Genomic DNA, 227481 nt, shown 5'->3' with positions numbered 1-227481 from the left:
TGGCGATCGCGACCCAGGCGACCTTCGGGTACACCCAGAACACCGTGGTGCGGGCGCTGACTCCGGACGCGCCGCCGATCGACGCCATCGTCGAAGAGTTGTTTCCCATCGAGGCTGTTTCGGATCTGCACGCATTCTTCGGGGCCGCCGATGATGCCGATCTGGGCGACCGGATGGGCAGGATGGCGGCCAGTGTGGCGCGTTTCGGCGCGGACCGCGATATCGACACGGTGCCGACCAGTCGCTACGTGCTGTGGACCCCGACCCTTACGCTGCATCCGTGACTCTGTTGATCGCCGATGAGAATCGGGTACGCACCCTGACGTTCAATCGCCCGGAGGCGCTCAATGCCTTCAGTGAGGCGCTCTACGACGCGACGACGGAGGCGCTGCTGGCGGCGGCCGAGGACCCGGACGTCTCGGTGGTGCTGCTGACCGGTGCCGGGCGCGCCTTCAGCGCGGGCAACGACCTGGTGGAGATGCAGAAGCTGGTCACCGACCCGGACTACCAGCCTGGCAAGCACGGGTTCCGCGGCATGCTCGAAGCACTGGCCGCCTTTCCCAAGCCGCTCATCTGTGCGGTCAATGGCGTCGGTCTGGGCATCGGCACCACCATCCTCGGCTACGCCGACCTGGCCTTCATGTCGAGCACCGCCCGATTGAAGTGCCCGTTCACCAGCCTGGGCGTGCCGCCGGAGGCTGCGTCCTCATATCTGTTGCCGAGGTTGATCGGCAGGCAGAACGCGGCCTGGCTGCTGCTGTCCTCGGAGTGGGTGGACGCCGCCGAGGCGCTGCGTATGGGGTTGGTGTGGAAGGTCTGTGCGCCCGAAGACTTGCTGGCCGAGGCACGTCGGCATGCCGAGGTGTTGTCCTCGCGGCCGCTCAACAGCCTGCTTGCGGTGAAGCAGACGATGATGGAACCGATCCGCCCGGGTATCGCCGCGGCCAGCGAGCGGGAGAATGCGCTGTTCGCCGAGCTGCTGGGCCAGGCTGCCAATGTGGATGCGCTGGCCTCGTTCGTGGACGGTCGCGGGTAGGGCCTCAGCGCACTGCGTGCACCGGGCAGTCGACGGCGGTGCGGGAGGCCGCGAGGATGGCCCGCACCGTGCGACGGCACCGTCCGCAGTCCGAGCCTGCGCCGCAGGCGTCTGCCACCTGCCGGGACGTGGTTGCGCCGCCGGCCACCGCGTCATGGACGGCCTGGGTGGTGGCTCCGGTGCACAGACACACGAACATCGGCTCAGGCCGCCGTATCCGTCGACCGAATTGAACCGGGGTGCGCGACGCCATTGTTTTCGTGGCCGAATTTCGGTGAGTATCCGTCTGGAAAGCGGGCATTCATGTTCGCCGTCGAATGGCGATCATCCATTGTGGATGCCGGTAGGAGATACGCGTTGCACGGACGGAATTCGCCGGCCGGAACGAACGACCGGGAAGTGTGTTCCGCCACCGTTCCTCCCATTGCATCCGCGTTGATCCGGGGTGCCGGCGTCGACCGCCAGCGGGTTAGGTCAGTGTAACCTAACTAAGGGTAGCCAGTCCATAACAAGGCCCCTGACTAGGGTTAGCCTCACCTACGGCGCGCCGCAGCCGCCCCAAAATTGTTCTCGAACCGCCGCCGCCGCTCTCGCCGGGCCCCGTCTGCTGGACTAGATTCAGATGCGCACGGCTTTAGCGAACTTGACCAGCCCTCAAGGTGCCTAGGAGCGATATGCAAGGCGATCCGGACGTTCTCAAACTGCTCAATGAACAGTTGACCAGTGAACTCACGGCGATCAACCAGTATTTCCTGCATTCGAAGATGCAGGACAATTGGGGATTCACCGAATTGGCCCGCCACACCCGGGAAGAATCGTTCGAGGAAATGCGTCACGCGGAAACGATCACCGATCGGATTCTGCTCCTCGACGGCCTGCCGAACTACCAGCGGCTGTTCTCCCTGCGTGTCGGCCAGACCCTGCGCGAGCAGTTCGAATCCGACCTCGCGGTCGAATACGAGGTGGTGGCCAGGCTGCGGCCCGGCATCATCATGTGCCGTGAGAAGCAGGACGCCACCTCGGCCGGCATCCTGGAGGCGATCCTCGCCGACGAGGAAAGCCACATCGACTACCTGGAAACTCAGCTGCAGTTGATGGACACCCTCGGCGAAGAGCTTTACTCCGCGCAGTGTGTGTCGCGCCCGCCCGGCGGGGGTAGCGGCTAAGCGCGAGGCCGCTGGCCCGGCCCCGCGTATATTAGGTAGCAAAGCTAATATTCTGCTGGGTCGGGGAGGACCGGGGAATCGTGACGGCCGCTGACACCGGCGCGGCGACAGCACCGATCAGTCTGCAGCGACGAAACATCATCTTCGTCGCTGTGCTGCTCGGGATGCTGCTCGCTGCGCTCGACCAGACCATCGTCGCCACCGCACTGCCCACGGTGGTGTCAGATCTCGGTGGAGCTGGCCACCAGTCGTGGGTGGTCACCAGCTATCTGCTCGCATCGACCATTGCCACCGCGGTCGTCGGCAAGCTCGGCGACCTGTTCAGCCGCAAGTCGGTGTTCCAGGTCGCGATCGTGTTCTTCCTCGCCGGGTCGGTGCTGTGCGGGCTCGCCGGTTCGATGTCGATGCTGGTCGGTGCCCGGGCCCTGCAGGGCATCGGCGGCGGTGCGCTCATGGTCACAGCGACCGCCGTGATCGGTGAGGTGATCCCGTTGCGCGACCGTGGCCGCTATCAAGGGGCGCTGGGCGCGGTCTTCGGTGTGACCACCGTGATCGGACCGCTGCTCGGCGGGTTCTTCACCGATCACCTGTCGTGGCGATGGGCGTTCTGGATCAATGTCCCCGTTGCGGTGGTGGTGTTTCTGGTCGCCACCATCGCCATCCCGGCGCTGGCCAGGAAATCCCGGCCCGTAATCGACTACGCCGGGATCGCGCTGGTCGGAGTCGGTGCATCCGGGCTGACACTGGCCACCAGCTGGGGCGGAGCTCAGTACGCCTGGGGATCCCCGATGATCATCGGGCTGTTCGTCGGGTCCGTCATCGCCTTGGCCGCATTTGTCTGGGTGGAGCTGCGCGTGGCGGAGCCGATTCTGCCGATCAGGCTGTTCGCCGGGCAGGTGTTCTCGGTCTGCTGCGTGCTGGCGTTCATCGTCGGTTTCGCGATGCTGGGCGCGATGACGTTCCTGCCGACGTTCATGCAGTTCGTGGACGGGGTATCGGCGACGGTGTCGGGCCTGCGCACACTGCCGATGGTGGCCGGCATGCTGATCACCTCGATCGGCAGCGGTTCGATCGTGGGTCGCACCGGGCGCTACAAGATCTTTCCGGTCGCGGGTACCGCCATCATGTTCGTCGGCTTCCTGTTGTTGTCCACGATGGACGCGCACACCTCGCTGCTGAGGCAATCGCTGTATCTGTTCGTCCTCGGCTCCGGTATCGGACTGTGCATGCAGGTGCTGGTCCTGGTGGTGCAGAACACCGCCAACTTCTCCGATCTGGGGGTGGCCACCTCGGGTGTCACTTTTTTCCGGACCATCGGAAGTTCCTTCGGTGCAGCGATTTTCGGCTCACTGTTCGCCAACTTCTTATCCGGCCGCATTGCGGGCGCGCTGGCCACCAGTGGTGCGCCACCGATCGCCGCCGAGTCGCCACAGGCCTTGCGGGAACTGTCTCCCGAGATGGCCGCACCCATCATCGACGCCTATGCAGACTCGCTGGGGCTGGTGTTCTTGTGCGCCGCCCCGGTCGCCCTGGTCGGCTTCGCGGTCTCGTTGTTCCTCAAGGAGATTCCGCTGCGCGAAATGGAAACGGTATCGGCAACTGATCTCGGCGAGGGCTTCGGCATGCCGGCACCCGAGACGTCCGACGAGATTCTCGAGATGGCGGTGGCCCGGATCTTCCGGGACTCACCCGATATCCGGCTACGCCGGCTGGCCGACCATCCGGGCTGTGAGCTCGATGTCGCCCGGCTGTGGGCCGTCATCCAGATCTACCGACACAACCAGGTCTACGGCTCGGCCACACTCAGTCAGATTGCCGAACTGCGACGGCTGCCGCCGGAGGTGCTGGAGCCGGCCTTCGAGCGATTGGTGGAGAGCGGATACGCCCTGCGCACCGGCGACCAGCTCTGGCTGACGCAGGCCGGGGCGCGACAGGTGGAGGTGGCGGTGGACGCCCTGGTGAGCAAGCTGGTCGACAGGCTGGCCGGTGGGGCGAGCGCAGCGACGGGGGATGCACAGGTGCCGGGCTACCTCGGGCGGCCGGACCGAATGCAGGTCGAGGCCGCGCTGGAGCGCATCGCGCACCGGATGGTGCTGCAGCCGCAGTGGGTCGAAGACCGGGCCGAGCTGGCCGCCGCGCGCGGAGGAAAAAACTAGAACACGTTCCAATTCAGGGTGTGCGCGCGTATTCTTCGAGCATGAGCCGTATCGGAGATTTCGCTGATGACGACGCCGCCGCATGGATCACCAAGTCACCCGACATCGGTGTTGCGATGGCCGGATACACCCACGCCGTCTACAACAAGAACCGGCTGCCCATGCGGGTCCGGGAACTGGCCCGGATGGTGATCGCACTGGACAACGAGTGCGTCGTCTGCCAGAACACGCGTGACTCTGTCGGGCCGGCGGCTGGAGTTGATGAAGACCTCTACGAGCACGCCGCGGTGTGGCGGACCTGGCCGGGCTTCAGCGGGCAGGAGCGCGTCGCCGCCGAATTCGCCGAGCGTTTCGCCGCCGACCACACCGGCCTGCGCGATGACGAAGAGTTCTGGGAGCGCTGCCGCGCGGAGTTCAGCGACGAACTGCTGACCGACCTCGCCCTCTCGTGCGCCATGTGGCTGGGCATGGGCCGCATGCTGCGGACCCTCGACATCGGCCAGTCCTGCAAGATCACGCTCTAGCCCCAGCGCCGCGTAGCACAATGGCCGATGTGAGTATCCCGGCAGCCGAACCCCATGGCGCCTCGGCCATCGCAACATTGGAGGCTGCCGGCGTCCGGACCGTGATCGGCACCGTGGTCAATCCGGCCGGCCTGACGCTGGCCAAGGCGGTGCCGTTGCACAGGATGTCGAATTTCGCCGAACCTGGTCTGGGCGCCAGCCCGGTCTGGCATGTGTTCGCCATCGACCAGGCCGGCATCGTGTTCGGCGAACACACCGGCGTCATCGGAGACCAGCGTGTCCGGATCGATCTCGCGGGGCTGCGCATCGTGGGCGACGGAATCGCCTGGGCGCCGGGGTTTTTCTTCGCTCAGGACGGCAGCCCGGATCCATACTGCGGCCGCGGCGCCCTGCAGCGGGTGCAGCGCCGGCTGGCCGACGCCGGTATCGACAGCATGGTCGGCCATGAACTCGAGTTCGTGCTCGTCGGACCGGACGGCGCGGCGCTGCCGTCGGCACTGTGGGCGCAGTACGGCCTGGCAGGCCTGCTCGAGTTCGAGGGCTTCGTCCGTGACGTGATCGATGCCGCCGACCGATCCGGGCTGGCCATCGAACAGATCCATCCGGAGTACGGTGTCAACCAGTTCGAGATCTCCTTGGCTCCAGCGGATCCGGTGACAGCGGCCGACCAGCTGATCCTGGCCCGGATGGTGGTCTGCCGAACGGCGCGCCGACATGGTCTGCGGGTCAGCCTGTCGCCGGTACCTTTCGCCGGCAGCGTGGGATCCGGCGCGCATCAACACATCTCGATCTCCCGCAAAGGCCTACCGCTATTCTCCGGCGGTCCCGGCGTGCACGGTATGACTCCGGAGGGAGAGTCGGCGATTGCCGGTCTGCTGGCCGGTCTGGCGGACGCCCAAGGGGTGCTGTGTGGTTCGATCCTCTCCGGCCTGCGCACTCAACCTGGCCACTGGTCGGGTGCGCATGTCTGTTGGGGAACCGAGAACAGGGAGGCTGCGGTGCGCTTTCTGCTCGGCGGGCCGAGCAATCCCTACGGTGCGCACGTGGAGGTCAAAGTGGTCGACCCCGCCGCGAATCCCTATCTGGCAACCGCGGCGATCCTCGGATTGGCGCTGGACGGAATCACCCGCGGGCTACCGATTCCGGACGAGATCCGTGTCGACCCGGCCACGCTGAGCGAGGCCCAGCGCACCGATGCCGGGGTCACCACCCTGCCGGCGCAGCAGGCTGACGTGCTCGACGCGCTGGAGGGCTCGACACTGATCCGCGACATCCTGGGCGATGCCGTGGTCGACGCCACGGTGGCCGTCCGCCGCTATGAGCAGCAGACCTACGCCGACCGCACAGACCCTGAGCTCGCCGATCAGTTTCGGCTGGCCTGGAGTCTGTAATGGAAGATCCGCTGGCCGAACACATCGGCGCGGTCCCGTTGGTCGATCACCACGTGCACGGCTATTGGACGCACACCGGGCCTCGGGGCGCGTTCGAGAACGGCCTCAACGAGGCCAACACCGAGCCGTTGGCCGCCTTCGACTCCGGTTTCGACACCCAACTCGGCTTTGCGGTGCGTGCGCACTGTGCACCGCTGTTGGGCCTGCCTGCCCATGCCGATGCCGACAGCTATTGGACGGCTCGCAGCATGGTTCCGGATGCCGAGCTCGCACAACGCTTTCTGGGTGCCGCCGGGGTCACCGACTGGCTGGTGGACACCGGATTCGGGGAGGGCATCAGTGATCTTCCTGCGATGGCGGGCGCCGGCAGTGGCCGGGTCCATGAAGTGGTCCGACTGGAATCGCTGGCCGAAGACGCTGCCGCGCAACCGGGGGACTATGCGGCCGCGTTCGAGGCGATGCTCGCCGATCGGGGCGCCCGGGCGGTGGCCACCAAATCGATCCTGGCCTATCGGGGCGGCCTGCGCGGAGACCTGTCCGAACCGTCGCAGCGCGACGTCAGGGAGGCGGCGCAGCGATGGCGCGCGGCGGGCGTCCGACGCCTCACGGACCGGGTGCTGCTTCGTTTCGGTCTGCACCAAGCGCTCCGGTTGAACAAGCCGCTGCAATTCCACATCGGCTTCGGGGACAGGGATTGCGATCTGGATGCCGCAAATCCGTTGCACCTGTCGAGCTTTCTGCGTGAGGCCGGTGACACGCCGATCATGCTGCTGCACTGCTATCCGTTCGAACGGGAAGCCGGCTATCTGGCCCAGGCGTTCAACCACGTCTATCTCGACGGCGGCCTGGCGATCAACCACCTCGGCGCAAGGTCGAGCGCATTCATCGCCCGGTTACTGGAGATGGCCCCGTTCCGCAAGATTCTGTACTCCTCGGACGGATTCGGCCCGCCGGAGCTGCATTATCTGGGAGCAATGCTGTGGCGCAGGGGAATTCACTCGGTCCTCGATGCCTTCGTGCGCAGCGGAGAGTGGGGTCTGGCCGATGCCATCCGAGTGGTCGATTTGACGGCACACCAGAACGCCCGACGCGTCTACCGATTGGAGTAGCTCGATGACACTGGCGGCGGGAATCGCGGCAGCCCTGACATTTGTCTGGCTGGGCATGGTGCTTGCGATCTCGTTCATCGAGGCGCCGCTGAAATTCCGGGCGCCCGGTGTGACCTTACAGATCGGGCTCGGGATCGGCCGACTGGTTTTCCGCGCGCTCAACGGCGCCGAAGTGGTTCTGGCCGTGTCCATCATGATTGCGCTGCTGCTGACGGGCGCATCGGGGCTGGAACTGATCGCGGTCACCATCGCGGTGATCGCGCTGGCCGCCCAACTGATGGGCGTACGGCCGCAGTTGGCCAAACGCTCCGATGCCGTGCTGGCCGCCGGACCGGAGGCCCCGCAGCTCCCTCGGTCCCGGGCGCACTATGTCTATGTCGCCCTCGAGTTGGTCAAGGTGGGGTCGCTGGTCGTCGCCGGGACCGTGCTGCTCGCCGGCTGAATCCGAACGCGACCATGATCGCCGGCACCACCAAAAGCACTGCCAGCCACGGCCATCCACCATGGTCGTGCACCCAGCCGGCCAGCGCGCCCTGCACGCGGCCGGCCGCGCCGACCACCGGGTCCGCGGGGTTGCCGGAGGCATGGAACAGCCGGATCTCGTAGACGCCGTAGTACGCCACGTACGCGCCAACCAGGATGAGCAGCGCTCCGCTGATCCTGTTGACGTACGGCAGGATTCGTCGGACCCGGTCGAGTAGCGCGGAGCTGGCGAGCGCGGTGGACACCGCCAGCGCCCCCACGATCACCGCGAAGCCGCCCGCGTACGCCAGGTACACCAGCACGCTGTCGCGCCATGACGCGGTGCGGGCCGCACTGGCGGTCACCGCCAGGAACGGTCCTACCGTGCAGGACAGCGAGGCCAGCGCGAACCCCACCCCGTACCCGAGCATGGATCCGATGCGCGCGGTCGGCGCCCACCGCGAACCGGGTCGCACGGGCACGGCCGCCGATTTCCCGGCCAGCAACCACCCGCCGAGAACCACCAGGGCAACGCCGATCAGCACGGTGGCGAACGGCACATACTGCTGCACCGTCGAGGCCACGGACACCGTCAGCGCCCCGAACCCGGCGAACACCACCAGCACCCCGGCCGTCATGGCCGCGGTGGCGAGCACGGCTCGCCCCACCGCTCGTCCGGGGCCCACATCGGTCCGGATGACAAGGCCGAGATAGCCGGGGAGCATGGCGAATCCGCACGGATTGACCGCCGCGATCAACCCGGCCGCGAACGCCAGACCGAGCAGATCGTCGTCCATCTAGGCGGTGAGCGCGCTGACCCGGGCCGACAGATCCTGTTCCGACATGGCCGAGGTCGGATTGTTCACGAAGCTCGAGGTGCCGTCCGCTTCGACGAACAGATAGGCCGGCTGCCAGGGCACGTTGAACGTCGCCCACAGGGATCCGTCGGCGTCGTTGAGGTTGGTGAAGCCAAGCTTGTAGCGCGACGCGAATTGCTGCATGGCCGCGACGTCGGAGCGCGCCGCGATCCCGACGAAGGTCACCTCAGGGTTCGCCGCCGTCACCTTGCTGACGGTGGGTGCCTCCTGATTGCAGAACGGGCACCACGGCGTCCAGAACCACAGCACCGCGGGCTTGCCCTGCAAGCTCGCGCCGTCGAACGCAGCGCCCGACAAGGTGGTGCCGGTGAATTGGAGGCGGTCATCGGCCATCGCGGTCGGTGCGCCCGCAATGCCGAGCATCAGGCCCGAGGCCAGCAGACAGACGGCGAGCGCACGCAGGCGCCGGGAGAACGGGAATGTCACGGGGACCTCCGGTGGGATCAACGGGTCCACGGCGGAATGCTGCGGGCCTCAGCGGGTATCACGTACCCGAGGTCAGTTCGGTTCGAACGTCGCCGGACGGATGGGCCGGGCATGTCGCGCCCGCGAGGGTGTCGACCGCCCGGGCGCGGATCCTGGCGCCCCGGTGCGGAATCAGGATGACGCCCTTGACCCGTGGCCGCTCGGCGCGAGCGGTACTGGTGTGCAGATCGACGTGGCGCAGCACCTCACCCAACACCACCGCCATCTCCACCAGGGCGAAGTTCGCGCCGAGGCACCGGCGATTGCCGCCGCCGAAGGGCAGCCATGTCGTCGGGCCCAGGCCGGCGCCGAGCATGCGGTCCGGGTCGAACCGGTCGGGATCCGGGTACTGCCCGGCGTCGCGGTGGACCAGTCCGATTCCCGGTGCCACCATCACACCGGCGGGCAGCCGGTACCCGGCGACGTCCGTCGGCTCGGTCAGGATGCGACCGATATCGAACACCACCGGCCGGATCCGCAGCACCTCCTTGCACACGGCGTCGAGGTATTCGTCGGCGCCGGTGCGTGCCGCGTGCACGGCCTTCGCCAGCACCGCCGGGTGCCGGGTCAATCGTTCCAGCGCCCACGACAGTGAGGTCGCGGTGGTGTCGTGACCGGCGACGAGCAGGGTCATCAGTTGATCGCGGAGTTGGGTGTCGGTCATGTCGCCGGTGCGGATCATCATCGCCAGCGCGTCGGTCCGGGCGTTCAGATCGGGATCGGCCCGGCGTTCGGCGATCTCGGCGTAGAGCAGGCGGTCGGCCTCGCGTAAGCGGTCCCGGAACGGGCGCCACGGCGCGAGGCGCTGAAGACCGGGTGTGTTGATCGCCAGGTACTCCCACACGCCGATGCTGAGCAGTTTCGGCATGATGGCGCGCAACTGGGCCAGCCGGTGTTCGTCAGTGGCCCCGATGACGGTCCGCAGGATCACCTCGAGCGTGATCTCGGACATCTTCGGGGCCACCGCGAACGGACGGCCGACCGGCCAGCCCGCGATGTTGTCCGCCGCGATCCGGGCGATCAGCCCGGTCTGGCGGGCCACCGCCTCCCGGCGAAAGGGCGCCAGCATCAGCCGCCTGCGATCGCGGTGCTCTTCATCATCGACGACCAGCACCGAGCTGGATCCCAACAGCCCCGCCAGCATCGAATTGGCTTCGCCCGCATGGTAGACCGCGGGATCGCCGCCGAAGACGGTCTTGATGTCATCGGGTCGGGCCAGATAGATCAGGGTGCCCATGGAGGCGACCCGCAGCGTGAACACATCCCCGTAGCGGCGATGGCAGGCCGAGACGAACCGGGGCCAGAACTTCGTCATCAGCCCGGCCTGGACGCCCGGCGGCAGCGGTGGCCCGGGCGGTAACGCGGTCTCGGTCACCTGTAGGAGTCTATGGCGCGGACCGCGGTCCTCAGAGCAGATCGGTCGCGTCGTAGACCCAGGACATGTCGGCGGTGGCGAAATCGTCCAGCCAGTTCGGCGGCGCGAAATTGGCCAGCGCACTCATGTCCCAGTAGTCCTTCCAGATGGTGATCCTGTCGTCGACGACCTTGTGCACCGTGACGAAGCGCAACTGTGCGACCTCACCGGTCGGCCACGTCCAGGTTTCGGAGTGCTCGTACATGACGTTGGGTCCGTCGGCGACCAGCAACCCGTCGTGGTTCTCGTAGCCGGCAAGGACTTCCAGCCCGATCTTGAGGCGTTTGACGATGTCCTCGGGTCCGCGGGCCGCGGCGGCCGGGCCCACCGGCATATCGGCGTAGATGCAGTCCGGCGCGAGGTACGTCTGCACCTGATCCCAATCGCGCGCCGACAGTGCCCGCCACATGCCCAGGACGGTGAGTTCAGCTGACACGGGCCAATTCGTTCTTGTCGGTGGGCAGTGCGGGGGAGCGGTGCGCTGCCCGTAGGAACCGCCCGGTGCGCTGCGTGCCGAGTAGCTCGGTCGGCCGGCCATCGAGGAACACCGCGCGACCACCCACCAGGACGGCATTGACGGTGTCATCGTTGCGGTTGACCATTCGGGACAGCCCGCCGTAGCAGTCGACGGTGTGTTCGGCGTAGGCCTCCAGGGAGGCGTCGAGGCGGGTGGGATCGACGATGACGACATCGGCGCGGTCTCCGATGCGCAGGTGCCCGGCGTCGAGCCGGTACCAGTCGGCCAGCTCGCCGGTGAGCCGATGGACGGCCCGTTCGATCGTCATGAACGGCGTACCGGCATTCTCGGCGTCGCGCACGTGCTTGAGCAGCCGCAGGCCCATGTTGTAGAACGCCATGTTCCGCAGGTGCGCCCCGGCATCGGAGAAGCCGAGCTGGATCCCGGGTTCGCGGGCCAGCTTCTTCAGCACGTCGGGCCGGTGATTGGAGATGGTGGTACGCCAGCGCAGCGCGCGTCCGTGCTCGCACACCAGGTCCAGGAAGGCGTCCACCGGGTGCACGCCGCGGTCCAGACCGACCTGGCCGAAGGAGTGGCCGATGACGGAGCTGTCCGGGCAGTCCACGATCTCGGCATCGTGGAAGTCGCGCTGCCACACCCGGACGCCGAAGCGGTTCTCGTAGTCTTTGCGGAACTGCCTGCGGTACAGCTCATCGCGCAGCAGATCGTTGCGTTCCACTTCGTCGCGCAGGTGCAGGGCGGCGGCGCCGGCGCCGAATTCCTCGAATACCACCAGGTCGATACCGTCGGCGTAGACCTCGAACGGGACCGGCAGGTGTTGCCAGCGGAAGTTGCCGCCCAGGCCGTTGATGACTCGCGCGAGCGGGCCGAGCAGCTTGATGGCATGCGGATTGGCCTTGATATCCGCCGCGGACAGCAGGCTGGTCTTGAGGGGATTGCGGAACACACCCAGCGACTGGGCCAGCTGCGACGCCAGGTTGAGTGGATTCTGGATATCCGGTCCGGACTGCAACACCCGGCCGGCGCGGCGCAGCAAGGACTTCAGCCGTCGTAACTCGCGTGGCCCGGCGTAGGTCGACGGCAGCGTCCGTGATCGGCAGATGTCTCCGTCGATTTTGTCGAAAAGCAGTTGTTGTGAGGACAGTCCGACGAAGCCGGCGTCGAGCGCCTCGGTGAGCATGGCTTCCATCCGAGCCTGCTCGCCCCGGGTGGGGCGGTGCCGTCTGCGGGTGGCGCGGTCCAATCCCATCACCGCGGTGCGCATATCGGAGTGGCCGATGAAGGCGGCGAGGTTGGGGCCCAGCGGCAGCGACTCCAGTGCCTCGACATATTGCTCGGCCCCGCTCCACGTCTTGTTCTTCTCGACGGTGTCGATGACGAACTCGCGGGGGATGGCCTCCACCCGGCCGAAGAGATCGCCCGCATCGGCGGCACCGACGTGCACCGTCGACAGCGAGCACGAGCCGAGCATCACGGTGGTGACGCCGTGGCGCAGTGATTCGGGCAGTGACGGCAGGCCGAGCACCTCGATGTCGTAGTGGGTGTGGATGTCGAGCATGCCGGGCAGCACCCATTTCCCGGAGGCGTCGAGGATCTGGGGACACCCGGTTTCGTCCAGGGGTTCAGCGCTGATCGTGGCGACCTGGCCGTCCCGGATGCCGATGTTGCGGACCGCCGACGGCGCGCCCGTCCCGTCGAACCAGCGGCCCCCGCGGATGATTGTGTCGTAGGTCACCCAGACATCAGAGCAGTGCGGTCGAGCGGGTGTCAACGAAAATCGTGAACAGATTCCAAAAGGTGTCTACTGGGGTCGGCGCATAATCGGACCCGTGACTCCCTTGCAGCGCTATATCGCCGAAGAGATCGCGACCGACCATGTGGATGGGCTGCTGTCCCGGCGCGAAGCGATGCGTCGACTCGCGTTGCTGGGTGTGGGCGCGTCCGCGGCGACCGCGCTGATCGCGGCCTGCGGATCGAAGCCCGCCCAACCGGCACCGTCATCGACCGAGACGGCCACCCCGGCGGCGGCGCCACCCGGGATGGACACCGCGTTGGAGACCACCGCGATCAGCTGGGCCGGCCCGAAGGGTGAACTGCAGGGCGCGTGGGCGCAGGCGGCCGAACCCAAGGGCGCCATTCTGGTGATCCACGAGAACAAGGGCCTCAACGACTGGGTTCGCTCGGTGGCCGGCCGGCTCGCCGGCGTCGGCTACTCGAGCCTCGCGATCGACCTGCTCTCCGAGAACGGGGGCACCGCTACCTTCGCCGACCCCGCCGAGGCGACCGCCGCACTGGGCAACCGCGTGCCCGAGGACATGGTCGCCGACCTGAAATCCGGGCTCGGCGAGGTCGCGGCACGCACGCCGGGGGCCGAGGTCGCAGCCGTCGGCTTCTGTATGGGCGGCGGACTGGTGTGGCGGCTGTTGGCTGCGGGAACTCCCGAATTGGCCGCGGCCTTCCCCTTCTACGGGCCAACCCCCGACGACCCCGACTTCGCCGGATCGAAAGGCGTCGCCGTGCTCGGTTTCTACGGTGAACTCGACCAGCGGGTCAATGCCACCGAGCCGGTCGCCCGGGCCGCCCTGGAGCGGGCCGGGCTGGTCCATGAACTGGTGACCGAGCCCGGGGCCAATCACGCGTTCTTCAACGACACCGGTGACCGATATGACGCCGGCGCCGCCGCCGACGCCTGGCGACGGACACTGGATTGGCTGTCCGTGCACGTCGGCTGACCGGGCTCAGTCCGTGCCCCAGCCGTCCGGGCAGTAGCCGTCGATATCGGTGAACCCGTACTCCCTGGCCAGCTCCACCGAGGTGACCGACCGCTGATTCCAGCGCGTGCGCATCTCATCGGCCGCCATCGCGGCGACTCCTCGTCCGACGAACCGCGGCGTCTCGGACTCGGCGAATCCCGGCGGCGCGCTCGGGTACCCGTCGTCACGGCCGGCGTGTAGGGCGGTGCGCCAGTTGTCCTCGGTCACCCCGTAGTTGTCCAGCATCATTTCCGAGCGGAGCCAGCCTGGGCTGACCGCGACGGCGGTGGCGCCGACCTGTCGCAGTTCGTGGCCGTGGCTGAAGGCGAGCCGGTTGACGGCCATCTTGGCGAGATCGTAGAAAACCGACAGCCGAAACGTCTCGGCATTGTATTCCGTTGTGCCATCGGTGATTTCGACCAGCAGGCCCCCGGGTCGGGTGACCAGCAGCGGGAGCAGGCAATGTGAAGTGATCAGGTGCGTGCGAACGCCGAGATCGATGATGCGCAGCCCGTCGTCGAGGTCGTGTTCCCACATCGGCCGCCCCCATGTCGCCGGCGGCCCCTTCAGCACTTCCGCGCCCCAGATGTCGTTCACCAGAATGTCGATGGTTCCGTGGTCGGTGCGGATACGGTCTGCCAGCGCACGAACCTGATCGGGCACCAGATGGTCCACCTGGACCGCCACTCCGACGCCGCCAAGCGTATTCACCAGTGCCGCAGTCTCTTCGATGGTTTCCGGGCGGTCATAGTCCGAACCGCCGCGTCCTGTCACGCTGCTGCGGCCGGTGCAGATGACGGTCGCCCCCGCCTCGCCCAATGCTGCAGCAATACCCCGGCCGGCGCCTCGGGTGGCGCCGGCCACGACGGCAACCCGGCCGCGCAATGCCCCGGGGCCCGGTAATCCGGCCATGGACGCAAAGTATGCGCGTGGACACCGAACCTCGTGGGCGAACCCGCATAGCGCACATTCACCCTGCGTTAACGCACCGGTAGGCCCGGCGTGTTCGTGCGCACATGGGTGGCGGCTGTGATGGGCACATGCGAGTCGTGCAGGTCGCGAACTTCTACGGTCCGCGGTCCGGGGGGCTGCGGACCGCCATCGACCGGCTCGGCGCGGAATATGCCGCGGCCGGTCACCAGGTCACCCTGGTGGTACCCGGTGACCGGGCCGCGCGGCACACCTTGGAAACGGGCGTCACCCGGCTGTCGCTGCCCGCGAAGCTGATTCCGCTCACCGGTGGGTACCGCGCGGTACTGCCCGGCCCGGTCACCGCGTTGCTGGCCGAGCTGGAGCCCGACGCCCTGGAGGTGTCCGACCGGCTCACGCTGCGCTCGCTCGGCCCGTGGGGCAGGCGGCGGGGCGTGGCCACGGTGATGATCTCCCACGAACGGCTGGACCGCCTGGTCGGGCAGATCCTGCCGGCCGGCGCGGCGCGCGCGGTCGCCGACATCGCCAATCGCCGCACCGCACACAACTACGACGCGGTGGTCTGCACGACGGCATTTGCCCGCGAGGAGTTCGACCGGATCGGTGCGGACAATGTCGTCACCGTGCCCCTCGGCGTCGACCTCCATCAGTTCCATCCGCGGCACCGCAGCGCGCAGTTGCGCAGCCGCTGGGCGCAACCCGACCAGACTCTGCTGGTGCACTGCGGCAGGCTGTCGGTGGAGAAGCACGCCCACCGCAGTATCGACACCGTTGGCGCGCTGCGTGACTCGGGCATCGATGCGCGTCTGGTGGTGGTCGGTGAAGGGCCGTTGCGGGCCCGGCTGGAACGTCAGGCGGCAGGGCTACCCGTGGATTTCACCGGTTTCATCGGGTGCCGCGATACGGTAGCCGCCATCCTGGCCTCCGCCGATGTCGCGCTGGCGCCGGGCCCGCACGAGACCTTCGGCCTGGCGGCGTTGGAGGCACTGGCCTGTGGCACGCCCGCGGTGGTGTCGCGCACCTCGGCGCTCGCCGAGATCCTCACCGCCGACAGCGGTGCTACCGCGGACAACGATCCGGCGGCCATCGCGCGGGCGGTCACCTCCGTGGTCGCCCGGCCCGAAACGCAACGCCGGATCGACGCGCGCCGCCGTGCCGAACAGTTCACCTGGCCGCGCGCCGCTGCCGGCATGCTCGACGTGCTCGCCCGGCGCTGACACCGAAATTGCGCAGCCGGGTATGGACGGCGCACCGGTGCCCTACGATTCCGGGCATGGTGGTCTCCGCGGTGCCGTGGTCCGGATTGGCGATACCCGCTCTGATGGTGGCTGCGCTGAGCGGCGCGGGTCAGGCCGCCGCGGCACCTGCAGACCCGGGCTGTGCCACAACGCTGACGGCACCGCAGGTGATCGACGTGTCCGGCACCGCCATGGTGTCGGCCTCGGCGTCGCCGGGGGCCTGCAACCGTGCCGCGCCGCAGCTGCAGGTCGCCTGCCTACAACTTGTGGGCAGCACGGTCGCACCGGTATGTGTGCAGGCCGAAGGGCCGGGAACCGCGCGGGTGAACTTCGCCCCGTACACCCCGGGGGCCAGCTATGTGGCCACCGGCCGCAGCTGCGCCAATGCCGGTAGCCCGCCGGTCACGTTCTGCCGATCTGCCGGACCGCTCACCGCAACGCTGTAGGGCCTGGGTTCAGCCTGCGCGCGTCCACCGCACCGGCAGGCGCTTGATGCCGTGGATGAAGGGCGACAGCAGCCGATCCGGCTCGGCATCGGCCGCCAGATCCGGTATCTGCCTGTGCAACTCCTCGAACGCGACCGTGATCTCCCGACGGGCCAGGTTGGCGCCCAGGCAGAAATGTGCCCCGCCGCCCCCGAACCCGACATGCGGGTTGGGGCTGCGCCGGATGTCGAAACGCCAGGGGTCGAGGAAACGGGTTTCGTCGCGGTTGGCCGATCCGTACCACAGGGTGACCTTGTCGCCGGCGGCCATCGCCACACCGCTCAGTTCGGTATCGCGGGTGAGGGTGCGCCGCATGTAGGCCACCGGGGAGGCCCAGCGGATGATCTCCTCGACGGCGGTCGGCGCGAGCGCGTCGTAGTCCGACCACCAGAGGTCGCGTTCTTCGGGAAAGCGGCTCAACGCGGCGACACCATGGCTGATCGCGTTGCGGGTGGTTTCGTTGCCTGCCACCACGAGCAGGATGAAGAAGGAGGCCACTTCCGCCGACGTCAACTGTTCACCGTCCACTTCGGCGGCCACCAGTGCGGTGGTCAGGTCATCGCCCGGTCGAGCCCGACGGTCCTCGGCCAGATCCTTGGCGTACGCGCCGATATCCATGGCGACGTGCGCGAACTCGTCGAAATCGGTGGTGAGGTCCGGGTCTCCGAAACCGAGGATCACATTCGTCCAGTGGAAGATCTTGTCGTGATCGTGCTCGTCGATGCCCATCATGTCGCAGATGACCTGCAGCGGTAGTGGGCCGGCCAGCGTCGTCACCAGGTCGGCCCGGCCGTCGGGATGGTCGGCGACCATCCGTGACACCAGGTGGCGGGCGCGTTCGAGTACCGATTCCTCGATCCGGGCGAGCACCTTGGGAGTAAAGGCGCTGCGCACGATATTGCGCAGCCTGCTGTGCCGCGGGTCGTCCATCGCGATCATCGATCCGAAGTACTCGGCGAGCTCGGGCGTCTGGTCGCCGATGGTGATGTTCGGGCTGGAGCTGAACACGTCGGGGTGCCGGCTCGCGAAGTGCACGTCGTCGTAGCGCGCCAAGGCCCAGTGTCCGGCGCCGGCGTCGACACCTTCCGCGGTGATCGGCGCGTGAAAGGAGACCGGCGCTTCGCGGCGCAGGGTGGCGAAGGCGGCGTCGCGGAAGTCGTCGTCCCGCGACCAGAAGCGCCAGGAGCCGAGATCGACCTCGGCCAGATCGACCTGCGGGGGCTGCGATCCGTTGACACGTGTCGCGATCGGCATGGCCGTAGCTTAGGTTCGCCGCGCGCGGGTCACCGGGTTTTGAACCGGCCGCTCAGTCGGGCAGGTCGTGACGCACCACGCGGACCCGCCCGTGTGGCAGGCATGCCGCGTACCCGTGGAGCTTGCCGTACAACTCCCACGAGGTGTGCGCATCGTCGCTGGGGACGTCGATGTGCTGCCCGCCGGAGAACTGCAGGTGCAGGCTGCCGTCCTCATCCCAGTCGGCATGCGTGCACGTGGTGCCGGCGAAGTCGAAGAGCGGCTTCTGCTCGTTGCGTACGGCGGTCGGATCGATGGCCACCACCTCGGACGCTCCCGAGGGGGCGCCGGCGATATCGGGCAACGTCAGCTCCAGCGGTGCGGAGATGACGAGCTCGTTGTATTCGTCCAGGTTGAGCACCAGACCGTCGCGGAACATGATCCGCTGTAGGGTGCGCCCCTGGATCCATTGTTCGGTCATTTCTCCACTTTGGGCCGTTGCTGGGCCCAGCACAAGAGATGATGGGCAGTTCGCTCCGGCTCGGGTTCTGCCCTGTTGTCCAGGCTAGAGTTCGCAGGTGAAAGCCGCTGGTTGAACGCCTGCCGGAGCGGGCCACATGCCAGACACTGTTCGCTGATGTAAACGGTTGCTGCTCCCGGGCGTAAACTCCACGCAACGGGGGAGGGTTCACGCAACGAGCCGGTCCATGTACGTGTCACTAGTGAAAGGGCTGACTTGCCCGCATCAGACAACCGAGTTCCCGAAACCGGTCTCAAACCGCATTTCGAGGACGTGCAGGCGCATTACGACCTGTCGGACGACTTTTTCCGGCTGTTTCTGGATCCCACCCAGACCTACAGCTGTGCCTATTTCGAACGCGACGACATGACCCTGGAAGAGGCTCAGTACGCGAAGATCGACCTCTCGCTGGGCAAACTGGGGCTGGAGCCGGGGATGAAGCTCCTCGACGTCGGCTGCGGGTGGGGCGCCACCCTCAAGCGCGCCATCGAACGTTACGACGTCGATGTGGTCGGGCTGACGTTGAGTCGCAACCAGCAGGCCCATGTCCAGGAGCTTTTCGACGGCCTGGACACCGATCGGTCCCGCGAGGTACTGCTCGAGGGCTGGGAACAGTTCAGCGGGTCTGTCGACCGGATCGTGTCGATCGGCGCGTTCGAGCATTTCGGCGCCAACCGGTACGACGACTTCTTCAAGATGGCCTACACCGCGCTACCGGCCGGTGGCTCGATGCTGCTGCACACGATCGTCAAACCCAGTGACGCCGAGTTCGGGGACCGCGGGCTGCCGCTGACCATGACGAAGCTCAAGTTTTTCAAATTCATCATGGACGAGATCTTCCCGGGCGGAATGCTGCCGTTCGTCTCGGTCGTGGAGGAGCATGCCGCGAAGGCCGGATTCCAGGTGCAACGGGTGCAGTCGCTGCGGTTGCACTACGCGCGGACGCTCTCGATCTGGGCAGACGCCCTGGAAGCTCGCCGTGACGAGGCGATCGCCATCCAGTCCGAAGAGGTCTACGACAGGTACATGCGGTACCTGACCGGCTGCTCCGAGCTGTTCCGGGACGGATACACCGACGTCTGTCAGTTCACCCTGCACAAGGCCTGATCGGTCACCTCGCGGCTTCGAGGGCTTGGCGCAACGCATCGGGTAGTTCGCGTTTCGCCCAGCCGTCGGTGGACACCACCACGTACACATTGCGCCCGCGCACCGCGACCTGTTCGACGCCGCGTGGGTCGCCGGGTGCGGTGCGTAGCACCGTGAAGCTCACGGCGAAGCTGGTCGTGCCGATGTGGTCGCACACCGCGTCGACCCGGACATCGTCGCGCCAGCGGACCGACGTCAGGTAGTCGATCTCGCTGTGGACGACCTGGAAGTCGACTCCGGTGGTCGTCAATTGCGCGTAGTCGAGGCCATGGCCATCCAGCAGCGCGGTGCACGCCTCGTCGAACCACGTCAGGTAGTGGCCGTTGAACACCACGCCCTGCTGATCGATCTCCGCGTACCGGGGCACGATCTTCAGTGAACTCACGCCAGCCACCATGCACGACGACCGCGGGTCACCGCTAGCATCGAGCGGTGACCTCTGCGGCGACGGAATCCCGATGAGCGCGCCCACCCTCGTCACCGTCGGCGAGATCAGGGCGGCGGCGGATCGGTTGCGCGGCAGCATCATGCGTACACCCCTCATCCCGGCGCCGTGGGCGGATCCCGACCGGCCGCTGTCCATCAAACCGGAGAGCCTGCAGGTCATCGGCGCGTTCAAGGTGCGCGGTGCGCTCAATGCGATCGGCCGCATCGATGACGGGATCCGGCAGCGCGGCGTCGTCGCCTATTCGAGCGGAAATCACGCGCAGGCAGTTGCTTACGCCGCCGCGCGATTCGGCATCGACGCGCACATCGTGATGCCCGAGGAGACACCCCGGGTCAAGGTGGCGCGCACCAGAAGCCACGGCGCCCGGGTGGTGTTGTGCGGTGCGGGTCAACGTGAGGTGGTGGCCGCGCAACTCGTCGAGGAAACCGGCGCCACGTTGGTGCCGCCGTTCGACCATCCCGATGTCATTGCCGGCCAGGGCACGATCGGTCTGGAGATCGCCGAGGACCTGCCCGATGTCAGGACCGTGCTGGTTCCGGTCAGCGGCGGCGGGTTGGCCTCCGGTATCGGCACCGCCATCCGGGCGTTGTGCCCGGATGCGCAGATCTTCGGGGTCGAACCCGAACTGGCGGCCGACACGGCCGCGGGCCTGCGTCGGGGAAGTCGGGTCAGCATGCCGATCGAGGACCGCAACCGCACCATCGCCGACGGTCTGCGGTCCGAACCGTCGGATCTGACCTTCGCGCACCTGCAGCAGGTGCTCACCGATGTCCTGACCGTGACCGAAGACGAAATACGTTCCGCGGTAGCAGAACTGGCTGTGCAGGCGCGATTGGTCAGCGAGCCCAGCGGGGCGGTGGCACTGGCCGCCTACCGGCGTCACCGGACACCGGCGGGCAAGACCGTGATGATCCTGTCCGGCGGCAACATCGAACCGGCGCTGCTGGCCCAGATCCTGGCGGAGTCACCAACGGTCGGGGTTGACCAGGGGGACTGACACCCCGCAGCCGGCGTGGGCGCAGTGTGACCAGGCGTCCTGTTCGGCAGCGGCCTTGAGTCGGCGGCGCTGTCCGGCCCATCCGCACGAGCAGGTCGCCGTGGAATGGCCGAAGCCACGGTTGAACACGTAGACCGTTCCATGTCCGGTGGTCTCCGCGAACAGATCTTCGAGCAGCATGGATTTCATCGGTATATCTCCTTCGTCGACCTGACCTCGGTGTCATGTAGACGCACTGGCGCAGTTTGATTCTGCGCCGCAGCACCTCGAAATGGCGGGACCTGCGGGTCACGAGTCGGCGCAGATCCAGTCAAGCCGAAGTAACTGGTGATCCGTCTCTACCCGGGGTCTGGAGTTGCTAAACCCGGTGCCCATCCACGTAATTGACGCCACGGCAGGTTGCTGCGTCAGTGCACACCCTCCATCGACCGGCTGATGCGTCCGGTCAATGCCAACACCACCAGACCGGCGCCGATCGCCGTCAGGCCGAGGATGCCGAAGTAGGCGAACTCGTGTGCCGGGTCGTAATAGCCGGCCAACACCCCGGACATCGACGTTCCGAGGCCGACGGAGAAGAAGTACAGCGCCATCATCTGCGCCCGGAATGCCTCCGGCGCAAGTTGAGTCGTCACGGCCAGGCCGATCGGGGAGATCATCAGCTCGGAGACCGCGAACGCGGCCATGACCGCGACGATGAACAGCGCGGGCACCGCCCGCCCCGTGGTGCCCGCGAACGGCAGGAACAGCAGAAATGCCGCACCCATGCCGATGACGCCGTAGGCGAACTTGCGCGGCGTGGTGGGTGCCCGCTGCCCCAACCGGGTCCACATCACGGCGAACAGCGGTGACAGCGCGATGATCCAGACGGGCTCGATCGACCCGATCCAGCTCGACGGGGCCGTCCATCCGAAGATCGACCAGTTCATCCGTTCGTCCGAGTAGACCGCCAGCACGGTGAAGATCTGCTGGAACAGCGACCAGAACACGGCGTTGGCGATGAACAGCGGTATGAAGGCGCGGACCCGGGTGCGTTCGACCGCAGCGACTTTCGGGCTTGTCAGCAACACGATGAAGTAGCCGATGGAGGCGACGACGATGATTCCGGTGGTCACCTGGGACAGGTTCTCCAGTGTCACCAGCCCGGTGGTGAAGACCAGGACGGCGATGGTGACCACGCCGACCGCGACCCCGACGGCCGGGAGCACACCGCTGCGCGGCAGCGGGTTCGGCACATCGCGACCATGGCTACCCAGGTTGCGCCGGAACACCACGTACTGGGCCAGGCCGAAGGCCATACCGATTGCGGCGGCACCGAATCCGTAGTGGAACCCGACGTGTGTCTGGAGCAGGCCGGTGATCAGGGGCCCGGCGAAGGCGCCCAGGTTGATACCGAGGTAGAACAGCGTGAATCCGCCGTCGGCGCGCGCGTCGCCCTTGTCATACAGGGTGCCCAGCAGCGACGAGGCGTTGGCCTTGAGCGCACCGGAACCGAGTGCAACGAGGACCAGACCTACTGCGACGCCGGTGATTCCGGGCAGTACCGCCAGTGCGATGTGTCCGAGCATAACGACGATGCCGCCGTAGAACACCGTGCGTTCCATGCCGAGAACCCGGTCGGCCAGCCAGCCGCCCAGCACCGTCGACAGGTACACCAGCCCGCCGTACGCGCCGACGATGCCGGTCGCCGTGGTCTTGGACAGCTCGAGGCCGCCATCGGTGGCCGAGTAGTACAGGTAGTACCCGAGGATGGTGAGCATCCCGTAGAAGGAGAACCGTTCCCATAGTTCGACACCGAACAGATTCGTCAATCCGATCGGGTGACCGAACACGGTCCGTGCTGCCTGCTGATCCGTCTGGCCGCCCCCGGCCGGTTCCGCCCCAGTCATAGCGCCACCTTTTCACGTTGTCTCCCCGGCCCGATGCATTGTCGGCAAGTCCTGGCGGGTCGCTCCGGCCCCGACCGCGAGGGCAAATCACCCTATACGGCTTCACGAAGTCATTTCGGGTCCACAGCAAACCCAATGGCGAAGATTCGCGTGCACGGGTGGGTTCCTGGCTGCAACGCAGGTAGTCTCAGCCGGATAACGGGACGGTGGCTGCATCGTCACGACGCGGTCGCTGCGCGTGGCCGAAGAGGGTCCGAAGGGGTACGTGTGGACGCGGTGCTCGGCTTGTCGATGACACCAAGGTCGCTGTCAGTGGTGGTCGTGGGCGGCGGCAACGAGCCTGCCGCCGGCCGGAACGACGCGTTCGAGCTCGCCGTCGACGGCTCCGATGGGCGGTCGGCGACCGAACGTGCCACCGCTGCGGTGGAGGCGATCGCGGCCTCGCGCGGCGAGCGGCTGAAATCCATCGGCATCACCTGGAGTGACGATGCGGACGCCGAGGCGTCGCTGTTGATGGAATCGCTGACCGAATCGGGTTTCGACAATGTCGTGCCGATCCGCCTGCCGGAAGCGACCGAGGCCCTGGCCCGCGGGATGGCCGATGTCATCGGCTACCGCACCTCCGCGGTCTGCGTCATCGAACCGGACACCGCGATCGCCCTGATCGTGCACACCGGCGACGGTGCGGTGCAGACCGCGATCAACCACACCATCGACTCCGACGAGAGTCTCGTCGGCTGGCTGAGCACCGTGTTCGCCCGCGCCGACTGGCAGCCCGAAGCCCTGGTGGTGGTCGGGTCGGCCGGCGGGTTCGACGCCGTGCTGCCCCAGCTGGAGGAAGCGCTGTCGGTGCCGGTCTTCGCGCCGGCAGAGGCGCCCTTGGCGTTGGCGCGAGGTGCGGCACTCGCCTCGACCCACAACGCCGGGCTGCCACTGGACTCGAGCCCGTTGTTCTCGTCCGGTGCCACCGGCCGCCACGCCGCCGCCGAAGCGTCCCGGCTGTCGCCGTCACGACTGCTCGCCGGGCTGCTGGCGGCCGGAGTGGTGACCTTTGTGGCGTCGGCGTCCGTGGCGGTCGCCGTTGCCCTTTCCCCGCGCCCGGCCGCACCGCAGACGGCGCTCACCGCTGAGCGCGTCGTCGATGAGGCGCCGGTGGTCCGGCCCGCGCCCAGTGTCGCGGTCCCGCCGCCTGCCCAGGCTGCCGTTGTCCCCGAGCCGGTGGAAGCGGTCGCGCCGGTGGTCGAACCCGTCGTCGAGTCGGTGCCGCCGCCCGAGGTCAACCCCGTGGTGGACAACATCCCCGCCGAAGGGCCTTATGTCCTGGAAGCTCCGGCGCCGTTGCCACCGCCGCCCGTCGTGGCGCCACCGACCGTGGCCGGACCGCCGCCGGTGGTGGGGCCGGTCTATGACCAGCCGAAGAAACCGTTGCTGCAGCGCATCCGGGACAAATTGCGGATCGGTGGCGACGATCAGCCGCCGCCGATCATCATGAATCCGCCGATGGGCTGAGCGCCGACCCTCATCGCTGGCTAACATTTCCCGCACTCGGCACGATCTACGATGTAGTTCAGTACGCCAGGTCCGGATGTCCGGAAAAAGGGAGGTCGGGAACTTGCGCAGAAATTTTCGTCAGGTGCTGCTCATGGCGGGTGTCACGGTTGCCGCACTGATGACGTCGACCGGCACGGGTGTGGCGGCGGTGCCCACGCTGCCGGCGGCCGTATCGGTGTCGCCCGCGCCCGGCGACGTCGTCGGGGTGGCCTATCCGGTGACCGTGGCGTTCGCCGACCCGGTCCGGAATCGCGTCCAGGCCGAACGCGGTATCACGTTCTCGGTCGACGCCGTCCCGGCCGGCACCTACGAATGGCTGGACGATTCGACGGTGCGTTTCACCCCGACCGACTTCTGGCCCGCCCACTCGACCATCGCGGTCCAGGCGCTCGGTTTCAAGTCGTCGTTCGAGACCGGCGCTCAGGTGGTCGGTGTGGCCGATATCAGCGCGCACACCTACACGGTGAGCATCGACGGAGTGGTCGCCAGGGAAATGCCGGCATCGATGGGCAAGCCGGGGTTCGCCACCCCGATCGGCCGGTTCACCGCGCTGGGCAAGGAGAGCGTGGTGGTGATGGATTCCCGCACGATCGGCATCCCACTGGATGACCCGGAGGGCTACAAGCTCACGGTCTACGACGCGGTGCGGGTCACCTGGGGCGGCGTGTACGTGCACGGTGCGCCGTGGTCGGTCGGTTCTCAGGGGTACGCGAACGTCAGCCACGGCTGCATCAACCTCAGCCCCGACAACGCCGACTGGTACTACAACAACGTCAGCATCGGTGACCCGATCATCGTGCAGGCCTAGCCTCGGGCGTGCAGGTTGCGCGCCGTCGGTGAGGTTTCGACCGATCCCGGATCCGGATAGGTGCCCAGCACCCGGTCGGCGGTGCCGCTGCTGGTGACGGTGAACCAGTAGTGCTCGTTCTTGAAGTGGTGCTGGCGGTGGTTTCGCCAGATTGACCGGTAGACAGTCGATTTCGGCCGGTAATCGGTGTGGATCAGGTAGTGACACCATTCGTAGCCGATACCGAGCAGTGCGAGGAAGGTCAGAAACGTCAGGCCGCGCCCGAGGCTGGGGAACGCGATCAAGGCAACCGCCACGGCCAGCGGCAGCACCCACAGCAGCGACTGCCAGGGGATGAACACCAGCGGCAGATCGCGCGGTTCGACGTGGTGGTCGCGATGCTTGCGTGACAGCAGCGGATCCACCGTGACACCGGCGATCCGGCGTGGCCGCCAGTGCAGGATGACCACGTGGATCAACCATTCGGCGAACGGGAACACGGCGAGCATCACCAGTGGCACCACGGCGTCGGTGAGCTGCCAGTCGCCCGCGGACACCCGGGCCGCCGCGGCGGCGATCAGCGTCCCGGTGAGCATCCAAGGGGTGGGGTGGCGCAGGAACTCCCGTCCCACATCGGCCAGCGTGACGCCGCGACGCGTGCTCATGCAAGGTCCTCCAGTTCGGTGAGCGCGCCCAGCAGCGCGGTGGTGGCGGGCTCCAACAGGGCGCGGGCGGCGGCCGCGGCCGCGTCGGCGTCGCCGGCACGCACGGCGTCGGCGATCGCTCGATAGGCGGCGGGGTTGCCGACCTCGGCGGCCATCATGACGGCCAGCGCGGGCAGGGCGGGTTCGTAGGTCGCGCGCAGCGTGTTGTACATCAACCGGAACGCGATCGAGTCCGCGCCGTCGACCAGGTGATCCCAGAACATCAGCGCATGACGTTGTCGCTGCACCGGGTCGTCGTCCGCGCTCAGGGCGTCGATCGCGGCGTCGAGCAGGGCGGCCAGGTCCGGACCGCGCCGCGCGGCAGCGAGTTCGGCCACCTTGGGGCCGTTGTGCAGTCGGGTTTCCAGGATGGAGCGCACGACGGCGATGTCGAGTTCGCCGGCCCGGAACAGCAGCCGGGGGAGCAGGTCCAGCCCCGCGTGCCTGCGAAAATCACGCACCGTGGTGGTGTCGCCCTGGCGGATCTCCACCAAGCCGGTCGACGTGAGTCGCTTGAGCGCCTCGCGCACCGCGGGCCGGGATACTCCGAGGACCTCGGCCAGGCGACGTTCGCTGGGCAGCGCGTCGCCGGGCTTCATCTCTCCGCTGAGTACCTCGGCAACGATCTGTTCGAAGACGTCCTCGGGTACCGAGCGACGGTTGACCGGTTGCAGTGCCATGCACCCGAGAATGACACCCACACCGGTAAGAGGTCAAGTGGTCATACCAGTGCCATCGAGATTGGCCATGCCGCGTAGCGCTTCGGCGGTCGCGTCATCGGCGGGCAGGAAGGCCTCGATGCTGAGTTCGGCGGCGGTCAGATCCAACGCGGTGCCGAAGGTCGTGACGGTGGACAGGAAGGTGAGGATCTGCCCGCCCGGTGCGTCCAATTCCAAGGGTACGACGACCCCGCCCAGATCGGTGCTTGCATCGAGCCCGCCCGGATACGCTTCGATCTCGGCGAGCAGCTCGGCCGACCGCGCCGAACCGCTGACCGCGGACTCGCGCCGCAACCTCCCGATGACGTGGTGGCGCCACTGCGCGAGATTGCGAATCCGTGGGGCCAGCCCGTCGGGGTGCAACGAGATCCGCAGCGCGTTGGGCTGTGCCAGCAGGTGGGTGGCCACCCCGTCCAGCAGAATTGCCGCACCGGCGTTGACCTGCAGTACATTCCAGCCGCGGTCGATGGCAAGGCACGGAAAGGGGTTGTACGCGTTGAGAACTCGCTCCACGCCGGTCCGCACCGCGGACATCCCGGGGTCGTCGAGGGTGCGTTCGGAGTACGCCGGTGCCAGCCCCGCGGCGATCAGCAGCTGGTTCTGCTCGCGGGCCGGTACCTCAGCGCCGTGGCCAGCCGCAGCACCATCGCGCGGCTGGGTGTCGAGCGGCCGGTCTCGATGAAACTGACATGCCGGGCCGACACATCGGCCTCCAGTGCGAGGTCGAGCTGGCTCAGCCGTCGGCGCTGCCGCCACGACCGCATCAACGCACCGAACGGGGGAGTCTGCAGGTGAACACCGGTCACCCCGCCAGTCTCGACCACAACCGGTCGCGGCACCATTACCTCACCGGTAATTGCAGCGCTGACCTCTGCGGACGACGGTGGTGACATGAACGAGACCCGCAATCCCGACGTCCCCCGGTGGCTGCGCCTGGTGCTTCGATGCGACCGCGCCGGATCATCCTGGTACATCGGTACCGGTTTCTTCTTCGCGCCCGCCCTCGCGGTGCTCTCACCGTGGCCGGCGCTGACCACGGTGCTGTGGGTGGTGATCGCGCTGGCCGGCCTGTGGCTGGGACTGCTCGGCGTCGCGATGGCGACCGGTCTGGCCATCGTGCTGCGGCGCAACGGGGAGATCGACGAGGACTATTGGAGGTCCATCCTGGACTATCGGGATGCGCCCGGAGTCAGTGCGCGACAGGCTGCCTGGTCGCACCGGCATAGTCGACCTGCCAGTGCTTGATTCCGTTGAGCCAGCCCGAGCGCAGCCGCTCGGGCTTCTCCAGCGGGGTCAGATCGGGCATGGCATCGGCGATCGCGTTGAACATCAGGTCAATGGTCATCCGGGCCAGGTTCGCGCCGATGCAGTAGTGCGCGCCGGTGCCCCCGAAGCCGACATGCGGGTTGGGATCGCGAAGGATGTTGAACGCGAACGGATCCTCGAAGACCTCTTCGTCGAAGTTGGCCGAGCGGTAGAACATCACCACCCGCTGCCCCTTCTTGATGGGAACCCCGCCCAGTTCGGTGTCCTGCAGGGCGGTGCGCTGGAACGACGTCACCGGGGTCGCCCACCGGACGATCTCGTCGGCGGCGGTGCCCGGGCGCTCCCGCTTGAACAGCTCCCACTGATCGGGGAAGTCGGTGAACGCCATCATCCCCTGGGTGATCGAATTACGGGTGGTCTCATTGCCGGCCACCGCCAGCAGGATGACGAAGAACCCGAACTCGTCGTCGGATAGCTTGTGTCCCTCCACATCTGCCTGCACCAGTTTGGTGACCAGATCATCGGTGGGGTTGGCCGACTTCTCGGCCGCCATCTGCATGCCGTAGGTGATGAGTTCGACCGACGCGCTGATCGCGTCATTGTTCGCGAACTCGGGATCCTGGTCACCGACCATCTGATTGGACCAGTGGAAGAGTTTCATCCGGTCCTCCTGCGGCACACCCATCAGGCCGGCGATGGCCTGCAGGGGGAGCTCGCAGGACACCTGCTCGACGAAGTCGCCGCGGCCCTCCGCGAGCGCGGCCGCGGCGATCTCACGCGCCCGGTCGGCCAAATCGGCGCGCAGCTGCTCGACGGCCCGCGGCGTGAACGCCCGCGAGACGATCTTGCGCAGGTGGGTGTGATGCGGTGCATCCATGTTCAGCAGCACGAACTTGCCGGAGTCGATCTGGGCCTGGACGGTGCCGTCCTTGTAACGGGGCAGGGCTGTCTTCTCCAGACTGGAGAACACGTCGCTGCGCCGCGACACCTCCTTGACGTCCTTGTGCTTGGTCACCACCCAGAAGCCGCCGTCGTTGAATCCGCCGGCGCCATCGGGTTGCTCGTTCCACCAGATGGGGGCGACTTTGCGCATCTGTGCCAGCTCGTCGACCGGTAGTCGTTCGGCGTAGATGTCCGGATCGGTGAAGTCGAATCCGGCGGGCAGGTCGGGTGTCGGCATCGCGCAAGCCTCCGCGGTAGGAACTGGTGTCGCTATCGCATTGCTACACCAGAGACACACCCTGCGTCCTGAAGTCGGACAAGGTGACCGAGGCTGACAGCACGGCGGCGGAACTCAAAGGAAAGTCACAGCAGTCGCAGCTGTAACGAAACCGACGCCGAGACGGAAGATCATAGGGCAGGGTCCACGAGAGAGGAGCGTCGCCGATGATCGGTGTCGGAGCCAAGGTACTCAGCGCGGCGATCGGCGGCGGATTCGCCACGTTGATGTTCGCATCCCCGGCCGCCGCCGCGCCTGCCCCCACCCCACCCCCCGCTCCTGTCGCGGACGGCGCCGTCGTGCAGGCGGCTACCGTGCAGGCGGCCCCCACTCAGGCCGCCCCGGAGGGAGTACCGCACCTACCGAGCCCGGAGGCGCTGCCCCCGGGATCGACGATGGATCCCAGCGTGATGGCCGGCGGTGAGTCGCCGAACGTGAGCTACCTGCGGGATCTGTGGCACGCGGTGCAGAACCAGGAGCTCAGCGGTAAGGAAGCCCTGCTGCTCGGCATCTCGCAGCGCAACCTGAACACCCCGATCCCGGCCCAGGCGCCCGGACCGAACGTGCCGATCACGCCCGCCGGTCCCGCGCCGGTACCCACCATGCCGCCGGCTCCCGCCGCTCCGGTCCCGGCCCCGCCCGCCCCCGTCGCCCCCTAAACGCCGACAGGGTCGATACGCGCAGGCACGTGTTTGTGCCACGGGGTGCCGGCGTAGGCATCGCGCCAATCAGAGGCGGTCAGAGCATTGGGCGCGACCCCTGGTGCCGTGACGGTGCCATCGGTCCCGGCAAAGTCCAGCCCGTAACCGTTGGGCAACGAGGCATGCCCGGGCAGCATGGCTTCGCTGATCTCGACACACGCCTCCGCGGCCCCGGATGCGGTCGTGATGCGGGCCCGCCCGCCGTCGACCAGGCCCAGTGCACGGGCATCCTCGACGCTGACCCGCAGGGCGCCGTCGGTGTCGCGTTTGCGCCAGACCGGGTCGCGGATGATGTCGTTGGCCGTGAACGCGCGGCGCTCACCGGCCGACAGCACGATCGGATATTCGCTGCTGGTGAGCAGTGGCCGGTCGGCGGCCAGCGCGTTCAGTTCGGTGACCAGTTCCGGGATCTTCGAGCGCGATGCGGCGGTCCGGATGGCTGATCAGAGCCCAGTCGTCGGCGTATTCGTGTTCGGTGAAGGTCAGCCCGGACCGGGCCTCCAGGATCGCGGTGAACAGGGCGTTGCCATCGGGGTGTCCGGCGCGCTGCATCGCCTCCGGATAGGTCAGCGCCACCTTCTGGGCCAGCCCCCACAGACCCGCTGCGCCGGCCAAACCGTCGGGCAGGCTGGGGCCCAACGTCTCGTACAGCACGTAGGGCGCCACCTTGCCCAGCATCGGATTCGCGCCGACGGCGGCAAAGAAGGCCTGGGTGTACGCGTCCAGTCCGTCTGCGGCGGCTCGGCGTAGCGGCTGCAGTTCGGCATCGTCGACAACGCCCAGTTCACGTACCAGCCGTGCCCAGATCTCCGGCTCGGGCAGGGTGCCCGGCAGAGGCTCCAGCAGGCGATGGCGCAAATGGAAGGTGTTGTGCGGGAATTCGAGGTTGAAGAAGGTCGCCTCGGCCTTCTCGAACTGGCTGGCGGCGGGCAGTACGTAGTGCGCCAGCCGGGCGGTCTCGGTCATCGCGACGTCGACCACCACCAGCAGTTCCAGCGCGCGCAGCGCCTCGCCGACCGCAGTGGAGTCGGCGATCGAATGCGCCGGGTTGCTGCTCTCCACGATCATGGCGCGGAACCGGTCGGGATGGTCGCCGAGGATCTCCTGGGGCACCACATTGGACGGCACCAGTCCGGCGATGATCGGGGCCCCGGTGACCGGTGTGCGGCCCACCCCGCCGGCACCGAACAGTGGCGCGAAGCTCGAATGCAGATGCTGGCCACCGCGTTTGGCGAAGTTCCCGGTGAAGATCCACAGCAACTTGTTCAGGTAGGAACACAGCGTGCTGTTCGGCGCCTGCTGGATGCCGAGATCCTCGAACACCGAAACGCTGGCGGCTGACGCGATCCGGCGCGCCGCGTCACGCAACAACGCGGCATCCACGCCGCACCGCTGCGCATAGTCGTCGACGTCCACCCCGGCCAGCGCCCGCCGCACCGGTTCGACGCCGGTGACATGCTCGGCCAGAAACGCCTCGTCGCACAGGTTCTCCTGCACCAGCACTGCCGCCAGCGCACTCAGGCACCAGGCGTCGGTTCCGGGCCGCACCCGTAGATGGAAGTCGGCGAGCTTGGCGGTGTCGGTGATCACCGGGTCGATGACGATCATGGAGCGCGCCGGGTCCTTCGCGATCTCGTTGAGCACGGTGCGGGCCCGCGGAAAGCTCTGTGACATCCACGGGTTCTTCCCGACGAACACCGCGACCTCGGCATGCTCGAACTCGCCGCGGGTGTGCCCGCCGTAGAGCTGGCTGTCCACCCAGAACTCGCCGGTCTTCTCCTGCGCCAACGCATTCGAGCGGTACCGGGCGCCCAGCGCTTTGAGGAAGGCGCCGCTGTAGGCGCCGCCGAGGTGGTTGCCCTGGCCGCCGCCCCCGTAGTAGAAGATCTTGTCCCCGCCGTATTCGTCGCGGATGCGGGCGAAGCCTTCGGCGATCTCGGTGATCGCGGTGTCCCAGTCGATCTCCTCATGGTCGCCCGCGGGGGTGCGACGCATCGGCGAGGTCAGCCGGGCCCGGTTGTTCTGATAGTGGTCCAGCCGCAACGCCTTGTTGCAGGTGTAGCCCTGTGAGGCCGGATGCTGCTTGTCGCCGCGGATCTTGGACAGCGTGCGGCCCTCGAGCTGGACCACGATGCCGCAGTTGCATTCGCAGAGGATGCAGGCCGTGGGTTGCCAGTCCGAGGCGGCCGATGAGGTGTCAGGCATTTCCGGATTTCCCTTCGCCGGTGGCGGCGGTCACGAGGGCGCGCAACTGCCGGTGGACCATGTCGAGTGCGCCGGTGTCACCGGTCGTGCGGGCGACCAGGACGGCGCCCTCGATCGCGGTGGTGGTCAGCATCGCGAGTTCGGCAGCCCGGTCCGCGGTGGCGCCGTCGCTGCGCAGCAGTTGCTCGATCAGCCCGGTCCAGCGGACGAATGCCGCTGCCGCCCGTTCGACGACCGGCGGATTGTCGGCCTCTACGGCGACCGCGGCCACCGGGCAGCCGGCCCGGAAACCGGTCTCGGTGAGCTGGCTGCGGAACCCGTCGACGACGGTGTCGAGCGCGTCGAGTGCGCTGGTCGCGGCGGCTATCCGGCGCGCGATGTGATTATTGGCGAAATCGACCGCCTCGCAGAGCAGTTGGGTGCGCCCGCCGGGGAAGTGGTGGTAGGCCGAACCGCGCGGTGCGCCGCTGTGCTCGAGGACGTCTGAGATCGCCGTGGCATGTGCGCCGCGTTCGCGGATGAGCAGCGCCGCGGAGGCGACCATGCGGTCACGGGGCGAGGCCATGGGATATCCCTTCGCAGCGGATTATGTAGAGCATCATACATAACTCCGCTGACCGGGCCAGAGGCGAAAAAATGGCTGCCCCCGCGATCGCGGGAGCAGCCATTTCGGGTGGTTTGGCGGGCTAGACCGAGGCCGCTTCGTTGAGCTCGTTGAGGGTGTTGGTCGCCTCCAGGTATTCCTGCACCCAGCGCTCGATGACCGCGGAGGTCTTCTCGACCTTGGCGAACTGACCGACCACCTGGCCGACCGGGTTGAATGCCACGTCGACCGACTCGTTGGGGAACTTGTGCGTCGCGGCCACGGCCATGCCGGAGACCATGTACTGCAACGGCATCCCGAGGGGCTTCGGGTTCTCCGGCTTCTCCCAGGCCTCGGTCCAGTCGTTGCGCAGCATCCGGGCCGGCTTCCCGGTGAAGGACCGACTGCGCACGGTGTCCTTGCTGGTGGCCTTCGCATAGGCGGCGTGCTGCTGCGCGGTGTGCTCGGATTCCTCGACCATCACCCACTGCGAGCCGGTCCAGGCCCCCTGAGTGCCCAGGGCCAGGGCCGCCGCGATCTGCTGCCCGCTGCCGATACCGCCGGCGGCCAGCACCGGCACCGGCGCGACCTCCTTGACGACCTGCGGCCACAGCACGATCGAGCCGATCTCGCCGCTGTGTCCGCCGGCCTCGCCGCCCTGGGCGATGATGATGTCGACCCCCGCGTCGGCGTGCTTGCGGGCCTGCGACGGCGAGCCGCACAGCGCCGCGACCTTGCGGCCCTCGGCGTGGATGTGCTTGATCATCTCGGCGGGCGGGGTACCCAGCGCATTGGCGATCAACGTCATCTTGGGGTGCTTGAGCGCGATCTCGACCTGCGGGGTGGCGGTGGCCTCGGTCCAGCCGAGCAGCTGCAGCGCGTCATCGTCGCTGTGGTCGACCGGGACGCCGTGATCGGCCAGGATCTTCTTGGCGAAGTCGATGTGTTCCTGCGGGACCAAGTCGTTGAGCGTCTTCTTGAGCACCTCGGGATCCATATCGGTGGCGTCCATGCCCTCGTACTTGTTCGGGATCACGATGTCCACGCCGTAGGAGTGGTCGCCGATGTTCTCGTCGATCCAGTTGAGTTCGATCTCAAGCTGCTCCGGGCTGAATCCGACCGCACCCAGCACGCCGAACCCGCCGGCCTTGCTGACCGCGACCACCACGTCGCGGCAGTGGGTGAAGGCGAAGATGGGGAATTCGATACCCAATTGGTCGCAGAGGGGAGTGTGCACGCAGGCTCCTATGTTGGGCGATCGCGAATCGCAGACTGAAACGTGTTCTAGTTTAGTATCCCGGCCCTCGATTTCCGCAATGCTCACGGGCTCATTTGTCGCCATCGGCGTCGACACCGTGCGAGAATGCGATTACCGTTTTTCGGAAGTTCCATTAACAGCCGCCGTATCCACGATCCCGGGAGGGCCACGATATGAAGGACTGGCTGGCCAACTCTCTGGTGCTGGTGTCCGACTACCGCGTGCCCGACCCGACTGCGGTCTGGCCGCTGTTGCAGCGCCGCACCGAAGCGCTGGCGGGCATGGGTGTCCACCACGTACTGGTCTACACCTCGACGACGGATCCCGAGCGTGTTCTGGTGATCCTCGGCATCCACGCCCACGAACCGGTGCTGGATCTGCTGCGGTCCCGGGTGTTCTTCGACTGGTTCGACGCCGTCGGGGTCCAGGACCTGCCCGCGGTGTTCGCCGGTGAGCTGTTCGAACGGATCGACTTCGACCACGATGAGCATCCCGCCCCGCCGGTGATGGTGTCGATGGTGACCTCGGTCGCGGATATCGCCGCACTGAACACGCGGGTGCGGGGCGCGGCCAAGGCCTTCCATGCCTCCGGAGTGCAGCGCTTCTGGAGCTTCCGTGCGCTCGACGATCCGCACGAGGTGCTGATCCTGCAGCAGATCGACGACGAACTCAGTGCCCGGCGCTGGTTGCACGATTCCGACGATGCGGCCGAATGGCTCACCGAAGCCGGTGTGGGCGCCTACCCGCCGGTGTTCATCGGCCAGTTTCAGCAGATGATGCGCATCGAGGGCTGATGTTCGTCTGCCTCTGCAACGGCATCACCAGTCACGAGGTGGCTGATGCGGTGGACCGGGGAGCCGCCACCACCAAGCAGGTGGCACTCGCCTGTGGGGCCGGCGCCGACTGCGGCCGCTGCCGGCGCACGGTCCGCGCGATCATCGAATCCCGGGGCGCTGGGCGCGCGTCCACCACCGCCGGTCCTCCTCGGAACTGACCCGCAGCACCGGCCAGCCGTTCCTGGCCGCGGCGGCCGCAAGACCCGGCCGGGGATTGACCGCGCTGGGATGTCCGACCGCGTCCAGCACCGGCAGATCCTCGGTGCCGTCGGCGTAGCAGAAGCTCTCGGCCAGATCGATCCCGCGCTGCGCGCTGAATTCCATGACCGCTCTTGCCTTCTGACGTCCCCACACGATGGGTCTGACGATGTGACCGGTCAGCTTGTCCTCGGCGTCCACCTCGAAGTGGTTGCACAGCACATGCTCGATGCCGAGATGACGGGCGACCGGCCCGGCGTGCATGGTCAGGGCCGACGAACTCATCGCCACGGTGTGCCCGCGCTCTTGGTGTGCGGCGACCACGCGGGTCATCACCGGGAAGAGTCGACCGGCGATGCGGGTGGTGAACAACTCGTCCCCGAGGGCCTCGAGGTCGGCCAGCGGTTCGCCTGCGAGGTATCCCGCCGCGCGCTGAAGCAGCCGGGCGAACTGCATCCGGCCCAGTTTGTAGCGGAGGCTGGCCTCGAAGATCCCGGACAGTTCCCCGAATCCGGACTGCCCGTTGCGGATGCGGTGTCCGGCGTGCACCGTCGCGGTGAACCCACGCACCAGCGTCCCGTCGAGATCGAAGAACGCACCGATGTGTGGGCCCTGCGGACTCGCGAGTATGGCTGGCAGCGGGTCAGTCACTCTTCCATTGTGCGGCGTTCGGGCAGAACGGCTACGCGTCGGCCAGGAAGCGCAGGTCGGTGCACTCTGCCAGCAGTCCGGCAAGACCGTAGACACCGGCGTGATCCAGCTCCTCGGGCAAGTCGGTGAGTGCTCGATCGGCGACCGCCACCAGTTCGGAAATCCGCTGTCGGGTGCGGCGGACGGCGCCGCTGCGCAGCGCGATCTGCTGCACCTCGGCGATATCATCCTGGTCTGCTGCCTCGTTCCCGACGATCCGGTTCAGGATCCGGGCATCCGCCTCAGCGGACATGGTGATCGTGGCCCCTAACAGTTCGGTCGGCTTGCCCGTACGGATGTCGTCACCGGGCCGCTTTCCGGTGGACTCGGCGGAGCTGAACAGGTCGGCGAGATCGTCTCGCAGCTGGAAAGCCTGTCCGACCGCGCCCGAGTAGCTGCTCAGTGCCTTGGCGACCAGAGTCGGGGCGTGCCCGGCCAATATCGAACCCAACTCGACGGGGCGCACCACGGTGTACGAGCCGGTCTTGTACCGCAGGATCTTCTCCGCGGCTCCCGGCGAGTGATCGCGTTCGGCTTGCGCACGAAGCTCGAGCAGCTGCCCCGAGAGCACCTCCACGCGCATGGTTCGGAAACACTGCGTGATGGCTCGCCGCTGGTTCGGGAGCAGCGCGGCGGTCGCGTCGTCGAACTCGTCGTGCGCGGCCGCCCAAAGCAGATCGCCGACCAGTAGTGCGGTGGCGTCACCGAACTCCTGCGCGGCCCCCCACCAGCGCTGCGTGCGGTGATGGTCGGCGAGGGCGGCCCGCGCGGACGGCCTGCCACGACGCAGCTCAGAGCGATCGATGATGTCGTCGTGAACAAGGATGGCGGCGTGCAGCAGCTCCAGCGCCGCCGCAAGCTGCACCACCGGGCCGGTCGCCGATAGGTCTTTGGCGCCCAGCCGCCACGCGCAGAAGGCGAACCGCGGACGGAGACGCTTGCCGCCGGCAGTCACCGACGACAGGCCAATCTGAGCGAAGGCGCTCAATGCGGTGTCGATCTGTTGTAACGGCTCGGCCACCGTCGCGGTGACGCACGTGTGGAGACGCTGCTCGACAGCGACCAGGAAGTCGGTGATCTCAGGTTTGTCGGGCACGACACCTCATCTGCATGTATGTAGCTCTGTTCCGGGCTGTCGACGCCGCGAGTGTATGGGCTGACCGCCGGTCGTGGCGGATCCAGGGCGCCGACGTTGTACGGCCCTACAGTGCCGCGGCGGTGAACTGTGGCCGAGACCCGGCCTTGCGCTTTCGGCGTGCCGCACCGTCGGGCTCGTGCCCATACTTTGGTGTCCGAGAGATTGCGAAAGGGTGACACGTGATACCGAGCGGTCAAACAGATTCTGCACCAGTGGAATTGAAGCGGGAGTTCTCGCTATGGTCGGCCTTTGCCTTTGCTTTCGCCTTCATTTCGCCGATTGTGGCAATGTACGGCATCTACGGGCTGTCGCTGGCGACTGCCGGCCCGGGCTTCTGGTGGACCTTTGTCATCGTCGGCGCCGGGCAGTTCGTCATCGCGTTGGCCTTCGCCGAACTGGTGTCCCGCTGGCCCTTTGAGGGTTCGATCTATCAGTGGACCAAACGGCTGGCCGGTGAAATCGCCGGCTGGTTCGCAGGCTGGGTCTACATGTGGGCGTTGGTGATCATCATGGCCACCGTCGCCTACGGCGGTGCAGGCTTCCTGGCCGAGTTGATCGGCATTCAGGGCCCGACAGCGGTGCAGCAGAGCATCATTGCGTTGCTGATCCTGCTTGCCGGCACCGGAGCGAACATCCTTGGCCGCACCTTCCTGAAAGCCCTCATGGTGGGTAGCATCATCGCCGAGATCGTGGCCTCGCTCGGGTTGGGCACCTACCTTCTGGTCTTCCATCGCCACCACGGGCTGGATGTGCTGATGCAGGGCCTCGATGGGGGCGGCTGGTCCTGGGCCTATATCTCCGGGCCGTTCCTGGCCGCACTGGCGTTCACCAGCTGGTCGATTCTCGGCTTCGAGAGTGCGGGTGCCATCGCCGAGGAGGTCAAGGAACCGTCGCGCAACGTCCCCAGAGCGATGCTGTTCTCGGTGTCCTTCATTGCCGTGGTCGTCGCTTACGCATCGCTGGCGGTCACGCTGGCTGTCCCCGACTTCGACAAGATCAGCTCCGGTGAGGTTGCCGACCCGGTCACCTACGTGCTGGGTTCCGCGCTTGGTGAGTCGGCCGTCAAACCGATCCTGCTGGCCTTCGTGATCGGCTTCCTGGCAAGCTTTTTGGCGCTACAGGCATCAGCCTCTCGCGTGATCTGGGCCTTCGCCCGCGACAAAGTGCTGCCGGGATCACGAGTGCTGGCCAAGTTGTCGAAGACAGAGGCCCAGCCGGTGAGCGCCATCCTGGTCACCACGTTGATCGGAGCCGTGGTCTACCTGATCTCGGCCACCGATGTGTATTCGGTGCTGGTGACCTTCACGGCCGGCGGCTACTACCTGGCGTTCCTGTTTCCACTGGCGACCGGCCTGGTGGCGCGGCTACGGGGCAACTGGGTCCCTGGGCCGTGGAGCCTGGGTCGGTGGAGCACACCGGTGACCCTCGTGGCGACATTGTGGGCGGGATTCGCCTTCGTCAACATCATCTGGCCGCGCACCGTATCCGAGGCGTGGTACATCAACTGGGCATTCTTCGTTGCGATGGGCGCCATCCTGGCACTCGGTGCCGTGATCGTGAAGCTCCTCAAGGTCGGACATTCCGAGCCTGACAAGGTGATCGAGACGGTCGCGGAGCCGGTATGAGTGTGCGGGAACCGGTCGCTGTCGTCACCGGGGCGGGCAGTGGTATCGGCGCGGCGATCGCGCGGGTGCTCCGGTCCCGTGGCTGGATCGTCACCTCCATCTCCCGGGAGCCGGCCCCGGACACCGATATGTGGCAGATCGCCGATGTCGCCGATGAGCAGGCCGTCAACGACGCAATCGCCCGAGTCCGGGACACCTTCGGGAGCATCGAGGCGGCGGTGATCTGTGCCGGGCACTACGAGGAGACTCCCGCGCTGGAGATCTCGCCAACCGCGTGGATGCGGATGCTGCGGGTCCACGTCGGCGGCCTGGCTCATGTGTGCCGGGCGGTGTTGCCCGAGATGCGGCAGCGGGGGAGCGGCCGCATCGTCGGTATCGCCTCCGAACGCGCGATCGGTGGCGGCAGCAATGACGCCCACTACGCTGCAGCAAAGGCCGCCGCGCTGAGCCTGCTGCGCAGTATCGCCGTCGAAGTGGCCGCCGACGGTGTGCTCGTCAACGCCGTCGCCCCGGGCCCGTGTGACACCCCGCTGCTGCCTGCCGACTCCTGGGAGCGGGCTGAGGAGTTCCTCGACACGCTGCCGGCGCGGCGCATCGCCCAACCCGGGGAAGTCGCCGAACTTGTGGCCGCGCTGCTGGAAGAAGACCTGTTCCTGTGCGGCGAAGTGTTGTCGGTCAACAGCGGAACGGTGATCTGATGAAGACGAACGCGTCCCGGGTACTCGTCACCGGGGTAGACACAACACTCGGTGCCGCCGTCCGTGATCACTTCGTCGCGATGGGCGCCGATACTGTCGGAACGTGCACCGGCCCAGTCGATTTCACTGTACTCGGCGAGCATCTTACTTTACAGGTGCAGCCCGGCGATGCGGCGCAGGTCCGAGATGCGGTGACGCGTGCGGCCGGCGACATGGGCGGTATCGATGCACTGGTCGTCGCGCACGGCCTGCCCGTTGTCTCGGGACTGATCGATCAGTCGATGGACCAGTTCTGGGAGCATGTGGATTCCGTACTGACCGGGAGCTTCCTGTTCGCACAAGCAGTGGCAACGTCGATGCGCGACAGGCGCACCGGCGGTCGAATGGTGCTGACCACGTCGCGCTGGCATGTCGGCGGCGTTGACCTGTCCGCCGTCGCCGCCGCGGCCGGCGGCGTCGTCGCCCTGACCAAATCACTGACCAGGGACTTCGGCCATTTCGGAATCGGCGTCAACGCGGTGGCCGTCGGCGGGGTGGATTCGGAGTGGTCGGCCTGCGATGCGACCGCGGCGCTGCCGCCGGCCGGGCGAGTCGGTTCGGTCGGCCAGGTGGCCCGCGTCATCGGTCTGCTGTGCCGGCCCGATCTCGGTGCAGCTGTCGGTCAGATCGTGAACGTCGACGGCGGAGTATCACGAAATCGTGTTTAGGAGAGGTGGACAATGATCAACGACGACATTTCCGACGACATCTCGAATGGGATCGTGGGCCCGGCCGACCCACAAGTGCAGCCGCGCTACGCGGGCTGGACGACCTTCGCCCGGCTGCCGCGATTGGAGGACGTGAGCCACGCCGACGTCATCGTCGTGGGAGTACCGTTCGACAGTGCGGTGACATACCGACCTGGTGCCCGCTTCGGCCCCAACGCAATTCGCCAAGGGTCGCGGCTCATTCGCGGCTACAATCCCGAGCTGGACATCAGCCCGTTCGAGGTCTGCCAGTTCGCCGACGCGGGCGATATCGCCTGCAACCCCTTTGATATCGGTGCGGCTGTCAATCAGATCGCCGAGCAGCTGAGCGGGCTGCTGGCAGGCGGAGCGCGGGCGGTGATTCTCGGTGGTGACCATTCGGTGGCCCTCCCGTCACTGCGGGCTGCGCACTCGGCGCACGGCCCGATGGCCCTGGTGCACTTCGATGCCCACCTTGACACCTGGGATACCTACTACGGGGCCGATATCACCCACGGTTCACCGTTCCGGCGGGCCTATGAGGAGGGCTTGCTCCTGGACACCAACGTGCACGTCGGTGTGCGCGGGTCCATCTACAGCCGAAAGGATCTCGTCGACGATGCCGGGTTCGGCTTCTCCGTCATCACCTGCCGGGACATCGACCGCCTCGGGGCCGAGGGCGTCCTCGAGCGCATCCGCGACCGGGTCGGTGCTGCCCCCGTGTACGTCTCGGTCGACATCGACGTCCTCGACCCCGCGCACGCGCCGGGTACAGGCACCCCGGAAGCCGGCGGTATGTCCAGCCGTGAACTGCTCGAAGTGGTGCGGGGTCTGGATACTGTGAACCTGGTCGGCGTCGATGTGGTGGAGGTGTCTCCGGCCTATGACCATGCCGAGATCACCTCGATCGCCGCCGCCAACGTCACCTGGGAGTTCCTGTCCGTCTACGCCAGAAAGGTACAACGATGACCGCACTGATCCCTGCAGGCCCGGTGCAGTGGCCAGATGGAAAAACCTGTGCGGTGGCGTTCACTTTCGATGTGGACGCTGAATCACCCTTGTTGACAACGGATCCGGCATTCGCCGACCGGATGGGGGCGATGTCGCACCAGGCATACGGGCCATTGGTGGGAATTCCTCGATTGCTGCGCATCCTGGAAGAAATCCAGATCCCCGCGACCTTTTTCGTCCCGGGATACACCGCGCACCGGCACCCTGAGCCGATCCGTTCGATCGTGCAGGCCGGTCATGAGATCGCCCACCACGGGTATCTGCACGAATCGTTGGTCGGCGTCGACGAGGATACCGAGCGCGATTACCTCGTACGCGGTATCGCGGCGTTGGAGGAAGTGGCCGGTGTGACACCGGTCGGATATCGGGCGCCCATGTGGGAAATGAACTGGCACACCCCGAAGTTGTTGGCCGAGTTCAACTTCTTGTACGACTCCACGCTGATGGACTCCGATCATCCTTATGAGCTCGCCGTCACCGACGACCGGTCGCTGGTCGAACTGCCTGTCAGTTGGGCGCTCGATGACTGGCAGCAATACTGTTTCGTGCCGGACTTCTCCGGTACCGGACTGATCGAGACTCCCGCCAAGACCGTCGAGCTCTACCGCAGCGAACTGGATGCGATGCGCGATGTCGGTGGCGCCTGGATCCTCACGAACCATCCTTTCCTCAGCGGACGTCCGGGCCGCGCTGCGGCCCTGCGTGAGTTCATGGCCGACGTGCGCAAGATGGACGACGTGTGGATCGCCAGCATGGCCCAGATAGCCCAGCACGTGCGGTCACAGCAGCTGACACCACGCACCATCACCCGGCCCGAATTCACGCCCACCGTAAGGAGCATTCACTGATGAAGCAGGATGCACTCACTCCGGAGAAGCTCCGCGAGGCCTACCAGCACGTGTGGTTCGTGGTGGCCCGCTCCCAGGACATCGACACCCCGCAGCCAGCACGACTACTCGATCAGAATCTGGTGGTGTTCCGCGACGCCTCCGGAGCGGCGCGGGTCGCCGACCGGCGTTGTATCCACCGCGGCGGCAACCTTGCCGCAGGTGTCGTCGACGGTGACAACATCGCCTGCCCGTATCACGGTTGGCAATTCGACGGCCAGAGCGGCCAATGCCGGCATATTCCGTCGCTGGCCGAGGGTGGCCGAATCCCACCTAAAGCGGCGATCAAGGCCTATCCGGTCATCGAACGGTTCGAGCATGTGTGGACCTGTCTGGGGGATCCGGTGTTCGACCTGCCGGACCCGCCCGAGATCGCGGACCTCGATCTCGAATGGCGCGCCGCAGAGCCCATCCATGCCGATTGCGGTTTCATGGCAGCGACGGAGAACTTCCGCGATATGGCGCATTTCCCGTTCGTGCACGCCCAGTCGATGGGTGACGTGAATCCCGTTGTCGGCGATCTCGACGTCAAGCGTGACGGACGTGAGGTGTGGGCATCGTATTTCTATCAGCAGGTCCCGAACTCAGATTTTTCCGATGTCGGAGACGCCTGGATGCACTACCACTCTTACGCGCCGGGTATTGCCACCATTCTCTACGACTTCGGCGAGGAGACCGGGAAGCGCTACCTGGTCGACTTCCCGTCGCCGGTCAGCTACGACAAGTGCATCATCTTCTGGGGCGTGGCGACCGATCGAGACTTCCGTGGTGGCAGTGTCGATGAGATCCTGGAGATCGAAACCAAGGTGTTCGACGAAGACACGCCGATACTGGGAGGTCTTGAACCAAAAGAAGTTCCGTTGGCTGGGCAGGCTTTCGAGGTATCGGCACCTGCGGATGTTTATACGTTGAATTACCGGCGTGCCACCCAGTTCGCAGTGCAGGCCATCCAGGAGTCGCGCGAGTTGACCGGCGCCCAGGCTGCCGGCAGCGGCCGCCTGGGCGGGTGAGCAGATGAAGCTTCGGGTCACCCAACTTCGGCTGGAAGCTGAGGGTGTCATCTCGGTGTTGTTGCAGAGTCCGGCGGGGGAACGGTTGCCAGCCTGGACGCCGGGCGCCCATATCGCTCTCACCCTCGCGTCCGGCCTGGTGCGGCAGTATTCGCTGTGCGGTGCGCACGACGACCCGTACAGCTACACCATCGCTGTGCTGCTCGTCGCGGACGGTCGGGGCGGGTCCCGCGAGGTACATCAGCAGTTGCGCGTCGGTGAGGTACTCGAGGTCGGTGAACCGCGGAACAACTTCGCACTCGCCCCTGCGCCGGCCTACCTCTTCCTGGCTGGCGGCATCGGCATCACACCCATTCTGGCGATGATGGAATCGCTTCAGAAGCAAGCGGATCCGCCGCCGATGCGACTGGTCTACGGCGGTCGCACCCGCGCCTCGATGGCCTACCTGGATCGGCTGGATACGCTGCCGGATATCGCGGTGCTACCCGAGGATGAATCCGGACGTCCGGATATCGCCGTGCTTTTCGCGGCCGCGGGCGCGGGCACCCATGTCTACTGCTGCGGACCACCGGCCATGCTCGCGGCGGTCCAACGGATCAGCGAAGAGCATCCGGACCTGGCGCTCCACATCGAACGGTTCTCCGCGGCGGATACCGACGCCACCGGACCGGACGGCGGGCTCGACGACGACGGGGCGTTCGAGGTTGAACTCGCCCGCAGTGGCGTCACCGTCACGGTCGGTGCCGGCGTGAGTGTTCTCGACGCTGTTCTGGCGGCGGTGCCCGATACGCCCTACTCATGCGCCGCGGGCTTCTGCGGGACATGCGAAACAAAGGTGCTGGCGGGTGACATCGACCACCGTGATGATTTGCTGACTGAAAGTGAACAGCAGGAGAACAGCACGATGATGATTTGCGTATCGCGGTCCCGCGGTGGTAGCAGGCTGTGCCTCGACCTGTAAACGGTCCGTCCTCACCGTAAACTCGCCGGATATGAATGCTCACGCTGTGAGGCCTCGGTGACCCCGGGGCACCAGATTGCGGAGCAGAGTGTCGACGGTGCCTGTTCGGCGCCGCACGACGGCACCGTGCGGCTGCGGGATCTACTCGCAGAATCGAGCCTGCGAGTCGAGGCACTCACCTCGATCCGCGACGAAGACCGGCTGATTCGCTATGTGTACCCCACCGAGTTGGCCGACCCCACGCCTTACCTGTCCGGCGGGGAGTTGATCCTCAGCGTTGGAGTGCCGGTCGTCGGCCGGCCTGACGAGGAGATCCGCCGCTACGTGGCCACCCTTGCCGCGCAAAGCGTCAGCGCGCTGGTGGTCGGCCTCGGTGACCTGTTCGACGAACCACCCGCCGTGCTGCACAGCGCCTGCCAGGACATGGATCTGCCGCTGCTGGCCCTACACGCCGCGGTGCCGTTCCGGCGGATCGTCGACTGGGCAGAATCGATGCGCGTGGCCGACCGTGAGATCGGTGCCCGCGAACGTGATCTGGGTTCGATCCTGCGCTGGTTCGTCGCAGGCACGCTGGGTGTCAGCCCAGTGCAGAGTGCGCTGGCCGAGCATGGATTGGCTGCCGCCCCGGTGGTGGTGTGCGCCTTCACTCCGGAGCTCCATGTCGATGTCCATCAGTTGGTGGACCGGCACGGCGGCACGATGGCCGTGCTTGATGAGCGCATCGTGGCGCTGTGCCCGCACACCGAGTCGCTGACCGCCGAACTTTCGGAGTCTGCGTTGGTCTGTGGCATGGCGATGGCGCCCGACGCCCAGTCGATGGCATACGCGATCCCGGAGGCGCTGGAGGCGCTGCAGGAAGCCTCCCGCTGGCAGCGCACGGTGCACATCGACGAGATCGCCACCCTGGACGGCCTACTGGCCGCCGTTCCGAAGGTCCGCCTCGTTCCCTTCGTGCAGAGACTGCTTGTCCCACTGGTTGACCACGACAAGGTCAACAGCGCCCACCTGGTGGCTTCCCTGGAGGCGTTCCTGGCGCCGGACCTCGACCTCGCCACCGCAGCGAACAAGCTGTATGTACATGTGAACACGCTGCGGAACCGGTTGGCAAAGATCGCCGAGCTGACCGGGGCCAACCCGTTGGAGGAGACCGACCGGATCAACTTCCGGATCGCGTTGTGGGCCGCGATGAAGATGGGCATGCGCGATACCGCCGGCCAAGACGCTGGCGCCGCACTCCGGTCCAGGACCCGCTAAACCGCACCGACGCAACGCATTAGATGTGTCGCGTCGATCGCACCGCGTTCCGTCCTGTACGAAGCCACACCCGATTCCGTTCGGACTGTGGGGATCTCCAACTGCTCTGCCCATACCTGAACACGACGGTAATGTGGCGCCTGTGTGAAATGAACGGCTGTTCCATACCGTGAGGAAACCTATTGGTTATCTACGTGTTTCGATGTAAAGCTGGCTGTGACGCTACGGCACAGCGATATTCGATGAATGATCGCCCGGACTTCGTCGAATGCCCCACCTGTGCCGGTCCAGCCCGTCGAATGATCTCGTCCCCCAACCTCGCGCGCTCCGGTGCCGGGATGGCTCTGCAAGAAGCGACCAGGGCTAGCGCGGATCGACCGGCGGTGGTCAGCGCACCGGCGCCGGCAGGGCGGCGCCAAAAGGTCACCACCAACCCTCTACACCAGAAACTGCCAAGGAGCTAGGAGTTTCCATGCCCGACATCGTATTTCCGCTCGATTCCACCAAGAAATTCACCGATCAGGAGAAGCTCGGTCACAATCGGTGGCACCCCGACATCCCGGCTGCAGTGACGGTCAAGAAGGGGGATTCGTTCCGGGTGCACTGTCGGGAGTGGTTCGACGGCGCCATCATCAACGATGACTCGGCGGAGGATATTCTCAACGCCCCGTTGACCACTGTGCACGTGCTCTCCGGCCCGATTGCCGTCGAGGGAGCCAAGCCGGGCGACCTGCTGATCGTCGACATCCTCGATGTCGGTCCCATCCCGCAGGAGGATTCCGGTCCGCTCGCAGGCCAGGGCTGGGGTTACACCGGCATTTTCCCGACCCAGAACGGCGGCGGCTTCCTCACCGAGCAGTTCCCCGACGCTTACAAGGCGATCTGGGACTTCTCCGGCCAGAAGACCACCTCGCGCCATATCCCGCACGTGGAGTTCACCGGCATTGTGCATCCCGGCCTGATGGGCACCGCGCCATCGGCGAACCTGCTGGGAACCTGGAACGCCCGCGAGGCGGCGTTGATCGCGACCGACCCCGACCGTGTGCCACCGCTGGCTCTGCCGCCCGAACCGCAGGACGCGATCCTCGGCGGGCTGACGGGCGACGCTTTCACCAAGGCTGCTGCGGAGGCCGCTCGCACCGCGCCACCCCGTGAGAACGGCGGCAACCAGGACATCAAGAACTTCACCAAGGGCAGCCGTGTCTTCTATCCGGTGTTCGTCGACGGCGCCAACCTGTCCGTTGGCGATCTCCACTTCTCCCAGGGCGACGGCGAGATCACCTTCTGCGGTGCCATCGAGATGGGTGGGTTCATCGATCTACGGGTCGACGTGATCCCCGGTGGGATGGAGGCCTACGGGGTGAGCGAGAACGCGATCTTCATGCCCGGAAACACCGACCCGCAGTACTCGGAGTGGCTGGCGTTCTCCGGCACGTCGGTAACCCTGGACGGCGAGCAGCGTTACCTGGATTCCCACCTGTCATACCAGCGGGCCTGTCTGCATGCGATCGACTACCTCACCAAATTCGGCTACAGCCCGGAGCAGGCTTACCTGCTGCTCGGCGCCGCGCCGATCGAGGGCCGGCTCTCCGGCGTCGTCGATATCCCCAATGCGTGTGCCACGGTCTACCTTCCGACGGCGATCTTTGATTTCCCGATCGCCCCTTCGGCTGCCGGGCCGGTGCGGATCGATCCGGGCATGGGTGCCCCTCGCGCATCGTTCAGCTGACCGATCGCCGACCTCGGTAGCGGGGCCCTCCGTGGGCCCCCTACCCGGTGCGGACCAGACCTTTGCCGGTCCCCAGCGGCAGATCGAGCGTGGTGCGGATGCCGGGCGCGGCGGCCACCACATCGGGGATGGCATTCACGATCCGGCCGGCGGCGGCCAGGATCGCGGCGTAGTTGTGGTCGCCTCGGCTGCTGGTCGGGCAGATGTCCACCACATAGGACGGTTCACCGGTGATCTCGACCCGGTAGGACCCGCCCGGTTGCGCGGGCTGAGCCCAGTCCGGGCGCAGGTCCTCGCGCACCCGGGTGATGTGTTCGACGACGATCACCGGTTTCCCGCCGACCATGCCGTTGATCTCGAATCGCATCGCGGCCACGGTGCCCTTGGCGATGACGCCGGTGGCGACCGGGATGTCCTCCGGGGCGGGTTCCAGGTCGTAATTCTCGGTGATCTCGTCGACCTCGACACCCAGCCCGGCGGCCAGCATCCGGATCGCCGTCCCCCACGCCGCGCCCAGGATCCCTGGCAGGAACAGCATGCCGGGCTGGTCGATAGGGTTGCCGAAGCCCATCACGATCGACATCACCTCGGCGCCGTCGTAGGTGGCGTAGTCGGCGATCTCCATGGTCTTGATCTGATCGATGCGCTGACAGGTGCTGGCGATCGCGAACGGGACCAGGTCGGTGGCGAAGCCGGGATCGACACCGGTGATGAACACACTCGAATTACCTTGTTGTGCTGCATCTTCCACGCGAGCGATGGCCTTTTTCGGCATCGCGCCCCACGGGAACTGCAGACCGCCCGGAGCGGAGCCCACCACGTTGACGCCTGCCGAGAGCGCTGCCATCACATCGCGGGTCGCCTCGACGGGGCGGGTATCGCCCATCGCGCAGTACACCAGGCAGTCCGGCTTCGCGGCCAGCGCGTCCTCGATGCCCAGCGCCGCGGTCACACCGGTGACGGTGTCCAGTCCGGCAAGTTCACCGGCGTCGCGGCCGACCTTGGCCTCGGTCGACGTGCCCACCGCGACGAGCTCGAAGCGGGGGTCCTCGATGAGCTGAATCAGGGACAGCCGGCCGCAGTTTCCGGTACCGACGAGTGCCACGCGAATGGCCATACAGGACTCCTTGAGGATGTGTGGTCTGGTCGCAGTATGCGGGGGCCGGGCACAAATTGGAACAGGTTCTAGTTTATTTCGGCGTTGCGGTAGCCTGACGCCTCATGGGACGCGTGGACGGAAAAGTTGTACTCATCAGCGGCGGCGCACAGGGAATGGGCGCCGCACACGCCAAGATGCTCATCGACGAAGGCGCCAAGGTGGTGGTCGGCGACATCCTCGACGAGAAGGGTGAGGCGCTGGCCGCCGAACTCGGCGACGCCGTCCGGTACGTCCACCTCGACGTCACCGATGCCGATCAGTGGACCGCAGCGGTCAACACCGCGGTCGAGACCTACGGCAGCCTCACCACGCTGGTCAACAACGCGGGCATCGTCGCGCTGGGCAAGATCGGCCAGTTCGATATGGCCAAGTGGCAGAAAGTCATCGACGTCAACCTGACCGGGACCTTCCTGGGCATGCAGGCCGTCGTCGAACAGATGAAGGCCGCCGGCGGCGGCTCGATCATCAACGTGTCCTCGATCGAGGGTCTGCGCGGCGCACCCATGGTGCACCCGTACGTGGCGTCCAAATGGGCGGTGCGCGGGCTGGCCAAGTCCGCCGCGATCGAACTCGGCAAGTTCAACATCCGGATCAACTCGCTGCACCCGGGCTTCATCCGCACCCCGATGACCAAGCACTTCCCCGACGACATGGTCACCTCGCCGCTGGGCCGGCCGGGCCGCTCCGAAGAGGTCTCGACCTTCGTGGTGTTCCTGGCCAGCGACGAGTCCTCGTTCTCGACCGGCGCGGAGTTCGTGGTCGACGGTGGTCTGATCACCGACGTCCCGCACAAGGACCTGTTCTAGGGGCGGTCGTCTGGTTCCTGCGTGACGACCGGTCGCCGGACAGGGCGACCCGGCAGGGCAGGATAGGGGTCAACCCATCACAGGAGGACACCGTGCCCGATTCGACGACGAGGCCAGACGCAACCGAACGGCAGGCCCTTGCCGAGATCACCGCGGAACGCGGGTGGACCCGGCGCGTCGCCGACCGGGTCGACATCTACCTGCGGGGAGCCGCGCGCATCCGGGTGATCTGGCAGGGCGACGAGGCCATCAGCGGGGGATCGCGCTACCACGACGACGGCATGGAGCAGTACACCCGTGACCTGGCGACGGTGAAGGGCTGGCTGACGCACTGACGGCGTCGCTGCTTAGGCTCAGACCATGACTGTGCGCGCGGCGATCGTGGTGACCGGAACCGAGGTGCTGACCGGGCGCATCCAGGATCTCAACGGGCCCTGGCTCGCCGACCGGCTGCTGGAGCTGGGTGTGGAGCTGGCCTATGTCACCCAGTGCGGTGACCGCGCCGACGATATCGAGGCGCAGTTGCGCTTCCTGGCCGATCAGGGTGTCGACCTCATCATCACCAGCGGCGGCCTCGGCCCGACGGCCGATGATCTGACGGTGGCCACCGTCGCGCGCTTCGCCGGCCGCGAACTGCTGCTCGACGGCCCCCTCGAAGTCCGCATCGCCGAGATCCTGCGCACCCTGATGGCCGGGCGGCCGGGCGTCGACTTCGAGGCGGTGATGGCTGCCAACCGCAAGCAGGCGATGGTGCCCGCCGGCGCGGAGATCCTGGATCCGGTGGGCACCGCGCCGGGGGTTGTCCTGAACGCAGGCGCGGACGGGCCGACCGTGGTGGTGCTGCCCGGCCCGCCGCGTGAACTGCAGCCGATGTGGTCACGCGCGGTCGAAACCCTCACCGTGCAGCAGGCGATCTCCGGCCGCACCGAATACCGCCAGGAGACGGTACGGATGTTCGGCCTCGCCGAGTCCGGGCTGGCGGAAACGCTGCGGGAGGCCGAATCCGGTATCGGTGGTTTCGCCGATCTCGAGATCACCACCTGTCTTCGCCGCGGCGAGCTGGAGATCGTCACCCGCTACGAACCGCCTGCCGCCGGCGCCTACGCCGCGCTGATCGACCTGCTGCGGGACCGCCATGCACGGGAACTGTTCTCCACCGACGGTGCGCTCATCGACGATCAGGTGGCCGCGCTGCTGGCCGGGCGCCGCTTCGCCACCGCGGAGTCGTGCACGGCGGGCCTGCTGGCCGCCCGCATCGCGGACCGGGCCGGGTCCTCGGCCTATCTGGTCGGTGGGGTGGTGTCCTACTCCAACGAGGCCAAGGTCGAACTCCTCGGCGTGGACGCGGCACTGATCGACGAGCACGGCGCGGTGTCCGAGCCGGTGGCGCGCGCGATGGCCGAGGGTGCGCTGGCCCGCTTCGATGCCGACACCGCGGTCGGAATCACCGGAATCGCCGGGCCGGGCGGTGGGTCGGCGGAAAAGCCGGTCGGCACGGTGTGTTTCGGGGTGGCACTGAGTGGCAGGCCGACGCTGGTGCATACGTTGCGACTGCCCGGTGACCGCAGCGACGTGCGTGAGCGCTCGACGACGGTCGCCATGCACATGCTGCGCAACGAACTGTTGTCGCTGCCCCCGGATTAGCCCGCGAACTCGGAGATGATCTGGGAGGCAAGGATTTCCAGGGTCTGATCGGAGGCGCGGTCGTGTGTGAACAAAACGACCTGGCCGAATCCCAGGTCCCGCCATTGGCGCAGTCGCTCGACGATCATGGGTGCGGTGCCGATCAGCCCGCCCTCCGCCAGTCCGAACCCTGGTCCACCGAAGCGTTTCTCGGCGAATTCGCGGACCTTCGGCAGGGACTGCTCGTCGGGTGCCAGGGCCATCACCGCCTCCACCGACATCACGATGGTGGACGGATCGCGTCCGATCCCGGAGCAGATGGAGCGCAGCACGGCCAGTTTGTGCTCCAGCTCGCCGAGTGCGTAGGTGGGCACGTTCCACACGTCGGCGTAGCGCGCCACCAGCGGCAGCGTGTATTTCTCGCCGACGCCCCCGACCACGATGGGCGGGCGCGGCTGCTGGAACGCGCCGGGACGGATGGGCATATCGCGGACGGTGTAGTGCTCACCGCTGAAGTCGACGGTGCCGGTGCCGAACGCCTGGGTCAGGATCTCCAGCGATTCGGCCAGTCGCGCCGAACGGGTCGCGAACGAGCCCCAGTCCAGGCCGGTGCGCCGGTGCTCGTCCTCGATGGAGCCGCTGCCGATCCCCAGTTGCAGGCGGCCCGCCGATATCTGATCGAGCGTGGTGGCCATCTTCGCCAGCACCACTGGATGGCGGAACTGGTTGCACAGCACCATATGTCCGACCCGCAGCCGCTCGGTCCGGGCCAGCAGTGCGGTGGCCAGTGTCCAGGCCTCCAGGGAGTCGATCTCGGGCATCCCCGGGCCGTACAGATGGTCGTAGAGCCACAGCGACCCGATGCCGAGTTCCTCGCAGCGCTGCGCGCGATGCAGCACGTCGGCGTAGGGGAAACCCATCTGCGGGACGTAGACGCCGATATCGAGCTCACCCATCGGCGGCTATCAGTTCAGTACGGGTGCAAGCCGGCGCCACTGCTGCATCGGCAGCGCCGTCGGGTCGGCCTCGAGCACCTGGACGCACACATGGTCGGCGCCGGCAGCCTTGTGCTCGTTGACCCGCGCCAGGATCGCTTCCTCGTTGCCCCACACCACGATTGCATCGACCAGCCGGTCGCTGACCGAAGCCACCTCGTCTTCGGTGAACCCGGAGCGCAGCAGGTTGTTCGCATAGTTCGGCATGGCCAGGTAGCCACGCACCCACTCGCGTCCGATCTCGCGGGCGGCGTCGGCGTCGTCGCTGAGCACGGCGGTCTGCTCGGGCAGCAGCAGCGGTCCGTCACCGAGGCGCTCCCTGGCGGTGGCGGTGTGCTCGGGGGTGACCAGGTAGGGGTGTGCACCGCGTGAGCGGTCGGCGGCAAGGCGAAGCATCTTCGGCCCGAGCGCGGCGAGCACCCGGTCCTCGGCCGCGACCGGCTGCTCGGCGTTGTCCAGTCCGTCCAGGAAGGCCGCGGTGGCGGCCAGCGGCTTGCGGTAGGTGCCCGGAGCCTTGGAATCGATCAGTGGCGCGTGACTGACTCCGATGCCCAGCAGGAACCGACGGCCGTGCGCCGCCGACAGCCGTGCGTGTGCGGCCGCCACTTCGGCGGGCTCGTGCATCCAGAGGTTGAGGATGCCGGTGGCGATGGTGACCGTCTTCGTGGCGGTCAGCAGGTTCTCGACCGAGTCGAGCACCGGTCCGCCGACGTCGGGAATCCACAGCGCGGTGTAGCCGAGCTCTTCCAGTTCGGCGGCTGCCTCGGCGGCGTGGCCGGCATCGCCGTACCGCAGATGTGAGCTCCAGATTCCGGTTCCCGAAAGTTCCACGTGCCGAACTCCTTTCAGCGGGAGCCGCGGCCGTCGCGATCCCAGATGTCAAGCATCGTACGGAGGATCTCTTCGGCGCAGCCGAGGCCCCCGAGGTGGCTCTCGCCGGGCAGCACGGTCATCTCGGCGTCCGGCAGTCGTGACACCACGTGCGCACCGTGCGCGAACGGGACGATGTGGTCCTTGTCGCCGTGCCACCAGTGCACCGGGACCTTGACCTCATCGAGGCGGAATCCCCAGTCGCGGACGAAGTCGACGATGTCGTAGAACGGTGCCGCAAGTTGTTTGCGGCCGCCGTTGAGTAGGTCATCGAGGAACATCGCCTTGAACTCGGGTCGTGCCAGCAGCCGTCGGTCACCCTCCGGGGAGATCCGCGCGTACATCTCCAACGCCGGTGAGCCGACCGGCGCGATGAATTTGATCAGCGTGGCAGCGGCCAATCTGATGGGGGCACCCGCCAGCTCGAGCACCGGAGCGACCGTCGAGCCGAGGTTCATCAGACCGCTGGCGATCCCATCCGGCCCGACATAGGGGGCCACGCCGCCGAGCACACCGGCGGCGACCACCCGGTCGGGCATCGCAGCCGCGGCGGCCAGCGTGTACGGCCCGCCGCCGGAGAGGCCGATCACGGCGAAGTTGTCGATGCCGAGCGTGTCCGCGATGACGCGCAGGTCCTCGGCGAAGGCCAGCACGTTGGGATACTGGTGCGCCGTGGAGGACCCGATGCCCGGCCGGTCCACTCCGATCAGCCGGACCTTCTCCAATCCGGCGTAGGCACGTGCCTCGGCGGGTATCTGGCGGCGCGCGCCGGGCGTGCCGTGCAACCAGAAGACCGCCCGGCCTCGGGGATCGCCGAACTCGGCGAAACCGAGTTGGCGGTCAGCGCTGACGGCGACATTGCCCTCGAGCTTGGGGCGCGCGATGGGAGGAACCATCAGCCGAGTGTGTCATGGATTACAGACCTGCAATATCGTGCCCTTCGCCACGCGCCGCAGGTCGTCATGGAATGGTCTGGTGCACGCTGGCTTCGTTGTCAGCAATGCGATCGAGGAGGACACCATGGACGATCCGATCGACCGAGGCGCCGTCGCACTGGCGTTCTCCACCCATCGTTTCGAGGAGTCCCTGCCGCATCTGGCCAGAGACGTCCAGTGGACGATCGTGGGCTACATGGTGCTCGAAGGTGCCGACGCCGTGATCCGCACCTGCCGCGAAACGCGCGAGAGCCTGGCCGACACCGAGACCAGCATGCAGCGCTGTGTGGTCGCGGCCCAAGGAGATGTGGTGGCGGTGGACACCGTGGCCCGCTACAGCGGGCCCAACGGCGTGACGGCGGTGGCCGGGTGCGACATCATCGAGTTCACCGGAACCCGGATCAGCGCCATCACCTCGTATGCGGTGCAGGTGGACCCGGATTGTTCGGGTGCGCCGCCGCGGTAGGTCGCTGATCCGGGGTCGGGTGCGATCAGTGCCGCGCCGCGATTCCGTTGCGCTCGGCCAACGAGCGCAACTGTTTCAGCGCGAATTGCCGACTCCGCCCGGCCGGCGGCAGCACGATACCGGCCCACAGACCCTCCGCCCCCGGAGTCACACAGGCCTCTTTGGCGCATTGCCAGCGGCGCGGACATGAGCGGCACAACGCCTTTGCCCCCTCGTCCGCCGTCGTCGTCCATCGGTCGGGATTCTGTGTGCACGGTGCCGTCCACACTCCGTCTTCGATCGATATCGGATACACGTCCCCCCACCATCCCTTCCGTCTCGAGTCATCGAGTTGCTGGACCATACGTTTGTATCGTACTTACGATACAGACGTATCGACCAGCCGTGGTGGAGTGAGATTGACTACGGTGGCAATTGTGAACTCTGAGGCCGGCGGGACGGGCGTTGAGGTGCCGCGCAGCGTCGAGAAAATCCGTACCGCGGCGTTGCAGAGTTTCGCGGTGCATGGCACCGCCGCGACGACGTTGCGCGGGGTCGCCGCGGCGGCCGGGGTGTCACTCGGGCTCGTGCAACATCATTTCTCCACCAAGGCCGGATTGATCGAGGCCGTCGACCAATACGTGGTCGACGTGGTGATCGCCCCGATGGCACAGCCCATCCCCGAGCTCGCCGCCGATTCGGTCTCGGAGGTCGGCAACCGGGTGAACAAGATCTTCGCCGAGCACCCCGACGTGGCGGCCTATGTGGGCCGTGCCCTGGTTGACGGGAGTCAGTTGGGCACCACGATCTTCGACAGCCTCTACCGGATCGGCATGGTGCGCTGGCAGGAGCGCGCCGAGCGCGGGGAGACCCGCCCGGATATCGACCTGCCCTGGGCGGTCATCAACGCGCTGATCCTTCCGCTCGGCGCAGTCAGCATGCGCGGGCATATCGAGAGGCACCTGCCGGGGTCGTTCACCGCCCCGGAGCAACTGGAGCGTTGGCGGGACGCTGTGAACGAATTGTTGCGCGAGGGCCTGTTTCGTAGGCCGTAGTGAGTATCAATCCTTCTCGCCGGCAACCCTTTTGCGGTAGGCCGATGGCGTCTCGCCGCAGAACTGGGCGAAGCTGCGGGTGAACGAGCTCAGGTTGTCGAAACCCACCGCCGACGAGGTCGCCTGTACCGACTGGCCGGGTGCGGCCAGCAATGCCATCGCGCGCAGCATCCGGGCGTGCAGCAGATAGGTCCGCCAGGACAGCCCGAGGCTGTCGGAGAACAACCTGCGCAGCGTCCGTTCCGAGACCGCCACCGCGCGACTGACATCCTCAGCGGTCACCGATGCGAGATGCTCCTTGGTGTAGGCCAGCGCCGTCGCGACGATCGGATGATCCGACGTCGGCAGGCTCAACGGCGCCTCGTGGTCGAGTGCCTCGGTGACCAGGTGGGCCATGGTGCGGAAGAAGCCGTCGGACATCTCGTCGCTGTGGTCCCGGTCGATCGGCCAGCGCAGGGCGTAGATCATCATCTCCCGGATCAGCGGCGACACCGCGATGATCCGGGCCCGGTCGCCGGTGTCGGGGATCATCTGCGCGTCGAACATCACCGCGACGGTCTTGACGTCCGGGTTCATCACCGCCTGGTGTTCCAACCCGGCCGGGATCCAGGCGGCCTGCTGGGGTGGCAGCAGATAGTGCCCCGCATCGGTCTCCACCTCGACGACACCCTGCAGGGCGTATTCGATCTGATGAACCTCGTGCGAGTGCCAGCCGGTGATCAACCCGTCGCCCTCGTAGAGGTAGCTGCCCGCCGGCGCGTGCCCGCCACGGCGCAATTCGATGACCGGTCGGCCGGGTCCATCCAGTTTGGCCGAAAAGGTCAAACCTCTGTCCGATAGCGCAGAGACGGTCACGGAATCCGAGGGTACTAGTTAGGTATGCAGACCGACGACCTGATTCTTGTGAGCATCGACGACCACGTCGTCGAGCCCCCCGACATGTTCCTGAACCACGTACCCGCCAAGTACAAATCAGAGGCCCCGATCGTCGTGACCGACGACAAGGGCGTCGACCAGTGGATGTATCAGGGCCGACCGCAAGGCGTCAGCGGCCTCAACGCCGTGGTGTCCTGGCCCGCCGAGGAGTGGGGCCGTGACCCGGCCGGGTTCGCCGAGATGCGCCCCGGCGTCTACGACGTCCACGAACGGGTCCGGGACATGAGCCGCAACGGCATCCTTGCCTCGATGTGCTTTCCGACCTTCACCGGATTCTCCGCACGCCATCTCAACATGCACCGCGAGGACGTCACGCTGGTGATGGTGTCGGCCTACAACGACTGGCACATCGACGAGTGGGCCGGCTCCTACCCGGACCGATTCATCCCGATCGCCGTGCTGCCGACCTGGAACCCGGAGGCGATGATCAAGGAGATCAAGCGGGTCGCCGCCAAGGGGTGTCGCGCGGTCACGATGCCGGAACTGCCGCACCTGGAAGGACTTCCGAGCTACCACGACGAGGAGTACTGGGGTCCGGTCTTCCAGGCGCTCTCCGACGAGCAGGTCGTGATGTGCCTGCACATCGGCACCGGCTTCGGAGCGATCAGCATGGCGCCCAACGCCCCCATCGACAACCTGATCATCCTGGCCACCCAGGTATCGGCGATGTGTGCCCAGGACCTGCTGTGGGGACCGGCTATGCGCAACTACCCTGACCTCAAGTTCGCGTTCTCCGAGGGCGGTATCGGCTGGATCCCGTTCTATCTGGACCGCAGCGACCGGCACTACACGAATCAGAAATGGCTGCGCCGCGACTTCGGTGACAAAATGCCCAGCGACGTCTTCCGTGAGCACTCGCTGGCCTGCTACGTCACCGACAAGACTTCACTGAAGTTGCGGCATGAGATCGGCATCGACATCATCGCGTGGGAATGCGACTATCCGCACTCGGACTGCTTCTGGCCCGATGCTCCCGAGCAGGTACTCGCCGAGTTGAACGCCGCGGGCGCCGACGACGCCGACATCAACAAGATCACCTGGGAGAATTCCTGCAGGTTCTTCGGCTGGGATCCGTTCAAGCTCACTCCCAAGGAGAAGGCGACCGTTGGCGCGTTGCGGGCCACCGCCACCGATGTCGACACCTCGATCCGGCCGCGCGCGGAGTGGGCACGGCTCTACGACGAAAAGCGGTTCGCTCAGGTCTGATCGACGTGGCCGGATCCGATCCCGGTACCCGCGGCGCTTGATCTAGGCTTGGCGGCATGACCGATCTGGATCGTGCCGCCGCCCGCCGTGAAATTGCCGAAGCCTTGCTGAAGGCGCTCGACCGCCGGCACGAGGTGCTCGACATCATCGTCGACGCCACCGACCGGGACGCGGCCGTGACGGCCATCGCCGAACTGCTCGGCACCACCCACCTGGGCAGTGAGGCCGTTTTCGGGCTGTCGTTCCAGCAGCTGACCAAGGATGCCCGCCGGGGCATCGCGGCCGAACTGGAGGACCTCAACAGCCAGCTCACGTTCACCCTCAACGAGCGCCCGGCATCGTCGGCGGAAACGCTGGTGCTGCGCGCCTTCTCGGGGGATACCGACCGCGACATCTTCGCCGCCCGGGTGGACGAGTTGCACACCGCAGGTGACGGCACGGGTGGCCCCGCAGGCAGCCTCGATGACGAGATCACCTCTGCGCTGGGCCGTTTGGACGCCGAAGAAGCGGCCTGGTTCGTGGCCCTGGAGGGCGAAGAGAAGGTAGGTCTGGTCCTCGGTGAGCTCGTCGACCATGAGGTCGAGGTGCGTATCTGGATTCGTCCCGATATGCGCAAGAAGGGCTACGGCACGGCGGCGCTGCGAAAGTCACGCTCCGAGATGGCGATCTACTTCCCGGCGGTGCCGGTCGTGGTGCGCGCGCCCGGAGTCGTCGCTCGCTGACGGATCACGCTCGCCGCTAGTACTTTCGGCCGCTGATCACCAGTCGGCGCGGCCGGCGCCCTGCGCCGTGGGTGCCGCCGCGACGGGTTCACCTTCGGTCGCGGTGGCCGACCACGCGGTGCCTTCGCACACCAGGTCGGTCGGCAGCGAGATCTCACTTGGCAGCGTCACCGGCAAGCCGGGCACGGTCGGCAGGGCCAGCGGGGGCGGCGGCGTCGCGGCCAGCACTGCCGGGGCCGAGGCCAGCATGGGGAGAACATTGCCCGCCGCCTCGGCGACGCCTGCAGCGGCGGGTGCCCCGATCGCCACGGGTGGCGCGACCGCGGCCTCTACCGGCGCGGCGGCGGCAATGGGTGCCGCGGCGTCCACCAGGGCGACATCCGCCGCCGGTGGTGGGGGTGGCGGCGCGTCGACCGGCGCGGCCGCCAGGTTCTCCGCCGGTGCAACAACGGCCTCGACCGGCGCGGGCGGTGCTGCCTCTACGGGTGCCGGCGGCGGTGCTGCCTCGGCTGGCGGTGCTGGGGGAGCCGCGGCGAGCGGCGGTGGCGGGGGAGTCGCGGCGAGCGGCGGGGCGGCCTCCACCGGATTGACCGCGGCGGCCTCGATCAGCGGTGCGGCCACCGGAGCGGCCGGTGCGGCCATCGGGATGCCCGCCGGGACGGGCACCGGGACCGGCGGAACGCCGACGGGCAGCGGCGGGGACACGACCGGTACGGCAGGGGCCGCGATCGGCGCCGGTACGGGGAGCGCGGCGGGCACCGGAGCGGCGACCGGGGCCACGGGCGGTCCGGCCATTGCGCGCTCGAGCACCGACATCGCCGCGGGCGCCGCAGGGGTGGCTTCGATCGCGGCGGGAACCGCCGGGGGTGCCGGGGCCGCCGGGGCCGCGATCTCCGCCGGCGGAGCCGGGACGGCAGCGGCCTCGATCAGCGGTGCCGCGATCTCCATGGGCGCCGGAGGTGGAGGTGGTGCGAAGGCTTCGTTCAGCGCCGCGGCGCCACCCTCCAAGGACTGCGGGATGATCTCCGGAGCGGCGGCGAGGTCGGAGACCATGTCCAGGCACGGCACTCCAGGGCTGGGCTCAGCAAAGACCGTGGGGCTCAACCCGAGCACGCCGCAGTACAGACCTGCCGTCGCAAACGATGTCAGCACGATCCGATTTGTGGTGCGTGGCATTGATTTCCCGGTCTCCCTGCGACTGACGACGAGGGGAACCTATCGCGATCTCGACATTGCGCAAACCGCTGATTTTGGCCGACACCGATCCGATATGAAGCGGTGGCCGTCCTGTGACTGCCACGGGGCAGGCTGTCGCTTCGCCGCTGAAAAGTGCAGCGCGCGAGCCCATTTCTGCAACCCCGCGGCGGGTCAGAGTCCGGCGGCCTGTTCCAGCGCTGCCAGCGAATCCTCCAGATGGGTCAGCAACCGCTGCAGATGCGGCACGCTGCGGCGGCACCCGACCAGTCCGAAGTCCAGGTTGTCGGCGTTGTTGGTGAGGGTGATGTTCAGTGCCTGCCCGTCCAGGGCGATGGACATCGGGTAATTGCCGTCCAGCCTGGCGCCGTTCCAGTACATCGGTTCCCGCGCTCCGGGCACATTGGAGATGACGATGTTGAACGGCGGCGGTGCCGAGGACACGAATCCGGGCACCAGGCTGAGCCCGAGCCCGGCGACCAGGAAGCCGGACAGCGCCAGCGCCTGGGTGCGCGGTAGCTCGCTGAAAACCTGCTTGTTGTCCCGCATCGACGCGCTGATGGCTTCCAGGCGTTTCATCGGGTCCACGACGTCGGTGGCCAGATTGCACAGGATCGTGCCGACCATGTTGCCGCCGGCGTCCTGCTCGTGTTCGCCGCGCAGGCTGACCGGAACCATTGCCACCAAGGGTTTTTCGGGCAGCGCGTGCTGCTCGTCGAGGTAGGCGCGCAGCGCTCCCGCGCACATCGCAAGCACCACATCGTTGACGGTCGATCCCGGGGCGGCCTCCTTCACAGCGCGAAGCCGGGCCAGCTTCCAAGACTGAGCCGCGCACCTTCGGGCACCGCCGATGGGCACGTTGAACATGGTCTTCGGCGCCCGGAACGGCAGCGTCAACTGTTGTTCGAACAGGGCCGCGCGGGCCAGCGAGATGGTCGAGGGGGCGATGCCGGCCACCGCTCCTGCGGCACCGGTGAGCGCACCCACCAAGGAGGAGCCCGGACTGGCGGACTTCGCTGCGCGCTTCTTGGCCTGCAGCGTCCAGGGCACCCGGACTTCGCGGTCGGCCGGATCGGCGGCCAGCGTGCGGATCATGAGACGCTGCGCGGACACCCCGTCGATGAGGGCATGGTGGATCTTGGTGTAGATGGCGAAGCGGCCGTCGCTGAGGCCCTCGACGAAATAGGCCTCCCACAGTGGCCGGTGCCTGTCAAGCAGCGTGCCGTGGATCCGCGAGGTCAGCTCCAGCAGCTCGCGGACCCGCCCGGGGCGCGGCAACCCGGAGCGGCGCAGGTGGTAGTCGACATCCACCTCGCTGTCCAAAGTCCAAGCGACATTGGATATTCCACCAAGAAGGCTGGCCGGATGTTTGCGGAACGTCGGCTGAAAATCATCACACGTGGCGATCGTCCGGTACAGGTCACCGACGAAGTCCGGTCCGGCGTCGGCCGGGGGTTCGAACAGTTGCAGCCCGCCGACATGCATCGGGTGTTCCCGTGACTCTCCGACGAGAAACATCGCATCGGTCGGTGAGATCAGCTTCATGCCGCCACGCTACCGATACCGTCGGCGGGTGGTAGGGGATTGCTCAGGCGGGTCGGGTGGCGACGGGGGCCGCAGGGGCCGGAGCCGGCAGGACAGGCGGAATAGCGGCGGGTGCGGGCGCAACCGGTGCCGCCGGCGGCGGGGCAGGCGGGGTGACACCGAGCACGCGCAGTAGGTCCGGCTTCATCGCCTGCAGCTGTGAACCCCAGTAGCCCCAGCTGTGGGTGCCGTCCTTGGGGAAGTTGAACACCCCGTTGCGGCCGCCGGCTGCCAGATAGCGTTGCTGAAAGGTCTTATTGGTGTTCAGCGTGATGTTCTCCAGGAACTGGGAACTGAACATGCCACCGAAATCGCCCGCGTTGTCGAGTTCGGACGGTGTGCCGTCGCCGCAGTACACCCAGACCGCGGTGCGGTTGGCGGCCAGCATGGCGACATTGACCATCGGATCATTGCGGCGCCAGGCCGGATCGCTGGTCTGTCCCCACATATCGGTGGCGTTGTAGCCGCCGGCATCCCGCATCGCCAGCCCGATCAGTGTCGGCCACAGGCCCAGTGACGGGTTGACGAAACCGGACAGCGAAGCGGCGAAGATGAACTGCGCGGGGTGCCAGATGGCCAGCGTCAGCGCTGAGCCGCCCGACATCGACAGTCCGACAACGGCATTGCCCACTGGGCTGACTCCACGGTTGGCGGCCAGCCAGGCCGGCAGCTCCCGGGTCAGGAAGGTTTCCCACTTGTAGGTGATGGGGCCGGCGCTGCCCACCGCGGGCTGGTACCAGTCGGAGTAGAAGCTGGACTGACCACCGACGGGCATCACCATCGACAGCCCGGAATCGTGGTACCACTCGAAGGCGGCGGTATTGATGTCCCACCCGCTGAAATCGTCCTGCGCGCGCAGGCCGTCGAGCAGATAGACGGCATGCGGCCCGCCGCCCTGGAACTCGACGCGGATGTTGCGTCCCATCGCCGCGGAAGGAATGTCCAGTTGCTCGATGGGTAGACCGGGGCGGGAGAACGCGGCGGCGGGTGGCGCGCTGGCCAGCGACCCGAGCAGCATCGTCGCGAGAGCGGCGGACACGCCCCGGCGCAGCCACCGACGCATCGTTGTCGAAGGCGTCATACCCGGCAAGTTAACAAAACCACGAGGGCCGCCGGTGGTCCGACGCGGGCTGTGATCGCGTTGTGATGTAACGGTTTTGACTCAGGCCGGCACGACGATGACGAGATCGTTGCCGGTGCGCTCGACCCGCATACCCGCCTTTCGTGCGACGGCGGCGACCTTGGCCGCGTCGTCGGGTTCGGACCTGCTGCTGACCAGCGCGCGGGCCAGTTTGCCCTTGTGTGCCTTGTTGAAATGGCTGACGACCGTGCGGTGTCCGTCGGCGTGTTCGGCCAGCACGTTGACCCGGACCGCGCCGTCGAGCCGGCCGAGTGCGGCATAGGATCCCGATCGAAGATCGACCACCAACTCGTCGGCGGCGATCTCGTCCAACGCCGGCTCGAGCACGGGTTTCCAGCGGGCCGCCAGCGTCGGCCGGCCGGGCAGTTTGGCGGACGCGGACAATCGGTACGCCGGTACCGGATCGTCCGCCCGGAGCAGCCCGAACAGCGCCGATCCGACGGCGAGCCGGGCCCGTGCGCGGGACGCGCTCGCCCCGCGCAGCGATCCGACGTCGAGGGCGTCATAGAGCACGCCGGTGTAGCGGTCGATCGCCGGCAGCGTCGGTGTGGTCATCAGAGTGGCATTGCGCTCGATCTCGGCATCTTGTTTCGCGGTCAGACCGAGGGCGCGGCGGCAGGCGGGTACGTCGGCGGCCAGTGCGGCGATCTCGCCGGTGAGTTCGGTACGCACGCCGGTCAGTGCGGGGAAGCTGAGTCGGTCGAGTCGCAGCGGTGGGCCATCGCCCCCGGATCGCTTGGTTTCCGAGGGCGGCAGCAGCACGATCACGCTGAGAGGTTAGCCGAGCCCGGAAAGCCGGCCACCCGCACAGTCGGAGCAAGCGCTTGGTTGAACGCACGAAAGAAAATGTCGACGGGTTAGCTGAATTGCGCGCATTTGCGCGCGGGCGCGAAAACCTTGGGTAAGCGTCGAGGTAAGGCATTGACAATGGTGCATTCGGTATTCGACTATCGGCGTGTTCGATCAGGTGAGGATCGGCGCGGGGGTCGATCGAGGTTTGTTGCAACTGCGGTGCAGAAGGATCGCAGAAGGATTGCAGAACGATGCAAAGGATCCGGTTGTGGAGTCGATGGGCAGAATGTCTGCGATCATGGGCACCGGACGACGCGCGGTTGCTCTGCGCGGTGTATTAGCTGCCGCCGTTATTCACTCGGCCAAGCGGGTTGACTCCGCACATTCCGTGTCCACGATTCGATCGCACGACGACCGCTTGCCGCGGTCGCCGCAGATGACAGGGGAGCGCCCGTGACAGCTCAGGATATTGTCGGCGCCGAGCCCGGCGGCACCGACGACCATGGAATCGCGGTGGATGTGCGGGTACGTGTGCATGCCGGGACCGATGACGAGGAACTCGGTCTCGTCGTCGACGATTTCGGGGACAGTGCAGGTTATTCCGTGGACATCGGTGACAACCACATCGCCGATCCTGCTCGCCGTTGGGCGGTTCTGCTCGACACAGGCTCGTTGACCTTCGTCAACAGCGACGCGCTGACCCCCGAGTAAACCGGTCAGGCCTTGTTGGGCAGCCGGTCGAGCAGTTCGTCGAGGAAGCCGCCGGCTTCACGGCCTGCCCGTGCGGCGTCCTGCGCGGCGATCGCCTCGATCAGCCCACGGTGTCGGGCGAACTCGGCGACGGGCTGTACCTCCTGGGTGGTGATCACACTCGCCGACACCACCTCGGTAAGACCGCGGTAGAGCTCGGTGAGCACGGGGTTGTGCGAGCTCTTGACCACCGCGAAGTGCAGTTCGGCATCCGCTCGGGCGAATTCGTCGCCGCCTTCTTCGCGCAACGCTTCGCTGCGATCCAGGAGCTTCCAGAGTTCATCGAGGTCCTCGGATGTCCGAGCTGTCGCGGCCAGCCGGGCCCCTTCGACCTCCAGGCAGCGACGGACCTGAAGGACGTCGCGAAACTCGGTGCCGCACAACCTGTGAAGTGCACCGGAGACCTCGCTGGTGGCCCGGACATAGGTACCGTCACCCTGGCGGACTTCGAGGATGCCGCTGTGCGCGAGTGCTCGGACGGCTTCGCGCACCGTGTTGCGGCCGACACCCAGCGTCTCGGCAAGGGCGGGTTCGGTCGGGATCCTGGTGTCGACGGGCCACTCGCCGGCGCTGACCGACGAGCGCAGCTGCTCGATGACCTGGTCGACCAGCCCGGTGCGGCGCGTGGTGGCCAAAGGCACAGTAAACCCCTTTCATCCAATCATGGGATGTATGGCAGGGTAGTTCAGGTGAATGGAAGTCGCCACACGAGCGCGCTCGACGACCTTGAGCCCGACCTCGACGGATCGGTGGATCTGCGACCCTCCGAGGTGGCGGCCGGTGGTGCCCTCCTGGTCGTGGCGGTCGTCCTCACCGCACTGAATCTGCGGCCCGCGATCACCAGCGTGGGCCCGCTGCTCGGGGACATGCGTGACGATCTGGGCACCTCGGCGCTGTGGGCCGGGCTGCTGACGACCCTGCCGGGTCTGTGCTTCGCCGCGGCGGGCCTCACGGCGCCGTGGCTGGCTCGTCGCTTCGGCATCGGTTCGGCGATCGCGGCTGCGCTGCTGGTCCTGACCACCGGGCTGCTGCTGCGGGTGATCGACGGTCCGCATGTCGTCATCGGCGGCACCCTGGTCGCGACTGCGGGTATCGCGTTGATCAATGTGCTGATTCCGGTGGTGATCAAGGGCTCCTTCCCCGCCCGGATCGGCTTGATGACGGGTATCTACACCGCAGCGCTGCAGGGCGGCGGGGCGGCAGGTTCGGCCGTCACTCCGGCGCTCGACGAGATGCTCGGCGGCTGGAGATTCGCGCTGGGTGCCTGGGCCGTCCTGGCGGCCGCGGCGCTGATCGTGTGGTTGATCGCGATGCAGCGCCGCCGGGCCGCGGCCAGGCCCGCTCCACGGATGGCGATGGTGGTCCCGCACGGCCGCTCGCTGCTGCGCAGTCGGCTGGCCTGGATCATCACCGGATTCTTCGGCTGCCAGTCACTGCTGGCCTACGTGGTGATGGGCTGGCTGCCGCAGGTGTTCATCGACAACGGCATGAGCAAGGGCGATGCCGGTCTGCTCCTCGGCCTCAACGCCGTGATCGCGGTGCCGATCAGCATCGTGGTCGCCCCGATGGCCTCGCGGCGACCGAGTCAGAGCGGCTGGATTGTCGGGCTGGGGATGCTCGGCATCACCGGTGTGGCGGGCCTGGCGATCGCGCCTGCCGCCGCGCCCCTGCTGTGGACGGTGTTGTTGGGGCTGGGAATGAGTGTGTTCTCGCTGGCGCTCGCGGTCATTGCGTTGCGGGCTCGGACCGCCGAGGACACCGCGCGGCTGTCCGGCATGGTTCAGGGTCTGGGATATCTGCTGGCCGGCGTCGGACCGTTCGTGTTCGGTCTGCTGCATGAACTCAGCGGCGGCTGGACGGTGCCCTGGGTGATGTTGGCGGTGGTCTACGTCATCCAGATCATCCTGGGGGCCCTCGCGGGCCGGCCCAGGTACGTCTAGAAGTCGCTACAGCGGGAACGTCGCCGGAGGAGTCGGGGGCGGAGGATTCAGCGGAGCCGGCGGCGGAGGCACATCCAGCGGTACCGGCGCCATCGCGCCGACGGGCGGCGGTGGCAGTTCGCCAGGGGCAGGGGGAGCGAAGCCTGGCGGCGGAGGCGGCATCATGCCCTCCGGCGCGGGCTGTGCGGGCGGATCCATCGGCAGGTACATGTGCTTGGTGAACTGCGGCTGGAAGGCGCCGCCGCCGCCTATCTTCACGCCGCCACCCTCACCGGAGGAGACCGGTGTGCCGTCGGGCAGGGTGACGGCCGTGTGGCCGCTGTTCCAGCCGATGACGAGTGCCCCGGGCGCAGTGCCGTACCGGAAGCCGCGGGCCAGCAGAGCGCTTTCCTGGTTTCCGGTGTTGAACCGGTCACCGAACACCGGTCGATTGGTCGCGGCGTTGCTGACCCATGATGCCAGGCCCGAGCAATCGGTCCCTGCGGGGGAGTCCCCGCCCGAAATGTATGGCGTCCCTGACACCTGGCTCACAAGCGCCAGAAGTGAAGCTACAGCAAACATGCGGACGGACGTTAACAGAGCTCTTTGTAGGCGGGCAAAATTCTGTGACCCCCTTCACATCTCGTCAAAACCCCAGCGCAACTCACAGAAGCGCACATGAACGGCTTTGTCCGAGGACGTAATTCAGGGGTAGCTCTGCATCGATCTTGAGTTCTCGCAAAGTTCTTGTGGGCCCGGCGACCCCGGTCGTGCGGCGTGAAATCTGTTGAGCTGCTTCACCATCCAAAACTGCTGGGAAGCAACGTATTCCGGGCTGCCGGCACCGGTGCGCAAAATGGCTGCCCCGAACATCGGGAGCAGCCATTTCGGTGTCGTGTGCAGGTATCTACCAGACCCAGACCGACATGTCGTCGGGTGGGTAGTTCATGCAGACCGCGGTGGATGCGGCGACGACGCCCTTGTTGTTGAAGAAGATCTTGGCCCAGTTGGGCCAGTTCCAGGCCAGCTGTTCGTAGAAGGCGTTGGTGGCGGTGTCTTCGGAGTACTGGCGCCGGCCGGCGTAGTCCATGGCGAAGAACCAGTGGATGCGGTCCTGGACGGCGCGGTGCACCTCGGGGGATTTGTTGTTGTAGTCGATCATGTAGCGCTCGTAGTACACCGGGTTGGTGTCGCGGGTGGCTGCCAGGATCTGCTCGGCGGTGCACGGGGTGTGCAGGATCTTGCGCGGGATCGGGTAGTCCTCGGTGGCGTCGGCCGCCGCGGTGGGGGCGAGGGTGAGAGCGGCGGCCGCGGCAAGGGTGGCCAGGCTCAGCTTCTTGAGTGGCTTTTTCTTGAGTGGCATCGGTCTTCCCTACTGTTGGGTGAGCAGGACGCGCTTGTCCGGGCAGTAGTAATTCATTGCCGCGCCGAGGAATTGGTAGGCCTGTTCGGTGCTGGAGCCGCGCAGCAGTTGGTCGGAGACGAACTTCGCCGAGTCCTGTGCGGTGACGTCGACGCCGCGGTCGAGGCGTTTGCAGGCGATCTTGCCGATCCAGGCGTTGAAGTCCTTCTGCCCGTAGATCCCGTAGGTGTGCAACTCCTTGGCGAAGTCACTGTCCGGATCGGCCTGCGCGGGCGCCGCCAGTCCTATCGCAGCGGCAATCAACGCGCCGGATACTGCGGCCAGCCTGCTCGATGTCATGACCAATCCCGCTCTGGTTCAGGCGCACCGGCGGCGACCGGCTGCTGGGGCCACGGTTGCGGAACCGGGCGCTGGCGCACCCGCTGCGGCCACCAGAACCACTTGCCCAGCAGCGCCGCGATGGCCGGTGTCATGAACGCCCGGATCACCAGCGTGTCGAACAGCAGACCCAGACCGATCGTGGTGCCCACCTGTCCGATCACCGTCAGCTCGCTGACCGCCATGGACATCATCGTGAACGCGAACACCAGACCCGCCGAAGTCACCACCGAACCGGTGCCGCCCATGGCGCGGATGATGCCGGTGTTCACGCCCGCGTGGATCTCTTCCTTCAAGCGCGCGACCAGCAGCAGGTTGTAGTCTGCGCCGACGGCCAACAGCACGATCACCGCCATCGCCAGCACCATCCAGTGCAAGGGGATCCCGATGACGTGCTGCCAGATCAACACGGACAGCCCGAATGCCGACCCCAGCGAGACCGTCACCGTGCCGACGATCACCGCGGCCGCCACGACGCTGCGGGTGATGATCAACATGATGATGAAAATCAGTCCGATGGACGCGATTCCGGCGATGATCAGGTCCCACTTGGATCCTTCGGCCATGTCTTTGAACACCGAGGCGGTGCCGGCGAGGTAGACCTTGGAGCCCTCCAGCGGGGTGCCCTTGATGGCCTCCTTCGCTGCCTGCTTGATCGCCTCGATGTGGGCGATTCCCTCCGGGCTCATCGGGTCGTTCTCGTGGCTGATGATGAAACGCACCGCGTGTCCGTTGGGGGACAGGAAGTTCTTCATGCCGCGCTTGAAGTCTTCGTTCTCGAACGTCTCCGGCGGCAGGTAGAAGGAGTCGTCGTTCTGCGCGGCGTCGAACGCCTCACCCATGGCCGACGAGTTGTCCTGCATCGCCGACATCTGATCCTGGATGCCCTTCTGGGTCTGATACATGGTCAGCATGTAGGTCTTCATGTTCTTCATCGTCGCGATCATCGACGGCATCAGCGCGACCATCTGCGGCATCAGCGCGTTGAGCCGTTCCATGTCCGGAATGAGGTCTTCGATGCCGTCGGTCATCACGTCGATGCCGTCGAGGGTGTCGAAGATCGAGCGAAGCGCCCAGCAGCCGGGAATGTTGAAGCAGTGCGGTTCCCAGTAGAAGTAGTTGCGGATCGGGCGGAAGAAATCGTCGAAATTGGAGATGTTGTCCCGCAATTCGGCGATGTCGAGCGTCATCGTCTTCATCTTGCCGACCATGGAATTCGTCACCGCGGCCATCTGCACGGTGATCGAACTCATCTTCTCCATGTTCTCGATGGTCGACTGCATGTCGTCGGCCTGCTTGAGCATGTCGGCCATCATGTCCTGCTGGTACTTCTCGTTCATTTTCTGCGTGGTGCCCTGCATGCTGATCTGGAACGGGATCGAGGTGTGTTCGATCGGGGTTCCCTGCGGGCGGGTGATGGCCTGCACGCGGCCGACCCCGGGCACCCGGAAGACGGACTTCGCGATCTTGTCGATCACCAGGAAGTCCGCCGAGTTACGCAGGTCGTGATCGCTTTCGATCAGCAGCAGTTCCGGATTCATCCGGGCCTGCGAGAAATGCCGGTCGGCCGCGGCGTAGCCGACCTGCGCGGGAAGGTCGGCGGGCAGGTACTGGCGGTCGTTGTAATTGGTCTGATAGCCGGGCAGCGCCAGCAGGCCGACCATCGACAGGGCGATCGTTCCCACCAGCACCGGTCCGGGCCAGCGCACGATGACTGCGCCGATCTTGCGCCAGCCGCGGGTGCGCATGGCGCGCTTGGGCTCCAGGATCTTGCGGAACCGGGTGGCGACCGAGATGACGGCGGGTCCCAGCGTCAGGGCCGCCAGCACCGCCACCACCATGCCGATGGACAACGGGATGCCCAGCGACATGAAATACGGAAGCTTCGTGAAGTGCAGGCAGAACGTCGCACCCGCGATGGTCAGACCCGAGCCGAGCACGACGTGCGCGGTGCCGTGGAACATGGTGTAGTACGCGGATTCCCGGTCCTCACCGGCCGCACGCGCTTCCTGATATCTGCCGATCAGGAAGATGGCGTAGTCGGTGGATGCGGCGATCGCCAGGGTCACCAGCAGGTTCACCGCGAACATGGAGAGTCCGATGATCTCGTGGTAGCCCAGGAACGCCACCACACCGCGGGTGATGCCGAGTTCGACGACGACCATCGCCAACACCAACACCGTGGTGACCACCGACCGGTAGATGATCAGCAGCATGGCGATGATGACCGTGAAGGTCAGCAGCTCGATGACCTGCACACTGCGGTCGCTGGCGATGTGCTGATCGGCGGCCAGTGCCGACGGGCCCGTGACATACGCCTTCAAGCCGGGTGGCGGGGTGAGGCTCTCGACAATCTCTTGGGCCGCCTCGACCGACTCGTTGGCCAGCGCCTCACCCTGGTTGCCGGCGAGATACACCTGGACGTAGGCGGCTTTGCCGTCGGCACTCTGCGCGCCCGAGGCCGTCAGCGGATCACCCCAGAAATCCTGGATGTGCTCGACGTGCTTGGTGTCGGCTTCGAGCTTGTCGATCATCTCGTCGTAGAACGCGTGCGCCGCCTCGCCGAGCGGCTCGTCGCCTTCGAGCACGATCATCGCCGAGCTGTCGGAGGTGAATTCCTCGAAGACCGAGCCGACGCGTTTCATCGCGATCATCGACGGCGCGCTGTCCGGGCTCATCGACACCGCCCGCATCTGCCCGACCGTCTCCAGCTGTGGGACGACGGTGTTGAGGACGATCAGCAGCGCAATCCAGGCCAGGATGATCGGGACGGCCAGCGTGCGGATGGTGCGGGGGATGACGCCCCGACGCTGCGGCGGCGCTGCGGGGAAGGCCTCGGGGTCCGGGGACGTACTCATGCCGATTTCACCAGGCAGTAGGTGTGGGCGCCGACGCCGTCGACGGTGCGCTCATCCTTCACCTCGTCATCGACGGTGATCCGGCACGACAGCGTGCTGCCATCGCCCTGCCCGGAAATGGTCGGGAACACCGACGGCGCGGTGGTGCTCAGCGTGATCTCCCACGGCAGCGTCACATTGTCGGCGCGCACCGGGCGAGCATCGAGATCCATGTAGTTCACATTGGCCGTCGCCCCGGGCTCACCCCACACCTCGTACTTGACGACCTTCGGGTCGAACGGCTCGGTGTCATCGGAGGCGCTGTTCTCGGTCGAGATGTAGCCGGGCCCGGTCCCGAAAAAGGTGCGCACCCGCATCACGGTGAACGTCGCCACCAGGACCACCGCCACGATGACCAGAGGGATCCACGCGCGTTTCAGAATCGTCGTCATCGTGAATCGAGTTCCCCGCTGCCTTCTCACCTCGTCGCGACCTCGGGAGTCGTTCAAGCCCGGTGCAGGCCGGCGACTTTGAAAACTCTCACCTTCGCCACAGGTTAGCTTAGGTAAGCGAGAGCTTAGCTCATATAACAGAGTTGCGTCGCATCGATATTGTGCAGTCGCACAGCGCGCCGGCCGGTGCTCGTTCTCGTGCCCTCTAGCAGCGGCGATGTCACATCGCACCACGCTCGCAGGTGCCGGTGTGCGGACTCGACGAAGCTTTCAGCAACCTCTCAGCCAGCCTTCAGGTCGGCCTCCGCGAGGCTGCGGGGTCGCCCCTGTGACGGCACCCACGGAATTCCGGATTGCGCCGCATCGGGCCTACCCTTGTCGGTCATGGGGTTCACAAAGCCGATGATCACCGCTGCCGGGTTGGCGTTCGCCGGATTGATCGCCGCGGGTCCGGCGGTTGCCGAGCCCGCCGAGCCGGCGCCACCGGCTCCGCCCGTGAGCTCGGAACCGGCACCCGACGGGCCGCCGGCCGCGCCGCTGAACGTCATCGACAAGGACGGCACCTACCAGGTCGGAACCGATATCGTGCCCGGCGTCTATGCCTCGGCCGGTCCGTTCCCCGAGGGCACCTGCTCCTGGCGGCGGATGGCACCGGTCGTCACCGAGGGCGAGCCCGGCGAGACGCTGGACCGGGCCTTCACCAAACAGCCCCAGATCGTCGAGATCAAAGCCGACGACGGTTCGTTCAAAACCACCGGGTGTCAGACCTGGACGCTGACCAACCAGCCGCCGCCCGCGCCCGGGATGTCTCCGGTGATGGCCGCGCTGCAGTGGAAGCTCTACATGGACACGCTGAACCGCAACGCCGCGCAGTTCGAGGCAAACCCGCCGCAACCTGCACCCGCGCCGCCCGTCGCGCCCGGATCGTAAAGCTTCAGCAACGGCCCAATTTCGGCCTCACCCAGCCGAACCGGTAGCGCTGATATTCTTCGATCACTGCCGGCTGCCTGGACGTTGGGGAGCGGTCCGCCCGGCCAGCGCGCGTAAGCGTAAGTGAAAAGCCGGAACTCGGGGAAAGAGTGTTGTGCGTAGCGGAGAAATCAAGGCCCTCACCGGTCTTCGTTTCTTCGCCGCAATCTGGGTGGTGTTGTTCCACTTCCGCCCGCTGCTTGCGCAGGCGGTGCCGGATGTCAGTTCCGCGTTGGCGCCCGTGCTCGACAGCGGCGCACAGGGCGTCGATCTTTTCTTCATCCTGAGCGGTTTCGTACTGGCCTGGAACTATCTGGACCGGATGGGCCCGTCCTGGTCGACACGTGACACCCTGCATTTCCTGTGGATGCGGCTGGCCAGGGTGTGGCCGGTCTATCTGGTGACGCTGCATCTGGCCGCGCTGTGGATCATCTTCACCCTCAACGTCGGGCACGTCCCGGCAGAAAACGCCGACACCCTGACCGCGACCAGCTACGTACGTCAGCTCTTCCTGGTGCAACTGTGGTTCCAGCCGTACTTCGACGGCTCCAGCTGGGACGGCCCGGCCTGGTCGATCAGCGCCGAGTGGCTGGCGTACCTGACCTTCGGCTTCCTGGCGCTGGTCATCTTCCGGCTGGCGCGGGCCACCCGCGCGCGCAGCCTGCTTCTGCTGTCGTTCGCGACGACCTTGCCGCCGGTGATGTTCCTGCTGGCCAGCGGCCAGTTCTATACGCCGTGGAGCTGGCTACCGCGCATCCTGCTGCAGTTCACCGCCGGAGCGATCGCATGCGCGGCGGTGCGCCGACTCGATCCCAGCCATCGCACGCGGATGCTGGCCGGCGTGTGTTCGATTCTCCTACTCGGGACGATCGTCGGCACGCTGTACTGGCTGGACGGGCATCCCATTCCCGGGGTGATGGACAGTGGCGGCGTGGTGGATCTGCTGTTCGTCCCGCTGGTCGTGATGCTGTCCATCGGGTCGGGCACGCTGACCGCGCTGCTGTCGACCCGCATTCTGGTCTATGGCGGGCAGATCTCGTTCAGCCTGTACATGGTTCATGAACTGGTGCACACCGCGTGGAACTGGGCGGCAGAGCAGTTCGAGCTGGTGTTGGCAGGGCCGGCCGGGCCGTGGTTGTTGACGGCGATCTTCGCAGTGACGCTGGCCTGTTCGGCGCTGCTGTATCACGTGGTGGAGGAGCCGGCCCGGCACTGGATGCGCCGCATGGTGGACATCCGGGGAACGGTGCCCAGAATGCAGGCGACCGACACCGACCGCACCGAGTCGAAATTGTCGGCCTGACGCGAATACTTCTGTGCGGCAGTTTATCTGCGTGGTCCAGTAGGCTTACGCGGGTACTTCAAGCAGGAGGATGTCGTGCGTCGTGTGGCCGGTCTGGTGGTCTCGCTTGCGCTGTTGGTCACCGCGGTCTCGCCCGCTGCACCGTCGGTGCAGCTCGCCGGGAGGGAAACAGCGCTCAGCCGGATCGCCGTCATCAGCGACTCCTACACCACCGGCACCGATCTCGGCGGCCTCGGCGTCAATGGCTGGCCGGCGTTGGCCTGGCGGATCCTGGCCGATCAGGGCAGGACGGTCACGGCCGATATCGCTGCCGAGGGGCGTGCCGGTTACGGGGTGCGTGGCGATCACAACAGCACGTTCGGAGACTTGACCGCTCGGGCGGTCCGGCCCGATGACGCCCTGGTGGTGTTCTTCGGGTCCCGTAACGATCAGCCGGTCGAGGCGGTAGATGTGGCCGGATTGGCCAGAAGTGCTTTCGATCTCGCGCGGCACCGGGCGCCGACGGCGCGCTTGCTGGTGATCGGGCCGCCGTGGCCCACCCCAGACGTTCCCGTGCGGATCACTCAGATCCGGGACGCCCTGTCCATCGTCGCCATGGCGTCGGGGGCACGATTCGTGGATCCGCTCGCCGAAGGCTGGTTTGTGGGCAGACCCGACCTGATCGCCGTCGACGGGGTGCACCCCACCGATGTCGGGCACCGCTATCTGGCCGAGCGGATCGCCGGGCTCATTGCGGCGGAGCTGCCTCCGGTCCGCTAGGCGTGCGCGCGGCGGCGTGCCTTGTCCTTCAACGGTTCCGGCAAGGCGTCGGCGACGAGCAGTGACGGCAGCAGACCCGGATCCTTCATCATCGCGCGGAACACCAGCGCGATTGTCACATCATGGCCGGGACGCTCGAGGATCTCGATCGAATCTCCGGCACGCACCACTCCGGGCGCGATGATGCGCAGATAGGCGCCGGGCACACCGCGATCGGTGAACCTCTTGATCCAGCCGTCGATCTCCAGCCACGACGAGAACGTCCGGCACGGTGTGCGGGGCCGAGTCACCTCCAGGACCAGTCCGCCGTCTCCGACGCGCCAACGTTCACCGATGACCGCATTGGTGACGTCGATACCCGCCGTGGTCAGGTTCTCCCCGAAGACGCCGTTGCCGATCTGCCGGTCGAGTTCGCTCTCCCAGGCATCGAGATCCTCCCTGGCGTAGGCGTACACGGCTTGATCGTCGCCGCCGTGGTGCTTCTGCTCGCTCACCAGATCGCCTACCAGCCCGCTGCCCAGACCGCCACGCATGGGACCGGGTGGACGCACCTCGACGGCGGCATCGGTGGGGCGCTTGTCGATGCCGGTCGGCTTCTTGCGGGTGTCGGGGTTGGTCCGCGGATGGGCGATGTTCACTGTCAGCACGCTCGACATGCGGTCAGCCTAGTGGCCCCCGGTCGGTACGGCCGGGCGCATAACCTGACACTCATGTTCGTCACTCCGCACTACGGCGACGGCGCCCTCGCCGATCTGGTCCCCTCGGTGCTCGGTGTCCTGGGGGTGGCCGGGGAAACCGACCGCGTCGGACTGGGGCTCGACGGCGTGCGGCGGGTGGCGATCCTGCTCATCGACGGGATGGGCGCTGAACTGGTCGAGGCCCGCCGCGAGGTCGCGCCGTTTCTGGCGGCCCGGCCCGCGCAGTCGCTGACGGCGGGGTTTCCCAGCACCACGGCGGCCAGTCTGGCCTCGCTGGGCACCGGTCTGCCCGCCGGGGAGCACGGCCTGGTCGGTTACCTGCTGGCGGTGCCCGATCATGATCGGTTGATGAACCCGCTCAAGTGGCGGCTGATGGGCGAGGGACCGAAGGTCGATCTGCTCAAAGAGATTGTTCCCGAGCAGTTTCAGCCGGTGGCGACGGCCTTCGAGCGGGCAGCTGCCGACGGCGTGGTGGTGACGCAGGTGGCGCCGATGTATCAGGCGGGTTCGGGTCTGACCCGGGCGGCATTGCGCGGCGGCGAGTTCCGGCCCACCTTTTCGTCCGGAGATCTGGTCGACGGGGTGGTCGGTGCGCTCGGTGCGGGGGATCGCAGCCTCGTCTACGCCTACCACGGGGACCTGGATCTGACGGGTCACGTGCGCGGGCCTGGCTCGGAATCGTGGGCGCTGGAACTGCAGCAGATCGACCTGACCGTCCGCCTCATCGCCGAACGGTTGCCGCCCGGTTCCGCCCTGATCGTCACCGCGGACCACGGCATGGTGCACGTCGATGATCCGGTCGACTTCGATCAGCGCGCCGAACTGCGCGCCGGTGTGCGGGGGCTGGGCGGGGAACCGCGTGCGCGGCATGTGTACACCGAACCCGGGGCCGCCCCGGATGTGGCGGCGGCCTGGCGGGCTGGGCTCGGTGCTGACTTCACCGTCCTCACCAGGGCCGAGGTGATCGGCGCAGGCTGGTTCGGCCCGACCGTGCACGCGCGCGTCGAACCCCGCATCGGAGATGTGGTGGTGGTGGCCAACGGTGATCGGGCCATCATCCGATCGGGTGCCGAACCGCTGCAGTCGCAGCTGGTCGGTCATCACGGATCGCTGACACCGGCCGAAATGCTGGTGCCGCTGTACACGATTCGATGATGCCCCCGCCGCAGGTTCGACCATTTCGCCGTCGCTGCGCTCGTCCCGGCAAGAACTCGGCTAGCGTGCAGGTCTTGTGCAGACGCTGATCGATCTGGACACCGCACCGGTGTTCGCCATCCCCATGCGCGACGGCGCCACCATGCACGAGGGCGTCCTCGTGGAGGGACCGCAGGGCTGGGGGGAGTTCAGCCCACCGCCCGGGTGCCCAGACCATCTGCTCGTGCGCTGGCTCACCGCCGCCACCGAACCCGGCACCGTCGGCTGGCCGGATGCCCGGCGCGGACGGGTGCCGGTCGCCGTGACCGTCCCCGTGACGGACCCGGCGCGGGCCCACGACCTGGTCGCGGCCTCGGGCTGCCGGACGGCTGCGGTCGAGGTGGCCGACCCGGCCTGCACGCTCGGAGACGATGTCGCGCGAATTGCCGCGGTGCGCGACGCGCTCGGCCCGGACGGTGCCATCCGCTGTGACGCCAAGGGCAGGTGGTCGGTCGAGGCTGCGGTGACCGCGGTCCCGGCGCTCGATCGCGCCGCGGGCGGACTCGAGTTCGTCGAGCAGCCGTGCCGGAGCATCGCGGAACTCTCCGCGGTGCGACGACGGGTCGATGTCCGGATCGCCATCGTCGATTCGTTGGAGCGGGCGCTGGGCGATCCGGGGCTGGCCGAGGCCGCTGATATCGCCGTGCTGCACTGCGGTTCGCTCGGCGGGGCCCGACGGGCGCTGCGCATCGCCGAATCGTGCGGGCTGCCGTGCTCCGTCACCTCGGGGGTGGAGACCAGCATCGGGGTGGCGGTCGGTGTCGCGCTGGCCGGCGCACTGCCCGAGCTGCCGTTCGCCGGCACCCTGGGCTCGGGCTCGTTGCTGGACGGGGACCTGGTGGCAGACTCGCGCAGGCTGGTTCCGGTCGATGGATTTCTGCCGGTCGCGCCCATGTCGCCGGCGCCGCTGTCGGAGCTGTTGGACCGATATTCGGTCACCGATCCGGCCCGAATCCGGTGGTGGCGTTCACGGCTGGAAAGCGCGATTGCACAATGAGGAGATGATTTCGGTGTCCGAACCGGCGGTCCTGCTCGGGCAGGCCCTTGCGCCGTCCAACCGCGTCGACCCCTACCCGGCGTACCGCGCGCTGCGCGAACACGGTCCGCTGCAGATCCCCGAGATCAGCCTGACGGTGTTGACCTCGTACGCCGACTGCGACGCCGTGATCCGACATCCGGCGGCGTCGAGTGACCGGATGAAGTCGGCCATCGCGCAACGCCAGATCGCCGCCGGTGAGGAACCGCGACCGTTCGGGCTGGCCGGACTGGTCGACAAGCGCCGCACCCCGGCCTTCCTTTTCCTCGATCCGCCCGACCACACCCGGCTGCGCAAACTGGTGGCCAAGGCATTTGCGCCGCGGGTCATCAACGAGCTGCGCAACGAGATCGTCGCCACCGTCGACGGCCTACTCGACGCCGCGGAGGAGCGCGGCGAGTTCGATGCCGTCAGCGGCCTGGCCTACCCGGTCGCGGTGGCGGTGATCTGCCGCCTGCTCGGTGTGCCGGTTGAGGATGAACCCAAGTTTGGGCACGCCTCCACCCTGCTCGCGCAGACCGTGGACCCGTTCCTCACCGCGACCGGCGATGTGCCGGAAGGGTTCACCGACCGCATCGAGGCCGGGAAATGGCTGCGGAAGTACTTCCGTGAGCTGATCAGCCGCCGCCGGAGCAGTCCCGGCGACGACCTGATATCGGCGATGATCGCGGTCGAGGAGTCCGGTGATCAGCTCAGCGAGGACGAGATCATCTCGACCTGCAATCTGCTGCTGATCGCCGGGCACGAGTCGACGGTGAGCCTGATGGCGACGTCGGTGCTGGCGATGCTGCGCGATCGCACGCAGTGGGCGGCACTGGGGGCCGATCCGTCGAGAGCGCTGCGCGTCATCGAGGAGACGCTGCGTTTCGATCCGCCTGCTCAGCTGTTGGGCCGTGTCGCGGCCGAGGAGATGCGGCTGGGGGACACCGTGATTCCCCAGGGCGACACCATCATCGTGCTGTTGGCCGCCGCGCACCGTGACCCGGCGGCGAACGCGAACCCCGATGTCTTCGATCCCGACCGGGCCGCTATCAGGCATCTGGGGTTCGGGCACGGCGCCCACTTCTGTCTCGGTGCGCCGCTGGTACGGCTGGAGGCATCAATCGCCTTGTCCGCCGTGACAAAGCGTTTCCCGAAGGCCGAACTCGGTGGTGACCCGCAGTACAAACCGAATGTGACGCTGCGCGGCATGCTGTCGTTGCCGGTCAGCGTGTCGGGCTGAGCGGCATCGCCTCTGCGCGGTCAGAAGGGCGGCGGATCGCTGTTGTTGTCGGCGCGCTTGAGCGCGCGTTCGAGTTGGTTGCGTGCGCGTTCGGTGTTGATGCGCTGCGCGCGGTCTTGGGCGCGGGTGCGTTGTCGGAGCGGCATCGCTTTTCGACGGGGCCCGGTGGTGTCGCGGTCGGTGTCGTCGATGAGGGTGATCGCGCGTTTTCGCGGGATGGGTGTGTCAATGTTCCAGTGTGGGAACAGGATTGCCGCGCCGGGGGCCTTCTGGTAGCTGTGTCCGGTGGGTGCTGTCCACTGGATGCTGCCGTCGGGTTTCGCGGTGGGTGTCCAGCCGCTGAAGGTTTTGACCAAATGATGCAGACGGCATAGCGGCGCCAAGTTGCCGGGGTGGGTGGCTCCGGCCGGCCACGGGGTCAGGTGGTCGAGGTCGCAGCGGTGCGCGGCCCGGTTGCAGCCGGGGAAGCTGCAGGTCATGGCACGCATCCGGACGAACGCGGTCAGGGCGGCCGACGGCCGGTACTGCCGTTCGGCGGGTAGATCGGCGATCTCCGATAGCGGTTTCACGGTGGCGCCGCCGGCGACCAGCTCGGCCAGCATGGCGGCGGGGATGATGGCGCCATCGAGCATCACCCCGGGGCTGGGATTGCACACCGCAGGTTGGGCGCCGGCCGCGGGCGCGGGGCGGGCGTTGGCCGCAGGGGCGGCGGGTCCCGCGGGTTCGGTGCTGGCCGCCGGCGCGGCGGGTTCGGATGGTCCCGCGGGTTCGGACTCCGCGGCCGGTGTCTGCGGCTCGCGCTCGGGTGCAGCGGGTTCGGTCTCCGCAGTCTCAGGCGGTTGCGGCTCGGAGTCCGGGGTGCCCGCGGTGCCCGGCGTGGTCTGCGGCGGGGTGTCTTCACTGGCGGCGGGCGCCTGGTCGGTGAGCGCATAGATGGTGACTGCGCCCGCGCGCGGATCCTTCCCGCTGCCCTCACAGCCGGTGTCCCCGCACTCACAGGCCAGCCGCTCCAGGGCGGGCCCGACCACACCGAGTGCAGCCAGGGCCGCGGCACGCAGCTCCCCGCGGCGGCGCGGATCATTCGAGCAGACGGTGTCGGCCAGGGCGTCGAGGCGCTGTTCCAGGATCTTCTTGTCGGTGACCCGCAGCCGTCCCCAGAACGAGGCCACCCCGTTCGGGTCGTCCTTGTCGTCGAACTCGACATAGAGGTCTTTGGCGGCCCGCCGGGAGCGCACGACGGCTTCGGGGTCGAATTTCTCCACCCAGAGGTCCACCGCGCCGATCAGTTGTTTCTCCGAATGCGCCCCATACTCGCCTGCTTCGCCGGAGATGGCGGTGTCGATCAACACCAGCGCGTCCTCGTCGACGACCAGATGGGTGCGCCAGGTGATCGCATCGATCACCGTCGCCGAGATCGCACCGGTGGCGAACAGGGCCGCGGTGCGGGGTAGCCGGTCGCGCAACGCTTGGGCGATGCGCATCTGCTTGGACGCGGCATAAGGGTTGAGGTTGCAGGCCGCCGCGACCGCGGCCTGGGCCCACGCCCAGCCATCAATGACCTGATGAGCAGCCGTGTCGTCCTCGTCATCGCACTGGCGGGCCACCACTTCGCCGATCAACGCCAACCGCTGCGCAGCGGCCCTGGCCTCGGTCTGGGTCATCGTCGTGACCGCGCAGATGAGCGCCTCATCGCTCAACGCGGCGAGTGCGACCCGATCCAGAGCTTCGAACATATGTGCGATACTACCGACCGGGTCGGACATTGACAGCAGCATTCGCGCGGCCGTGGATGAACGGGATTCGGGCTATTGCTGGACTGCTTTGGCAACGGCCACGCAGGTGGTCAGCCACTTCGCGTCCGGTACCTCGTTCTCGGTGAGTTCCCACATCGCGTTGTGCATCATCCGCACGATCACCCACGCCCGCGCGCGGTCGACGTCCAACCCGGCGGCCTCGGACAGGGTGTAGAAGCGGCGCCGCACGCCTTCGCGGACATAACCGGCAAGCTCGTCCCAGCGGTCCCACAACATCGGCGCGACCTCGTAGTGGGGATCGCCGCTCATCGGCTTCGGATCGATCACCAGCCACGGTTCGCGGTCGCCGGCCAGCACGTTCTCGTAGTGCAGGTCGCCGTGGATGAGCGTGCCGGTGCTGGCCGGGTCGGACACGAAATCGGCGCCCAGTGACAGCGCCTGCTCCACGAGCCGGTGCGGCAGCGCGGCGCTGCGCGGCAGCTGCGCCAGGTCGGTGTTCCATTTCTCGATGAACCCGACCAGCGGACGCAGCTGCGGCAGGGCGGGGACGTGGATTCGCTCGTACAGTCCGGCGACGATCTCACACGCCTCCAGGTCCCAGACGTCGTTGAGGTTGCGGGCATGCAGCCGCTCCAGCAGCATTGCGCGGCGGTGAGGGTTGGCGCGCAGCAGGCGCACGGTTCCCTGGCCGTCCCAGCGGCGCAGCGCCAGGTGTTCGTGTTCGGATTCGTCGTCGGGGAAAGCGATTTTGAGCATGGTGGATTCACCGTCTCCGGCACGGACCGGCAGCACGATCGAGCAGAATCCGTATTGGGGTGCACCGTTCGCGGTGAGATCCCACTCCTGAAGCTGGCTGCTGACCGACCTGGGCAGGTCGTCGACCCAACGCTGCCATTCGTGTCCGCGGGCGGCCATCGCGAGGACCGCGTCGGGCAGGACGATCACGATTCGATGGTGCCATGCATCGTCACATACCCCTGTGGCACCCGAGCGCTCCAGTCTTTGACAGACTGGTGGCCATGGCACAGATCACCATCAAGGGAAACCCCATCAACACGGCCGGCGAGCTGCCCGCAGTCGGCACGTCCGCTCCGGCATTCACCCTGGTCGGTACCGACCTCGGTGCGGTCACCAGTGACCAGTTCAGCGGCAAGGCCGTACTGCTCAACATCTTCCCGTCGGTGGACACCCCGGTGTGCGCGACGAGTGTCCGGACGTTCAACGAGCGCGCCGCATCGACCGGCGCGGCGGTGCTGAACGTGTCGAAGGATCTGCCGTTCGCGCAGAGCCGTTTCTGCGGTGCCGAGGGCATCGAGAACGTGGTGACGGCCTCGGCGTTCCGGGACAGCTTCGGCGAGGACTACGGGATCGTCCTCGTCGACGGGCCGTTCGCCGGCCTGCTGGGCCGCGCCGTCGTGGTGATCGGTGCCGACGGCAACGTCGCCTACGCGGAGCTGGTTCCCGAGATCGCGCAGGAACCCAACTACGATGCCGCGCTCGCCGCACTGAAGTAATCCGGCTTGCCGCAACGGCACCGGTCAGCACGGCCTTCGGGTCGCGCGGACCGGTGCCGTTCTGCATTCTGCGAACCGTCGCGATGGTGTCGGCACGGTCGCGGATCGATTACGGCCCGGGTACGGGAGTCTCTTTCCGGTCACGGATCTGCATCTCATTTGCGCTGTCCCGCAGTCGAATTGGGAAACAGTTGAATCGGTCGGTAGAAATAGCGGTGACGCCCGTCAATTATGGGTCGTCGCGGTATCCGCCCTGATCGAAAGAGTTGACGACCCGATGAGACGCTTCTGTGCCCTGCTGCTCGGCCTGGCTGTGTTGACAGTGACTCCTGGTGTCGCATCGGCCGATCCATTCAATACCCGCCCAGCTCGCAACCAGCAGGCGGTCGATTACGTGATCGCGCGGGCGCTGGCCCAACGTGGCGTGCCGTTCGCCTACGGCGGTGGTGACGCGAACGGTCCCACCCGTGGCGTCGTCCGCGAGACCCCGGCCGCAGCGGAACCGGCTGCCGCCGCCATCCCCGGCGGGGTACCCGGCCTGAACTTCCCCGGGCTGGCGCCACCGGCCCCGGTCGCGTCGCCGCTCGTTCCGAGCCTTCCGGCGACCCCTGATCCGGCTGCCAACGTGGTGGGGTTCGACGCCTCGGGCATCATCGTCTACGCCTTCGCCGGTGTCGGGGTGAAGCTGCCGCGCTCGTCCGGCGAGATGTACAAGGTCGGCCAGAAGGTGTTGCCGGACCAAGCGCTGCCCGGCGATCTGATCTTCTTCGGCCCGGAGGGCACGCAGAGCGTGGCGCTGTTCGTGGGCAACGGGCAGATGCTGGAAGCCACCGATTCGGGAGTCGCGGTCTCGGCCGTGCGCACCGGCTCGATGACTCCCTATCTGGTGCGCATCATCGCTTGAGTCGGGCCGCAGCCCTTACCCGACGGGTAGCGAGTCGTCGCGCTGCAGGACGAAGAAATACGGGCGCTTGCCGCCCCGGTAGTCCATCGCGCCGATCACGGTGTCTTCGGAGACCTTGCGGAAGACGTCGTTGATCGGGAGATTGTCGTAGATCATTGTCGCGCTGTCGATTCCGCGGTATCGGGTGGTGCGCAGCCGAGCCTTGGGCGCCTTGGTGCGCAGTGCGGGCCGCAAGGCCGAGATGGGCTGAACCAGGGACAGGTTGCGCACCAGCGGCACCTTCGTGGCGATGCCCAGGCCGCCGAACGCGAGCACTGGGTTCAACGCCCACAGGGCCGTGCCACCATCTTTAGGGAACAGCAGGGGATGCACGGTCTCGGCATCGACGAACTGTTTTCCCCACCAACCACTGGCTGCAAGCAGTCCGTCCATCGGGTGCTTGGTCGGCAGTTCGGCGCCGTGCCAGGTGCCGATCATGAAATCGGGTTCGACACCGGGGGCGGCGTCGAACATGGCGAGCGCCTCCGCTGTCGTCGTCGGCACGGTGGTCAGAATGTCCTCGGCAAGCATGACCGCACCTTACTTGACACATGTCAAGTTCTCAACGCCGATTCGCCTGCCTTCTCGTCATGCAGCAGCACGAAACGAGCCGCTTCGGTACGCGACGCGACGCCGAGTTTTCGGTAGGCGCGGTAGAGGTGGTTGGCCACCGTTTTTGCACTCAGGCCGAGTCGCTTGGCGATCTGTTGGTTCGTCAGTCCGTTGGCGACCTCGGTCAGTACCCGGGATTCCGCTTCGGTGAGCGCGCTGAGCTCGGGGGTACGCCGGTCGACCTTCGCTGCCCATGCGGCAGCGCCAAGTCTGCTGAATCCGTTGCGCGCCTCGGCACGTGCGTGCTCGCGGTCCGTCGCGTCATCGGCCAACCGCGCGATGTCATGGAAGGTGCGCGCCCGGTCGAAGGCGTCGTGCGCGGGATCATAGATCGCCGTTGCCTGGTGGAGAAGGCGAAGTGATCCTGCCGGATCGGTACCGCGGCGCAGTAGTGCCTCGGCGCGGCAGGCGGTGGCCTTGGTCCATCGGCTGGACCCGACGGCTGCCGCAACCGTCTGGAGGTGCTCCACCACCGGTCGCGCGTCGTCGCTGCGCCCCAGTGCGAGGTAGGCCTCGACCAGGTCGACGTGCCAGCGGGCCAGCTGCGGGGCGAGGAGTCCGCCGACCTGTTCGAATGCCCAACACTCGGAAAGCGCGGCGACCGCGTCGTCGGGCCGACGTGCGGTCAACGCGGCCAGTCCCGCATTGGCCAACAGAAAGTAACGCGCGCCGAAGGTGGACAGTTCATCGGAGATCGCGAAGCCGAGTTCCAGGTCTGCGGCGGACGTGTGGTCATCACCGCGGATAGCGTGCACCCGCGCACGTAGCGAGAGCCAGAACGGCGCGAACGCCCGTTGGCCGGTTGCCAGGCTGAGCGCAGTCGCCTCATCCAGACACATCAGGGCGTCATCGAAGCGCGATGCGCGAACATAGGTTTCGCCGAGCGCGCCGAACACCATGGCCAGCGCAGACCGCGCTCCCTCGCCCCGCAACTGAGCGCTGAGTTCGGTCAGCGCCGCCGCCGAGGCCTCGTATCGTTCGGCGATCGACAACGCCCGCCCGTAATGCAGGCCGATCATCGGGTCGGAGGTGACGGCGGCGACGAGGTCCAATTCCTCCGGTATGCCATCGACGAGTTCGTCCGATCGATTCTCGTGCCGGGCGCTGAGGGCATGGGCGAGGATCACCCGCGCCACATGGGAATCGGTCGAGAGTGGATCGCTGAGAGCGACCGCCGCCGTGGCGGTCTCGATGATCTCGCTGACCATCCCGAGCATTCCCAGCGGTATGGCCATCCGGGCGTGCACCATGCCGGCCTCGGCCGGTGAGGCCACGATGGCGCATTCCTTGAGACGGTGCAACGCCATCGCCGGCGCGCCGCCCACCGCTTCCAGCGTGGCAAGCAACACCGTCGCCGCGACGTGTAGTTCGTGGGATGCGGGATCTGCCAACACCGTTTCTAGCCGGTACCGCGCAGAGTCGGTCTGTCCGGCCGTAGCCAATTGCCGGGCAGCCAGCACCCTCAGCTCGGCGCGGCGGGAGTCATCGCCGGTCAGATCGATGGCACGGTCCAGGAGACGTGCGGCCGGCTCCGTGCCGCCTCTGGACCGAAGTGTGCGCGCTGCGCCGACGAGCTCGTCAACCAAGGCTTCGTCCGGTCCCAGGGTGCCGTGCGCGCGGTGCACGAGCCGGACGGTGTCCGAAAGTGCCGCGCAGTCGGCGAATTCCAAGTGCAGCCGGCGCTGGTGTTGGTGGGGCATGGCGGCAACGGTCGCGCTGCGCAGCAACGGGTGCTGCAGGGTCAGCCTTCCGGAGCGCAAGGCGGCCAGGCCGCTGTCCTCAAGGGTGTGCAGCGCCGCCTCGGCGATGCCGGGGCGCATCGACCGCAGCACCGACCAGGATCCGTCGGCCGACAGCGAGGCCAACTCCAACAGGGTCCGCCCCGCGGTGCCGGGGCGGGGCAACTGTCGGCTGAACACGGCGCGGAGATCCCCGACGAGTGGAATGTGCTCCGGTAGCAGGTGCGCACCGGACAGTTGCTCCGGTGTCAACGCGTCGGGGAGATGGCGCAGTACCAGTGGATTACCGGCCGCCACATCCAGGAGCTGCTCGATGACCGCCGGGGCGATGGGCACCGTGCTCGCCGCTTCGAGCACCGCGGTGGCGGCCACCCGATCCAGCCCGGTGAGCTCTTCGACGTCGAACCCCTCGGCGAAACTCTCGGCCGACGGAACCCGGCGACCGGTCACCACCACGAAGACGGCGGCATCCGTGGATCTTCGCATGGCCAGGTTCAGGGCTGTTCGGCTGGCGGCATCGGCGTCGTGGATATCGTCAATCAACAGCGTTGTTCCGGCGGCCCTCGACAGTCCGGCGCTGAGGATGTCGGCGACCTGCAAGGCGTCCACCTCGCCGGCCACCGACCCCACCGGTGTCGTGATCGGCAGCACCGCGGCGATCTCGGCGGCGGTGGACATCGGTGCTGCGATATCGCCGCCGCGGCAGCTCACCACATGGGCTGTCGGCCCGATGCGGTGCGCGAGTTGAGCGAGCGCACTTGACTTTCCGATGCCGGGATCGCCGAGCAGCACGAGGGTACGGCCGGCTCCCGTGCAGGACTGCAGCCACGCCTGTTCCAGGCGATCGCCGAGTGTGCCTGCCGATGTCGAACCCACCATGTAGGAGGCAGGCTATCGCAGGTGACGCCGTACGGCGCCGATCGGCAGGACTCAGTTCACCCCGACGAGCTCCCAACGATCGTCTTCGTCGACGCCGCCGGGAGTGACCTTGACCGGACGGGTGTCCCCACGTCGGTCAGCCGCGGTGCATTCGAACGATTCACCGACCTCGACGACCTTGAGCCCCTCGCCGCAGGTCACCGTGACGGCGAATCCTCTGTCGGCAGAGATCTCCTTGGTCAGGCCCACTGCGGTCTGCGACAGATCGAAGATGACGTCGAGGGTGCTGAACTCGACGTTGTCCTCGTCGTCGCTGACGACCACCTGCACTCGCACCGTCGAGCCGTCGACATCGGCGTTGCAGAGGAACGTGTCGCCCGCCTTCGGCGCCTTCTCGGGTTTCTCGCAGGCGACATCGGACACCTCGCGGTCGATCTTCTGGTAGCTCGCATTCAATTCGTCGGTGATGGCGCTCTCCAGCTTCGCGTAATCCGGGCCGCCCGCGGACATCGAGAACGAGCAACTGGCCAGGGCCGCGGGCAGCATCAACAGCATCAGGCGCGATCGATTGGACACCTCACGAGGCTAATCTCCCGTCGTCGGCGGGGGATATGGGTAAAAGTTCTCACCCGGTGATGGCGGCACCGACATAGTCGGCCAGGTGCTGCCCGGTCAGCGTCGAACGGTCGGCCACCAGGTCCCGCGGGGTTCCCTCGAAGACGACCCGCCCGCCGTCGTGTCCGGCGCCCGGGCCCAGGTCGATGATCCAGTCGGCGTGGGCCATCACGGCCTGATGGTGCTCGATCACCACCACCGACTTTCCGGCGTCCACCAGCCTGTCCAGCAGCGCCAGAAGCTGCCCGACATCGGCGAGGTGCAGGCCGGTGGTCGGCTCGTCGAGTATGAAGACCGCACCGTTGTCGGCGCCCTTGTCACTGAGGCGGGCGGCCAGCTTGAGGCGTTGCCGCTCGCCGCCGGACAGGGTGGTCAAGGGCTGGCCGAGGGTCAGGTAGCCCAGCCCGACATCGGACATGTGACCCAGGATCTTCTGTGCTGCGGCCACTTTGGACTCACCGCCGCCGAAATATCCGACGGCTTCGGTCACCGGCATGGCGAGCACCTCGGCGATGTCCTTGCCCGCCAGCGTGTATTCCAGCACCGAAGCCTGGAATCGGCGACCCTCGCACTCTTCGCAGGTGGATTCCACCGTGGCCATCACGCCCAGCTCGGTATAGATGACGCCGGCACCGTTGCAGGTGGGGCAGGCGCCCTCGGAGTTGGAACTGAAAAGGGCGGGCTTGACACCGTTGGCCTTGGCGAACGCTTTGCGGATCGGCTCCAGCAGGCCGGTGTAGGTGGCCGGGTTGCTCCGCCGCGAACCGCGGATCGCGGCCTGATCGATGGTGACGATGCCGTCGAGACCGGCCACCGATCCGTCGATCAGCGAACTCTTACCAGAACCGGCCACCCCGGTGATGACGACCAGGACGCCCAGCGGGATGTCGACGTCGACGTCACGCAGGTTGTGGGTGGCGGCCCCGCGGATCTGCAACGCCCCATTCGGCTCTCGTGCCGACTCCTTCACCGCCGCGCGGTCGTCGAGATGGCGGCCGGTGACCGTGCCGCTCTTTCGCAACGCCGCGAGGCTGCCCTCGAACACCACTTCGCCACCGGCACTGCCGGCACCGGGGCCCAGGTCGACGATATGGTCGGCGACTGCGATCGTTTCCGGCTTGTGCTCGACGACCAGCACGGTGTTGCCCTTGTCCCGCAACTGCAACAGCAGGTTGTTCATCCGTGCGATGTCGTGTGGATGCAGCCCGATGGTCGGCTCGTCGAAGACGTAGGTGACATCGGTCAGTGCCGATCCCAGGTGCCGGATCATCTTCACGCGCTGGGCTTCTCCGCCGGACAGGGTGCCCGCCGGGCGCTCCAGCGACAGGTAACCCAGGCCGATCTCGACGAAGGAATCCAGGGCGTGCCCGAGTGCGGTGAGCAACGGCGTCAACGGCTTTGCCGCCGACTTCTCGGTGAGCGTGCCGACCCACCGGGCGAGATCGGTGATCTGCATGGCGCACACGTCGGCGATGTTGACGCCCTCGATCGTCGATGACCTGGCGGCCTCGGAGAGTCGGGTGCCGCCGCAGTCCGGGCAGGTGGTGAAGGTGACGGCGCGTTCGACGAAGGCCCGGATATGTGGCTGCATCGCGTCCACGTCCTTGGACAGGTACGACTTCTGGATCTGCGGGATCAGTCCCAGATAGGTCAGGTTCACCCCGTCGATCTTGAGCTTGGTGGCCTCCTTGTGCAGCAGAGCCTCGAGTTCCTTGTCGGTGAATGTGTTGATCGGCTTGTCCGGGTCGAAGAAGCCGCAGCCGTTGAAGATTCGGCCGTACCAGCCCTCCATGCTGAAACCCGGGATGGTGAGCGCGCCCCCGTTGAGCGACTTGCTGTCGTCATAGAGGGCGGTCAGATCGATGTCGTTGACGGCGCCCCGCCCCTCGCAGCGCGGGCACATGCCGCCGAGGACGGTGAAATCGCGGCGCTCCTTGACGGTCTTGCCGCCCCTCTCGAACGTCACCGCGCCGGCACCGCTGATCGAGGCGACGTTGAACGAAAAGGCCTGCGGGGAACCGATGTGCGGTGTACCCAACCGGCTGAACAGGATTCGCAACATTCGCCCCGGTGTCTGTGGCGGTACCGACGGTCGAGCGTGGATCGGCGCCCATGCGCTGCTGGTCGACGATGATGGCGGTGGTCAGGCCCTCCAACACGTCGACGTCGGGGCGGGCCATGCTGGGCATGAAACCCTGCACGAATGAGCTGTATGTCTCGTTGATCAGTCGCTGGGATTCGGCGGCGATGGTGTCGAACACCAGCGAGCTCTTGCCGGAGCCGGACACGCCGGTGAACACCGTCAGACGTCGCTTCGGCAGTTCGATATCGACGTTTTTGAGGTTGTTCTCCCGCGCTCCGGTCACCCGGATCAGGTCGTGGCTGTCGGCGGCATGCGGCATGGAGGACGATGTTGCCATGCACTGGATCGTGGACGCCATGAACGTCGTGGGTGCGCGACCGGATGGCTGGTGGAAGGACCGTCGAGGTGCGCTCACCACCTTGATCGGGCAGATCGAGTGCTGGGCGGCGGCGGGCGCCCACGAGGTGACGGTGGTGCTGGAGCGGCCGATGTCACCTCCGCTGCAGTCGGCGGCGATCAGCGTGGCGCATGCGCCGCGGGCGGCAGCGAATTCCGCCGATGACGAGATCGTCCGGCTGGTCGGTGCGGCCGACGCGCCGCGGGACATCACGGTGGTGACCTCCGATGGCGCGCTGGCCGCCCGCGTTCAGGCCGCCGGCGCCGCGACGTTCCCAGCCGGCCGCTTCAGGGAGCTGCTGGACTGATCGGCAACACACCGTCGATAACGCTGGCCAGCAACCCTTTCCGATCGAACTTCCCGCTGGACAGGGTCGGGATCTGATCAGCGGTGGCGATCACCCACCGGGTGGGCACCTTGTAGGCCGACAACTGCTCGCGCGCGAGTTGCCGGACGCCGTCCAGATCCAGAGCCGTCACTGCCGGGACCACCACGGCGCATACCTCCTCACCCCGCTGCGGATGCTGGAGCCCGAGGACCACACACTGCGCGATATCGGGCAGCGCCGAGATCACCGCCTCGACTTCCAGCGGTGACACATTCGCGCCGCCGGCCTTGATCAGGTCGGTGCTGCGGCCCACGTAGAACAGCCGCGGGTCACCGGTTCGCCGGTAGACACGGTCTCCGGTGTGGTACCAGCCATCGGCGTCGAAGACCTCGGCGCGTTCGCGTTTGTTGTAGCCGGCCATCACCCCGACGCCGCGGATCCACAGTTCCCCGATGGTGCCGTCGGGGACGGGCCTGCCGTCGGCATCGACAATGGCGAGATCGGTGTGCACGAATCCGCCCGCGGTCTCGGACATGGTGCGGTGCACCGGAAATCCGTCGGGCACATCGGTCATCGCGATGTCGAGCGGTCCGTCCCGCAGCATCGGTGCGCTGGACAGGTCGCGGTCGGCGAACCCGGGGTGGTCGCGTAACCGCTGGGTGAACGCCGGCCAGCCGATGATGCCGGTGGCACGTTCGGACTCCATCAGGTCCAGGGCGGTCCCCGGGTCGAGTCGCGCCATGACCAGCAACGCGATCGTGTCGTGTAGGGCGCCCATGGCGGCGAGCAGGCCGCCGATCCAGAAGAACGGCATGGCGCAAAGGATTCGGGGCCGGTGCTGGGTCCCGGTGACCGCACGGATCGCGACCGGCCAAGCCGATGTCTGTCGCACCAGGGTGCCGTGAGTGTGCAGGACACCCTTGGGGTCGGCGGTCGAACCGGAGGTGTGCACCATGATCGCCAGGTCGGCCGGGGACACCTCGCCCTCCACCGCGGTGAGCACCTGCGGTGAGACCTGTTGTGTCAGATCGTCCCACCGGGTCGCCCAGTGGTACCCGCTGCCCTCGGTGAGCACGATCCGGCGCAGATACGGTGCGGCGGTGAGCGAGAGGGCGTCACGGTCTTGCCCCCGGAGCTCGGGCAGCGCTGACTCGAAGCGGCCGCCGACATCGGTGCCGAGTACTTCGGCCGGCGCGATCAGCGTGCCGATATCGGCCAGCCGCAGCACCTTGGCGATTTCGGCGGGCGCGTAGAGGGTGCTCAACGGCACCACCAGTGCGCCGATCCGAGACAGCGCCAGCCACCAGCTGATCCAGTCGAGCCCGTTCGGGAAGAACAGTCCGACCCGGCTGCCCTTGCCGACGCCCGCGGCCAACAGCCGGCGGGCGATATCGGCAGAGCTCGCATCGGCCTGTGCGTAGGTCAACCGTCCGTCCGGCGTGATGACATAGGGGTCCTGCCCGGACGCGCGAACCCGGTCGGCCAACAACGCGGGAACAGTCAGCGGCGTTACAACAGTGTGCGGAGTCGTCACCCCTTGATCATCGCCGATGGGTCGCACGCCTCACCGGTCGCCGTACGCGTCGTGCCATCTCCACCATTGGTAGGGCGGGGTCTGGGGGTAACCCGCTGGGGAGTCCTCCCACGATTCCTGACGACCTAGTGCCGTGATGTCCAGATAGCTCCAGGTGGTGCCGAACGCCTCATCGCCGCGGTTGTTGACGAAGTAGGTCCGGAAGATCTGATCGCCCTCGCGGATGAAGGCATTCGTGCCGTGCCACTGGTCGACGCCGAAGTCGGCGTCGAAGGCGACATCCGGTTCGACCACGATGGTGTACCAGGGGATCGTCCAGCCCATCCTGTCCTTGATCCGGGTGATGTCCTGCTGCGAGCCGCGCGACGCGTAGACCAGTGTGGTGCCGCGGGCGTTGAGATGACTGAGGTCGCCCACCTGGTCGGCCATCAATGAGCAACCGGTGCAACCGTGTTCCGGCCAGCCCGCCACTCCGGGGTCCATGAACGCGCGGTAGACGATCAGCTGCCGCCGGCCGTCGAACAGATCGGGCAGGGCAACCCTGCCGTTCGGCCCGTCGAAGGCGTAGTCGTTCCGGACCGGGGTCCACGGCATCCGGCGGCGCTGCGCCGCAAGTGCATCCCGGGCCCGGGTGAGTTCCTTCTCCTTCACCAGCATCTCGGCGTGAGCGGCCGCCCACTCGGCCGCGTTCACTATCGGTGGTGTCTGCATCGTGTGTCCCTACTCCTCGGATGTGCTCATTCATTCAACTGATTTGTTGAATATCAATCGAGCAGACCACAGGTGACCCGATATAGTCAACAGAATGGTTGAAGATCAGCTGCTGGACCGGGCGTATGCCGCACTGGCGGATCCGACGCGTCGCCGATTGCTGGAAGCCTTGCGGGAAGGGGATGCCCGGATCACCGATCTGGCTGCGCCGATGCCGATGACCTTCGCGGGAGTCTCCCGCCATATCGGAGTCCTGGAGACAGCGGGTCTGGTGACCCGCGAAGTGCGTGGCCGTGAACACTGGCTCTCGCTGCGCGATGAGGGGTTGACCCCGGCCGCACAGTGGATGGGGGAGCAGACCGACTTCTGGTCGACTCGCGCCGATGCGCTTGCCGAGCGGTTGCGTCGCAAGAAGGCCGGACGATGACCGAGACGCGCACTGTGCACGTGCAGCGGATCATGCCGGCCGGCCCCGAGGAGGTCTTCGACGAGTGGCTGGACCCGGAATCGTTGCGGGAGTGGATGTGTCCGCGCCCCACCCGATGTGTCACGGTGACCGTCGAACCACGGGTGGGCGGGCTGTTCCGGTTCGACGTCGACGACCGGGGTGCCAGTGTGCTCATCACGGGGCAGTTCGTCCGCATCGAGCGGCCACGGTTGTTGCGCTTCACCTGGACCAACTCGTACTGGGTGGACCCGACGGCCGCCAGCATGGTCACGGTGACCTTCGAACCGGTGCAGGACGGTCAGACCCTGATGTCCATCGAGCACGCCATGCTGCCGCCGGAGGAGTACGAGAACTTCCACGACGGGTGGCTCAAGACCGCCGATCAGCTGGCGGATCTCTTGAACGCCTGACGGTGGATGCTCGCGGCGCGAAAAATCGACCGGCGCCAAATTAGGTCGTCGGACGTGCAGTTGGTAGGCTGGCCCAATACGTCGCACTCGTGAATCGACGTGTCTGTGTTCGGCCGAATCGCGGCCGGGGTCAGTATCACCCCTTTACGGCCTGTGTCGGCATCGCACACCCCCAGAACTCCACTGATTTGAGCGACGATCGGTCGCACAACCAGGCTTGGTCGACATGACGTTCGGCCAGTAAAAAAGAAGAAAGAAGTAAGAACATGGCAGAAGGAACCGTTAAGTGGTTCAACAGCGAAAAGGGCTTCGGCTTCATCGCTCCTGACGGCGGTGCACCGGACGTTTTCGTGCACTACTCCGAGATCCAGGCCGGCGGATTCCGCAACCTGGAGGAGAACCAGCGGGTGAAGTTCGACATCACCCAGGGCGCCAAGGGCCCCCAGGCGGTCGGCGTCACCGGCCTGTAAAGACCTCCTCGAGCCCCCGGACCGATATCACGCTCAGCGTGAGTCGGGCCGGGGGTTTCGTGTCTCTCAACCCTTCGCGATGACTTTCCGCACGCAACCCGGTCTGATCAGTGTCGGTTGACGGTCTGAGGAGGAACGCGTGGCTCAACTGCTGAGAGTGCACAATTTCGCGGTATCGCAAGACGGTTTCGGCGCCGGCCGCGACCAGAGCTTCGAGCGCCCCTTCGGGCACGCGGACCCGGCTGACTTGATGTCCTGGGCCGGTGCCACCGCGAGCTGGCCCAATCGCAAGGATCCCGGTGGCAGCCGGGGTATCGACGACTACTTCACCAGAGACTTCGCCCGCAACATCGGGGCTGAGATCATGGGCCGCAACAAGTTCAGTCCCCATCGCGGCGCCTGGGCTGACCACGACTGGCAAGGCTGGTGGGGCGACGAGCCGCCGTTCCACACCCCGGTCTTCGTGCTGACACATCACCAGCGACCGTCGTTCATCCTGTCGGACACCACGTTTCACTTCATCGACGCCGATCCTGTCACCGCACTGGAGCGGGCCAAAGAGGCCGCCCACGGCAGAGACGTCCGGCTCGGTGGCGGAGCGCAGACGGTCCGGCAGTTCCTGGACGCCGATCTCGTCGACACGTTGCACGTGGCGGTGGCCCCGGTAGAGCTCGGTGGGGGCTCGCGGCTGTGGGAGAGTTCCGATGAACTGCTCGACAGATTCCATCGTGATGTAGTGCCCAGCCCCAGCGGCGTGAGCCACCATCTGTTTTGGCGACGCTGAGCGCCCGGCTTCAATTCCTTTCATGGGACAAGATTCGGAAAACGATGTGACGCTGGTGATCTGGACCGATCTGGCTTTGTTGCCGGACGGGCAAACGACCGCCAACACCGTGGTGTCACCGATTCGCGACGAGATCTACGCGGGCCTCACGCTGGCGTCCTGACGATCAGTATCGTGTCCGGTGATGGTTTTCGATCGGTCTGAAGAAACGGCCCGCGCGCGTCGCAGTCTGCGGGGCGCGCTTCGTGGTCGCCGGGATCCGGCGCCGATCGCCGGACAACGCAGACGCAGCGCCAACCACGTCGGTGACGTGTACACCCGCAAGGTTCTCGACCTGACCATCCGGCTGGCCGAGGTGATGTTGTCATCGGGGTCGGGCACCGCCGATATCGTCGCGACCGCTCAGGATGTGGCTCAGGCATACCAGCTCTCCGACTGCGTCGTCGACATCACCTTCTCCACTATCATCGTTTCGGCGTTGCCGACCGCGGATAGCCCGCCGCTGACCATCGTGCGGTCGGTGCGCGCCCGCGCCACCGACTACACCCGGTTGGCCGAATTGGACACGCTGGTCCGCCGGATCACGTCCGGCGGCGTCACCGTCGATCAGGCCCATGAGGCGATGGACGTCCTCAGTGAGCGTCCACATCCGTATCCGCGCTGGCTGGCCACCGCCGGCTGGGCGGGCTTCGCGCTCGGTATCGCCATGCTGCTCGGCGGCAACTGGCTGGTCTGCATACTGGCGGCGGTCACCTCGGCGGTGATCGACCGGGTCGGGCGGTACCTCAACCGGATCGGCACACCGTTCTTCTTCCAACATGCGGTGGGGGCCGCGATCGCCACCCTGGTGGCGGTGGCCGCCTACCGGTTCGCCGATCAGGGCCCGACGGCGCTGGTGGCCACCGGCATCGTGGTCCTGTTGTCGGGAATGACGCTCGTCGGTTCGGTTCAGGATGCGTTGACCGGCCACATGCTGACGGCCGTGGGGCGCCTGGGCGACGTCATCTTCCTGACCGCGGGGATTGTGGTGGGCATCGTGGCGGCACTGCAGATCGCCACCCTGGCCGGTGTCACCATCGCCCTGCATGTCGATGCCACCGAATCATTCGTGGTGCCGAGCCAACCGCTGCAGATCTTCATCGCCGTGTTCGGTGCCGCTCTGGCCGGAGTGTGTCTGACGCTGGCCAGCTACGCGCCGCTGCGTTCGGTGGTGACCGCCGGGTTCGCGGCCGGTGCGGCCCAATTGGCGCTCATCGGCCTCGGTCATGCCCAGATCGGGCATATTTTCGCCACCGGGATCGCGTCCGTCGGAGTCGGCCTGCTGGCCACGCTGATCTCGATCCGGCGTCAGGCCCCGGCACTGGTGACCGCGACCGCCGGCATCACGCCCATGCTGCCGGGACTGGCGGTGTTCCGGTCGGTGTTCTACTTCGCGGTCGACGAACGATTCCTCGACGGCATCGCCCAGTTGCTGTCGGCCGTGGCGATCGCGCTGGCGATCGGCAGTGGCGTGGTGATGGGGGAGTTGCTGGGCTCACCGCTGCGCTATCGGGCCGGACGAGTCGGCGACTTTCTCCGCATCGAGGGCCCGCCGGGCCTGCGGCGCGCCGTGGGCCGCGTGGTGCGTCTGCAGCCGGCCACCGGTGTACCCGCGTCCCGGGCACAGAGTGTCGCCCTGGAGCCGGAGACGTCGGCCGAGGCTTCCGACAGCGAGGAGCCGCCGCAGGAGGCGGCCGACACCGACCACGGCCGTCCCACGAACTAGCCGCCTACAGCGCGTCCAGCGTCTGGGCGGCCAGCCCGAAGGCCAGCGTCATCCCGAGGCCGGTCGTCACGGTCACCGAGCTGACGGTGGGTTCATGGCTCGCACGCAGCACATCGGTGCGGCCGCTGGAGGCGTAGACGCCCTGCCAGCGCTGCAGCACCTGCAGATGGTCGACCCCGAGGATGCGGCTGACCCCGCCGAGCAGACGCGCGGACACCTGCTCGTCGAGGAAGGGTGGCGCGGTGCGGCCGTAGTGGTGTGAATCGCCGACCAGCAGTGTGCCGTCGGGTCGGCGGGTGAACATCATGTTCGCACCCAGCTCCAGCAGTTCGGGGTTGCCGCGTTCCAGCTCGGCCCGCACCGCCGCTGCGGCAGGCAGGTTCGCCATGCCCTCATACCGCAGCATCGAGGTGCCGGTCAGTACCGCCGAATCCAAGGCGTAGCCGGACGGTGCCCCCACCAGTGCCATCTGCAGCCGGCACCGCAGCACCTCGTTGGCCTCGGCGGTTGCCGGATACAGCCGGTCCAGGTCGTGGCCGACGCACACCAACACGTGCCGTCCGCGCACCACGCCTCGGCTGGTGTGCACCGCGGCATCGGTGCACCGCACGGCATTGGTACGCCAGTGGAATCGCACCCCGGGCTGGGCGGCGAGCCATGCGGCGATGGTGGCAACCGTGGTGCGCGGATCGACCCGCAGATCCGCCGGGAACCAGGCGGCGCCGACGATCGCGGGATCGGGAGTCCGGCCGGGTCCGGTCAGCCTGGCGTTCACCTCATCTGCAGTCAACAACCGGACCGCTTCGGCGCCGCGCGCGTCGCGGAACTCCTCGATCAGAGCGGCTTCGGCGGGACTGCGCGCGAGCACCACGGCGCCCGCCTCCGGCGCCCAGAACCCGCTCTGTGCCGCGGTGCGCAGCCATCCGCGCCGGGACGCCTGGGCGGTCTCCAAGAGGGCGGGGCCCTGCGCGGTGATGCAGGCGTGGCCGAAATTACGGACCGAGGCGCCGACGGCCTCGGAGTCGCGTTCCACGATCTGCACGGTGAGTCCGCGGTGCACGGCCTCGGCAGCGTGCGCGAGGCCGATGATCCCCGCTCCGACGATGACCAGATCGGGGATTGCAGAATTCATGCGGCCATCTTCGGGTGCCCGCGAATCCCGTGGTGCGCGGGGTGGATTCGTTCACCAGGGGTTTGACTGCGCGTCACCTTCGGCGCCGTCGGCATGTTCGGCGTGGGCTATCGGCGACGCCGACGGCGACGAGGCGCTAGCCTTTTGACCCATGACCGATCGACAGCGTGCCGCGACGCGCTCCACCGTCAAGCTCGCGCTGGCGACGACCCTGCTCACCGGGGGCGCGTTGTTCACCGCCGGGCTGGCCGCTGCCGAGCCGGCGCCGCTGGTGCCACCGGGGGACCCGGCCGCGCCGATCCCGGGTCAGCCGGTGGCCGTGAACCCCGACGAATTGGTGGCCGCGCCGCCGGCACCGCCGCCGGTCGGCGCGCCGCCGGTACCGCAGATGACGAACCCGGCCTACGGGCAGGGCTCCGCCGGTGGCGGACTGGGCTATATCAAGGATCTGTGGAATGCGGCCAGGTCGAATGACCCGATGGCCGCGTTCTCCGAGGCTGGGACGGCCGGGATGCCGACCGGTGCACCGCCAGGGGCGGGTCCGGCGCCCAAGTTGCCGCCGGGCTACATGTCATTGACCGATCCGTCGTCGTCGACGCCGTCGTTGCAGGGCACACCGCAGGTCGGTGGGCCGCCGCTGCCGCCGGGGTTCGTCTCGCTGTCGGATCCCAATCCGCCGGCCGAGGCGCTGCCCATCGGTGCACCCGGCGCCGCTCCGGCCGGGGTTCCCGCCCCGGGCGCCCCGGCACCGCCGCCGGTTCCGGCCCCCGCCCCGATGCCCCCGACCATCATTCAGCAGGGTCCGCTGGGCTGATCAGCCCTTTCCGGCCCGCCATTTGTCGAGGACGCGGCGGTCGCGTTTGGTCGGCCGCCCCGCGCCGCGATCGCGCACGGCCACCGGCACCACGGTCGTCGGCGGGGCCACGGGCGTGCGATCCAGGTAGCAGGTCACCGCGTCGGCGGCACCGACCCGCTTCTGGATGACCCGCACCACCTCGACGATCCGGGTGCGATCACCGACCAGGGCTTTGACCGTGTCGCCGGGGACCACGGTCGCCGACGGTTTCGCGACCCGATCGTTGATCCGCACGTGTCCGCCCCGGCAGGCCGTCGCCGCGTCGGGGCGGGTCTTGGTCAGCCGGACCGCCCACAACCAGCGATCCACCCGAGTCGACTCCATGGCTCCATCATCGCGTACGGCGGTCGTTGATCTTGGTCAGGTCGGGGCGCTGTTGCTGCTAGACCTTGCTTGCCGCGTAGGAGGCCGCCTCGTTGGCGATTCCGTTGATCCCGTACATGGCGTGCGCCATCGACGGCATGCCGCCGGGGGTTCCGTCGCAGATGGTGTCACCGGGTGCGCACAGTTCAACGGTCTTCGGCGCATACAACGGACCGACGGTGCTCAACGGGGCGCCGAACTGGTTGAGGAACGCATCGGACGGGTTGCCCAGCAGCACCACCGCGGCCACATTCTCGGACAGGTCGTCCGGCAGCGGATTCGGGATCGAGGACAGGTACTCGTCAGGCACCCCGTCGGGGACGGCGTCGGCCGTGACATAGCCGGCGACCACCGCACCCTGGGAGAATCCGCCGAGTACCACGCGGGTGTCCGGGCACGCCGCAGCGGTCGCCTCGATACGTGAGCCGGCATCTCGGACACCGTCGACCACGTTCTGCCCGAACGCAATTCGGTCCCCGAAGTTGTCGCTGGCGGGATAGTTCACCGGATACACCGACACCGATTTGCCGGGAGTCTGGGCCCGGAACGCATCGACGAAGGCCTGGCCGGTGCCCCCGACGCCGGGCGCCTCGGCGGTGCCGCGGGCGAAGACCACCTCGACGTCGGGGCAGGGCTCAGCGGAGGCGGCCGGGGCGGTGGTTGCGGTCACCAAGCCCGACGCGATCAGGGCACCGGCCCCCAGAAACCGCACGGATTGACGAAGACTCATCAGTGAACTCCTTCGGGATACGGCGCGCGCCTTTGCTGCAGACCGGCCTGCTGGTCTGTACCCGTGATGTTTGCCACTGAAACAGCAGCGGTGAGTTCTGCGGCCCGGTCGGGTCGATATCGGGGCACGGTTTCCTACGAGAGGAGCACACAGCATGGTCATCGTGGCAGGACATATCACCGTCGACCCGGCGCAGCGGGAGACCTATCTGGCCGGATGCGTCAGCGTCGTGGCAGCGGCGCGTCGGGCGGCGGGCTGCCTGGACTTCGCCATCGCTGCCGATCTGGTGGAATCCGGCCGGATCAACATCTTCGAACGTTGGGAATCCCAAGCGGCGGTCGAACAGTTCCGGGGTAGCGGCCCATCCGACGAGCAAGGCACGGCATTGCGGTCGGCGGCGATGGCCGAGTACGACGTTGCCGACGTGCGGAGTCTGAGCTGACCGCCAGGATCAGGCGCCGAGACGGGCGCGGCGGTGACGGCGCGGGCCACGAAGTCCGCCGCCTGCTCGGCCATGCCGTTGGATTTGTAGGAACTGTGTGCACTGCGATCCAGGCCGCCCGGGAAGCAGACCGGGTCTCCCGATGCGCACAGCTGCACCGTCTTCGCCGCGTACTGCGAGCCCACCGTGACGGGCGGCGCGTCGTGGTCGACGAGGTTCAGGAACCAGTTGTCGGGGGTGCCGAACAGCGCCACCGCCGCCACGTGCGGTGACACCGAGGCGGGCATCGGACCGATGCCGTCGGGAAGTGTGAGCCCGGCCGGCACCGTGTCGAAGGTGGTGTACCCCGCGACAGCCGCGCCCTGCGAGTAGCCGCCCAGGACGATCTTGGTGTCCGGGCACGTCGCGGCGATGTTCTCGATCCTGTTGCTGGCATCGGCGATCCCCGCGGTGGCGGCCTGGAAGTCCAGGGACGCCGGGTAGTTCACCCCGTAGATGTCGACGCTGTCGGACCCCAGCCGGCTGGTGAGCGCATCGACGAACGCTTGACCGGTCGCACCGACACCCGGGGCTTCGAACGTGCCGCGGGCGAAGACCACTTCCACATCCGGGCAGGGCGCCGCCGGATCGGCGAACGCCTTGGCGGTCGCCAGCGGTCCCATGGTTGCGGCCAGGAACAACACGGCGGCGGCGGCGTATTCGACGCGGTGCGACCGCGGGGTGTGTGACATCGTGGTGGCCATTTCGATCCTTCGTCTGCGGGGGGCGATCTTGAATGTGGTGATCAGCATCCCGCGATCGCCGCACCCGCACATTGACGCAGACGCCACTACTGGTCTTCCGGCTAGCACTACCACCGGCTCAGCCGACATCCCGGACAAAGGTCATCATTTCGGCCAGTGGGGCACGCATGGTGCGGACGTAGTCGACGGCGGGATCCTCATAGCCGATCGACATCCCGCAGAAGAGCATGAGTTCGGCAGGTGGAGTGAGCGCGTCTTCGACCGATGTGCCCGCCGACTCTGCACTGCCTCATATACGTTCACGCCCCGCCTGCCTCTCTGATCTGCTGGTGAGATCAAGCCTGGGCAGTGGCCGCGCATGGGCGAACCCTTGACATCGCGTGGCCGGTGCGTGGTCCTACACCCGCGCGGCGGCGAAGCCGGCGGCCTCGGTGACCATCCCGTTGGCGGTGTAGAGGTTGTGCGCCACCGGATCCAGTCCGCCCGAGCAGATCGGGTCGTTGACGGCGCACAGGTCGAGAGTCTTGGCCGCGAATGCCGAGCCGACGGGCACGTAGGGCTGGCCGATCAGGAAGAGGAACCGGTCATTGGGTTTGCCGAACAACACCACGGCGTCGACCTGGCCGGCGACATCGGGGGCCAGCGGCGTGGTGGTGCCGAACGCGAACGAGTTCGGCGGAATCGCCGGTGCATCTGCGGTGACGAGCTGGGCGACGGCGGCGCCCTGGGAGAATCCGCCGAGTACCACCTTGGTGTCGGGGCAGTCCGCCGCGAGTTGGCGGATGCGGTTGGCGGCATCGTTGACGCCGATGACCGAGGTGGGCCAGTCGTGGTTCGCCGGATAACTGACCGGGTAGAGGCCGACGGTCTTGTCGCCGACCTGGCTGCGTAGCGCCTCGGTAAAGGCGTTGCCGACGCTGCCTGCGCCCGGGCGCTCGGTGGTGCCCCTGGCGAAGACGACCTCCACGTCGGTGCAGGGTTCAGCGGAGGCGGGTGGCGACCCACCGAGCAGCGTGCCTGCGCCGGTCAGTGCGGCGGTAGCCAGCAGCGCGGCCACTGCTCGGGACTGAACTCGCATCGTTGTCGTGCCCTCCTCGGTGTACGGACGGATCTGCTCGGTGTCGGCAAAATGTCCTTCGCCGACGATGGTAGTGACCGCGTGACACAGCCCACGTCGATCATGAATAGACTCACGTTGTCGGGTCACGCGCACGCGCGGTGCTCGTCAGTTACGAATCTGTTCTCGGTTGTAAGGTTTTTGTAGTGCGTGCCATGCCGTCTCCGGCGGCGCGAGGCAGCTGTTACTTCAGCCCATGTCCGGAAAGGCAACTCGTTGAACGCGGTCCTGGCGCGCACGGCCATTTTTCAGGATGTCGATCCCGACGCGATGGCGGCGCTCGAAGCCGAGCTGGAGTGGATCACGTTCCGACGCAATCACACGGTATTCACCGAGGGAGAGCCCGGCGACCGGTTGTATGTCCTCGTGCAGGGCAAAGTCAAGATCGGCAAGCGTTCGGTGGACGGACGCGAGAGCCTGATCGCGGTGATGGGGCCGGGGGAGACGTTCGGCGAGCTCGCGCTGTTCGACCCGGGGCCGCGAACGGCGACGGTGACCACGCTGACCGAGGTGCGGGTGGCGGCGGTGGCGAGGCAGGCGCTGAGTGGCTGGATCTCCGAGCGCCCCGAGATCTCCGAGCAACTCCTGCGGGTGCTGGCGCGTCGGTTGCGACGCACCAATGACGATCTCTGCGACATGATCTTCACCGATGTGCCCGGGCGGGTGGCCAAGCAGTTGCTCGACCTCGCCAAGCGTTTCGGTAAGACCGAAGGCGATGTGCTGCGGGTGGACCATGAACTGACGCAGCTCGAGCTCGCGCAGTTGGTGGGCTCGTCTCGCGAGACGATCAACAAGGCGCTCTCGGAGTTTGCGAACCGCGGCTGGATTCGTCAGCAGGGCAAGACGGTCTTCGTGCTCGAACCGGCGAAACTGGCCCGCCGGGCCAGGTAGCTAGCGGCCCGGCGGCGCCGACTGTTCGGGTGCGGGCCGACCCCACAACGATCCGATCGCGTTGGCGCGCAGGGCATCCCAGCGCGGGCCGTGCGCCGGCCACGAGTGTTCGGCGCGCCTGACAACACCGGCCGACTGCGTTTTCTCCCCCTCGTTCATGTGGTGTCACTCAACGCCGCGCGGGCACGTCTTCGCAACCGATTTGTTCCACGGGGGTTCCGCGTGGCGGCTGCACGCGTCCACGCCCTCCCGGACTCCTCGGGGAGGGCTGGACGCGGGCTGAGCGTCTAGTTCGAGGCTTCCAGGATCTTGATGGCGAAGATGAGCGTGTCACCCTTCTGGATGCCCGCAGCGGGCTGGCCCTCCGCGTAGCCGTCTGCAGAGGTCATCGCGACCGCCACGGTGGATCCGACCTTCTGGCCGGCGATGGCCTTCTGGAATCCCGGGATGACACCGTCGAGCGGGAAGTCGACGGGAGATCCGGTCTGGTAGCTGCTGTCGAACACCGACCCGTCGCGTCCGTTGACACCCATGTAGCAGACCGACACCGTCGCGGTTTCCGGAACCACCGGCCCGTCGCCGGCCTTCAGGGTCTGGACCTGTGTCTCGGTGACGCTGAACGGCCCTTGCACGTCCACGACCGGCGAGGCGGTGTCAGTGGATCCGGTGACCGCGACGCTGCCCGTGGCGCCAGAAAGCGTCCACTCCGGTGCGCCGGGGGTTGCCGGTGCGGCCGACGGGCACGGGCTCGCAATGGGTGCGTTGTCACCAGCGGTGGCCGGGATGTCGAACACATCGTTGGTGGTGGGGGCGCTGGTCGAGGCTGCACTTTGGGTGTCGGAGCCGCATGCGGACACAGTCATGGCGATGGCCGCAGCACCGGCGAGAAGCGCGATGGAGGAGGAGACGCGAGAGCAATTCACCTTCGCCACGCTACCGCCGCAGCGCTTTCGTTTGGCGAGAAGGCCCGGTCGGCGCACCCGTCATCGACGGCGCGGTGGCGTCGACCGGTGGCCGGTGCGTGCTGAGTTGTTGTGCTGCCGCTGTTTTCGTCGAGTGTTCGCCCGCGCGGGCGCCAAATTGGATTGCGTGCACGCCGCGTTGCCGCCAACATGGAGAACCAGGGGACTGCCCGGCGGGGGCCGGGCGCATCAGGAGGGGGAACGACATGGGGTTTCGCAAAGGTGACATCGTCACTGCTCGTCGACGGATCGAGGGGATCGACGTTCCGGTCGTGCCGGCCGGCGCCACCGGGACGGTGACGACGACAACGTTGTTCGGAGGCCCCAAGCGGGTGCACTTCGAGGTCTCCGACGGCTGGGGGGAGAAGAGCTTCCAGGTGCGGGTGCGCCGGGGAGATGTCGCACCGGGCGACGCAAGCTAGCTTTGGGCGCGGCGGGCTCAGAGCGGGCTGCGCCGGGACGCCGACGCCATACCCAGCCAGGTGTGTCGATTGCCCGCCCAGCACCAGCCCACCTTGGGTGCACCGCGATTCGCGACACCGTCGCGTCCGGTTCCGCCGCTGATCCAGATCGCCGGTGTCCTGGCATCGAGGCCTCGTCGGGCACGTTTGCGCGACGCTATCGTCATGAAACAGTGATTTGCTTCAAGGCGTTCGGGTTCTTGCAACAGCCAGCTGATCCCTTCGGCGATGGTCAACGGGGTGCGTTCCCGTTCGGCGATCACCGGTAGCGACTCCTGGGGGCTCCAGTTGCGCATGTCGTCACCGCGGTCGACGTCATGGACCAGGTACAGCGGCATATCCGGGATCGCGACGCCGGCGATCGGTTCGAAGTCCTCGAGATCGGTCAGATCGGTCACCACGAAGCCGGCCTTGTCGTCATGACGTAGGAGCGGAGCGAGTGCCCGCGCCGGCGCGAGCCGGGGGTGCACGGCAATGACGGCGCCGGGCTCGTCGGGCAGCGCAGCCGCGTATCCGCGTAACTCGTCGGCATTGATCGCGGCGGCCTCCGCAATACCCGCGTCGAGCAACGCGGTGAGCTGGTCGGTCAGGGTCATCGACACTCCAGGGGGATGGGGCGCGCTCCGGGCAGCGCACACCGTACAGTGTACGGAACAACGTACGAGGGGTGTGTGATGCCGCGATCCAAGCCACACGTGAGCGACCCCGTGCGGCTCTCGCAGTTGCTCTGGTCCCAGGATCGGCCGGCCGGCCGATCAGGTCTGTCTCTCGGGATGATCGTGGGTGCCGGAATCGCGGTCGCCCGGCGCGAGGGAGTCGACGCGATCACCATGCGGCGGGTGGCCGCCGAACTCGAGGTCGCTCCGATGAATCTGTACTCACACATACCCGGCAAGGCCGAACTGCTGGAGTTGATGCTCGACGCGTGGGCGGCAGCGGTCTATGAGGCGGACGATCTGCCCGCCGCCCGCCCTGACCGGCGGGCCGCCGCGCTGTTCGTAGCCGAGCGAAACTTCGACGTGGCCGTCGCCCAGCCCTGGACGTTGGAGATTCCCGCCGACCGACTGGTGCCCGGCCCGGGAATGACCGCGAAGTACGAGGCTGAACTGGCTGTTTTCGACGGTGTCGGGCTCACCGATGTCCAGATGGACCACGCGCTGACCGGGTTGCTCGGGCTCGCGTCGGCCATGGCGCGCAACCAGGTCGGGCTCGAACGGGCCCGTGCGGACAGTGACCGCGACGACAATCAGTGGTGGCAGCAGGTGGGGCCGGCGTTGGCCACCGCCATGCGTGGGCGCGAATTCCCGTTGGCCGCGCGGGTGGGAACAGCCGCGTCAGCGGCGGCGGACGCGTCCGCAGATCCCAAGGCGGCACTCGACTACACCGCAGGACTGTTGCTGGATGGACTGGCGGCGACCGGCGCCGATCTGTGACCGATGTCATCGGCGCATCCGACACTCGGTGTGGTCCGATCGGCGGTTGTGGGTATGGGTGGCTGAAGGGATTTCCGTACAACAGGAAGCGCTGAGGAGAAATGGCGAAAGTCGATGTGTCGGTGTCGTCGGATCTGGCGCCGAATCAGGCCTGGAAGTTGGCCTCCGACCTGCAGCGGTTCGACGAGTGGCTGACCATCTTCGCCGGTTGGCGTAGCCCGCCGCCCGCGGCGATCGAGGAGGGCACCCAAGTGTCGTCGTTGATCAAGGTCAAGGGCTTTCGGAACACGATCCATTGGCAAGTCACCGAATACGACGAACCGCGACAGATCCGGCTGCAGGGCCGTGGCCGCGGAGGAGTACAGATCTCGCTGACCATGACCGTGGTCGACGACCGATCGGGCTCCACCTTTCACCTGGTGGCCGGACTTTCCGGGGGGTTGCTCGGCGGACCCGTCGGATCACTGGTCGCCAAGATGATCACCTCCGACGTTCGGAACTCGGTGCAGAATCTCAGCTCATTGCGCTGACCAAAGGCGTTTCCTCCGAACAGCTTGAGGGCCTCGGCGATCATCCGGTGGCCCTGCTGCTCGAACGGTTCGCCACCGACCTGGTGAGCCCACACTGCGGTTCCGATGGCCTCATGCACGGCCGAACATTCGCCCCTGTGCGGACCTGCGCTCCCGGCAACCAACGCTCCAGCAGGGCGGCCTGTCGATCGCTGAGTCGCCCACCATGCCATGACCGCACCGCCGTCACGCTACAGCGGATGCTCGCGCGACAGTGGGGTCAGGCGAAGCGCCTGGCCGAAAAGCGACTGGTCCTATGAATGATGTTGTTCCACAGCATAATTGACGGGCCAGTGAACGGGTCGCGATTTGAGGCGTTTGGCCCGGTCGGGCGGGGGTAAACCGGAACTACCGCAACCTACAGCCCAGCGGGTCGCCGGTGTTTTTGCACGCAATACCTGTGTCACATTGAACCTGTCGGGAGGCACCGTGTTCACTCACAACAAAGATCTTCAATTCGAAGTGCGGGTCAGCGAGCCCGATCCACGATTTGCGTCGTTGCTGATGGAGCAGTTCGGCGGCGCCAATGGTGAACTCACCGCTGCGCTGCAGTATTTCACCCAGGCCTTCGTACTCCGGGAGAAGAACCCCAAGATGTACGACCTGTTCATGGATATCGCCACCGAGGAACTCAGCCACCTCGAAATCGTGGGTACCACCATCACGATGCTGCTCGACGGGCTCAACGACGATCTCAAGATCGCCCATCAACGGTGCGACTGGATGCCCGCAGTGGCCAGTAAGACCGGCAAGGAGCAGGCCATTCACCAAGTCGCCGTAAACCCGATGTTCCTGGTGCTCAGTGGTGGAGGCCCCGACGTCAAGGACTCGGCGGGCAACAACTGGACGGGTGCGTTCATCGATGCCAATGGCGACCCCACCGTTGATCTGCGCAACAATCTGGCCGCGGAGTCGCGGGCGAAGGTCGTCTACGAGTACCTCAAGCAGTTCACCGACGATCCCGGGGTCCAGGACACGTTGACCTTCTTGATGACCCGCGAAGTCGCCCACTACCAACAGTTCACCGCAGCGCTCAACGAACTGCCGGTCAATTTCCCGCCGGGTCAGTTGCCGGGGGACCCGCGTTTTCAGAACGTCGCCTTCAACATGAGCAACGGTGACGGATCGGTGCGCGGTCCGTGGAATGAGGGACAGGGGCCGTGGCCCGACGGTGTCGAATGGGACTACGTCGAAAAGCCCGAAGAGCAGTGGCTGGGAACATCGCTGCGCAATAACACCGGTGCGGAGAAGAATCCCGACGGTCAGCCCGGGGTCGACGCCGATAAACCGTTCACGCACGAGCACCACACCGCCACAACGTGACCAGGATCTATCCGCAGAGGAGTGAGAGATGGATGCATTGACCTTTCTCCGTCAGGATCACAAGAGCGTGCTCGGCATGCTCGAGGTGCTCGACGGCGCACCCGAGGGAAACGGCGCGGCGGCCAGTGGTCTTCGCACCATGGTCACCAATCTGGTGATCGCGGAATCCCAGCACGAGGCGATCGAAGAGCAGTACTTCTGGCCCGCCGTCCGCGACGCGCTCGAAGAGGGTGATGAGCTTGCCGACAAGGCGGTCGAGCAGGAGCAGGCCGGCAAGCAGCTGTTGCAACAGCTGGAGGACAGCGAGCCGGGGGAGCCCGAATACCAAGAGGCACTGAAACAGTTCGTCAAGCTGGGCCGCGACCACATCGCTTTCGAACAGGACATCGTGTGGCCCCGGTTCCAGGCCGCCGTGGCAGAAGAGGAACTGGTCAAGCTGGGTGAGAAGCTGGAACGGGCGAAGAAGGTCGCGCCGACCCGGCCGCACCCGGACACACCACCAAATTCGACGGTGCTGAAGACGATGGGAATGGCAACGGCAACCATGGATCACATCCGTGATGCCGCAACGGGTCGTGCCGCGGACAATCCGCCGGATCCGCAAATTCACTGAGGAAAGAACAGCGGGGCGGCGAGCCGTGTGCAATGGCTCGCCGTCCGGCTTTCTGCGTTCGTTCTTTGCATTGACACGCTGGCACTACATGATGCGGCGCAACGAATCTGGAGAAAAACTTGATAGTGTCCAGAAGACGGGCCACACTCGAGAAGATGGCTGATGTCCCAGGCTCCACTTCGTTACTGCGGGCGGCCGGACTCCGTGTGACCCGGCCCCGGCTGGTCGTGATGGACGCCGTCGAGATGAATGCACACGCCGATACCGACACGATCTTCACCGCCGCACGACGGCAACTCCCGGACATCTCCCGCCAGACCGTGTACGACATCCTGAACGCTCTCACAGCGGTCGGCCTGGCTCGTCGCATCCAGCCCGCCGGAGCCACCGCTCGCTATGAATCCCGCGTCGGCGACAACCACCACCATGTGGTGTGCCGGTCCTGCGGCGTCATCGCCGATGTCGACTGCGCCGTTGGCGAGGCGCCGTGCCTGACCGCTTCCGACGACCTGGGTTTCGATATCGACGAGGCCGAGGTCATCTACTGGGGTCTGTGCCCCGACTGTGTGAGAGCGCGGACCACCTGACTGATCCGACTCCTGATCCGACCATTGTGCAGCCCGCATGAAACCGACGAAAGGCGAGAAGATGACCGACACCTCCGATGCCCGGCCCCCACACTCCGACACCAAGACAGACAGCGGGAGCGAATCCGAGAACCCGGCCATCGACTCACCGCACCCCAAGTCGCATGCCCCGCTGACCAACAAGGACTGGTGGCCGGAGCAGGTCGATGTGTCAGTGCTGCACCGCCAGCCGGCCAAGGGAAACCCGCTGGGTGAAGGCTTCACGTACAGCGAAGAGTTCAAGAAACTCGACGTCGAGGCGCTCAAGGCCGACATGCTTGCGCTGATGACCTCGTCGCAGGACTGGTGGCCTGCGGACTACGGCAGCTACGCCGGTCTGTTCATCCGGATGAGCTGGCACGCCGCCGGTACCTACCGGATCCACGACGGGCGAGGCGGCGGCGGCCAGGGCGCGCAGCGCTTCGCCCCGCTGAACAGCTGGCCCGACAACGCGAACCTCGACAAGGCGCGGCGGCTGCTGTGGCCGATCAAACGCAAGTACGGCAACAAGCTGTCGTGGGCGGACCTGATCGTCTACGCAGGCAACGTCGCCCTCGAGTCGGCGGGCTTCGAAACGTTCGGTTTCGCTTTCGGTCGCGAAGACATCTGGGAACCTGAGGAGATCCTGTACGGCCAGGAGGACACCTGGTTGGGCACCGACAAGCGCTACGGCGGCACCAACGACAGTGACAAGCGCGAGCTGGCTGAGCCGTTCGGCGCCACCACCATGGGGCTGATTTACGTCAATCCTGAAGGGCCCGAGGGGAAGCCGGATCCGCTGGCCGCTGCCCACGATATCCGTGAGACCTTCGGTCGGATGGCGATGAACGACGAGGAGACGGCAGCGCTCATCGTCGGTGGTCACACGCTCGGCAAGACGCACGGCGCCAGCGCCGACGATGTGGGTCCCGAGCCCGAAGGAGCGCCGATCGAGCAACAGGGTCTGGGCTGGAAGTGCCCGTTCGGCACCGGCAACGCCGGGGACACCATCACCAGCGGCCTGGAGGTGGTGTGGACCGGTACGCCGACGCAGTGGAGCAACGGATATCTGGAGATCCTCTACGGCAACGAATGGGAGCTGACCAAGAGCCCGGGCGGGGCATGGCAGTTCGAAGCCAAGGAGGCAGCGGCCACCATCCCGGATCCGTTCGGCGGACCACCCCGGAAACCGACCATGCTGGTGACCGACGTGTCGATGCGGGTCGACCCGATTTACGGGCGGATCACCCGCCGCTGGCTCGATCACCCGGAAGAGATGAACGCGGCGTTCGCCAAGGCCTGGTACAAGCTGCTGCATCGCGATATGGGACCGGTGAGCCGCTACCTCGGCCCGTGGGTGGCCGAGCCACAGCTCTGGCAGGATCCGGTACCGGCGGTCGACCACCCGCTCATCGACGATGCCGATATCGCGGCGCTGAAGAGCAAGGTCCTCGAATCCGGGCTGTCGGTCCCGCAATTGGTGAAAACGGCGTGGGCATCGGCATCCAGCTTCCGTGGCACCGACAAGCGCGGTGGAGCCAACGGCGCCCGGATCCGTCTGGAACCGCAGCGTAGCTGGGAAGCCAACGAGCCTTCGGAACTGGACAAGGTGCTACCGGCGCTGGAGAAGATCCAGCAGGACTTCAACGGTTCCGCCGCCGGAGGTAAGAAGGTCTCGCTGGCCGATCTGATCGTGCTTGCCGGGTCGGCTGCGATCGAGAAGGCCGCCAAGGACGGCGGTTTCGACGTCACAGTGCACTTTGTACCCGGGCGCACCGATGCCAGCCAGCAGGACACCGACGTGGAGTCGTTCGCGGTGCTGGAAACGCGAGCGGACGGTTTCCGCAACTATGTGCGACCAGGCGAGAAGGCAGCGCTGGAGCAGCTTCTGGTCGACAAGGCGTACTTCCTGGACCTCACGGCACCCGAGTTGACGGTGCTGGTGGGCGGACTGCGTGCCATCGGCGCCAACCACGGTGGCACCAAGCACGGCGTGTTCACCGACCGGCCCGGTGCGCTGACGAATGATTTCTTCGTCAATCTGCTTGATATGGGCACGGATTGGAAGGGGTCGGAGTCAGCCGAGAACGTCTACACCGGGTACGACCGCGGCACCGGCGAGGTGAAGTGGACGGCCACGGCCAATGATCTGGTCTTCGGCTCGAATTCGGTGCTGCGCGCGCTGGCCGAGGTCTATGCGCAGGATGACAACAAGGGCAAGTTCGTCGAGGACTTTGTCGCCGCGTGGGTCAAGGTCATGCACAACGACCGTTTTGATCTGAACTGAGCTACCGCATATCGAAAGGGGCGGGATCCGAGGATCCCGCCCCTTTCGATATGACTATTTAGGGCGTGCCGACGCACACCGACCCGACGCACGCGCCGGCACCGTCGGGACCGGCGCCCGCACCCGCTCCTGGAACACCGGCAGATGCGCCGCCGGGACCGGCTTCCGCGCCCGCTCCGGGAACGCCCGCGGTGGCTCCGCCGGGGCCTGCCCCTGCGCTGGCGCCGGGTGCAGTGGCCGTCGCGCCGCCGGGCCCGGCGTCGGCACCCGGAGCCGGGGCCGGGGCCGGCGCGGAGGACGACGGCGCAAGCGTGGTGGTGGCCGCACCGGTAGAGGGAGTGGTCGTCATCGTCGACTCTGTTGTCGAGGTCTCTGTCGAGGTTCCGCTGTCGGAACTGCAGGCGGTGAGCCCGCCCGCCAGCACTGCGCCCGCCACTGCGGCAGCGAGGGGGAGACGGCGGACAATCTGAACGACGGTCATATGTGACTCGATTCTGCTAGTGCGGCTGCCGAACAGTGCGAACACTGCTCTGCGGGAACGACCCCGATGTGTTACCCGCTTTCAATGCGGGTTAAGCACGGATCCCCGCCGTAGAGTTTCGGGGCGGGGGAGGAACGCGATGTCGACGCAGTCAGCGGTGGTGTGCGGGGCAAGCATGAGCGGCCTGTTGGCTGCTCTGGTGATGGCAGAAGCGTGCGACGCGGTGACGGTGATCGAGCGCGACACGCTTCCCGATGGGGTCTCACAACGGCCTGGGGTGCAACAAGGCCTGCACCTCCACATGTTTCTCAGCTCTGGTCTCAGAGCGCTCGAGGATCTCCTGCCGGGCGTCAGCGAGGAACTGCGGTCACAGGGCGCGCCGGTTCTCGATTCCCGCGACCTGTCGCAGGCTTATCTCGACATCAACGGGCGCGTTTTGTGCAGGCACGGGACCGTGTCTGATCCCGAAGCCATAAGGGTCGTCCTGGCAAGCAGACCGCTGCTGGAATCCGTTGTCCGTGAGCGGGTTCGCTCGCTGTCGAACGTGACGTTCCTGGACGGTCATGACGTGATCGAACCGACGCTGAATGGGCACACGGTGACAGGGGTAAAGGTCGGTAGCCGCTGCACAACGCGTGCGTTCGAGGTGCCGGCCGATGTCGTCGTCGACGCATCGGGCCGATCGGCCCGGACACCGGCATTCCTGGAAGCTCACGGGTACGGTCGGCCGGTCGAACAGACCTACCGCGTGCAACTCAGCTACGCCAGCCAGCTTTTTCGCGTCCCCGACGGAGTGCTCCACGAAAAGGCCGCCGTCATCAGCCCGACCCTGCAACGTCCCACCGGCGCCGGAATGCTCGCGAACGAGAATGGCACCGTGATCTTCACGCTGATCGGTATCGGAGGACAGCGACTCCCCGCCGATCTGCCTTCCGTCCTCGAGGGCGCGGCCCGGCTCCTGCCACGGCATATCAGCTCGGTGCTCAGGGCGGCGGAGCCAATCGGCGAACTTCACCACCGTCGGTACCCGGCCAGCGTGTGGCGGCGCTACGACAAGCTGACATCCTTTCCCATCGGACTTCTGGTCATGGGTGACGCGGTGTGCAGTTTCAACCCGGTCTACGGGCAGGGCATGACCTCTGCGGCGCAGCAAGCCCGCGCACTGCGAAAGGCCCTCGCCGACAACGGTGCTCCCGATCTGAGCAGAGCCTACTTTCGCAAGGCCGCCCGCCAGATTGCCCCGATATGGCACGCAAACCGGCTCAACGACTTTGCCGTCACACCGACAACCGGATGGACGATGTGGCCGCAGCGGGCGTTCAACGCCTACACGTCGGCCTACATGGCCGCGGCCTCCGACGACGCGGGGCTCACCGAGGCGTTTCTCCGGGTCCTGCAGGGCATGGACTCAGGGTTCACGCTCGCCTCTCCTGTGCGCGCGGCGCGTGTCATTGCGCACTCGGTCCGGCGGCGATGAGTTCCAGCCGTTCCGCTGGTCCAACTACCATGGGAAAGAAGCCTTCGCGCAGCGGTCACCTACCGATCAACGGTCTGGATCTGTACTACGAGGTACACGGCGACTTCGCTGCCCCCGGGGTTCCGTTGCTGCTCATCCCTGGCGCGTTCATGGCCACCGACTCGATGCCGGACTGGGTGGACGCCTTTGCGAAAACCCGCGCCGTCATCGTGTTCGACCAGCAGGGGCACGGCCGTACCCCGGACACCGCCCGAGCCATGTCCTATGAGCAGTTCGGGGACGATGCCGCCGAATTGTTGCGGGTGCTCGGGGTGACGCGAGCGGATGTGATGGGCTACTCCCAGGGCGGCGGCGCTGCCTTGCAACTCGCCATCCGGAATCCCGGCCTCGTGAGCAAGTTGGTGGCCATGTCCGCAACGTTTCACCGCGACGGCTGGCATCCGTCGGTGGCCGAAGCCATCGCGGCTATGAGTGCCGCCGACTTCGCCGGCACGCCTGTGCACACCGCGTTCATCGCCCACACGCCCGAGCAGGCTGCCTTCGATGCCTACCTGGAAAAGATGAAGGCACTGAACATCGGTGATCAGCAGATCAGCGAGGAGCAGATGCGCGCCATCGCTGCCAAGACGATGGTGATCGTCGGTGACGCGGATTCGGTGATCCTGGAGCACGCGCTGGCCTTGTTCAGGCTGCGCGGGGGAGCGGACGACGAGGCGGCCAAAACAGGCCTATTGCAGAGTGTTCCGCAGGCGCGCCTGGTGGTACTGCCCGCCACATCGCACATCGGCGTCGCCGGACAAGCTGACGTGGTGGTGCCGATGGTGACCGCGTTCCTCGACGACGTGCCCCCGGTGACACCCGATCTCTTCTGATCGGGATCATTGCGGCCGGTTGTCCAGGATCACCTTGCCGACGGTGCGCTTGGATTCCAGCAGCTGGTGCGCGCGAGCGGCCTCGGGTAGCGGGATGACGGTGTCCACGACGACACCGACTGCCCCAGATGCGAACAATGGAAGGACGTCGCGGGTCACGCCGCTGATGATGTCGGCTTTCTGGTGCAGCGGGCGCGCGCGCAGCATGGTCGCGGACACGGTGGCGCGTTTGGACATCAGGTAGCCGATGTCCAACTGCGTGGGGCCGGTGGTGCCGCCGATGATCACCAGATGGCCGTCGGGTGCCAGGCATTCCAGGTTGCGTGCCAGGTAGTCCGCCCCCACCACGTCGAGGATGCTGTCGACGCCGCGCCCACCGGTGGCTTCCAGGGTGGCGGCGACGAAATCGTGTTCGCGATAGTTGATCGCGGTCTGAGCACCGAGACGCAGGCCGGCCTGCACCTTGGCGTCACTGCCGGCGGTGGTGATGACATAGGCGCCGATCGCCACGGCCCACTGGATCGCGAAGGTGCCGATACCGCCACCCGCGCCGTGGATCAGCACGGTCTGCCCTTTGGCGAGTCCGGCAATCATGGCGAGGTTGGAGTAGACGGTGGCGGCCACCTCGGGGATCGCGGCCGCTTCGATCATGTTGACACCCTGGGGGATCGGCATCACCTGGGCGGCGGGCACGGCGACTTCGTCGGCGTAGCCGCCGCCGTCGAGCAGTGCGCACACCTCATCTCCGGGTGACCACGCCGCGACATCTGCTCCGACGGCGGTGATCGTTCCGGAGCACTCCAGCCCCAGCGGGCGTGGCGCCCAGGACGGCACCGGATAGTGCCCACGGCGCTGTAGCAGGTCAGCGTTGTTGACCCCTGCCGCCGCAACTTTGATCACCACCTCGTGGGGCCGGGGCTGCAACCTCTCGACATCCCGCCACTGCAGCACGTCCGGCTCACCTGGGTGATCGAACAGCATCGCGCCGCTCATCGCGCGGCTGCCCATGCCGCGATGTTCTGTGCGTAGAGCGGTGTCTCGACGCGGCAGTGCCGACCGGACGCCTCCTGCCGGGCCTCGGCGGCCTCGCTGAAGGTCTGGCCGTTCTCGGCGATGAACTTCAGGAACGCCTCGGTGGGATGGGAGGTCACGGTATTGGTGTAGCGGCACAGGTCACCGTCGAGCTGTTCCATGCGAAGCTCCCAGATGACCTGTGTGGTCGTCCACCCGGCGGGGGTGAGAATGTCCGACAACGACACCATCTTGCAGTAGTGGGTTTCGGCGACCTCGAATCGGTACTGCTGGATGACCAGCCCGGTGCCGATCATCTCGATGTTGATCGACATGGGTGTGCCGTCGTCGTCGACCGTGTATCCCGCGGCCTTGTGATCGCCGGGCGCGCAGCGCTGATACTCATGTGTGGGAAGAGTTTTCAACCATTGGGCGATATCGACACGATCGAACGGCGCTTCCACGTCGGCGGTGATCGCTGCGTGCGAGAGCACCAGGTCTTCGCGGACGGCGTTGCTCATATTCTGCTCCTGTCTTCGATGGAGAGGCTCACACCACACAGCATGTCCGGGTGACCGCGGTGTGGACAATGACGCTGGCGTGACCTCATCGGGTAGTGCTAGCTGCCACCGGCATCGATCTGCTCGCGCAGGATGTCGGCGTGACCGGCATGCCTGGCGAACTCCTCGATCATGGCCAGTAGTGTCCACCGCATACTGAGTTCTCCCTCGACGGGATTGACCTTGGTGTCATCGAGGTCGAACCGCGCCGCAATCGTGCGGGACAGCCGGCTGGACCGCTCGAATTCGGCGATCACACCGGCTAACTACCATCGACCTATGAGCGAGCCGCAGACGACAGCTGATGGTCACCATGTGGTCATCGACGGGAGGCGCTGGCGCGCGACGGATCCGTCGATACCTGAGGAACGCCGAACCGAGCTGGTGCGGATATTGATGGCGTGGCGCCGGGAGGTGCGCAGGACGAAGGGGACGCCGGAGGAGCAGGCGGCCCGCGCCGGCGTGCAGGCCGCGAAGGTAGCTCTGGGAGAGCGGGGCCAGCCGCCGTGGTGGGAGCAGACCGACGAGCAGCGCCGAACGCGTTGGCAGGAGCCGCTTTCCGAGCCGAATTGATGTCGCGGCGCACCAGATGGGGCGCGGACGGTTCGGGTCAGCGGCGGTAGTCCCGCAGTGCGGCAGCATCGAGTCTCTGGTAGGCCGCCCACATATCGCGCCCCAAGGCTCGGATGCCTTCGGCGCTGTAATGCCGATCGGCCAGACTGTTGAACGAATCCCTATTGCCGGGTACAAAGGCCGTCCGCGGCACGCGATTCGGGGTGTCCTGGTGCACGGCGTCGATCACCGTGTAATCCTTGCCGCTGAGCTCCATCTCCTCGGGCACCATGCCGCCGAGGATGATCGGGGTCTCGGCCCCGTACCGGACACGAAGATCGTCGAACAGCGCATCGAGCTTGCGCTGGTAGTCCGGCCCAGACGTCAAGGGCACATCGGATTCCCCCTGGTGCCAGAGCACGACAGCAACGGTGCTGCCCGGATGTTGTGCCAGGGCAGCGTCGATCGAACGGACCGCCTCACGGTAGAGATTGCGCCGAGTCTTGGTGTCCTCGATGTCCCAGGTGTAGCCGTTCTTCGGATGAAACGAGGTGTCGCCGCGGGCGCAGGGCACCAGCAGAACCGCGCGGTTGGTCGCCTCGGTCAACGCCTTGCCGAACGTGACGCCGAAACCAACACGCCGCGAGGGTGTCTCGTGCACCAGCGGATCCGCGCCGAGGACGACGGTATTCTTCGACGGACCGCTGTTGGCCCACTGGTGCACATTCGGGTGCGGTTTATCGGCCCCTTCCCGGTCCAAGGGCAGGCCCATCCCGAAGGCGTTGGACTGCCCGAGGATCGGCACCACCAGGTACGGCTCGCTCGGCGGTGCCACTGGGATGCCTTTCGGTGCGATCCGGCGCTTGATGAAGCACTTCAGTTCGAAGGCCGCCCGCTTCCACAGCGGGGCGTCGCCATCGGGGTTGCGGGGCGTGCGCATGGCCAGGACAGTACAACCGCCCCGACCGGCACACATCCGAACCCCGGGGGGTGTGCGCGGCACGGTTTGTTGACACCCGTCAACAGCCAGGTAGTCTCTTTTGACTACAAGCGTTGTCTAAATCGGCTCAAAGGGGAGCATCGATGACCGTGGGTGTCCCGACCAGGCATCCTGCCGGACCTCGTCCGGTCCCGGGGATGATCAAGCTCCTGGCCACGGGTCTGGGCATACGCAAGCCAGACCCGGGGCAATGGCATCGACTCGGGGAGCGGCTCACCGTGGGTGACGAGCCCATGGATCGGCTACTGGACTGGATGGTGGACACCGGCCTGCCGCAGACCCGTCCGCTGTTCGACCGGGCGCTGGCCGAAGGCATCGCAAATGTGCCGGAAGCGCCGCAGCCGCTGCTGGACTTTTTCTCCTCGGTGGAGGCTCTGCCGGACTGGGTCGATCCCGGGCTGATCCGGCGCGGGCAGCGCGCGATGCGGCGCGGTGGTGCCGATGGCATGTACATCGCGCGCGATGTGTCCCTGCTGGGCGGCTATCAGTTCTCCGGTTTCAACAAGACCCTGCTGCGCACCGGGGCCTTGGAGAAGGGCTCCAACAAGCGCTTCGCCGAGACGATGCAGTGGGCGATGGACGTCATCGCCGAGGACGGTCTCGCGCCGCTCGGGGTCGGTTATCGGTCCACGATCCGGGTCCGGCTGATCCACGCCTTCGTGCGCAGGCATGTCGGCGCGATGCCGGACTGGCGCCCCGACGAGTGGGGCGTGCCGGTCAATCAGACCGATATGGCGGCCACCTTGATCGGTGCGCTCATTGCTCCGCCGGCGGCCAGCCTCGGAATGGGAATACTGACCGCGCCTGAGGATCTGGATGCTGTGGCTCACCTGACGCGCTATGTCGGGTGGCTCATCGGCGTCGACGACGAGTGGCTACCGCACAGTTTCCGCGACGGCATCCGGGTGCTGTACCACACCTTGACCGCGCTCTCGGCGCCCGACGAGTCCACCCGGCAACTGGCCGCACCGATGGCCGACGATCCGCTGGCCTGGCATTTCGACAGCCTTCCCGCGCTGCGGCGGCAGCTGGCGCGGGCACAGCACCTCTCGGTGACGAGCGCCTTTCTCGGACCCCGCGCGATGCGGATGCTGGGACTGCCTGCCTTCGTGCCGCCGTGGTATCCGCTGCTCAAGTTGCCGGTCAACGTGGTGCGCAGTGCGGTCGACCTGACGCTGCCCGGCGGCATGGACCGTGCCGCGCGTCGCGGGGACCGTCAACAGCATGCTCTGCTGCGCACGATGATGGGCGAAAGTGATGTCGCCATTGGTGATTCGGCGACCAGTGTCAGCCAGGTGGCCTAGGGAACCTTCGTCGTGCGAAATCTGCGGCGCGGTGTTCCATCGGGTTCGGGCACGAGGCTTTCGATCGGATGGCCATGTCAAGGCCGCAGTGAAGTAGTTGGGATCGGTAGCCGGTCGGACGGAATGAACTGATCGGACAGCAATGCCAACGTGGCCGTGCTCGACGAAAGGAAACGGCTTTGACGTTCTTGCGATTCACAGCCACGATCGGGGTAGCCGCCGGCGTCGCCGTGGCGGGGTCGGCCATGGGCGGCGGCGCCACCTCTGCCGCCCAGGGGCCCAGCTATCAGGGCGGAAACTGTCCATCCGGCATGACATGCACGCACTGGTGCCCGGGTGATCCGGCCGTCCCGGGCAGCCAGGTGTTGTCCTGGGATTGGAACGTCTGCCACGACTGGTACTGGAATTCCGACGGCATCGTCGACGTGACCACAAACATCATCTACCCGTGGTCGGGCGCGCCACGTCCGGCGACGCCTCCGCCTGTTGTCCCGCCCGCACCCCCGCCGCAGCCCTTGCCGCCGGGGACGCCGTTCTGCAGTCCACGAGGCTCGCTGATCATCATTCCGCCGATCTGCGACGAGATCGGCGTCGACATGCCGCCGGGTTCGGTTCGCAGAGGCTGAACGCCGCCAATGTGCCTACGCAAGCCGCCCTGTGGGTGGAGATCCGGCCACGCGACGGCTTGCCGCCCGGCGACCCAACGTTTCCCACGACACGACTTTGGGCAGATTGAGGGGATGAGTAACGACAGCAAGGTCACGGTCGAACGAACCATCACCGCCCCCGTCGATGCGGTGTTCGACATCCTCTCCAACCCCGAACGGCATCCGGTACTCGATGGGTCCGGGTTTGTCCGCAGCGTCGACCAGGCCGACCGGATCCAGAAGGTCGGCGAGGTGTTCACGATGAACATGCAGGGTGACCACATGGGCGGGGAATACAAGACCGACAACCACGTCACCGGGTATGCCAAGGACAAGCTCCTGGCCTGGAAGACGGCGCCCGCGGGCACCGAGCCTCCCGGCTGGGAATGGCTATGGGAGTTGGAAGCGCAGGGCCCGGGGGAGACGCTGGTCCGTCATACCTATGACTGGTCCAAGGTCACCGACAAGAAGCTGCTGGAGAAGGTGAAGTTCCCGCTCGTCACCGAGGACCAACTGGACGACACGCTGTCCAGGCTCGCCGCCGAGGCGACGTCCTGAGGCGGTGAGCCGGGCCAATCAGCCGCGCCCGGCCTTTTTTTGCAGCTCCTCGAGGAGGTCGGAGGCTTGCGCTTTCGTCACGTCCTCGGGGACCTCCGCGCCCGCCTCTTGGGCAAGCGAGTGCAAATAGCTGCGTTGCGGGCCGCGCTTTCAATCGCGGGTGAAGATCTCGCGGATGGTCCCCGCAAAGCGCTCGCCGACACGTTGGTGAACCTGTGGGCCAGGATGCACGTTGTCGGCGAGGGGGAGCTCAGCGAAGTCGTCCGGCCCATACAACGTCAATCCGTCGAGGTAGCGAAGGTGCGGGTCGACCGCGGACCGTTGTTCGACGATGGCCGCGAGTTCGCGACGGATGACGCGCAGCGTGAGCTTGCCCGCCCTGGTCTCTGCCGGATCTCCCGTGGCGACAAATGTCATTGTGCCGCTGCTGAAATCGGGTGCCAGCGGTCCGGGAGTGTCTTCGTGGATCGGGCAGTAGAGCGCGGAGACGACGACGATCGGAGTTGTCGGGTGACCGTCGCGGAGGGTGTCGAGAAAGCCGTGTACAGCGGGCCCGAACGCGCGCAGGCGCATCAGATCGGCGTTGACGACGTTGATGCCGATCTTGATGCTGATCAGATCGGCCGGAATGTCGCGCATCGTGCGTGCGGTGAAAGGATCCAGCAGGGCCGCGCCACCCATACCGAGGTTGATCAGTTCCACGCCGGCGCCTGCTGCGGCCAGTGCCGGCCAGGTCCCGGTGGGATGAACTGCGTTGGAACCGTGACTGATGGAGCTGCCGTGGTGTAGCCAGGAGGGCCGGGTGATCGGGAGGCTCTCCAGCGGCTGGTCACTGCGAAGTGCGATCAGTTCGGTGACTTCGTTGTGCGGCAGCCAGATCTCGACGGTCTTGTGGCGATCGGGAAGATCGGCGAAGCGAATCGTGCCGGGCGCGCCGGGCAGGAGTTCCTCGGTGCCGCTCGCGGCGTCCTTCATCAGTACATTGCCGCCGGTCAGGCTTGCCTGCGCGGCGAGTCGGCCGTCGATCAGCAAGTCGTAGACACCATCGGGTCGCATCGGCATCCCCCGATAGGCCGCGCGGGTACGCAGCGCATCCAGTTCGATCACCGTGGACTCGGTCCGGAAAACCAATCGGCAACCGGCGGGATGGGATTCGGCCATCGCAAGCTGGGGATCAGCACATTGCGCTCGTGCCCAGCCAGGCAACCGATGCGGAAGCAGGCCGTTCGCCGTCGGCTCCAGTTCGCGTGCGCCGCGCACGATGTCCATCGAGATCGGGGTGGTAGCCGGCATGACGGTAGCGGCTCCTTTCAGTAGTTGGGCACTGGCATCAGGTGCTGATCGCACGCAGACTGTAGGTCCGGACCGGACCTGCCGTGGTTGCTCGGCACTGAGAGAAGACCGGCCCGGACATCTCTTCGTTCAAGAGGACCTCGACCGCGCCGTTGTCGGCCGCCAACACCACCCGGACAGTTCCGTCGGCACCGTCGACGGTGACGGGATGCAGTGCGTCGATCCGGTCGTCGCCATAGGCTTCGCGCGCGAAGTGTTGTGCAGCCTGCACGGCGTGGGGGACAGAGGTTCGGCCGCGCAGGTATCGGTCGTCGAGTCTGCCGTCGAAGTACAGCCGGAGAAATTCGGCGGCGTCGGTGCTGTCGGCGCGGCCGTAGCACAGGCCTTCCGGCAGGATCAGCATTGTCGCGGCAAACCGATCACCACCCAGATGCGAACACTCCCAGACTATCTCGGGATATGACGCGGAGATGGCGGCTGCCGCCGCCCGGCCCCGCACAGCGCAGCATTGGTCGTGCTTGCCGTGCGCGCAGACAGCCACGAGCGGATCTTCCGATCGGATACCGTCGCCGCCGGCGAGATCGAGGTCCAGATACTCATGTGCCTCGCCGACCTCACCGTGAAAGAGAACATGCTGTCCCACCGTGGAATTCGCGACGAACCACCGCCATCTCGGGCTCGGCGACCGGCGGCCGTGTCGCCGGACCGCGGCGATGCGCATCCCCGCCGACTCGGCGCGGCGCACGATCGACCGTCCCAGAGTCGGATCGATACAACTCGGCGACTGCAGGAACGCCGACGGGCCCCAGCCGCCTTCGAGTTCGAGCAACAGCCAGGACGATCCGGCCGACGCCGTGCCGTACATCGGCTCGTCACGGGCCAGGGACTGAACGCTGCACGGTGGGCGTTTCTCCGGCGTCACCAGCTCAGCCTAGGGGTGGGCCAGGTCGGTGAGGGAGGGCACCAGCGCGCCTTCGCGGAGCAGCCGTCGAATCAGCACCGCGCCATCGGCGCTGTCCAGACCGGGTAACGTCCTCGCGTCAGCGGTCCTGCCAGTGACGAGTTCCCGCAACGCATCGGAGCACACCACGGGAAACCGGATGGTCTTGTCCGGCAGGCTCAGGGCCACCCGGTCGTCGTGTTCGTGCGTGATGGTGGCGGTCAGGCCGCGGCGCCAGCGCACGTGCACGGTCTCGGCCTGCTCCGCGGCACGCATCATCGCCAGCGGACGGACAGCCTCGGCTCTGGTTCGCGATCCGTGCCGGGCGATCAACCGCTCGGCGGCAGCGGTGCTCAGCACTTCTGCGTTGTCGCGGAGATGGTCGGCGATCTGTGCGATGACTTTCGCTGTGGTCGCCGCGACATCGTCTTTGTCGACCGGATTGATGCCCAAGGGCAATGGGGCCCGCAGCTCTTCGACCGCGCCGAGTTGCTCGATTACGGCACGCGCGATATCCACTGCCGTCGTCGCCGCCACACCGATCGTCAGGTGGATGGAGGTCGTGTCCAGCGTCTGCGCGGCGTGCACCCACCCACGCGGTAGGTAGAGCGAGTCGCCCTCCGACAACTCGACGTCGATGACCGGTTCGCCGGACACGCGCGCGGCGATCTGGTCACGGTAGTCGGTCCACGGCTGCGACGGCAGCGGATGAACGTGCACCGGTTCATGCACGATCCAGCGTTTGGTGCCAGATACCTGCAGCACGAACACGTCGTGCACATCGTAGTGAAAGTCGAAGCCTCGATTGCCTGGTGGCGTGATGTAAGCGTTGGCCTGAACCGGATGACCGATGTCGTCGACGGCTTGCCGGACGAAGTCGATCAGTGGCGGCCAAAGCCGGTGCAGCCCTTGCAGAACGACGGTGGCGCCCGATCCGAGCTGACTGAGCACCTTCGCCGAGTCGACCTGGTCGCCGATCTCCGCGCCGAAGCCGGCAGGCCCGAGGTAGGAGTCCCTGGACAGGACGTGCCCTTCCTTGGCCAGCCGGATGAACGGGGCGCGCACCCCGCGCTCGGCGATGAGCTCGTCGACCATGTCGGGCGACAACACATCGCAGAAGTCGCGGGGTAGCGCACCCGAGCGGCTCAGCAGCGGCTTTTGCCCCCAGTACTCGGTGGCGAAGACATCAGTGTCGATGCCTATGCAACGGCTGAGCACCACGGACTCTCAGGCGGTGCCGTCGGCGCCACCGTCGTGACCTTCGGGGTTGCTTCCGCCGTCGGCGGGGCCTTCGCCGTCGGCGGTGCCGTCGACGCCACCGTCGTGACCTTCGGGGTTGCTTCCGCCGTCGGCCGTGCCTTCGCCGCCGTCCGCGGGAGTGGTGCTGATGTCATTGTCGTCGAGCGCCATGTGAGTCTCTTTCCGATGTGATCCCCATGGGGAATGCGTTCGCTTCCGCGTCGCGTCAGCGTGCGCAGGCTGTGCGCGTCGACGGTGTGCCCCGCCTGGGGTCACCCGAAACCCCAGGGTTGGCTTGCCTCAGAGCTGGTCGAGCTCCATTCGATCCGCAGGCGGCTTATGCCGCGGGGCGCTCCGGCGGGCCGTCAACCATCGAAAGTCGGTGCCACCGAAAATCCCGGTGGCGCTGAAAGTCGGAGCACGTCACGCAGCCGGCTTCCCAGCCGGTCGAGCCGGTCACCGTCCATGCGGGTGCTCGGTCCGGTGATGCTCACCGCCACGGGGCGACCTGTGGATCGTCGCAAAGCGACACCCACACAGCAGATTCCCGCCTCATTCTCCTCGCGCTCCATGGCGAACCCGTTTCGCCGCGCCTCGCTGACTGCTCGGCTGAACTTGTCGACCACCGCGGGTTCCGCGTCGGCGGTGTACGCCGACAACTGCGCATCCGAGGCGCCCTCGCTGGCGACCATGGCCCGGCCGAGCGCGGTGGTGAGCACACTGACCTGACGGCCCACGCGGGACCACACGCGCAGGGTCCGGTCGGGCTCCACCTTGTCCAGGTACAGAACGTCACGGCCTTCGAGAATGCCCAGGTGCACCAGTTCTTGGACCTCCTGACAGATCGCCAGCAGCGCCGGGCGGAAGAGCGCGGGCAGATTCTCCTCACGCTGGAATCGCTCCACCAAAAGCGCTGGGCGCGAACCCAACCGGTAGCGTTGGTTGGCACTCTGTTCGGCGAAGCCTCGGTGTTGCAGCGCTTGCAGCGTGCGATGCGCAGAGGCCTTGTTGAGCCCGCTTGCCTCGACCACGTCGCGTAGAGCCATGCCCTCGGGTCCGGCGTCGGCGAGCAGCTCGATCAACGCGAGGGCCTTGTCCACACTGCCGACCGGGGAGGGCGAGTCGCCATCCGTCATCACGTGCCCCTTTCCGTTCCACAGCCCTACCGAGAGCTTGGCACACCCGAAATGGTGACCCTTGACACAGCTGAGAGCCGCGTGTCACTGTGGTTCGCATAACGATACATTCGGTTCATAATACGGAACATGTTTCGACGGTCGACAACTGGAAGAGAACGATGCTCAGACTCTCTCGGCAAACCACGCCGGCGCGCGCACTGCTCGGTGCCTCGGCCGGTGACGCCACGGGAATGGTCCACCTCGGTCTTGGCAACTTTCACCGCGCCCACCTTGCCGCCTACAACGCGCAGGCCCTCGCTGTCGAGCCCGGTGACTGGGGCATTCACGGATTCGCCAACCGCTCTCGCGACGTGGTCGGGGCGATGCACGCCCAGGACGGTCGCTACGCCATCCTCGAGCTCTCCGAGAGGGGCCGCCGTGCCGCCATCGTCGACGTCCACCGCGGCCTTGGCGTGCTCGCCGACGAACCCGAAGCGTTCGTCTCGGCTGTCGCAGCCCCGACACACCGCATCTTGACCCTGACCGTCAGTGAGGTCGGCTACTGTCGCTCCCCGCGCAACGGCAGCCTCGACGTCGACCGCGACGACGTCCGCGCCGATCTCGCGGACCCCGCCCACCCACGCAGCACGATCGGACTCGTCGCCCGCGGCTTGGCCGTCCGTGCCGCGGCCGGCGACCCGATGACCGTACTGTCCTGTGACAACCTGCAATCCAACGGGCACGTCACCCGCGCGATCATCACGGAGTACCTGCACGCGAGCTCCGCGCCGGACGACGTGCTGAGCTTCGTCCGCGACCACGTCACGTTCCCCAACTCGATGGTCGATCGAATCGTGCCCTCGACCACGAGTGGGACCATGGCCGACGTCAGCGAATTGCTCGGCGTCGACGACCAATGCCCGGTGCCCGCCGAGGAATTCACCATGTGGGTCCTCGAAGACGACTTTGCCGCGGGGCGGCCCGCCTGGGATCGTGCCGGAGCGATCATGAGCGACGAGGTCGAAGCATATGAATTGGTCAAGCTGCGGCTGCTCAACGGCTCGCACTCCCTGATCGCGTACCTCGGAATCCTCGACGGGCACGGCACCATCGCCGATGCGTGGGCGCAGCCGTTCATTCGCGATGCCGTACGGGCGTGCGTCACGCACGAGTACCTGCCGACCATCGCACTGCCGAGGGACTTCGACGTCGACGCCTACCTCGACTCGCTGTCGCACCGGTGGGCCAACTCCGCACTGGGACACCGGACATCACAGGTCGGCACCGACGGCTCGGTCAAACTGCTGCAGCGCGTCCCGGAACCTGCATTGATTGCCTTGCGCAACGGGAAGATTCCCCACCTGCTGGCGCTGACCGTGGCCGGCTGGATGGTATCGGTCGCGCCGCCTGCCGGCATCGACGCCGGCCCCTACGCCGGCGAGATCCGTGAACCCGCTCGCGACAGGCTGGCCGAGGTGACACGCGGGGCGGCTGGCCCCCGCGAGCACGCGATGGCAGTGCTGCGTGGCGGATTCCTGCCCGACGACCTCGTCGCCCACGAAGCGTTCACCGACCGGGTCGCCGACCTGGTCGCCGTCATCGCCCGCAGCGGCATTCGCGCCGCGGCGCAGGACGCCGTCGACGCGGTCGACAACAGGAGAGTGTCATGAAAGCGCTGGCAATCCACGGCAAAGAGGACATCCGGTGGGAGGAGCGCTCCGCGCCGGAGCCGGCCGACGGTGAGGTCCGGCTGCGCGTCGGCTACGTCGGGATCTGCGGGTCGGATCTGCACTACTACTTCCACGGGGCCAACGGCGAGAACGTCGTCCGCGAGCCGTTCACACCAGGACACGAGTTGTCCGCAGTCGTCGACTACGACCCGTCCGGCCGGTATCCGGCGGGCGCACCGGTGACAGTGCATCCGGCGCGTTTCGGAGCCCCGGTGGACGGCCTGCAGGAGCGTCCCCACCTCTGTCCCGGTGGCGACTACCTCGGTAGCGCGGCCACGTTTCCGCACCGTCAGGGCGGGGCCGCCCAACTGCTGATCGTCGAGGACCACATGATCCGCGCATTGCCCGCTGGACTGCCGCTGAAGCGGGCCGCACTGGCCGAGCCGCTTGCGGTAGCGCTGCACGCGGTGAATCTGGCCCCCGATCTGGCAGGCCGTCGGGTTCTGGTGATCGGCGCCGGCCCCATCGGCCTGCTGGTCGTTGCGGCCGCCGCAGAAGCCGGGGCCACCGACATCGGTGTCAGCGACCTACGTCCCGAGCCGCTGGAGCGCGCAGTCGCGCTGGGTGCCACCGCAACGACACTGGTCGGCCGCGACGTCATCGACGACGAGTCCTACGACCTCGTCTTCGAGTGTTCCGGCGTCGGTGTCTCGGTCACCCAGGCGGTGCGGGCTGCGCGGCGAGCAGGCACCGTCGTGCAGGTCGGCATGCTGCCGAACGCCGAGATCGGCATCAACCTGTCGCCGATGCTGGCCAAGGAGGTGAGCCTCGTCGGCGCGTTCCGGTTCTCCACCGAGATCGACGACGCGATCGCGCTGCTCGCCGCCACCGACCGCTTCGACGCGGTGATATCTCACGTGATCCCGGCGGCCGACGCCGAGAACGCCTTCGCCGTGGCCCGCGACGCCTCCGCGTCGGCCAAAGTGCTGCTCCAACTCTGAAATCCCGTCCACCACAACCGCTGAATCTCACCCCAGAGGAACGACGATGACCACAGCCCAAACCCCAGAACCGCGCGCCGACGAGCACCCGCCGGCCGCCCAACGCAGCACGGCCGACCTGGTACGGGCGGCCGTCTCCGGGTGGTTGGGCACCGCACTGGAATTCATGGACTTCCAGCTCTACTCGCTGGCCGCCGCATTGGTGTTCAGCCAGCTGTTCTTCTCCGGCGAGAGTGCCGGGATGGCCGTAGTCCTGTCGATGGCCACCTACGGTGTCGGGTACATCGCCCGGCCCCTTGGCGCCCTCTTCTTCGGCCGGCTCGGTGACCGCATCGGCCGGCGCAAGGTGCTTTTCTACACGATTCTGTTGATGGGCGCAGCCACCACGTTGATCGGTGTCCTGCCGACCTACCAGCAGGTGGGTGTGCTGGCACCGATTCTGTTGGTGACACTGCGACTGCTGCAGGGCTTCGGCGCCGGCGCCGAAATCAGTGGTGCAGGCGTGATGCTCGCCGAGTACGCACCCGTCAGGCGGCGCGGCTTCGTCGCCTCCCTGGTGGGCCTCGGCACCAACTGCGGCACGCTGTTCGCCTCGGCGATCTGGGCGATCCTGCTGGGTGTGATGGTCGAGAGCGACGTCATCGCGTGGGGCTGGCGGATTCCGTTCATCGCCAGCGCCGTGGTCATGGTGTTCGCGGTGTGGGTGCGGTTGAACCTCAAGGAGAGCCCCGTCTTCGAAGAGCGCGACGACGTCATCGACGGGCGGGCCATGTCCCGCGAGGAGATCCTGGCCCAGACCGGGCAGGTCGAGACCCGCACCGTGGAAGCGTTGCAGCACAAGCCGATCAAGGCCATTGCCGTGGCGTTCTTCCTGCGATTCGGCCAGGCGGGCAACTCCGGGCTGATCCAGACCTACCTCATCTCGTTCATGACCCTGACACTCGCGCTGCAGAAGAGCCTCAGCGCCAACATCGTCATCGTGTCCTCGCTGGTCGGATTCCTCACCATCCCGCTGATCGGTTGGCTCGGAGACAAGTTCGGCCGCCGCCGGATGTACATCATCGTCATGTCGTCGGCACTGGTCGTCGTCATTCCCGCCATGATGGCGATCGAGTCGAAGAACCTGCAGTGGGTCTTCGTCGGCTACGTCGTGCTCCACAACGTCGCGGTGCTCAGCCCGGCTTCGCTGGAGAACGTCTCGATCCCCGAGATCTTCGGGTCCCGGAATCGCTACACGCTCACCGCCGTGGTCCGGGAGATCGCCGCGGTCATCGCTACCGGTATCGGACCCGTCCTCGTCGCCGCCTGGGTGGCCGCCACGACGGGCAGCCCCATCCCGATCATGGTGATGCTGGTGCTGTACTCGCTCTCGGCGCTGATCGTCGCCGTGTGGGCCAAAGACTGGACCGGGCGCGACCTCACCGATCCGCTTCCCGCCATGTGACGGACCGGCACCGAAAAGCCACTCGCGCAACGAAAGAGAATCATGACCATCGAGACCATCGACGTCAACGTCTGCAGTCCCGGCCGCAACTTCGTCACCCTCAAGATCGTCACCGGTGACGGTGTGGTCGGGTGGGGGGACGCCACACTCAACGGGCGCGAGCTGGCCGTCGCGGCCTACCTGTCCGAGCACCTGGCCTCCATGCTGATCGGTCGCGACGAAGATCGCATCGAGGACACCTGGCAGTACCTCTACCGAGGGGCCTACTGGCGGCGCGGGCCGGTGACCATGGCCGCGATCGCCGCGGTCGACATGGCGCTGTGGGACATCAAGGCCAAGAAGACCGGGATGCCGCTCTACCAGCTGCTCGGCGGCGCCAGTCGCGATCAAGTACGGGTGTACTGCCATGCGTCGGGCAGCGACTATCCGGCGCTCAAGGATGCGATCAGCGGCTATCTGGACGCCGGATACACCGCGGTGCGCGTGCAGACCGGCGTACCAGGCCTCGGCCAGATATACGGGGTGTCCACCGCCAAGGCGGGCGGCAGATACGACTACGAGCCGGCCCACCGTGCCGCGGACGGAAGCGCGGCGACCGCGCCGATCGAGGAGGTCTGGGACACCCGCGCGTACCTGTCCCACATGCCCTCGGTGTTCGGCCGGATTCGGGAGGACTTCGGCACGGGCGTTCGGATACTGCACGACGGGCACCATCGAATGACGCCCATCGAAGCAGCCAGGTTCGCGAAAGACGTTGAGCCCTATGACCTGTTCTGGTTGGAGGACTGCACACCAGCCGAGGACCAAGCGGCGTTGCGCCTGGTTCGTCAGCATTCCACCACACCGCTGGCCATCGGCGAGGTGTTCAACTCGGTCTACGACTACCAAACGCTCATCACCGAGCGGCTGATCGACTATGTGCGGTCGGCGGTCACCCACACCGGCGGTATCACCGCTATGAAGAAGCTGCTGGACTTCGCGGGCGTCTACGGCATCAAGTCCGGTATACACGGGCCGACGGATGTGTCTCCGGTCGGGATGGCGGCAGCGCTGCACCTCGACATGGCGATCCACAACTTCGGCATCCAGGAATATATGCCGCACAACGACCTCACTCTCGACGTCTTCAACACGTCGTACACCTTCGATCGCGGCTTCCTGCATCCGGGCGACGCGCCTGGCCTGGGCGTCGAACTCGACGAACAGGCGGCCTCGGCGTTCGAGTACACCGCCGCCTACCTGCCGGTGAACCGGCTGCAGGACGGAACCGTTCATGACTGGTGACACGATGGTGCCAAGGCTGGACATCCCGGCTCGCACCGCTGACGCGAAGCTCATCGTGGTGGTACGGGCTCCGGACGCGGCCGACTACGACGAGCTGCTCGAGGTGCTGATCGAGGCCGGAATCCGCAGTGTCGAGCTGACATTGACCACACCGGGAACTCTCGATCGACTGCCGGAGCTGCTCGCACGATACGGGGACGTCGCAGACATCGGTGTCGGCACCGTGGTAGACCGCGACCAATTGGACGCCGCAGTCCGAGCCGGAGCGCACTACCTCGTCACCCCCATCGCGGACCCGGATCTCGTCACCGCGGCGACCCGGGCCGGGGTCCCCATCGTGCCCGGCGGCCTGACCCCGACCGAACTGTTCGGCGCATGGAGTGCCGGGGCCGCTGCCGTGAAGATCTTCCCGGCCAACGTGGTTGGCCCCGGCTACCTGAAGGATCTGCGCGGGCCGTTCCCCGGCATCGCCGCGGTTCCCTCCGGTGGGGTGGATCTGACTGGCGCTGCGACGTGGCTGAACGCCGGTGCGGCAGCGGTCAGTGTCGGCGGGCCACTGCTCGGCGACGCGCTGCGCGGCGGCGACATGAAGGCGCTTCGCGATCGCACGGTGCAGTTCGTGGCCGTCTGCGGGCAACCGTCGTGAGCGCCAGAGTAGCCACGATCGGCGAGACCATGGCGTTGATGAGAACGCGAGACATCGGGTCGCTGCGGCACGTATCGGAAATGGTCCTCGGCATCGGCGGCGCGGAGAGCAACGTTGCAATCGGTCTGCGCCGTTTGGGTATCGAGGTCGCGTGGTTGGGCCGAATAGGCGACGATCCGCTGGGGGAGCGCGTCACCCGCGAGATCCGAGCCGAAGGGGTCGACGTCCGCGGGGTGGTCGATGCCGACGCACCGACCGGTCTGATGCTCAAGGAGCGGCCGTCGGCGAGCTCGTCGGCGGTCTTCTACTACCGGTCCGGGGCGGCCGGGTCGCGACTGTGTCCCGATGACGTCCCGCCCGGCTGGATAGAGGGCGCCGACCTCCTCCACGTCACCGGGATCACTGCGCTGTTGTCCGATGGCGCGCATGACTGCGTGCTCGCTGCCATCGCACGCGCGCATGCTGCCGGAGTGCGGGTGAGCTTCGACGTGAACTACCGCTCGACGTTGGCGCCGCCTGACATTGCAGGCCCGCTGCTGCGCAAGCTCGCCGAGAACGCCGACATCGTCTTCGGCGGCACCGACGAGCTGCGGTTGCTGTTCCCCGATGGCGATGCCGCCGAAGCGGCTGCGCGGTTGATGGTCGGTGGCCGTAGTGAGGTGGTGGTCAAGTACGGCGCGTCGGGAGCAGCCACGTACTCGCCCACCGGCGTCGTCGAAAGTCCCGGTTTCACCGTCGATGTCGTGGACACCGTCGGCGCAGGCGACGCCTTCGTGGCGGGGTACCTCAGCGGGTTGCTGGACGGCCTCGACGTTGCGGGCCGGTTGCACCGCGCGAACGCCTGCGGTGCCATGCTGTGCATGACGCCGGGGGACTGGGAGTCCAGTCCCACCCTGAGTGACGTACAACGGTTCTGCCGACCGGGGACAGACCCGGTCCTGCGCTAGTCAAGCGGCCTCACCCGTTGTCCCGCCAGGTGAGCACCTCTTTCAGAGAGGTGAGGTCGTAACCGTTGTCGGCGGTGAGTTCGGTCTGGAACAACGTCACTCCTGCCTCGCGGAAGGCATCGGCGCTGTCGGCGTCCGCCCAGAGCGTCGAGCGCTCGATATCTGCGCCGTTGCGGCCGAACGTTTCTGCCAGCTCATCGACGCGGTCGCTGGACTTGCGGAAGGCGTCGAGGTCGGCGAACGCGTGCCAGATATCGGCGTGCCGGGCAACGGCGGGCAGTGACCGCTTGGGTCCCGTGCCGCCGATGAGGATCGGTAGCTTGCGCATGGGCGGCGGAATCAGCGCAGCGAGCCGATTCTCGATGCGGATCAGGCTCTCGTCGAACAGATCGAAGCGGGAGCCAAAGGTGCCGAATTCGTAACCGTAGGTGGTGTAGTCCTTTTCGTACCACCCCGCGCCCAGGCCGAGGATGAGCCGGCCGCCGCTGATGTGGTCGACGGTGCGCGCCATGTCGGCGAGCAGGTCGGCGTTTCGGTAGCCGACGCCGGTGACCAGCAGCCCGATCTCGGCGTGCGAGGTGATCTCACCCCACGATGCGAGCGCGGTCCACCCCTCGAAGTTGGCGACGTCGGGTTGCTCGTCGAACATGACGGGCTTGCCGTCGACGAGGCCCTTCATCGCCGGGCGGTGGAAGTGGTCGTAGCCGAAGATCACGTCGACGCCGAGGTCGTCGGCGCCCAGGACAGCGTCGCGCCAGGTGCGGTAATCGGGCGTGCCGCCGGGCTGGATCTGCACGGCGACGCGGACGGGACGGGTCATGGATGCTCCTGAGTCGGGGAAGGGGCGACTCTTGAGCCAAGTTCACCGGGCGCAGGGTTTATTCCAGGATCGCCCGGGCTGCGCGCTCGGCGATCAGCATGACCGGGGCGTTGGTGTTCCCGGACGTGATGGTGGGTATCGCCGAAGCATCGACCACGCGCAGCCCGGCGACGCGGTACACGCGACAGTCGGTGTCGAGCACCGTGGCGGACGATCGCGGCAGACCGCGGGTGTCGAAGGCTCCCATCGCGCAGGTGCCCACCGGATGAAAGATGGTGGTACCGAGCTCGCGAGCCGCCTGTTGCAGGTCTTCGTCGCTGATCAGCTGCGCGCCGGGAAGCAGCTCTTCCGGGTGGTAGCGGGCCAGTGACGGCGCCGCCATGATCTGCCGGGTCATCCTCAAGCCCCGCACGGCGGCTGCGCGATCGGCGTCGGTGGACAGGTAGTTACAGGAGATCTTCGGATAGCTCAGCGGATCGGCACCGGCGATGCGCACATGGCCCCGTGAGCTGGGGCGCAGATTGCAGACCGAGGGAGTGATCGCGCCGAAACGGTGCAGAGGTTCGCCGAACTTGGCCAACGACAATGGCTGCACATGCCACTCCAGATCGGGACTGGCCAGCGCGGGGTCGCTTTTCGCGAAAGCCCCCAGCGTGGAGGGCGGCATGGTCATCGGCCCGGATCGCATCAACAGGTACTGAAGTCCCATGCCTGCCCGGGTGATCCAATTGCGGTACAGCGTGTTGACGGTCCGGGCGCCCCGCACCCGGTAGACCGTGCGCAGCTGCAGGTGGTCCTGCAGGTTTTCACCCACCCCGGGCAGATCCACGGCCACCGGCACCTGATGCTGGGTGAGCAGCCCGGCCGGTCCCAGACCCGAGGCCTGCATGAGCTGCGGTGAACCGATTGCTCCGGCGCTCAAGATCACTTCCCGCCGCGCCCGGACGTCGACGCTGCGGCCGTCTTTGAGCAGCCGCACACCGGTGGCGCGGTGCGCAGCCGTGGTCCAGGCACCGCGACGCTGGCCGTCGTGGACCTGGTCGTCGATCAACAGCTGCAACGCCTGGGTCTGCGTGTAGACGGTGAGATTGGGTCGGTGGACGACGGGATGCAGGAAGGCATCGGCCATCGACCAGCGACGGCCCCGACGTTGGTTGACGTGAAAGTACGCGCTGCCGGCGTTGTCACCCCGGTTGAACTCGGCGATCGGGGCAATACCCACCTGGGCCGCGGCGGCCTGCCAGGCATCCAAGATCTTCCAACGCACCCGCGGCCGCTCGACGGCGATCTCGCCACCGGCGCCATGCCACTCGTCGGGGCCGCCGAAGTAGTCTTCCAACTCCTTATAGATCGACAGCGTCTCGCCGGCACCGTCCCGACCACCCCACAACCAGCGATCGTCACCGGTGGCCTGCGCCCACAGCGCGTAATCGCTTGCCTGTCCACGCATGTGGATCATGGCGTTGATCGACGAGCTGCCGCCGATCACCCGGCCGCGCGCGTAATGAATGCTGCGGCCGGCCAGACCCGGGTCGGCCTCGGTGGTGAAGCACCAGTCGGTGCGGGGGTTGGCGATGGTGTAGAGGTAACCCACCGGGATCTTGATCCAGAACCAGTTGTCTGTGCCGCCTGCCTCGACCAGGAGCACCCGGTGATCAGGATTGGCGCTGAGCCGGTTGGCGAGCAGGCAGCCCGCACTGCCTGCTCCCACGATGACGAAATCGAACTCGGTGGCGGGGCTCATTCCGGAATCGTTCCTCCATGGACATCGACTGCAAACCCCCAGTGTGCGCGACACCCGCACGAGACGCGCACGCTCACGTTCGCGTGTTGCCGGCCGGAGTCCGCCGACAACCGTGCCTGCATGCTGGGACGTGATGGCGTCGATCGATCACGGCGCGATGCGTAGCCGCTCCTGCGGGGTGAGGCCGCCCCACACCCCGAAGCGCTCGGGCACCGTCAAGGCGTGGTGCAGGCACTGCCGCACGACCGGGCAACGTTGACAGATCAGCTTGGCTGCCCGCGCATTGGCGGCGCGACGCCGTGGATTCTCCTGGTCGACCTCGCTTGGGAAGAACACCTCGGCGCTGCACCCACTGCATTCGGCGCGAAACTGCCAAGCCCATTGCTGCCACATCGGCTTGAGCGCATGCGATTTCATAATTCAGCGGGCATCGACCGAGCGCAGGAGCTGCTTGTTGACGAACTCCTCGATGCCCAGTGCACCCAATTCCCTACCGACACCCGATCGTTTGACGCCGCCGAATGGCAGTTCGGCGGCATCCAATCCCACCCCGTTCACGTACACCATGCCCGTCTGCAGAGCGTCCGCGGTGCGGGTGGCCTGATCCGGATCGTCGGTGAACACGTAGGACCCCAGCCCGAAGGGAGTGTCGTTGGCGATGCGCACCGCGTCGTCCTCGTTGGCCGCGCGGTACACGACCGCGACGGGACCGAACAGTTCTTCGGCGTAGACGGGGTTGTCCGGTGTCACGTCGGCCAGCACGCCGCATCCGTAATAGGCTCCGTCGCGGGTGCTTTCGAGCAGGACGGTCGCCCCGGCCTCGGCAGCACGGCGCACCTGGGCTTCCAGCCGGGTCGCCGCCGCCACCGAGGACAGCGGACCCAGCACGGTCGACTCATCCATCGGGTTGCCCGGAGACACGGCGGCGAGCTTCTCCGTAAAGCGCGCCACGAACTCGTCGTAGTGGCGGTCGAGGATGACGAAGCGCTTCGCACCGTTGCACGACTGCCCTCCGTTGTCCAACCGCGCTTCGACGGCGGCGTTCACCGCCGCGTCGAGGTTGGCCAGGTCGAGGACGAGGAAGGGGTCCGACCCGCCGAGCTCGAGCACCACCTTCTTGATGTTCGCCCCGGCCAGCTGGCCCACCATGGCGCCGGCTCGCTCGGAGCCAGTGAAGCTGACACCGGCGACTCGGCTGTCGCCGATGGCGGTGGCAATCGTCGCTTCGTCGAACAGCACGGTGGTGTAAACCCCGGTGGGAGCGCCGGCTGCGGCGAACGCCTCGGTGATCGCCCGGGCCGAATCTGGGCACTGCGGTGCAGGTTTGAGCAGCACCGTGTTGCCCACGGCCAAGCTCGGTGCCGCGAAGCGGGCCACCTGGTAGTAAGGGAAATTCCACGGCATGATCCCCAGGACGACCCCGATCGGTCGTTTGCGGATCACCGCACTGCCCTGACCGTCGCTCAGCGCGATCGGCGCGTCGGCGAGGAATTGGGCCGCGTGATCGGCGTAGTAGTCGTAGATGTCAGCGCTGAACTCGACCTCCGCCCGTGCTTGGGCCAATGGCTTGCCCATTTCGCGCACCGCAAGCGTCGCCATGTCCTCGAGATGCTCGCGGTGGTAACGCGCCACACCTCGCAGCACCTCCACCCGGTCCTCTACTACGCGCGCCGACCACGACCGTTGCGCGTCGCACGCACCCTGTAAGGCCGCCTCCGCCTGGCCCTCGTCGAAGAAGTCCTGCGGCGGATGCGTCTCTCCTGTAGCAGGATTGACGACCTGGAACGGTGCACTGGTCACGAACTGTCCTTTCCTCGAAATTGATGGTGGTTAGAGGGTCGCGTCGAGCTCGGCGAGGAGTACGTCGGCGTGCGCTGCGGTGAACGGCAGCGGCGGACGGATCTTCAGAACGTTCTGCCCGACACCGGACGCGCTGATGAGCACGCGTCGTTGGCGCAACTCGTTGACGATCCGGGCCGCCGCCTCGGCGTCTGGGGTCTTGCGTTCGTCGTCGTCGACGATCTCGACGGCGACGAACAATCCGGTCCCGCGAACGTCACCCAACGTGTGGTGACGCTGCGCCAGCGCCCGCAATCCGGCTATCAGGTAGGCACCGGAATCGCGGGCGTTGTCGATCAGCCGGTCCTCATCGATGACGTCCAGGACGGCGGTTGCGGCGGCGATGCTGACGGGATTGCCGCCAAAGGTGTTGAAATAGCGCATGTCCCGACCGAACTTGGCCATCACCTGTTCGCGTCCCACCACCGCGGCGATCGGGATGCCGTTGCCCATCGGCTTGCCGAGCACGACGAGATCGGGTTGGAGCCCGTGCCGCTCGAATCCCCACCACCCGGTACCCAACCGTCCGAACCCGGACTGCACCTCGTCGGCGATCCAGAGGCCCCCGGCGGCGTGCACCAACTCCGCGGCCGGACGCAGGAAGGTGGCGGGGTCACACTGCACACCGTCACTGGACAACACCGAGTCGACGATCATGCCGGCCAGTCCCACCCCGCGTTGGTTCAGGGTGGCGATGGCCGCCCGCACGCGTTCCACGAAGGCCTCGCCCGCCTCGCCTGGTTCTTCGCGATAGAAATCGGGCGCGTCGACGAGGACCACGTGCGGTGGTATCGGGTTGTGTGGGCCCAGGCTCGGCGAGATCTCCGCGGCCGCTGCGGTGACGCCGTGGTAGGCGTGTGAGGTGCAGATGATCCCCTGTGCGCCAGTCTCATATCGTGCGGTACGCAGGGCAAGGTCGACTGCTTCGCTGCCCGTGCAGGTGTAGGTGACCTTGGACAAGTCGGGCGGGAAGAGTGCCAGCAGGCGCTCCGAATACCGCACCACCGACTCGGTGAGGTAGCGAGTGTGGGTGTTGAGCACGCCCAGTTGATCGTTGACGAGCCGTTGCACGTGGGGATGGCTGTGGCCGATCACCGGGACGTTGTTGTACGCGTCGAGGTAGCGTTGCCCCGCGGTGTCGTAGAGCCATACTCCGGCGCCGCGTTCCAGCGCGACCGGCTGGCGGTAGAACAGCCGGTATGTCGGTGCGAGTACGGCCTCTCGGCGTTCGTTGAGCGCCCGGCTGTCGGGATCCAATTCAGCTGCGGCCGTGCTGTCGTACGCGTTGGCCATGTGCATGGGCTGAGAGTTCACGTCGACTCCGGATTTTGCAGGACAGTCATGGTGTGCTTCTTTGCATTCGAGGGACTAACGGTTCAGGGTCGCGCGCAACCGGGTCTCGGCCTGGTCGAGATGGATCGGCCGCAACGCGGCCAGGGCCCGCCAGGTGTGCTCGGAACGGGCTTTCCCGTATTCGCCAGTCGGCCCGCCGCGGCGCGCAGTCCAGATCGTCGCATTGCAGACCAGGCGAATCATCGCCAAGGGAAAGAGCAGTGAAATTTCGGTGTCATTGAGTCGAACCACCTGGTCGAACCCGGCAGCGACATCGACGAGGGCGCTGATTGGGTCAGCTTTTCGGAGCATCGCGTAGGCGCCGGCGATCGCTGGTTCGCATACCCGAGCGGTATACAGTGAGTCGGCGAAGTCGATGACGCCGGTGATGCGCCCTCGAGCCGGATCCCCGAACACATTGAAATCGTTGAGGTCTTGGTGCACAACGCCTTTGGGAAGATCGGCGATGTGACGGGCGACCACCGTGTCGAACATCTCAACCGCAGCCAGCGCCGCCTCGCGCTGCGCGGGATCGTCGATCAGGGGCAGATTGGCGCCAATCGTCAGCGGTGCGGCCAGCAGGTCCCACCCGTGGGTCTTTGCCACCTGCTGGTCCTCCTGCATGCCGGCCAGACCGGCCACAATGTTCCCCGCCGTGCGCCCCCAGCCGATCAGCAGTTCGGTGGGGTGCTCGGGCGCTTCAGACAATAGTGAGCCGTCGATCCAGGAGTACACGCTCAAACACAGATCATCGTCGAGGAGGGCCACGTCGGCGCCGTTGCTTGCACGCAGCACTGCCGGAACGGGAACCAGTCCGACGAGGCGATCCAACAGCTGGTGTTGCCAACGCACGCCGTCAGCTTCGTCGGCGCGATAGACCTTGACGACCGCACGTACGCCGCCATCGGTGGTGAGGGCGAAGGTTTGGTCGAACTCGCCACCGAGCCGGCGCATTTCAGAGCTGACCAACCCGTACTGGTGGTCGAGGGCAGCGGCGATGTCGCGTGTTGCCAATCCCATACGCCGATCGGATGTCCACTCTGTCAACCCAGAACCCCTATTGCATCATTGTTCACCAATGTCTCAAGCTAGCGGAGTGGCGGTGCTTTGGCAATGGCCGACGGGCCAGCCCGGCCAACGGCGGTGTCGTTCGCTGAATGTCGACGCCATGGAAGTGAGCTCCGGACATCGCGTCCGACGCCAATCAGCTGGCGACGATGTGGACCAGGATGTCCCGGTTGACGTGTAGGTGCTCGGCTATCAGTCGGGTAGAAAGGTGCTCGTTGCGATCTGCGAGCGCGTCGTAGATCGCGCGGTGCTCGCCAAATGCCTGCGCGGCGTCGGTCTTGTACTCGCCCGAACTCGCCTCGAGAATGGCGAGGGCATACAGCATCTCGGATTCGATGGCGTTGAAGAAGCGGTCGATTCGAGGGCTGTCGAGCAATCCGATGATGGCAGCGTGGAAGTCGAGGTCGGATTGAACGATGACGCGGAAGTCGGTGCCACGTGAGGCCCGCTCAAGCTGGTCGATAGCCGTCGTGAGTTGGTCGAAGCGTTGTGGACTGCTGGGCTGATCCGATGTGCACCAGCGTTTGGCCGCGTCGACTTCCAGTACTTCTCGCGAGCGGTACATATCGGTGATGTCCTTGGCGTTGAAATCGACCACCGTCGAACCCTTGTGCCGCTGGTGACGCACGAGGCCCTGCGATTCGAGCACCCGCAGGGCGTCCCGCACAGTGCGGCGCGACACCTGATAGTGCTCGGAGATCACTTCTTCGCGCAGTGCCGCACCGCGGGCGATCTCGCCGGACAGAATCTCCTCGCGAACGAGATCGGCGACCTGCTCGCCCGTCGTACTGCGAGACGGCAGGAGGGCGCGCACGTCGACGTGCTCACCGGGCGTGGAGACCATGGCCACTACCCCTCTCGATCCGTCGGCATTCGACCCATTGTCTACCACGCCGACGATGCCAACCACGTCGGTGATCCGCCTCTTGGGCTAGCGCTTTTCGGGAGGGGCGCGTATCGTCCCCCGGACTGTGTCATTGTAGAATTGGTCACCAATTGGAGGCATTTGTGAGCGACGGCATCTTGCGTGGGGTGGTCCACGCATGACGGAATCCTCTTTGGCAGCGACATCCGACGAGCGGGTGACAGCCGGTGGAAGCGCTAAGCCGCACCTCCGCCGAGTGCTCGGTGTCGGTGGACTCGTTCTCTTCGGCCTGGCGTACATGGACCCGTTGGCCGTGTTCGACACCTATGGCGTGGTCAGCCAGACGACCCACGGGCATGTGCCGACCGCGTACATCGTGACCTTCACGGCGATGCTGTTCACCGCCGGAAGCTACGCCGTACTCGTGCGCGCCTATCCGAGCGCGGGCAGCGCCTACACCTTCGCCCGCCGGGCATTTGGCGGCCAAGTCGGGTTTCTCACGGGCTGGTCCCTGATGTTGGACTACCTACTTTTGCCGCTGATCAACTACTTGCTGATCGGCATCTACCTCAACGCGTTGTTCCCCGCAGTGCCCGCGGCGGTGTTCTGTCTCGTTGCCGTCGCCCTGGTGACCGTTGTCAACGTGGTCGGCGTGGTGATCATGAACCGACTCAACTACGCCCTGGTGGGCATGCAGCTGCTGTTCATCGTCGTCTTCTCGGTCGTGGCGTTGGTCTACCTGCGAAACAACCCCGGTGTTTCGCTGCTTCAGCCGCTCTACACGTCCGGGTTCGGTGGTGGCGACATCCTGGGCGGCGCCGCTATCGTCGCGCTGAGCTTCCTCGGGTTCGACGCGGTGTCCACCATGTCTGAAGAGGCGCGCAATCCCCGGCGGACCGTACCCGTGGCCATCATCCTCACGGTGGTACTCGGCGGTGTCATCTTCTTGGTGGTGTCCTACTGCGCCACGCTCGTGGTGCCGGACTACCGCACCATCACCGATCCCGATTCGGCCGCACTGCAGGTGGTGTTCGCCGCCGGCGGACACACGCTGCAGAACTTCTTCATCGTCGCCTATATGTGCGCATGTAGCGCGGCAGCACTGTCCTCACAGGTCAGCGTCACCCGCATCCTCTACGCGATGGGCCGCGACGGGGTATTGCCTCGGGTCGTGTTCGGACGTATCAGTCGACGATTCCAGACACCGATCGGTGCGGCCCTGGTGGTATCGGCAATCTCGCTGTTCGCGCTGATCGCTGACCTGGAGACGATGGCCTCAATCGTGAGCTTCGGCGCCCTCGCGGCGTTCACATTGGTGAATCTGTCTGTCATCAAGCATTTCTTGATCGACTTGGGGCGCCGTGGCTGGCGTAGCTGGCTTGTCTACGCGGCGATGCCTGCCATCGGCGTCGCCCTCACGGGATGGCTGTGGACCAGTCTTTCCATGGACGCCTTCGCCATTGGATTCTCCTGGATGGCGGTTGGGGTCATCTACTTGGCCGCCCTCACCCGCGGATTCCGGCAGCCTACACCAGAGGTCGACTTCGACGCCGGTGAGACACCTATCGAGAACACGACTCCCTCAGTAAGGACACCGCGGTGACCTCCTCCACCACGAGCTTCGACTTCTTCGCCCACCCCGAACTCCCAGCGCCACTGGTCACCGAGCGCGACGCCGCCCGATTTGTCGCCGAAAACTACGGGATCGACGCCACAGCAGCCACTTTGGGCAGTCAGCAAGACGCGAACTTCTTGGTGACCAAAGCCGGCGGAGCGGTGGCCGGGGTGTTGAAGGTGGCCAATCCGGCTTTCAGTGACGCTGAGATCGACGCCCAGGTAGCAGCGACGGATTGGGTCGCCGACCGCGAGCCGGCCCTGCGACTCGCCCGTGCCATTCCCGACCGCCAGGGCCGACAGCATTCACCAATGCCCGGAGGTCTGGGCTCCGCACGGCTGCTGGACTTCCTGCCCGGCGGCGACCTGGCGGAGTCCGGCTATCTCTCACCGACGGTCCTTGCCGAAATGGGTGACGTGGCGGGCCGAGTCAGCCGAGCGCTGCTCACATTCGAGCATCCAGGGCTGCAGCGCGTGCTGCAGTGGGATCCGCGTTTTGCAGATCGCGTAGTCGACTTCCTTGCGGGGTACCTGCCCGACTCGTCCGAGGCCGCCAGAATCACGAGCGCAACGGCCGCCGCGGTCGACGCTCTGCAACGTCTCGACGCTCACCTGCCCCGTCAGGCCGTACACCTCGACATTGCCGACACCAATACGGTGGGCACGTCGGGACCCGACGGCAGGCGGCACCCGGACGGCCTCTTGGACTTCGGCGACCTGACCCATACCTGGGCGGTGGCCGAACTCGCCGCCACCGTCGCCGCCACCCTGCACCATCCAGGTGTCGAATCGGCTGCCACTCTGTCAGTGATCTCAGCATTTCATGCCATCCGACCGCTCAGCGGCGAGGAGATCGATGCGCTGTGGCCGATGGTCGTCGCCAGGACCGCGGTACTGCTGATCAGCGATCTGCAACAGGTCGCCATCGACCCGGGCAACGAGTACGCGGCCACCACGGTGCAACGGGAACGCGTCCTTCTCGATCAGGCGCTGTCGGTTCCGACGGCGGTCATGTCCGCCTTGATTCGTGACCGGCTCGACGTCGCAGCCCCCCGTCATGACCCGGGCGTGGCCCGGCGCATCTTCGAGATCGAGCCGACGGACATTGCCACCCTTGATCTTTCGGTTGACTCGGACTCCGTGGACCGCGGCGCCTGGCTCGACCCCGACCTGGCGACACGGCTGGCAGGCGAGGCATTGGCGTCAGGCGCGCGAGCTGTCGTCACCGCCTACGGTGCCGCGCGTATGGATCGCAGTCGGCCGCTGGCGGCGCAGAGCAGCGCCACGATCACCACGGGCATCGATGTTTGGTCCGCCGATGCCACCCAACTGACCGCGCCGTGGGACGGCGAGGTGACCGTTGACAACGACGAACTCGTACTGCGTCACGGTTCTCACGAGTTGCGGTTGACGGGCGCAACGTTCATACCGGCGATCGAGCGAGTGGTCCAGGGAGACCCGCTGGCGACGATGCCTGCCGGACAGCGGACACACCTGGCCGTACACCTGAGCGAGGCGCCCGTAGCGCCGGAGACGGTTCGGCCGGAGTACGCACCGGGCTGGCTGGCGATCACATCGGATCCCGCCCCGCTGCTCGGGCTGCCTCAGCACCGTTCGGCACAGCTGGGTCTGCTGGAACGACGGGCGGCAACGTTCGCCGACGTGCAGGAGCACTACTACACGCGCCCTCCGCAGATCGAGCGCGGCTGGCGGCACCACATGCTGTCCACACAGGGGCGCAGCTACCTGGATATGGTCAACAACGTCACCGTGCTGGGCCACGCACACCCCGCCGTTGCCGACGCCGCGACCCGGCAACTCAACCGGCTCAACACCAACTCACGATTCAACTACGCGGTGGTGGTCGAGTTCTGCGAACGCCTCACCGCACTGCTGCCCGATCCTCTGGACACCGTGTTCCTGGTGAACTCAGGTTCTGAGTCCGTCGACCTCGCAATCCGACTTGCGATGGCAGCCAGTGGTTCTCGTGATGTCGTCGCGGTTGGCGAGGCCTATCACGGCTGGACGTACGCCACCGATGCGGTGTCGACCTCCACTGCGGACAACCCGAACGCTCTGACCACCCGGCCGGACTGGGTGCACACGGTGGAATCCCCGAACACCTTCCGCGGAAAGTATCGCGGCGCCGAGGCTTCGAAGTATGCCGCCGAGGCGGTCGACGTCATCAACGAGCTCGCGCACGGTGGACGGGCTCCGGCGGCGTTCATCGCCGAAACCGTCTACGGCAACGCCGGTGGAATGGCCCTCCCCGATGGCTACCTGGACGAGGTATACACCGCCGTTCGGGCCGCCGGCGGGTTGGCGATCGCCGATGAAGTCCAGGTTGCCTATGGTCGTCTGGGTCAATGGTTTTGGGGTTTCGAGCAACAGGGCGTGGTCCCCGACATCGTGACGATTGCCAAAGCGACGGGCAACGGTCATCCCGTTGGTGCGGTCATCACCAGCCGGGCGATCGCAGAGCGTTTCCACAGCGAAGGGTACTTCTTCTCGTCCACCGGTGGCAGCCCGCTGTCGAGCGCGGTCGGCCTGGCGGTACTCGACACCCTCCAAGAGGAACGCTTGCAAGCAAATGCGATGACCGTTGGGACGCATCTGATTTCCCGGCTCCGGGAACTCGCCACCCGCCACCCGTTGATCGGAACCGTGCACGGCTCTGGTCTCTACATTGGCGTGGAGATGGTCCGCGACCGCGAAACGCTGGAGGCCGCACCGGAGGAGACCTTGGCCATCTGTGACCGGATGCTCGAACTCGGTGTCGTGATCCAGCCGACCGGTGAACGCAAGAACATCCTGAAGACCAAGCCGCCCTTGTGCATTGACATGGATGGGGCCGATCACTACGCCGACATGCTCGACCGTGTACTCACTGAGGGCTGGTGACACCCACTATTGCCGGGCGAGTCCGGTTGCCCAAGCCGAGCCGCTCGATCAGAGTTGTCCAGTCACTGCCTCTGCCCGCCGCGGTTTCCACCCGGGTCGGGGGACCGACGCGATGAGTTTCTTCGTGTAGTCGTCGCTGGGTGTCCGCAGTACGTCATCGATCGGGCCTCGCTCCACGATCTGTCCACGGTGCATGACGATCACATCGTCGGCGATGTGCCGGGCGACGGCCAAGTCGTGGGTGATGAAGAGAAATGCCATGCCCGAGTCGCGGCGGATCTGCGCGAGCAGGTTGAGGATCTGCGCCTGAATGGATACGTCGAGTGCCGCGACCGCTTCGTCCAGAATCAGGAGCCGCGGGTCGGCGGCAAGCGCGCGGGCGATCGCGACGCGCTGACGCTGACCACCGGAAAGGGCGCGCGGCGGCGCGTCAGCCTGGCGCGTGCCCAGCCCGACTTGATCGAGCAGTTCCTCGATTCGGGCGGTGACGCCGCGATCGTCGAGGTCCGAGTTGTGTATGTCAAGAATCTCGCGCACCGAGTCACGCGCGCTTTGGCGCCTGTCGAGCGACCCGTATGGGTCCTGGAAGACGATCTGGATTTGCCGCGCCCACCGGCGTCGCATAGTCGTGGACACCCGGCCGCCGGGTCGGTCCTCGCCCTCGACGGTGATGGTGCCCGCGCTCGGCCGTTCGAGCCCGGCGATCATCCGGGCGACAGTTGTCTTACCGGAGCCCGACTCGCCGACGATTGCCAGCGAACCACCCGCGGCCACCGAGAACGTGGCGCCGTCAACCGCGACGTGGTGCCCGAAGACCTTGCGTAGCCCGTCGACTGCAAGCAGAGTCTCAGGCACGGGGCGGCCCTTCGAGCGCGCTGCCATCGGCGATCTGTTCGGCGAAGTGGCATGCCGCGACGCCATGGTGAACCGGTGTGAGCTCCGGTCGCTGCGAGCGGCAGACCGGCTGGCAGAACGGACAGCGGTCCGCAAAGCCACAGCCGTCGGGTGCCTCGTAGCCGGCCAGCGGCCTGCCGGGGATCGCTGCGAGCGTTCCTCGTCCACCATCGACGTCGAGGCTTGGACGGGCGCCCAGGAGCCCGCGTGTGTACGGATGCGCTCCGTCTCGGTGAAGCTTGTCCGAAGCTCGCTCTTCGACCAGCCGCCCGGCGTACATGACCGCCGTTCGGTCGCAGACCGCGGCGGCCAATTCCAGGTCGTGCGTGATGAAGATCATGCTCATCTGCCGGTCGCGGCGTAGCTCGTCGATGATGGCCATCACTTCTTCCTGCGTGGTCACGTCCAGCGCGGTCGTCGGCTCGTCGGCGAGAAGTAGTTGCGGCTCGACGATGAGCGCCGCGGCGATCATCACCCGCTGCAGGAGACCGCCGGAGAATTCGTAGGAGTATTGGCGCAGCCGCCGCTCGGCATCGGCGATGTGCACGGTGCGCAGAGCATCCGCGGCGCGCCGCTCGGCTTCCTTGCGTCCGACCTTGCGGTTGGCGACGAGGACCTCGCAGAGGAAGTCGCCGATCGGCCGAACGGGGTTGATGTGCGCTCGCGGGTCCTGGAACACCATGGCCACCCGATCCGAGCGCCACTCGCGTAAGCACTTGGCGCTCATGTCGGGAACCGATATGCCGTCGAAGCGAACGTCTCCCTGGGTGGACGCGCCGTTGGGAAGAAGTTGCATGATCGCTCGCGCGGTCATCGACTTTCCCGATCCGGATTCACCCACCAGGCCGAGCGCCTCGCCCGCGCCCACGGAGAACGACACCCCGTTCACGACCGTCTGAGGACGGCCGTCGATCGGGAGTGCGACGCTCAGCGAGTCGACCTCGAGCAATGGTGTCGTCATCGTGCCCCCTGCGCGAGGAGCCGCTGAGACACACGTTCACCGATGACGTTGAAGGCCACCACCGCAAGCACGATCGTCAGGGCGGCATAGAGCGACTGAGCGGGGTGACCATCCACGATCGCCGGCTTGCCGTTGGCGACCATGAGTCCCCACTCTGGGCTGGGCGGCTGCAGGCCGAGTCCCAGGAAGGAAATCGCCGCGATGTCCAGCATGGCATAGCCGAAGCCGACGACGATCTGGGTGACGATGAGTGGCCCGAGGTTGGGCACGACGTGACGCAGGCAGATCCTCCACGGCGACTGGCCCTGCACGACGAGTGCCTCGATATAGGGGAGGTTGCGCTCGCGCAGCGCGGCGGGACGCAGGATGCGTGCGACGTAGGGAACGTTGGCGATCGACAGGGCGATCACCGGTGCGACGAGTCCGCTGCCGAAGACGGCTGCGGCGACGATCGCGAGGATCAGTCCGGGGAAGCCGAACAGGAGGTCCAGGAAGCGCGCCACAGTGGCATCCCACCAGCCGCCGAACCATGCTGCGGACACGGCCAGCATCGTTCCGATCGCTCCGGCCAGCACCATCACCACCGCTGGGGCAACAAGGCTCGGACGCGCTCCGCAGATCAGTCGGGACAACAGGTCGCGGCCGGTGTCGTCGGTTCCGAGCAGGTGGGCGGGGGAGGGGCTGGCGAAGATGTTGAGTTGGTCGAGTTCGGTCGGATCGTAGGGCGCGACGAGCGGGCCGAAGATGGCGAGCAGGATGAACAGCACGCCGACGACGGCCGCCGCGGCCACCGCGAGGTTGGCGGAGCCCAGCCGTCCCGTGACACGCCGGACTCGCGTAGAACCGGCGAGGGCTATGGCGCTCATCAGTCGCGTCCCTTCACGGCTTGGCGGGGATCGAGTGCGACGTTGACGACGTCGACCACGGTGTTGACCACAACGAAGGCGGCGACCATCAGCAGGGACAGAATCTGCACCACGGCGAGGTCCTGCTTGGCGGCGCTGTCGACGAGCAGTGAGCCGATCCCATCGATGCCGAACGCCTTCTCGGCCACCGCCGTCCCCGCGAGCAGACCTGCGATCATCAGCCCCGACACCGCCAGGATCGGTGGTGAGGCGTTACGCAGCACGTGACGTCGGATGATCCACCGATTGGGCAATCCACGACTGCGGGCGGCATCGACGTGCTCAGAGCCGAGCTCACCGCGTACCGATACCTGCGTCACCCGCGCCACCCACGCGATGTAGGCCAGTGCCAGTGAGATCGCAGGCAGTGTCAGGTGCCACAGCTTGTCGCCGAGGCCCTCGCCGGCACCGAAGACCGGAAACCAGGAGAGCTGGGTCGAGAAGATCGCGATGAGGAATACCGCGACGACGAAGGTCGGAAACGCCATCGCCACCGAGCTGCCGACAGTCACCGCCGTCTCGACCCGACCGCCGCGTAGACCGGCGAGCATGCCGCCACCGATGCCGAAGATCACGATCAGCACACCGGCGAAGAGCACCAGCAGCAGTGTGTTCGGGATCCGCCCCGACAGCAGATGTGAAACGTCATCACGGTAGGCAAGTGAGCGCCCCATGTCACCGTGCAGGATCCCCGTTGCCCAACGCCCGTACTGGGAGAAGAACGGGTCGTCCAAGTGATACTCCTGGTGGATCCGTGCAACGACTTCCGGGTTGGGTTTGCCGCCGCCCACGAGCAGGGTTGCAGGGTCACCCGGGGAGATGAACAGCAGCCCGTAGATCACCACGCTGGCGACGACCAGGGTCAGCACCAGCGCCACGATCCGTCTGAGGACGAAACGGACGATCGTCAACTACGAAGCCCCGATCATCGCCGCCCACGGCATGTTGATGTAGGCGAATGAGGCTGGCGCACCGGTGATCCGCTTGTTCATAAACAAGCGCTCGTACGGCGTGCCGATCGGAACGCGCTGTTTTTGCGCCTCCCAGATCGCCTGCGCGTCGACGTATGCCTGTGCCGATGCCACCGGATCGGATTCCTCACGAGACTTCGCGATGTCGGCGTCCACCTGGGGCTTGTCGAAGCCGGTCCAATTGAACAGCGCATCCTTGGGGAACAGCAGGATTGCGTACGACAGCGGGTCCGGGACCTCGACGTAGCCCGCGCTGAGCACGAGGTCGACGTCCTTGCGCTTGGAGGGGTCGTAGAACAAGCTCGAGAACTCGGTCGCAGGCATCTGCTTGAGATCGAAGTTGAGTCCGATCGACTTCGCGGATGCCTGGACGAACGTGGCGATCTGCAACTGCGACTGATCGCCGGCGGGCAGCGCCAAGATCATGGTCTCGCTGGGCGCACCGACCTTCTCGACGAGCGCCTTTGCGCCTTCGACGTCGGGCCTGGAGTTGTCCGGTAGCGCGTCGTAGGCCTTCTGGAACACGGCCGCCCCCGGTCCCTTTCCGAAGGCATAGGGCGGGATGACCGCCCGGTTGGGCGTCCCCGCCCCGTGCCATACGTTCTTCACGATCGCCGCGCGGTCGATCGCCTTGTCCAGTGCCTGCGCGAGCTCTGTCTGAGCCATCGGCGTGTCCGGGTTCGCGGGACTCAGGTTGAACACCTGAGTGCTGGGGCCGAGGTAGAGCTTGCCCGCGTCGGTCTTCTGAAGCGTGTCGAAGCTCGTCGATGGTGCCTCGTACGTGCCGTCGATCTCGCCGGACAACAGCGCGCTGGTCAGTGTGGAGGTGTCTTCGAGGAACTTGAAGTTGATCGTCTTGACCATCGGCTGGAGCTTGGGATCCCAGTAGTCGTCGCGCGCCTGGAGTGTGATGCTCGAGCCGGCATTCCAGCTGGCCACCTTGTACGGGCCGGTGCAGATCGGCGGGTGGCTCGCGGTGCCGTAGCCGGCGCCGGCGGCGGCCGCATCGGCCACGTCGACGATGGCGCCGAACTCCGTCGACATGCCCTCCGCGAAGAGGATGTCCGGCTTGCTCATCGTCACCGTCACCTCGAGCGGGCCGGTTGCCTCGATCGACTTCACCGACGTGAAGAAGTCACCGTTGATCGGCTCCATCGCCGGGTCCATGTTGCGCTTCAGGCTGCCTACGACGTCGTCGGCCGTCATGGGCTTGCCGTTGGAGAACGTCACACCGGGCCGAAGCTTGTAGACGATGCTCGTCGGAGTCTGCGTCCAGCTCTCGGCGAGGCCGGGGGACGTGCTGTAGTCAGCGTTCATCCGCAGCAGCGGCTCACACACGTTCATCAGCACCGTGTTGGGTGAGTAGTCGCCCGTCTTGACCGGGTCGAGCGTCGTGGGCTCGCCGGTGGAGAGCGCCCAATTGATCGAGTCGACGGGGCCCTTGCCTGGCGGCGTCGTGGCCGAAGCGTCGGTGGGCGGCTCCGCCGCCGTGGTGTTCTCACCAGAGTTTCCGTTGCCGCCGCAACCTGCCACGACGATGACCGCGGCGGCGGCGGAGAGCAAGGCAGTCGTCTTACGAAGCATCATTACGTTCCTCCGATAGTGCGGTTACGGTCAGGCGTGCCGGCCAATCGGCCAAGACGTACAGCGTCTGCTGGGAAGCTCGGGGCTCGACAACCGTCCACCGGTTCTCGTCGGTGCCGGAGTTCGGGATGAACAGCGGGAAATCGCTTGACGAAATATGAACGCGGAGAGCGTGATTCGAGCGCACCCGGTAGCCGGTGTGGCCGAGGTTGACGTGCGCCCGAGAAATTGTTCGGGCATCGTCGAGATGAACCTGGCCACGCACGATCATGTGTGCGCTGCCGTCCGGGGCGACATCAAGGAGCTTGACGAACACGTCGGCGGTCGGGGCCGTGCTCGAGACACGGGCTTCGACCTCGATCGGACCAGCCAGGTCGAGTGGTTCAGTGAGTCGCTCACTGGTGAACGTCAGCACGTCTCCGCGGTCGCCCGTCGCGCTTTCATCTGGATAGTCGAGAAGGAAGGCAAAGGAGTTCTTGACCGCCGACGGAATGAGGTTGTCCGGATCGAAGTCCCACTGGGCCTCTCCCATCTCGCCTGCGCCGGCGTCAACCAGGTGACCGCCCGGGGTCGCACCGGCCGCGCTGCCCAACCCGGAGAGATCAAAGCTACGCTTCGTCGCCCCCGGAGGCGGCCACTGCGACGACGTCTGCCATCCCACATGGCCGAGTTGCCAACGGACCTTCGGGAGTGTGTCCGGTGACTTGAGTTCCCGCACGAAGACGTCGAGGAAATCCAGTGCCTGTGACGTGTAGAGATCGAGCATCCGCTCCAACGCCTCGTCATTGCTGCCGTGATCGTCTGCGTCTTTTATCGGTGCGAGGTCGAGGGTGTAATTCTCGTGATCGAAGGAGCCCGCCTCGATGTATTGCACTGCCGCCCACTGAGGAATGGACTCCAACTCCATCACGTCGCGCATTTGAGGGATCATGAGATTGTCGAACCAACCGACGGTCTGCAAGACGGGGATGGGTTTGGCATCGCGCGGATGCTTGAGGTCGAACGGTCCCTTCTTGTTCGCCTGGACCGGGGTTTGCGAGTCGAACGACGAGGATCGGGCGCCGATGGCCGCAAATGCCTCCTCGAACGCGTCGGCCAAGGGGCGGTTGTCGTAGTTCGGGTCGTATTCATAAGCTTCGTGGTCGACCCAGTGAGTGGCAAGGTAGTAGGCGCCTTCCATCCACGGCACGGGCTCGCCGAAGCCGCCAAGGCCACCACGATTCACTGTGCTCAACTCGTAGGTGGTCACCCGTGGGACGATCGCCTTGAGCGCCGGGTGGGCAGAGACTACGGCCGCCCACTGCGTGAAGCCGTAGTAGGAGTCTCCGAACATGCCAACCGCGCCGTCGCTCCAGTCTTGGGCCACTATCCAGTCAATGGTGTCGTAGCCGTCCTCGACCTCGTGGTCGAAGGGCTCCGTCGGCCCCTGCGAACGGAACTTTCCGCGCACGTCCTGCACGACCATCGCATAGCCGCGGTCGGTGAATCGCCGCGCGATCCTGTCGAAGAACACGTACCGACTGTTCTTGTCGTATGGCAGGCGGACGAGCACCGTCGGTGCATGGGTGACGCCGGACGGCAGGTAGACGTCCGTTGCGAGGACAGTGCCGTCTCTCATCGGAACTGCGTACTCAGTCGCGCTGTCGCCGACAGGTTCCGCGACGGTACGGACAATCTGCAATTCACTCACGTGAGCGGCTCCTCCTTGGACCCATGATGGCGACACCGACGAGCCGAGCGCTCGGATGAGGACGTTGTCGCCGTCGTGATAGACAACACTGTTGTACAACAGTGTTGTCTCGTCAACCGGAAGAGCTAAGGTCACAAGATGCCGCCCGAAATCGACACGAGCGCACGCCTCACGGAGATCGCCCAAGCCACCCTCGACGTAGCCCGCGAGGAGGGGCCGCGCTCCGTCACCATCCGAGCCGTGGCCGCCCGCATGGGTCGGTCGACGACGGTCATCACCAAGTACGTCCCCAGTCGATCCGCGCTGCTGGTCAACGCGGTGTCGCATGTGCGTGCCGGGTGGGACGCCGCAGTGGCGGAAGTGCTCGACCGGAAGTCTGGCCTGAATCGTCTTCGCGCCCTGATGGATTGGACTCTTGATACCGAGGACTACGACGACGCAGCGCGCCGGTTGTGGCACGAGATCCTCGCCAAGGAGGAACCCGCCAGCGACCAGTGGGGGGCCTTGGTCGACGAGGCCCACGACGATCACGCATCGATCGTCACGACGATCGAAGAATCCGCGATCGATGCGCCTCCATGGTTGGCCGACGTTCTTTTCCTGGTGTCGCGCGGTTTCTTCGTCTCGACAGTCAAGGATCCAGAGGACTGGAGTGGGGACCGGGCGCGCGTGGCCGTCAACGCAATGCTCGACGACCTATTCACGCCGAGCGCTGCGAAGTCCAAGCGTGCGAAAGGCTAAGCGAACGCGACCGAAGGTGTGACCTTCAGAGAGCCCGCTGGCTTGCGCACTGTCAAAGCGGGCTCAGCTGTACCGCGCGACAAGCGCACCGCCGATCGCGGCGAGGTGGTCGCGCACGCCTTGCGGGCCGGTGACGTCGAGCCATTCGGTGAGCCCGGCAAGTTCGACAGCGAGGGTGTACTCGCTGTGGCCGCGAACCACGATCGCGATCCGGCCGTCGGGCGTGGAACCGCCAACCTTGAGGCGGCCCCCGAGCACCGTTCGAAGCAGGCCGAGCCCGTCGGGGGTGCACAGGCCCTGAACCTCAAGGGGAGTGCGCCTTCGGTCGACCTCGTCGGCGATCTCGCGCCAGCTCTCGGCAAGGTCGAATCCCTCGGGCCGTTGGACGGGAACGTCGGTCAACTCGACAGACGAAACACGGTCGATCCGAAAGGTCCGTTGGCCGTCCTCCGTATGGGAGACCAGGTACCACGTCGAGCTCTTGGCGACGATGCCCAAGGGGCTGACATTCCGCTCGGTCTCGGAGCCCTTGCGGTCGACGTAGCCGAGCCGCACCTGGACGCCGAGGATCACCGCCTCCTGAAGTTCGTCGAGAAACCGGGGCGCTCGGCGCTCGAGCCGGCTGGATCCCCAGTGTCGTGGGTCCACGACGACTGATGTCGCCGCTCTCGCGGCCTGCTCCCGGAAGGGCTCAGGAAGCGCGCGTACGAGCTTGCGCAATGCGGCCTTCGCGCCCGGGGTTGCCGTCGAGGCAGGTCCGGCTACCAGAAAGAGGGCGCGCGCTTCGCCCGCGGTCAGGCCGGAAAGGTCGGTGCGAGCGCCACCCAACAGGCGCCACCCACCCCCTCGGCCTTGCATGGAGTACACGGGCACCCCGGCGACGCTCAACGCTTCGAGGTCGCGGCGGGCGGTGCGCTCTGACACCTCCAGCTCCAGGGCGACCTCCGATGCGGTGACCTGCTCGCGCTGCTGAAGCAGCAGGAGGATGGCTATCAGCCGGTCGGCTCGCATTCAGCCACACTTCCATATAAAACTGGCCATAAGGTGACCGGTTTAGGTCGGCACAATGGCGCCATGACCACACAGACCAGCGTCACCACGGACCACCTCGACGATCCCAGGCCAATGCTCGACCGCGCCATCGCCACCGTCGGGGGCGTCATTACCGGCGTCCGGTCAGAGCAGCTCACGGACCCGACGCCGTGCACCGACATGGACGTGCGAGCGCTGCTCGCCCACCTCATCGGCGTGCTGAACCGGGTTGCCGCGCTCGGCAACGCCGAAGACCCCTTGGCAGTCACCGATACCCCAGTCGCCGACGATCGCTGGCCCGACGCATGGCGGGAGTCGGGGCGACGCGCCGCGGATGCCTGGAGCGACGACGCCGTGCTCGAACGACCCATGGCACTGCCGTGGATCGCAGGCAGCGGCGCCCAGGTACTGGCGTCCTACTTCTCCGAGCTGACCGTCCACACGTGGGACCTTGCGACGGCGACCGGTCAGCAGCCTGACTGGGACGGCACGGTCGTCACCGTGGCGCTCGACGCGGCCCGCCAGATGCTGCCGGCCGAGAACCGACGAGCTCTCTACGCGGAGATCTCGGCCGCGAGGGGCCTCGACGAGGTCGGTATCCCGTTCGCCGAGGCCGTCGCGATCCCCGACGACGCCCCCGCCATCGATCGCCTCGTCGCCTGGAACGGCCGGGATCCGCGCGGCCCGCGCTGACGGCCCAGTTCAGGCCTCGCCGGGTTAGCGAAAGGCGCTGGGGCGGAACCGAAACGGCGAAGTCTGGTCGTGGGTGGAGCGGACTAGAGCTGTCCCAGGGGCCGACAGACATTGGACAAGGCGTTCCAGTACTGACCGGGCGCACAGTTCTCCGCCGGACGGGGGGTCTGGCAGGTGTTGGTGATCGGATCCCAGAATTGTCCGTTGATGCAGTTCGGGGGCTCAGCCGAACCGATTCCGGCGCCTAACAGCGACCCCGCGGCAATGGGAGCGGCCGCAAGGATGGCGATGGCCGAACGGCGCAAAAGATGATTTCGCATGAGGGTATCTTGCCCGACGATCTGAATTCCCAAACGCTTGTCGGTACCGACCGGCATCGGTGGGAACGATCGTTTCCGCGGGGCGTCGCTGACGTGTGCCGCTACTGCAGGGTCGCGTAGATTCTTCTAGAACAATCCGAGACCCTGACGCACCATTCGACGAAGGCCATCATGTCCGAAGACCAGAACACAGACGTTCCACCGAACCACCTTTCCATCGATCCGCGCAGCGCCTTTTACAGCGAAGAGGTGCTTAGCCGCGACGTGGGTATTCGCTTCAACGGCGTCGAGAAAACCAATGTTCACGAATACAACGTGGCCGAGGGTTGGGTGCGTGTCGAGGTCCCTACGGCGAAGGATCGCCGCGGAAATCCCATGGTCGTCAAGCTCAGTGGCACGGTTGAACCATTTTTCCGCTGAGCACACAAACGGACGCCTCGTGCTTTGGTGGCGCCGTGGTGACGGTTCACGCGACACTGCTCATGATCGCGATAACCAGCCCGCCCACGGTGAGCGCCCCGACCATCACCGCGGCCGCGATCGCCCGGCCCCGGCGATGCCGGCGCGCGTCGTAGATACCCACCGCGATGCCGGCGAGGATCAACGCTGCATAGGCCGACAGCCCGAACGTCAAGGCCGCCGTTGACGCGGCGCTGGACAGGGCCACGGTGTGCATGCCGTGAGCCTACGGCGCGTAGCTGATCGGTCCGTCGGTCAGTTCGGACCGGGCTGACAGCCGAGCACGTCGTCGAGGTCGAGCGAGTGATGATGGCATTCCTCGGCCTTGCGCGACAGGCATGTCCGGTGGCGGTCTGGCTGGCGACCTGCAACCCCGCTAGGGACTTGTGTCGGCGTTCCTGCGCGGGCCGGTGCGTATCCAGACCACCGTGAAGAACACCAACGTCAGCGCCAGCGGGGTGAGTCCGAGGAGCCAGCTCAGCGCTAGCGGGGGACCAGGCTGTTTGAGCACGTCGACGGCCAGGTCGCCGGTGCCTTCGCCGTGCGGACCGTCGATCGTGAACCGCAGCGTCCACGTCCCCGAGGAGTCGAGCGACTCCACGTCAAGGCCCCACACCTCGCGGTTGCGGGGATGCCGGGCCAGTCGATCCGCGTCCTGCCGGCCATCGGGTGCGATCGTCGCGATGGTGCCGGACTTGCCTACGATTCCGCCGTCCGGTTGGAATGTGAAATCCAACGACTGCATGGCGCGCAGCGGCCACACGGTGAACCCGACCGTCACCGGGTAGGGGCCGACCTGGACGTGCTCGGTGTGCACGACGTAGTCCAGCGGATCGGAGGCGGCGGCCGGTGCCATGGTGATCGACAGCGCGGCGACGGCGCACAGCATCGCGACCATTGCCCGCAACCTGTTGGGGATGGTCATGCCGACGCACCGACGGCAGGTGTCGCGTTCGATGCACGCAGTGCCCGGCCGAGTCGCCACGTCGCGCCGCCGAGCACCCCCGCGAGCAGCCCCCCGGCGACGCACGTCAGCAGGATGCTGCCCGCGTGTCCGCCGCCGTCCTCGCCACCCAGGTCGACGCCGCCGGATCCCATCCAGCTGAGCAGCCCGGTGATCGCGATCACGCCTGCCGCGCCGGAACCGGCCAGCAACCAGGCACTCGCGCCTCTCCACCGCAGCAGGAGTTCGACGACGATGCCGAACACGAAAACGATGGCGGGGATCAGCACCATGTCGACGGGGAAGCCCAACTCGACGAAGTCGCGAAGCGCCAAGTGCTGCAGGTCGGCATACCAGCCGACCGCCCAGCCGGCGAACGACCAGGTTGCCACGTTCAGCACCAGTGTGAGAAGCCCGGTGCCGATGGCTCCGCCGCGCGGCACGACTTGAGAACCGAGCAGCACGCAGACGAGCGGAATGGCCAGCCAGGTCAAGGTGGGCCAGTCGATGGTCGCGCTCAAGTTGAGGTCTGCCAACGCGCCGCTTTGGATCGAGGCGTACTGCCCGAAGGCCGCGATCGCGACCATGAAACCCCAACGACCCCAGCGATGTTCGCGGGCCGCTGCAAAGACGATCGCGGTGCCGATCATGGTGACGCAGATCGACGTCAGCCAACCTTGGTGTGGCGGCGACGCGACGGTCACGTCGAATCCGTACAGGCCGTGCCACCACTCGTCGTACAGCCCGTACAGCAGGAACGAGGCCGCGGCGATGCCGCCGACCAGATAGCCGATCGGCGCGGCGAATACGCCGAGCACCTTGAACGCGCGACCACCGACGGTCGGATCGAGATCCTGGCCGTTGCGCTGTGCGGCGGTGGCTCGCAACACCATCACCAAGCTGGTCAACCCGGCGATTGCGCCGCCGGCGTAGATGAACAGGTGCGGCAGCGTGAAGAAGCTATCCGGCCCCACGTCAAGGTGCCAGTCGATGTCCCAGGTCAACCCCGACAGCGAGATCAGTGTGCCGGCGAGCATGACAAACGCCGGTAACTTGCCGCGCGAATCCGCACTCGTCATGGTGGTGTGCCCTTCTAGCCGTTGGTGGTGACGCTCAGAACCGCTTCGTGCACTTGGTCGCTGGCGGCGATGCGGACCGTGATGTCCCATTGCCCGGCCATGGACAGATTTACGTCGGCACGGTACCGGCCGTCGCCTTGGGCCGTGGCGATCACAGGTGTTGTGGCATGGCCCATTTGGGGCATCGCGGGTTCGAAGGTGACTGAGTCCGGTGAGGGGTGCTGGCCCCGATTGCCGGTTATCTCGACGGTGACCGGGCTGGTGGTTCCGACTTTCGGCGACTCGCCGGTCAGCTGCACACGGTACGGTCCTGCCGTCGCGGTGGCCGCGCCGTCGTCCATCGATTTCGGCCACAGCAACCACATTCCGGCGCCGACGACAGCGGCGGCGATCGCGGCGATGACGACGAGGCGCTGGTGGCTCATGGTTGGCGGACCTCGACTTCGGTTGGCGCGGTGAGGATCGCGTAGTCGCGTTCGGTCTGCACCCATACCTTGTAGCGGCCGGGCAGTGCGAACGAGTAGGTGAAATCGATCTCGGGCCCGTACCGGGCAACTGATTCGTCGGGCTGTCCACCTGCGGCGCCGGGCGCCGGCGGCACCATGGCATGCGCATGCGACCAGACCGGTGCCGTCAGTGCGTGTTTGCCGACGTCGGGGCCCTCGGGTAGCGGGCCGACGACCATCATGTGTCCGACCATCCCGAGCCACGGCTGCAGGTCGGGGGTGTCCCCGAACCTGGCCCGGATGGTGCTCGGGCTGCCCGCCGGCGCGACCGTCGCGGTGATTTCGCCCTGCGAGGGTGCCGCCGCGGTCGGCGGTGCGGCAGGGGATTGCCCGTAGACCGAGCCGCGTAGCAGTTGTACCCCGCCACCGCGCCTGGCGATTTCGGCGGTCATCGCGTAGGTCCCGTGTTCGGCGGTGTCGAAATTTGCCTCGTACCTACCCGGCGCGACACGGACAGGATGCACGTGTGACATGGTGCCCGCAGGTGAGACGACGATGAGATGGATCAGCGCGCCGTGGTGGATCAGCAGGTCGTCGGCGGGTCGCCCGGTGGAGGAGTCGGTGAGGTTCAGTCGCAGCGTGGACTGGCCGACCGACACCGACATGTTCACCGGCGGCCGCGAATAGTCGACCGGATTCAGCGAATTGGCCGCAACGCGCGCGTAGGGATCACGGATGTTCTCGAGGGTGGGGTCAAGGTCGTGGCCGGGCTGCGGGGGCTGAGGGGAGTACGCCGACAGCGTCGCGCCGGTGACAGCCACCGTCAGTGCGACGATCATGCCGGTCGCCGGGACTAGCGCCATCCAGCTGCGGCGTGCGCGCAACGCGGCTGCCAGCGAAACGATCAGCAGCGCGCCGGCGGCGAAGAATCCGTAGTCACTGGCTTTCTTCCACGGCGGAATCACCTGCGCGGGCACCAGAAACGGGATCCGCGCCGCGGTGTGGCCGTCGTCGACGATCAGTTCCCATGGTCCGGCCCTGTCGACGTACAGCGTCGCGGAATACATGCCGGGCGTGCCGAGCTTCACCTGCCCGCCGCTGGTAGTGGCTCCCGGTGCCGAAACGGTGAGTTGCAGTGTGCCTGGAGCGTCGCCGCGATGTGTGACGACGTCTACGTGCAGTGGCCCAAGGATTGGTCCGGCTCGTCGGATCGTGACCGTCAATTCGCGGCCGCCGAGCGACTGGGCGACGTGCACGTCTGCATCCGATCCGATGCCGTCTGCCCGCGCCGCGGGCACGCCAGCCATGGCCGCCGCCATCAGCATGCCGCACAAAAACGCCAGTGCGACAGGGGATAAGCCCCTGGTTTTTTGCGCGGTGGTTGCGCAGCTCACCACGCCAACCAATGTCATGACTACCAGCATGGCGCTCAAAAATGCCAGTGTCGCCGGGGATAACCCCCACGGTGCCGGGGGATAACCTCCACTGTGGCCGCGCAGTGGTTTGCGAAGCTCGAAACGCCATGTCTAGCGCACGAATGCGAAGAACGCCCGTGCGACGTCGGTCAACAGCACGAATGATGCTCTTGAGAAACGTAGCTACTCCGGTCGCCGAGATCTCCCTGTCGGGACTGGCGCACCGTGTCCTCGAAGACGTATGTCGCTGCGATTTGGCGAGATTGACCCGAGGCGGCGGGTGAGGGGGCCACAAGGTAGCGCGTGTGATTCATCTGATGAACATGGCGTACATGACTGGTAATCCTGCATTTTCGATTCGTGCCTATTCCTCAAGGTTTGCGAAGGTTGGCGCGACGGATCACGCCGGTCGCTACGGCGAGGGCATCCTTACGCCGCGGCAGCGCACCCACTGATCAACCGCGGGTCGGTCTGCGAAGTTGGGATCGGTAGGCGCTTGGTTGGTATTCACTCGATGCCATGAAGAACATCATCATCGGCGCGATCGCGACGGGCTGCGCCGCCGTCAGCCTCGGCTTGGCGGCACCCGCCAATGCGGATCTCGCTCCGGGCAACTACCACCACCGCAGCATCATGGCCAACGGGATCGTCACCGACAACCTGATGCGGGTGACGAGCTGCGGTCCCGGCTGTATCTCGATCTTCAACCTCACGTCGAACACCGACCAAGGCCAGGCCCACATTCAGGGCAGCCAATACGTGCTCGAACAGTTCGTTCCCGGCGGCGCGTTCTGCCCGGACGGGCGCCCGGTCGACGTGGTCACCCGCTCCACCTTCAACGTCGACGGTACGAACGGGCTCTACACGCTCGACGGCCCCAATCCGTGCGGAACCAGCGGCCCGGTGGGCGAGACGCGATTCACGTTCACCCCCGCGTGAGTGCACCAGCCGAGAGAACTCCGCACCGCTGCTACGGGGCAAGGGAGGGCAAGGTCAGTAGCGCTCGAGGTTTGCCGGGTGTTTGTGTGCTGAACAGACCGGCGATCCGCGTTCGGCGAGCGGACCGTTGAGTCGCGCGAGCGTCACATTCGGCAACCAGCGGTAGCGTTCCGCATCCCACATCGGTACCATTTCGCTATGAGCAAGCAGATCGCCGTTCGGCTTCCGGACGACGTCGTCGATTTCATTGACAGGGAAGTGGACCAGCGGCACGTCGAGAGCCGCGCATCATTTGTGCTCAAAGCGCTCGAACGCGAGCGCCGCCGGCTGATCGCTGCCCGCGATGCGGCGATTCTCGCCGAGCGCACCACCGCGGACGATGACTTCGACGAGCTCGCTGCTCATACGTCCACTTTCGAGCTGGATATCGATTGAGACCAATTCACGTCGCTCAGCTCGATAAGGCTCGACCGGTTCTGATCCTGACTCGGGAGCTCGTGCGGCCCCACCTCACCAGGGTCACCGTGGCACCGATCACCGGAACAGTTCGCGGCCTGTCGACCGAAGTCCCAGTAGGTGTGCGTAACGGGCTCGAGAAAGATTCCGTCGTCAGCGTCGACAACATTGTCACGATCCCGGTTGCGGCACTGGGCCGTCAGATTGGGTTCTTCCTTCCTGATCAAGAGGAATCGCTGGCAACGGCGATCCAGCACGCGTTCGATCTCGACTGACAAGCAAGGGCGACCGCGGTTCGGGGAACGCGGCGGCAGTACCTGCGAGACTGGACGCATGAGTACCACACCGCAGTGCTGGCTGACCGACATGGATGGCGTCTTGGTCCGGGAGGAGCACGCCCTGCCAGGGGCCGCGGAGTTCCTCCAGGCGCTCAGCGACCGGCAGCGGCCCTTCCTGGTACTCACCAACAACTCGATCTTCACGCCACGTGACCTGGCGGCCCGGTTGGCGCGGTCGGGCCTGATTGTGCCCGAGGAGTCGATCTGGACCTCGGCCCTTGCGACGGCGGCCTTCCTGCACGACCAGCTGCCGGGCGGCTCGGCCTATGTGATCGGCGAGGCCGGCCTGACCACGGCGCTGCACCACGTGGGCTACACGTTGACCGACGTCGGTCCGGACTTCGTCGTGCTGGGAGAGACGCGCACGTACTCGTTCGAGGCCATCACCAAGGCGATCCGCCTGATTCTCGGCGGGGCGCGTTTCATCGCCACCAACCCCGACGTGAGCGGTCCGTCGGCGGAGGGTCCTCTGCCTGCCACGGGCTCGGTCGCCGCGCTGATCACCAAGGCGACCGGCAGGGAGCCCTACTTCGTCGGCAAGCCGAATCCGATGATGTTCCGCAGCGCGATGAACCGCATCGATGCCCATTCGGAAGGCACCGTAATGATCGGCGATCGGATGGACACCGACGTGGTTGCAGGCATCGAAGCCGGGCTGGAGACGATCCTGGTGCTCACCGGCTCGACGACGCGCGAGGAGATCGAGCGCTATCCGTTCCGGCCCAGCCGGGTGTTCGAATCCATCGCCGACGTGATCGAACTCGTCTGACGCGGAACGACATCCCACGACGCTACGTCTGGACCAAGTCCGCCGACCAAATCCTCGAATCAGTCGCCAACTACTGCCGCCAAATTGACGACTCAGGACACTAGGAGAGCGGCTCGATGTCGGGAAGTCTCCAGGTTTTGTCGAACCAGGCTCGAGCGGACCGAAGAGGCAGCCGGGTGTCTCGGTCTCCAGCCGCCAATGATCACTCGGCGTCGACGGACTTGGCAGAGCTCCAGCTCAGCAGCAGCTTCAGCGCATCCCGCGACGGTGTGCAGGCTTCGGTGGTGTAGACGAACAGTGCCTGGTCCGCGTCACCAGGCATCGTGAACGTCTCGAAGTCGACGGACAGTTCGCCGACGACCGGATGGCGCAACCGTTTGGTGCCGTATGTCCGCTGGAACACCCGATGCTCGGACCACCACGTGCGGAATTCCTCACTCGCACTCGATAATTCGGCGACGAGTTCCTCAGCGGCCGGATCGTTCGGATCACTCCCGACGTCGAGGCGCAGGTTCTCGACGGCCGATCGGGCCTGAACCTCCCAGTCCAGGAACAGGTCTCGGGCCTGCTCGGTGGTGAACATCCAACGCGCGTAGTTGCGCTCCCGCGGCGGCATCGAGTCGAAGTCGGCGAACAGCACCCGCGCGGCATGGTTGGCGGCGAGCACGTCGGTGCGCCTGCCCAAGATCATCGCCGGTGAGTTGTCCAGCGAATCTAGCAGCTGGTACAGGCCGGGCCGGACCCGCTGCACCGAACGCGGCGCCTTGCGCCGCGTCGACGGCGCACCGACGAGGTGACCGAGGTGCGCGCGCCCGGTCGCATCTAGATCCAGGGCGTGCGCGATCGCGTCCAGCACCGCGGTCGAAGGGGTGATCCGCCTGCCCTGTTCCAGCCGCGTGTAGTAGTCGGTGGAGACGCCGGCCAGCAGCGCGACCTCTTCGCGGCGAAGCCCCGGCACCCGACGGATCCGGCCGTCGGCGGGCAGACCCGCGCGCGCCGGATCAACTGCGCTGCGGGCGCGTTTCAGGAAGTCCGCGAGCTCTCGGTTGGCGTCGGCCACGTATCCCATCCTCCCAGAACAGGGCCGATCGGAAGATAGGACAACGAGTACCAGGTGGCGCCGACCTAGGCCGAAGCGGGCCTGTTTTGCGCCGCCGAAGGACCCTTCCGGCGCCCAGACTGGCTGCGTGCCGATCTCAAAGAAGTTCGGCGCCATCATCTCGAAGGAGACATCATCATGACCTATCCGACCGACCGTCCCGCCACCTGGTTCGTGACCGGAGCCTCGCGCGGCCTCGGCCTCGCGCTCGTCCGCCAACTGTTGCAGCGCGGTGACAACGTCGCGGCGACCACCCGGTCGTCTGAGCGTCTACTCTGCGCGCTGTCCGGCGTCGACACCGCCAGACTGCTGGCGCTGGAGGTCGACCTCGCCGACCCCGGCGCGGTCGGCGCCGCGGTCAACGGCACCGTGGAGCAATTCGGGCACCTCGACGTCGTGGTGAACAACGCCGGCTACGGCCTGATCGCGGCGGTCGAGGAGACCACTGACGCCGAGGCGCGGGCGATGTTCGACGTGCAGGTGTTTGGCGCGTGGAATGTGTTGCGGGCCGCCGTTCCTCACCTGCGCACCGCCGGTAGCGGACACATCGTGAGCGTATCGTCGATCCTCGGGTTGACCGCATTCCCCGGGTGGGCGCTCTACAGTGCGGGCAAGTTCGCGCTGAACGGGCTCAGCGAAGCGCTGGCGCAGGAGCTGGCCGGCTTCGGCGTCCACGTCACCATCGTCGAACCGGGCTACTTCCGCACCGACTTCCTGACCACCGACTCGCTGGCGCTGCCTGCCGACGCGGGGGACGCGTACCCCGCGATCCGGGAGATGACCGAGCAGCATCTGCAGATGCAGGGCACCCAACTCGGTGACCCGATCAAGGGCGCGGCAGCGATCATCGACATCGCCATTACGGGACAGGGCCCGCTGCACCAGCTGCTCGGCTCGGACGCGGTGTCGCTGGCCCAGGGCCAGATCGACGCGCTGACCGCCGACGTGAAGGCCGGCTATGACCTGGCGGTCACCACCGACCAAGGGTGACGTGGTGCTAGCTGCTGCAAACCGTTGGCGCCCGGCGGCGGCGGTGAGGACGCCGGGACAGTGGGGAGGAGTCAAAGCAACAGGCCAGGCCATGATTCATCAGATGCATTATGCAGTGGCCTACTGGTAACACTGCATATTCGATTCCTGCATATTCGCGCGCAGGTAACTGCAGCTTCGTCGCTCGCAACGCCGTCTCACCGGTGATACACTCAGCATATGGACACGGTGACGGTACGTGATCTTCGGAACAACGGGGGAGAAGTCCTGCGCCGCGTCGAGCACGGCGAACGCATCGTCGTTACTCGCGACGGCGCGCCGGTGGCTGAACTCCGCCCCCTGCCCCGATCCAGCGCCGGCCCGGCCGAACTCATTCGCCGCCGCAAGAATCTCCCGCAGGTGAACCCAGATGCGCTCCGGCGCGACATCGACAACCTGATCGACCCGTCGCTGTGACGGAAGCTTTGAGCCAGGGGATGCTGGACACCTCCACGGTGATCCTCCTCGGCCAGATATCCGACCCAACCGAGCTTCCCGACGAATCGGTGATCAGCGCGATAACGCTGGCCGAGCTTTCCGTAGGTCCGCATGTAGCGCGCGACGCTGCCGAGCGCAGTGCTCGTCAGCAGCACCTGCAGCAGGCCGAGGCGGACTTTGATGTTCTACCGTTCGATGGTGATTGCGCGCGGGCATTTGGCGCCGTGGCGGCGGCACTGCGCGCATCGGGGCGCAAGCCAGCGGCGCGCGCGTATGACGCGCTCATCGCGGCGAGCGCGATCGCGCATGCGTTGCCGCTCTACACATGCAATCCAGCCGACTTCGCAGGAATCCCGCGGCTTGAGCTCCGGTCGGTCACCCACCCTCATCATCAGTAGGGAAGATGCTACTCACAGCCCGGTCTCGAAAAGCGTTGGGAAGCAGAGCAATATGCAGTACTTAAGTTGACATAATGTAGATTATCGGCACAAATCCGAACTGGGTGGATGGGCTGAAGCTGCACATGCTGCCGTCTTGCCGCCTGTTTCCGAACTGGACGTCGGCAATTCCCCGGGCAACGTCTCAGTGGCTGCAACTTGTTCGAAGGCGTCCGCGTCGAGATCCGCCTGGGCGTTGTCCGGTCCTGGCCACACGTTGGCTGCCCCTGGATCGGCGCACCGTTGCCTGGCCGGCGGAATCCGCGACGACCGCCCCCGGATTCGATGCCGCCAACCGCTCACGCTCCCCCCGAACTGGGCCAAATTACGTCACTGTGACGAAACGATGGAGTGCGCCTGGATGGCGGTATTGCACACACATGCGAGGATAATGACGCGGTCGGCACGCGCCGACCGGATCGGAGTCGGGTCATGCAGCGACCGCATCAGGTGGTGGTCCTCGTGCTCGAGGGGGCGCTCCCCCTCGACGTCGGGATCCCGGCGGAGGTGTTCCATCCGGAGACGGGGTTCGGATACGAGGTGTCGGTCTGCGGGGTCACCGCCGGAACGGTGCCGGCCCACGGGAGCTTCGGCTACGCGGTCCCGCGGGGCCTGGACGCGCTGGCCGACGCGGACACGATCATCGTCCCGGGGTACGCGCCGGCGGGTCGGCCGATACCGGTTCAGGTGCGCGACGCGCTCCGCACCGCCGCATCCCGCGGGGCCCGTATCGCATCGATCTGTTACGGCGCCTTCGCTCTCGCGGAGGCCGGCCTGCTGGACGGCCTGCGAGCGACGACGCACTGGGATGCGGCGGAAAAACTCGCGGCGCGGCATCCGCAGATCGCGGTCGAGCCGAACGTGCTCTTCGTCGACGAGGGATCCATCCTCACCTCGGCGGGCGCCGCCGCCGGTCTCGACCTGTGCCTGCACATCGTTCGGTGCGACCTCGGCGTGGCCGCGGCGAACGAGATCGCGCGAGGCCTCGTCACCGCGCCCTACCGTACCGGCGGTCAAGCCCAGTACCTGCCGAAGACCAGCTCGGCCGCCCATGGTGAAACCCTCGCCGAGACGCGCGAATGGGCCATGGCGCGGCTCGACGAGCCACTCACGATCGCCGGCCTGGCCGCCCACGCGCAGATGTCGCCCCGCACGTTCCTGCGCCGCTTCGCCGAAGAGACCGGCAGCACCCCGCTGCAGTGGATCCTGCGGGCGCGGGTCGACACCGCCCGCGAACTCCTGGAAAGCACGAAGCTGTCGGTCGACCGCATCGCGGAACAGGTCGGCCTGGGAACTGGGTCGAACCTCCGACTGCACTTCCGCCGGCTCCTCGATGTCTCCCCCTCGGAGTACCGGGCCACCTTCTCCGGGCGGAGCTGATACCTAGGAGATGCGAGGGGGCAGCGCGACAGTGTCGCCCGCCACGTCGATCGCGACCTTGCCGCGCAGGGCCCACGACCGCCTGTCCTCCAGGAGCTCGTGAGCCTCACCCATCCGGGCGAGCGGCAGAGTCGCGCCGATGACCGGCTTCACGAGGCCGCGCTCGACCAGCGTGGTGAGCGCGTTCAACTTTCCCCGGTTCTGGCGTGTGAAGACGAAGTGATAGGCGGCGTTCTTGCCCCACGCCTCGATGAGGTTCTGCGGCTGGGCGAGGTCGACGATGCTGACGACGCGCCCGGAGTCGGCGAGCGTCAGCGGGCTTCGGGTGAGCGCGTCGCCGCCGATCGTGTCGTAGACGACATCGACCCCTTTGCCCTGCGTCAGTTCGGCCACGGCGTCGACGTAGTCCGTCGACGTGTAGTCGATCGCCGCATCCGCACCGAGCGAGCGCACGAAGTCGTGGTCGCCGGCTTTCGCGGTGGTGATCACTCGTGCGCCGATCGCCGCCGCGATCTGGATCGCGATGGTGCCGACGCCACCCGTGCCGCCATGGATGAGGATCGTCTCGCCGACGGTGAGCTGAGCTCGCGTCACCAGGGACTCCCAGACCGTTCCGCCGACCAGGGTCAGGCTCGCCGCCTCCAGGTGACTGACGTTTTCCGGCTTGCGGCCGACGAGGTCCACGTCGGCCACGTGCTGTTCGGCGTAGGAGCCGGGGCCGCCGAAAATCTGCGGCGTGTAGTACACCTCGTCGCCGACGCCGAACTCGTTCACATGCGTGCCGACTTCCTCGATCACGCCGGAGATGTCATGCCCGATGATCGCCGGGAGCGGCACCTGATCGGCGTAGTCTCCGCGGCGGATCTGATAGTCGAGCGGGTTGACGGCGGTCGCATGGACGCGCACCCGAACCTGGCGGGGCCCGACGTGCGGTACAGGGACCTCGCGCACTTCGAAAGCATCGGCCCCTCCGAAATGGGTGAGCACAACGGCTTTCATCGGATCAGTCATATCGGTGTTCCTCATCGTGGTCCTGGCGGCGCGCCGCGGCGAGCCGGGGCGGTTCGTTCCCAGTGTCGCGCACACGATCCACACACTCCAGTGGCGTGAATGCCAATATCCGCGAGGATAATGACAGCCGTGTCGCGCGGTGCTCGGGCATGATCCCGCGGGACGGACCAAGCCTTCGCGAGGCCACCACACCGACGCATAGGCTGGCTCGGTGAGTCTTCTGCTCGGTCCTGTGCTGCGCCACGTCGGCGACACCACCGCGATGGTCTGGGTGCAGACCGACGCACCCGCCGAGGTGGAAGTGCTGGGTGTTCGGCGCGTACCTTCCAGGTGCAGGACCACCATTACGCGCTCGTCCCCGTCCAGGGGTTGGCCCCGGATTCGACCACCGAATACCAGGTGCACATCGACGGCACGCAGGTCTGGCCACAACCCGATTCCGAGTTTCCGCCGAGCGTCATCCGTACCCGGGGCCCGGCGTCATCAGACCGGCTGCGACTGATCTTCGGTTCGTGCCGCTATCCCAAGACCGGCGACGCCAAGATCGACAACAAGCTCGGTCTGGATGCGCTGGACTGCTACGCGGCGCGGCTGACCGCGCAGCCGCACGAGCAGTGGCCTGACGTGTTGATCCTGCTCGGCGATCAGGTCTATGCCGATGAGCTGACTCCGGAAGCGCGGCAACAGATCACCGGCCGACGCACCAACAAGAAACGGCCCCCGGACGAGGTGGTCAGCTTCGGCGAATACGTCGGCCTCTACCGGCACACTTGGGGTGACCCCGAGATCCGCTGGGTGATGTCGACGCTGCCCACCGCCATGATCTTCGACGACCACGACATCCGTGACGATTGGAACACGTCGGCGGCGTGGCGGGCAGCGGTCAACAAGAAGCCGTGGTGGCGGGACCGGATTCGGTCCGGTCTGGCGTCCTACTGGGTCTACCAGCACATCGGCAACCTGAGCCCGCAGCAATTGGAGCAGGACGAGGATTATCAGCAGGTGCTGGCCACCGCCGGTGACTGCTGGCCGGTGCTGTCAGACCTCGCCGACCGCGCGGACCGGGAAGTCGACGGCGAGAAGGGCCTACGGTTCAGTTTTCGTTGGGACCTCGGGCGCAGCAGGCTCATCATGATCGACTCGCGGAACTCCCGGATTCTGGAAGACGGCAACCGGAAGATGTTGGGCGACGGCGAGTTCAGCTGGGTCGAGAAGCATGTCAACGAGGGCCTGGCAGATCTCGACCATCTGATTCTGGCGTCCTCTCTGCCGTGGCTGCTGCCACCGGCGATCGGTGACATGCAAACCGTCAACGAGTTCGCGGCCAACCGATCGGGCGTGCGCGGCGCGGTGGCCGAAAAAGTCAGACAGACAGTGGATTTCGAGCATTGGCCGGCCTTCTTGACGTCATTTCTGCGGTTGAGCCAACTCATCGAAGCAGCCGGCAGTTCTGACGGTGGGCCGGCGACGGTCAGCGTGCTCTCCGGCGACGTCCACCACAGCTACGCGGCGCGAGCCCAATTCCAGGGCGACGCCGCCGCCCGGGTCCACCAGCTTGTCTGCTCCCCCGTCCACAACTACGTGCCGTTCTTCATCAAACCGGTGTTCAAGCTTGGCTGGTCACCGCGGGCGGCCCGGGTTGCCCGACGGTGGGCGCGCCGCCATGGCGCACCCGATCTGCCGATGTCGTGGCGCAACCTGAGTGGCCCGCTGTTCGGCAACACGATCGCCACCCTGGAGACGGCGGGGCGCACCGCGCGCGTCGTTTTCGAACAACCGCTGGAGAACAGCGAGTTGACCGCGGTGACCGAAATATCTCTGACCGACTGACGGGCACCTGTCGTAACACGACTGCGCACTGCGGCGATGACCAGAGCGGTGCCTCTCGGGAGGCGCTCGTTCAGGTGAGGTCGGCAAAACGCTGCCGCCTGCCACGGGGGTCTGGCACAGTCTGCGCAGGGCCGTTTGGGGAGGATGTGAAGTGGTCACTGGAGCGCGAACAATCGGTCGCCTGGTTGCGGCGGCTTTCCTGGCGGCCGCGGCGCTGCCCGTCATGGTGCCGACTGCGGTGTCGCAGCCGTGCCCGGACATCGGCGTGGTGTTCGCCAGAGGCACCTCGGAGCCACCCGGGGTCGGCGGTGTCGGTCAGCGGTTCGTTGAAGCTCTACGTGCGCAAGCCTTTCCGCGCACGGTCGGTGTACACGGCGTCAATTATCCGGCGAGTAACAACTTCAGCGGCGGCCCGGCATTCCAGATGAGCGTCGCCGAAGGTGTGCGCGACGAGTCCGCCCACGTGCAGGGCGTGACCTCGGTGTGCCCGAGCACTCAGATGGTTCTCGGTGGGTACTCACAGGGGGCCGTCGTGACAGCTCTCGCCACCTCCGGCGTGGTGCCCGCAGGTATCGCGCCGGGGACTGCTCCCCCGCCGCTGCCCGCCGACGCCGTCGACAATGTGGCCGCGGTGGTCCTGTTCGGGACGCCCGCGGGTTGGTCCGCGGAGAAGTACGGAACCCCGGCGATCGATGTGGGCCCCGCCTACGCCGCCAAGGCCCTGGAGTTCTGCGCTCCCGGCGACACCGTCTGCTCGGGCGCACTGCCGTCGGGTTCGAGCGGCCCTCATCAGCAATATGGCGTCAATGGGATGGTCGACCAGGCGGCGGCCTTCACCGTCAGCCGGTTGGTGCGGGCGCCGGCACCCGTGTAGGGCTCATTGCCGTTGGAGCCGGCGTGATCCGCGGGATGCGCCCCTGGGCGCCGCTCTCTTGGAGCCTGCGCCTCCCGTGAGATAGAGAACCCGTCCTATCCCGGTGGATGGGCGTGCGTTCAGAATCGTTGCAACGAGTGACGACGGAAGCCCGATCACGAGGAGCAGCCATGACCACACCGCAGAACTCCCCGTTGGCCGGCCTCGGTCTGACGATCCCGCTCATCGCGGCGCCGATGGCCGGTGGTGCCACCACCCCCGCGATGGTGATCGCCGCCGCACACGCTGGTGCGCTGGGGTTCCTGGCCGCCGGCTACAAGACTCCCCAGGCTCTGGAGTCCGAGATCGCTGCCGTGCGAGACGCGTCAATCCCGTTCGGCGTCAATATCTTTGCCCCCAACCCGGTGCCGATCACCGGTCCGGACTATCGGCACTACGCCGGCGCCCTGCGGGCCGACGCGGATCGCTTCGGTCTGACCTTGCCCGCCGACCCCATCGATGACGATGATGCGTTCGGCGCCAAGATCGACCTGTTGTCGACGAATCCGGTACCCGTGGTGAGCTTCACCTTCGGGCTACCCAGCCACGACGTCCTCACCGCCCTGCAGCGGGCCGGGACAGTCGTGGTGCAGACCGTGACGACGTTGGCGGAAGCCGAACTGGCCGCCGCGGCGGGCGTGGACATGCTCGCCGTGCAGGCCAGCGCGGCCGGCGGGCATTCGGGCACGCTGTCTCCGAACCGCTTGCCGGCACCGGTTCCGATCGGTGACCTGATCCGGCAGGTGACCCATGGGGTGAAGGTGCCAGTGATCGCCGCGGGAGGACTTGCCACACCCGAGGCGGTATCGGCCGTGCTGAGCGCCGGTGCCGTCGCGGCCGCCGTGGGCACCGTTCTGCTGCGTGCCGACGAGAGCGCCGCGTCGGCCACCCACAAGGCGGCACTCGTCGACCCGTCGCGCACCGAGACCGTCCTGACCCGCGCCTTCACCGGGCGCCCCGCCCGCGGTCTGCGCAACAACTTCATCGACCGCTTCGAATCGGTTGCGCCGCTGGGCTACCCCGCAATCCACTACCTGACCAGCCCGCTCCGTAAGGCAGCCGCTGCGGCAGGCGATGCCGATCTTGTCCACCTCTGGGCTGGGACGGGCTACCGTCACGTCCGCGATGCATCGACGGCGTCGATCCTCACCTCCCTGGCCGGCTGAAAACTCCTGGCTCGCGCTGCGAGAGACGGGCAGTCCGTGGTGCTGCGTTCCTACGTTTGCTGATCAGCCGGGCGGGCTAGTTTGGAGGCATGCCGTCCGTTCTGTGGTTCCGTCGTGACCTCCGGTTGACCGATCTTCCCGCGTTGCTGGCCGCCGCCGAGGGTGACGGGGACGTACTCGGCTGCTTCGTCCTCGACCCCCGTCTGGAAGCATCCGCCGGCCCGCGGCGCATGCAGTACCTCGGTGACAGCCTGCGCCACCTGCAGCACCAACTGGACGGCCGGCTACTGGTGGTCCGCGGGCGCGCCGAGGAACGAATTCCGCTGATCGCCAAACATATCGGTGCGGACGCGGTGCACATCTCCGGTGACTTCACACCCTTCGGGCGACGCCGTGACGAACAGGTGCAGAAGGCGCTCGACAGCATCCCGTTGGTGGCGACCGGGTCCCCCTATCTGGTGTCGCCGGGCCGGGTCCTCAAGGACGACGACAGCCCCTACAAGGTGTTCACCCCGTACTTCCGCCGGTGGCAGGAACACGGCTGGCGCGCCCCCGCCACGTCGACCGCGACGTCGGCGCGCTGGCTCGACCCCGCGGACCTGTCGCACACGCCGTTGCGACCGGTGCAGATTCCCGATCCCGGCGCGGATATGGACGTCACCGCCGGGGAAGCCGCCGCACTGGAGCAGTGGAGGAACTTCGTCGACGACGACCTGCAAAACTACGAGCAGGACCGCAACCGCCCCGATCTCGCCCGGACCAGCCGGATGTCGGGTCCGCTGAAATTCGGCACCATTCACCCACGCACCATGGCTGCCGACCTCGACGCCCGCCGCACAGGCGATGCCGCATATCTGCGCGAGTTGGCATTCCGTGACTTCTACGCCGATGTGCTCAACCACTGGCCCCGCAGCGTCTGGTGGAACTGGAATGCCGACTTCGACGCGATCGAAATCGACGAGGGTTCTGATGCCGAGCAGCTGTTCGCGGCATGGAAGGCGGGCGAGACCGGCTTCCCGATCGTCGACGCCGGTATGCGTCAGCTGCGAGATACCGGCTTCATGCACAACAGGGTTCGGATGATCACCGCGTCATTCCTGGTCAAAGACCTGCACCTGCCCTGGCAGTGGGGTGCCCGCTGGTTCCTGGAACAGCTGGTCGATGGCGACATGGCGAGCAATCAGCACGGGTGGCAATGGTGTGCGGGCAGCGGCACCGACGCCGCGCCCTACTTCAGGGTGTTCAACCCGACCATGCAGGGGCAGAAGTTCGATCCCGCAGGCGATTACATCCGTCGCTGGGTCCCCGAACTCGTCGACGCCGACGACCCGCACCTGAAAAAGGGGCAGCGGCCGGCGGGCTACCCGGATCCGGTCGTGGATCACAGCCAGGAACGCGCCGAGGCCCTGCGCCGCTATCAGGCGATCACGGGTAAATGATCGTGGCACTGATACGGTCACACTATGCGTGATTCCGCCACAGTGGTCATCGATGTACCGGCCATGGACGTGTGGAACGTGGTGTCCGACATCCGCAACACAGGCAAGTTCTCGCCGGAGGTATTCGAAGCCGAGTGGCTCGACGGCGCGACCGGCCCGGCGCTGGGCGCGAAGTTCCGCGGGCACGTCAAGCGCAACGAGATCGGGCCGATCTACTGGACGACCTGTCGCGTGACGGCGTGCCAGCCGGGCAAGGAGTTCGGCTTCGAGGTGCTCGTCGGCGAGCGTGCGGTGAACAACTGGCACTACAGGTTCGAGCCCCGTGGCGAGACGTCGACGACCGTGACCGAATCCTTCTGGCTTCCGTTCCCCGCGTTGTTGCAGCCGTTGGAGCCGCTCTACTTCCTGCGCCGCCGCCGCAATGTGCGGGACATGACCACCACGCTGAACCGCATCAAGGACTACGTCGAGCAGAGTTAGCGGGTGCGTACCGGCAACCGCGCCCACCCACGGACACTCAAGGTGTGCGCTCGTCGCGCGTTGTCGTAATCGACGTCCCAGTCGGCCCAGCGCGTGAGCACCTCCTCGAACGCCACTCGTGCCTCCAGTCGCGCGAGCGCCGAACCAAGGCAGAAGTGAATCCCCTGCCCGAATCCCAGATGCGCTGCCTTGCGGTGGATGTCGAAACGATCAGGGTCGGGGTGCCGAGCGGGATCCCGATCGGCCGACGCATTGATCAACAGCATGTAGGAACCCTCGCTGATGGTCTGCCCGTAGTGCGTGACATCGCGCGCGACGTAGCGGGCCTGCACCGGTGACGGCGGTTCGAATCGCAAGGTCTCCTCGACCGCTGCAGGGATCAACGACGGGTCGCCGACCAGCTCGTGGCGCTGATCGGGATGCTCGGCGAGCAATTGCCCCATCGCCCCGATCAGTCGCGCCGTGGTTTCATTGCCGGCACCGGCGATCATCGCGGTGTAGGCCAGCACCTCGCCGCGTTCGAGCTTCCGGCGCGTACCGTCGGCCTCCTCGATCTCGGCGTTGAGCAGATCGGTCATCAGATCATCGGAAGGATGGTTGGACCGCCACTCGATGTACTCGACGAACATCGCCACGGCGTCCTGAAAGATCGTCGGGCTGATATCCCCATCCGGAACTGAGTCCACGGTGATGGCGGTGTCATTGCGATCCCGGATGCGCTGTTGCTCGTCCTCGGGAATCCCCAGCAGATAACCGATCGTCCGCATCGGCATGATGGCACCCAGATCGACGACGAAGTCGAAGCGATCCGATCCGACGATCGGATCCAAGGCGCGCGAACAGAATCCACGCACCAGATCCTCGACGGCCAGCATGCGTCGGGGCGTGAACACCCGCGACAAGAGCTTGCGATGCAGATCGTGCAGCGGAGGGTCCTCGAACAGCAGGATGCCGGGAGGCACCTCGATACCGCTGAACAGGATGTCGGCCGTGGTGCCGTGGCCCGACCGATAGGTCTGCCAGTTCGGCAGCGCCGGCGCGACGTCGTCGTAACGGCTCAGCGCGTAGAAGTTGTATTTCTCGTTGTAGTAGAGCGGCGCCTCGTCACGCATCCGCTTCCAGATCGGATACGGGTCATCGTCAATGTCATTGTCGAACGGGTCGTAATACACGCCGACAGTAGGATCAATGGTCACAGCAGCTACCTATCTGGGCTGGTTGGGAATACCGGGGAACAACTGCTCTGTCGGACCGGAGGTCACATAGCCACCGAGCTTGGTGGCCAGATGGGGGGCGAATACCGCGCCGTACGCGAGATGCCCCGCGACGATCATGGCCGCAACCGACAGCAGTGCAGATCCGGTGCGGGACGTCGACCGCGTGTCCGCCCACACTTCGACGACATTGCGGCCCTGCCCGTCGGTGCGCCCGAGCAGATAGGTGAACACCATCATCTGTACGGCCATGGCGATCGCGTCATAGATCGGGTACTGGTACCTGCTGCCCTCGAAAAGCGCCAAACCCGGAATGACCAAGCCGTAATAGAAGATGCCGAACCGCGGACCGAAAAAGGCGTTGAAGAACAAGGCCCAGCAGAACCCGACGAGCAACCCCACGACAAGCAGGGTCTGTGGCCTGCGCCACCCGAATCGCCGGATCGCCCAGCGCCCGAGTGCGGCACCGATCACCGCGGGCAGCACGAAGTAGGCGACATAGCCGATGGGTACCGCCGACGGCAGCCCACCGCCCCAGGTGAAGTTCATCGGCCACCAGGACGGCATTCGTGGGAGTGCGGGCGGGAATTGCGCGTACATCGCCCAGTCATACGGCGCTTCGATCCAGGAGAACGAGATGGCCGAGATGGACACCAGCAACAGCGGATGCAGGCGGCCACGCCGGTAGCTCAGGTACGCGCCGTACGCCAGGAACAGCGCACCACCGAGGTAGGCGAAGGACAGGCCGATGATGAGCGCCGGCGTCAGCGCGGTGCTCACTGCTCACTCTCCGGCGCTGCGCCGTGCACGGCGCGAGGCCCGCGCGCCTCGGGATCGAAGTACCAGACGAGACCGAAGATCAGGATCATCAGTCCGAACAACGTACCCAGCATGATGAGTTGACCCATGAACCTAGCCGCCAGGCCCGTTGGGCCACTTGAGAAGTGATCCGGCATCCACCCGAATGTGCTGTCCGGTGATGTAGCGGCTCTCGTCGCCGGCCAGGAACACGCCCAGGTTGGCCATGTCCTCGGGCTCGATGTACGGGATCGGCATCGCCTGGAACAGATTGAACAGCGGTTCGGCGTCTTCCCGGGTGGCGACCTTGCCCTCGGCCTTCAGATCGGGCCGGAACACCCCGTACATGCCCTCGTTCTGCAGCAGATGGGTGTTGCAGTTCGTCGGGTGCACGGCATTCACCCGGATCATCCTCGGCGCCAGGTGCAGACACATCTCATCGACGTAGTCCATGACGATGCGCTTGCTCCAGCCGTACCCGGCTCCCCCGGGTCCCATGTCCGGGCTGGTGGTGGTGCCGCGAATCATGCCCGCGGTGGAGCCGGTGACGATGATCGATGCACCCTCGGGTAAATGCGGAATCGCCACTGCCACTGTGTTCATCACGCCGACCAGATCGACGTCGGAGGCATCCACGAAACCCATCGGGTCGGGGTTGCCCATCGCCATCGGCAGGATGCCGGCGTTGGCGACGACGATGTCGATCTTGCCGAAGTCGGCCACCCCCGCCTCGACCGCAGCACGCAGCTCGTGGCGTTCGCGCACATCGGCGATCCGGGCCAGCACCCGCCGGCCCTGCCCCTTGACCGAGCGTTCCGTCTCGGCGAGATCCTCGGGTGTGGCCAACGGGTACGGGTTGGATGCTATGTCGCGGCAGATGTCGACGGCGATGATGTCGGCGCCCTCTCGCGCCATCGCGATCGCGTGCGCACGGCCCTGCCCCCGTGCGGCACCGGTGATGAAAGCGACCTTGCCGTCCAGCTTTCCGGGCATATGCTGTGCTCCTCTCGTCAGCCGGCCGGCGCAAAGGTGATGTGCAGCTCGCTGAGTCCACGCATGATGAAGGTCGGCTCGTATTCGTAGCGCCGGTCCTCGGCGGGCCCGTGGTGATCCTCGGAGATCGTGATGTCGTGCATCCGGTCCAGGATGCGTTCGAGCGAGATGCGACCTTCCGCTCGGGCCAGCGGCGCTCCCGGGCAGGAATGCGCGCCGCGGATGAAGGCGATCTGCTCGCGCACATTCGGTCGATCGGTCTGGAATTCATTGGGTCGCTGAAACTTTCGCGGGTCTCGGTTGCACGCACCCGGTAGCACCATCACCGTCGTTCCCGCCGGGATCTCAGCCTCGCCCACGGTCGTGGACGTGCTCGCCATCCGGAAGTGGGATTTGACCGGACTTTCCAGCCGAAGGGTTTCCTCCAGGAAGGCCGGAATCTTGCTCCGATCATCTCGCAGCAGCTTCTCGATGCCGGGGTTGTCTCCGATGAACCGCACCGCCGAACTCACCAGCTTCGTCGTGGTCTCGGTGCCGGCGGCGAACAGGAACGTCGACAGGTTCATCACGTCCTCGATGTCAGGTACCGAACCGTCCTCGTGCTTGGCCTGCGCGAGTTCGGTGAGGACATCTTTGCGGGGTGTTCGTCGGCGATCCTCGAGGTACCCGAAGAACTTCTCATTGAGCCATTGGAGTGGATTGTGTGTGGTCGGGGCTTCCTTGCCGAGTTCGCCGACGGTCTCCAACGCAAAGACCGCCTTGAACTCCTCATGGTCCTGCTCGGGCACCCCCAGCAGATCGGCGATGACCAGTAGCGAGAACGGCTTTGCGTAATCGACCAGGAACTCCGCACTCCCCCGGGCCAGAAAGGTGTCAAGCTGCCGGTCCGCGAGCCGCCACATGAAGTCCTCGTTCTCCTTGAGGCGTTTCGGCGTGATCAGCCTGCTCAACAAACCGCGTGTGCGGGTGTGCAGCGGCGCGTCCTGAGAGGTGATGTGCTCGGCCATCGGCACCTGGCTGCGGTGCTGCTCGATGAGATCGCGGACGTCGTCACTCTCGCCGGGGCCGAACGGCAGGCCGGAGAACGGACCGGCCACCGAGTTACAGGAGGAGAAAGCCGGATTCTTGTACACCGCGATTGCTTCGTCGTACCCGGTGATCGCGATGACGTTGAACGGCGTCGCCCGGGCCACCGGACACTTCGCACGCAGATGGTCGAAGTACGGATAGGGGTCCGGTACCAGTGCTTCGTCGGTGAAGTAGTCCACTGTGTCGAAGTCGGTCACCGCGCGCTCCTGATCGATCCGGTGGCCACCGCCACAAAACCTAACGTTTGTTACAAGAGACCCTAATACTCGTTCCGCTTTGCGGTCAACCGTCGCTTTGACAACGTATTTTGGGTGTGCGCTGCGGATACCTAGGTTTGCAGGAACCCAAATATCGGGTTTCAGAGATACGCCAGCGGCGCGGAAATCGCCGGCCCCACCGAATTCGGGCACCGACCCGATGCTGACACTTTCGGTGTGACACGTAACGTGAGCGCATGGGCTACCTCGGGGAGCTTCGGACCAACTGGCAGCCATTGGCGGCGGCAACCGCGGGTTTGAGCGCCGGGCTGAGCCTGAGCGCGTACACCAACGCCGCCATGGCCCCGCAGTTCCTCGGAGAATTCGGCTGGAATCGTTCGGAATTCGTGTTGACCGGCGTCATCACGCTACTGACGTTCGTGTTCCTGCCCATCTACGGCAGGCTCACCGATCTGTTCGGAGTCCGTCGTATCGCGGTGATCGGTGTCGTCGGACTACCGCTGTGCTGGGCCGGCTACGCGCTGATGTCCGGGCCCATCTGGCAGTACTTCGCGATCAACATCGTGCTGATCGGGCTGGGCGTCACCACGACGCCGGCGATCTACAGCCGAATCGTGGCAACCTGTTTCGACAAGGCCCGCGGTCTGGCACTGGCCATTGCCATCTCCGGACCACCCCTGCTCGGAGCCATCGGCGTACCCGCGCTCGACGTCATCAACCGGGTCTACGGCTGGCGAATGGGCTGCCTGGCGATCGCCGTCACGATCGCCGTGATCGGGAGCATCGCCTTGTTGCTGATTCCGGCCGGCGAGGCCGATGCCCGGCACACCCGCCGAGAGGGCAAGACCGGCAACGACTACCGCCTCATCGGCCGCACCCGGGTGTTCTGGATTCTGTTCGCCGGAGTGCTGCTCTGCAACCTATACCACACAGTGACCACCACCCAACTGGGTGTCGTCCTCGGTGATTCGCTGGGTACCGGAGGTGAGGTCTCGTTGCTGATCTCGATCTTCGCCACCGCCGTGATCGTCGGAAGATTCGCGTGCGGTATTGCGCTGGACCGCTTTCCGGCGCAACTGGTTGCGGCGGCCGCGATGGCACTGCCCGGCCTGGGATGCCTGCTCATCGCCTCGACCTGGGACGGCTTCACGGTGCTGGTCGTCGCGGTCTGCTGCCTGGGGGCGGCGTGGGGAGCCGAAGGCGATGTCATCGCCTATCTGGTGGCGCGGCGGTTCGACCTGACTCTGTACAGCACCGTGCTGAGCATCCTGTCCGCGGCCATCGGGGTCTCCTCTGCTCTCGGTGCCTTCATCCTCAGCAGGACACTGCAGGTGAGCGAGAGCTTCAACGGATTCCTGGTGTTCAGCGGAATCGCCGCATTCTTCGGTGGCGGCTTGTTCCTGCTGCTGGGCAGCCGGTCGGCCGTCGAAGAAGGCGCCGAGACCGGCGAACCGACGCAGCCGCGCTAGTCGCCGGAGGGCCGGCAGACCCCGACCGGAAGCGGCGAATGGTGCAGCAGGTTGAGGCTGGTGGATCCGATCAGCGCACTGGCCAGCGCTCCGTGACCTCGGGTCCCGACGATGACGAGTTGCGCACCGTCGAGGTGCTTCAGCAGCGCCTGGCTGGGTTTGGCCGGCTCGACGAAGAAACTGACATCGACCTCCGGATGGCGTTGCGCCCAGGGGCCGACGGTCGCGGTCAGCGAACTCCATTCCAGGGCTTCCAGTGCGTCCCAGTCGATCAGGAACGGGATGGTGACGTCGCCGGGCGCGCGACGCGACGACGAGGACCGCACGGCCCACAACGGGACGTGTAGTGCGCCGGCAAGGTCGAAGGCCAACTCGAGGGCGGCATCGCTGTTGTCGCCGTCAACCCCGACCACAATCGGTTGCGTTGTCGGAGAGAGAATGTCACCACGCCATGCAATGACCGGACAAGCCGACCGGGTGATCGTCTTCAGTGTCAGAGACCCGATCAGCAACGCGGAAGTCGCCGATACGTCCTGTGAGCCCAGCACGATCAGCCGGGACTGTGCGCTCAAGGATTCCAGCACTTCGTCGGCGGCTTCGGAAGGTGCGCTCGTGGTGATGCTCAGATCGGGTTCGGCACTGCGCACCGCGTCCGCCGCGGCGCTCAGGATGGATACCGCGGCCTCTCGCTGCCCGGTGATCGCCGCCGCCCGGACCGCCGCCGCCGCGTCGCTGAAATTGTGGCCGAGATAGGGCGTGGCATACACGATGTGCAGGGGCACTCCCAGTCGGGCGGCCACCGCGCCTGCCCAGGTTGCCGCACCCACCGCGTTCGCGGAACCGTCCACTCCGACCACGATGGGCTGTGCCGTATCGGTCATGTCACTGGTGTCCTCTCGGAGTTACTGTGCCGATGCGCACACTACGCGCCGCCGGATCGCACGCTCGCCGGTTGCGGCGGAACCACGCAGCACTAAGGACTTTGGACCCTGTCGGCGCGCGGCCGGCTCGGCTAGCGTCGACTGCGAACCTCACAGAGGAGCATCGCATGTCTACGCCAGCCGAGAACGCAGGAATCCTCGTCGCGGTCGACGGCTCGCCCGGTTCGGACGCCGCGGTGATCTGGGCCGCGCGGGAAGGGCTGCGCCGCAAGGTGCCGGTGACGCTGCTCCATGTCATCGCGCCGTTGATGGTCAGCTGGTCGTCCTCCGTGGCCGAGTCGAGTGTCGCTGATTTGCAGGAGGATTCATCCACGAGGGTGCTCGTGCATGCTCAGCAGGTCTTCGAGTCGGCACTCGAGGATCCGAGATCCGTGTCGTTGCGCACCGAGTCGCGACCGTCCCCGGTGGTGTGGACGCTGGCGGAAGCTTCGCGCTCGGCGTTGATGCTGGTAGTCGGCAACCGGGGCACCGGCGGGCACAACCGACTTCCCCTGGGATCGGTGGCTGCCGGCCTGCTGCACCATGCGCACAGCCCGGTCGTGGTGATCCACGAGGACGACGTTGCCGACGCCACGGCGCCGGTGGTGCTCGGCGTGGACGGGTCCCCGGCCTCGGAGGCCGCCACCCGGTTCGCCTTCGAGGAGGCGGCGCTGCGCGGTGTGGACCTGGTGGCCGTGCACGCCTGGAGCGATATCGGGGCGGTCCCGCTGTTCACCCTGGACTGGCAGGTGTACGAGGTAGAGGCACAGGAGACGCTGGCCGAACGGCTTGCCGGATGGCAGGAGCAGTACCCCGATGTGCACGTCCGGCGCCGGCTGGTGCGGGACCGTCCCGCGCACTGGCTGATCGAGGAGTCGCAGCACGCGCAGCTGGTCGTCGTCGGAAGCCGTGGGCGCGGCGGCTTCACCGGTCTGCTGCTGGGTTCGGTCGCCTCGACCGTCGCTCAGCTCTCGCACGCCGCGGTGGCCGTGGTCCACACCCACTGAGGGGTGATCACCACCGGCAGTAGTTGGGTTGTCCGGGCTGGATGTAGCGGAAGTCCATCAGGTAGAGCTGCGGAGTCAGATCGTCGGTGCGCCAAGCGGGATCGGTGACGATGTCTGCAGTGGTGTAGCGGTACCCGTCGTAGGCGTACGTCATCGGCACCGTATCGCCGGCCTGGTCCCACGCGTGGATCCATTTGCGGAATTCCACGACCGGCAGCGCGTAGCCGCGCGGGGACCCGTCGTAGTGGTAGATGCTGTCGCCATGGCGATCATCGATCTTGAGGATCCAGACCACATCTTCCTGGTACCCCCACACCTTGATCGGATTGCTGCCCAGCAGAAGGTGGTTGGACGACTCCCCCTCGGTACGCAGATTGCTGAACATGGAGAAATTGCCTGCGGTGCGCAAACCCAGGTAGGGCGTCAGGCCGATGAAAATCAACAGGACCGGGAAGACGTAGAGCAGCGCAGGCATCCGCGGGTCGACAATGCGCACCCCCTCCCAGCGCGGGGCGCGGTCCGCTGAGAACACCGTCGTCAGCAGCGGCCAGACCACGATGATGACTGCGGCGTCGAGGGCCAGGCCGGTGAGCAGCGTCAGCTCGGATATGCGGTGAACGTGCGCGCTCCACCCACACACCAGTGCGATGCCGAAGCAGATTCCCGCGTAGGCGCGCACCCGGGGCGCGGTCAGCAGCTGGACGTGGCTCGCGGGGACAAAGGTGAACAGCAGCGCGACGGCCAGCGCCCCGAAATCGACGAACCCGATCAGCGCGAGCGCGGCGTGCATGATCAGCGAGAACACCAGGATGCCCGCCTGCAGCCGCGGGACGGACAGCAGCAGACCCCCGCCGAGCTCCCACCCGATCACCGCTACCGCCGCGATGACACCGATCATCGGCGCCACGGCACCCAAGTGCGGCGTGAACAGCACCAGCAGGACGGCCGCGAGACCGGCGGCAGCGGTGCCCATCACCACCACGGAGAACATTCGGTTCCCGCCGGTGCCGAATCTGCCTCGTCGCAGCAACCGATAGCCGAGGTAGGCCATCACGACGGTGACCGGCACCACCAGCGGCACCCCGAGGAACCGGGTCTGCATGGCGGCGATGATGGATTGCAGCATGCCGGCCGCGCATGAGGCCGCGGGGTCGAAGAAATCAGCGTTCAGCTTGTCGAACCCGGCGATGACGTAGACCAGGATCAGACCGATACGCAGCACCGGCAGCATCGCGGCGTAGTCGTGATCGGGCGCATCCCGGCGCCGGATCAGTGAATGCGCGAACACCAGGATCATCGCCAGGTTCAGGCACAGCACCAGGTTGACGTGGTTGGCCACATCCGGGAACCGGAACAGCAGGAAGTACGCGGTCGACGCGACCAGCAACACCAGGAACTTCGGCCGGGTCATGCCGGTGGCGATCGCGGTGCCGGCGAGCAGGATGAAGGCGCCGGTGAACCAGGGATCGATCCACTGCTCGCCCAGTTCCATGACGATGGCAACGGTGTAGAGCAGTGCGAACACCGAGAACGGGCTCAGCGCAGGGTCGTCCCGTCCGGCCGCCTGCGTCACGTGCGCAGTTTAACCGCGACTCCCATCGTCACCTGTTGTAGCGGATCTCAAGATCGGCCGAGCACACCGCGGGGCCATCGGCATCGGCGGTGACCCGCACGCGTACCGGCCGGCCCTGCCGATCGAGGAAGGACAGCGGCGGCTTGCCGTCCTGCAGGTGCGCGTCGCCCCATTGCATCAGCGACAGGAAGACCGGCAACAGGTCCTCCCCGGCCGGGGTCAGGTGGTACTCATCGCGCGCCCGGCTGCCGGGCTCTCGGTAGGGCGCTCGCTGGACCACGCCGGCGGCCTCCAACTGCTTCAGCGCACGCGACACCGCGGGCGCCGAGGTTCCGATGCGCTCCACGAAGTCTTCGAACCGTTTTGTGCCATAGAAGCATTCGCGGACAGTGAGGAACACCGTCTTGGTGCTCAGCAGATCCAGCACCCTGGCCACCGAACAGCGGTCGCCGGCAGTCCAGGATTCGCGATCCTGAAGCTGTCGCTCGAATGTCATGGCCATCGCCCCAGTGTAGCTAATGGTTGCGTTACTCAGCTACCTGTGGTTGTATCTCAGTAACGCATTCGTTATTCAGCTGGGAGGAACAGTCATGGTTGCAGTCAGTGGCACGACAGTGTTGGTGACCGGAGGCCGACGCGGTCTCGGCTCGGCACTGGTAGACGAGGTACTCTCCCGCGGCGCGGCCAAGGTGTATTCGACTGCGCGCGAGCAGTACTCGGACAGTCGTGAAAAGGTGGTCAGCGTCCCCCTCGAGGTGCAAGACGAGACATCGGTCGGCGCGCTCGCGGCGATCGCCTCCGACGTCGACATCGTCATCAACAACGCCGGCATTCTGCTGCCGGGCTCTCTGCTGACCGGAGCCTTCGACGACATCACCACGACATTCGACATCAACACCCTCGGTCCGTTGCGGGTCACCCGGGCGTTCGCGCCGATACTTGCCGGCAACGGTGGCGGCGCGCTGGTGAACGTCCACTCCGCGTTGTCCTGGGTGGGAGGCAGCGGAGCCTACGGCGCCTCCAAGGCCGCCATCTGGTCGCTGTCCAATTCCCTGCGCCTGGAACTACGAGCCCAGGGCACCCAGGTGCTCGGCGTGCACGTCGGATTCGTCGACACCGAGATGGTCTCCGACGTGGCCCTGCCCAAGACCGCTCCGGGCGATGTTGCCGCCACTGTGATCGACGCCCTGGAAGCCGGAGCCCACGAGGTCCTGGTCGACGAGGTCTCCGTCGCAGTGAAGGCCCAACTGTCCGGGCCCGTCGAAAACCTCGTCTTCGACCTGGCGCACTGACCGGGCTGGCGCAGGAAGGCCGAAAACCATGCCGCTCTGGACCATTCACCACACCCCAGGCATCTTCACCGACGCCGAGAAGCGCGAACTGGCTTCGCGCATCACCGATCACTACGAGAAGATCGGGCTGCCGCGCTTCTATGTGGTCGCCATCTTCAATGAGACGACACCGGTGAATCTGTACGTCGGTGGCGAGCCCACGCCGGTCGGTGTGCGCGTCGTCATCGAACACATCGCCCGCAGCAGCGTGGATTCCGCAGGCAGACAAAGCACCAGTCGATGGATCAAGTCGATTCTCAGCCCTACCTCGACAGGCACGAGGGGTTGCACTGGGAGTTCCACGTCGACGAGACCAGCGAGGAGCTCTGGATGATCAACGGGCTCATCCCGCCGCCGGCGGGTTCGGAGGCCGAACGCGAATGGGTCCGGTCCAACGCCGCATCCGTGTACTGAGAACTGTTCGCCCAGCGTTCATTCTGCGGTGTGGCGGCGGCATTGCCTCACTGCAAGTGTCCTCGCATGCCCGTCACCCATCGTGTCGTCCCACTGCTCTCGCTTGTCGCCGTCGGCGCCCTCACCCTGGGTGCATGCAGTGACCCGGCCGCCGAATCCGGAGCGTTGCCAGAGAATCCCAGCGTCATCATCCTCAGCGGAGACGGGATGGGTTCACAGCAGCGCACCGCGATCCAGTACCACTCCTACGGGCTCGACGAGCGCCAGCCGATGGACGCTTTGCCTTTCGCGGGCATGCTGGACACGATCCCGGGTGATTCCGAGTACGCGGTCAGCGACTCTGCCGCCGGGGCCACCGCGTGGGCCATCGGCCAGAAGGTCCCCAACGGCACCACCGGCCTGGGGCCGGGCGGCGAATCGGTGCCGACGCTGCTCGACCTCGCCAAGGACCGCGGCATGTCAACCGGCCTGGTGAACGACCACGACGTCACCAACGCCACGCTCGCGGCCTTCGGCGCACCGGTTGCCGACCGGGATCTCAAGGTCGAGATCGCCGAGGGCTACCTGGACCGCGGTGTCGACGTGCTGTTCGGTGGTGGCGAAAAGTACTGGTACCCAGAGGGTGACGCCGGCAGGATTCCCGACGTCGGCGACGACGATGCCAGCGAAGGTACCTCGAACCTTGTCGAGCGCGCCGAAGAACTCGGCTACGGCTACGCGTACGACCGCGAGACCTTCGACGCACTGGCCGGGCCCAGGGCGCTCGCGCTCGTGCAGGACAGCGCCAAGCGGCGTTCCACCGAGATCGAAGGCTATGACTACCAGAACGACCCGCACTACGTGGCACCGGAGAAACTGGTCGCCAAGGCGCTGGACATCCTTGGTCAGAACGACAAGGGATTCTTCCTCGTCATCGAGAGCGATGACCTGGACTCCGATGGCCACGAGCACGACGCCCAGAACATGATGCTGGCCGGTGAATCCGTGAACGCCATGGTCCAGGTGATCACGGAGTACCAGAAGGAACATCCCGACGTTCTGCTGATCGTCACCGCCGACCACGAAACCGGCGGTATGGCCATCGAAAACGTGCTCGATGACGGCGAGCCCGAGCCCAACAGCGATCAGATCGCCGATGACCCGGTGCCCTACTGGGCCGAAACTCCGGAGAACATGCCGCTGGCGGGCGGTGGTGTCCCCAAGCGCAGCGGTCCTTTCACCATCAAGGGCACCGACCGACAGTTCAAGGTTGACTGGACGACTCCAGAGCACACCGGAACCATGGTGCCGGTGACGGCCGCCGGTCCGCTCGCCGAGCGGTTTACCGGCGTGCACCACAACACCCACGTCTACGACGTCGTGACCGAACTGTTCGGCAACTGAGAACAGCTTTCTAGGCGGCATGCCGCGACATTGCCGTTATCGCGCGGTTGTTCGAGTAACAGCCGCAATAACAGCAATCTCGCGGGCTCGGCTCCGGGTTTCGCCAGCATTCGCCGCCGCCCGGGACACGTCACCGGTTGCGTTCAGCCGGATCCGATTGCCCGGGCCTTACCCTGAGGCGGTGACCCACCGCGGCGACGACGACAACAACCATGGCCGGGTCCGTGCTTCCGCGCGCAGGGCGCTGGGGGCCGCCTTCGTGACCGTCGCGCTCGCGGGCTGCGGCTCCCCCACCATCGTCAACACCGGCGAGCCCTGGACCCCGGTCGACACACCCGCACCGCCACCGCGCCTGCCGGAGCACAGGTCGAATAGGGTCCTGGCCGACGCATCGGAGTATTACGTCGTCACCGAGACGCCCAAGGTGTATCGCTTCGCCACCCCCAGCGGTCGTTGGCAATGCGAGATCGTGCCGCACGCCTCGGCGGGCTGCCGCCCGGCGACGTCGTCGACGCTGGGCATCACGGGCGCGCCGACGGCGGTACCCGGAGCCGATGGTGAACCGGCCGCGCCGAACACCATCGTGATCGATCGCGGCTCCGACGTCCGGTTCGTCGAGACAGCCACCGACACCGACACCCCGATCGCCACGCTGCCGTTCGGCAAGGTGCTGCAGGTCGCGGGATTCCGGTGCAACGTCCAGGAAGCCACCGGGGTGTCCTGTGGCAGCGAATCCAGCGGCAAGGGATTCACCTTCTCCGCCGAGGGCTACGCCGCGGTGTACACCGATGTCCCGCACTAGAGCGGTCCGCTTCACGGCCGGTCTGGTCTTCGCGCACCTGCTCACCTCCGGCGAGGTCTTCATCGTCCTGATGTCGCTGCGCCGCCAGAACCACAGTGGGGCAGAGGTGTTGGTGCCGCAGGGCGATCTGTGGACCGTTCTGGTCGTGGTGCTGCTGGGCACGGTGCTGGCGGGGATCGGCGGTTACCGCATCATCGCGCCATCGCTGCGCTGGTTCGAGGCCGGAATCGAACCGAATGTGCGCCAGCGTCGCGCCGCCATCAACATGATCCTGCGCCAGTCGGTGTTGCTGTTGTCGATCTGGTTGCTCGGTGCGGCGGTCTTCATCATCGCCAGCGGCATCACCGGCTGGAAGCCGATCCTGCTCATCGAGGTCTCGGCGCTGTTCGGCGGCATCTCCACCGCCAGCAGTAGCCTGCTGTTCACCCAGCGGGTCACCCGGCCTGTGGTTGCCGCGGCGTCAAGGGATTTCGACGGCCGTGTGACCGCCCCCGGCGTGCAGGCGCGACTGGTGCTGATGTGGACGCTCACCACGGCAGTGCCGAGCCTCACCATCGCGATCATGGTGGTGGCCCGCGCCAACGGCTGGTTGATCCCGGAGTCGGCGTCGGTGGATGTCCCGGTGGTGCTGCTCTCACTGGTCTCGGTATTCCTCGGGTTGCGCACCCTGATGCTGGTCTCCATCTCCATCTCCGATCCCCTGCGCGAGATCATCGACGCGATGGCCGATGTCGAGCAGGGCCGCATCGGCAAGCAGGTGGATGTGTACGAGCAATCCGAGATCGGCAGGTTGCAGCACGGGTTCAACCGGATGGTGGCGGGCCTGCAGGAGCGTGACCGTCTGCGCGACCTGTTCGGCCGGCACGTCGGTCCCGAAGTGGTGAGTATGGCCATCGAGACGGGTGCGGTGACCGATGACGTGCTGTCCGGCGATGTGCGCGAAGTGGCCGTCCTGTTCATCGACGTGACGGGTTCCACCGCCCTGGCGATGACCCGCACCCCGGCCGAGGTGGCCGACGTGTTCAACGATTTCTTCCGGATCGTGGTGGCCGCCGTCGAGGCCCACCACGGGCTGATCAACAAGTTCCAGGGCGATGCGGTGCTGGCCGTGTTCGGCGCGCCCATCGCCTCGCAGACGGCGGCCGCGTCGGCGCTGGCGGCGGCCCGCACGCTGGGCGCGGCCCTCGGGCGCCAGGAACTGGACTACGGCATCGGGGTCTCGGCGGGGCCCGCGTTCGCAGGCAACATCGGTGCGGAAAACCGCTACGAATACACGGTCATCGGGGATCCGGTCAATGAGGCTGCGCGGCTGGCCGATATCGCCAAGACACTGCCGGCGCGCATCGCGTGTTCCGGCGCCGCTATGGAGCGGGCCGGCGACGAAGTCAGGCACTGGGACAGACACGGCGAGGTGACGTTGCGTGGGCGTTCCGAGCCGACCGATGTCCACGTGCCACGATGATGGCCATGAGCGAAGCTTGCGAGCGATCATCAACCAATGAGTGAGATTGCGCCCTTCCAGATCGCGGTGACCGACGACGAACTGGACGACCTGTCCCGCCGGCTGACGCATACCCGGTGGCCCGAGGCCGAATGCGTCGACGACTGGAGCCAGGGCATCCCGCTGGCCTACACCCGGGATCTCGCCGAGTACTGGGCCGAGGGCTACGACTGGCGGGCGCGGGAGGCCGCGCTCAATCGCTTCCCGCAGTTCGTCACCGCCATCGACGACCTGGACATCCATTTCATCCACCAGCGGTCCCCGCACGAGGACGCGTTCCCGTTGGTCATCACCCACGGCTGGCCGGGATCGATCGTCGAGTTTCAGAAGATCATCGCCCCACTGACCGATCCCACCTCGCACGGCGGCCGCGCCGAGGATGCGTTTCACGTCGTCTGCCCGTCACTGCCCGGCTATGGCTTCTCCGGCAAGCCCACCACCACCGGATGGGGTGTCGAGCGGATCGCGACGGCCTGGGACACCCTGATGGGCCGGTTGGGTTATGAGCGCTACGGCGCCCAGGGCGGCGACTGGGGTGCGGCCGTCACCACGCAGATCGGGCGGAATGTCGGCCGGTGCTGCGCGATTCACACCAACATGGCCATCGGTCAACCCACGACCGAGAGCATGCAGAACCCGACCGAGGACGACCAGGCGGCCTTCGCGGCGATGAAGCACTACCGGAAATGGGAAGCAGGCTATTCCAAGCAGCAGGCCACCCGGCCGCAGACGCTGGGCTACGGTCTGGTCGATTCGCCGGTGGCCCAAATGGCCTGGATCGTGGAGAAATTCTGGTCCTGGAGCGACTGCGACGGGCACCCGGAGAACGTGTTCAGCCGGGATGAGCTGCTGGACAACGTGATGCTGTACTGGCTCACCGGCACCGGGGCGTCATCGGCGCGGTTGTACTGGGAGAGTTTCGGCGCCTTCGGCAAGCGCGAACCGGTGTCGCTGCCCACCGGTGTCGCGGACTTCCCGAAGGAGATCATGCGGTCGCCGCGTCCCTGGTGCGAATCGCACTACAACATCACCCGGTGGACGACGATGCCGCGCGGCGGGCATTTCGCCGCGTTCGAACAACCCGAATTGCTGATCGAGGACATCAGGGCATTCTTCGCTACGGTGCGACGCTAATCGGCCCGGCCCGCCGGGCGGGCGAGCAGCCGGTAGCCGCCGTAAAGCAGCGCGGCCACAACGAAATTGACGAAGTATGCGATATCGGCGCCATGCCAGGCGGCCGCCACCGGCCCCTTGATCAGTGTGGTGTTCATGAACGGCATCGCCGCGGCATAGGAGAGCACGAAGACCGCCAGCGCCGCGATGGCGTGGCGGCGTTCGGTGAACGCCGAGGCCACGTCGACGGCGGGACCGGCGCCGCGGGTCCGCAGCACCCAGTCGATGCCGATGATTGCCGCAAAAGCGGGAATCCAGTACCCGATCAGCAACAGCACATCGAGGAACCTCGTCGAGGTGTCGGCACCCTCGAGCCACAAGATGAGAAAGAACGCGAGGACGGTCACCACGACCGCGGACACCGGCCGGCGCACCCGTACGCCGAGCGTCTGCAGGGCCAGCGAACCGCTGTAGTCGTTCATGACACCGGAGCCCACTGAGGCCAAGGCGATGATCAGCAGTGCCACCGCGCCCAGTGCGCCGCCGCCCATCACATCGCGCACGCCCTCGGCGGTGTGCGCACCGATCACATCGGCAGCGGCGATCCCGATGCCCTGCACGAAGATGTACGCCAGCACCATTCCGCCGAATGTGTACCCGAACACCTTGGCCTTCGGCGACTCCACCGGCAGGTAGCGGCTGAAGTCCGCGGCGTAGCTTGCCCAGGAGATCGTCAAGCTGAGCGCGATGGTGACCTCGAGCACGAACGCGCCGATGAGATCGGCACCGGTGACGGTGGCGGGTGTCACGACCGTGCCGGCTGGGTGGCCCTGGACCAGTTTGACGGCGAACACCACGAAGGTGGCGAACAGCACCACCGTCAACACGGCCTGCAGTCGGTGGATGAGTTCGTAGCCGACGAATCCGACCGCGCCCTGCACGGCCAGCACGATCAAGACGGCCACCCAGAACGGGATGTCGAGCAGCAGGGCGAGCGCCTGCCCGCCGAACAGGCCGACCAGCGCGTCCCAGGCGATCGAGGACAGCCACTGTAGAGCGGCCGGCAACGCCACACCCGGACCGAAGGCGAGCCGCGCCGACGGCAACTGCGCGGTACCGGTGCGCGGACCCCAGGTGGACAGGTACGCCACCACCAGTCCACCCAACACGGTGCCGATCACCATCGCCAGCAGTCCCAGCCAGAACCCGAGGCCCAGCAGGATGGCCAGGGTGCCGGTGAAAACGCCGGTCATGTTGACCTGGGGTGCGAACCACACGGTGAACAACCGCGCGGGTGTCCCGTAGCGGCGGTCGGCGGCGATGGGCGCAATACCGTGCGTCTCCACCGAGAGATCGCCGGCGCCGGCCGGGGACCTGCCGCTGAACGACGGCGAATCAATCGCCCGGTTGGATGTCTGAGTACCACTTGTCAGGCCGCCGGTCATGCGAGTATTCGATCACGCCACCCCGGTCCGTCCGGGCCCACACCTCCGATGCCTGTGCGTGTCGACACATCGGCGCAGCGGATTCTGTCTCCAATGCCGCAAAAGAGCTATGGATTCCATTGTCGGAATGTAAATTCGTTGCGGAATCGCTTGCGAAGGAACTGGTGATCGGTAATGGTTGATCAAGACCACCGCAATGCTCGAGGGAGGCTCCGCCCTGACCGGTACACACGCCACCGCCACTGACCAGACCGTCGGCGAGAACGGGACACCCCTGCGCAGGGGCGAGCCCGTGATCGAGATCGACCATGTGGTCAAACGCTTCGACGACTACGTCGCCGTGGCCGATGCCGACTTCACGATCGCCGCGGGAGAGTTCTTCTCGATGCTGGGGCCATCAGGCTGCGGTAAGACGACCACGCTACGGATGATCGCCGGCTTCGAGACGCCGACCGCCGGCGCCATCCGGCTCCAAGGCGTCGACGTGTCCAAGGTCCCCCCGCACAAGCGCAACGTCAACACCGTGTTCCAGCACTACGCGTTGTTCCCGCACATGACGGTGTGGGACAACATCGCCTACGGCCCGCGCAGCATGAAGATCGACAAGACAAAAGGGAAAGGTGAGGTCAAACGGCGCGTCGATGAGATCATCGAGATCGTCCGGCTCACCGACTTCGCCAAGCGCAAGCCGGCGCAGTTGTCCGGCGGTCAGCAGCAGCGCGTCGCGCTGGCCCGCGCCCTTGTCAACTACCCCAGCGCACTGCTGCTCGACGAACCACTGGGCGCGCTCGACCTCAAACTCCGCCACGCCATGCAGTTCGAGCTCAAACGCATCCAACGTGAGGTCGGCATCACCTTCATCTACGTCACCCATGACCAGGAAGAAGCGCTGACGATGAGTGACCGGATCGCGGTGATGAACGCCGGCAACGTGGAGCAGATCGGGAGCCCGGCCGACATCTACGACCGACCCGCCTCGGTCTTCGTCGCGGGCTTCATCGGGCAGGCCAACCTGTGGGCCGGCAAGCAGACCGGCCGGACCAACCGCGACTTCGTCGAGATCGAGGTGCTCGGCACCACGCTGAAGTCGCGTCCCGGCGACACCGCCATCGAGTCCGGTGGACAGGCCACCTTGATGATCCGGCCCGAACGCGTCCAGGTCTCCACCGATCAACCCGGCGGCGATCTCGCGGTGGTCCGGGCGACCGTGCGGGATCTCACCTTTCAGGGCCCCGTGGTGCGACTGTCGCTCGCCGCACCCGACGACTCGACGGTGGTCGCGCATGTCGGCCCGGAGCAGAGTCTGCCGCTGCTGCGGCCCGGCGATGAGGTCTACGTCAGCTGGTCCCCGGAGGCGTCGTTGGTTCTGCCGGCCGCGGACATCCCCACCACCGAAGATCTCGAAGAGATGCTCGACGAATCCTGATCTCTTCGCTGCACTCCCCTCCCTCACGAAAGGCACCGCATGTCCAACGAGATCGATCCCCGGCTACTGTCCCGACTGGCTGCCAACCGCACCAGCCGGCGACGGTTCATCGGCGGCAGCGCCGCCACAGCCGCGGCGGCGATCCTCGGGTCGTCGTTCCTCGCCGCGTGCGGATCCGACAGCAGCAGCTCCGGTTCGTCGAGCGCCCAGGATGACGGTGGACCCGCCAGCGGCACACTGCGCGTGTCGAACTGGCCGCTCTACATGGCCGACGGTTTCATCGCCGCGTTCCAGACGGCGTCCGGGATCACCGTCGACTACAAGGAGGACTACAACGACAACGAGCAGTGGTTCGCCAAGGTCAAAGAGCCGCTGTCGCGCAAGCAGGACATCGGTGCCGACCTGGTGGTGCCCACCGAGTTCATGGCCGCCCGGGTCAAGGGCCTGGGCTGGCTCAACGAGATCAGCGACGCCGGCGTGCCCAACCGCAAGAATCTGCGGCAGGACCTGTTGGACTCGAAGGTCGATGAGGGCCGGAAGTTCACCGCGCCGTACATGACCGGCATGGTCGGTCTCGCCTACAACCGGGCGGCCACCGGGCGCGATATCAGGACCATCGACGACCTGTGGGACCCCGCGTTCAAGGGCCGGGTCAGCCTGTTCTCCGACGTCCAGGACGGCCTCGGCATGATCATGCTGTCCCAGGGCAACACGCCGGAGAACCCGTCCACGGAATCCATCACCCAGGCCGTCGATCTGGTCCGTGAACAGAAGGACAGGGGGCAGATCCGCCGCTTCACCGGCAACGACTACGCCGATGATCTGGCCGCCGGCAATATCGCGGTGGCACAGGCCTATTCCGGTGACGTCGTGCAGTTGCAGGCCGACAATCCCGATCTGCAGTTCGTCGTCCCCGAGTCCGGCGGCGACTGGTTCATCGACACCATGGTGATCCCGTACACCACCCAGAACCAGAAGGCCGCCGAGGCGTGGATCGACTACGTCTACGACCGGGCCAACTACGCGAAGCTGGTCGCCTTCACCCAGTACGTGCCCGCGCTCTCGGACATGACCGACGAGCTCGCCAAGATCGATCCGGCATCGGCGGAGAACCCGCTGATCAACCCGCCGGCCGAGATGCAGGCGAACCTGAAGTCGTGGGCCGCACTCACCGACGAGCAGACCCTGGAGTTCAACACCCTGTACGCCGCTGTCACCGGCGGCTAGGTCGATGGCTCAGCGAATACAGGGAAAATAAATGGCTGGAGTCGCCACCAGCAGTAGGCAGCGGAGCAAGATCGCCCCATACCTGATGATCTTGCCCGCGCTGGCCTATCTCGCGGTGTTCTTCGTGGTGCCGTTCTTCTCACTGGCCAGGACGTCGCTGTCCTCGTCGGGTGGTTCGGTGTATCTGCCGACGCTGACGTTCGACTGGAACTTCGGGAACTTCATCGACGCGTTCAAGCTCTATCAGGACCCGATCCTGCGGTCGTTCGGCTATGCGGCCGCCGCGACGGTGCTGTGCATGCTGCTGGCCTTTCCGCTGGCCTATGTGATCGCGTTCAAGGCCGGCCGGTTCAAGAACCTGATCCTCGGCCTGGTGATCCTGCCGTTCTTCGTGACGTTCCTGATCCGCACCATCGCCTGGAAGACGATCCTGGCCGACGAGGGGTGGGTGGTCAGCGCGCTGGGCGCGATCGGGCTGCTCCCGGAGGAGGGCCGGCTGCTGTCCACCAGTTGGGCGGTGATCGGTGGGCTGACCTACAACTGGATCATCTTCATGATCCTGCCGCTCTACGTCAGCCTGGAGAAGATCGATCCGCGACTGCTGGAGGCCTCCCGCGATCTGTATTCCGGGGGCACCCGCAGTTTCCGGAAGGTGATCTTTCCGCTGGCCGTGCCCGGACTGCTGGCCGGCAGCCTGCTGGTGTTCATCCCGTCGGTCGGTGACTTCATCAATGCCGATTATCTGGGCAGCACCCAGACCACGATGATCGGCAACGTGATCCAGAAACAGTTCCTGGTGGTGAAGGACTACCCGGCCGCTGCCGCACTCAGCCTGGGTCTGATGGGTCTCATTCTGGTCGGGGTGCTGATGTACACCCGGGCGCTGGGCACGGAGGACCTCGTATGACGGCCGGGGCGAGCGCTGCGACAGGGAAGCGCATGGTCACCGAAAGGCCGACCGCACCGAAACATGTTCGTTCCCGGCGCAAGTGGGGTGACATTTCGCTGCGTATCGTCGCAGGACTGGTACTGCTGTACCTGTTCTTGCCGATCATGGTGATCGTGCTGTTCTCGTTCAACGACCCGGCGGGCAAGTTCAACTACACCTGGCAGGGTTTCACGCTGGACAACTGGGCCGATCCCTTCAAATATCCGGCACTCACCGAGGCGCTCAAACTCAGCCTCAACATCGCCTTCGTGTCCACGCTCATCGCACTGGTCCTCGGCACGCTGCTGGCCATCGCCCTGGTACGCCAGCGCTTTGCCGGTTATCGGGCCGTCGACACGTTCATGATCCTGCCGCTGACCGCACCCGAGGTCGTGATGGGTGCCTCGCTGCTGACGCTGTTCCTGGACTTCGGTTGGGCCGCGGGCTACACCACCATCCTGATCGCGCATGTGGCCTTCGAGGTCAGCTTCATCGCGATGACGGTGCGGGCCCGGGTGCGCGGTTTCGACTGGACGTTGGAGGACGCGTCGATGGATCTGGGTGCCAGCCCGGCGCGGACGTTCTTCAAGGTGACGTTGCCGCTGATCGTGCCGGGCATCGTGGCCGCGGGCATGCTGTCGTTCGCGCTGTCACTCGACGATTTCATCGTGACCTATTTCGTCAGCGGATCCACCGTCACCTATCCGCTCTACGTCAACGCGGCGGTCAAAGCCGCTGTGCCACCCCAGATCAACGTGTTGGCGACGGCGATTCTGGTGGTGAGCCTGGTGCTGCTGGCGGCCGGTACCCTCTACCGCCGCAAGAAAATCGTCATCTGAGGTCAGGTGAGCCGAACGTCCACCCGCACCCGGCCGCGGTCGTCACGGGTGGCGATGGCGTGGCCGGTGCGGTCACTGCCGCGGAAGTTGAGCAACGTGATCGGCCCGCCCTCGCCGAGAAAATTGCGCCACCAGCGCTTGGCGTCCGGCGACATGACGGCGATGATCACTCGATCGCCGTCGAGTCGGTAGTTCACCGGGGTCTGGAAACTACGACCGGATTTGCGCCCGGTGTAGCGAATCTCGACCAGGCCGCGACCGACCAGGCCGCCGAGCACGGGCACGTGGGTCAGGGCGACGGCCCCTCGGTTGAGCGCACGGGCGACAGGGTTGTCGAAGATTCTGCTGGACATGTCTTGAGGCTAACCTCCCCTTGCCAGGTCCGCCGCGACACGTGACGCCTGACGGTCACCGGATCGCGCCGCGCCGACACCGGCGATGACGACCGCGACGATGCCGATGACCCCGAGCGCGGCCGGGACCTGATGCAGGATCACCCAGCCCATCAGCATCGCAAACGCCGGCTCCAGGCTCATCAGCGTTCCGAACGCGGCGGTGGTGAGCCGGCGCAGAGCCAGCAATTCGAGGGCAAATGGGATGACGGGCAACAGGAATGCCAGCCCGATGCCTGCCAGCCACAGGTGCGGTGTCATGCGCCCCAGCACATCGGGACCCGTGACCACCGACGCAACGATGGCGGCCACCGGCATGGAGACCGCCAGACCGCTCAGTCCGCTCACCTCGTCCCCGACCCGCTGGGTCAGCAGAATGTAGGCGCCCCAACAGAATCCGGCGGCGAGGGCGAAACCGACCCCAGCCAGGTCGACGGCACCGGCCCACGGTTCGGTGAGCAGCACCACCCCCAGAGCCGCGAGCCCTGGCCAGACGATCCTGCTGGGCCCGTTGCCGTGTAGTACCGCGACGCCGAGCGGCCCAAGGAATTCCAGTGCGCTCGCGGTACCCAGCGGGATACGTTCCACAGCCATCATGAACAGCACGGTGATGCCGGCGGTGACCACGCCCAGCAGCACGGAGGCCAGAAATGACGTCCGGGTGAACGACGACGGGCGGGGCCGCACAATGATCAGCAGCAGCAGGGCCGCCCAGAACAAGCGCAGCCAGGCAGCGCCGGTGGCGCCGATATCGTCGATCAACCCGACGGCGATGGCGGCGCCAACCTGTACCGAACACATCGCAGCCACGGCCATGAGCGCGCCGTTACGTGCCTCGCTGGATGCCACCCCTGCATTCAACGGTGCCCGCGCAGTCCTGTCCACGAGTTTTCCCGAGCGGCGCCGAGATCAACGAGTGCGGTCGGGAAACGGGTCATTGCGAAAGTCGATCTGTGCGTCCGGGTTGCTGACGGCGGTGACCATCCCCGATCCGATGGCACCGTGGCTGTCGAACAGCGTCGCGGTGCCGACCGCGATTCCATCTGCCGCCCAATGCGAATCGGCCTGCACGCCGATCCACTCGTCGCGCGGCAGCCGGGCCAGCGCGACGGTGAGATCGCCGTTGATATAGCCGACGCCGGCGGTACCGAGATTGGTGACCAGGCTGGTGCCCTCGGCGGCCATGGCTGCGCGCACGAACGGCGTGTTGCGGTAGCCGTCGACGACGTCGATGGTCCGGTTGATGAACCGCTTACGTGACGCATTCTGGTGATCGGCGATGGTGGCCGTCCACCCGACCTCGTCACTGCCGATCCCGATGCCGCGGCTCTCATCCCGATCGGGCGGGCCGACGAACTCGGCGGGCGAGACCCATTCGGTGCCCCGCGGAGGTGCCGAGAGCCGGTACTGGACCAGCGTGGCCCGCACCACCGTCACCCCGTCCTGGATCAGTTCGCATTCCGCGTTGCGCACCCGCCGGCCATCGCGCACCAGCGTCAGTTTGGTGATCGTCGGAACACCGCGGGCGGCCTTGAACAGGTCGACGGTGAGCCGGGACGGCAGGAACTCCGGGTCACCGAAGCTGGTCTCCAGTGCTCGTGCCACCAGCCCGACCAGGGCCGGGCCATTGAGGTGGTCGGGACCCCAGTGACTCTGCGCGTACGTGCTGGGCGCGTAGGTGTCGTGCTCGGTCTGGGTGAAATGAAACGGGCGCGCGCTCATTTGCGCATCGTCGCATAGTCCTTTTCGGGCCGTGCGTCGGCTACTGCGGAGCGACGATGCCGTGGTCATAGGCGTAGACGATCGCGGCGGCGCGGTCCCGCAACCGGAGCTTGTCGAAGATCCGCCCGATATGGCTCTTCACCGTGACGCCGGAGATGAACAGTTCCGCGGCGATCTCGGCGTTCGTGTGGCCCTTGCCGATCAGCGTCAGGACATCGAGTTCGCGCCCGGTGAGCTCACTGACCTCCACCTGTGGCCGGCCCTCGGCGGACTTGCGGTAGGTGTTGAGCACTCTGGCGGTGACCGCCGGATCCAGGTAGCTGTCGCCGTGGGCGACGGCGCGGACGGCCCGGATGAGCTCTTCGGCCGAGGAATCCTTGAGGACGAAGCCGGCGGCACCGGCGCGTAGCACGCCGGACAGCAGATCGTCCTCGTTGAAGGTGGTCAGCGCCAGCACCGGCGGGCCGCCGGCGTCGGCCAGCCGTCGGGTCGCCTCGATACCGTCGACCCGCTTCATCCGCAGATCCATCACCACCACGTCGACGGACTGCTCGGCCAGGGCGTCGAAAACCTCGTCACCGTCCGAACATTCGGCGACGACCACGAATCCGTCCTTGCGGCGCAGGATCCGGCGCAGCCCGGAGCGCACTAGGTCCTGGTCGTCGACGAGCAGCACTGCGATATCGCTCAAGCCTCCGTCGCCTCGCTCACCCCTGACTGCCACCCGCTATCCCCCGCACCGGGTGGCCGCGGGCGTGGCGCCGGAGTCGCCCAACGGCACCTCGGCGTGCACCGCCCACCCCTCGCGGGTCAGTCCGATATCGATGACGCCGCCCAACAACTCGACCCGCTGGCGCATCCCGCGCACACCGCGGCCATCCGGTGCGCGGCGACTGCTCGCCGACACCGCCACCGGCAGCTCATTGGTGATCGAAAGTTCGGCATGGTCCCCGATGACCGCCAGCGTGACCGTCGACCGCGATTCCGGGGCGTGCTTGGCGACATTTGCCAGCGATTCCTGTGCGATCCGGTACAGCGCCAGCCCCACCGCCGGCGACACCCTGGTGGTGGAACCCTCGGTGCGCAACGTGACGGTCAGGCCGGCGCGGGCGAAATCGTCGGTGAGCCGTGCGATGTCATCGACGCCGGGCTCCGGTGCGATCCGCATCGGAGCCACATCGAGCAGTCCGACGGTGCGCCGGATATCGGCCATCGCCTCGCGGCCGAGCTTCTCGGCGTCCTCGAGCGCATCGACCGCGTCGTCGACATCGCGGTCCTCCTGCAGCGCGCGCCGGGCGCCGGTGAGGTGGAGCAGCGTCACCGACAGCGAGTGCGCGATGACATCGTGTACCTCGCGGGCGATCCGGCGCCGCTCATCGGCGGCGGCATGCGCGGACAGCGCATCCTGGGCGGCGCGCTGCGCGACGATCAGCTGCTGCTGAATCCGCATCAGATAACCCACCAGCCAGCCCATCCCCAGCACGCTCAGATACAGCCAGACCCCGTCGAGCCGGTGTGAAGCCGCGGCGGCACCCAACATGGCGGCCGCCGATGCCGTCGCGGCCAGTCCGCCGGCCAGCGGTGTCATCGCGCCCACCGCACCGACCATCAGCACCAGGATCAGCGGGGCGAAATCGAACGCGATCGGGGTCGACGTGCCGAACAGGAAGATCGCCGCGGCACCCGACCAGGCCCCCCAGATGAGCAAGGGGTTGAACGATGCGCCGGCGGCAAAGAACACGACCAGCGGGCACATCGCGACCATGATGCCCACCGGCACCGCGACCAGATAATCCGAGGCGGGCCGTTGCAGCGTGCAGATCAGCGCGATCAAGGCCAACGCGGTATCGGTGGTGATGACGAACATCGGGCTCCAGCCGAGCTCGTTGAGCTCGCCGTGCCGCGCGAAACGCGCACGCAGGAATTCGGGCACAGCCAAGCGCATCGGACAATGGTAGGTCCGAAAGACCGTCGAAACCATCATGCTGCGGGCGGGCGCACGGTCATACCAAGGTAGGAGACGCAGCTAGGGCCGTTGGCACGACGCGCCTCGGCAACCTGGATCCCTAACGTTTCTGCCATGGGGTGGCGGGTGCCGGGGTCGCGGCGCGCAGCGGTGCTGATCGTCGGGCTGTGGCTTGGCGTCGCGGGCGCGGCGAATCTTGCGGTACCGCAACTGGAACAGGTGGTGCACGAGCACGCCCGCTCGTTCATGCCGGGAGACGCACCGAGCTCGGTGGCCGCCGTGCGGTCTGCGCAGCTGTTCGGTGACTCGACCGACAACAACCTCAACTATGTGGTGCTCGAGCGCGCCGGCGGTCCGCTCGGAGAAGCCGACCGCGCTTACTACGACCGCCTGACCACAGCCCTGCACGCCGATAACGAGCATGTCCGTACGGTCACCGATCTCTGGTCTGACCCGCTGACCGAATCGTTCGCCGTCAGCGCCGACGGCCACGCGGTCACGGTGATGCTGCGGCTCGCCGGGGTGCTGGGCACCACACCGGCCGCCGAGGCGGTACAGGCGGTCCGGGCCGCCGTCGACGCCGCGAATCCGCCGTCCGGTCTGGAGGCGTTCGTCACCGGTCCCGGTGCGACGATCGTCGACGAATTCACCGCGATCGACCGGCAGCTGCTGATGATCACGGCGGCGACCGTCGGGCTCGTCCTGGTGCTGCTGCTGCTGGTCTACCGGTCCCTCGCAGCGGCGATGATCCCGTTGTTCTCGGTGGGATTGGCTCTGGGCGTCGCGCGGCCGATCGCCGCGGCGTGGGGCGCTGCCGATGTGATCGAGGTGTCGATGTTCTCGGTTGCCCTCGTGGCGGCCATGATGCTCGGCGCGGGAACCGATTACGCGATCTTCCTGATCGGCCGGTATCAGGAGGGCCTGCGCGACGGGCTGGACTCGACCCGGGCCCTCGCCGCCGCCCAGGGCGGCGTGGCTCCGGTGGTTGTGGGGTCGGCGCTGACCGTCGCCACCGCGCTGGCCTGCCTGGGGTTCGCCGAGGTCGGCGTGTTCCGTAGTGCCGGAATACCCTCTGCAATAGGAATTCTGGTGGTGATGGCGGCATCGCTGTCCCTGACGCCGGCACTGATCGGCCTGTCCGGCGGCGCCGGCATGTTGGCAGCCAAACCGAGTCGCACGAACCGGCGCTGGCGCCGGGTCGGAGCGACTCTGGCCCGGTGGCCGGCGCCGATTCTGGTCGCCGCCCTGGCCGCGTTGGCCCTGCTGGCATCGCCGGCGGCCGCCATCCGCATCGGCTGGAATGAGCCCGCCGCGACACCCGCAGGCACCGGGTCGAACCTCGGATATGCCGCGGTCGAGCGGCATTTCGCGGACAACCAGCTGCTGTCGGGCATCGTGGCGGTGCAGGCCGATCACGATGTGCGCACCCCGGCCGGGCTCATCGCCGTCGAACGCGTGACCCGCGCGGTGATGGAGATCCCGGGAGTGCGGGTGGTGCAGTCGCCCAGCAGGCCGGCGGGCACCGTGCCGGAGGACACCACGTTGGCCGGTCAGCTGGGCCGGTTCGGTGACGAACTCGCGGCCGGTGTCGGCGAGTTCGATGACCGGCTGGGCGGCCTCGATGAGCTGGACGCGATCCTCGACGACATCGACGCCGCGCTGTCCGGGATGCGGCACGGACTACGGGGCAGCGCAGCCGGGCTTGGCGAGGTGGCCGAGGCCGCCGCGGACATGCAGCGCGGCACCTCCGATCTGCAGTCCACCGCCGAGGCGGCGGCGGGCCGACTCGACCCGTTGCGCGGCTTCGTCGCCGCGACACCGCACTGCTCAGCCAACCCGATCTGCGCCGTCGTGCAGCAGATCGTGACACCGGTCGACGACGTGGTCGCCGGGACGGCGGCGCTGGCAGCCGGAGTGCACACGCTCACCGGTGGCACCGCCACCGCCACCGGCGCGCTCGGCGGGCTACCCGCGGATATCGACACCATGACGGCAGCCCTCGCACGGGCCCGTGCGGCGATGACCGACACCACATCCCAATTGGGTTCGGTGGGCCCGCGGCTCGACGAATTCACCGGCTATCTGCGCGAAGTGGCGACCGCTTTCGAAGGCAGCGCGGCCGGCGGGTTCTACGCACCGCACCGCGCCCTGACCGATCCGCGGATGGCGGCGGCCCTGGACCGGCTGATCGCGCCGGACGGGCGGGCCTTCTATCTGCTGGTGTACGGGACCGGCAAGGAATGGGGCGTGGACGGGGCGGCCCGCACCGCGGCCGTCGGATCGGCGGTGGCCGAGGCGACCAAGGAAGGGACGCTGCGACCGGTGGCCGTGTACCTCGCCGGCGTCGGACCCGCCACCCTGGATCTGCAGCAGATGGTGGCCGGCGATACCCGGTTGCTCGTCATCACCACGCTGGCACTGATCTTCACGATCGTCGCGCTGCTGATGCGCAGCCCGGTGGCCGGCCTGGTGATCGTGGGCACGGTGGCGTTGTCCTACGCCGCGGCCCTCGGCGCGAGCGTGTTCATCTGGCAACATCTGCTCGGGCTCGAATTGCACTGGGCGGTAGGCCCTATCGCCTTCATCGCGCTGGTTGCCGTCGGCGCGGACTACAATCTGTTGCTGGCCATGCGCATCCGTGAGGAGACACGATCGGCCAGATTGCGCACCGGCATCATCCGCGCCGTCGGAGCCACCGGCGGCGTCGTGACCACCGCCGGCGTGATCTTCGGTATCACGATGCTGGCGTTGCTTGCCAGCAGCGTGCTCAGCATCGCCCAGATCGGGCTCACGATCGGTGTCGGACTGCTCATCGACACGATGATCGTCCGCACGTTCGTCCTGCCGACTCTGATGGTGCTGCTGGGTCGCTGGTTCTGGTGGCCGCGCCGGCCGTGGCTAGGTCGTGGTGACGAGCAGGTGGTCGGCGGGTTCGTCCCAGTGGTCCAGGTTGACGGCGTGGGTGAGCGGGCGGCGCCGTAACCTGCCGTGCCTGCCTTTGGGCCAGCCGATGACGATGTGCCCGCCGAGCATCCAGTCGTCGGGGACGCCGACGGCGTCACGCAGCAGCGCTTCGCCGCCGTAGGACGCCCAGCTCGTCAGGCAGGCACCGAGACCTTGTGCGCGGGCAGCCAGCAGAAAGTTCTGCATCGCCGGGAAAATGGACCCGCCAAGCAGCAGGTCGGACGCGGTGGGAAAGCGCTTCTGCACGAACAGCACCGAGGTGAACTCCTCGGCGCGATCGTGCAGCTCGTAAGTGGCCCGGTTGTTGCGGGCCACCCGGTCGGTTTCCTCATCGGCCGGCCTGCTCATCCCGTAGACCGGTTCGATGACCGACAGCGCCTGCCGCGCGGCTTCGGCCACCACAGCCCGTTGTTCAGGTGAACGCAGCACCACGAACCGCCAGGCCTGCGCGTTCGCACCGGACGGGGCCCAGGTCGCGGCCTCCAAGCAGCGTGCCAGCGTCGCATCGTCCACGGGTTCGTCCGTGAAGCGCCGAATGGTCCGCGCCGTCGACAGCACCTCCCAGATGTCACTGCTCGCAGTTGCCATGTCGGCACCCTAGCGTGCGCTCACCCCATCGTGGCGGCGCCTGCCGCCGTCAGCAGTTCCACCGCCTGCCTGCGGGACAAGGTTCCCAGTATCTGGGCGGCCGCCTTCATCACGTCGCCGACCAGCACGGTGGGCCCGTTGTCCAGGTTGTCGAATGCCTCGGTCACCACCTCCTCGGCGGTGGCCGAGTCCGCGGGACGCGATTGCGCGGACGGCAGCACCCCCCGCTTGTGTTCAAGGGCGCGCAGCGCCGGGGTGTCGGTCTTGCCGAGAATCAGTCCGATGACATCGACGCCCTTGTCGTGCAGTTCGGCCCACAAGGCCTCGGCGAACACCATGTCGAAGGCCTTGGAGGCACCGTAGGCCGCAATATTGGGGGCGCCGGCGAATCCGGCGCCCGATCCGAACAGCACGATTCCGCCCCTACCACGGGACACCATGGGTGGGGCGAAATGGTGGCACAGCCGCACCGGTATGACGCAGTTGCGGTGCACCATCGCTTCGGCGGCCGCCAGCGGACTGTCCAGGAACGGTTGGTAATTGGGGTCGGCGCCCGCGCAGCAGGCGAGGAATCCGATCTCCAGATCGTCGGTGGCCTTCGCGATCACCGACGATGCCGTCTCGGCGACGAGATCGACTGCCAGCGTCCGTGTTTGGACGCCATGACGGCTCTCGATTCCTTCGGCCACCTCGTCGAGGAGGGGTTGGCGGCGCGCCAGCAGCACCACGTTGACGCCGCGCTGCGCCAGTCCATCGGCGAGGGCGGCCCCCACGCCGTCGGACGCGCCGGCCACCAGCGCCCAGGGGCCATACTTGTCGGCGAACATCGATCAGCCTCCGACCGTGGTGATCCGGACCGCGGTGAATACGCGCCGGGCGATGCGCCACCCGTGATCGGTGCGGACGAGTTCGTCATCGTAGATGCCGACGGCGTTGACTCCGGAGGCATTGTCGGGAGCAAGGATCAGCCCGTCGACATAGGTGCGGGCGGTGGCACGGTCACCCTCGAGGGTGATGACGATATTGCTGAGCCGGTGCATGGTGTGGCCGGCCATCGCGTGTGACTGGTCCATGAAATCGGTGACGGCGTCGACGCCGTTGTAGCTGCCGATCTCGCCATAGTCGAGTGCACAGTCCGCGGTGAAGACGGTGCGGAAGGTGTCCCAGTCCCTGCGGTCGATTCCGGTGGCATAACGCAGCAGCACCTCGGTGATGTCGGCGCGGTCGCGGTATGCGGTTGATTCCGTCATCGGGGGTCTCCATTCGGTGGACGTGCGCCGCTGACGTTACGGGCTCACCGGGTCGAAGAGCACCGGCAGCGCGGTCGGCGAACGGAACACCTGACCGCGGATGTGTGGATCTCCCCCGTCCGGATCCAGACGCAGGTTGGGTAGCCGATCCAGCAACAGGTTGATCGCCGTGCGCATCTCGAGGCGGGCCAAGTGCATGCCCAGGCACACGTGCACGCCGTACCCCCAGCCGACGTTGGCCTTCTGCTTGCGGAAGATGTCGAAGGTATCCGGGTTCGGGTAGCGGTCGTCCTGACGGTTGGCCGCGCCCAGCATCGGCATCACCGTGGCACCCGCCGGGATCTGCACACCACCGAGTTCGGTATCGCGGGTCGCCACCCGGGTGATGGTGAGCAGCGGAGACTCCCAGCGCACACCCTCCTCGATGGCCTGCGGCAGCAGGGTCCGGTCGGCCCGGATCGCCGCCAGCTGAGCGGGGTCGGAGAGCAGCGCGAAAAGCAGGCTACCCAGCGACCGGTAGGTGGTCTCGACGCCGGCCGGAAGCAGCAGCCGCAGGAACGAGAAGATCTCCTCGTCTTCGAGCTTGTTCCCGTCGATCTCGGCGGCGGCAAGTGCGCTGATCAGATCGTCCTTGGGTTCGGCGCGTCGGGCCGCCAGGATCGGGGCGAAGTAGTCGCACAGCGCCGCCGACGCCGCGAGTCCGCGCTCGGGGTTCATCAACCAGCTCAGCAGCGAAATCGACCACCGCTGAAACTGCGGGAAGTCCTCCTCCGGGAGCCCCAGCAGTCCGGCGATGATCTGGCTGGGATAGTCGAAGGTGAACTCCTTCACCAGATCTGCTTTACCGTTCGCCTCGAACGTGTCGATCAGCGCATTACCGATTCGACCGACGAGTTCATCTTCCCAGCGCGCCAGCGACTTCTGGGTGAAGGCCTTCTGCACCAGTGCCCGCAACCGGCCGTGCACCGGTTCGTCCATCCCGAGCATCACCCGCTCCCCCAGTACCGGGCCGAAGGCCGCGATGACGCCGGCCGACGAGAACGTCTCGTCGTCGCGCAGCATCTGCTGCACCTCTTCGTGCCGGTACACGATGAACATCGGCAGCGATTCCTCGTGCGGCAGCATCCCGGAGGTGTCCAGCCGCTGTACCGGCTCCTCCCGGCGCAGCCGGGCCATCTCGGTATAGGGGTCGCGCACGTCCCCGGAGATGGCGTCATCGAAGGAACCGAAGTCCTCCAGGTCGTCGAAAAGTTGTTCCACGGTTACTGACTCCTCAGGTCGCCGGGTAGGCGATGGATTTGATCTCGGTGTACTGGTCGAAGCCGGCTGTGCCGTTCTGCCGGCCGACCCCGCTGTTCTTGTAGCCGCCGAACGGAGTGTCCGCTCCGTACCCCGCGGTGCCATTGACCCCGATGAACCCCGCGCGCAGCCGCTTGGCCACCGCCAGTGCGTGATCGAGCGATCCGGACATGACGTTGCCTGCCAGCCCGTACGGGCTGTCGTTGGCGATGCGTACCGCGTCGTCCTCGTCCTCGTAGGCGATCACCGAAAGCACAGGTCCGAAGATTTCTTCCTGCGCGATCGTCATCGAATTGTCGACATCGGCGAAAAGTGTTGGTTTGACGAAGAATCCCTTGTTCAAGCCGTCGGGCTGCTCGGAGCCGCCGACCACCAGGCGTGCCCCTTCGGCCACACCCTGCTCGATGTGGCCACGGATCCGGGCACGTTGCCGATCGGAGATCACCGGACCACACAGCGTTGCGGCATCCTGCGGATCGCCGGGTTGCACCCCTTCATAGATGCCCCTGAGAATCTCGATGCCCTCGTCGTAACGCGAGCGCGGCAGCAGCAGCCGGGTCGGGTTCGCACAACCCTGGCCGGCGTGCACGCAGGGTGCGATGCCCATCATGCAACCGAGTGCGAAATCGGCGTCCTCCAGCACGATGGTGGCCGACTTGCCCCCGAGTTCGAGGAACAGCCGCTTCATGGTGGCCGCACCCTTTGCCATGATGCGCATACCGACGATGGTGGACCCGGTGAAGGAGATGAGGTCCACCTTGGGTGAGAGCGTCAACTCCTCGCCGACAAGATGATCCGAGGCCGTGACGATGTTGACGACACCGGCCGGGATGTCGGTGTGCTCGGCGATCAGCCGGCCGACGCGGGTCGCGTTGAACGGTGTGTTCGGCGCCGGCTTGAGGATCACGGTGTTCCCGGTGGCCAGTGCCTGCCCGAGCTTATGGATGGTGACCTCGAACGGGAAGTTCCACGGCACGATCGCGCCCACCACTCCCACCGGTTCACGCCAAACCTCGCGGGTGGTGTTCACCCCGGTCACCGACACCAGAGCGTCCCCCAGCGAGGTTTCCCACGGGTATTCGTCGATGAGCTCGGCCGGGTAGGTGAGCGCATCGCTGAGTGGCGCGTCCAGTTGCGGTCCATAGGTGAGTGCGCGTGGGCAACCGACCTCGGAGATCAGTTCCTCGCGCAATTCCTCGCGCTCGGCTTCCAGCGCCTCCTGCAACTGGAGCAGGCACCGTTGCCGCAGGGCGTGGTCGGTCGACCAGTCGGTGTCGTCAAAGGCCCGTCGGGAGGCATCGATGGCGCGGCGCATGTCGGCTGTCGATGCGTCGGTGACCTCGCCGATCACCTCTTCGGTGGCCGGGTTGATATTGGTGAATGCGCCCGCCGCGCCCTCGACGAGTCTGCCATCGATCAGCATTCTGGTTTCGTGCCGGACGGTGGTCTCAGCCATGCGCTCGAACTTCTTCCTCGTCGGGGACGTCGGCGGGCGGGGGTGGCGGTGCGGGCGCACCGATCTTCATGGATCCCATCCGGGGCAGACCCATGGCCAGCCGGGCCAGGTGGTGCACGCCGGCGCTCGGTAGAATTCTGTTGGCTATCAGCAGCATTCGGGCATCCGGTCCGACGGGCCGTCGGACGAACGCGGCCGTGTCCTCGAGCGCCTCGGCGAGGCCCGCGGCGAAGATTTCCGGCGGGCGGGCAAGTTTCATGGCGAGCCGGCCGCGCCGGTCGATGGTGGCGTGATGCCGCGCGTAGGGGCCGTCGAAATCCCGGCAATCGGTGGTGCCGGCATCGGTGATGATGTCGGTGTCATAGGTGCCGGTCACCAGGATCGTCACGCCGATACCGAACGATGCGACTTCCCCGGCCATCGATTCACCCCAGCGCTCCAGCGCCCCTTTGGCCGCCGAATAGGCAGCGATCGAGGGCATACCGCGCACGCCACCCTGGCTGGAGATCAGGACGATCCGGCCCCGTCCGGCCGCCCGCATCGACGGCAGCAAGGTCTTGGTCAGCAGCACCGGGCCCAGCACGTGGGTGCTGAACATCCTCTCCCACAGTTTCATCGGGGTCTCTTCGACCATGCCGGCGGCAGAGATGCCTGCGTTGTGGACGATCGCGTACGGTGCGCCGACGGCGGCCTCGATCAGCGCCGCCGCCGTGGTCACGGAGGCCTCGTCGTCGAGGTCGAGTGGCACGCCGATCAGCCTCGGATCGTCCTCGGCGGCGCCGGTGGCTTCACGCAGGCGCAGCATCCCGGTGTCCGGGGACCGCATGGCGGCGACGATCTGCCAGCCGGCCCGGTACAGGTGCACGGCCGATGCCAGCCCCAGCCCCCTGGACGCGCCGGTGATCACGACACTTCGCGGCTCAGTCACCGGCCGACTCCGGTGCGCACCGGTCGCCGCGAGACCCCGGCACGACCTCTGGCCTGCCGTCGGGTTGGCCGGTCATCCACGTGGACATGATGCCCACCGCAAAGGGCCCCTGAGCGCCGTTCTCCTCGTAATAGCCCTGTGGGTCATATACTTTCGCTTCCGGATAGGGCCACGGGCAGGCCACCGACGTGGCCGCTCCGGACATCCTGATCACGGTGAAACCCAGCCCGTAGGCAAAGTAGGCGACGTTGATGACGACGAACATCACCACCGCCATGCCCAGCCTGGGCCGGTTCGGGAACAGTCGCGAACGTTGCGCGAGTTTCTCGGCGACCGTCTTGCCGGTGTCGTCGCGGTAGACCAGCAGGCCGGCCGGCACCATCACGAAGGTCACCATCACCGACTCCCACAACAGCGGGAACTGGAAGGTGCTGCCGGTGAAGATGGATCCGAACGGGATGACCTGCGAGTAGATGTAGAGGCCGGTACGCACCAGGGTGAGTTCCAGCACCATGTCGAACAGGAACCCGATGACGAAGATCAGGACGCCGAGGCTGACCAGCGGGTGCCGCCAGACGAAGGCGGTGACGGGTTTGCGCGACTGGATCTTTCGCAGGATCCAGACCGCCGGGAAGTACGGGCCGAACTGGAACATGACGTAGCCGATGACGACGAACGGCTCGATGGTCGGTGATAGCGAGACCCACGGCCAATCCACCGGCCAGTGCCACAACTCGGGGTTGTAGACCGCGTACGGCGCCCAGTTCATGTACGGGTCCTGCCAGACGATCACGGTGGTGATCGCGGCCATCATGACGATGGGGCTGCCGGGATTACGCCGCCAGGCGATGATGCAGGCAATCAACAGTGCCGGCACCGAGAAGATGGTGAAGATCTGCCACAGGTCGATCCAGTGTTCGAAGCCGAACAGGAAATCGACGGGACGTGGTACTCCTTCGACGTCCGGATTGGCGATCCGCGGTGAGGTCGGGCCGCTCTGCGCGTGAGACGCGATCACCGCGATACCCAGCAGTGCGGCGACGACCCACACCGTCCCCCGGGGAAAGCGGCAGATGCCGGGCGGCGGTGTGTCGGTACTGGGTGCGATGTGATCGGTGCTCAACTCACGACTCCCCGAAGCGGTCGACGAGATGGGAGTGCACACCGTCGGCGTCCAAGGTGCGGGCGACCAGGTAGCCGGCGCCCATCCACGCCCGCCGGGTCCAGTTGCCGAATGAGATGCGGGTTCCCGGTGCGCCGGCGGCAGCGGGCAGCATCTTCACCCGCTCCAGCGCGTCTTTGACGCCGCGTGGGCTCAGTGGGTGGGCGTCGATGACGGCGTGCAGCAGTGCGTTGGCCACGTCGTGGTTCACCACCGGCACGCAATACTCGGGGCGCCGGCCGAATGCCGTTTCGTAGCGGTCCAGGAACCGCTGGCCCACCTGGTTGGACTCGTCGTACTGGTCCACACCGGTCCAGCCCAGGAAGGCCTCCCACATCACCGGATTGACCCAGGCGTTCTGGAAGGCCGTGCTGGTGAAACGTGGCGGGTCCCAGCCCAACTCCGCGAGCACGGCATTGAGAAACACGATGCCGAAACCGAATCCGCAGTGCACCAGGGCGCTCGGTTTCGCCTGATGGACGATGGCGACGGCCTCGTTCACGTTCTGGGCGGTCTGGGCGATCGTCGCTTCGGCCACGATCCTGATGTTCTTGCGCCGGCACGCGCTGCGGAAATGCCGCAGGTAGGTCTCTCCGACCAGGGAGGACTCGATGAGCACCCCCACCTCGGTGTGGCCGCCCTTGGCCAGCAGATCGGCCCAGAAAATCGGCTCGTCGGTGAGTGAGCCCTGCGGGAAGGAGAACGTCCACTCGCCCAGCCAGTCGTCGCTGCCGGTGACGCTCAGCGCGGGTACCCGGAAGCGTTCTTCGATGGCTTCCCGGGTGGGCACCGCGTTGTCGGTGATATGGGGGCCGAACACCGCGAGGCACCCCTCGTCGACGAGCTCACCGTAGGCATCGATGACCTTCTTCACCGACCCCTTCGGCAGCCCCTCGACCTCGCGGTAGACCAGCTCGATCGTGCGGTCGATACGGCCGTCGGCCAGTGCTTGGTCGAACACCAGCCGAAACGGTTGGAAGAAATCGTCCCGCATCTCCTGCGGATAGGCTTGCGGCAGTGTGAAATCCATCAGATAGCCGACCTTGATCGGTTCTGCCGTGCTTTCGTAGCCCATGTTCATTCTCCGTCCGCGGGAAGGTAAACGTCGATCAGTTCGATCAGGCCCCGGGTGACCGTCGCGTCATCGGTGAGCGGACCGGCGATCGCCGCGCGAGCAGCGACCTGGGGCGCCAACCCTTCCGAGATGAGCAGGCCCGCTGCGATGAGCACCCGGGTGGACGCGACCTCGCGCAGGCCGCCCGTCTCCAGGCGCCGGATCGCCTGCCCGAGGCGCACCAGATCGGCAGCGCGGCGGTGGTCGACCCCGGACTCCTGGGACAGGATCTTCTCCTCGACATCCGGCGCCGGAAAACCGAACTCGATGGCGACCATCCGTTGCCGGGTCGAGTCCTTGAGGTCCTTGAGCACACTCTGGTAGCCGGGGTTGTAGGACACCACCAGGCAGAAACCGGCGGCGGCGTCGAGCGTGATGCCCAACCGGTCGATCGGTAGTTCGCGACGGTGGTCGGCCAACGGGTGCAGCACCACAGTGGTGTCCTGGCGGGCCTCCACGACCTCGTCTAGATAGCAGATCGCACCTTCCCGGACGGCGCGGGTCAGCGGTCCGTCGACCCACTCGGTCTCTCCCCCACGCAGCAGAAAGCGGCCGACCAGGTCGGCGGTGGTCAGATCGTCGTGACAGGACACGGTGATCAGCGGCCGCCCCAGGTCGTGGGCCATCGCCTCGACGAACCGAGTTTTCCCACACCCGGTGGGGCCCTTGAGGACCACGGAGAGCCCCTGTCGGTAGGCGGCTTTGAAGACGAGTTCCTCGTCGGCGACCGACACGTAGTACGGGCGGGGTTGCGTGGTGGTTCTCGGCTGTGCCGGATGCATATCGTCCTCTCGTGCAACCAGTTCGATCACTGTAGCGCGGAACAGATGTTTGGTTCAAGGATTCAGGGCCGGAGTCGTCAGGCGACGCGCCGGCGCAGGTCGGCCGAGCGCAGCGCGGACCGGAACAGCGGACCGATGATGTAGCCGAGTTGCTCGGCGCGTGGGATGGCCGCGTGCGCGGCGCTGCCGAACACCCGCCGTAACTCGTGGGCCTGGGTGCCGGCGCCGACGGTCAAGCAGACGGCACCGGTGCCCTGTTGACGCACCTCGGCCAGGGCGCGGCGGGCATCGGCCGTGCCGTAGGCGCGTTCATAGCCGTGGTCATAGGCCAGCCCGTCGGACACGACGACGAGCAACCGCCGGGAGGTACCCGCCTTCTCGGCCATCACCGCGGTGCCGTGCCGGATGGCCGCGCCCAGCCGGGAGTACGCCCCCGGTGTCAGGGCGGCCAACCGCTGGGCGACAGCGCTGTCGAAGGTGTCCTCGAAACGCTTGACCGGCAGCACGTGTACCGACGATCGGCCCTGGGACTGAAACCCGTACAGTGCCACCCGGTCGCCGAGTTCGTGCAGCGCGACCGTCAACGCGTGCGCGGCGAGCACCTGCTGTTCGTGCACGGTGCGCCCGCCCGTCCCGGGCTCGTTGGCCGAACCGGAGACATCGAGCAGCACCAGCACAGCGAGATCTCTTCTGCGTCGCAGGCTCTCGATGTAGACCGCGGCGTCACCGGCCGTTCCGGCCAGCGTGTCGACCCTGCTGCGCACGGCAGCATCGATATCGATATCGTCGCCCTGGGCCTGGCGCCGGCAGCGCTCGAGCCCGACGCCCAGCCGGGTCAGCGGCCGGCGCAGCGCATGGACATCGGGGCGCGGCGCCGGCTTGACGTCACGCTCAGCCACCTCGACTTCTTCGACCGTGCACCAATTCTCGCGATAGCGGCGCTGGCTGGCATCCCATTCGGGGTAACGCGCGCCCGCCGCGGCGCCGGGCCCGTCGTCATACGACGGTCCGGCAGTGGTGGACAGCGACGCGGCCGCTCCCCTGGTGCCCGAGCGGGTCCGGCGGACAGCCGAATCCGCTCCGGGCGGGCCGCCGCCGGTGCCGCGCCGCCGCACGCTTTTCATCATGCGCTGCAGGAGTTTTCCGATCGCGCCACCGCCGCCGACCGGGCTGGTGAACATGTCGAGGACGTCCAGATCGGCGTCGTCGACGGCGTCCTCGACGAGCTCGTGCAACTCCTTGTCGTGCCCCCTGCGGGCAATGTGGCGGCCGGACCGACCCGGGGCGTTCGCGACGGTCGCCATCCTGCGCGGCCGCAGGATTCCGAAGGTTGCTGGCGGTTCGGGCAGCGCCACCGGGCTCATGGCCAGGTCCAGCGATGCCTGCGCCGAATCCGTGCCTGCCGCGAGCCTGGGATCCAGCAGGGCACGGATGTCCCGAGACAGTAGCTCCTTGTTGCAGGCCAGCGCGCGGTGGCCTTCGATCGCGAGGTACCGCCGTGCCAGGGCGGCACCCCGGCCGAGCGTGCCCAGGATCGCCGGGTTCAGGCTGTCGGCGGCCAGTAGCGATGCCTGAACCGCCAGGCAGCGGCGCTGAAACGCGGTATCGGTGGCGACGTCCAGGTACACCGCGACGCCGTCCGTCCAGGCGGGTTCCCCGGCCGGGACGGACCGCACCGCCACGGTCCGACCGGCCAGCGCGCAGGCAAGTAGGGCGTGGACCTGCACACCTTGCGCATCGTCGTCGGTTGCCACCGTGCTGCACACCTCGATTTCCTACCGGGCCGGCAGTTTGACCAAATATCTGTTCCACCGTAGGGTTCGGTCCACGGCGCGTCAACGTCGACATGACGAATGTTCGATACGAAGCAGGCTCCTCGGAATCGTCGTCTCCGCGATCCGGACTCTCGGGCGCATCGAGGCGGTGCCGAGAAATGCCGCCGGCATCGGTGCACGGACGGCCGCCATGGGCGCAATGCCCCGCAGTGGGATGAGCAGGTCGTAAGCTCAGTGGTCCAGCTCAGGTATCGACATGGCAGGCGAGGGAGCCGATGACCGAACAATCGTCAGGCGCCCCCGACACACGCCGGACCCAGATACTGCAGACCGCAAACGACGTGATCGCCGAATCGGGCCTGCGCACCTCGCTACAGCAGATCGCCGATGCCGCGGGAATCCTGGCGGGCAGCCTGTATCACCATTTCGAATCCAAGGAAGCCATCCTGGTCGAGCTGACACGCCGCTATCACGCTGCGCTGGACCTGGTCGGCGAGCAGGCGCTGGGTGAACTCGACGCCCCGGATCCGCGCCCGATCGAGGACCAGATCACCGGCCTGGGTTGTGCCATCGCGCGGTGCGCGGTGGCACACCGGGCGGCGCTGCAGATGTCGTTCTACGAAGGCCCGAGTTCGGATCCCGAGTTGATGGAACTGACCAAGCGCCGTCCGGCCGGCATCCAGTCCGCGATGCTGCAACTGTTGCGGGCCGGGCGGTGGAGCGGGTTCATCCGACCCGACATGGACCTGCCGACGCTGGCCGACCGTTTCTGCCAGAGCATGCTGCATGTCGGACTCGATGTGATCCGGCACAAGGGCAGCAGCGATCAGGTGGCAAGCCTGCTCTGTCGCATTCACCTGCACGGACTCGCCAGCCATGACCTCACCGATGTCCAGCTGGATCGGTCGGCCGCGTTCGCCGCCGCCGATGAGGTGGTGAAGAGCTGGTCGGAGAACACCGAGCCGGACACGAGCAACAAGGCCGCCCACGTCCGGGCCGTCGCCCGAGGCGAATTCGGCCGGCGTGGCTATGAGATGACCACGATCCGCGATATCGCCTCGGCGGCAGGCATGGGCACCGGCACCGTGTACCGGATCATCGGCTCCAAGGACGAACTGCTGATGTCGATCATGATGGCCTTCGGCCGAAAGGTCGGCGGGGGCTGGAGCGAGGTCCTACGGACCGAGTCCACGCCGCTGGAGAAGTTGGACGCGTTGAGTTGGCTCAATATCAATGCCCTGGAACAGTTTCCGGACGAGTTCCGCATCCAGCTGGCGTGGATGCGGCAGACCCCGCCCGATGTCGCCGACCCTGGCTGGTCGTTCTCGACGCGGGTGCGGCAGATGAAGACGATGCTCTCCGAGGGCATCCGGTCCGGGGAGATCCGGATGGACAGCCCCAACGCCGAGATGCTGGCCCGCGGTGTCATCGGTGTGCAGTGGATTCCGGAGAACATTCTGGGTGAGCTCGGCACTGATCGAGCACTCACCCACTCCCGCGATACCGTCATTCGGGGTGTCGCGGTGCGCTCGGAGTAGAGCGCCCGCGCCCCGGGGAGATCAGGACGGGGTTCATCACTTGCCGATACCGCCCGAGCGAGTAGGTTCTGCAGGCATGACCACAGGTGGATTCGATCCTCAGCCCGGCATGTACCCGACGCCCAGTGGGCAACCGGGCGGACTTCTCCCCCGCTGGTTGGCCCGCATCATCGACGGCATCGTCATCGCGATCGTCGCGTTCTTCCTGGCGTTCGTCACCGACTCGTTGTCCAACGTGTGGGTCACCGGCCTGTTCACCGGTGTGCTGACCTTCGTCTACTACATCGCGTTCGAGACCACCCAGGGCTGGACACCGGGAAAGAAGCTGCTGGGCATGAGCGTCCATGGCCCGGCCGGTGCCGCGAAGCCGACACTGCAGCAGTCGGCGATCCGGAATGCGTTCACGCTGCTGCCGATCATCCCCTTCGTCGGCGGGTTGCTGGGTGTCATCGCGATCCTCGTCATCGCGGTCACCATCAACAGCAGTGCCACCAAACAGGGCAAGCACGACGAACTGGCCGGCGGCACCCAGGTCGTCAAGCGCTGATCTCACCGAGGCCGCTGAGGGCACACGGTGATTGTTTGATTGACTGGCGGGGTGAGCAGACCAACGACCATCGCGCGGCGCCTGTTCGATCGGCTGGAGCCTGTCCACGCCGTCACCTACTTCGCCCCGGAGTCACGAGCAGCCCTTGACGGGCTCGGTTTCCGCGGATTCTGGATGGGCTATTTCGCAGCCCGGTCGGCGCCGCTGGGGCCGGTGGCACCCGAGGTGGTCACGGCGGTGTTCGGCAATTTCGCGCCGCAGCGGGTGGCCAAGGCGCTGCCCGCCGCCTGGGAGATCGCCGCACCGGCGACGGTGCTGCAGGCCCGCGAGGATGCTGCAGTGGCCGCGCTGCGCCGCTACGGATGCACCGATCCCGATGCGGTCGCCACGGCAGCGGAGCTGCTGTCCACCGCGGCGCGCAACGCGGCGTCGGAGGGGCGGCCACTGTTCGCGGCAAACCTGGCGTTGCCGTGGCCGCAGGAGCCGTTGGCCCAACTGTGGCACGCCACAACGCTGTTGCGAGAGCAGCGCGGTGACGGCCACATCGCTGCGCTCAATGTGTTCGGGATCAGCGGGCGCCAGTCGAACGTGCTGCATGCCGCCGCGGACCGGGTGCCCCGGGAGATGATCATGCGCAGCCGCGACTACGACGAGCAGCAGTGGCAACACCATGTCGCAGAACTGGCCGACCGCGGCCTGCTCGACGGTGCCGGCACGCTCACCCCGGCCGGCGCTGCACTGAAGGCCCAGATCGAGGACACCACCGACCGGCTGGCGCTGTCGGCGTTCGACGTGCTCGACGATGCGGACCTGGCCACCCTGTTCGAGGTGCTCACGCCGCTGACCCGGCTGGTGGTCGCGGCAGGCGATGTTCCGGCGGCGACCCCGATGGGGCTGGACCGCGGCGATCTCGGCAACGACCGCCTCTGACAACGACCGCCGGCGAACTCAGCGCGGCGCGTACATGATCAGGCCCACCCCGAGCAGGCATACCAGCGCGCCCGAGATATCCCAGCGGTCCGGCCGGAACCCGTCGGCGACCATGCCCCAGATCAGCGACCCGGCGACGAAGACCCCGCCGTAGGCGGCCAGCACCCGGCCGAAGTTCGCATCGGGCTGGAAGGCGGCCACGAAACCGTAGGCGCCGAGCGCGATCACACCGGCGCCGACGAACAGCCAGCCGCGGTGCTCGCGCACCCCCTGCCACACCAGCCAGGCGCCGCCGATCTCCAGCACCGCGGCGAGCACGAACAGCACCATCGATTTGAGCACCATCACCCGTGCCAGTCTGGCACGCAGCGGGTCAGAGGTTGCGGTTCCACTCCAGCCAGCCGACGCCCGTGCGGCCGTCCGCGGTGGTGACCGTCGCCCAGGCACGCGGGAACTGGCTGACCCGCCCGTCGACGGCGGTGAGCAGCACCGGGGCGTGGCCCTTGATGTCGACGGTCACCTCGGTATTCCCCGGTTGCAGGGTCAGCGTGGTCGTCACCGGCAGATCGTCAGGGCCCAAAGTGTGCTGGGCGGAGACAGTTTCGAGCTCGGCGAGCGGTTCGCCCTCGCGCTGGGTGTAGCCGATGCCGATCGGCGCCATGCCGGGTATGCGGATGTCCACCCCGTGCAGGTGGGTGCCGTCCTTGAGGTGCAGCGCGCTCCACACCCACTCCATGCTCCACCAGTCCCGCACACCCCAGGAATGGTCCCGCTGCCCGGGCACGCCGTTCAGCGCGTACTGCCGGCCGTCGACGGTCGCGGTACCCGATACCGTGCAGGCGATCTCGTAGCGCGGGGTGATCCGGTACAGGTAGGGCGTGCTGACCGAGAGGAACTCCAGATCCAGGCCGACCTCGACGGGCCGCCCCGATTCTCCGCGCAACAACCCGGCCGGATCGTCGTACGCCTCACCGCGGGCCCGCAGCGTCACCCGGTAGCGCTGCAACGGCACCGTTGCCGACAACTCGAGGTCGATCGCGTCGGTCCGCACCCGGGCCGGGTTTGCGGGCAGCGCGGCCTGCAGGTCATTGACCGCTATCGTCGGCATGCCCGGCCCACACAGCAGGGCGTTGATCCACGCGCGGTCCTGGTTCGGGATCAGGCCCAGGCGCACCCAGCCGCCGAGACCCTGTGTGGCATCGACGAAATCGAAGTACCAGCTCTCGTTCCACAACTCCTCATCGGTGGGCACATGCGGGCCCTCATCGACGGCACGGGGTTTCAGCGGTTCGGGTGCCACGGCGGCGGGCAACACCGCCAGCGCGTCGGTGTCGAGCACATGAGCGCAATGGCGCGCCAGCATCGTCATGAACATCTCATCGCCGCGCTCGGTCTGCGCGACGAGCATGGAGGACACGATCGCCATCATCACGCCGAAGAAGCTCTGCCGCCGCACGCCGTCCCTGACGTCGTCGAGGGACAGCGACGACGTTTCGCCGAGCGCCGCGTGGTAGGCGCCCAGCAGCGCGTCGTAGTGGGCGCGGCGCACCTCGTCGGGCAACGCGCACCCGATGAAATACGCGACGTCGGTGAACGCAGGCCCGCGGGTGACGGTCTGCCAGTCCACCACGGTCAGGGGACGTTCCGCGCCATCCGTGCCGAACAGCATGTTGTCCAATCGGTAGTCGCCGTGGACGAGCCCCTGCAGCGCGGCGGCCTCCTGGGCCAGATACGCGTCGAAGGAATCCACCAGGCGTTCGCACACGATTCGGTGCTCCGGCGCGATCCGATCACCGAACCGGTCGGCGAACCCGGCCCACAGGCCTGCCAGCAGGGCCTGGCTGACCGGGGCCTCGCGGTTGAGCCAGGCCGCCTCCGCGAGCCCCGCGTCGCCGAGCAAGGGGCCGTGCACCCGTCCGAGCTGAGTCAGTGCCAGAATCGCCTGTTCACTTGTGGCGCCCCGGATCTCGTCACCCACCTCCGCGGGCGCCGCATCGCCCAGTAGCAGGTCGAAGGCGCCGGTCCCGGCGTCATACGCGTGATGAAAGCACGGTGCGAACGGCGCTGTCGCTTCCCCGTCGCTTCCCTCGCCCCCGTCCAGCGCTCCGGCGATCTCGGCGTAGAACCGCACCTCGCGCTCGTAGAGACCCAGCGCGAGACCGGTCTGGCGGCTGTTGGGGTCGGCGGCGGCGACCTTGAGCACCACGGTCGCCGGGCCGGTGTCACCGTCGGCGTAGCGCAGGGCGACCCGATAGCACTCGCTCATCTGCCCGGTGCCGATGCGTTCGAATTCATGCCCGGTCACCGTGCCGGCGCCCAGCACCGCGGTGAGCCATTCGTCGGTCAGATCGGTGGGACGCTCGATGAGTTGACTCTGCACGGATGTGAACCTAGCAGTGGCCCCGATCACACATGACAGGTGTCAACTCTTATGGCATTCCCCGGGACTTGCCGCCACATCCAGTGCCGGGTTTCGGTCGAAGAAACCGAACGGCTTCAGCCAGAACGACACCACATCAACCGGCATCACCGGCCAGTCCTCGGGCCGGGTGATGTGGTGGATGCCGAAGACATACCAGAGCACCACGTCGGTGTTGTCGATCGAACGGTTGGCCTTGGTCCATTCGCCGAGGCCGGTGTCAGCTACCGACTGATTGACGAATTCCCCGGCCGGCCAGCGCTCGCCGGGATGATTCGGTGTGACCCACAGCGCGTGCCCGATGACGTTGGCTCGCCGCAACACCGGGGATTGTGCGTCGAACATCGCGGGCAGCGCCCCGGTGGGCACCAGCTTGTAGGACGGGTGGGTGCCCAGGCCGTTGACGACGTTGGTGTTGACCACCTTCCACCCGCGCTGGGTGGCGAAGTCGACATCCTGCTTTCCCTCGTCCTCGGTGCGCAGCGCGACATTGCGGGTCACCAGCGACAGCCCGTACGGATTGTCCGGTCCGGTCGGCTCGGCGTAGGACTCCGACATGTAGACGGTGTTGTCGGGGCCGTCGACGTCGAGGTCGAGCCGTGCCACCAGGAAGTGCTGGTGGAAGGGGGCGTATGTGCGTTCATCGACAAGGGTGCCGTTGGGGTTCGGCTGCCCGGCCGCCAGCGGTGTGGTGACCATGATGCCGGTGGCGCGCACCTCGCACTCGATGTTGCCGTCCTGGTAGAGACGCCAGTAGACCAGGTACTCGTAGTTGGCGACCGTGACATGGAACGACAGTGTGAGCCTGCGGATCCGGCGCACCTCGGCGCCGGTGTCATGGTCGACGTGCTTCCAGAGGACGGCGGCGTCCTCCTCGTGGATGCAGATCGCGTTGGTGATGGTGTACGGCTCGCCCTTGCTGTTGTGCAGCACGGCATCGAGATAGCGGATCTCGCCGAGGCAGTCACAACCGAGTTCCAGGGACTGCGTCATGAAACCCAGTCCCCACTCCCCGATGTCGAACGCGGTGCGGCGGTAGTGGTCGACCGAGGAGTCGCGGTAGGGCACCACCATCTCCGCGAACGACATCCGGTGCGCGACCGAGCGGTCCCGGTCACCGTCCTGGTACCGCACGGTGTGCAGCGTCATGCCCTCGCGGTAGTTGAAACCCACCCGCAGCGACCAGTTCTGCCAGCGCAGCAGATTGCCGTCCAGGGTGAACGACGGACCCTCGGGCTGGGTGATGTGCAGCGGTTTGAGCGGTTCCCGGCGCGAGGCCGAGCGGATGTGCTCCGGGATGTGCCGCGGCGTGTATTCGCCCATCACGGCCGGGGTTTCGACATTGACGGTGTCCTCGACGCGCAGCAACTCCATGGTGTTGAGGTCGATCACGCAGTGCAGCCCGCTGACCAGATGCGCGTACGGATTCATCCCCGGCCCGTCCTTGAGCCAGGTGTCCGACCAACCCAGCCGCCGGCCGCGGAACTCGTCGGGGATGACGGCGTCCCCGTAGGTCCAGGTATCGACGAACACCAGGTCGATGTCGGTGATACCGCGACCGGCCAGGGCGGCGAGGAAATCGGGGTGGCGGCGCAGCATCTGGTCACACTCGAGGAACTCGTCGACGGTGAAGTTCGGTTGCGCGCCGGGCACGTGCTCGAACGACTCGACCCGGCCGTCGGTCAGCGACACCACACTCTTGTAGGTCGCATTGGCGGACCGCTCGAAGCACACGACAACGGCCTTGCGCGCCGGCACCGGCCCGCCGTTCTCGAAGGCCGCGAGTTCGGCCTTGCCCGGCTCCGCCATCTCGATGGACGCGTAGCGCCAGCCCGCCCCGACGCCGTGTTCGCGGCCCAGGATCTCAGCGACAGCAGTGAATTCGTCGGGGCCCAGCGGGTCCAGCGGGTGCGTCATCGGACCAAACAACCACACCCGGCGCGGCGGCGCAGCCAGTTGCTCCTAACCGCTATCGGGCGGCCAGCGTGAAACCCTCCCAGGCGCGGCGACGGTCCGCGTTCGGGTCGTATTCAAGCCGGGTCCGGCGGTCGAACACCAGCACGGCGCGCATGCTCTCGTCATACCGGGGCCAACTCTCGCCGGGGCTGCCGGTGCGGCTGAATTCACGCCATCTGGCTTGTATTTCCCGGCTGACCCGCTTCGCCGAGGCGCGGTCCCCGCCGGCGGTGAGCAGCGCGCCGAGTCGGGTCCGGTAGATGCCGAACACCGCGAGCAGTTCGGTGGCGTGGGTGGCGCCCATACCGGACCAGTTCAGGATGCGCGGGGCGTAGTCGTAGCGATAGAAGTACGTCGGGGCGTGCGTTTTGTGTGCCTCGGCGATGTCCCAGGCCGCCGTGCCGAACGCGAAGTCACCACCCAGTCGGATGCAGGCTTGTTTGCTCGGATAGCCCGGGTAGGCCGACACGATGCGGTCCCGGGTGCCGGTGTCGGAGTCTGCCAGCAGCATCTCGATGGTCTGCTCGGTCATCGGCAGCAGCTGCATGAACCTGGTGAACAACTTGCCCTCGTCGGCGTTGGTGCCCACGATGAGCGGCACCCGGTGCGCGGTGCCGGTCCGCATGGCGTGCAACGGATCCTCGGGCAGCAGTTCGGTGCCGCTGGTGGGGCCGGCAGGGAAGGCGCCCGGCATGTCGCGTCCGCCGCGTGCGATGAGCTTGTCCAGGGCGGTGACCAGCTCGGCGGGGCGTGCCGACATCACGGCCGCCGCGCCGTCGGACACCGACGCCCCCAGCAGGCCGGCGAACTGCTCGGCGAACACCGGGGCGGCCTCGGCGGTGCGGACCATGCCGCTGGCGGGACTCTCCGAGATCGCTTGTGCAAAGAGCCCTTTGGCGTCGGGGACGGCCATCAGGGTGGCAACCGCATGTGCGCCGGCGCTCTCACCGAAGATCGTCACGTTCTCGGGGTCGCCGCCGAACACCGCGATGTTCTCCCGCACCCAGCGCAGCGCCAGTACCAGGTCGGCCAGGTACAGGTTGCCGTCGATCGGATGCTCGGGCGTGGAAAGCGCGGAGAGATCCAGACAGCCCAGCGCGCCCAGCCGGTAGTTCACCGAGACGTAGACGCATCCGCGCCGGGCCAGCGCGACCCCGTCATAGATCGGTGTCGCCGAACTACCCATGATGTAACCGCCGCCGTGGATGAAGAACATCACCGGGAGCGGGCCCTCGGTGTCGGGCTCCTCGGGTGCCACCACGTTGAGCGTCAGGCAGTCCTCGCTCATCGGCTGGTATCTGCCCACGCCGAGCAGGGTGTACATCTTCTGTTGCGGGGCGCAGTAGGTGAACCCGTGGCAGTAGCGCACCCCTGGCCACGGTTCGGCCGCAACGGGTGCGCGGTAGCGCAGCGCGCCCACCGGCGGCTTGGCATACGGGATCGACCGCCAGCGGTGCACGCCGTTGCGGGTGAACCCCTCGATGGTTCCGGTGTTGATACGAACCCGGACGGTGTGTTCGTGCATGTGGCCGACGTTAGCGAAGATCCGGCGGTTCGCCGCGTCGGGGCGCGCCCGCTACCCTGGCCGAATGCGGTTGGTGCTGTTACTGATGACGTCTGCCCTGGTGGCAGGCTGTTCGCAGACCCTGGATTCGGAGAGTTCCACCGCCCGCACCCCGCTGTCGGTGCCGTCATCGAGCGCCCCGAGCAGCGCTTCGGCCGCCCCCGGCAGTACATCGCGGGCCGCGCAACCGTCCGGAACCATCGCACCCGACGCCGAGATCGGTGAGGTCATCTCCCGGATCGAGGACAGTGAGCCGGCCGTGCCGGGCGACTTCGGGTCCGTCACCCGCGACGGGGTGACCACCACACTCGACGGCGGTATCGCCTTCACCACCGACACCGTGAGCTGCATCAGCACACCGAAGTACCGGGACGGGCTGCTGGCCTGCCTGGTGGACCTCACCGATCCGCCGCCGCGGCCCCCCGATGTGTTCACCGTCTGGAAGGGCAACTGGGTCGACTTCGACGGCTCCAGCGTGGAGATCGGATCCCAACACGGAGATCCGGGCCCCTTCGTCGACGGCGATGGTGCCGCCCTTCCCGACGGGTCGTCGGTCGCATTCGGCGACTTCCGCTGCCGTGCCGAGACCGACGCGGTGCTGTGCGTCAACTACGCCCAACGCGCCGCGGTGCGACTGAGTGCCGGTGGCGTCGACGGATTCGGGTGCCTTTCCGCATCGGAGGCACCGCCCGGCATCGGTGTCCGGCTGTCCTGTTAGAGCCGGAAGTCGCCGTCGACGACCTGCAACGTGACCACCTGGCCGTCGATGTCGGCGGTGCCCGTCCCTTCCTGGAGCGACAGGATGGGCGAGGCGGGCGTCAGCGTGCGGGCATTGCGGACCTGGTCGCGGAAATCTTCGTCGCTCAACAGGTCCGAATCCATGGCGGATTTCGCTCCGGGTTCATGCTGCACCCCGGTGGCCGAGTCGCCCGGGCGCACCACCCAGGTTGCCCGCACCCCGCCGGCCTCGCCGGTGTACATCCCCGCCGGCGCTGGCACCGAGGCTGCGGTGAACCGGTAGGCCACGCCGTCCATGGTCAGATCGCCGACCACATCGGCACCATCGACCGATGCCCTGAGGGTGTCGCGGAACTTGCCGGTGATATCGATGCGACCGTCGGACTGATCCCCGAAGAACCAGGCCTCGTCGTCGACACCGTTGCAGGCATAGGCCGCGACCTGGTCACCGTCGACGGCAATGCCGATCGTCATGGTCCGGCCGTCGGCCGCCGGCATGTCGGCGATGTACTTGGCCGATGGCGGAAACGACGTCTCGGTTGCCGACGGTGACGGGGTGGTCGCGGTCTCGGTGCCGCCCGAGCAGGCGGTCAGTGCCAACGTGGCGGTGGCTCCGACGAGCAGGGTGCGGGTCAACTTTCTCATCTGTTCAGCGTGCTGTGCCGCGGGCCCTGCGCGCATGAATTTTGTATGGAGATTCGGTGGAGAACGCGATCAGACCAGAAACGCGGCGAGTTCGGTGCGGAACACCTGCCAGGCGGGTTCACTCTCGGTCAGCAGATGGTTGTTGCTGTGCAGCGCCACCAGTCGGGAGTCGGGGATCAGTGTGGCCAATTCCTCGCCGTAGCGCATCGGGACGCGGCGGTCATCGGCGGAATGCATGATCAGGGTCGGACAGGAAACCTGCTGGGCGTCCTCGCGCACATCGATGCGGCCGAACTCGTCGAGGAATCGCACCGCATTCTCCGGGGAGGTGGTGCGGCGTTGCAGATGGTCGAACGCCTCCCAGTCCGCGCGGGTGCCGTCGGGCTGAAACTGTGCGGCGAACACCTGCCGGAACGCGGGATCGTCGCGCCCCCAGCCGACCCTGGCCAGGTCCAGATCCAGTGCTGCGGCCCGCTTCTCGTCCTCGCCCACCGCACGCACGGCCCGCCCGCGGGCGTAGGCGCCGCACAGCACCAGATGGGACACCCGTTCGGGATGGCGGGCCGCGTAGGCCACCGCGACCGCGCCGCCCTGGGACACCCCTAGCAGCGGAAAGCGTTCCAGGCCAAGCGCTTCGACCACAGACTCCAGATCGGTGACCCAGTCGTCGAAGGTGAAGTCCCCGGTATCCCAGTCCGAGAGTCCGCAGCCACGTTCGTCATAGCGGATGAAGGTGTGCGCGTGCGCGAGATCACGTACCCAGTGCCGCCACACCGGGCTCTCGATGTCATAGCCGAGGTGGGTCATCCAGTTGGCCGCCCGCACCAGCGGCGGGCCGTCCCCGGCCACCGCGTAGGCCAGTCGCACGCCATCGGCGGCGCGGCAGAAGGCGATGTGCTGGCGCGGTGCCGGGGCCTGTTCGGGCGGGGTGGCCACGTCCTCGGTCAGGGTGCCGACGAACTGGTAGCCCCGGCCCCGGACGGTGCGGATGAAGCGCTGGGATTCGCCGTCGTCACCGAGTGCCCGGCGGGCGGCCTTGATCCGGCTGGTCAGGGCGGCCTCGCCGACGAATCGGCCACCCCAGACCGAGTCGAACAGCTCCTCCTTGGTGACAAAACGGTCGTGGTGGGACACCAGCTGGGTCAGTACATCAAAGACCTGGGGCTCGACGTGCACCGACTGGCCGTCGCGGCGCAGCTCGTAGCGCTGGGTGTCCAGCACGAACTCTGCGAAACGCCAGACGCCGGCCGGCCGATCAGGGGTGGGGATGGTCACGACCGCACACTCTCCGGTTTCATCAACGCCAGCCGTCGGCGGCCTTCGCCGCCTGTAGCAGCACCTCACACAGCTCACGCAGCTCGGTACCGACGACTCCTTCGTCGGCGGCGGTCACGACATCCTCGGCCGCACACCGGACCTGGTAGATGCGATCGGAGAGGTCGGCGGCCTCATCGGCAGTGAGCACCACCGCATCGGGCGCCACCGAGGTGCCCTTGACCTGCGCGCGTTGTTCGTAGGCGCGCTGCCGGCAGGACTGCCTGCAGTACTGGCGCCGTCGGCCCATGCCTGCATCGGGAACTTCGCGGCCGCACCAACGACACGGCTGGGGCCGATTGCGCCTTCGCGCAGCGGATGTACCAGGCGTTGCGGATGTCACGCGCCGACTGTAGACCGCCGCACCCGAGGTGCCCAGCTTCTGCCGTATCCTGGTGGATTGAGTCGGGAACTTCACGCGGGTCCGCCGCGTTGATGCTCCGGACGAAATCGCGCGTGATTGAGGAGAGTGGACGATGGCTGATCGTGTTCTGAGGGGCAGCCGGCTCGGCGCCGTGAGCTACGAGACCGACCGCAACCACGACCTGGCGCCACGCCAGGTGGCGCGCTACCGCACCGACAACGGTGAAGAGTTCGAGGTTCCGTTCGCCGACGACGCCGAAATCCCCGGTACCTGGCCCTGCCGCAACGGCATGGAGGGCACGCTGATCGACGGCGATGTTCCCGAGCCCAAGAAGGTCAAGCCGCCGCGGACGCACTGGGACATGCTGTTGGAGCGGCGTTCGGTGGAGGAGCTCGAAGAGCTGCTCAAGGAGCGCCTCGACATCATCAAGACCCGTCGCCGCGGCTGACGCCGCCCGACGCGAACCACACGAGCGTGCGTGATCGCGCGCCGGCACCCGTGCCGGCCGCGGACACGCACGCTCGCGGTCGTTAGAGGGAAGCCGGCCTGCTGCTGACGCCGCGGGCGCGATCCAGCCGTCCGCGCATCCCCCACTCGGCGACCTTGAACATCGCCTCGCGGATGTTCGACCCGCTCATCTTGGAGACGCCCAGTTCCCGTTCGGAGAACGTGATGGGCACCTCGACGACGGTGAAACCGGCGTTGATGGCCCGCCAGGTCAGATCGATCTGGAAGCAGTAACCCTTGGAATCCACGGCAGACAGGTCGATCTTCTCCAGCACCTCGCGCCGGTAGGCGCGGTAGCCGGCCGTGATGTCGTTGATGCCGACGCCCAGCAGCACCCGGGAATAGGTGTTCGCCGTCCGCGACAGCGCCAGCCGGCGCCACGGCCAGTTCCGCACCGTGCCGCCGGGCACGTAGCGCGACCCGATCGCCAGATCGGCGCCACCGTCGACGGCCGACAGCAGCCGGCCCAGTTCCTCCGGGGCGTGACTGCCATCGGCATCCATCTCGACCAGGACGGTGTACTCGCGGCTCAGACCCAGGCGAAACCGGCCAGATAGGCCGCTCCGAGCCCGTCCTTACTGACCCGGTGCATGACATGGATGCGGTCCGGGTCGGCGAGCGAGAGCTCATCGGCCAGCCCGCCGGTGCCGTCCGGGCTGCCGTCGTCGACGACAAGGATGTGGACGTCCGGCTGAGCGGCGTGGACCCGCCCGACGATCAACGGGAGATTCTCCCGCTCGTTGTAGGTCGGGATGATCACCAGCGTGCGCCGGCTGGGCGCCACCAGATCGCTCATGCTGTTCTCTCGTCCTCACTGCCCGCATCGGGCGAATCCTGTCCGGTGGGCCGGTGCTGCGGGCCGACCGGGGTGCGCAGCGCGGCCTCTCGCCGTCTGCGCACGAACTTCCCATTGTGCAGCATGGCGGCGATCACAGCCGCAACGCCGACTCCGACCAGCGCCCATTGCACGGCGGGGCCCCAGTCGGTGGCGAAGGTGATGTTCGATTTCAGCCGCACCGCCATGTCCAGGTAGGCCGGTTCGAAAAACTCCGTGGTGGCCAGCGCATGGCCGTCGGGGGCGACTACGGCGCTGATCCCGGTGGTCCCCGACACCACCACGTACCGGTCGTGCTCGACGGCCCGCAGCCGGGCGAACGCCAACTGCTGGGCGCTCATGGCCGCGTCGAAGGTGGCGTTGTTGGCGGGTACCGCGAGCAGCTGGGCCCCGTTGAGCACGGAATCGCGGACGGCCCGGTCGAAGATCACCTCCCAACAGGTGGCCACCCCGATCGGGATGCCGGCAGCCTGCACGACGCCGGTGCCGTCGCCGGGCAGGAAATAGCCGGCGCGGTCGGCGTAGGACGAGAACCTGCGGAAGAAGTCCCGCCAGGGCAGGTACTCACCGAACGGCTGGATGATCCGTTTGTCGTGGCGGTCCTGCGGGCCGGTTTCGGGATCCCACACCAGCACCGTGTTCGTCGCCACCGGGGAGTCGCGGGTGTAGCCGGGGGCGGCCAGCACCGTGCCCACCAGGATCGGGGCCCGGATGGCGCGTGCGGCCGCCGAGATCTGCGCGGCGGCGTCGGTATTGCGCAACGGGTCGATATCGGAGGAGTTCTCCGGCCAGATCACCACCATCGGCTGCGGCGCGCGACCGGCCCGCACGTCCTCGGCCAGTTTCAGGGTCTGGGCGACGTGGTTGTCGAGCACCGCGCGGCGCTGCGCGTTGAAGTCCAGCCCCAGCCGTGGCACGTTGCCCTGCACCGCGGCCACCGTCACCGACGGGTGTTCGCCTGCCCCCGCGCCGGCCTGCCGTATCCCCGGCCACACCAGTGCGGTGGCCAGCAGCACCACGCAGATGATCACGCCCGGCAGCACCGCCTCCGGCCGGGCCGCATCCGAGCCCTCGGCGCTCGGGTGGCTGCGCCGCCACCACATCACGATCTCCAGGCTCAGCGCGGTCAGGCTGAACCCGACCAGCGCCACCGCGACGGATACCAGCGGGGCGCCCCCGAGCTGTGCGAGCGGCAGCAGCGGCCCCTCGGCTTGCCCGAAGGCGACGACACCCCACGGGAAGCCGCCGAACGGCACACTCGATTTCAGCCACTCCTGCACCGCCCATTCCGCGGCGAACCAGATCGGCCAGCCCGGCAACCCGCGGACGGTGACGGCGAGCAGACCGAACAGGGCCGGGAACAGCGCCTGCAGCAGCGACAGCGCCAGCCAGGGCCCGGTCCCGACGAACAGTCCCACCCACGGGATCAACGGCAGGTAGAAGGCCAGCCCGAAGAGCAGACCGTAGCCGAATCCACCGGCCCGGGTGGTCTGCCTACGGGTGAGCACCCAGCCGAGCAGGGCCAGCGACGGGAAGGCCGCCCACCACCAGCCGACCGGGGGGAAGCTGAGATACAGCAGGACGCCGGCGACCACCGAGGCGGCCAGCCGGATCAGCCGCCCGCTCAGTGCACGCCAAGTGGCACCGGCGATCCGGGCGCCGCGGCCGGGAGCAGCGGTGTCCGCGGTACCGGCAGGGGCGTCGTCGACGGTATCGGCGTCAGCCATGAAGCACCTTGCCACGGTGGACGGTTCGCAGGCAGCGCGGGAAATCGGCCTCAGCGTCCAACTGCGGCAACGCGGGCACTCGCGAGCGCGGATCGGTGGACCAGCGGGCCGCGGTGTCGGACGCGGGGGTGCTGACCTCAGATCACCGGCCTCCCAGATCGCGTAGGAGGCGGGTGCGCCGGGCACCAGGGTGCCGGTGACGCCGTCACGCACGCCGCCGGCGCGCCAGGCGCCGCGGGTCGCCGCGGAGAACGCCGCCCGGGCCGACACGCCGCTGCCCGGGGTGCGGTGCCGGATCGCTGCCCGCACGGTCGCCCACGGGTTCAGCCCGGTGACCGGACTGTCGGAGCCGAAGGCGAGGGGCACGCCTTGGGATGCTAACAGCGCAAACGGATTGAGCGTTGCCGCTCGGGAAACCCCGAGACGCTGGGCATACATCCCGTCCGACCCGCCCCAGTAGGCGTCGAAGTTGGGCTGCACGCTGCCGATCACGCCCCACCGGCCCAGGCTGGTGGCCTGTTCGGCGGTCACCATCTCCAGATGCTCCAGGCGATGCCCGCAGCGCGCGACCGCGGGGCCGCCGAAGTGCTCGACGACGCGCCGCAACGCATCGGTGACGGCGGTGACGGCGGCATCCCCGATGACGTGGAATCCCGCGGTGATCCCGGCCTCGGTGCAGGCGTGCAGATGCGCGGCGATCGCGTCGGTGTCCAGGTAGGTGTTGCCGCAGGTGTGGACGGCATCGAAGTAGGGCTCGTGCAGCCAGGCGGTGCGGGAGCCCAGCGCACCGTCGACGAACAGGTCCCCCGCCAGGCCCGCGGCGCCGGTCGCGGCGATCAGGTCGCGGGCCTGCGCCGCGCTCTGGACGGCCTCGCCCCAGTAGCCGGTGACCTGCACGCCGTGCTCCAGTGCGAGCAGTGCATGCCAGTCGTCCAGGCCACCGATATCGGGCCCGCCGCATTCGTGCACCGCGGCGATGCCGTGGCCCGCCGCCGCGTCGAGCGCGGCGAGTTGGGCTTCGCGTCGCTGATCCGGCGTCAGCAACTCGCGCGCGGCCGCGCGGGCCCGATGGTGCGCCTCGGCGGTCAGCGGTCGCTGTGGATCGAACCCGTCGGCGTCGGCGATACCGCCCGCGGCCGCCCGCAGCGCGCTCGACGCGGCGGCGGAGTGCACGTCGATCCGGCTCAGGTAGGCCGCTCTGGCGCCGAGCACCCCGTCCAGGTCCGCGGTGCTCGGCGGAGTCCGGTCCGGCCACGCCGACTCGTCCCAGCCCGACCCCCACACGATGCCGGTGGGATGGCGTCGGGCATGCTCGGCGACCAGCGCCAGGCAGTGCTCGCGGGAGGTCGCATCGCGCAGATCCAGACCGGTGAGGCTGAGCCCGGTGGCGGTCAGATGCACGTGACTGTCCACGAAAGCCGGGGCCACGAACCCGCCGGCCAGATCGATGGTGTCGGCACCGGGGAACTCCGCGCGGGCGGTGTCGTCGGCACCCAGCCACACCACCGCACCGTCGGGGCCGTCACTGAAAGCGATGGCCGTGGCGTCGGGGGCGGCCGGGCTGTGTACCCGTCCGTTGATCAGCAGAGTCGTCACGAAGGTGACAGGTTAATCGGGGGTGATGGTGCGGTGCCCCACTGAGGTCGGTTCGGTGGTGTTCTTGCCCGTCTCGACATCGATGACGTCGATCACCTCGCCGTCGACGTAGTCGGTCTGGCGGGGCTGCCGGTACCCGGGCTGACCGGCCGGATAGGTCACCACCAGCGGGGTGGCCTTCGCGAGGCTCCTGCCGATCGCGGCCATCGCCACGGGGCGGGCGATGCGCCGGGTGGGCGGCATCAACAGCAATGCGCCCAGCACCGAACTGGCCACGCCCGGGATGAAGACCAGGACGGCACCGAGTGCCACCAGGGCGCTGTCGGAGGCCAGCTCGTCGGAGGACGTACGCGAGTTCAGCGCCGACTGCAGGCGCCCGAGGTGCCGGGTGAGCTGTCGACCCGCCAGCGCCAGACCGACCAGGAAGGTTCCCAAAACTGCCAACACGGTCCAGCCGAACCCGATGGTCGACACCAGGGCGACCAGCACCGCCAGCTCGACGAGCAGGTACACCAGGAACAACCGCTTAACCATGTGAGGACAACGCGCGGGGCGCCGATTGGGTTCCTATGTGCCCGCGACCGGCTCGATCTCGATCGCGGCATGCACCTTGTCCACCCCGCCGCGGATCAGGGCCTGCGGGATCCACCACCAGGCGTGCCACCAGTAGCGCCGGGTCACCATGTCGAACACTCGCCGGGTCTCGGACTTCGGCAGGTTGCGGGCGACGGCCTCGACGGGCTCGCCCTTGACCTTGCCCAGCACGCCGCACTTCTGGATGGTGACCCGCGGCGTGTTGTTGATCCGCTTGGTCTTCCAGGAACCGTCATCGGTACTGATCAGCAACTTGCCCTCGTGCGGCACGCCCCACACCGGGGTCGGCTTGGGCCGCCCGTCCTTGGTGAAGGTGGTCAGCAGCAGGTACTTCTCGCGATAGACATCATCGAAGGTCGGTGACATGGCAACAGTTCACCACGTCGAAAGACGATCTGCTCAGAAGACAACGGCCTCATTGTCGTGCCGCACGACGCGATCCTGGCAGTGCCACAACACCGCCCGGGACAGCACCGCGCGCTCGACATCGGCGCCCAGGCGCACCAGGTCCTCGACGGTGTGAGTGTGGTCGATGCGCACCACGTCCTGCTCGATGATCGGGCCCTCGTCGAGGTCCTCGGTGACGTAGTGCGCCGTGGCCCCGACCAGTTTGACGCCACGCTCCCTGGCCCGCCGATAGGTGTTGGCACCTATGAAGGCGGGCAGGAACGAATGGTGGATGTTGATCAGCGGGGCACCGACCGCGGCCAGGAAGTCGGGGGTGACGATCTGCATGTACCTGGCCAGTACCACCAGGTCGACGTTGCCGCGCAGCAGTTCGAGCTGGCGCGCCTCGGCCTCGGCCCGGATCTCCCTGGTCGCCGGGATGTGCACAAAGGGAACGCCGAACGGGCGCACCTGGTCTGCCAGATCGGGATGGTTGGCGATCACCATGACCACCGACATGTCCAATTCGCCACGGCGGTTGCGCCACAGCAGATCCAGCAGACAGTGATCCGCCCGCGATGCCAGGATAGCGACGCGCTTGGGCTTGGCGGCGTCGGTGAACCGGTAGTCGATCTCAAATTGCGGCGCGACGCGCGCGGCGAACTCCCGTTCCAGTTCGGTGCTCGCGGCCGCCAAGCCGGGCAGGTGAAAGACTGTGCGCTGCAGGAAAACTCCACCTTCTGGCTGAGTCGAGTGCTGGTCCAGGGAGATGATGTTGGCGCCGGCTGCGGTCAGGAACGTCGACACGGCCGCGACGATCCCGGAGCGGTCCGGGCAGCGCAGCAGCAAGCGTCCGATGTCCTGGTAGCGGCCGGCTGTCGCGGATCCTGCGGGATGGCTCATCTATGCGGCCGCGCGCAGCTCCAGCGCAAGGTTGTTCTTCATGCCGCCGCGCAACTTGGAGAACAGGTTGAAGACCTTGCCGATCAGGCCGTAGCGCTTGCCGATCCCGTCGTAGACCCGGGCGACCTCGGACTGGTCCAAGATGGCCGCCACGGCATCCACTTCCTCGCTCTTGGGGTTCCCGCTGCGATCGCAGACGGCGACGGTGACGCGCGGGGTGTTGCGGATGCGCTTGACCTTCCAGGCCTTCGCCTGGGTGATGGCCAGCAGCCGGTCACCGTCGGGGACGGCCCAGATGGCGGTCGGCTTGGGCCGGCCGTCCTTGGTGAACGTAGTGAGCAGAACGTAGTCGGCCTTGGCGACGTCGGCGAAGGTGAGAGCCATGGCGCAATCCTATGTGCACCTCCCCCACGCGGGCAGAACGCGAGTCAGCCTTCCAGTTCTCCCTCGGTCTCCAACATCACCTGCTTGAGGCCTTCGAGGGTGGCGGGGTCCGGTGCGGCCCACATTCCTCGCCCGGCCGCCTCCAACAACCGTTCGGCCATCCCGTGCAGTGCCCAGGGGTTGGACTCGTTCATGAACTTGCGGTTCTCGTCGTCGAGCACGTAGCTCTGGCTGAGCTGCTCGTACATCCAGTCCGCCATCACATGTGCGGTCGCGTCGTAGCCGAACAAGTAGTCGACGGTGGCGGCCATCTCGAAGGCGCCCTTGTAACCGTGCCTGCGCATGGCGTTGATCCAGCGCGGGTTGACCACGCGGGCCCGGAACACCCGGGTGGTCTCCTCGCTGAGGGTGCGGGTGCGCACCGCGTCGGGGCGGGTGTTGTCGCCGATGTAGGCGGCCGGGTCCTTGCCGGTGAGTGCGCGCACGGTGGCGATCATGCCGCCGTGGTACTGGAAATAGTCGTCGGAGTCTGCGATGTCGTGCTCTCGGGTGTCGGTGTTCTTCGCCGCCACTGCGATTCGCCGATACGCCCGGTTCATCTCGTCGGTCGCGGGGGCGCCGTCGAGGCCACGCCCGTAGGCGAAGCCGCCCCACGCGGTGTACACCTCGGCCAGGTCCTGATCGTCGCGCCAGTTGCGGCTGTCGATGAGCTGCAGCAGACCCGCGCCGTAAGTTCCGGGCTTCGACCCGAAAATTCTTGTGGTGCTGCGGCGTTCATCACCGTGCTCGGCAAGGTCGGCCAGTGAGTGGGCCCGCACGTAATTGTCCTGCGGCCCTTCCTCCAGGCCGGCCACCAACGCGACGGCGTCGTCGAGCATGGTGACCACATGCGGAAAAGCGTCCCGGAAGAACCCGGAGATGCGGACCGTCACGTCGATGCGCGGCCGGCCCAGTTCTTCCAGCGATATTGCCTCCAGGTCCACCACCCGGCGCGACGCGTCATCCCAGATCGGCCGCACACCGAGCAGCGCCAGC

General features: G+C 66.8%; 226 protein-coding genes and 11 pseudogenes (2 of these 237 running past the window's edge). 111 read left to right on the top strand and 126 right to left on the bottom strand.

Features of this window, described 5'->3' with window-relative positions; translation table 11 throughout:
- Nucleotides 1-284: the final stretch of an EthD domain-containing protein gene (locus C6A86_RS15150; protein ID WP_105363333.1), read on the top strand. It extends 427 nt beyond the left edge of the window; the window shows 284 of its 711 coding nt (coding positions 428-711); the start codon falls outside the window, past its left edge; the stop codon is at nt 282-284.
- Nucleotides 281-1036: an enoyl-CoA hydratase/isomerase family protein gene (locus C6A86_RS15145; RefSeq protein ID WP_105363332.1), complete on the top strand. Its 756-nt coding sequence runs from the start codon at nt 281-283 to the stop codon at nt 1034-1036. The genes C6A86_RS15150 and C6A86_RS15145 overlap by 4 nt, the downstream gene beginning before the upstream one ends.
- Nucleotides 1037-1040: 4 nt before the next feature.
- Here C6A86_RS15145 and C6A86_RS15140 read toward each other — a convergent pair whose 3' ends face one another.
- A complete protein-coding gene (locus tag C6A86_RS15140) occupies nt 1041-1235 on the bottom strand; it encodes a bacterioferritin-associated ferredoxin (protein ID WP_105363331.1) in 195 nt (64 codons plus the stop codon).
- A 475-nt stretch (nt 1236-1710) separates the two neighbouring features.
- On the opposite strand from C6A86_RS15140, the gene bfr reads away from it, so the two are divergent.
- The 6 genes from bfr (at nt 1711) to C6A86_RS15110 (ending at nt 7824) form a co-directional block, all read left to right on the top strand.
- Entirely contained in the window at nt 1711-2202 is a 492-nt protein-coding gene (bfr, locus tag C6A86_RS15135; RefSeq protein WP_105363330.1) for a bacterioferritin, read from the top strand.
- Between the two features lie 80 nt (nt 2203-2282).
- Entirely contained in the window at nt 2283-4358 is a 2076-nt protein-coding gene (locus C6A86_RS15130; RefSeq protein ID WP_233213006.1) for an MDR family MFS transporter, read from the top strand.
- A 41-nt stretch (nt 4359-4399) separates the two neighbouring features.
- Complete coding sequence (locus tag C6A86_RS15125; RefSeq protein ID WP_105363328.1) at nt 4400-4882, top strand: carboxymuconolactone decarboxylase family protein; 483 nt, start codon at nt 4400-4402, stop codon at nt 4880-4882.
- 20 nt (nt 4883-4902) lie between these two features.
- Nucleotides 4903-6273 carry a glutamine synthetase family protein gene (locus tag C6A86_RS15120; RefSeq protein ID WP_311100719.1) on the top strand — a complete coding sequence of 457 codons (1371 nt, stop codon included), beginning with the start codon at nt 4903-4905 and terminating at the stop codon, nt 6271-6273.
- The gene (locus C6A86_RS15115) at nt 6273-7382 is read left to right on the top strand and encodes an amidohydrolase family protein (protein ID WP_105361592.1); all 1110 of its coding nucleotides are present in this window, start codon (nt 6273-6275) and stop codon (nt 7380-7382) included. The genes C6A86_RS15120 and C6A86_RS15115 overlap by 1 nt, the downstream gene beginning before the upstream one ends.
- 4 nt (nt 7383-7386) lie before the next feature.
- On the top strand, nt 7387-7824 hold the full coding sequence (locus C6A86_RS15110) for a hypothetical protein (RefSeq protein WP_105361591.1): 438 nt from the start codon (nt 7387-7389) through the stop codon (nt 7822-7824).
- Here C6A86_RS15110 and C6A86_RS15105 read toward each other — a convergent pair.
- The 5 genes from C6A86_RS15105 to C6A86_RS15085 form a co-directional block, all read right to left on the bottom strand.
- Nucleotides 7775-8641: a cytochrome c biogenesis CcdA family protein gene (locus tag C6A86_RS15105; RefSeq protein ID WP_105361590.1), complete on the bottom strand. Its 867-nt coding sequence runs from the start codon at nt 8639-8641 to the stop codon at nt 7775-7777. The genes C6A86_RS15110 and C6A86_RS15105 overlap by 50 nt on opposite strands.
- A complete protein-coding gene (locus tag C6A86_RS15100; RefSeq protein ID WP_105361593.1) occupies nt 8642-9085 on the bottom strand; it encodes a protein disulfide oxidoreductase in 444 nt (147 codons plus the stop codon).
- Nucleotides 9086-9206: 121 nt separating this feature from the next.
- Entirely contained in the window at nt 9207-10502 is a 1296-nt protein-coding gene (locus C6A86_RS15095; protein WP_233212842.1) for a cytochrome P450, read from the bottom strand.
- Nucleotides 10503-10593: 91 nt separating this feature from the next.
- The gene (locus C6A86_RS15090; protein ID WP_105361588.1) at nt 10594-11037 is read right to left on the bottom strand and encodes a nuclear transport factor 2 family protein; all 444 of its coding nucleotides are present in this window, start codon (nt 11035-11037) and stop codon (nt 10594-10596) included.
- Nucleotides 11027-12814 carry an amidohydrolase family protein gene (locus C6A86_RS15085; protein WP_311100718.1) on the bottom strand — a complete coding sequence of 596 codons (1788 nt, stop codon included), beginning with the start codon at nt 12812-12814 and terminating at the stop codon, nt 11027-11029. Before C6A86_RS15085 ends, C6A86_RS15090 begins: the two co-directional genes overlap by 11 nt.
- Nucleotides 12815-12908: 94 nt before the next feature.
- Here C6A86_RS15085 and C6A86_RS15080 point away from each other — a divergent pair, with 94 nt between their 5' ends.
- Nucleotides 12909-13811: a dienelactone hydrolase family protein gene (locus C6A86_RS15080; protein ID WP_105361841.1), complete on the top strand. Its 903-nt coding sequence runs from the start codon at nt 12909-12911 to the stop codon at nt 13809-13811.
- Between the two features lie 6 nt (nt 13812-13817).
- On the opposite strand, the gene C6A86_RS15075 is transcribed toward C6A86_RS15080, so the two are convergent.
- Nucleotides 13818-14744, bottom strand: a complete 927-nt coding sequence (locus C6A86_RS15075) for an SDR family oxidoreductase (protein ID WP_105361842.1) — start codon at nt 14742-14744, stop codon at nt 13818-13820.
- A gap of 128 nt (nt 14745-14872) precedes the next feature.
- On the opposite strand from C6A86_RS15075, the gene C6A86_RS15070 reads away from it, so the two are divergent.
- Together C6A86_RS15070 and C6A86_RS15065 are read left to right on the top strand one after the other, a co-directional pair.
- On the top strand, nt 14873-15979 hold the full coding sequence (locus tag C6A86_RS15070) for a glycosyltransferase (protein WP_105361843.1): 1107 nt from the start codon (nt 14873-14875) through the stop codon (nt 15977-15979).
- 56 nt (nt 15980-16035) lie between these two features.
- Complete coding sequence (locus C6A86_RS15065; RefSeq protein ID WP_233212869.1) at nt 16036-16446, top strand: hypothetical protein; 411 nt, start codon at nt 16036-16038, stop codon at nt 16444-16446.
- 9 nt (nt 16447-16455) lie between these two features.
- Here C6A86_RS15065 and C6A86_RS15060 read toward each other — a convergent pair whose 3' ends face one another.
- On the bottom strand, nt 16456-17739 hold the full coding sequence (locus C6A86_RS15060; protein WP_105361844.1) for a cytochrome P450: 1284 nt from the start codon (nt 17737-17739) through the stop codon (nt 16456-16458).
- A gap of 52 nt (nt 17740-17791) precedes the next feature.
- A complete protein-coding gene (locus tag C6A86_RS15055; RefSeq protein ID WP_105361845.1) occupies nt 17792-18199 on the bottom strand; it encodes a DUF6188 family protein in 408 nt (135 codons plus the stop codon).
- A gap of 255 nt (nt 18200-18454) precedes the next feature.
- On the opposite strand from C6A86_RS15055, the gene C6A86_RS15050 reads away from it, so the two are divergent.
- Nucleotides 18455-19345, top strand: a complete 891-nt coding sequence (locus tag C6A86_RS15050) for a cyclopropane mycolic acid synthase family methyltransferase (protein WP_105361846.1) — start codon at nt 18455-18457, stop codon at nt 19343-19345.
- Nucleotides 19346-19349: 4 nt separating this feature from the next.
- Here the strand turns inward: C6A86_RS15050 and C6A86_RS15045 are convergent, their stop codons facing one another.
- The gene (locus C6A86_RS15045; RefSeq protein ID WP_105361847.1) at nt 19350-19781 is read right to left on the bottom strand and encodes a thioesterase family protein; all 432 of its coding nucleotides are present in this window, start codon (nt 19779-19781) and stop codon (nt 19350-19352) included.
- 61 nt (nt 19782-19842) lie between these two features.
- Between C6A86_RS15045 and C6A86_RS15040 the strand changes: the two genes are divergently transcribed.
- Entirely contained in the window at nt 19843-20829 is a 987-nt protein-coding gene (locus C6A86_RS15040) for a threonine/serine dehydratase (protein ID WP_311100717.1), read from the top strand.
- Here the strand turns inward: C6A86_RS15040 and C6A86_RS15035 are convergent.
- Together C6A86_RS15035 and C6A86_RS15030 are read right to left on the bottom strand one after the other, a co-directional pair.
- A complete protein-coding gene (locus C6A86_RS15035) occupies nt 20797-21018 on the bottom strand; it encodes a hypothetical protein (protein ID WP_105361817.1) in 222 nt (73 codons plus the stop codon). The genes C6A86_RS15040 and C6A86_RS15035 overlap by 33 nt on opposite strands.
- A gap of 218 nt (nt 21019-21236) precedes the next feature.
- Nucleotides 21237-22715 (bottom strand): peptide MFS transporter, encoded by a 1479-nt coding sequence (locus tag C6A86_RS15030; RefSeq protein ID WP_105361818.1) that lies wholly within the window; start codon nt 22713-22715, stop codon nt 21237-21239.
- A 267-nt stretch (nt 22716-22982) separates the two neighbouring features.
- Here C6A86_RS15030 and C6A86_RS15025 point away from each other — a divergent pair, with 267 nt between their 5' ends.
- Nucleotides 22983-24224, top strand: a complete 1242-nt coding sequence (locus C6A86_RS15025) for a hypothetical protein (RefSeq protein WP_311100716.1) — start codon at nt 22983-22985, stop codon at nt 24222-24224.
- 133 nt (nt 24225-24357) lie between these two features.
- A complete protein-coding gene (locus tag C6A86_RS15020; protein ID WP_233212866.1) occupies nt 24358-25074 on the top strand; it encodes a L,D-transpeptidase family protein in 717 nt (238 codons plus the stop codon).
- On the opposite strand, the gene C6A86_RS15015 is transcribed toward C6A86_RS15020, so the two are convergent.
- The 3 genes and pseudogenes from C6A86_RS15015 to C6A86_RS15005 form a co-directional block, all read right to left on the bottom strand.
- Nucleotides 25071-25718, bottom strand: coding sequence for a sterol desaturase family protein (locus C6A86_RS15015; protein WP_105361821.1), 648 nt, complete (start codon nt 25716-25718; stop codon nt 25071-25073). The genes C6A86_RS15020 and C6A86_RS15015 overlap by 4 nt on opposite strands.
- A complete protein-coding gene (locus tag C6A86_RS15010) occupies nt 25715-26437 on the bottom strand; it encodes a FadR/GntR family transcriptional regulator (protein WP_105361822.1) in 723 nt (240 codons plus the stop codon). Before C6A86_RS15010 ends, C6A86_RS15015 begins: the two co-directional genes overlap by 4 nt.
- Before the next feature lie 33 nt (nt 26438-26470).
- Nucleotides 26471-27240 (bottom strand): annotated as a pseudogene (locus tag C6A86_RS15005) (helix-turn-helix domain-containing protein).
- Nucleotides 27241-27367: 127 nt separating this feature from the next.
- Here C6A86_RS15005 and C6A86_RS15000 point away from each other — a divergent pair.
- Nucleotides 27368-27721, top strand: coding sequence for a hypothetical protein (locus C6A86_RS15000; RefSeq protein WP_105361824.1), 354 nt, complete (start codon nt 27368-27370; stop codon nt 27719-27721).
- Here the strand turns inward: C6A86_RS15000 and C6A86_RS14995 are convergent.
- The gene (locus C6A86_RS14995) at nt 27666-28922 is read right to left on the bottom strand and encodes a cytochrome P450 (RefSeq protein WP_105361825.1); all 1257 of its coding nucleotides are present in this window, start codon (nt 28920-28922) and stop codon (nt 27666-27668) included. The genes C6A86_RS15000 and C6A86_RS14995 overlap by 56 nt on opposite strands.
- Before the next feature lie 206 nt (nt 28923-29128).
- Between C6A86_RS14995 and C6A86_RS14990 the strand changes: the two genes are divergently transcribed.
- Nucleotides 29129-29620 (top strand): hypothetical protein, encoded by a 492-nt coding sequence (locus C6A86_RS14990; RefSeq protein ID WP_311100715.1) that lies wholly within the window; start codon nt 29129-29131, stop codon nt 29618-29620.
- Here the strand turns inward: C6A86_RS14990 and C6A86_RS14985 are convergent.
- The 3 genes and pseudogenes from C6A86_RS14985 to C6A86_RS14975 form a co-directional block, all read right to left on the bottom strand.
- Nucleotides 29617-31867: pseudogene (locus tag C6A86_RS14985) on the bottom strand (molybdopterin-dependent oxidoreductase). The gene C6A86_RS14990 and the pseudogene C6A86_RS14985 overlap by 4 nt on opposite strands.
- The gene (locus C6A86_RS14980) at nt 31860-32432 is read right to left on the bottom strand and encodes a TetR/AcrR family transcriptional regulator (RefSeq protein WP_105364036.1); all 573 of its coding nucleotides are present in this window, start codon (nt 32430-32432) and stop codon (nt 31860-31862) included. The pseudogene C6A86_RS14985 and the gene C6A86_RS14980 overlap by 8 nt, the downstream one beginning before the upstream one ends.
- Before the next feature lie 121 nt (nt 32433-32553).
- Entirely contained in the window at nt 32554-33687 is a 1134-nt protein-coding gene (locus C6A86_RS14975; protein ID WP_105364037.1) for a nitronate monooxygenase, read from the bottom strand.
- Between the two features lie 194 nt (nt 33688-33881).
- On the opposite strand from C6A86_RS14975, the gene C6A86_RS14970 reads away from it, so the two are divergent.
- Complete coding sequence (locus tag C6A86_RS14970; RefSeq protein WP_105364038.1) at nt 33882-34502, top strand: fatty-acid--CoA ligase; 621 nt, start codon at nt 33882-33884, stop codon at nt 34500-34502.
- Complete coding sequence (locus C6A86_RS14965) at nt 34502-34702, top strand: bacterioferritin-associated ferredoxin (protein WP_105364039.1); 201 nt, start codon at nt 34502-34504, stop codon at nt 34700-34702. Before C6A86_RS14970 ends, C6A86_RS14965 begins: the two co-directional genes overlap by 1 nt.
- Here C6A86_RS14965 and C6A86_RS14960 read toward each other — a convergent pair.
- Both C6A86_RS14960 and C6A86_RS14955 read right to left on the bottom strand, forming a co-directional pair.
- Entirely contained in the window at nt 34644-35393 is a 750-nt protein-coding gene (locus tag C6A86_RS14960; protein ID WP_105364040.1) for an HAD family phosphatase, read from the bottom strand. The genes C6A86_RS14965 and C6A86_RS14960 overlap by 59 nt on opposite strands.
- Before the next feature lie 31 nt (nt 35394-35424).
- The gene (locus tag C6A86_RS14955; protein ID WP_105364041.1) at nt 35425-36528 is read right to left on the bottom strand and encodes a polyprenyl synthetase family protein; all 1104 of its coding nucleotides are present in this window, start codon (nt 36526-36528) and stop codon (nt 35425-35427) included.
- 260 nt (nt 36529-36788) lie between these two features.
- Between C6A86_RS14955 and C6A86_RS14950 the strand changes: the two genes are divergently transcribed.
- The 9 genes from C6A86_RS14950 to fmdA all read left to right on the top strand — a co-directional run bounded on the left by C6A86_RS14950 (nt 36789) and on the right by fmdA (nt 46470).
- Complete coding sequence (locus C6A86_RS14950; RefSeq protein ID WP_396835325.1) at nt 36789-38195, top strand: APC family permease; 1407 nt, start codon at nt 36789-36791, stop codon at nt 38193-38195.
- Nucleotides 38192-38893 (top strand): SDR family NAD(P)-dependent oxidoreductase, encoded by a 702-nt coding sequence (locus tag C6A86_RS14945; RefSeq protein WP_105364043.1) that lies wholly within the window; start codon nt 38192-38194, stop codon nt 38891-38893. Before C6A86_RS14950 ends, C6A86_RS14945 begins: the two co-directional genes overlap by 4 nt.
- Nucleotides 38893-39600 (top strand): SDR family NAD(P)-dependent oxidoreductase, encoded by a 708-nt coding sequence (locus C6A86_RS14940; protein WP_105364044.1) that lies wholly within the window; start codon nt 38893-38895, stop codon nt 39598-39600. Before C6A86_RS14945 ends, C6A86_RS14940 begins: the two co-directional genes overlap by 1 nt.
- Nucleotides 39601-39612: 12 nt before the next feature.
- Nucleotides 39613-40587, top strand: coding sequence for an agmatinase (gene speB / locus C6A86_RS14935; protein WP_105364045.1), 975 nt, complete (start codon nt 39613-39615; stop codon nt 40585-40587).
- Nucleotides 40584-41477 carry a polysaccharide deacetylase gene (locus C6A86_RS14930; protein ID WP_105364046.1) on the top strand — a complete coding sequence of 298 codons (894 nt, stop codon included), beginning with the start codon at nt 40584-40586 and terminating at the stop codon, nt 41475-41477. Before speB ends, C6A86_RS14930 begins: the two co-directional genes overlap by 4 nt.
- Entirely contained in the window at nt 41477-42526 is a 1050-nt protein-coding gene (locus C6A86_RS14925; protein WP_105364047.1) for an aromatic ring-hydroxylating dioxygenase subunit alpha, read from the top strand. The genes C6A86_RS14930 and C6A86_RS14925 overlap by 1 nt, the downstream gene beginning before the upstream one ends.
- A gap of 4 nt (nt 42527-42530) precedes the next feature.
- On the top strand, nt 42531-43487 hold the full coding sequence (locus tag C6A86_RS14920) for a PDR/VanB family oxidoreductase (RefSeq protein ID WP_105364048.1): 957 nt from the start codon (nt 42531-42533) through the stop codon (nt 43485-43487).
- Nucleotides 43488-43544: 57 nt separating this feature from the next.
- Nucleotides 43545-44741, top strand: a complete 1197-nt coding sequence (locus C6A86_RS14915; protein WP_233213058.1) for a PucR family transcriptional regulator — start codon at nt 43545-43547, stop codon at nt 44739-44741.
- A gap of 472 nt (nt 44742-45213) precedes the next feature.
- A complete protein-coding gene (gene fmdA, locus C6A86_RS14910; RefSeq protein ID WP_105364050.1) occupies nt 45214-46470 on the top strand; it encodes a formamidase in 1257 nt (418 codons plus the stop codon).
- A 40-nt stretch (nt 46471-46510) separates the two neighbouring features.
- On the opposite strand, the gene C6A86_RS14905 is transcribed toward fmdA, so the two are convergent.
- The gene (locus C6A86_RS14905; RefSeq protein WP_105364051.1) at nt 46511-47587 is read right to left on the bottom strand and encodes a diacylglycerol kinase; all 1077 of its coding nucleotides are present in this window, start codon (nt 47585-47587) and stop codon (nt 46511-46513) included.
- Nucleotides 47588-47691: 104 nt separating this feature from the next.
- On the opposite strand from C6A86_RS14905, the gene C6A86_RS14900 reads away from it, so the two are divergent.
- The 3 genes from C6A86_RS14900 to C6A86_RS14890 all read left to right on the top strand — a co-directional run bounded on the left by C6A86_RS14900 (nt 47692) and on the right by C6A86_RS14890 (nt 50079).
- The gene (locus C6A86_RS14900) at nt 47692-48435 is read left to right on the top strand and encodes a glucose 1-dehydrogenase (protein ID WP_105364052.1); all 744 of its coding nucleotides are present in this window, start codon (nt 47692-47694) and stop codon (nt 48433-48435) included.
- Nucleotides 48436-48527: 92 nt separating this feature from the next.
- On the top strand, nt 48528-48770 hold the full coding sequence (locus tag C6A86_RS14895) for a hypothetical protein (RefSeq protein WP_105364053.1): 243 nt from the start codon (nt 48528-48530) through the stop codon (nt 48768-48770).
- Between the two features lie 25 nt (nt 48771-48795).
- Nucleotides 48796-50079, top strand: a complete 1284-nt coding sequence (locus C6A86_RS14890; RefSeq protein WP_105364054.1) for a competence/damage-inducible protein A — start codon at nt 48796-48798, stop codon at nt 50077-50079.
- Here the strand turns inward: C6A86_RS14890 and C6A86_RS14885 are convergent.
- Genes C6A86_RS14885 through C6A86_RS14875 form a run of 3 tightly spaced genes read right to left on the bottom strand, consistent with a single transcriptional unit; the run spans nt 50076 to nt 52819 of the window.
- Nucleotides 50076-51014 carry an LLM class flavin-dependent oxidoreductase gene (locus tag C6A86_RS14885; protein WP_105364055.1) on the bottom strand — a complete coding sequence of 313 codons (939 nt, stop codon included), beginning with the start codon at nt 51012-51014 and terminating at the stop codon, nt 50076-50078. The two genes, C6A86_RS14890 and C6A86_RS14885, sit on opposite strands and share 4 nt — an antisense overlap.
- A 9-nt stretch (nt 51015-51023) precedes the next feature.
- Complete coding sequence (locus tag C6A86_RS14880) at nt 51024-51884, bottom strand: LLM class F420-dependent oxidoreductase (protein ID WP_105364056.1); 861 nt, start codon at nt 51882-51884, stop codon at nt 51024-51026.
- A gap of 14 nt (nt 51885-51898) precedes the next feature.
- Nucleotides 51899-52819 (bottom strand): alpha/beta fold hydrolase, encoded by a 921-nt coding sequence (locus C6A86_RS14875; protein ID WP_105364057.1) that lies wholly within the window; start codon nt 52817-52819, stop codon nt 51899-51901.
- A 124-nt stretch (nt 52820-52943) separates the two neighbouring features.
- Between C6A86_RS14875 and C6A86_RS14870 the strand changes: the two genes are divergently transcribed.
- Nucleotides 52944-53324, top strand: coding sequence for a nuclear transport factor 2 family protein (locus C6A86_RS14870; RefSeq protein WP_105364063.1), 381 nt, complete (start codon nt 52944-52946; stop codon nt 53322-53324).
- A 25-nt stretch (nt 53325-53349) separates the two neighbouring features.
- Here the strand turns inward: C6A86_RS14870 and C6A86_RS14865 are convergent, their stop codons facing one another.
- Nucleotides 53350-53619 (bottom strand): WhiB family transcriptional regulator, encoded by a 270-nt coding sequence (locus C6A86_RS14865; protein ID WP_105364064.1) that lies wholly within the window; start codon nt 53617-53619, stop codon nt 53350-53352.
- A gap of 121 nt (nt 53620-53740) precedes the next feature.
- On the opposite strand from C6A86_RS14865, the gene C6A86_RS14860 reads away from it, so the two are divergent.
- Nucleotides 53741-54358: a TetR/AcrR family transcriptional regulator gene (locus C6A86_RS14860; protein ID WP_105364058.1), complete on the top strand. Its 618-nt coding sequence runs from the start codon at nt 53741-53743 to the stop codon at nt 54356-54358.
- Between the two features lie 6 nt (nt 54359-54364).
- Here the strand turns inward: C6A86_RS14860 and C6A86_RS14855 are convergent, their stop codons facing one another.
- The gene (locus C6A86_RS14855; protein ID WP_105364059.1) at nt 54365-55213 is read right to left on the bottom strand and encodes a helix-turn-helix transcriptional regulator; all 849 of its coding nucleotides are present in this window, start codon (nt 55211-55213) and stop codon (nt 54365-54367) included.
- Nucleotides 55214-55237: 24 nt separating this feature from the next.
- Between C6A86_RS14855 and C6A86_RS14850 the strand changes: the two genes are divergently transcribed.
- Both C6A86_RS14850 and C6A86_RS14845 read left to right on the top strand, forming a co-directional pair.
- The gene (locus C6A86_RS14850; protein WP_105364060.1) at nt 55238-56500 is read left to right on the top strand and encodes an amidohydrolase family protein; all 1263 of its coding nucleotides are present in this window, start codon (nt 55238-55240) and stop codon (nt 56498-56500) included.
- A gap of 56 nt (nt 56501-56556) precedes the next feature.
- Nucleotides 56557-57222, top strand: coding sequence for a GNAT family N-acetyltransferase (locus C6A86_RS14845; protein WP_105364061.1), 666 nt, complete (start codon nt 56557-56559; stop codon nt 57220-57222).
- Between the two features lie 36 nt (nt 57223-57258).
- Here the strand turns inward: C6A86_RS14845 and C6A86_RS14840 are convergent, their stop codons facing one another.
- The 4 genes from C6A86_RS14840 to yaaA form a co-directional block, all read right to left on the bottom strand.
- The gene (locus tag C6A86_RS14840; RefSeq protein WP_311100714.1) at nt 57259-58398 is read right to left on the bottom strand and encodes a hypothetical protein; all 1140 of its coding nucleotides are present in this window, start codon (nt 58396-58398) and stop codon (nt 57259-57261) included.
- Nucleotides 58399-58590: 192 nt separating this feature from the next.
- Entirely contained in the window at nt 58591-59961 is a 1371-nt protein-coding gene (locus tag C6A86_RS14835) for a wax ester/triacylglycerol synthase family O-acyltransferase (protein WP_105361740.1), read from the bottom strand.
- A gap of 43 nt (nt 59962-60004) precedes the next feature.
- On the bottom strand, nt 60005-61081 hold the full coding sequence (locus tag C6A86_RS14830) for an esterase family protein (RefSeq protein ID WP_105361739.1): 1077 nt from the start codon (nt 61079-61081) through the stop codon (nt 60005-60007).
- Between the two features lie 81 nt (nt 61082-61162).
- Nucleotides 61163-61909, bottom strand: coding sequence for a peroxide stress protein YaaA (gene yaaA, locus C6A86_RS14825; protein WP_105361738.1), 747 nt, complete (start codon nt 61907-61909; stop codon nt 61163-61165).
- Between the two features lie 477 nt (nt 61910-62386).
- On the opposite strand from yaaA, the gene C6A86_RS14820 reads away from it, so the two are divergent.
- Nucleotides 62387-62644: a hypothetical protein gene (locus C6A86_RS14820; protein WP_105361737.1), complete on the top strand. Its 258-nt coding sequence runs from the start codon at nt 62387-62389 to the stop codon at nt 62642-62644.
- A gap of 5 nt (nt 62645-62649) precedes the next feature.
- On the opposite strand, the gene C6A86_RS14815 is transcribed toward C6A86_RS14820, so the two are convergent.
- Nucleotides 62650-63324 carry a FadR/GntR family transcriptional regulator gene (locus C6A86_RS14815; protein WP_105361736.1) on the bottom strand — a complete coding sequence of 225 codons (675 nt, stop codon included), beginning with the start codon at nt 63322-63324 and terminating at the stop codon, nt 62650-62652.
- A gap of 48 nt (nt 63325-63372) precedes the next feature.
- Between C6A86_RS14815 and C6A86_RS14810 the strand changes: the two genes are divergently transcribed.
- A complete protein-coding gene (locus C6A86_RS14810) occupies nt 63373-64623 on the top strand; it encodes an MFS transporter (protein WP_396833635.1) in 1251 nt (416 codons plus the stop codon).
- A 6-nt stretch (nt 64624-64629) separates the two neighbouring features.
- Here C6A86_RS14810 and C6A86_RS14805 read toward each other — a convergent pair whose 3' ends face one another.
- The 5 genes from C6A86_RS14805 to C6A86_RS14785 form a co-directional block, all read right to left on the bottom strand.
- Nucleotides 64630-65184, bottom strand: a complete 555-nt coding sequence (locus C6A86_RS14805) for a glycoside hydrolase (protein WP_105361734.1) — start codon at nt 65182-65184, stop codon at nt 64630-64632.
- Nucleotides 65185-65509: 325 nt separating this feature from the next.
- Entirely contained in the window at nt 65510-65965 is a 456-nt protein-coding gene (locus C6A86_RS14800; RefSeq protein ID WP_311100713.1) for a DUF5078 domain-containing protein, read from the bottom strand.
- 9 nt (nt 65966-65974) lie between these two features.
- Nucleotides 65975-66304 (bottom strand): DUF732 domain-containing protein, encoded by a 330-nt coding sequence (locus C6A86_RS14795; RefSeq protein WP_311100712.1) that lies wholly within the window; start codon nt 66302-66304, stop codon nt 65975-65977.
- Entirely contained in the window at nt 66301-69201 is a 2901-nt protein-coding gene (locus tag C6A86_RS14790) for an MMPL family transporter (protein ID WP_311100711.1), read from the bottom strand. Before C6A86_RS14790 ends, C6A86_RS14795 begins: the two co-directional genes overlap by 4 nt.
- The gene (locus tag C6A86_RS14785) at nt 69198-69632 is read right to left on the bottom strand and encodes an MmpS family transport accessory protein (protein WP_168144783.1); all 435 of its coding nucleotides are present in this window, start codon (nt 69630-69632) and stop codon (nt 69198-69200) included. The genes C6A86_RS14790 and C6A86_RS14785 overlap by 4 nt, the downstream gene beginning before the upstream one ends.
- A 384-nt stretch (nt 69633-70016) precedes the next feature.
- On the opposite strand from C6A86_RS14785, the gene C6A86_RS14780 reads away from it, so the two are divergent.
- From C6A86_RS14780 to C6A86_RS14770, 3 genes are all read left to right on the top strand, one after another.
- A complete protein-coding gene (locus tag C6A86_RS14780; RefSeq protein ID WP_105361408.1) occupies nt 70017-70562 on the top strand; it encodes a hypothetical protein in 546 nt (181 codons plus the stop codon).
- 154 nt (nt 70563-70716) lie between these two features.
- Nucleotides 70717-71904, top strand: coding sequence for an acyltransferase (locus C6A86_RS14775; protein WP_311100710.1), 1188 nt, complete (start codon nt 70717-70719; stop codon nt 71902-71904).
- A 75-nt stretch (nt 71905-71979) separates the two neighbouring features.
- Nucleotides 71980-72663, top strand: a complete 684-nt coding sequence (locus tag C6A86_RS14770; RefSeq protein WP_105363680.1) for an Rv0518 family GDSL lipase — start codon at nt 71980-71982, stop codon at nt 72661-72663.
- Here the strand turns inward: C6A86_RS14770 and C6A86_RS14765 are convergent.
- Nucleotides 72660-73319 (bottom strand): MOSC domain-containing protein, encoded by a 660-nt coding sequence (locus C6A86_RS14765; RefSeq protein WP_105363681.1) that lies wholly within the window; start codon nt 73317-73319, stop codon nt 72660-72662. The genes C6A86_RS14770 and C6A86_RS14765 overlap by 4 nt on opposite strands.
- A gap of 54 nt (nt 73320-73373) precedes the next feature.
- On the opposite strand from C6A86_RS14765, the gene C6A86_RS14760 reads away from it, so the two are divergent.
- The 3 genes from C6A86_RS14760 to C6A86_RS14750 all read left to right on the top strand — a co-directional run bounded on the left by C6A86_RS14760 (nt 73374) and on the right by C6A86_RS14750 (nt 76813).
- Nucleotides 73374-74516 (top strand): alkaline phosphatase family protein, encoded by a 1143-nt coding sequence (locus C6A86_RS14760; protein WP_105363682.1) that lies wholly within the window; start codon nt 73374-73376, stop codon nt 74514-74516.
- 76 nt (nt 74517-74592) lie between these two features.
- A complete protein-coding gene (locus tag C6A86_RS14755) occupies nt 74593-75552 on the top strand; it encodes an o-succinylbenzoate synthase (RefSeq protein WP_105363683.1) in 960 nt (319 codons plus the stop codon).
- Nucleotides 75553-75556: 4 nt separating this feature from the next.
- Nucleotides 75557-76813 (top strand): cytochrome P450, encoded by a 1257-nt coding sequence (locus C6A86_RS14750; protein ID WP_105363684.1) that lies wholly within the window; start codon nt 75557-75559, stop codon nt 76811-76813.
- Between the two features lie 20 nt (nt 76814-76833).
- On the opposite strand, the gene C6A86_RS14745 is transcribed toward C6A86_RS14750, so the two are convergent.
- Nucleotides 76834-78546 (bottom strand): DUF222 domain-containing protein, encoded by a 1713-nt coding sequence (locus C6A86_RS14745; RefSeq protein WP_311100709.1) that lies wholly within the window; start codon nt 78544-78546, stop codon nt 76834-76836.
- A 72-nt stretch (nt 78547-78618) separates the two neighbouring features.
- Complete coding sequence (locus C6A86_RS14740) at nt 78619-79512, bottom strand: aminoglycoside phosphotransferase family protein (RefSeq protein WP_105363685.1); 894 nt, start codon at nt 79510-79512, stop codon at nt 78619-78621.
- Between the two features lie 74 nt (nt 79513-79586).
- Here C6A86_RS14740 and tpx point away from each other — a divergent pair, with 74 nt between their 5' ends.
- Both tpx and ripD read left to right on the top strand, forming a co-directional pair.
- The gene (gene tpx / locus C6A86_RS14735; RefSeq protein ID WP_105363686.1) at nt 79587-80081 is read left to right on the top strand and encodes a thiol peroxidase; all 495 of its coding nucleotides are present in this window, start codon (nt 79587-79589) and stop codon (nt 80079-80081) included.
- Nucleotides 80082-80358: 277 nt separating this feature from the next.
- Nucleotides 80359-80985, top strand: a complete 627-nt coding sequence (ripD, locus tag C6A86_RS14730) for an NlpC/P60 family peptidoglycan-binding protein RipD (protein WP_105363687.1) — start codon at nt 80359-80361, stop codon at nt 80983-80985.
- A gap of 15 nt (nt 80986-81000) precedes the next feature.
- Here ripD and C6A86_RS14725 read toward each other — a convergent pair whose 3' ends face one another.
- From C6A86_RS14725 to C6A86_RS14710, 4 genes and pseudogenes are all read right to left on the bottom strand, one after another.
- Nucleotides 81001-81555, bottom strand: coding sequence for a DUF4334 domain-containing protein (locus C6A86_RS14725; RefSeq protein ID WP_105363688.1), 555 nt, complete (start codon nt 81553-81555; stop codon nt 81001-81003).
- A gap of 23 nt (nt 81556-81578) precedes the next feature.
- Nucleotides 81579-84254 carry a LuxR family transcriptional regulator gene (locus tag C6A86_RS14720; RefSeq protein WP_105363689.1) on the bottom strand — a complete coding sequence of 892 codons (2676 nt, stop codon included), beginning with the start codon at nt 84252-84254 and terminating at the stop codon, nt 81579-81581.
- Between the two features lie 51 nt (nt 84255-84305).
- Entirely contained in the window at nt 84306-84830 is a 525-nt protein-coding gene (locus tag C6A86_RS14715; protein ID WP_233213034.1) for a DUF4333 domain-containing protein, read from the bottom strand.
- Between the two features lie 49 nt (nt 84831-84879).
- Nucleotides 84880-87271: pseudogene (locus tag C6A86_RS14710) on the bottom strand (ATP-binding cassette domain-containing protein).
- Nucleotides 87272-87287: 16 nt separating this feature from the next.
- Here C6A86_RS14710 and C6A86_RS14705 point away from each other — a divergent pair.
- Complete coding sequence (locus C6A86_RS14705) at nt 87288-87656, top strand: NYN domain-containing protein (protein ID WP_105363699.1); 369 nt, start codon at nt 87288-87290, stop codon at nt 87654-87656.
- Here C6A86_RS14705 and C6A86_RS14700 read toward each other — a convergent pair.
- Both C6A86_RS14700 and C6A86_RS14695 read right to left on the bottom strand, forming a co-directional pair.
- Complete coding sequence (locus C6A86_RS14700) at nt 87637-89211, bottom strand: class I adenylate-forming enzyme family protein (protein WP_105363700.1); 1575 nt, start codon at nt 89209-89211, stop codon at nt 87637-87639. The genes C6A86_RS14705 and C6A86_RS14700 overlap by 20 nt on opposite strands.
- Nucleotides 89212-89241: 30 nt before the next feature.
- Complete coding sequence (locus tag C6A86_RS14695; RefSeq protein WP_105363691.1) at nt 89242-89922, bottom strand: DUF899 domain-containing protein; 681 nt, start codon at nt 89920-89922, stop codon at nt 89242-89244.
- 94 nt (nt 89923-90016) lie between these two features.
- Here C6A86_RS14695 and C6A86_RS14690 point away from each other — a divergent pair, with 94 nt between their 5' ends.
- From C6A86_RS14690 to C6A86_RS14665, 6 genes are all read left to right on the top strand, one after another.
- Nucleotides 90017-90349, top strand: coding sequence for a helix-turn-helix transcriptional regulator (locus C6A86_RS14690; RefSeq protein ID WP_105363692.1), 333 nt, complete (start codon nt 90017-90019; stop codon nt 90347-90349).
- Complete coding sequence (locus tag C6A86_RS14685) at nt 90346-90780, top strand: SRPBCC domain-containing protein (RefSeq protein WP_105363693.1); 435 nt, start codon at nt 90346-90348, stop codon at nt 90778-90780. The genes C6A86_RS14690 and C6A86_RS14685 overlap by 4 nt, the downstream gene beginning before the upstream one ends.
- 266 nt (nt 90781-91046) lie before the next feature.
- On the top strand, nt 91047-91250 hold the full coding sequence (locus tag C6A86_RS14680) for a cold-shock protein (protein ID WP_105363694.1): 204 nt from the start codon (nt 91047-91049) through the stop codon (nt 91248-91250).
- Between the two features lie 139 nt (nt 91251-91389).
- Complete coding sequence (locus C6A86_RS14675) at nt 91390-92034, top strand: dihydrofolate reductase family protein (protein WP_105363695.1); 645 nt, start codon at nt 91390-91392, stop codon at nt 92032-92034.
- 22 nt (nt 92035-92056) lie between these two features.
- Nucleotides 92057-92197 (top strand): hypothetical protein, encoded by a 141-nt coding sequence (locus tag C6A86_RS14670; RefSeq protein WP_158263270.1) that lies wholly within the window; start codon nt 92057-92059, stop codon nt 92195-92197.
- Between the two features lie 21 nt (nt 92198-92218).
- Nucleotides 92219-93799 (top strand): threonine/serine exporter ThrE family protein, encoded by a 1581-nt coding sequence (locus C6A86_RS14665; RefSeq protein WP_105363696.1) that lies wholly within the window; start codon nt 92219-92221, stop codon nt 93797-93799.
- Nucleotides 93800-93803: 4 nt separating this feature from the next.
- Here the strand turns inward: C6A86_RS14665 and C6A86_RS14660 are convergent, their stop codons facing one another.
- On the bottom strand, nt 93804-94931 hold the full coding sequence (locus tag C6A86_RS14660; protein WP_105363697.1) for a TIGR03364 family FAD-dependent oxidoreductase: 1128 nt from the start codon (nt 94929-94931) through the stop codon (nt 93804-93806).
- 151 nt (nt 94932-95082) lie between these two features.
- Here C6A86_RS14660 and C6A86_RS14655 point away from each other — a divergent pair, with 151 nt between their 5' ends.
- On the top strand, nt 95083-95745 hold the full coding sequence (locus C6A86_RS14655; RefSeq protein WP_311100708.1) for a hypothetical protein: 663 nt from the start codon (nt 95083-95085) through the stop codon (nt 95743-95745).
- Here the strand turns inward: C6A86_RS14655 and C6A86_RS14650 are convergent, their stop codons facing one another.
- Both C6A86_RS14650 and C6A86_RS14645 read right to left on the bottom strand, forming a co-directional pair.
- Nucleotides 95746-96111: an RNA-binding S4 domain-containing protein gene (locus C6A86_RS14650; RefSeq protein ID WP_105364726.1), complete on the bottom strand. Its 366-nt coding sequence runs from the start codon at nt 96109-96111 to the stop codon at nt 95746-95748.
- 58 nt (nt 96112-96169) lie between these two features.
- Nucleotides 96170-96880 carry a cutinase family protein gene (locus C6A86_RS14645; protein ID WP_105364727.1) on the bottom strand — a complete coding sequence of 237 codons (711 nt, stop codon included), beginning with the start codon at nt 96878-96880 and terminating at the stop codon, nt 96170-96172.
- 154 nt (nt 96881-97034) lie between these two features.
- Here C6A86_RS14645 and C6A86_RS14640 point away from each other — a divergent pair, with 154 nt between their 5' ends.
- On the top strand, nt 97035-97322 hold the full coding sequence (locus tag C6A86_RS14640) for a putative quinol monooxygenase (protein WP_105364728.1): 288 nt from the start codon (nt 97035-97037) through the stop codon (nt 97320-97322).
- 14 nt (nt 97323-97336) lie between these two features.
- Here C6A86_RS14640 and C6A86_RS14635 read toward each other — a convergent pair.
- From C6A86_RS14635 to C6A86_RS14625, 3 genes and pseudogenes are all read right to left on the bottom strand, one after another.
- Nucleotides 97337-97984: pseudogene (locus C6A86_RS14635) on the bottom strand (cutinase family protein); the annotation flags it as partial.
- 199 nt (nt 97985-98183) lie between these two features.
- Nucleotides 98184-98330: pseudogene (locus tag C6A86_RS14630) on the bottom strand (nitroreductase); the annotation flags it as partial.
- A gap of 132 nt (nt 98331-98462) precedes the next feature.
- Entirely contained in the window at nt 98463-99143 is a 681-nt protein-coding gene (locus tag C6A86_RS14625; RefSeq protein WP_105364729.1) for a cutinase family protein, read from the bottom strand.
- A gap of 255 nt (nt 99144-99398) precedes the next feature.
- Between C6A86_RS14625 and C6A86_RS14620 the strand changes: the two genes are divergently transcribed.
- Complete coding sequence (locus C6A86_RS14620) at nt 99399-100073, top strand: Crp/Fnr family transcriptional regulator (protein ID WP_105364730.1); 675 nt, start codon at nt 99399-99401, stop codon at nt 100071-100073.
- A 287-nt stretch (nt 100074-100360) separates the two neighbouring features.
- Here the strand turns inward: C6A86_RS14620 and C6A86_RS14615 are convergent, their stop codons facing one another.
- Nucleotides 100361-101005 carry an FKBP-type peptidyl-prolyl cis-trans isomerase gene (locus tag C6A86_RS14615; protein WP_396833622.1) on the bottom strand — a complete coding sequence of 215 codons (645 nt, stop codon included), beginning with the start codon at nt 101003-101005 and terminating at the stop codon, nt 100361-100363.
- A gap of 236 nt (nt 101006-101241) precedes the next feature.
- Here C6A86_RS14615 and C6A86_RS14610 point away from each other — a divergent pair, with 236 nt between their 5' ends.
- Complete coding sequence (locus tag C6A86_RS14610; RefSeq protein ID WP_105364731.1) at nt 101242-101457, top strand: hypothetical protein; 216 nt, start codon at nt 101242-101244, stop codon at nt 101455-101457.
- 17 nt (nt 101458-101474) lie between these two features.
- On the opposite strand, the gene C6A86_RS14605 is transcribed toward C6A86_RS14610, so the two are convergent.
- The gene (locus C6A86_RS14605) at nt 101475-102092 is read right to left on the bottom strand and encodes a DUF5701 family protein (RefSeq protein ID WP_105364758.1); all 618 of its coding nucleotides are present in this window, start codon (nt 102090-102092) and stop codon (nt 101475-101477) included.
- Between the two features lie 99 nt (nt 102093-102191).
- Here C6A86_RS14605 and C6A86_RS14600 point away from each other — a divergent pair, with 99 nt between their 5' ends.
- The 6 genes from C6A86_RS14600 to katG all read left to right on the top strand — a co-directional run bounded on the left by C6A86_RS14600 (nt 102192) and on the right by katG (nt 108326).
- Nucleotides 102192-102929 carry a TetR/AcrR family transcriptional regulator gene (locus C6A86_RS14600; protein ID WP_158263297.1) on the top strand — a complete coding sequence of 246 codons (738 nt, stop codon included), beginning with the start codon at nt 102192-102194 and terminating at the stop codon, nt 102927-102929.
- A 101-nt stretch (nt 102930-103030) separates the two neighbouring features.
- On the top strand, nt 103031-103459 hold the full coding sequence (locus C6A86_RS14595; protein WP_105364733.1) for an SRPBCC family protein: 429 nt from the start codon (nt 103031-103033) through the stop codon (nt 103457-103459).
- A 468-nt stretch (nt 103460-103927) separates the two neighbouring features.
- Nucleotides 103928-104821 (top strand): manganese catalase family protein, encoded by an 894-nt coding sequence (locus C6A86_RS14590; protein ID WP_105364734.1) that lies wholly within the window; start codon nt 103928-103930, stop codon nt 104819-104821.
- Between the two features lie 28 nt (nt 104822-104849).
- Nucleotides 104850-105434, top strand: a complete 585-nt coding sequence (locus tag C6A86_RS14585) for a hemerythrin domain-containing protein (protein WP_105364735.1) — start codon at nt 104850-104852, stop codon at nt 105432-105434.
- A 155-nt stretch (nt 105435-105589) separates the two neighbouring features.
- Nucleotides 105590-106021: a Fur family transcriptional regulator gene (locus C6A86_RS14580; protein ID WP_105364736.1), complete on the top strand. Its 432-nt coding sequence runs from the start codon at nt 105590-105592 to the stop codon at nt 106019-106021.
- Between the two features lie 61 nt (nt 106022-106082).
- Nucleotides 106083-108326 carry a catalase/peroxidase HPI gene (gene katG / locus C6A86_RS14575; RefSeq protein WP_105364759.1) on the top strand — a complete coding sequence of 748 codons (2244 nt, stop codon included), beginning with the start codon at nt 106083-106085 and terminating at the stop codon, nt 108324-108326.
- 58 nt (nt 108327-108384) lie between these two features.
- Here the strand turns inward: katG and C6A86_RS14570 are convergent, their stop codons facing one another.
- Complete coding sequence (locus C6A86_RS14570; RefSeq protein ID WP_142407033.1) at nt 108385-108675, bottom strand: hypothetical protein; 291 nt, start codon at nt 108673-108675, stop codon at nt 108385-108387.
- Nucleotides 108676-108982: 307 nt separating this feature from the next.
- On the opposite strand from C6A86_RS14570, the gene C6A86_RS14565 reads away from it, so the two are divergent.
- A complete protein-coding gene (locus tag C6A86_RS14565; RefSeq protein WP_105364737.1) occupies nt 108983-110284 on the top strand; it encodes an NAD(P)/FAD-dependent oxidoreductase in 1302 nt (433 codons plus the stop codon).
- A 29-nt stretch (nt 110285-110313) separates the two neighbouring features.
- Nucleotides 110314-111156, top strand: a complete 843-nt coding sequence (locus C6A86_RS14560) for an alpha/beta fold hydrolase (protein WP_105364738.1) — start codon at nt 110314-110316, stop codon at nt 111154-111156.
- 6 nt (nt 111157-111162) lie between these two features.
- On the opposite strand, the gene C6A86_RS14555 is transcribed toward C6A86_RS14560, so the two are convergent.
- From C6A86_RS14555 to C6A86_RS14545, 3 genes are all read right to left on the bottom strand, one after another.
- Nucleotides 111163-112164, bottom strand: a complete 1002-nt coding sequence (locus tag C6A86_RS14555; protein WP_233213122.1) for an NAD(P)H-quinone oxidoreductase — start codon at nt 112162-112164, stop codon at nt 111163-111165.
- A complete protein-coding gene (locus C6A86_RS14550; RefSeq protein WP_105364739.1) occupies nt 112146-112688 on the bottom strand; it encodes a hypothetical protein in 543 nt (180 codons plus the stop codon). The genes C6A86_RS14555 and C6A86_RS14550 overlap by 19 nt, the downstream gene beginning before the upstream one ends.
- A 98-nt stretch (nt 112689-112786) precedes the next feature.
- Nucleotides 112787-112984 carry a DUF664 domain-containing protein gene (locus tag C6A86_RS14545; RefSeq protein WP_233213123.1) on the bottom strand — a complete coding sequence of 66 codons (198 nt, stop codon included), beginning with the start codon at nt 112982-112984 and terminating at the stop codon, nt 112787-112789.
- A 22-nt stretch (nt 112985-113006) separates the two neighbouring features.
- Here C6A86_RS14545 and C6A86_RS14540 point away from each other — a divergent pair, with 22 nt between their 5' ends.
- Nucleotides 113007-113300, top strand: a complete 294-nt coding sequence (locus C6A86_RS14540) for a hypothetical protein (RefSeq protein WP_105364740.1) — start codon at nt 113007-113009, stop codon at nt 113298-113300.
- 37 nt (nt 113301-113337) lie between these two features.
- On the opposite strand, the gene C6A86_RS14535 is transcribed toward C6A86_RS14540, so the two are convergent.
- Nucleotides 113338-114219, bottom strand: a complete 882-nt coding sequence (locus tag C6A86_RS14535) for a sialate O-acetylesterase (RefSeq protein ID WP_105364741.1) — start codon at nt 114217-114219, stop codon at nt 113338-113340.
- A gap of 143 nt (nt 114220-114362) precedes the next feature.
- Between C6A86_RS14535 and C6A86_RS14530 the strand changes: the two genes are divergently transcribed.
- The 3 genes from C6A86_RS14530 (at nt 114363) to C6A86_RS14520 (ending at nt 116788) form a co-directional block, all read left to right on the top strand.
- Nucleotides 114363-115583: an oxygenase MpaB family protein gene (locus C6A86_RS14530; RefSeq protein WP_105364742.1), complete on the top strand. Its 1221-nt coding sequence runs from the start codon at nt 114363-114365 to the stop codon at nt 115581-115583.
- 179 nt (nt 115584-115762) lie between these two features.
- On the top strand, nt 115763-116209 hold the full coding sequence (locus C6A86_RS14525; protein ID WP_105364743.1) for a hypothetical protein: 447 nt from the start codon (nt 115763-115765) through the stop codon (nt 116207-116209).
- 114 nt (nt 116210-116323) lie between these two features.
- Nucleotides 116324-116788: an SRPBCC family protein gene (locus C6A86_RS14520; RefSeq protein WP_105364744.1), complete on the top strand. Its 465-nt coding sequence runs from the start codon at nt 116324-116326 to the stop codon at nt 116786-116788.
- Nucleotides 116789-116806: 18 nt separating this feature from the next.
- Here C6A86_RS14520 and C6A86_RS14515 read toward each other — a convergent pair.
- The 6 genes and pseudogenes from C6A86_RS14515 to C6A86_RS14490 form a co-directional block, all read right to left on the bottom strand.
- A pseudogene (locus C6A86_RS14515) lies at nt 116807-116932 on the bottom strand (DUF3072 domain-containing protein); the annotation flags it as partial.
- 6 nt (nt 116933-116938) lie between these two features.
- The gene (locus tag C6A86_RS14510; protein ID WP_105364746.1) at nt 116939-118081 is read right to left on the bottom strand and encodes a GDSL-type esterase/lipase family protein; all 1143 of its coding nucleotides are present in this window, start codon (nt 118079-118081) and stop codon (nt 116939-116941) included.
- A gap of 37 nt (nt 118082-118118) precedes the next feature.
- Nucleotides 118119-119003, bottom strand: a complete 885-nt coding sequence (locus C6A86_RS14505; RefSeq protein ID WP_105364747.1) for a sucrase ferredoxin — start codon at nt 119001-119003, stop codon at nt 118119-118121.
- A 9-nt stretch (nt 119004-119012) separates the two neighbouring features.
- A complete protein-coding gene (locus tag C6A86_RS14500) occupies nt 119013-120239 on the bottom strand; it encodes a cupin domain-containing protein (protein ID WP_105364761.1) in 1227 nt (408 codons plus the stop codon).
- A 9-nt stretch (nt 120240-120248) separates the two neighbouring features.
- Nucleotides 120249-120431 (bottom strand): hypothetical protein, encoded by a 183-nt coding sequence (locus C6A86_RS14495; RefSeq protein WP_105364748.1) that lies wholly within the window; start codon nt 120429-120431, stop codon nt 120249-120251.
- A gap of 194 nt (nt 120432-120625) precedes the next feature.
- Nucleotides 120626-121396: an IclR family transcriptional regulator gene (locus C6A86_RS14490; RefSeq protein WP_105364749.1), complete on the bottom strand. Its 771-nt coding sequence runs from the start codon at nt 121394-121396 to the stop codon at nt 120626-120628.
- Between the two features lie 161 nt (nt 121397-121557).
- Here C6A86_RS14490 and C6A86_RS14485 point away from each other — a divergent pair, with 161 nt between their 5' ends.
- The 6 genes from C6A86_RS14485 to C6A86_RS14460 are packed head-to-tail and all read left to right on the top strand — an operon-like array spanning nt 121558 to nt 128370.
- Nucleotides 121558-123048, top strand: coding sequence for a mannitol dehydrogenase family protein (locus tag C6A86_RS14485; protein WP_105364750.1), 1491 nt, complete (start codon nt 121558-121560; stop codon nt 123046-123048).
- Complete coding sequence (locus C6A86_RS14480; RefSeq protein ID WP_105364751.1) at nt 123045-124049, top strand: L-idonate 5-dehydrogenase; 1005 nt, start codon at nt 123045-123047, stop codon at nt 124047-124049. Before C6A86_RS14485 ends, C6A86_RS14480 begins: the two co-directional genes overlap by 4 nt.
- A 46-nt stretch (nt 124050-124095) precedes the next feature.
- On the top strand, nt 124096-125493 hold the full coding sequence (locus C6A86_RS14475; RefSeq protein ID WP_105364752.1) for an MFS transporter: 1398 nt from the start codon (nt 124096-124098) through the stop codon (nt 125491-125493).
- Nucleotides 125494-125535: 42 nt separating this feature from the next.
- On the top strand, nt 125536-126777 hold the full coding sequence (gene manD, locus C6A86_RS14470) for a D-mannonate dehydratase ManD (RefSeq protein WP_105364753.1): 1242 nt from the start codon (nt 125536-125538) through the stop codon (nt 126775-126777).
- Complete coding sequence (locus C6A86_RS14465) at nt 126767-127423, top strand: bifunctional 4-hydroxy-2-oxoglutarate aldolase/2-dehydro-3-deoxy-phosphogluconate aldolase (protein WP_105364754.1); 657 nt, start codon at nt 126767-126769, stop codon at nt 127421-127423. The genes manD and C6A86_RS14465 overlap by 11 nt, the downstream gene beginning before the upstream one ends.
- 38 nt (nt 127424-127461) lie before the next feature.
- Entirely contained in the window at nt 127462-128370 is a 909-nt protein-coding gene (locus C6A86_RS14460) for a sugar kinase (protein ID WP_233213124.1), read from the top strand.
- A gap of 10 nt (nt 128371-128380) precedes the next feature.
- Here the strand turns inward: C6A86_RS14460 and C6A86_RS14455 are convergent, their stop codons facing one another.
- The 7 genes from C6A86_RS14455 to C6A86_RS14425 all read right to left on the bottom strand — a co-directional run bounded on the left by C6A86_RS14455 (nt 128381) and on the right by C6A86_RS14425 (nt 136083).
- Entirely contained in the window at nt 128381-129190 is an 810-nt protein-coding gene (locus tag C6A86_RS14455; RefSeq protein ID WP_105364756.1) for an LLM class F420-dependent oxidoreductase, read from the bottom strand.
- A 58-nt stretch (nt 129191-129248) separates the two neighbouring features.
- The gene (locus C6A86_RS14450; RefSeq protein ID WP_311100707.1) at nt 129249-130934 is read right to left on the bottom strand and encodes a GMC family oxidoreductase N-terminal domain-containing protein; all 1686 of its coding nucleotides are present in this window, start codon (nt 130932-130934) and stop codon (nt 129249-129251) included.
- Between the two features lie 147 nt (nt 130935-131081).
- Nucleotides 131082-131351 (bottom strand): WhiB family transcriptional regulator, encoded by a 270-nt coding sequence (locus C6A86_RS14445; protein ID WP_105363675.1) that lies wholly within the window; start codon nt 131349-131351, stop codon nt 131082-131084.
- A 3-nt stretch (nt 131352-131354) separates the two neighbouring features.
- The gene (locus C6A86_RS14440; protein WP_105363674.1) at nt 131355-132734 is read right to left on the bottom strand and encodes an NAD-dependent succinate-semialdehyde dehydrogenase; all 1380 of its coding nucleotides are present in this window, start codon (nt 132732-132734) and stop codon (nt 131355-131357) included.
- A 30-nt stretch (nt 132735-132764) separates the two neighbouring features.
- Nucleotides 132765-134072 carry an aspartate aminotransferase family protein gene (locus C6A86_RS14435; RefSeq protein WP_105363673.1) on the bottom strand — a complete coding sequence of 436 codons (1308 nt, stop codon included), beginning with the start codon at nt 134070-134072 and terminating at the stop codon, nt 132765-132767.
- A 69-nt stretch (nt 134073-134141) separates the two neighbouring features.
- Nucleotides 134142-135125 carry a phosphotransferase gene (locus C6A86_RS14430; RefSeq protein ID WP_105363672.1) on the bottom strand — a complete coding sequence of 328 codons (984 nt, stop codon included), beginning with the start codon at nt 135123-135125 and terminating at the stop codon, nt 134142-134144.
- Between the two features lie 184 nt (nt 135126-135309).
- Entirely contained in the window at nt 135310-136083 is a 774-nt protein-coding gene (locus C6A86_RS14425) for a GntR family transcriptional regulator (RefSeq protein WP_233213032.1), read from the bottom strand.
- Nucleotides 136084-136216: 133 nt separating this feature from the next.
- On the opposite strand from C6A86_RS14425, the gene C6A86_RS14420 reads away from it, so the two are divergent.
- Both C6A86_RS14420 and C6A86_RS14415 read left to right on the top strand, forming a co-directional pair.
- The gene (locus tag C6A86_RS14420; RefSeq protein ID WP_105363671.1) at nt 136217-137641 is read left to right on the top strand and encodes an APC family permease; all 1425 of its coding nucleotides are present in this window, start codon (nt 136217-136219) and stop codon (nt 137639-137641) included.
- A complete protein-coding gene (locus C6A86_RS14415) occupies nt 137638-140553 on the top strand; it encodes an aminotransferase (protein ID WP_105363670.1) in 2916 nt (971 codons plus the stop codon). Before C6A86_RS14420 ends, C6A86_RS14415 begins: the two co-directional genes overlap by 4 nt.
- Before the next feature lie 48 nt (nt 140554-140601).
- Here the strand turns inward: C6A86_RS14415 and C6A86_RS14410 are convergent, their stop codons facing one another.
- From C6A86_RS14410 to C6A86_RS14385, 6 genes are read right to left on the bottom strand one after another with little or no spacing between them, the layout of a single operon-like run.
- Nucleotides 140602-141408: an ATP-binding cassette domain-containing protein gene (locus C6A86_RS14410; RefSeq protein ID WP_311101207.1), complete on the bottom strand. Its 807-nt coding sequence runs from the start codon at nt 141406-141408 to the stop codon at nt 140602-140604.
- Complete coding sequence (locus tag C6A86_RS14405) at nt 141401-142396, bottom strand: ABC transporter ATP-binding protein (RefSeq protein ID WP_311101206.1); 996 nt, start codon at nt 142394-142396, stop codon at nt 141401-141403. Before C6A86_RS14405 ends, C6A86_RS14410 begins: the two co-directional genes overlap by 8 nt.
- Before the next feature lie 8 nt (nt 142397-142404).
- On the bottom strand, nt 142405-143274 hold the full coding sequence (locus C6A86_RS14400) for an ABC transporter permease (protein ID WP_105363667.1): 870 nt from the start codon (nt 143272-143274) through the stop codon (nt 142405-142407).
- Nucleotides 143274-144224 carry an ABC transporter permease gene (locus C6A86_RS14395; protein ID WP_199196214.1) on the bottom strand — a complete coding sequence of 317 codons (951 nt, stop codon included), beginning with the start codon at nt 144222-144224 and terminating at the stop codon, nt 143274-143276. The genes C6A86_RS14400 and C6A86_RS14395 overlap by 1 nt, the downstream gene beginning before the upstream one ends.
- Nucleotides 144225-145871, bottom strand: coding sequence for an ABC transporter substrate-binding protein (locus C6A86_RS14390; RefSeq protein ID WP_105363666.1), 1647 nt, complete (start codon nt 145869-145871; stop codon nt 144225-144227).
- The gene (locus C6A86_RS14385; protein ID WP_199196213.1) at nt 145858-147558 is read right to left on the bottom strand and encodes a CocE/NonD family hydrolase; all 1701 of its coding nucleotides are present in this window, start codon (nt 147556-147558) and stop codon (nt 145858-145860) included. The genes C6A86_RS14390 and C6A86_RS14385 overlap by 14 nt, the downstream gene beginning before the upstream one ends.
- Before the next feature lie 138 nt (nt 147559-147696).
- Here C6A86_RS14385 and C6A86_RS14380 point away from each other — a divergent pair, with 138 nt between their 5' ends.
- Nucleotides 147697-148299, top strand: a complete 603-nt coding sequence (locus C6A86_RS14380; RefSeq protein WP_105363665.1) for a TetR/AcrR family transcriptional regulator — start codon at nt 147697-147699, stop codon at nt 148297-148299.
- Between the two features lie 63 nt (nt 148300-148362).
- Here the strand turns inward: C6A86_RS14380 and C6A86_RS14375 are convergent, their stop codons facing one another.
- Nucleotides 148363-149310, bottom strand: coding sequence for a WYL domain-containing protein (locus tag C6A86_RS14375; protein WP_311101205.1), 948 nt, complete (start codon nt 149308-149310; stop codon nt 148363-148365).
- Nucleotides 149311-149373: 63 nt separating this feature from the next.
- Here C6A86_RS14375 and C6A86_RS14370 point away from each other — a divergent pair, with 63 nt between their 5' ends.
- Nucleotides 149374-150024, top strand: a complete 651-nt coding sequence (locus C6A86_RS14370; protein ID WP_105363663.1) for a TIGR03086 family metal-binding protein — start codon at nt 149374-149376, stop codon at nt 150022-150024.
- Nucleotides 150025-150107: 83 nt separating this feature from the next.
- Here the strand turns inward: C6A86_RS14370 and C6A86_RS14365 are convergent, their stop codons facing one another.
- Nucleotides 150108-150401, bottom strand: a complete 294-nt coding sequence (locus C6A86_RS14365; protein WP_233213030.1) for a hypothetical protein — start codon at nt 150399-150401, stop codon at nt 150108-150110.
- A gap of 114 nt (nt 150402-150515) precedes the next feature.
- Here C6A86_RS14365 and C6A86_RS14360 point away from each other — a divergent pair, with 114 nt between their 5' ends.
- Nucleotides 150516-150764, top strand: coding sequence for a DUF3297 family protein (locus C6A86_RS14360; protein WP_105363662.1), 249 nt, complete (start codon nt 150516-150518; stop codon nt 150762-150764).
- Between the two features lie 46 nt (nt 150765-150810).
- On the opposite strand, the gene C6A86_RS14355 is transcribed toward C6A86_RS14360, so the two are convergent.
- The 5 genes from C6A86_RS14355 to C6A86_RS14335 form a co-directional block, all read right to left on the bottom strand.
- A complete protein-coding gene (locus C6A86_RS14355) occupies nt 150811-151020 on the bottom strand; it encodes a hypothetical protein (protein WP_105363661.1) in 210 nt (69 codons plus the stop codon).
- A gap of 159 nt (nt 151021-151179) precedes the next feature.
- The gene (locus C6A86_RS14350) at nt 151180-151728 is read right to left on the bottom strand and encodes a hypothetical protein (RefSeq protein WP_105363660.1); all 549 of its coding nucleotides are present in this window, start codon (nt 151726-151728) and stop codon (nt 151180-151182) included.
- Nucleotides 151725-152825, bottom strand: coding sequence for a hypothetical protein (locus C6A86_RS14345; RefSeq protein ID WP_142406993.1), 1101 nt, complete (start codon nt 152823-152825; stop codon nt 151725-151727). The genes C6A86_RS14350 and C6A86_RS14345 overlap by 4 nt, the downstream gene beginning before the upstream one ends.
- 14 nt (nt 152826-152839) lie before the next feature.
- Nucleotides 152840-153250 carry a FixH family protein gene (locus C6A86_RS14340; RefSeq protein WP_105363658.1) on the bottom strand — a complete coding sequence of 137 codons (411 nt, stop codon included), beginning with the start codon at nt 153248-153250 and terminating at the stop codon, nt 152840-152842.
- Nucleotides 153247-154578, bottom strand: a complete 1332-nt coding sequence (locus C6A86_RS14335; protein WP_233213029.1) for a hypothetical protein — start codon at nt 154576-154578, stop codon at nt 153247-153249. The genes C6A86_RS14340 and C6A86_RS14335 overlap by 4 nt, the downstream gene beginning before the upstream one ends.
- A 627-nt stretch (nt 154579-155205) precedes the next feature.
- Here C6A86_RS14335 and C6A86_RS14330 point away from each other — a divergent pair.
- From C6A86_RS14330 to C6A86_RS14310, 5 genes and pseudogenes are all read left to right on the top strand, one after another.
- A complete protein-coding gene (locus tag C6A86_RS14330) occupies nt 155206-155625 on the top strand; it encodes a hypothetical protein (protein WP_105365889.1) in 420 nt (139 codons plus the stop codon).
- A gap of 198 nt (nt 155626-155823) precedes the next feature.
- Nucleotides 155824-156060, top strand: a complete 237-nt coding sequence (locus C6A86_RS14325) for a YlcI/YnfO family protein (protein ID WP_105365888.1) — start codon at nt 155824-155826, stop codon at nt 156058-156060.
- On the top strand, nt 156057-156356 hold the full coding sequence (locus C6A86_RS14320; RefSeq protein ID WP_105365887.1) for a type II toxin-antitoxin system PemK/MazF family toxin: 300 nt from the start codon (nt 156057-156059) through the stop codon (nt 156354-156356). Before C6A86_RS14325 ends, C6A86_RS14320 begins: the two co-directional genes overlap by 4 nt.
- A 58-nt stretch (nt 156357-156414) precedes the next feature.
- On the top strand, nt 156415-157188 hold the full coding sequence (locus tag C6A86_RS14315; protein WP_023985811.1) for an HAD-IIA family hydrolase: 774 nt from the start codon (nt 156415-156417) through the stop codon (nt 157186-157188).
- Nucleotides 157188-157292: pseudogene (locus C6A86_RS14310) on the top strand (IS630 family transposase); the annotation flags it as partial. The gene C6A86_RS14315 and the pseudogene C6A86_RS14310, both read left to right, overlap by 1 nt.
- A gap of 98 nt (nt 157293-157390) precedes the next feature.
- Here C6A86_RS14310 and C6A86_RS14305 read toward each other — a convergent pair.
- On the bottom strand, nt 157391-158257 hold the full coding sequence (locus C6A86_RS14305) for a helix-turn-helix domain-containing protein (RefSeq protein ID WP_105365886.1): 867 nt from the start codon (nt 158255-158257) through the stop codon (nt 157391-157393).
- Between the two features lie 168 nt (nt 158258-158425).
- On the opposite strand from C6A86_RS14305, the gene C6A86_RS14300 reads away from it, so the two are divergent.
- The 4 genes from C6A86_RS14300 to C6A86_RS14285 all read left to right on the top strand — a co-directional run bounded on the left by C6A86_RS14300 (nt 158426) and on the right by C6A86_RS14285 (nt 161571).
- On the top strand, nt 158426-159277 hold the full coding sequence (locus C6A86_RS14300; protein ID WP_105365885.1) for an SDR family NAD(P)-dependent oxidoreductase: 852 nt from the start codon (nt 158426-158428) through the stop codon (nt 159275-159277).
- Nucleotides 159278-159496: 219 nt separating this feature from the next.
- Nucleotides 159497-159733 carry a type II toxin-antitoxin system Phd/YefM family antitoxin gene (locus tag C6A86_RS14295; protein ID WP_105365884.1) on the top strand — a complete coding sequence of 79 codons (237 nt, stop codon included), beginning with the start codon at nt 159497-159499 and terminating at the stop codon, nt 159731-159733.
- A 20-nt stretch (nt 159734-159753) separates the two neighbouring features.
- Nucleotides 159754-160152, top strand: coding sequence for a type II toxin-antitoxin system VapC family toxin (locus C6A86_RS14290; RefSeq protein ID WP_105365896.1), 399 nt, complete (start codon nt 159754-159756; stop codon nt 160150-160152).
- A 471-nt stretch (nt 160153-160623) separates the two neighbouring features.
- Nucleotides 160624-161571 carry a GlxA family transcriptional regulator gene (locus C6A86_RS14285; protein ID WP_105365883.1) on the top strand — a complete coding sequence of 316 codons (948 nt, stop codon included), beginning with the start codon at nt 160624-160626 and terminating at the stop codon, nt 161569-161571.
- Between the two features lie 3 nt (nt 161572-161574).
- Here the strand turns inward: C6A86_RS14285 and C6A86_RS14280 are convergent, their stop codons facing one another.
- On the bottom strand, nt 161575-162582 hold the full coding sequence (locus C6A86_RS14280) for a zinc-dependent alcohol dehydrogenase family protein (RefSeq protein ID WP_105365882.1): 1008 nt from the start codon (nt 162580-162582) through the stop codon (nt 161575-161577).
- A 211-nt stretch (nt 162583-162793) separates the two neighbouring features.
- Between C6A86_RS14280 and C6A86_RS14275 the strand changes: the two are divergent.
- The 5 genes and pseudogenes from C6A86_RS14275 to C6A86_RS14255 all read left to right on the top strand — a co-directional run bounded on the left by C6A86_RS14275 (nt 162794) and on the right by C6A86_RS14255 (nt 168410).
- Nucleotides 162794-164412: pseudogene (locus C6A86_RS14275) on the top strand (alkaline phosphatase D family protein).
- A gap of 151 nt (nt 164413-164563) precedes the next feature.
- Nucleotides 164564-165286: a cutinase family protein gene (locus C6A86_RS14270; protein WP_233213228.1), complete on the top strand. Its 723-nt coding sequence runs from the start codon at nt 164564-164566 to the stop codon at nt 165284-165286.
- A gap of 170 nt (nt 165287-165456) precedes the next feature.
- A complete protein-coding gene (locus C6A86_RS14265; RefSeq protein WP_105365881.1) occupies nt 165457-166491 on the top strand; it encodes a nitronate monooxygenase in 1035 nt (344 codons plus the stop codon).
- 89 nt (nt 166492-166580) lie between these two features.
- Complete coding sequence (locus tag C6A86_RS14260) at nt 166581-167930, top strand: deoxyribodipyrimidine photo-lyase (RefSeq protein ID WP_105365880.1); 1350 nt, start codon at nt 166581-166583, stop codon at nt 167928-167930.
- Nucleotides 167931-167954: 24 nt separating this feature from the next.
- On the top strand, nt 167955-168410 hold the full coding sequence (locus C6A86_RS14255) for an SRPBCC family protein (protein ID WP_105365879.1): 456 nt from the start codon (nt 167955-167957) through the stop codon (nt 168408-168410).
- Here the strand turns inward: C6A86_RS14255 and C6A86_RS14250 are convergent.
- From C6A86_RS14250 to C6A86_RS14230, 5 genes are read right to left on the bottom strand one after another with little or no spacing between them, the layout of a single operon-like run.
- Complete coding sequence (locus C6A86_RS14250; protein WP_311101202.1) at nt 168407-169606, bottom strand: cytochrome P450; 1200 nt, start codon at nt 169604-169606, stop codon at nt 168407-168409. The two genes, C6A86_RS14255 and C6A86_RS14250, sit on opposite strands and share 4 nt — an antisense overlap.
- 9 nt (nt 169607-169615) lie before the next feature.
- Nucleotides 169616-170404 (bottom strand): spirocyclase AveC family protein, encoded by a 789-nt coding sequence (locus C6A86_RS14245; protein ID WP_105365877.1) that lies wholly within the window; start codon nt 170402-170404, stop codon nt 169616-169618.
- Complete coding sequence (locus C6A86_RS14240) at nt 170401-170532, bottom strand: hypothetical protein (RefSeq protein ID WP_255419492.1); 132 nt, start codon at nt 170530-170532, stop codon at nt 170401-170403. Before C6A86_RS14240 ends, C6A86_RS14245 begins: the two co-directional genes overlap by 4 nt.
- A gap of 4 nt (nt 170533-170536) precedes the next feature.
- A complete protein-coding gene (locus C6A86_RS14235; RefSeq protein WP_105365876.1) occupies nt 170537-171415 on the bottom strand; it encodes a mycofactocin-coupled SDR family oxidoreductase in 879 nt (292 codons plus the stop codon).
- A 17-nt stretch (nt 171416-171432) separates the two neighbouring features.
- On the bottom strand, nt 171433-172701 hold the full coding sequence (locus C6A86_RS14230; RefSeq protein WP_105365875.1) for a cytochrome P450: 1269 nt from the start codon (nt 172699-172701) through the stop codon (nt 171433-171435).
- A gap of 257 nt (nt 172702-172958) precedes the next feature.
- Between C6A86_RS14230 and C6A86_RS14225 the strand changes: the two genes are divergently transcribed.
- Nucleotides 172959-174191, top strand: a complete 1233-nt coding sequence (locus tag C6A86_RS14225; protein ID WP_105365874.1) for an MFS transporter — start codon at nt 172959-172961, stop codon at nt 174189-174191.
- Here C6A86_RS14225 and C6A86_RS14220 read toward each other — a convergent pair.
- A complete protein-coding gene (locus C6A86_RS14220) occupies nt 174188-175072 on the bottom strand; it encodes a universal stress protein (protein WP_105365873.1) in 885 nt (294 codons plus the stop codon). The two genes, C6A86_RS14225 and C6A86_RS14220, sit on opposite strands and share 4 nt — an antisense overlap.
- Nucleotides 175073-175239: 167 nt before the next feature.
- Here C6A86_RS14220 and C6A86_RS14215 point away from each other — a divergent pair, with 167 nt between their 5' ends.
- Nucleotides 175240-176118 carry a universal stress protein gene (locus C6A86_RS14215; protein ID WP_105365872.1) on the top strand — a complete coding sequence of 293 codons (879 nt, stop codon included), beginning with the start codon at nt 175240-175242 and terminating at the stop codon, nt 176116-176118.
- A 7-nt stretch (nt 176119-176125) separates the two neighbouring features.
- On the opposite strand, the gene C6A86_RS14210 is transcribed toward C6A86_RS14215, so the two are convergent.
- The gene (locus tag C6A86_RS14210) at nt 176126-177691 is read right to left on the bottom strand and encodes a hypothetical protein (RefSeq protein WP_311101201.1); all 1566 of its coding nucleotides are present in this window, start codon (nt 177689-177691) and stop codon (nt 176126-176128) included.
- A gap of 28 nt (nt 177692-177719) precedes the next feature.
- Nucleotides 177720-178187, bottom strand: a complete 468-nt coding sequence (locus C6A86_RS14205; protein ID WP_199196410.1) for a helix-turn-helix domain-containing protein — start codon at nt 178185-178187, stop codon at nt 177720-177722.
- A gap of 94 nt (nt 178188-178281) precedes the next feature.
- On the opposite strand from C6A86_RS14205, the gene C6A86_RS14200 reads away from it, so the two are divergent.
- The 6 genes and pseudogenes from C6A86_RS14200 (at nt 178282) to C6A86_RS14175 (ending at nt 184256) form a co-directional block, all read left to right on the top strand.
- On the top strand, nt 178282-178983 hold the full coding sequence (locus tag C6A86_RS14200) for an SDR family oxidoreductase (protein WP_105365869.1): 702 nt from the start codon (nt 178282-178284) through the stop codon (nt 178981-178983).
- A 28-nt stretch (nt 178984-179011) separates the two neighbouring features.
- Nucleotides 179012-179436: pseudogene (locus C6A86_RS14195) on the top strand (tautomerase family protein).
- Between the two features lie 66 nt (nt 179437-179502).
- A complete protein-coding gene (locus C6A86_RS14190; RefSeq protein ID WP_105365867.1) occupies nt 179503-180819 on the top strand; it encodes an alkaline phosphatase in 1317 nt (438 codons plus the stop codon).
- A 181-nt stretch (nt 180820-181000) separates the two neighbouring features.
- Nucleotides 181001-181621: a hypothetical protein gene (locus C6A86_RS14185; protein ID WP_233213227.1), complete on the top strand. Its 621-nt coding sequence runs from the start codon at nt 181001-181003 to the stop codon at nt 181619-181621.
- A complete protein-coding gene (locus C6A86_RS14180) occupies nt 181608-183083 on the top strand; it encodes an adenylate/guanylate cyclase domain-containing protein (RefSeq protein WP_105365866.1) in 1476 nt (491 codons plus the stop codon). Before C6A86_RS14185 ends, C6A86_RS14180 begins: the two co-directional genes overlap by 14 nt.
- A gap of 45 nt (nt 183084-183128) precedes the next feature.
- Nucleotides 183129-184256 (top strand): epoxide hydrolase family protein, encoded by a 1128-nt coding sequence (locus C6A86_RS14175; RefSeq protein ID WP_105365892.1) that lies wholly within the window; start codon nt 183129-183131, stop codon nt 184254-184256.
- On the opposite strand, the gene C6A86_RS14170 is transcribed toward C6A86_RS14175, so the two are convergent.
- Nucleotides 184253-185680, bottom strand: a complete 1428-nt coding sequence (locus tag C6A86_RS14170; RefSeq protein ID WP_105365865.1) for a cytosine permease — start codon at nt 185678-185680, stop codon at nt 184253-184255. The genes C6A86_RS14175 and C6A86_RS14170 overlap by 4 nt on opposite strands.
- Nucleotides 185681-185972: 292 nt before the next feature.
- Here C6A86_RS14170 and C6A86_RS14165 point away from each other — a divergent pair, with 292 nt between their 5' ends.
- Genes C6A86_RS14165 through C6A86_RS14150 form a run of 4 tightly spaced genes read left to right on the top strand, consistent with a single transcriptional unit; the run spans nt 185973 to nt 190100 of the window.
- Nucleotides 185973-187106, top strand: a complete 1134-nt coding sequence (locus tag C6A86_RS14165; RefSeq protein ID WP_105365891.1) for an ABC transporter ATP-binding protein — start codon at nt 185973-185975, stop codon at nt 187104-187106.
- A gap of 39 nt (nt 187107-187145) precedes the next feature.
- On the top strand, nt 187146-188333 hold the full coding sequence (locus tag C6A86_RS14160; protein ID WP_105365864.1) for a spermidine/putrescine ABC transporter substrate-binding protein: 1188 nt from the start codon (nt 187146-187148) through the stop codon (nt 188331-188333).
- Nucleotides 188334-188364: 31 nt separating this feature from the next.
- Nucleotides 188365-189240, top strand: a complete 876-nt coding sequence (locus C6A86_RS14155) for an ABC transporter permease (protein ID WP_105365863.1) — start codon at nt 188365-188367, stop codon at nt 189238-189240.
- On the top strand, nt 189237-190100 hold the full coding sequence (locus C6A86_RS14150; RefSeq protein ID WP_105365862.1) for an ABC transporter permease: 864 nt from the start codon (nt 189237-189239) through the stop codon (nt 190098-190100). Before C6A86_RS14155 ends, C6A86_RS14150 begins: the two co-directional genes overlap by 4 nt.
- Before the next feature lie 2 nt (nt 190101-190102).
- Here the strand turns inward: C6A86_RS14150 and C6A86_RS14145 are convergent, their stop codons facing one another.
- The 5 genes from C6A86_RS14145 to C6A86_RS14125 form a co-directional block, all read right to left on the bottom strand.
- Complete coding sequence (locus C6A86_RS14145; RefSeq protein WP_105365861.1) at nt 190103-190453, bottom strand: hypothetical protein; 351 nt, start codon at nt 190451-190453, stop codon at nt 190103-190105.
- Nucleotides 190454-190462: 9 nt separating this feature from the next.
- On the bottom strand, nt 190463-191308 hold the full coding sequence (locus C6A86_RS14140) for an EamA family transporter (protein ID WP_396835321.1): 846 nt from the start codon (nt 191306-191308) through the stop codon (nt 190463-190465).
- 93 nt (nt 191309-191401) lie between these two features.
- Entirely contained in the window at nt 191402-192214 is an 813-nt protein-coding gene (locus C6A86_RS14135; RefSeq protein WP_105365859.1) for an acyl-CoA thioesterase domain-containing protein, read from the bottom strand.
- 40 nt (nt 192215-192254) lie between these two features.
- Nucleotides 192255-192905 carry a response regulator transcription factor gene (locus C6A86_RS14130; RefSeq protein ID WP_105365858.1) on the bottom strand — a complete coding sequence of 217 codons (651 nt, stop codon included), beginning with the start codon at nt 192903-192905 and terminating at the stop codon, nt 192255-192257.
- A 36-nt stretch (nt 192906-192941) separates the two neighbouring features.
- Nucleotides 192942-194159, bottom strand: a complete 1218-nt coding sequence (locus C6A86_RS14125; protein ID WP_105365857.1) for a sensor histidine kinase — start codon at nt 194157-194159, stop codon at nt 192942-192944.
- Nucleotides 194160-194294: 135 nt separating this feature from the next.
- Here C6A86_RS14125 and C6A86_RS14120 point away from each other — a divergent pair, with 135 nt between their 5' ends.
- Nucleotides 194295-197162 carry an RND family transporter gene (locus tag C6A86_RS14120; RefSeq protein WP_105365856.1) on the top strand — a complete coding sequence of 956 codons (2868 nt, stop codon included), beginning with the start codon at nt 194295-194297 and terminating at the stop codon, nt 197160-197162.
- On the opposite strand, the gene C6A86_RS14115 is transcribed toward C6A86_RS14120, so the two are convergent.
- The 10 genes from C6A86_RS14115 to C6A86_RS14070 all read right to left on the bottom strand — a co-directional run bounded on the left by C6A86_RS14115 (nt 197079) and on the right by C6A86_RS14070 (nt 207477).
- A complete protein-coding gene (locus tag C6A86_RS14115) occupies nt 197079-197732 on the bottom strand; it encodes a nitroreductase family protein (RefSeq protein ID WP_105365855.1) in 654 nt (217 codons plus the stop codon). The two genes, C6A86_RS14120 and C6A86_RS14115, sit on opposite strands and share 84 nt — an antisense overlap.
- 20 nt (nt 197733-197752) lie before the next feature.
- A complete protein-coding gene (locus tag C6A86_RS14110; protein WP_105365854.1) occupies nt 197753-198559 on the bottom strand; it encodes an SDR family NAD(P)-dependent oxidoreductase in 807 nt (268 codons plus the stop codon).
- Nucleotides 198560-198562: 3 nt separating this feature from the next.
- Complete coding sequence (locus C6A86_RS14105) at nt 198563-198982, bottom strand: nuclear transport factor 2 family protein (protein ID WP_105365853.1); 420 nt, start codon at nt 198980-198982, stop codon at nt 198563-198565.
- Nucleotides 198983-199018: 36 nt separating this feature from the next.
- Entirely contained in the window at nt 199019-200242 is a 1224-nt protein-coding gene (locus C6A86_RS14100) for a cytochrome P450 (RefSeq protein ID WP_105365852.1), read from the bottom strand.
- Between the two features lie 13 nt (nt 200243-200255).
- A complete protein-coding gene (locus C6A86_RS14095) occupies nt 200256-201737 on the bottom strand; it encodes an aldehyde dehydrogenase family protein (protein WP_199196409.1) in 1482 nt (493 codons plus the stop codon).
- Nucleotides 201730-202665, bottom strand: a complete 936-nt coding sequence (locus C6A86_RS14090) for an SDR family oxidoreductase (RefSeq protein ID WP_311101200.1) — start codon at nt 202663-202665, stop codon at nt 201730-201732. The genes C6A86_RS14095 and C6A86_RS14090 overlap by 8 nt, the downstream gene beginning before the upstream one ends.
- A complete protein-coding gene (locus tag C6A86_RS14085) occupies nt 202658-203788 on the bottom strand; it encodes a spirocyclase AveC family protein (RefSeq protein WP_105366303.1) in 1131 nt (376 codons plus the stop codon). Before C6A86_RS14085 ends, C6A86_RS14090 begins: the two co-directional genes overlap by 8 nt.
- A gap of 1 nt (nt 203789) precedes the next feature.
- Nucleotides 203790-204902: an ABC transporter substrate-binding protein gene (locus C6A86_RS14080; protein ID WP_105366304.1), complete on the bottom strand. Its 1113-nt coding sequence runs from the start codon at nt 204900-204902 to the stop codon at nt 203790-203792.
- Between the two features lie 2 nt (nt 204903-204904).
- Entirely contained in the window at nt 204905-205723 is an 819-nt protein-coding gene (locus C6A86_RS14075) for a CbbQ/NirQ/NorQ/GpvN family protein (RefSeq protein WP_105366372.1), read from the bottom strand.
- A 77-nt stretch (nt 205724-205800) separates the two neighbouring features.
- Nucleotides 205801-207477: a nitric oxide reductase activation protein NorD gene (locus tag C6A86_RS14070; RefSeq protein ID WP_199196442.1), complete on the bottom strand. Its 1677-nt coding sequence runs from the start codon at nt 207475-207477 to the stop codon at nt 205801-205803.
- Between the two features lie 296 nt (nt 207478-207773).
- On the opposite strand from C6A86_RS14070, the gene C6A86_RS14065 reads away from it, so the two are divergent.
- The 3 genes from C6A86_RS14065 (at nt 207774) to C6A86_RS14055 (ending at nt 210513) form a co-directional block, all read left to right on the top strand.
- Nucleotides 207774-209036, top strand: a complete 1263-nt coding sequence (locus C6A86_RS14065; RefSeq protein WP_105366306.1) for a TetR/AcrR family transcriptional regulator — start codon at nt 207774-207776, stop codon at nt 209034-209036.
- A 76-nt stretch (nt 209037-209112) separates the two neighbouring features.
- Nucleotides 209113-209583 (top strand): RDD family protein, encoded by a 471-nt coding sequence (locus C6A86_RS14060; protein WP_105366307.1) that lies wholly within the window; start codon nt 209113-209115, stop codon nt 209581-209583.
- Between the two features lie 51 nt (nt 209584-209634).
- Entirely contained in the window at nt 209635-210513 is an 879-nt protein-coding gene (locus C6A86_RS14055) for an SCO6745 family protein (RefSeq protein WP_105366308.1), read from the top strand.
- Nucleotides 210514-210531: 18 nt separating this feature from the next.
- On the opposite strand, the gene C6A86_RS14050 is transcribed toward C6A86_RS14055, so the two are convergent.
- From C6A86_RS14050 to C6A86_RS14035, 4 genes are read right to left on the bottom strand one after another with little or no spacing between them, the layout of a single operon-like run.
- Nucleotides 210532-210858, bottom strand: coding sequence for a YnfA family protein (locus C6A86_RS14050; RefSeq protein WP_057165576.1), 327 nt, complete (start codon nt 210856-210858; stop codon nt 210532-210534).
- Between the two features lie 28 nt (nt 210859-210886).
- Nucleotides 210887-212893 (bottom strand): phosphotransferase, encoded by a 2007-nt coding sequence (locus C6A86_RS14045; protein ID WP_311101199.1) that lies wholly within the window; start codon nt 212891-212893, stop codon nt 210887-210889.
- Between the two features lie 42 nt (nt 212894-212935).
- A complete protein-coding gene (locus C6A86_RS14040; RefSeq protein WP_199196443.1) occupies nt 212936-214849 on the bottom strand; it encodes a primary-amine oxidase in 1914 nt (637 codons plus the stop codon).
- A gap of 52 nt (nt 214850-214901) precedes the next feature.
- Nucleotides 214902-216413: a carboxylesterase/lipase family protein gene (locus C6A86_RS14035; RefSeq protein WP_105366311.1), complete on the bottom strand. Its 1512-nt coding sequence runs from the start codon at nt 216411-216413 to the stop codon at nt 214902-214904.
- A 64-nt stretch (nt 216414-216477) separates the two neighbouring features.
- On the opposite strand from C6A86_RS14035, the gene C6A86_RS14030 reads away from it, so the two are divergent.
- Nucleotides 216478-217170 (top strand): hypothetical protein, encoded by a 693-nt coding sequence (locus tag C6A86_RS14030; protein ID WP_105366312.1) that lies wholly within the window; start codon nt 216478-216480, stop codon nt 217168-217170.
- On the opposite strand, the gene C6A86_RS14025 is transcribed toward C6A86_RS14030, so the two are convergent.
- From C6A86_RS14025 to C6A86_RS14015, 3 genes are all read right to left on the bottom strand, one after another.
- Complete coding sequence (locus C6A86_RS14025) at nt 217167-217835, bottom strand: hypothetical protein (RefSeq protein WP_105366313.1); 669 nt, start codon at nt 217833-217835, stop codon at nt 217167-217169. The genes C6A86_RS14030 and C6A86_RS14025 overlap by 4 nt on opposite strands.
- Before the next feature lie 69 nt (nt 217836-217904).
- Nucleotides 217905-219110, bottom strand: coding sequence for an alpha/beta fold hydrolase (locus C6A86_RS14020; protein WP_199196444.1), 1206 nt, complete (start codon nt 219108-219110; stop codon nt 217905-217907).
- A 22-nt stretch (nt 219111-219132) separates the two neighbouring features.
- Nucleotides 219133-219492, bottom strand: coding sequence for a hypothetical protein (locus tag C6A86_RS14015; RefSeq protein ID WP_105366374.1), 360 nt, complete (start codon nt 219490-219492; stop codon nt 219133-219135).
- Nucleotides 219493-219625: 133 nt separating this feature from the next.
- Here C6A86_RS14015 and C6A86_RS14010 point away from each other — a divergent pair, with 133 nt between their 5' ends.
- Nucleotides 219626-219961: an RNA polymerase-binding protein RbpA gene (locus tag C6A86_RS14010; RefSeq protein ID WP_057165293.1), complete on the top strand. Its 336-nt coding sequence runs from the start codon at nt 219626-219628 to the stop codon at nt 219959-219961.
- An 82-nt stretch (nt 219962-220043) separates the two neighbouring features.
- Here C6A86_RS14010 and C6A86_RS14005 read toward each other — a convergent pair.
- From C6A86_RS14005 to cobN, 8 genes and pseudogenes are all read right to left on the bottom strand, one after another.
- Nucleotides 220044-220816, bottom strand: a pseudogene (locus tag C6A86_RS14005) (polyprenol monophosphomannose synthase).
- Complete coding sequence (gene lnt / locus C6A86_RS29200; RefSeq protein WP_105366315.1) at nt 220813-222582, bottom strand: apolipoprotein N-acyltransferase; 1770 nt, start codon at nt 222580-222582, stop codon at nt 220813-220815. Before lnt ends, C6A86_RS14005 begins: the two are co-directional and overlap by 4 nt.
- Nucleotides 222575-224178: pseudogene (locus C6A86_RS29195) on the bottom strand (amidohydrolase). Before C6A86_RS29195 ends, lnt begins: the two are co-directional and overlap by 8 nt.
- Before the next feature lie 12 nt (nt 224179-224190).
- On the bottom strand, nt 224191-224712 hold the full coding sequence (locus C6A86_RS13995) for an FxsA family protein (protein ID WP_105366317.1): 522 nt from the start codon (nt 224710-224712) through the stop codon (nt 224191-224193).
- Nucleotides 224713-224745: 33 nt separating this feature from the next.
- Nucleotides 224746-225138: a PPOX class F420-dependent oxidoreductase gene (locus C6A86_RS13990; RefSeq protein ID WP_105366318.1), complete on the bottom strand. Its 393-nt coding sequence runs from the start codon at nt 225136-225138 to the stop codon at nt 224746-224748.
- A gap of 33 nt (nt 225139-225171) precedes the next feature.
- Complete coding sequence (purU, locus tag C6A86_RS13985; protein ID WP_105366319.1) at nt 225172-226062, bottom strand: formyltetrahydrofolate deformylase; 891 nt, start codon at nt 226060-226062, stop codon at nt 225172-225174.
- Nucleotides 226063-226446 (bottom strand): PPOX class F420-dependent oxidoreductase, encoded by a 384-nt coding sequence (locus C6A86_RS13980; protein ID WP_105366320.1) that lies wholly within the window; start codon nt 226444-226446, stop codon nt 226063-226065. It abuts the gene before it with no gap.
- Nucleotides 226447-226490: 44 nt separating this feature from the next.
- Nucleotides 226491-227481 carry the 3' portion of a cobaltochelatase subunit CobN gene (gene cobN, locus C6A86_RS13975; protein WP_105366321.1) on the bottom strand. It continues 2606 nt past the right edge of the window, so 991 of the gene's 3597 nt are visible here — the last part of the coding sequence; its start codon lies beyond the right edge, outside the window; its stop codon occupies nt 226491-226493.

The sequence above is a fragment of the Mycobacterium sp. ITM-2016-00316 genome, from assembly GCF_002968335.2.
Taxonomy (GTDB): Bacteria; Actinomycetota; Actinomycetes; order Mycobacteriales; family Mycobacteriaceae; genus Mycobacterium.
Note: the sequence above shows the minus strand (reverse complement) of the source record. Positions and strands in the feature narration are given on the sequence as shown.

Bases quoted from the DNA above. Each gene is read 5' to 3' on its own strand.
- C6A86_RS15140 (WP_105363331.1), bottom strand. From the start codon at position 1,235: ATGTTCGTGTGTCTGTGCACCGGAGCCACCACCCAGGCCGTCCATGAC.
- bfr (WP_105363330.1), top strand. From the start codon at position 1,711: ATGCAAGGCGATCCGGACGTTCTCAAACTGCTCAATGAACAGTTGACC.
- C6A86_RS15125 (WP_105363328.1), top strand. From the start codon at position 4,400: ATGAGCCGTATCGGAGATTTCGCTGATGACGACGCCGCCGCATGGATC.
- C6A86_RS15120 (WP_311100719.1), top strand. From the start codon at position 4,903: ATGGCCGATGTGAGTATCCCGGCAGCCGAACCCCATGGCGCCTCGGCC.
- C6A86_RS15115 (WP_105361592.1), top strand. From the start codon at position 6,273: ATGGAAGATCCGCTGGCCGAACACATCGGCGCGGTCCCGTTGGTCGAT.
- C6A86_RS15110 (WP_105361591.1), top strand. From the start codon at position 7,387: ATGACACTGGCGGCGGGAATCGCGGCAGCCCTGACATTTGTCTGGCTG.
- C6A86_RS15105 (WP_105361590.1), bottom strand. From the start codon at position 8,641: ATGGACGACGATCTGCTCGGTCTGGCGTTCGCGGCCGGGTTGATCGCG.
- C6A86_RS15100 (WP_105361593.1), bottom strand. From the start codon at position 9,085: ATGCTCGGCATTGCGGGCGCACCGACCGCGATGGCCGATGACCGCCTC.
- C6A86_RS15095 (WP_233212842.1), bottom strand. From the start codon at position 10,502: ATGACGAAGTTCTGGCCCCGGTTCGTCTCGGCCTGCCATCGCCGCTAC.
- C6A86_RS15075 (WP_105361842.1), bottom strand. From the start codon at position 14,744: ATGGCCGGATTACCGGGCCCCGGGGCATTGCGCGGCCGGGTTGCCGTC.
- C6A86_RS15070 (WP_105361843.1), top strand. From the start codon at position 14,873: ATGCGAGTCGTGCAGGTCGCGAACTTCTACGGTCCGCGGTCCGGGGGG.
- C6A86_RS15065 (WP_233212869.1), top strand. From the start codon at position 16,036: ATGGTGGTCTCCGCGGTGCCGTGGTCCGGATTGGCGATACCCGCTCTG.
- C6A86_RS15060 (WP_105361844.1), bottom strand. From the start codon at position 17,739: ATGCCGATCGCGACACGTGTCAACGGATCGCAGCCCCCGCAGGTCGAT.
- C6A86_RS15055 (WP_105361845.1), bottom strand. From the start codon at position 18,199: ATGACCGAACAATGGATCCAGGGGCGCACCCTACAGCGGATCATGTTC.
- C6A86_RS15045 (WP_105361847.1), bottom strand. From the start codon at position 19,781: ATGGTGGCTGGCGTGAGTTCACTGAAGATCGTGCCCCGGTACGCGGAG.
- C6A86_RS15040 (WP_311100717.1), top strand. From the start codon at position 19,843: ATGAGCGCGCCCACCCTCGTCACCGTCGGCGAGATCAGGGCGGCGGCG.
- C6A86_RS15035 (WP_105361817.1), bottom strand. From the start codon at position 21,018: ATGAAATCCATGCTGCTCGAAGATCTGTTCGCGGAGACCACCGGACAT.
- C6A86_RS15030 (WP_105361818.1), bottom strand. From the start codon at position 22,715: ATGACTGGGGCGGAACCGGCCGGGGGCGGCCAGACGGATCAGCAGGCA.
- C6A86_RS15020 (WP_233212866.1), top strand. From the start codon at position 24,358: ATGGCGGGTGTCACGGTTGCCGCACTGATGACGTCGACCGGCACGGGT.
- C6A86_RS15015 (WP_105361821.1), bottom strand. From the start codon at position 25,718: ATGAGCACGCGTCGCGGCGTCACGCTGGCCGATGTGGGACGGGAGTTC.
- C6A86_RS15010 (WP_105361822.1), bottom strand. From the start codon at position 26,437: ATGGCACTGCAACCGGTCAACCGTCGCTCGGTACCCGAGGACGTCTTC.
- C6A86_RS15000 (WP_105361824.1), top strand. From the start codon at position 27,368: ATGAACGAGACCCGCAATCCCGACGTCCCCCGGTGGCTGCGCCTGGTG.
- C6A86_RS14995 (WP_105361825.1), bottom strand. From the start codon at position 28,922: ATGCCGACACCCGACCTGCCCGCCGGATTCGACTTCACCGATCCGGAC.
- C6A86_RS14990 (WP_311100715.1), top strand. From the start codon at position 29,129: ATGATCGGTGTCGGAGCCAAGGTACTCAGCGCGGCGATCGGCGGCGGA.
- C6A86_RS14980 (WP_105364036.1), bottom strand. From the start codon at position 32,432: ATGGCCTCGCCCCGTGACCGCATGGTCGCCTCCGCGGCGCTGCTCATC.
- C6A86_RS14970 (WP_105364038.1), top strand. From the start codon at position 33,882: ATGAAGGACTGGCTGGCCAACTCTCTGGTGCTGGTGTCCGACTACCGC.
- C6A86_RS14965 (WP_105364039.1), top strand. From the start codon at position 34,502: ATGTTCGTCTGCCTCTGCAACGGCATCACCAGTCACGAGGTGGCTGAT.
- C6A86_RS14945 (WP_105364043.1), top strand. From the start codon at position 38,192: ATGAGTGTGCGGGAACCGGTCGCTGTCGTCACCGGGGCGGGCAGTGGT.
- C6A86_RS14940 (WP_105364044.1), top strand. From the start codon at position 38,893: ATGAAGACGAACGCGTCCCGGGTACTCGTCACCGGGGTAGACACAACA.
- speB (WP_105364045.1), top strand. From the start codon at position 39,613: ATGATCAACGACGACATTTCCGACGACATCTCGAATGGGATCGTGGGC.
- C6A86_RS14930 (WP_105364046.1), top strand. From the start codon at position 40,584: ATGACCGCACTGATCCCTGCAGGCCCGGTGCAGTGGCCAGATGGAAAA.
- C6A86_RS14925 (WP_105364047.1), top strand. From the start codon at position 41,477: ATGAAGCAGGATGCACTCACTCCGGAGAAGCTCCGCGAGGCCTACCAG.
- C6A86_RS14920 (WP_105364048.1), top strand. From the start codon at position 42,531: ATGAAGCTTCGGGTCACCCAACTTCGGCTGGAAGCTGAGGGTGTCATC.
- fmdA (WP_105364050.1), top strand. From the start codon at position 45,214: ATGCCCGACATCGTATTTCCGCTCGATTCCACCAAGAAATTCACCGAT.
- C6A86_RS14905 (WP_105364051.1), bottom strand. From the start codon at position 47,587: ATGGCCATTCGCGTGGCACTCGTCGGTACCGGAAACTGCGGCCGGCTG.
- C6A86_RS14900 (WP_105364052.1), top strand. From the start codon at position 47,692: ATGGGACGCGTGGACGGAAAAGTTGTACTCATCAGCGGCGGCGCACAG.
- C6A86_RS14890 (WP_105364054.1), top strand. From the start codon at position 48,796: ATGACTGTGCGCGCGGCGATCGTGGTGACCGGAACCGAGGTGCTGACC.
- C6A86_RS14885 (WP_105364055.1), bottom strand. From the start codon at position 51,014: ATGGGTGAGCTCGATATCGGCGTCTACGTCCCGCAGATGGGTTTCCCC.
- C6A86_RS14875 (WP_105364057.1), bottom strand. From the start codon at position 52,819: ATGGTTCCTCCCATCGCGCGCCCCAAGCTCGAGGGCAATGTCGCCGTC.
- C6A86_RS14870 (WP_105364063.1), top strand. From the start codon at position 52,944: ATGGACGATCCGATCGACCGAGGCGCCGTCGCACTGGCGTTCTCCACC.
- C6A86_RS14850 (WP_105364060.1), top strand. From the start codon at position 55,238: ATGCAGACCGACGACCTGATTCTTGTGAGCATCGACGACCACGTCGTC.
- C6A86_RS14845 (WP_105364061.1), top strand. From the start codon at position 56,557: ATGACCGATCTGGATCGTGCCGCCGCCCGCCGTGAAATTGCCGAAGCC.
- C6A86_RS14840 (WP_311100714.1), bottom strand. From the start codon at position 58,398: ATGCCACGCACCACAAATCGGATCGTGCTGACATCGTTTGCGACGGCA.
- C6A86_RS14835 (WP_105361740.1), bottom strand. From the start codon at position 59,961: ATGAAGCTGATCTCACCGACCGATGCGATGTTTCTCGTCGGAGAGTCA.
- C6A86_RS14830 (WP_105361739.1), bottom strand. From the start codon at position 61,081: ATGACGCCTTCGACAACGATGCGTCGGTGGCTGCGCCGGGGCGTGTCC.
- C6A86_RS14805 (WP_105361734.1), bottom strand. From the start codon at position 65,184: ATGTTTGCTGTAGCTTCACTTCTGGCGCTTGTGAGCCAGGTGTCAGGG.
- C6A86_RS14800 (WP_311100713.1), bottom strand. From the start codon at position 65,965: ATGCCACTCAAGAAAAAGCCACTCAAGAAGCTGAGCCTGGCCACCCTT.
- C6A86_RS14795 (WP_311100712.1), bottom strand. From the start codon at position 66,304: ATGACATCGAGCAGGCTGGCCGCAGTATCCGGCGCGTTGATTGCCGCT.
- C6A86_RS14790 (WP_311100711.1), bottom strand. From the start codon at position 69,201: ATGAGTACGTCCCCGGACCCCGAGGCCTTCCCCGCAGCGCCGCCGCAG.
- C6A86_RS14785 (WP_168144783.1), bottom strand. From the start codon at position 69,632: ATGACGACGATTCTGAAACGCGCGTGGATCCCTCTGGTCATCGTGGCG.
- C6A86_RS14780 (WP_105361408.1), top strand. From the start codon at position 70,017: ATGGGGTTCACAAAGCCGATGATCACCGCTGCCGGGTTGGCGTTCGCC.
- C6A86_RS14765 (WP_105363681.1), bottom strand. From the start codon at position 73,319: ATGTCGAGCGTGCTGACAGTGAACATCGCCCATCCGCGGACCAACCCC.
- C6A86_RS14760 (WP_105363682.1), top strand. From the start codon at position 73,374: ATGTTCGTCACTCCGCACTACGGCGACGGCGCCCTCGCCGATCTGGTC.
- C6A86_RS14750 (WP_105363684.1), top strand. From the start codon at position 75,557: ATGATTTCGGTGTCCGAACCGGCGGTCCTGCTCGGGCAGGCCCTTGCG.
- C6A86_RS14745 (WP_311100709.1), bottom strand. From the start codon at position 78,546: ATGTTCGAAGCTCTGGATCGGGTCGCACTCGCCGCGTTGAGCGATGAG.
- tpx (WP_105363686.1), top strand. From the start codon at position 79,587: ATGGCACAGATCACCATCAAGGGAAACCCCATCAACACGGCCGGCGAG.
- ripD (WP_105363687.1), top strand. From the start codon at position 80,359: ATGAGACGCTTCTGTGCCCTGCTGCTCGGCCTGGCTGTGTTGACAGTG.
- C6A86_RS14725 (WP_105363688.1), bottom strand. From the start codon at position 81,555: ATGCTTGCCGAGGACATTCTGACCACCGTGCCGACGACGACAGCGGAG.
- C6A86_RS14720 (WP_105363689.1), bottom strand. From the start codon at position 84,254: ATGGTGGGTTCGACATCGGCAGGCACACTCGGCGATCGCCTGGAACAG.
- C6A86_RS14705 (WP_105363699.1), top strand. From the start codon at position 87,288: ATGCACTGGATCGTGGACGCCATGAACGTCGTGGGTGCGCGACCGGAT.
- C6A86_RS14695 (WP_105363691.1), bottom strand. From the start codon at position 89,922: ATGCAGACACCACCGATAGTGAACGCGGCCGAGTGGGCGGCCGCTCAC.
- C6A86_RS14690 (WP_105363692.1), top strand. From the start codon at position 90,017: ATGGTTGAAGATCAGCTGCTGGACCGGGCGTATGCCGCACTGGCGGAT.
- C6A86_RS14685 (WP_105363693.1), top strand. From the start codon at position 90,346: ATGACCGAGACGCGCACTGTGCACGTGCAGCGGATCATGCCGGCCGGC.
- C6A86_RS14680 (WP_105363694.1), top strand. From the start codon at position 91,047: ATGGCAGAAGGAACCGTTAAGTGGTTCAACAGCGAAAAGGGCTTCGGC.
- C6A86_RS14670 (WP_158263270.1), top strand. From the start codon at position 92,057: ATGGGACAAGATTCGGAAAACGATGTGACGCTGGTGATCTGGACCGAT.
- C6A86_RS14665 (WP_105363696.1), top strand. From the start codon at position 92,219: ATGGTTTTCGATCGGTCTGAAGAAACGGCCCGCGCGCGTCGCAGTCTG.
- C6A86_RS14660 (WP_105363697.1), bottom strand. From the start codon at position 94,931: ATGAATTCTGCAATCCCCGATCTGGTCATCGTCGGAGCGGGGATCATC.
- C6A86_RS14655 (WP_311100708.1), top strand. From the start codon at position 95,083: ATGACCGATCGACAGCGTGCCGCGACGCGCTCCACCGTCAAGCTCGCG.
- C6A86_RS14650 (WP_105364726.1), bottom strand. From the start codon at position 96,111: ATGGAGTCGACTCGGGTGGATCGCTGGTTGTGGGCGGTCCGGCTGACC.
- C6A86_RS14645 (WP_105364727.1), bottom strand. From the start codon at position 96,880: ATGAGTCTTCGTCAATCCGTGCGGTTTCTGGGGGCCGGTGCCCTGATC.
- C6A86_RS14640 (WP_105364728.1), top strand. From the start codon at position 97,035: ATGGTCATCGTGGCAGGACATATCACCGTCGACCCGGCGCAGCGGGAG.
- C6A86_RS14625 (WP_105364729.1), bottom strand. From the start codon at position 99,143: ATGCGAGTTCAGTCCCGAGCAGTGGCCGCGCTGCTGGCTACCGCCGCA.
- C6A86_RS14610 (WP_105364731.1), top strand. From the start codon at position 101,242: ATGGGGTTTCGCAAAGGTGACATCGTCACTGCTCGTCGACGGATCGAG.
- C6A86_RS14605 (WP_105364758.1), bottom strand. From the start codon at position 102,092: ATGACCCTGACCGACCAGCTCACCGCGTTGCTCGACGCGGGTATTGCG.
- C6A86_RS14595 (WP_105364733.1), top strand. From the start codon at position 103,031: ATGGCGAAAGTCGATGTGTCGGTGTCGTCGGATCTGGCGCCGAATCAG.
- C6A86_RS14585 (WP_105364735.1), top strand. From the start codon at position 104,850: ATGGATGCATTGACCTTTCTCCGTCAGGATCACAAGAGCGTGCTCGGC.
- C6A86_RS14580 (WP_105364736.1), top strand. From the start codon at position 105,590: ATGGCTGATGTCCCAGGCTCCACTTCGTTACTGCGGGCGGCCGGACTC.
- katG (WP_105364759.1), top strand. From the start codon at position 106,083: ATGACCGACACCTCCGATGCCCGGCCCCCACACTCCGACACCAAGACA.
- C6A86_RS14570 (WP_142407033.1), bottom strand. From the start codon at position 108,675: ATGACGACCACTCCCTCTACCGGTGCGGCCACCACCACGCTTGCGCCG.
- C6A86_RS14565 (WP_105364737.1), top strand. From the start codon at position 108,983: ATGAGCGGCCTGTTGGCTGCTCTGGTGATGGCAGAAGCGTGCGACGCG.
- C6A86_RS14560 (WP_105364738.1), top strand. From the start codon at position 110,314: ATGGGAAAGAAGCCTTCGCGCAGCGGTCACCTACCGATCAACGGTCTG.
- C6A86_RS14555 (WP_233213122.1), bottom strand. From the start codon at position 112,164: ATGGGCAGCCGCGCGATGAGCGGCGCGATGCTGTTCGATCACCCAGGT.
- C6A86_RS14550 (WP_105364739.1), bottom strand. From the start codon at position 112,688: ATGAGCAACGCCGTCCGCGAAGACCTGGTGCTCTCGCACGCAGCGATC.
- C6A86_RS14540 (WP_105364740.1), top strand. From the start codon at position 113,007: ATGAGCGAGCCGCAGACGACAGCTGATGGTCACCATGTGGTCATCGAC.
- C6A86_RS14535 (WP_105364741.1), bottom strand. From the start codon at position 114,219: ATGCGCACGCCCCGCAACCCCGATGGCGACGCCCCGCTGTGGAAGCGG.
- C6A86_RS14530 (WP_105364742.1), top strand. From the start codon at position 114,363: ATGACCGTGGGTGTCCCGACCAGGCATCCTGCCGGACCTCGTCCGGTC.
- C6A86_RS14520 (WP_105364744.1), top strand. From the start codon at position 116,324: ATGAGTAACGACAGCAAGGTCACGGTCGAACGAACCATCACCGCCCCC.
- C6A86_RS14510 (WP_105364746.1), bottom strand. From the start codon at position 118,081: ATGCCGGCTACCACCCCGATCTCGATGGACATCGTGCGCGGCGCACGC.
- C6A86_RS14495 (WP_105364748.1), bottom strand. From the start codon at position 120,431: ATGGCGCTCGACGACAATGACATCAGCACCACTCCCGCGGACGGCGGC.
- C6A86_RS14490 (WP_105364749.1), bottom strand. From the start codon at position 121,396: ATGACGGATGGCGACTCGCCCTCCCCGGTCGGCAGTGTGGACAAGGCC.
- C6A86_RS14485 (WP_105364750.1), top strand. From the start codon at position 121,558: ATGCTCAGACTCTCTCGGCAAACCACGCCGGCGCGCGCACTGCTCGGT.
- C6A86_RS14480 (WP_105364751.1), top strand. From the start codon at position 123,045: ATGAAAGCGCTGGCAATCCACGGCAAAGAGGACATCCGGTGGGAGGAG.
- C6A86_RS14475 (WP_105364752.1), top strand. From the start codon at position 124,096: ATGACCACAGCCCAAACCCCAGAACCGCGCGCCGACGAGCACCCGCCG.
- manD (WP_105364753.1), top strand. From the start codon at position 125,536: ATGACCATCGAGACCATCGACGTCAACGTCTGCAGTCCCGGCCGCAAC.
- C6A86_RS14465 (WP_105364754.1), top strand. From the start codon at position 126,767: ATGACTGGTGACACGATGGTGCCAAGGCTGGACATCCCGGCTCGCACC.
- C6A86_RS14460 (WP_233213124.1), top strand. From the start codon at position 127,462: ATGAGAACGCGAGACATCGGGTCGCTGCGGCACGTATCGGAAATGGTC.
- C6A86_RS14455 (WP_105364756.1), bottom strand. From the start codon at position 129,190: ATGACCCGTCCCGTCCGCGTCGCCGTGCAGATCCAGCCCGGCGGCACG.
- C6A86_RS14450 (WP_311100707.1), bottom strand. From the start codon at position 130,934: ATGAGCCCCGCCACCGAGTTCGATTTCGTCATCGTGGGAGCAGGCAGT.
- C6A86_RS14445 (WP_105363675.1), bottom strand. From the start codon at position 131,351: ATGAAATCGCATGCGCTCAAGCCGATGTGGCAGCAATGGGCTTGGCAG.
- C6A86_RS14435 (WP_105363673.1), bottom strand. From the start codon at position 134,072: ATGCACATGGCCAACGCGTACGACAGCACGGCCGCAGCTGAATTGGAT.
- C6A86_RS14430 (WP_105363672.1), bottom strand. From the start codon at position 135,125: ATGGGATTGGCAACACGCGACATCGCCGCTGCCCTCGACCACCAGTAC.
- C6A86_RS14420 (WP_105363671.1), top strand. From the start codon at position 136,217: ATGACGGAATCCTCTTTGGCAGCGACATCCGACGAGCGGGTGACAGCC.
- C6A86_RS14400 (WP_105363667.1), bottom strand. From the start codon at position 143,274: ATGAGCGCCATAGCCCTCGCCGGTTCTACGCGAGTCCGGCGTGTCACG.
- C6A86_RS14390 (WP_105363666.1), bottom strand. From the start codon at position 145,871: ATGATGCTTCGTAAGACGACTGCCTTGCTCTCCGCCGCCGCCGCGGTC.
- C6A86_RS14380 (WP_105363665.1), top strand. From the start codon at position 147,697: ATGCCGCCCGAAATCGACACGAGCGCACGCCTCACGGAGATCGCCCAA.
- C6A86_RS14375 (WP_311101205.1), bottom strand. From the start codon at position 149,310: ATGCGAGCCGACCGGCTGATAGCCATCCTCCTGCTGCTTCAGCAGCGC.
- C6A86_RS14370 (WP_105363663.1), top strand. From the start codon at position 149,374: ATGACCACACAGACCAGCGTCACCACGGACCACCTCGACGATCCCAGG.
- C6A86_RS14365 (WP_233213030.1), bottom strand. From the start codon at position 150,401: ATGCCGGTCGGTACCGACAAGCGTTTGGGAATTCAGATCGTCGGGCAA.
- C6A86_RS14360 (WP_105363662.1), top strand. From the start codon at position 150,516: ATGTCCGAAGACCAGAACACAGACGTTCCACCGAACCACCTTTCCATC.
- C6A86_RS14355 (WP_105363661.1), bottom strand. From the start codon at position 151,020: ATGCACACCGTGGCCCTGTCCAGCGCCGCGTCAACGGCGGCCTTGACG.
- C6A86_RS14350 (WP_105363660.1), bottom strand. From the start codon at position 151,728: ATGACCATCCCCAACAGGTTGCGGGCAATGGTCGCGATGCTGTGCGCC.
- C6A86_RS14345 (WP_142406993.1), bottom strand. From the start codon at position 152,825: ATGACGAGTGCGGATTCGCGCGGCAAGTTACCGGCGTTTGTCATGCTC.
- C6A86_RS14340 (WP_105363658.1), bottom strand. From the start codon at position 153,250: ATGAGCCACCAGCGCCTCGTCGTCATCGCCGCGATCGCCGCCGCTGTC.
- C6A86_RS14335 (WP_233213029.1), bottom strand. From the start codon at position 154,578: ATGGCTGGCGTGCCCGCGGCGCGGGCAGACGGCATCGGATCGGATGCA.
- C6A86_RS14330 (WP_105365889.1), top strand. From the start codon at position 155,206: ATGAAGAACATCATCATCGGCGCGATCGCGACGGGCTGCGCCGCCGTC.
- C6A86_RS14325 (WP_105365888.1), top strand. From the start codon at position 155,824: ATGAGCAAGCAGATCGCCGTTCGGCTTCCGGACGACGTCGTCGATTTC.
- C6A86_RS14315 (WP_023985811.1), top strand. From the start codon at position 156,415: ATGAGTACCACACCGCAGTGCTGGCTGACCGACATGGATGGCGTCTTG.
- C6A86_RS14305 (WP_105365886.1), bottom strand. From the start codon at position 158,257: ATGGGATACGTGGCCGACGCCAACCGAGAGCTCGCGGACTTCCTGAAA.
- C6A86_RS14300 (WP_105365885.1), top strand. From the start codon at position 158,426: ATGACCTATCCGACCGACCGTCCCGCCACCTGGTTCGTGACCGGAGCC.
- C6A86_RS14295 (WP_105365884.1), top strand. From the start codon at position 159,497: ATGGACACGGTGACGGTACGTGATCTTCGGAACAACGGGGGAGAAGTC.
- C6A86_RS14290 (WP_105365896.1), top strand. From the start codon at position 159,754: ATGCTGGACACCTCCACGGTGATCCTCCTCGGCCAGATATCCGACCCA.
- C6A86_RS14285 (WP_105365883.1), top strand. From the start codon at position 160,624: ATGCAGCGACCGCATCAGGTGGTGGTCCTCGTGCTCGAGGGGGCGCTC.
- C6A86_RS14280 (WP_105365882.1), bottom strand. From the start codon at position 162,582: ATGACTGATCCGATGAAAGCCGTTGTGCTCACCCATTTCGGAGGGGCC.
- C6A86_RS14265 (WP_105365881.1), top strand. From the start codon at position 165,457: ATGACCACACCGCAGAACTCCCCGTTGGCCGGCCTCGGTCTGACGATC.
- C6A86_RS14260 (WP_105365880.1), top strand. From the start codon at position 166,581: ATGCCGTCCGTTCTGTGGTTCCGTCGTGACCTCCGGTTGACCGATCTT.
- C6A86_RS14255 (WP_105365879.1), top strand. From the start codon at position 167,955: ATGCGTGATTCCGCCACAGTGGTCATCGATGTACCGGCCATGGACGTG.
- C6A86_RS14240 (WP_255419492.1), bottom strand. From the start codon at position 170,532: ATGGGTCAACTCATCATGCTGGGTACGTTGTTCGGACTGATGATCCTG.
- C6A86_RS14235 (WP_105365876.1), bottom strand. From the start codon at position 171,415: ATGCCCGGAAAGCTGGACGGCAAGGTCGCTTTCATCACCGGTGCCGCA.
- C6A86_RS14225 (WP_105365874.1), top strand. From the start codon at position 172,959: ATGGGCTACCTCGGGGAGCTTCGGACCAACTGGCAGCCATTGGCGGCG.
- C6A86_RS14220 (WP_105365873.1), bottom strand. From the start codon at position 175,072: ATGACCGATACGGCACAGCCCATCGTGGTCGGAGTGGACGGTTCCGCG.
- C6A86_RS14215 (WP_105365872.1), top strand. From the start codon at position 175,240: ATGTCTACGCCAGCCGAGAACGCAGGAATCCTCGTCGCGGTCGACGGC.
- C6A86_RS14205 (WP_199196410.1), bottom strand. From the start codon at position 178,187: ATGACATTCGAGCGACAGCTTCAGGATCGCGAATCCTGGACTGCCGGC.
- C6A86_RS14200 (WP_105365869.1), top strand. From the start codon at position 178,282: ATGGTTGCAGTCAGTGGCACGACAGTGTTGGTGACCGGAGGCCGACGC.
- C6A86_RS14190 (WP_105365867.1), top strand. From the start codon at position 179,503: ATGCCCGTCACCCATCGTGTCGTCCCACTGCTCTCGCTTGTCGCCGTC.
- C6A86_RS14180 (WP_105365866.1), top strand. From the start codon at position 181,608: ATGTCCCGCACTAGAGCGGTCCGCTTCACGGCCGGTCTGGTCTTCGCG.
- C6A86_RS14170 (WP_105365865.1), bottom strand. From the start codon at position 185,680: ATGACCGGCGGCCTGACAAGTGGTACTCAGACATCCAACCGGGCGATT.
- C6A86_RS14160 (WP_105365864.1), top strand. From the start codon at position 187,146: ATGTCCAACGAGATCGATCCCCGGCTACTGTCCCGACTGGCTGCCAAC.
- C6A86_RS14155 (WP_105365863.1), top strand. From the start codon at position 188,365: ATGGCTGGAGTCGCCACCAGCAGTAGGCAGCGGAGCAAGATCGCCCCA.
- C6A86_RS14150 (WP_105365862.1), top strand. From the start codon at position 189,237: ATGACGGCCGGGGCGAGCGCTGCGACAGGGAAGCGCATGGTCACCGAA.
- C6A86_RS14145 (WP_105365861.1), bottom strand. From the start codon at position 190,453: ATGTCCAGCAGAATCTTCGACAACCCTGTCGCCCGTGCGCTCAACCGA.
- C6A86_RS14140 (WP_396835321.1), bottom strand. From the start codon at position 191,308: ATGGCCGTGGCTGCGATGTGTTCGGTACAGGTTGGCGCCGCCATCGCC.
- C6A86_RS14135 (WP_105365859.1), bottom strand. From the start codon at position 192,214: ATGAGCGCGCGCCCGTTTCATTTCACCCAGACCGAGCACGACACCTAC.
- C6A86_RS14125 (WP_105365857.1), bottom strand. From the start codon at position 194,159: ATGCGCTTGGCTGTGCCCGAATTCCTGCGTGCGCGTTTCGCGCGGCAC.
- C6A86_RS14120 (WP_105365856.1), top strand. From the start codon at position 194,295: ATGGGGTGGCGGGTGCCGGGGTCGCGGCGCGCAGCGGTGCTGATCGTC.
- C6A86_RS14115 (WP_105365855.1), bottom strand. From the start codon at position 197,732: ATGGCAACTGCGAGCAGTGACATCTGGGAGGTGCTGTCGACGGCGCGG.
- C6A86_RS14110 (WP_105365854.1), bottom strand. From the start codon at position 198,559: ATGTTCGCCGACAAGTATGGCCCCTGGGCGCTGGTGGCCGGCGCGTCC.
- C6A86_RS14105 (WP_105365853.1), bottom strand. From the start codon at position 198,982: ATGACGGAATCAACCGCATACCGCGACCGCGCCGACATCACCGAGGTG.
- C6A86_RS14095 (WP_199196409.1), bottom strand. From the start codon at position 201,737: ATGGCTGAGACCACCGTCCGGCACGAAACCAGAATGCTGATCGATGGC.
- C6A86_RS14080 (WP_105366304.1), bottom strand. From the start codon at position 204,902: ATGGGCTACGAAAGCACGGCAGAACCGATCAAGGTCGGCTATCTGATG.
- C6A86_RS14075 (WP_105366372.1), bottom strand. From the start codon at position 205,723: ATGCATCCGGCACAGCCGAGAACCACCACGCAACCCCGCCCGTACTAC.
- C6A86_RS14065 (WP_105366306.1), top strand. From the start codon at position 207,774: ATGACCGAACAATCGTCAGGCGCCCCCGACACACGCCGGACCCAGATA.
- C6A86_RS14060 (WP_105366307.1), top strand. From the start codon at position 209,113: ATGACCACAGGTGGATTCGATCCTCAGCCCGGCATGTACCCGACGCCC.
- C6A86_RS14050 (WP_057165576.1), bottom strand. From the start codon at position 210,858: ATGGTGCTCAAATCGATGGTGCTGTTCGTGCTCGCCGCGGTGCTGGAG.
- C6A86_RS14040 (WP_199196443.1), bottom strand. From the start codon at position 214,849: ATGACGCACCCGCTGGACCCGCTGGGCCCCGACGAATTCACTGCTGTC.
- C6A86_RS14035 (WP_105366311.1), bottom strand. From the start codon at position 216,413: ATGCACGAACACACCGTCCGGGTTCGTATCAACACCGGAACCATCGAG.
- C6A86_RS14030 (WP_105366312.1), top strand. From the start codon at position 216,478: ATGCGGTTGGTGCTGTTACTGATGACGTCTGCCCTGGTGGCAGGCTGT.
- C6A86_RS14025 (WP_105366313.1), bottom strand. From the start codon at position 217,835: ATGAGAAAGTTGACCCGCACCCTGCTCGTCGGAGCCACCGCCACGTTG.
- C6A86_RS14010 (WP_057165293.1), top strand. From the start codon at position 219,626: ATGGCTGATCGTGTTCTGAGGGGCAGCCGGCTCGGCGCCGTGAGCTAC.
- lnt (WP_105366315.1), bottom strand. From the start codon at position 222,582: ATGGCTGACGCCGATACCGTCGACGACGCCCCTGCCGGTACCGCGGAC.
- C6A86_RS13995 (WP_105366317.1), bottom strand. From the start codon at position 224,712: ATGGTTAAGCGGTTGTTCCTGGTGTACCTGCTCGTCGAGCTGGCGGTG.
- C6A86_RS13990 (WP_105366318.1), bottom strand. From the start codon at position 225,138: ATGTCACCGACCTTCGATGATGTCTATCGCGAGAAGTACCTGCTGCTG.
- purU (WP_105366319.1), bottom strand. From the start codon at position 226,062: ATGAGCCATCCCGCAGGATCCGCGACAGCCGGCCGCTACCAGGACATC.
- C6A86_RS13980 (WP_105366320.1), bottom strand. From the start codon at position 226,446: ATGGCTCTCACCTTCGCCGACGTCGCCAAGGCCGACTACGTTCTGCTC.